The organism is Chryseobacterium sp. PTM-20240506, from assembly GCF_048296755.1.
Lineage (GTDB): Bacteria > Bacteroidota > Bacteroidia > Flavobacteriales > Weeksellaceae > Chryseobacterium > Chryseobacterium proteolyticum.
Map to the genome: position 1 here is coordinate 3,111,427 of NZ_CP182581.1, position 230,686 is coordinate 3,342,112.

Annotated in this window: 229 protein-coding genes and 8 tRNA genes (1 of these 237 cut by a window edge); 95 read left to right on the top strand and 142 right to left on the bottom strand. The window is 36.0% G+C overall.

What is annotated here, in order from left to right; translation table 11 throughout:
- A protein-coding gene (locus ACNFU2_RS13740; protein ID WP_418122063.1) for an alkaline phosphatase family protein crosses the window boundary here: on the top strand, positions 1–1,844 show its 3' portion. Its footprint begins 10 nt before the window's first position; only the last 1,844 of its 1,854 coding nucleotides appear in the window; its start codon lies beyond the left edge, outside the window; the stop codon is at positions 1,842–1,844.
- Positions 1,845–1,925: 81 nt separating this feature from the next.
- On the opposite strand, the gene ACNFU2_RS13745 is transcribed toward ACNFU2_RS13740, so the two are convergent.
- The 3 genes from ACNFU2_RS13745 to ACNFU2_RS13755 are packed head-to-tail and all read right to left on the bottom strand — an operon-like array spanning position 1,926 to position 4,243.
- A complete protein-coding gene (locus ACNFU2_RS13745; protein ID WP_273650218.1) occupies positions 1,926–2,405 on the bottom strand; it encodes a GNAT family N-acetyltransferase in 480 nt (159 codons plus the stop codon).
- 13 nt (positions 2,406–2,418) lie between these two features.
- Positions 2,419–3,834, bottom strand: coding sequence for a PLP-dependent aminotransferase family protein (locus ACNFU2_RS13750; RefSeq protein WP_172281596.1), 1,416 nt, complete (start codon positions 3,832–3,834; stop codon positions 2,419–2,421).
- Between the two features lie 43 nt (positions 3,835–3,877).
- Positions 3,878–4,243, bottom strand: a complete 366-nt coding sequence (locus ACNFU2_RS13755) for a hypothetical protein (protein ID WP_273650219.1) — start codon at positions 4,241–4,243, stop codon at positions 3,878–3,880.
- Positions 4,244–4,740: 497 nt separating this feature from the next.
- Here ACNFU2_RS13755 and ACNFU2_RS13760 point away from each other — a divergent pair, with 497 nt between their 5' ends.
- Both ACNFU2_RS13760 and ACNFU2_RS13765 read left to right on the top strand, forming a co-directional pair.
- Positions 4,741–5,781 (top strand): glycosyltransferase family 9 protein, encoded by a 1,041-nt coding sequence (locus tag ACNFU2_RS13760; RefSeq protein ID WP_306613176.1) that lies wholly within the window; start codon positions 4,741–4,743, stop codon positions 5,779–5,781.
- A gap of 53 nt (positions 5,782–5,834) precedes the next feature.
- A complete protein-coding gene (locus ACNFU2_RS13765; protein ID WP_273650221.1) occupies positions 5,835–6,677 on the top strand; it encodes a lipopolysaccharide kinase InaA family protein in 843 nt (280 codons plus the stop codon).
- Positions 6,678–6,855: 178 nt separating this feature from the next.
- Here the strand turns inward: ACNFU2_RS13765 and ACNFU2_RS13770 are convergent, their stop codons facing one another.
- The 8 genes from ACNFU2_RS13770 to ACNFU2_RS13805 form a co-directional block, all read right to left on the bottom strand.
- Complete coding sequence (locus ACNFU2_RS13770) at positions 6,856–7,851, bottom strand: phosphotransferase (RefSeq protein ID WP_273650222.1); 996 nt, start codon at positions 7,849–7,851, stop codon at positions 6,856–6,858.
- A 101-nt stretch (positions 7,852–7,952) separates the two neighbouring features.
- A complete protein-coding gene (chrA, locus tag ACNFU2_RS13775) occupies positions 7,953–9,077 on the bottom strand; it encodes a chromate efflux transporter (RefSeq protein ID WP_273650223.1) in 1,125 nt (374 codons plus the stop codon).
- A gap of 230 nt (positions 9,078–9,307) precedes the next feature.
- Positions 9,308–9,391: transfer RNA gene (locus ACNFU2_RS13780), tRNA-Leu, on the bottom strand.
- A 6-nt stretch (positions 9,392–9,397) separates the two neighbouring features.
- Positions 9,398–9,473, bottom strand: a tRNA-Gly gene (locus ACNFU2_RS13785).
- Positions 9,474–9,481: 8 nt separating this feature from the next.
- Positions 9,482–9,563 (bottom strand) — tRNA-Leu (locus ACNFU2_RS13790).
- Between the two features lie 114 nt (positions 9,564–9,677).
- Positions 9,678–9,761 (bottom strand) — tRNA-Leu (locus tag ACNFU2_RS13795).
- A gap of 6 nt (positions 9,762–9,767) precedes the next feature.
- Positions 9,768–9,843 (bottom strand) — tRNA-Gly (locus ACNFU2_RS13800).
- Positions 9,844–9,851: 8 nt separating this feature from the next.
- Positions 9,852–9,933, bottom strand: a tRNA-Leu gene (locus ACNFU2_RS13805).
- Between the two features lie 179 nt (positions 9,934–10,112).
- Between ACNFU2_RS13805 and ACNFU2_RS13810 the strand changes: the two genes are divergently transcribed.
- From ACNFU2_RS13810 to ACNFU2_RS13820, 3 genes are read left to right on the top strand one after another with little or no spacing between them, the layout of a single operon-like run.
- Positions 10,113–10,490 carry a DUF3127 domain-containing protein gene (locus tag ACNFU2_RS13810; RefSeq protein WP_172281607.1) on the top strand — a complete coding sequence of 126 codons (378 nt, stop codon included), beginning with the start codon at positions 10,113–10,115 and terminating at the stop codon, positions 10,488–10,490.
- A 60-nt stretch (positions 10,491–10,550) separates the two neighbouring features.
- Positions 10,551–11,207, top strand: a complete 657-nt coding sequence (gene aat / locus ACNFU2_RS13815) for a leucyl/phenylalanyl-tRNA--protein transferase (protein WP_273650225.1) — start codon at positions 10,551–10,553, stop codon at positions 11,205–11,207.
- Positions 11,191–12,075: a DMT family transporter gene (locus ACNFU2_RS13820; RefSeq protein ID WP_273650226.1), complete on the top strand. Its 885-nt coding sequence runs from the start codon at positions 11,191–11,193 to the stop codon at positions 12,073–12,075. Before aat ends, ACNFU2_RS13820 begins: the two co-directional genes overlap by 17 nt.
- 48 nt (positions 12,076–12,123) lie before the next feature.
- On the opposite strand, the gene ACNFU2_RS13825 is transcribed toward ACNFU2_RS13820, so the two are convergent.
- From ACNFU2_RS13825 to ACNFU2_RS13860, 8 genes are all read right to left on the bottom strand, one after another.
- The gene (locus tag ACNFU2_RS13825) at positions 12,124–13,503 is read right to left on the bottom strand and encodes a tetratricopeptide repeat protein (RefSeq protein WP_172282417.1); all 1,380 of its coding nucleotides are present in this window, start codon (positions 13,501–13,503) and stop codon (positions 12,124–12,126) included.
- Positions 13,504–13,712: 209 nt separating this feature from the next.
- The gene (locus tag ACNFU2_RS13830) at positions 13,713–14,684 is read right to left on the bottom strand and encodes a quinone oxidoreductase family protein (RefSeq protein ID WP_273650227.1); all 972 of its coding nucleotides are present in this window, start codon (positions 14,682–14,684) and stop codon (positions 13,713–13,715) included.
- Between the two features lie 74 nt (positions 14,685–14,758).
- On the bottom strand, positions 14,759–15,274 hold the full coding sequence (locus ACNFU2_RS13835; protein WP_418122070.1) for a Crp/Fnr family transcriptional regulator: 516 nt from the start codon (positions 15,272–15,274) through the stop codon (positions 14,759–14,761).
- A gap of 110 nt (positions 15,275–15,384) precedes the next feature.
- Positions 15,385–16,767 (bottom strand): phosphoglucosamine mutase, encoded by a 1,383-nt coding sequence (gene glmM, locus ACNFU2_RS13840; protein ID WP_172281617.1) that lies wholly within the window; start codon positions 16,765–16,767, stop codon positions 15,385–15,387.
- Positions 16,768–16,856: 89 nt separating this feature from the next.
- Positions 16,857–17,009 (bottom strand): hypothetical protein, encoded by a 153-nt coding sequence (locus ACNFU2_RS13845; RefSeq protein WP_273650229.1) that lies wholly within the window; start codon positions 17,007–17,009, stop codon positions 16,857–16,859.
- Positions 17,009–19,042 (bottom strand): ferrous iron transport protein B, encoded by a 2,034-nt coding sequence (feoB, locus tag ACNFU2_RS13850; protein WP_273650230.1) that lies wholly within the window; start codon positions 19,040–19,042, stop codon positions 17,009–17,011. The genes ACNFU2_RS13845 and feoB overlap by 1 nt, the downstream gene beginning before the upstream one ends.
- Complete coding sequence (locus ACNFU2_RS13855) at positions 19,042–19,296, bottom strand: FeoA family protein (protein ID WP_262888831.1); 255 nt, start codon at positions 19,294–19,296, stop codon at positions 19,042–19,044. The genes feoB and ACNFU2_RS13855 overlap by 1 nt, the downstream gene beginning before the upstream one ends.
- A gap of 135 nt (positions 19,297–19,431) precedes the next feature.
- Positions 19,432–20,337, bottom strand: a complete 906-nt coding sequence (locus ACNFU2_RS13860; RefSeq protein WP_273650231.1) for a GLPGLI family protein — start codon at positions 20,335–20,337, stop codon at positions 19,432–19,434.
- 239 nt (positions 20,338–20,576) lie between these two features.
- Here ACNFU2_RS13860 and ACNFU2_RS13865 point away from each other — a divergent pair, with 239 nt between their 5' ends.
- On the top strand, positions 20,577–21,071 hold the full coding sequence (locus ACNFU2_RS13865; RefSeq protein ID WP_172281626.1) for a DinB family protein: 495 nt from the start codon (positions 20,577–20,579) through the stop codon (positions 21,069–21,071).
- Between the two features lie 61 nt (positions 21,072–21,132).
- Here ACNFU2_RS13865 and ACNFU2_RS13870 read toward each other — a convergent pair whose 3' ends face one another.
- Positions 21,133–23,835, bottom strand: a complete 2,703-nt coding sequence (locus ACNFU2_RS13870) for a carboxypeptidase-like regulatory domain-containing protein (protein ID WP_306613185.1) — start codon at positions 23,833–23,835, stop codon at positions 21,133–21,135.
- A gap of 276 nt (positions 23,836–24,111) precedes the next feature.
- Between ACNFU2_RS13870 and ACNFU2_RS13875 the strand changes: the two genes are divergently transcribed.
- Together ACNFU2_RS13875 and ACNFU2_RS13880 are read left to right on the top strand one after the other, a co-directional pair.
- A complete protein-coding gene (locus ACNFU2_RS13875) occupies positions 24,112–24,993 on the top strand; it encodes a cupin-like domain-containing protein (RefSeq protein WP_172281630.1) in 882 nt (293 codons plus the stop codon).
- A gap of 279 nt (positions 24,994–25,272) precedes the next feature.
- Positions 25,273–26,154 carry a cupin-like domain-containing protein gene (locus ACNFU2_RS13880; RefSeq protein WP_172281632.1) on the top strand — a complete coding sequence of 294 codons (882 nt, stop codon included), beginning with the start codon at positions 25,273–25,275 and terminating at the stop codon, positions 26,152–26,154.
- A 33-nt stretch (positions 26,155–26,187) separates the two neighbouring features.
- On the opposite strand, the gene ACNFU2_RS13885 is transcribed toward ACNFU2_RS13880, so the two are convergent.
- From ACNFU2_RS13885 to ACNFU2_RS13935, 11 genes are all read right to left on the bottom strand, one after another.
- Positions 26,188–27,912, bottom strand: a complete 1,725-nt coding sequence (locus ACNFU2_RS13885) for a hypothetical protein (protein ID WP_273650233.1) — start codon at positions 27,910–27,912, stop codon at positions 26,188–26,190.
- Between the two features lie 128 nt (positions 27,913–28,040).
- Positions 28,041–28,772, bottom strand: coding sequence for a metallophosphoesterase family protein (locus tag ACNFU2_RS13890; RefSeq protein ID WP_306613188.1), 732 nt, complete (start codon positions 28,770–28,772; stop codon positions 28,041–28,043).
- Between the two features lie 2 nt (positions 28,773–28,774).
- Positions 28,775–29,317, bottom strand: a complete 543-nt coding sequence (locus ACNFU2_RS13895) for an RNA 2'-phosphotransferase (RefSeq protein ID WP_306613190.1) — start codon at positions 29,315–29,317, stop codon at positions 28,775–28,777.
- Between the two features lie 108 nt (positions 29,318–29,425).
- Complete coding sequence (locus ACNFU2_RS13900; RefSeq protein ID WP_273650235.1) at positions 29,426–30,370, bottom strand: ADP-ribosylglycohydrolase family protein; 945 nt, start codon at positions 30,368–30,370, stop codon at positions 29,426–29,428.
- Entirely contained in the window at positions 30,370–31,056 is a 687-nt protein-coding gene (locus tag ACNFU2_RS13905) for an SIR2 family NAD-dependent protein deacylase (RefSeq protein ID WP_418122076.1), read from the bottom strand. Before ACNFU2_RS13905 ends, ACNFU2_RS13900 begins: the two co-directional genes overlap by 1 nt.
- Positions 31,053–31,577, bottom strand: a complete 525-nt coding sequence (locus tag ACNFU2_RS13910; RefSeq protein ID WP_273650237.1) for an O-acetyl-ADP-ribose deacetylase — start codon at positions 31,575–31,577, stop codon at positions 31,053–31,055. Before ACNFU2_RS13910 ends, ACNFU2_RS13905 begins: the two co-directional genes overlap by 4 nt.
- Before the next feature lie 26 nt (positions 31,578–31,603).
- Positions 31,604–32,512: a sugar kinase gene (locus tag ACNFU2_RS13915; protein ID WP_273650238.1), complete on the bottom strand. Its 909-nt coding sequence runs from the start codon at positions 32,510–32,512 to the stop codon at positions 31,604–31,606.
- A gap of 49 nt (positions 32,513–32,561) precedes the next feature.
- Positions 32,562–33,371 carry an SPFH domain-containing protein gene (locus ACNFU2_RS13920; protein WP_418124907.1) on the bottom strand — a complete coding sequence of 270 codons (810 nt, stop codon included), beginning with the start codon at positions 33,369–33,371 and terminating at the stop codon, positions 32,562–32,564.
- Positions 33,372–33,373: 2 nt separating this feature from the next.
- Positions 33,374–33,568, bottom strand: a complete 195-nt coding sequence (locus ACNFU2_RS13925; RefSeq protein ID WP_418122079.1) for a hypothetical protein — start codon at positions 33,566–33,568, stop codon at positions 33,374–33,376.
- Positions 33,569–33,759: 191 nt separating this feature from the next.
- Positions 33,760–34,302, bottom strand: coding sequence for an NADAR family protein (locus ACNFU2_RS13930; RefSeq protein ID WP_273650240.1), 543 nt, complete (start codon positions 34,300–34,302; stop codon positions 33,760–33,762).
- 243 nt (positions 34,303–34,545) lie between these two features.
- On the bottom strand, positions 34,546–35,223 hold the full coding sequence (locus tag ACNFU2_RS13935) for an NUDIX hydrolase (RefSeq protein WP_172281656.1): 678 nt from the start codon (positions 35,221–35,223) through the stop codon (positions 34,546–34,548).
- A 134-nt stretch (positions 35,224–35,357) separates the two neighbouring features.
- Between ACNFU2_RS13935 and ACNFU2_RS13940 the strand changes: the two genes are divergently transcribed.
- Together ACNFU2_RS13940 and ACNFU2_RS13945 are read left to right on the top strand one after the other, a co-directional pair.
- Positions 35,358–35,990 (top strand): DUF1579 domain-containing protein, encoded by a 633-nt coding sequence (locus ACNFU2_RS13940; protein ID WP_172281658.1) that lies wholly within the window; start codon positions 35,358–35,360, stop codon positions 35,988–35,990.
- A gap of 313 nt (positions 35,991–36,303) precedes the next feature.
- Complete coding sequence (locus ACNFU2_RS13945; protein WP_273650241.1) at positions 36,304–36,519, top strand: hypothetical protein; 216 nt, start codon at positions 36,304–36,306, stop codon at positions 36,517–36,519.
- Between the two features lie 36 nt (positions 36,520–36,555).
- On the opposite strand, the gene lepA is transcribed toward ACNFU2_RS13945, so the two are convergent.
- The 5 genes from lepA to ACNFU2_RS13970 all read right to left on the bottom strand — a co-directional run bounded on the left by lepA (position 36,556) and on the right by ACNFU2_RS13970 (position 41,314).
- Entirely contained in the window at positions 36,556–38,352 is a 1,797-nt protein-coding gene (gene lepA, locus ACNFU2_RS13950) for a translation elongation factor 4 (RefSeq protein ID WP_172281662.1), read from the bottom strand.
- A 77-nt stretch (positions 38,353–38,429) separates the two neighbouring features.
- Positions 38,430–39,449 (bottom strand): hypothetical protein, encoded by a 1,020-nt coding sequence (locus ACNFU2_RS13955; RefSeq protein ID WP_273650242.1) that lies wholly within the window; start codon positions 39,447–39,449, stop codon positions 38,430–38,432.
- Positions 39,450–39,688: 239 nt separating this feature from the next.
- Positions 39,689–40,198, bottom strand: coding sequence for a hypothetical protein (locus tag ACNFU2_RS13960; protein WP_273650243.1), 510 nt, complete (start codon positions 40,196–40,198; stop codon positions 39,689–39,691).
- An 8-nt stretch (positions 40,199–40,206) separates the two neighbouring features.
- Positions 40,207–40,743, bottom strand: coding sequence for a hypothetical protein (locus ACNFU2_RS13965; protein WP_172281668.1), 537 nt, complete (start codon positions 40,741–40,743; stop codon positions 40,207–40,209).
- 13 nt (positions 40,744–40,756) lie between these two features.
- Entirely contained in the window at positions 40,757–41,314 is a 558-nt protein-coding gene (locus tag ACNFU2_RS13970; RefSeq protein ID WP_172281670.1) for an RNA polymerase sigma factor, read from the bottom strand.
- A 95-nt stretch (positions 41,315–41,409) separates the two neighbouring features.
- On the opposite strand from ACNFU2_RS13970, the gene ACNFU2_RS13975 reads away from it, so the two are divergent.
- The 4 genes from ACNFU2_RS13975 (at position 41,410) to ACNFU2_RS13990 (ending at position 45,939) form a co-directional block, all read left to right on the top strand.
- Entirely contained in the window at positions 41,410–42,159 is a 750-nt protein-coding gene (locus ACNFU2_RS13975) for a Rossmann-like and DUF2520 domain-containing protein (RefSeq protein ID WP_172281672.1), read from the top strand.
- The gene (locus ACNFU2_RS13980) at positions 42,149–42,667 is read left to right on the top strand and encodes a KdsC family phosphatase (RefSeq protein ID WP_172281674.1); all 519 of its coding nucleotides are present in this window, start codon (positions 42,149–42,151) and stop codon (positions 42,665–42,667) included. Before ACNFU2_RS13975 ends, ACNFU2_RS13980 begins: the two co-directional genes overlap by 11 nt.
- Positions 42,668–42,676: 9 nt before the next feature.
- Positions 42,677–43,231, top strand: a complete 555-nt coding sequence (locus ACNFU2_RS13985) for a Maf family protein (protein ID WP_273650244.1) — start codon at positions 42,677–42,679, stop codon at positions 43,229–43,231.
- A gap of 86 nt (positions 43,232–43,317) precedes the next feature.
- A complete protein-coding gene (locus tag ACNFU2_RS13990; RefSeq protein WP_306613201.1) occupies positions 43,318–45,939 on the top strand; it encodes a tetratricopeptide repeat protein in 2,622 nt (873 codons plus the stop codon).
- Positions 45,940–45,955: 16 nt separating this feature from the next.
- Here the strand turns inward: ACNFU2_RS13990 and tsaB are convergent, their stop codons facing one another.
- The 7 genes from tsaB to rpiB form a co-directional block, all read right to left on the bottom strand.
- Positions 45,956–46,636, bottom strand: coding sequence for a tRNA (adenosine(37)-N6)-threonylcarbamoyltransferase complex dimerization subunit type 1 TsaB (gene tsaB, locus ACNFU2_RS13995; RefSeq protein ID WP_273650246.1), 681 nt, complete (start codon positions 46,634–46,636; stop codon positions 45,956–45,958).
- Positions 46,637–46,702: 66 nt separating this feature from the next.
- Positions 46,703–47,452: an SDR family NAD(P)-dependent oxidoreductase gene (locus ACNFU2_RS14000; RefSeq protein WP_273650247.1), complete on the bottom strand. Its 750-nt coding sequence runs from the start codon at positions 47,450–47,452 to the stop codon at positions 46,703–46,705.
- Positions 47,453–47,515: 63 nt separating this feature from the next.
- Complete coding sequence (locus ACNFU2_RS14005) at positions 47,516–47,887, bottom strand: YraN family protein (RefSeq protein WP_273650248.1); 372 nt, start codon at positions 47,885–47,887, stop codon at positions 47,516–47,518.
- Between the two features lie 49 nt (positions 47,888–47,936).
- Positions 47,937–48,866 (bottom strand): S66 peptidase family protein, encoded by a 930-nt coding sequence (locus tag ACNFU2_RS14010; protein WP_273650249.1) that lies wholly within the window; start codon positions 48,864–48,866, stop codon positions 47,937–47,939.
- Positions 48,863–49,549 carry a LysE family translocator gene (locus ACNFU2_RS14015; protein WP_172281688.1) on the bottom strand — a complete coding sequence of 229 codons (687 nt, stop codon included), beginning with the start codon at positions 49,547–49,549 and terminating at the stop codon, positions 48,863–48,865. Before ACNFU2_RS14015 ends, ACNFU2_RS14010 begins: the two co-directional genes overlap by 4 nt.
- A 66-nt stretch (positions 49,550–49,615) precedes the next feature.
- Positions 49,616–51,766: a ribonuclease R gene (gene rnr, locus ACNFU2_RS14020; protein ID WP_273650250.1), complete on the bottom strand. Its 2,151-nt coding sequence runs from the start codon at positions 51,764–51,766 to the stop codon at positions 49,616–49,618.
- Between the two features lie 248 nt (positions 51,767–52,014).
- Complete coding sequence (gene rpiB, locus ACNFU2_RS14025; RefSeq protein ID WP_273650251.1) at positions 52,015–52,449, bottom strand: ribose 5-phosphate isomerase B; 435 nt, start codon at positions 52,447–52,449, stop codon at positions 52,015–52,017.
- Positions 52,450–53,000: 551 nt separating this feature from the next.
- Between rpiB and ACNFU2_RS14030 the strand changes: the two genes are divergently transcribed.
- Complete coding sequence (locus ACNFU2_RS14030) at positions 53,001–54,191, top strand: phosphoglycerate kinase (RefSeq protein WP_418122086.1); 1,191 nt, start codon at positions 53,001–53,003, stop codon at positions 54,189–54,191.
- A gap of 69 nt (positions 54,192–54,260) precedes the next feature.
- Here the strand turns inward: ACNFU2_RS14030 and ACNFU2_RS14035 are convergent, their stop codons facing one another.
- From ACNFU2_RS14035 to ACNFU2_RS14065, 7 genes are all read right to left on the bottom strand, one after another.
- Positions 54,261–55,142, bottom strand: a complete 882-nt coding sequence (locus ACNFU2_RS14035) for a C1 family peptidase (RefSeq protein WP_172281696.1) — start codon at positions 55,140–55,142, stop codon at positions 54,261–54,263.
- Positions 55,143–56,002: 860 nt separating this feature from the next.
- On the bottom strand, positions 56,003–56,824 hold the full coding sequence (locus ACNFU2_RS14040; RefSeq protein WP_418122088.1) for a class I SAM-dependent methyltransferase: 822 nt from the start codon (positions 56,822–56,824) through the stop codon (positions 56,003–56,005).
- A 111-nt stretch (positions 56,825–56,935) separates the two neighbouring features.
- Complete coding sequence (gene mnmG / locus ACNFU2_RS14045; protein ID WP_418122090.1) at positions 56,936–58,798, bottom strand: tRNA uridine-5-carboxymethylaminomethyl(34) synthesis enzyme MnmG; 1,863 nt, start codon at positions 58,796–58,798, stop codon at positions 56,936–56,938.
- 181 nt (positions 58,799–58,979) lie between these two features.
- On the bottom strand, positions 58,980–59,390 hold the full coding sequence (gene ybeY / locus ACNFU2_RS14050; RefSeq protein WP_418122092.1) for an rRNA maturation RNase YbeY: 411 nt from the start codon (positions 59,388–59,390) through the stop codon (positions 58,980–58,982).
- 4 nt (positions 59,391–59,394) lie between these two features.
- The gene (locus ACNFU2_RS14055; RefSeq protein ID WP_172281714.1) at positions 59,395–61,551 is read right to left on the bottom strand and encodes a patatin-like phospholipase family protein; all 2,157 of its coding nucleotides are present in this window, start codon (positions 61,549–61,551) and stop codon (positions 59,395–59,397) included.
- Positions 61,552–61,555: 4 nt separating this feature from the next.
- Positions 61,556–64,003 (bottom strand): bifunctional UDP-N-acetylmuramoyl-tripeptide:D-alanyl-D-alanine ligase/alanine racemase, encoded by a 2,448-nt coding sequence (locus tag ACNFU2_RS14060; RefSeq protein ID WP_418122094.1) that lies wholly within the window; start codon positions 64,001–64,003, stop codon positions 61,556–61,558.
- A 185-nt stretch (positions 64,004–64,188) separates the two neighbouring features.
- Positions 64,189–64,779, bottom strand: a complete 591-nt coding sequence (locus tag ACNFU2_RS14065; RefSeq protein ID WP_172281718.1) for a thymidine kinase — start codon at positions 64,777–64,779, stop codon at positions 64,189–64,191.
- 61 nt (positions 64,780–64,840) lie between these two features.
- Between ACNFU2_RS14065 and ACNFU2_RS14070 the strand changes: the two genes are divergently transcribed.
- The 4 genes from ACNFU2_RS14070 (at position 64,841) to fabG (ending at position 69,312) form a co-directional block, all read left to right on the top strand.
- Positions 64,841–66,244 (top strand): hypothetical protein, encoded by a 1,404-nt coding sequence (locus tag ACNFU2_RS14070; protein ID WP_418122096.1) that lies wholly within the window; start codon positions 64,841–64,843, stop codon positions 66,242–66,244.
- A gap of 8 nt (positions 66,245–66,252) precedes the next feature.
- The gene (rsmI, locus tag ACNFU2_RS14075) at positions 66,253–66,927 is read left to right on the top strand and encodes a 16S rRNA (cytidine(1402)-2'-O)-methyltransferase (RefSeq protein WP_273650259.1); all 675 of its coding nucleotides are present in this window, start codon (positions 66,253–66,255) and stop codon (positions 66,925–66,927) included.
- On the top strand, positions 66,928–68,400 hold the full coding sequence (locus tag ACNFU2_RS14080; RefSeq protein ID WP_273650260.1) for a WG repeat-containing protein: 1,473 nt from the start codon (positions 66,928–66,930) through the stop codon (positions 68,398–68,400).
- A gap of 168 nt (positions 68,401–68,568) precedes the next feature.
- Positions 68,569–69,312, top strand: coding sequence for a 3-oxoacyl-[acyl-carrier-protein] reductase (gene fabG, locus ACNFU2_RS14085; RefSeq protein WP_273650261.1), 744 nt, complete (start codon positions 68,569–68,571; stop codon positions 69,310–69,312).
- A gap of 52 nt (positions 69,313–69,364) precedes the next feature.
- Here the strand turns inward: fabG and ACNFU2_RS14090 are convergent, their stop codons facing one another.
- On the bottom strand, positions 69,365–70,405 hold the full coding sequence (locus tag ACNFU2_RS14090; protein ID WP_273650262.1) for a GMP reductase: 1,041 nt from the start codon (positions 70,403–70,405) through the stop codon (positions 69,365–69,367).
- A gap of 59 nt (positions 70,406–70,464) precedes the next feature.
- On the opposite strand from ACNFU2_RS14090, the gene ACNFU2_RS14095 reads away from it, so the two are divergent.
- The 3 genes from ACNFU2_RS14095 to ACNFU2_RS14105 are packed head-to-tail and all read left to right on the top strand — an operon-like array spanning position 70,465 to position 72,872.
- Complete coding sequence (locus tag ACNFU2_RS14095; protein WP_273650263.1) at positions 70,465–71,220, top strand: prolipoprotein diacylglyceryl transferase; 756 nt, start codon at positions 70,465–70,467, stop codon at positions 71,218–71,220.
- Positions 71,221–71,222: 2 nt separating this feature from the next.
- On the top strand, positions 71,223–71,459 hold the full coding sequence (locus tag ACNFU2_RS14100) for a hypothetical protein (protein WP_273650264.1): 237 nt from the start codon (positions 71,223–71,225) through the stop codon (positions 71,457–71,459).
- A 9-nt stretch (positions 71,460–71,468) separates the two neighbouring features.
- Complete coding sequence (locus tag ACNFU2_RS14105) at positions 71,469–72,872, top strand: radical SAM protein (protein ID WP_273650265.1); 1,404 nt, start codon at positions 71,469–71,471, stop codon at positions 72,870–72,872.
- Between the two features lie 64 nt (positions 72,873–72,936).
- Here ACNFU2_RS14105 and ACNFU2_RS14110 read toward each other — a convergent pair whose 3' ends face one another.
- Together ACNFU2_RS14110 and surE are read right to left on the bottom strand one after the other, a co-directional pair.
- Positions 72,937–73,599, bottom strand: a complete 663-nt coding sequence (locus ACNFU2_RS14110; protein WP_273650266.1) for a GNAT family N-acetyltransferase — start codon at positions 73,597–73,599, stop codon at positions 72,937–72,939.
- Positions 73,599–74,369, bottom strand: coding sequence for a 5'/3'-nucleotidase SurE (surE, locus tag ACNFU2_RS14115; RefSeq protein WP_273650267.1), 771 nt, complete (start codon positions 74,367–74,369; stop codon positions 73,599–73,601). The genes ACNFU2_RS14110 and surE overlap by 1 nt, the downstream gene beginning before the upstream one ends.
- Positions 74,370–74,515: 146 nt before the next feature.
- Here surE and ACNFU2_RS14120 point away from each other — a divergent pair, with 146 nt between their 5' ends.
- Positions 74,516–76,645, top strand: a complete 2,130-nt coding sequence (locus tag ACNFU2_RS14120) for a carboxy terminal-processing peptidase (protein ID WP_273650268.1) — start codon at positions 74,516–74,518, stop codon at positions 76,643–76,645.
- Positions 76,646–76,801: 156 nt separating this feature from the next.
- On the opposite strand, the gene ACNFU2_RS14125 is transcribed toward ACNFU2_RS14120, so the two are convergent.
- Positions 76,802–77,305 (bottom strand): superoxide dismutase family protein, encoded by a 504-nt coding sequence (locus tag ACNFU2_RS14125; protein WP_273650269.1) that lies wholly within the window; start codon positions 77,303–77,305, stop codon positions 76,802–76,804.
- Positions 77,306–77,455: 150 nt separating this feature from the next.
- On the opposite strand from ACNFU2_RS14125, the gene ACNFU2_RS14130 reads away from it, so the two are divergent.
- The 9 genes from ACNFU2_RS14130 (at position 77,456) to ACNFU2_RS14170 (ending at position 85,428) form a co-directional block, all read left to right on the top strand.
- Entirely contained in the window at positions 77,456–78,358 is a 903-nt protein-coding gene (locus ACNFU2_RS14130; protein WP_273650270.1) for an AraC family transcriptional regulator, read from the top strand.
- Between the two features lie 93 nt (positions 78,359–78,451).
- The gene (locus ACNFU2_RS14135) at positions 78,452–80,695 is read left to right on the top strand and encodes a TonB-dependent receptor (protein ID WP_273650271.1); all 2,244 of its coding nucleotides are present in this window, start codon (positions 78,452–78,454) and stop codon (positions 80,693–80,695) included.
- 80 nt (positions 80,696–80,775) lie between these two features.
- A complete protein-coding gene (locus ACNFU2_RS14140) occupies positions 80,776–81,426 on the top strand; it encodes a hypothetical protein (protein WP_172281749.1) in 651 nt (216 codons plus the stop codon).
- A gap of 139 nt (positions 81,427–81,565) precedes the next feature.
- Positions 81,566–82,897, top strand: a complete 1,332-nt coding sequence (locus ACNFU2_RS14145; protein WP_273650272.1) for a 2TM domain-containing protein — start codon at positions 81,566–81,568, stop codon at positions 82,895–82,897.
- Positions 82,884–83,189: a 2TM domain-containing protein gene (locus ACNFU2_RS14150; RefSeq protein ID WP_172281753.1), complete on the top strand. Its 306-nt coding sequence runs from the start codon at positions 82,884–82,886 to the stop codon at positions 83,187–83,189. Before ACNFU2_RS14145 ends, ACNFU2_RS14150 begins: the two co-directional genes overlap by 14 nt.
- 55 nt (positions 83,190–83,244) lie before the next feature.
- On the top strand, positions 83,245–83,808 hold the full coding sequence (locus ACNFU2_RS14155; RefSeq protein WP_306613220.1) for a methyltransferase family protein: 564 nt from the start codon (positions 83,245–83,247) through the stop codon (positions 83,806–83,808).
- Between the two features lie 233 nt (positions 83,809–84,041).
- Complete coding sequence (locus tag ACNFU2_RS14160) at positions 84,042–84,341, top strand: 2TM domain-containing protein (RefSeq protein ID WP_172281759.1); 300 nt, start codon at positions 84,042–84,044, stop codon at positions 84,339–84,341.
- A complete protein-coding gene (locus tag ACNFU2_RS14165; protein ID WP_273650274.1) occupies positions 84,325–84,621 on the top strand; it encodes a 2TM domain-containing protein in 297 nt (98 codons plus the stop codon). Before ACNFU2_RS14160 ends, ACNFU2_RS14165 begins: the two co-directional genes overlap by 17 nt.
- Before the next feature lie 63 nt (positions 84,622–84,684).
- Positions 84,685–85,428 carry a LytR/AlgR family response regulator transcription factor gene (locus ACNFU2_RS14170; protein WP_306613223.1) on the top strand — a complete coding sequence of 248 codons (744 nt, stop codon included), beginning with the start codon at positions 84,685–84,687 and terminating at the stop codon, positions 85,426–85,428.
- Positions 85,429–85,875: 447 nt separating this feature from the next.
- On the opposite strand, the gene mnmA is transcribed toward ACNFU2_RS14170, so the two are convergent.
- Positions 85,876–87,063: a tRNA 2-thiouridine(34) synthase MnmA gene (gene mnmA / locus ACNFU2_RS14175; protein WP_273650276.1), complete on the bottom strand. Its 1,188-nt coding sequence runs from the start codon at positions 87,061–87,063 to the stop codon at positions 85,876–85,878.
- Between the two features lie 200 nt (positions 87,064–87,263).
- Here mnmA and ACNFU2_RS14180 point away from each other — a divergent pair, with 200 nt between their 5' ends.
- On the top strand, positions 87,264–87,794 hold the full coding sequence (locus tag ACNFU2_RS14180; protein WP_172281767.1) for a hypothetical protein: 531 nt from the start codon (positions 87,264–87,266) through the stop codon (positions 87,792–87,794).
- 76 nt (positions 87,795–87,870) lie between these two features.
- Here ACNFU2_RS14180 and ACNFU2_RS14185 read toward each other — a convergent pair whose 3' ends face one another.
- Complete coding sequence (locus tag ACNFU2_RS14185; RefSeq protein ID WP_172281773.1) at positions 87,871–90,402, bottom strand: ATP-dependent Clp protease ATP-binding subunit; 2,532 nt, start codon at positions 90,400–90,402, stop codon at positions 87,871–87,873.
- A gap of 154 nt (positions 90,403–90,556) precedes the next feature.
- On the opposite strand from ACNFU2_RS14185, the gene ACNFU2_RS14190 reads away from it, so the two are divergent.
- Genes ACNFU2_RS14190 through ACNFU2_RS14210 form a run of 5 tightly spaced genes read left to right on the top strand, consistent with a single transcriptional unit; the run spans position 90,557 to position 94,216 of the window.
- On the top strand, positions 90,557–90,781 hold the full coding sequence (locus ACNFU2_RS14190; RefSeq protein ID WP_418122106.1) for a uroporphyrinogen decarboxylase: 225 nt from the start codon (positions 90,557–90,559) through the stop codon (positions 90,779–90,781).
- Positions 90,781–91,875, top strand: coding sequence for a glycosyltransferase (locus tag ACNFU2_RS14195; RefSeq protein ID WP_273650278.1), 1,095 nt, complete (start codon positions 90,781–90,783; stop codon positions 91,873–91,875). The genes ACNFU2_RS14190 and ACNFU2_RS14195 overlap by 1 nt, the downstream gene beginning before the upstream one ends.
- Positions 91,876–91,921: 46 nt before the next feature.
- The gene (locus tag ACNFU2_RS14200) at positions 91,922–92,341 is read left to right on the top strand and encodes a SufE family protein (RefSeq protein ID WP_273650279.1); all 420 of its coding nucleotides are present in this window, start codon (positions 91,922–91,924) and stop codon (positions 92,339–92,341) included.
- A gap of 2 nt (positions 92,342–92,343) precedes the next feature.
- Positions 92,344–93,309, top strand: coding sequence for a glycosyltransferase family 9 protein (locus ACNFU2_RS14205; RefSeq protein ID WP_273650280.1), 966 nt, complete (start codon positions 92,344–92,346; stop codon positions 93,307–93,309).
- Between the two features lie 4 nt (positions 93,310–93,313).
- Positions 93,314–94,216 (top strand): glycosyltransferase family 2 protein, encoded by a 903-nt coding sequence (locus ACNFU2_RS14210; RefSeq protein ID WP_273650281.1) that lies wholly within the window; start codon positions 93,314–93,316, stop codon positions 94,214–94,216.
- A 76-nt stretch (positions 94,217–94,292) separates the two neighbouring features.
- Here the strand turns inward: ACNFU2_RS14210 and ACNFU2_RS14215 are convergent, their stop codons facing one another.
- The 7 genes from ACNFU2_RS14215 to ACNFU2_RS14245 all read right to left on the bottom strand — a co-directional run bounded on the left by ACNFU2_RS14215 (position 94,293) and on the right by ACNFU2_RS14245 (position 101,104).
- A complete protein-coding gene (locus ACNFU2_RS14215; RefSeq protein ID WP_418122110.1) occupies positions 94,293–95,195 on the bottom strand; it encodes a hypothetical protein in 903 nt (300 codons plus the stop codon).
- Positions 95,196–95,199: 4 nt separating this feature from the next.
- Entirely contained in the window at positions 95,200–97,986 is a 2,787-nt protein-coding gene (locus ACNFU2_RS14220) for a hypothetical protein (protein WP_273650283.1), read from the bottom strand.
- 2 nt (positions 97,987–97,988) lie between these two features.
- Positions 97,989–98,459 (bottom strand): DUF4280 domain-containing protein, encoded by a 471-nt coding sequence (locus ACNFU2_RS14225; protein ID WP_273650284.1) that lies wholly within the window; start codon positions 98,457–98,459, stop codon positions 97,989–97,991.
- Between the two features lie 54 nt (positions 98,460–98,513).
- On the bottom strand, positions 98,514–99,497 hold the full coding sequence (locus ACNFU2_RS14230) for a hypothetical protein (protein ID WP_273650285.1): 984 nt from the start codon (positions 99,495–99,497) through the stop codon (positions 98,514–98,516).
- Positions 99,498–99,634: 137 nt separating this feature from the next.
- Positions 99,635–99,709: transfer RNA gene (locus ACNFU2_RS14235), tRNA-Val, on the bottom strand.
- A gap of 33 nt (positions 99,710–99,742) precedes the next feature.
- Positions 99,743–99,817 (bottom strand) — tRNA-Val (locus ACNFU2_RS14240).
- A 42-nt stretch (positions 99,818–99,859) separates the two neighbouring features.
- Positions 99,860–101,104 (bottom strand): bifunctional folylpolyglutamate synthase/dihydrofolate synthase, encoded by a 1,245-nt coding sequence (locus ACNFU2_RS14245; protein ID WP_306613232.1) that lies wholly within the window; start codon positions 101,102–101,104, stop codon positions 99,860–99,862.
- Positions 101,105–101,201: 97 nt separating this feature from the next.
- On the opposite strand from ACNFU2_RS14245, the gene ACNFU2_RS14250 reads away from it, so the two are divergent.
- The 5 genes from ACNFU2_RS14250 to ACNFU2_RS14270 are packed head-to-tail and all read left to right on the top strand — an operon-like array spanning position 101,202 to position 105,411.
- Positions 101,202–102,542, top strand: a complete 1,341-nt coding sequence (locus tag ACNFU2_RS14250) for a TolC family protein (protein ID WP_273650287.1) — start codon at positions 101,202–101,204, stop codon at positions 102,540–102,542.
- Position 102,543: 1 nt separating this feature from the next.
- Entirely contained in the window at positions 102,544–103,134 is a 591-nt protein-coding gene (locus tag ACNFU2_RS14255; protein ID WP_273650288.1) for a SprT-like domain-containing protein, read from the top strand.
- A gap of 2 nt (positions 103,135–103,136) precedes the next feature.
- Entirely contained in the window at positions 103,137–104,219 is a 1,083-nt protein-coding gene (locus ACNFU2_RS14260; RefSeq protein ID WP_273650289.1) for a mannose-1-phosphate guanylyltransferase, read from the top strand.
- 27 nt (positions 104,220–104,246) lie between these two features.
- On the top strand, positions 104,247–104,909 hold the full coding sequence (locus tag ACNFU2_RS14265) for a hypothetical protein (RefSeq protein ID WP_273650290.1): 663 nt from the start codon (positions 104,247–104,249) through the stop codon (positions 104,907–104,909).
- Complete coding sequence (locus tag ACNFU2_RS14270; RefSeq protein WP_273650291.1) at positions 104,878–105,411, top strand: GNAT family N-acetyltransferase; 534 nt, start codon at positions 104,878–104,880, stop codon at positions 105,409–105,411. Before ACNFU2_RS14265 ends, ACNFU2_RS14270 begins: the two co-directional genes overlap by 32 nt.
- Positions 105,412–105,495: 84 nt before the next feature.
- On the opposite strand, the gene bcp is transcribed toward ACNFU2_RS14270, so the two are convergent.
- Positions 105,496–105,945: a thioredoxin-dependent thiol peroxidase gene (gene bcp / locus ACNFU2_RS14275; protein ID WP_273650292.1), complete on the bottom strand. Its 450-nt coding sequence runs from the start codon at positions 105,943–105,945 to the stop codon at positions 105,496–105,498.
- A 32-nt stretch (positions 105,946–105,977) separates the two neighbouring features.
- On the opposite strand from bcp, the gene ACNFU2_RS14280 reads away from it, so the two are divergent.
- Positions 105,978–106,598 carry an endonuclease III domain-containing protein gene (locus ACNFU2_RS14280; RefSeq protein WP_172281801.1) on the top strand — a complete coding sequence of 207 codons (621 nt, stop codon included), beginning with the start codon at positions 105,978–105,980 and terminating at the stop codon, positions 106,596–106,598.
- On the opposite strand, the gene ACNFU2_RS14285 is transcribed toward ACNFU2_RS14280, so the two are convergent.
- Together ACNFU2_RS14285 and ACNFU2_RS14290 are read right to left on the bottom strand one after the other, a co-directional pair.
- The gene (locus tag ACNFU2_RS14285) at positions 106,599–107,045 is read right to left on the bottom strand and encodes a DinB family protein (RefSeq protein WP_172281802.1); all 447 of its coding nucleotides are present in this window, start codon (positions 107,043–107,045) and stop codon (positions 106,599–106,601) included.
- Positions 107,046–107,195: 150 nt separating this feature from the next.
- Positions 107,196–108,992, bottom strand: coding sequence for a DUF885 domain-containing protein (locus ACNFU2_RS14290; protein ID WP_418122115.1), 1,797 nt, complete (start codon positions 108,990–108,992; stop codon positions 107,196–107,198).
- Positions 108,993–109,160: 168 nt separating this feature from the next.
- On the opposite strand from ACNFU2_RS14290, the gene ACNFU2_RS14295 reads away from it, so the two are divergent.
- From ACNFU2_RS14295 to ACNFU2_RS14310, 4 genes are all read left to right on the top strand, one after another.
- Complete coding sequence (locus tag ACNFU2_RS14295; protein WP_172281806.1) at positions 109,161–109,622, top strand: hypothetical protein; 462 nt, start codon at positions 109,161–109,163, stop codon at positions 109,620–109,622.
- 179 nt (positions 109,623–109,801) lie between these two features.
- Entirely contained in the window at positions 109,802–110,506 is a 705-nt protein-coding gene (locus ACNFU2_RS14300; protein ID WP_306613237.1) for a MotA/TolQ/ExbB proton channel family protein, read from the top strand.
- Positions 110,507–110,597: 91 nt separating this feature from the next.
- Positions 110,598–110,996 (top strand): ExbD/TolR family protein, encoded by a 399-nt coding sequence (locus tag ACNFU2_RS14305; RefSeq protein WP_306613239.1) that lies wholly within the window; start codon positions 110,598–110,600, stop codon positions 110,994–110,996.
- Between the two features lie 32 nt (positions 110,997–111,028).
- Positions 111,029–111,910, top strand: a complete 882-nt coding sequence (locus ACNFU2_RS14310) for a ferric siderophore ABC transporter substrate-binding protein (protein ID WP_418122118.1) — start codon at positions 111,029–111,031, stop codon at positions 111,908–111,910.
- 15 nt (positions 111,911–111,925) lie between these two features.
- On the opposite strand, the gene ACNFU2_RS14315 is transcribed toward ACNFU2_RS14310, so the two are convergent.
- The 9 genes from ACNFU2_RS14315 to ACNFU2_RS14355 form a co-directional block, all read right to left on the bottom strand.
- Positions 111,926–112,318 carry a hypothetical protein gene (locus ACNFU2_RS14315; RefSeq protein WP_306613243.1) on the bottom strand — a complete coding sequence of 131 codons (393 nt, stop codon included), beginning with the start codon at positions 112,316–112,318 and terminating at the stop codon, positions 111,926–111,928.
- A gap of 49 nt (positions 112,319–112,367) precedes the next feature.
- Positions 112,368–113,771, bottom strand: a complete 1,404-nt coding sequence (locus tag ACNFU2_RS14320; RefSeq protein WP_306613245.1) for a nucleoside recognition domain-containing protein — start codon at positions 113,769–113,771, stop codon at positions 112,368–112,370.
- Between the two features lie 87 nt (positions 113,772–113,858).
- Positions 113,859–114,368, bottom strand: a complete 510-nt coding sequence (locus tag ACNFU2_RS14325) for a DUF6973 domain-containing protein (protein WP_306613247.1) — start codon at positions 114,366–114,368, stop codon at positions 113,859–113,861.
- 55 nt (positions 114,369–114,423) lie between these two features.
- The gene (gene accD, locus ACNFU2_RS14330; protein WP_172281820.1) at positions 114,424–115,278 is read right to left on the bottom strand and encodes an acetyl-CoA carboxylase, carboxyltransferase subunit beta; all 855 of its coding nucleotides are present in this window, start codon (positions 115,276–115,278) and stop codon (positions 114,424–114,426) included.
- 83 nt (positions 115,279–115,361) lie between these two features.
- Complete coding sequence (gene fbaA, locus ACNFU2_RS14335; protein WP_172281822.1) at positions 115,362–116,432, bottom strand: class II fructose-bisphosphate aldolase; 1,071 nt, start codon at positions 116,430–116,432, stop codon at positions 115,362–115,364.
- 69 nt (positions 116,433–116,501) lie between these two features.
- On the bottom strand, positions 116,502–117,368 hold the full coding sequence (locus ACNFU2_RS14340; RefSeq protein WP_273650299.1) for an NAD kinase: 867 nt from the start codon (positions 117,366–117,368) through the stop codon (positions 116,502–116,504).
- A gap of 1 nt (position 117,369) precedes the next feature.
- Positions 117,370–118,020, bottom strand: coding sequence for a CBS domain-containing protein (locus ACNFU2_RS14345; RefSeq protein ID WP_172281826.1), 651 nt, complete (start codon positions 118,018–118,020; stop codon positions 117,370–117,372).
- Positions 118,021–118,204: 184 nt separating this feature from the next.
- A complete protein-coding gene (locus ACNFU2_RS14350; RefSeq protein WP_306613253.1) occupies positions 118,205–118,735 on the bottom strand; it encodes an RNA methyltransferase in 531 nt (176 codons plus the stop codon).
- 5 nt (positions 118,736–118,740) lie between these two features.
- The gene (locus tag ACNFU2_RS14355) at positions 118,741–119,361 is read right to left on the bottom strand and encodes a toxin-antitoxin system YwqK family antitoxin (protein WP_172281830.1); all 621 of its coding nucleotides are present in this window, start codon (positions 119,359–119,361) and stop codon (positions 118,741–118,743) included.
- Between the two features lie 55 nt (positions 119,362–119,416).
- Here ACNFU2_RS14355 and ACNFU2_RS14360 point away from each other — a divergent pair, with 55 nt between their 5' ends.
- Positions 119,417–120,016 carry a hypothetical protein gene (locus ACNFU2_RS14360; RefSeq protein ID WP_172281832.1) on the top strand — a complete coding sequence of 200 codons (600 nt, stop codon included), beginning with the start codon at positions 119,417–119,419 and terminating at the stop codon, positions 120,014–120,016.
- On the opposite strand, the gene ACNFU2_RS14365 is transcribed toward ACNFU2_RS14360, so the two are convergent.
- The gene (locus tag ACNFU2_RS14365; RefSeq protein ID WP_172281834.1) at positions 120,013–120,906 is read right to left on the bottom strand and encodes a bestrophin family protein; all 894 of its coding nucleotides are present in this window, start codon (positions 120,904–120,906) and stop codon (positions 120,013–120,015) included. The genes ACNFU2_RS14360 and ACNFU2_RS14365 overlap by 4 nt on opposite strands.
- Positions 120,907–121,013: 107 nt before the next feature.
- Here ACNFU2_RS14365 and ACNFU2_RS14370 point away from each other — a divergent pair, with 107 nt between their 5' ends.
- Both ACNFU2_RS14370 and ACNFU2_RS14375 read left to right on the top strand, forming a co-directional pair.
- A complete protein-coding gene (locus ACNFU2_RS14370) occupies positions 121,014–121,175 on the top strand; it encodes a hypothetical protein (protein ID WP_273650301.1) in 162 nt (53 codons plus the stop codon).
- 101 nt (positions 121,176–121,276) lie between these two features.
- Positions 121,277–122,155, top strand: coding sequence for a cupin-like domain-containing protein (locus ACNFU2_RS14375; RefSeq protein ID WP_172281838.1), 879 nt, complete (start codon positions 121,277–121,279; stop codon positions 122,153–122,155).
- Positions 122,156–122,164: 9 nt separating this feature from the next.
- Here ACNFU2_RS14375 and ACNFU2_RS14380 read toward each other — a convergent pair whose 3' ends face one another.
- Positions 122,165–122,701 (bottom strand): GNAT family N-acetyltransferase, encoded by a 537-nt coding sequence (locus tag ACNFU2_RS14380; protein WP_273650302.1) that lies wholly within the window; start codon positions 122,699–122,701, stop codon positions 122,165–122,167.
- 125 nt (positions 122,702–122,826) lie between these two features.
- Here ACNFU2_RS14380 and mutS point away from each other — a divergent pair, with 125 nt between their 5' ends.
- Complete coding sequence (gene mutS, locus ACNFU2_RS14385) at positions 122,827–125,412, top strand: DNA mismatch repair protein MutS (protein WP_273650303.1); 2,586 nt, start codon at positions 122,827–122,829, stop codon at positions 125,410–125,412.
- 43 nt (positions 125,413–125,455) lie between these two features.
- Here the strand turns inward: mutS and ACNFU2_RS14390 are convergent, their stop codons facing one another.
- The 3 genes from ACNFU2_RS14390 to ACNFU2_RS14400 form a co-directional block, all read right to left on the bottom strand.
- The gene (locus tag ACNFU2_RS14390) at positions 125,456–125,614 is read right to left on the bottom strand and encodes a hypothetical protein (protein ID WP_172281844.1); all 159 of its coding nucleotides are present in this window, start codon (positions 125,612–125,614) and stop codon (positions 125,456–125,458) included.
- 158 nt (positions 125,615–125,772) lie between these two features.
- Positions 125,773–125,937, bottom strand: a complete 165-nt coding sequence (locus ACNFU2_RS14395; protein ID WP_172281846.1) for a bacteriocin — start codon at positions 125,935–125,937, stop codon at positions 125,773–125,775.
- Positions 125,938–126,048: 111 nt separating this feature from the next.
- Complete coding sequence (locus ACNFU2_RS14400) at positions 126,049–126,210, bottom strand: bacteriocin (RefSeq protein WP_172281848.1); 162 nt, start codon at positions 126,208–126,210, stop codon at positions 126,049–126,051.
- A gap of 148 nt (positions 126,211–126,358) precedes the next feature.
- Between ACNFU2_RS14400 and ACNFU2_RS14405 the strand changes: the two genes are divergently transcribed.
- The 3 genes from ACNFU2_RS14405 to ACNFU2_RS14415 all read left to right on the top strand — a co-directional run bounded on the left by ACNFU2_RS14405 (position 126,359) and on the right by ACNFU2_RS14415 (position 128,002).
- Positions 126,359–126,847: a TlpA family protein disulfide reductase gene (locus tag ACNFU2_RS14405; protein ID WP_306613258.1), complete on the top strand. Its 489-nt coding sequence runs from the start codon at positions 126,359–126,361 to the stop codon at positions 126,845–126,847.
- Between the two features lie 14 nt (positions 126,848–126,861).
- On the top strand, positions 126,862–127,521 hold the full coding sequence (locus tag ACNFU2_RS14410; protein WP_172281851.1) for a thioredoxin family protein: 660 nt from the start codon (positions 126,862–126,864) through the stop codon (positions 127,519–127,521).
- A gap of 85 nt (positions 127,522–127,606) precedes the next feature.
- The gene (locus ACNFU2_RS14415; RefSeq protein WP_273650306.1) at positions 127,607–128,002 is read left to right on the top strand and encodes a DUF2809 domain-containing protein; all 396 of its coding nucleotides are present in this window, start codon (positions 127,607–127,609) and stop codon (positions 128,000–128,002) included.
- Here the strand turns inward: ACNFU2_RS14415 and ACNFU2_RS14420 are convergent.
- The 4 genes from ACNFU2_RS14420 to ACNFU2_RS14435 all read right to left on the bottom strand — a co-directional run bounded on the left by ACNFU2_RS14420 (position 127,982) and on the right by ACNFU2_RS14435 (position 131,194).
- On the bottom strand, positions 127,982–128,404 hold the full coding sequence (locus ACNFU2_RS14420) for a hypothetical protein (protein ID WP_306613261.1): 423 nt from the start codon (positions 128,402–128,404) through the stop codon (positions 127,982–127,984). The two genes, ACNFU2_RS14415 and ACNFU2_RS14420, sit on opposite strands and share 21 nt — an antisense overlap.
- Positions 128,405–128,413: 9 nt before the next feature.
- On the bottom strand, positions 128,414–129,322 hold the full coding sequence (locus ACNFU2_RS14425; RefSeq protein ID WP_273650308.1) for a YARHG domain-containing protein: 909 nt from the start codon (positions 129,320–129,322) through the stop codon (positions 128,414–128,416).
- The gene (locus tag ACNFU2_RS14430; protein WP_418122127.1) at positions 129,319–129,909 is read right to left on the bottom strand and encodes a DUF2306 domain-containing protein; all 591 of its coding nucleotides are present in this window, start codon (positions 129,907–129,909) and stop codon (positions 129,319–129,321) included. Before ACNFU2_RS14430 ends, ACNFU2_RS14425 begins: the two co-directional genes overlap by 4 nt.
- A gap of 82 nt (positions 129,910–129,991) precedes the next feature.
- Positions 129,992–131,194 (bottom strand): NAD(P)/FAD-dependent oxidoreductase, encoded by a 1,203-nt coding sequence (locus ACNFU2_RS14435; RefSeq protein ID WP_306613264.1) that lies wholly within the window; start codon positions 131,192–131,194, stop codon positions 129,992–129,994.
- A 111-nt stretch (positions 131,195–131,305) separates the two neighbouring features.
- Between ACNFU2_RS14435 and ACNFU2_RS14440 the strand changes: the two genes are divergently transcribed.
- From ACNFU2_RS14440 to ACNFU2_RS14450, 3 genes are all read left to right on the top strand, one after another.
- On the top strand, positions 131,306–131,800 hold the full coding sequence (locus ACNFU2_RS14440; RefSeq protein ID WP_172281867.1) for an acyl-CoA thioesterase: 495 nt from the start codon (positions 131,306–131,308) through the stop codon (positions 131,798–131,800).
- A gap of 84 nt (positions 131,801–131,884) precedes the next feature.
- On the top strand, positions 131,885–132,949 hold the full coding sequence (gene thiL, locus ACNFU2_RS14445; protein WP_273650311.1) for a thiamine-phosphate kinase: 1,065 nt from the start codon (positions 131,885–131,887) through the stop codon (positions 132,947–132,949).
- Between the two features lie 236 nt (positions 132,950–133,185).
- Positions 133,186–134,094, top strand: a complete 909-nt coding sequence (locus tag ACNFU2_RS14450) for a DUF6268 family outer membrane beta-barrel protein (protein ID WP_172281872.1) — start codon at positions 133,186–133,188, stop codon at positions 134,092–134,094.
- 1 nt (position 134,095) lies between these two features.
- Here the strand turns inward: ACNFU2_RS14450 and ACNFU2_RS14455 are convergent, their stop codons facing one another.
- From ACNFU2_RS14455 to pepT, 7 genes are all read right to left on the bottom strand, one after another.
- Positions 134,096–134,833 carry a LytR/AlgR family response regulator transcription factor gene (locus tag ACNFU2_RS14455; RefSeq protein ID WP_273650312.1) on the bottom strand — a complete coding sequence of 246 codons (738 nt, stop codon included), beginning with the start codon at positions 134,831–134,833 and terminating at the stop codon, positions 134,096–134,098.
- Entirely contained in the window at positions 134,820–135,884 is a 1,065-nt protein-coding gene (locus ACNFU2_RS14460; protein WP_273650313.1) for a sensor histidine kinase, read from the bottom strand. Before ACNFU2_RS14460 ends, ACNFU2_RS14455 begins: the two co-directional genes overlap by 14 nt.
- Positions 135,885–135,952: 68 nt before the next feature.
- A complete protein-coding gene (locus ACNFU2_RS14465; protein ID WP_273650314.1) occupies positions 135,953–136,549 on the bottom strand; it encodes a porin family protein in 597 nt (198 codons plus the stop codon).
- A gap of 288 nt (positions 136,550–136,837) precedes the next feature.
- A complete protein-coding gene (locus tag ACNFU2_RS14470) occupies positions 136,838–138,310 on the bottom strand; it encodes an RCC1 domain-containing protein (protein WP_273650315.1) in 1,473 nt (490 codons plus the stop codon).
- 738 nt (positions 138,311–139,048) lie between these two features.
- Positions 139,049–139,288 carry a hypothetical protein gene (locus ACNFU2_RS14475; RefSeq protein WP_418122131.1) on the bottom strand — a complete coding sequence of 80 codons (240 nt, stop codon included), beginning with the start codon at positions 139,286–139,288 and terminating at the stop codon, positions 139,049–139,051.
- Positions 139,289–139,456: 168 nt separating this feature from the next.
- Positions 139,457–140,773 carry a hypothetical protein gene (locus ACNFU2_RS14480; RefSeq protein ID WP_418122133.1) on the bottom strand — a complete coding sequence of 439 codons (1,317 nt, stop codon included), beginning with the start codon at positions 140,771–140,773 and terminating at the stop codon, positions 139,457–139,459.
- Positions 140,774–140,957: 184 nt separating this feature from the next.
- Positions 140,958–142,205 (bottom strand): peptidase T, encoded by a 1,248-nt coding sequence (gene pepT, locus ACNFU2_RS14485; RefSeq protein ID WP_273650318.1) that lies wholly within the window; start codon positions 142,203–142,205, stop codon positions 140,958–140,960.
- A 186-nt stretch (positions 142,206–142,391) separates the two neighbouring features.
- Here pepT and ACNFU2_RS14490 point away from each other — a divergent pair, with 186 nt between their 5' ends.
- Both ACNFU2_RS14490 and ACNFU2_RS14495 read left to right on the top strand, forming a co-directional pair.
- Positions 142,392–143,240 carry a hydroxymethylglutaryl-CoA lyase gene (locus ACNFU2_RS14490; RefSeq protein ID WP_273651070.1) on the top strand — a complete coding sequence of 283 codons (849 nt, stop codon included), beginning with the start codon at positions 142,392–142,394 and terminating at the stop codon, positions 143,238–143,240.
- Positions 143,241–143,332: 92 nt separating this feature from the next.
- Positions 143,333–144,169, top strand: a complete 837-nt coding sequence (locus ACNFU2_RS14495) for a sulfurtransferase (RefSeq protein ID WP_273650319.1) — start codon at positions 143,333–143,335, stop codon at positions 144,167–144,169.
- 53 nt (positions 144,170–144,222) lie between these two features.
- Here ACNFU2_RS14495 and ACNFU2_RS14500 read toward each other — a convergent pair whose 3' ends face one another.
- Genes ACNFU2_RS14500 through ACNFU2_RS14520 form a run of 5 tightly spaced genes read right to left on the bottom strand, consistent with a single transcriptional unit; the run spans position 144,223 to position 147,095 of the window.
- On the bottom strand, positions 144,223–144,549 hold the full coding sequence (locus ACNFU2_RS14500) for an SUF system Fe-S cluster assembly protein (RefSeq protein WP_089028448.1): 327 nt from the start codon (positions 144,547–144,549) through the stop codon (positions 144,223–144,225).
- Positions 144,550–144,552: 3 nt separating this feature from the next.
- Positions 144,553–145,257 (bottom strand): 3'-5' exonuclease, encoded by a 705-nt coding sequence (locus ACNFU2_RS14505; protein ID WP_273650320.1) that lies wholly within the window; start codon positions 145,255–145,257, stop codon positions 144,553–144,555.
- 14 nt (positions 145,258–145,271) lie between these two features.
- Positions 145,272–145,619: a tRNA-binding protein gene (locus tag ACNFU2_RS14510; protein WP_273650321.1), complete on the bottom strand. Its 348-nt coding sequence runs from the start codon at positions 145,617–145,619 to the stop codon at positions 145,272–145,274.
- Positions 145,616–146,125 carry a hypothetical protein gene (locus ACNFU2_RS14515; protein ID WP_273650322.1) on the bottom strand — a complete coding sequence of 170 codons (510 nt, stop codon included), beginning with the start codon at positions 146,123–146,125 and terminating at the stop codon, positions 145,616–145,618. Before ACNFU2_RS14515 ends, ACNFU2_RS14510 begins: the two co-directional genes overlap by 4 nt.
- A gap of 40 nt (positions 146,126–146,165) precedes the next feature.
- Positions 146,166–147,095 (bottom strand): NADP-dependent oxidoreductase, encoded by a 930-nt coding sequence (locus ACNFU2_RS14520; RefSeq protein WP_418122137.1) that lies wholly within the window; start codon positions 147,093–147,095, stop codon positions 146,166–146,168.
- 279 nt (positions 147,096–147,374) lie between these two features.
- Here ACNFU2_RS14520 and ACNFU2_RS14525 point away from each other — a divergent pair, with 279 nt between their 5' ends.
- From ACNFU2_RS14525 to ACNFU2_RS14550, 6 genes are all read left to right on the top strand, one after another.
- Positions 147,375–147,950: a DUF4840 domain-containing protein gene (locus ACNFU2_RS14525; RefSeq protein WP_273650324.1), complete on the top strand. Its 576-nt coding sequence runs from the start codon at positions 147,375–147,377 to the stop codon at positions 147,948–147,950.
- A 109-nt stretch (positions 147,951–148,059) separates the two neighbouring features.
- Complete coding sequence (locus ACNFU2_RS14530) at positions 148,060–148,626, top strand: RNA polymerase sigma factor (RefSeq protein ID WP_273650325.1); 567 nt, start codon at positions 148,060–148,062, stop codon at positions 148,624–148,626.
- Positions 148,619–150,016: an outer membrane beta-barrel protein gene (locus ACNFU2_RS14535; RefSeq protein WP_418122140.1), complete on the top strand. Its 1,398-nt coding sequence runs from the start codon at positions 148,619–148,621 to the stop codon at positions 150,014–150,016. The genes ACNFU2_RS14530 and ACNFU2_RS14535 overlap by 8 nt, the downstream gene beginning before the upstream one ends.
- A 44-nt stretch (positions 150,017–150,060) precedes the next feature.
- Positions 150,061–151,035, top strand: coding sequence for a T9SS type A sorting domain-containing protein (locus ACNFU2_RS14540; protein WP_273650327.1), 975 nt, complete (start codon positions 150,061–150,063; stop codon positions 151,033–151,035).
- A 182-nt stretch (positions 151,036–151,217) separates the two neighbouring features.
- Positions 151,218–151,688 carry a YbaK/EbsC family protein gene (locus tag ACNFU2_RS14545; protein ID WP_273650328.1) on the top strand — a complete coding sequence of 157 codons (471 nt, stop codon included), beginning with the start codon at positions 151,218–151,220 and terminating at the stop codon, positions 151,686–151,688.
- A gap of 97 nt (positions 151,689–151,785) precedes the next feature.
- A complete protein-coding gene (locus ACNFU2_RS14550; protein ID WP_306613291.1) occupies positions 151,786–153,321 on the top strand; it encodes a YifB family Mg chelatase-like AAA ATPase in 1,536 nt (511 codons plus the stop codon).
- A gap of 80 nt (positions 153,322–153,401) precedes the next feature.
- On the opposite strand, the gene ACNFU2_RS14555 is transcribed toward ACNFU2_RS14550, so the two are convergent.
- A complete protein-coding gene (locus ACNFU2_RS14555; protein ID WP_273650330.1) occupies positions 153,402–153,875 on the bottom strand; it encodes a DUF6876 family protein in 474 nt (157 codons plus the stop codon).
- 78 nt (positions 153,876–153,953) lie between these two features.
- Here ACNFU2_RS14555 and ACNFU2_RS14560 point away from each other — a divergent pair, with 78 nt between their 5' ends.
- Positions 153,954–154,445, top strand: coding sequence for a hypothetical protein (locus tag ACNFU2_RS14560; RefSeq protein WP_273650331.1), 492 nt, complete (start codon positions 153,954–153,956; stop codon positions 154,443–154,445).
- Between the two features lies 1 nt (position 154,446).
- Here the strand turns inward: ACNFU2_RS14560 and ACNFU2_RS14565 are convergent, their stop codons facing one another.
- The 4 genes from ACNFU2_RS14565 to ACNFU2_RS14580 form a co-directional block, all read right to left on the bottom strand.
- Positions 154,447–154,704, bottom strand: a complete 258-nt coding sequence (locus ACNFU2_RS14565; RefSeq protein ID WP_172281918.1) for a hypothetical protein — start codon at positions 154,702–154,704, stop codon at positions 154,447–154,449.
- Complete coding sequence (locus tag ACNFU2_RS14570; protein WP_273650332.1) at positions 154,697–155,230, bottom strand: hypothetical protein; 534 nt, start codon at positions 155,228–155,230, stop codon at positions 154,697–154,699. Before ACNFU2_RS14570 ends, ACNFU2_RS14565 begins: the two co-directional genes overlap by 8 nt.
- Positions 155,169–155,426 (bottom strand): hypothetical protein, encoded by a 258-nt coding sequence (locus tag ACNFU2_RS14575; protein WP_273650333.1) that lies wholly within the window; start codon positions 155,424–155,426, stop codon positions 155,169–155,171. The genes ACNFU2_RS14570 and ACNFU2_RS14575 overlap by 62 nt, the downstream gene beginning before the upstream one ends.
- 439 nt (positions 155,427–155,865) lie before the next feature.
- Complete coding sequence (locus ACNFU2_RS14580; protein ID WP_273650334.1) at positions 155,866–158,070, bottom strand: S46 family peptidase; 2,205 nt, start codon at positions 158,068–158,070, stop codon at positions 155,866–155,868.
- 85 nt (positions 158,071–158,155) lie between these two features.
- Here ACNFU2_RS14580 and ACNFU2_RS14585 point away from each other — a divergent pair, with 85 nt between their 5' ends.
- Positions 158,156–158,590, top strand: a complete 435-nt coding sequence (locus ACNFU2_RS14585) for an META domain-containing protein (RefSeq protein ID WP_273650335.1) — start codon at positions 158,156–158,158, stop codon at positions 158,588–158,590.
- A 65-nt stretch (positions 158,591–158,655) separates the two neighbouring features.
- On the opposite strand, the gene ACNFU2_RS14590 is transcribed toward ACNFU2_RS14585, so the two are convergent.
- The 5 genes from ACNFU2_RS14590 to ACNFU2_RS14610 form a co-directional block, all read right to left on the bottom strand.
- Positions 158,656–159,066, bottom strand: a complete 411-nt coding sequence (locus tag ACNFU2_RS14590) for a hypothetical protein (RefSeq protein WP_273650336.1) — start codon at positions 159,064–159,066, stop codon at positions 158,656–158,658.
- A gap of 6 nt (positions 159,067–159,072) precedes the next feature.
- Positions 159,073–161,619 (bottom strand): beta strand repeat-containing protein, encoded by a 2,547-nt coding sequence (locus ACNFU2_RS14595; RefSeq protein ID WP_306613297.1) that lies wholly within the window; start codon positions 161,617–161,619, stop codon positions 159,073–159,075.
- A 5-nt stretch (positions 161,620–161,624) separates the two neighbouring features.
- Positions 161,625–162,104, bottom strand: coding sequence for a T9SS type A sorting domain-containing protein (locus ACNFU2_RS14600; protein ID WP_273650338.1), 480 nt, complete (start codon positions 162,102–162,104; stop codon positions 161,625–161,627).
- Between the two features lie 150 nt (positions 162,105–162,254).
- Positions 162,255–162,968, bottom strand: coding sequence for a LytR/AlgR family response regulator transcription factor (locus tag ACNFU2_RS14605; RefSeq protein WP_273650339.1), 714 nt, complete (start codon positions 162,966–162,968; stop codon positions 162,255–162,257).
- A gap of 163 nt (positions 162,969–163,131) precedes the next feature.
- Complete coding sequence (locus tag ACNFU2_RS14610; protein WP_273650340.1) at positions 163,132–164,133, bottom strand: MsnO8 family LLM class oxidoreductase; 1,002 nt, start codon at positions 164,131–164,133, stop codon at positions 163,132–163,134.
- Between the two features lie 327 nt (positions 164,134–164,460).
- Between ACNFU2_RS14610 and hflX the strand changes: the two genes are divergently transcribed.
- From hflX to ACNFU2_RS14640, 6 genes are all read left to right on the top strand, one after another.
- The gene (hflX, locus tag ACNFU2_RS14615) at positions 164,461–165,687 is read left to right on the top strand and encodes a GTPase HflX (protein WP_172281937.1); all 1,227 of its coding nucleotides are present in this window, start codon (positions 164,461–164,463) and stop codon (positions 165,685–165,687) included.
- A complete protein-coding gene (locus tag ACNFU2_RS14620) occupies positions 165,687–166,316 on the top strand; it encodes a DUF4919 domain-containing protein (protein ID WP_273650341.1) in 630 nt (209 codons plus the stop codon). Before hflX ends, ACNFU2_RS14620 begins: the two co-directional genes overlap by 1 nt.
- A gap of 15 nt (positions 166,317–166,331) precedes the next feature.
- Positions 166,332–167,618: a cation:proton antiporter gene (locus ACNFU2_RS14625; RefSeq protein WP_273650342.1), complete on the top strand. Its 1,287-nt coding sequence runs from the start codon at positions 166,332–166,334 to the stop codon at positions 167,616–167,618.
- 13 nt (positions 167,619–167,631) lie between these two features.
- A complete protein-coding gene (locus tag ACNFU2_RS14630) occupies positions 167,632–168,351 on the top strand; it encodes a DNA alkylation repair protein (protein WP_273650343.1) in 720 nt (239 codons plus the stop codon).
- Complete coding sequence (locus ACNFU2_RS14635) at positions 168,351–168,680, top strand: DUF6122 family protein (protein ID WP_273650344.1); 330 nt, start codon at positions 168,351–168,353, stop codon at positions 168,678–168,680. The genes ACNFU2_RS14630 and ACNFU2_RS14635 overlap by 1 nt, the downstream gene beginning before the upstream one ends.
- Before the next feature lie 65 nt (positions 168,681–168,745).
- Positions 168,746–169,816, top strand: a complete 1,071-nt coding sequence (locus ACNFU2_RS14640) for a calcium:proton antiporter (RefSeq protein ID WP_273650345.1) — start codon at positions 168,746–168,748, stop codon at positions 169,814–169,816.
- On the opposite strand, the gene ACNFU2_RS14645 is transcribed toward ACNFU2_RS14640, so the two are convergent.
- Complete coding sequence (locus ACNFU2_RS14645; RefSeq protein ID WP_306613306.1) at positions 169,813–170,196, bottom strand: group III truncated hemoglobin; 384 nt, start codon at positions 170,194–170,196, stop codon at positions 169,813–169,815. The genes ACNFU2_RS14640 and ACNFU2_RS14645 overlap by 4 nt on opposite strands.
- Positions 170,197–170,388: 192 nt before the next feature.
- Here ACNFU2_RS14645 and ACNFU2_RS14650 point away from each other — a divergent pair, with 192 nt between their 5' ends.
- The 4 genes from ACNFU2_RS14650 to ACNFU2_RS14665 all read left to right on the top strand — a co-directional run bounded on the left by ACNFU2_RS14650 (position 170,389) and on the right by ACNFU2_RS14665 (position 173,403).
- Complete coding sequence (locus tag ACNFU2_RS14650; protein WP_273650346.1) at positions 170,389–171,378, top strand: hypothetical protein; 990 nt, start codon at positions 170,389–170,391, stop codon at positions 171,376–171,378.
- Between the two features lie 128 nt (positions 171,379–171,506).
- Entirely contained in the window at positions 171,507–172,475 is a 969-nt protein-coding gene (locus ACNFU2_RS14655; RefSeq protein WP_273650347.1) for an ion channel, read from the top strand.
- Positions 172,475–172,963: a YkgJ family cysteine cluster protein gene (locus ACNFU2_RS14660; RefSeq protein ID WP_306613311.1), complete on the top strand. Its 489-nt coding sequence runs from the start codon at positions 172,475–172,477 to the stop codon at positions 172,961–172,963. The genes ACNFU2_RS14655 and ACNFU2_RS14660 overlap by 1 nt, the downstream gene beginning before the upstream one ends.
- A gap of 119 nt (positions 172,964–173,082) precedes the next feature.
- Positions 173,083–173,403, top strand: coding sequence for a hypothetical protein (locus ACNFU2_RS14665; protein WP_273650349.1), 321 nt, complete (start codon positions 173,083–173,085; stop codon positions 173,401–173,403).
- A 254-nt stretch (positions 173,404–173,657) separates the two neighbouring features.
- On the opposite strand, the gene gdhA is transcribed toward ACNFU2_RS14665, so the two are convergent.
- The 3 genes from gdhA to ACNFU2_RS14680 all read right to left on the bottom strand — a co-directional run bounded on the left by gdhA (position 173,658) and on the right by ACNFU2_RS14680 (position 177,118).
- Complete coding sequence (gdhA, locus tag ACNFU2_RS14670; protein WP_172281957.1) at positions 173,658–175,016, bottom strand: NADP-specific glutamate dehydrogenase; 1,359 nt, start codon at positions 175,014–175,016, stop codon at positions 173,658–173,660.
- Between the two features lie 190 nt (positions 175,017–175,206).
- The gene (dprA, locus tag ACNFU2_RS14675; RefSeq protein ID WP_273650350.1) at positions 175,207–176,316 is read right to left on the bottom strand and encodes a DNA-processing protein DprA; all 1,110 of its coding nucleotides are present in this window, start codon (positions 176,314–176,316) and stop codon (positions 175,207–175,209) included.
- Positions 176,317–176,350: 34 nt separating this feature from the next.
- A complete protein-coding gene (locus ACNFU2_RS14680; RefSeq protein ID WP_172281976.1) occupies positions 176,351–177,118 on the bottom strand; it encodes a rhomboid family intramembrane serine protease in 768 nt (255 codons plus the stop codon).
- 269 nt (positions 177,119–177,387) lie between these two features.
- Between ACNFU2_RS14680 and ACNFU2_RS14685 the strand changes: the two genes are divergently transcribed.
- The gene (locus ACNFU2_RS14685) at positions 177,388–178,311 is read left to right on the top strand and encodes a DUF3078 domain-containing protein (RefSeq protein WP_273650351.1); all 924 of its coding nucleotides are present in this window, start codon (positions 177,388–177,390) and stop codon (positions 178,309–178,311) included.
- A 67-nt stretch (positions 178,312–178,378) separates the two neighbouring features.
- Here the strand turns inward: ACNFU2_RS14685 and sufD are convergent, their stop codons facing one another.
- The 5 genes from sufD to ACNFU2_RS14710 form a co-directional block, all read right to left on the bottom strand.
- On the bottom strand, positions 178,379–179,686 hold the full coding sequence (sufD, locus tag ACNFU2_RS14690; protein WP_172282427.1) for a Fe-S cluster assembly protein SufD: 1,308 nt from the start codon (positions 179,684–179,686) through the stop codon (positions 178,379–178,381).
- Between the two features lie 126 nt (positions 179,687–179,812).
- Positions 179,813–180,556 carry a Fe-S cluster assembly ATPase SufC gene (gene sufC, locus ACNFU2_RS14695; protein WP_172281980.1) on the bottom strand — a complete coding sequence of 248 codons (744 nt, stop codon included), beginning with the start codon at positions 180,554–180,556 and terminating at the stop codon, positions 179,813–179,815.
- A gap of 18 nt (positions 180,557–180,574) precedes the next feature.
- Complete coding sequence (locus ACNFU2_RS14700) at positions 180,575–181,084, bottom strand: GNAT family N-acetyltransferase (RefSeq protein WP_418122153.1); 510 nt, start codon at positions 181,082–181,084, stop codon at positions 180,575–180,577.
- Between the two features lie 2 nt (positions 181,085–181,086).
- Entirely contained in the window at positions 181,087–182,535 is a 1,449-nt protein-coding gene (gene sufB, locus ACNFU2_RS14705) for a Fe-S cluster assembly protein SufB (protein ID WP_172281983.1), read from the bottom strand.
- Between the two features lie 83 nt (positions 182,536–182,618).
- Positions 182,619–182,948 (bottom strand): HesB/IscA family protein, encoded by a 330-nt coding sequence (locus tag ACNFU2_RS14710; RefSeq protein WP_172281985.1) that lies wholly within the window; start codon positions 182,946–182,948, stop codon positions 182,619–182,621.
- 211 nt (positions 182,949–183,159) lie between these two features.
- Between ACNFU2_RS14710 and ACNFU2_RS14715 the strand changes: the two genes are divergently transcribed.
- On the top strand, positions 183,160–184,098 hold the full coding sequence (locus tag ACNFU2_RS14715) for a GLPGLI family protein (protein WP_306613318.1): 939 nt from the start codon (positions 183,160–183,162) through the stop codon (positions 184,096–184,098).
- A 13-nt stretch (positions 184,099–184,111) separates the two neighbouring features.
- Complete coding sequence (locus ACNFU2_RS14720) at positions 184,112–184,960, top strand: GLPGLI family protein (protein WP_418122156.1); 849 nt, start codon at positions 184,112–184,114, stop codon at positions 184,958–184,960.
- 49 nt (positions 184,961–185,009) lie between these two features.
- Here the strand turns inward: ACNFU2_RS14720 and ACNFU2_RS14725 are convergent, their stop codons facing one another.
- The 15 genes from ACNFU2_RS14725 to ACNFU2_RS14795 form a co-directional block, all read right to left on the bottom strand.
- Positions 185,010–185,870 (bottom strand): neutral zinc metallopeptidase, encoded by an 861-nt coding sequence (locus ACNFU2_RS14725; protein ID WP_273650355.1) that lies wholly within the window; start codon positions 185,868–185,870, stop codon positions 185,010–185,012.
- A 104-nt stretch (positions 185,871–185,974) separates the two neighbouring features.
- On the bottom strand, positions 185,975–188,053 hold the full coding sequence (locus tag ACNFU2_RS14730; protein ID WP_273650356.1) for an LTA synthase family protein: 2,079 nt from the start codon (positions 188,051–188,053) through the stop codon (positions 185,975–185,977).
- 222 nt (positions 188,054–188,275) lie between these two features.
- Entirely contained in the window at positions 188,276–188,794 is a 519-nt protein-coding gene (ribH, locus tag ACNFU2_RS14735; RefSeq protein WP_172281994.1) for a 6,7-dimethyl-8-ribityllumazine synthase, read from the bottom strand.
- 2 nt (positions 188,795–188,796) lie between these two features.
- Positions 188,797–189,504 (bottom strand): tetratricopeptide repeat protein, encoded by a 708-nt coding sequence (locus ACNFU2_RS14740; protein ID WP_172281996.1) that lies wholly within the window; start codon positions 189,502–189,504, stop codon positions 188,797–188,799.
- A 113-nt stretch (positions 189,505–189,617) separates the two neighbouring features.
- Entirely contained in the window at positions 189,618–190,661 is a 1,044-nt protein-coding gene (locus ACNFU2_RS14745) for an SMP-30/gluconolactonase/LRE family protein (RefSeq protein ID WP_306613323.1), read from the bottom strand.
- 97 nt (positions 190,662–190,758) lie between these two features.
- Positions 190,759–191,322 (bottom strand): Crp/Fnr family transcriptional regulator, encoded by a 564-nt coding sequence (locus ACNFU2_RS14750; RefSeq protein WP_172282000.1) that lies wholly within the window; start codon positions 191,320–191,322, stop codon positions 190,759–190,761.
- Positions 191,323–191,353: 31 nt separating this feature from the next.
- On the bottom strand, positions 191,354–191,890 hold the full coding sequence (locus ACNFU2_RS14755; protein WP_273650358.1) for an adenine phosphoribosyltransferase: 537 nt from the start codon (positions 191,888–191,890) through the stop codon (positions 191,354–191,356).
- Positions 191,891–193,084, bottom strand: coding sequence for a hypothetical protein (locus ACNFU2_RS14760; RefSeq protein WP_418122160.1), 1,194 nt, complete (start codon positions 193,082–193,084; stop codon positions 191,891–191,893).
- A gap of 104 nt (positions 193,085–193,188) precedes the next feature.
- The gene (locus tag ACNFU2_RS14765; protein WP_273650359.1) at positions 193,189–194,211 is read right to left on the bottom strand and encodes a hypothetical protein; all 1,023 of its coding nucleotides are present in this window, start codon (positions 194,209–194,211) and stop codon (positions 193,189–193,191) included.
- A gap of 143 nt (positions 194,212–194,354) precedes the next feature.
- On the bottom strand, positions 194,355–195,686 hold the full coding sequence (locus ACNFU2_RS14770) for a quinol:cytochrome C oxidoreductase (protein WP_172282008.1): 1,332 nt from the start codon (positions 195,684–195,686) through the stop codon (positions 194,355–194,357).
- Between the two features lie 8 nt (positions 195,687–195,694).
- A complete protein-coding gene (locus tag ACNFU2_RS14775; protein ID WP_172282010.1) occupies positions 195,695–196,387 on the bottom strand; it encodes a c-type cytochrome in 693 nt (230 codons plus the stop codon).
- A gap of 1 nt (position 196,388) precedes the next feature.
- On the bottom strand, positions 196,389–196,910 hold the full coding sequence (locus ACNFU2_RS14780; RefSeq protein WP_122546000.1) for a DUF3341 domain-containing protein: 522 nt from the start codon (positions 196,908–196,910) through the stop codon (positions 196,389–196,391).
- Entirely contained in the window at positions 196,897–198,294 is a 1,398-nt protein-coding gene (nrfD, locus tag ACNFU2_RS14785; RefSeq protein WP_172282012.1) for an NrfD/PsrC family molybdoenzyme membrane anchor subunit, read from the bottom strand. Before nrfD ends, ACNFU2_RS14780 begins: the two co-directional genes overlap by 14 nt.
- 25 nt (positions 198,295–198,319) lie before the next feature.
- Positions 198,320–201,367, bottom strand: coding sequence for a TAT-variant-translocated molybdopterin oxidoreductase (locus ACNFU2_RS14790; RefSeq protein WP_306613329.1), 3,048 nt, complete (start codon positions 201,365–201,367; stop codon positions 198,320–198,322).
- 22 nt (positions 201,368–201,389) lie between these two features.
- On the bottom strand, positions 201,390–202,754 hold the full coding sequence (locus ACNFU2_RS14795; protein WP_172282022.1) for a c-type cytochrome: 1,365 nt from the start codon (positions 202,752–202,754) through the stop codon (positions 201,390–201,392).
- 185 nt (positions 202,755–202,939) lie between these two features.
- Here ACNFU2_RS14795 and ACNFU2_RS14800 point away from each other — a divergent pair, with 185 nt between their 5' ends.
- A complete protein-coding gene (locus ACNFU2_RS14800; protein ID WP_172282024.1) occupies positions 202,940–203,476 on the top strand; it encodes an SPOR domain-containing protein in 537 nt (178 codons plus the stop codon).
- Between the two features lie 54 nt (positions 203,477–203,530).
- On the opposite strand, the gene ACNFU2_RS14805 is transcribed toward ACNFU2_RS14800, so the two are convergent.
- The 6 genes from ACNFU2_RS14805 to ACNFU2_RS14830 form a co-directional block, all read right to left on the bottom strand.
- Entirely contained in the window at positions 203,531–204,805 is a 1,275-nt protein-coding gene (locus ACNFU2_RS14805; RefSeq protein WP_273650361.1) for a DUF6080 domain-containing protein, read from the bottom strand.
- Between the two features lie 78 nt (positions 204,806–204,883).
- On the bottom strand, positions 204,884–205,837 hold the full coding sequence (locus ACNFU2_RS14810) for a T9SS-dependent choice-of-anchor J family protein (RefSeq protein ID WP_273650362.1): 954 nt from the start codon (positions 205,835–205,837) through the stop codon (positions 204,884–204,886).
- A 76-nt stretch (positions 205,838–205,913) separates the two neighbouring features.
- Positions 205,914–207,455, bottom strand: a complete 1,542-nt coding sequence (locus tag ACNFU2_RS14815) for a protein adenylyltransferase SelO (protein WP_306613331.1) — start codon at positions 207,453–207,455, stop codon at positions 205,914–205,916.
- Between the two features lie 73 nt (positions 207,456–207,528).
- Positions 207,529–209,910: a transglycosylase domain-containing protein gene (locus tag ACNFU2_RS14820; protein WP_273650364.1), complete on the bottom strand. Its 2,382-nt coding sequence runs from the start codon at positions 209,908–209,910 to the stop codon at positions 207,529–207,531.
- A gap of 6 nt (positions 209,911–209,916) precedes the next feature.
- Positions 209,917–210,378 (bottom strand): gliding motility lipoprotein GldH, encoded by a 462-nt coding sequence (locus ACNFU2_RS14825; protein WP_273650365.1) that lies wholly within the window; start codon positions 210,376–210,378, stop codon positions 209,917–209,919.
- Positions 210,371–211,735 (bottom strand): PSP1 domain-containing protein, encoded by a 1,365-nt coding sequence (locus ACNFU2_RS14830; protein ID WP_273650366.1) that lies wholly within the window; start codon positions 211,733–211,735, stop codon positions 210,371–210,373. Before ACNFU2_RS14830 ends, ACNFU2_RS14825 begins: the two co-directional genes overlap by 8 nt.
- Positions 211,736–212,011: 276 nt before the next feature.
- Between ACNFU2_RS14830 and ACNFU2_RS14835 the strand changes: the two genes are divergently transcribed.
- The 5 genes from ACNFU2_RS14835 to ACNFU2_RS14855 all read left to right on the top strand — a co-directional run bounded on the left by ACNFU2_RS14835 (position 212,012) and on the right by ACNFU2_RS14855 (position 217,912).
- Positions 212,012–213,247: an OmpP1/FadL family transporter gene (locus ACNFU2_RS14835; RefSeq protein ID WP_172282038.1), complete on the top strand. Its 1,236-nt coding sequence runs from the start codon at positions 212,012–212,014 to the stop codon at positions 213,245–213,247.
- 10 nt (positions 213,248–213,257) lie between these two features.
- Positions 213,258–214,808 (top strand): G-D-S-L family lipolytic protein, encoded by a 1,551-nt coding sequence (locus tag ACNFU2_RS14840; RefSeq protein ID WP_418122167.1) that lies wholly within the window; start codon positions 213,258–213,260, stop codon positions 214,806–214,808.
- 84 nt (positions 214,809–214,892) lie between these two features.
- Entirely contained in the window at positions 214,893–215,831 is a 939-nt protein-coding gene (locus ACNFU2_RS14845; RefSeq protein WP_172282042.1) for a ribose-phosphate pyrophosphokinase, read from the top strand.
- A 56-nt stretch (positions 215,832–215,887) separates the two neighbouring features.
- The gene (locus ACNFU2_RS14850) at positions 215,888–216,529 is read left to right on the top strand and encodes a 50S ribosomal protein L25/general stress protein Ctc (RefSeq protein ID WP_172282044.1); all 642 of its coding nucleotides are present in this window, start codon (positions 215,888–215,890) and stop codon (positions 216,527–216,529) included.
- Between the two features lie 162 nt (positions 216,530–216,691).
- Entirely contained in the window at positions 216,692–217,912 is a 1,221-nt protein-coding gene (locus ACNFU2_RS14855) for an aminotransferase class V-fold PLP-dependent enzyme (protein WP_273650368.1), read from the top strand.
- Positions 217,913–217,965: 53 nt separating this feature from the next.
- Here the strand turns inward: ACNFU2_RS14855 and ACNFU2_RS14860 are convergent, their stop codons facing one another.
- On the bottom strand, positions 217,966–218,091 hold the full coding sequence (locus ACNFU2_RS14860) for a GNAT family acetyltransferase (RefSeq protein WP_306613336.1): 126 nt from the start codon (positions 218,089–218,091) through the stop codon (positions 217,966–217,968).
- A 163-nt stretch (positions 218,092–218,254) separates the two neighbouring features.
- Here ACNFU2_RS14860 and ACNFU2_RS14865 point away from each other — a divergent pair, with 163 nt between their 5' ends.
- The gene (locus ACNFU2_RS14865; protein WP_273650370.1) at positions 218,255–219,073 is read left to right on the top strand and encodes a T9SS type A sorting domain-containing protein; all 819 of its coding nucleotides are present in this window, start codon (positions 218,255–218,257) and stop codon (positions 219,071–219,073) included.
- Positions 219,074–219,170: 97 nt separating this feature from the next.
- Here the strand turns inward: ACNFU2_RS14865 and hemE are convergent, their stop codons facing one another.
- From hemE to hemA, 4 genes are read right to left on the bottom strand one after another with little or no spacing between them, the layout of a single operon-like run.
- Positions 219,171–220,196: a uroporphyrinogen decarboxylase gene (gene hemE, locus ACNFU2_RS14870; protein ID WP_273650371.1), complete on the bottom strand. Its 1,026-nt coding sequence runs from the start codon at positions 220,194–220,196 to the stop codon at positions 219,171–219,173.
- Positions 220,197–220,237: 41 nt separating this feature from the next.
- Complete coding sequence (locus ACNFU2_RS14875; protein WP_172282054.1) at positions 220,238–220,921, bottom strand: uroporphyrinogen-III synthase; 684 nt, start codon at positions 220,919–220,921, stop codon at positions 220,238–220,240.
- Positions 220,922–220,956: 35 nt separating this feature from the next.
- A complete protein-coding gene (hemC, locus tag ACNFU2_RS14880) occupies positions 220,957–221,865 on the bottom strand; it encodes a hydroxymethylbilane synthase (protein WP_273650372.1) in 909 nt (302 codons plus the stop codon).
- Entirely contained in the window at positions 221,852–223,126 is a 1,275-nt protein-coding gene (hemA, locus tag ACNFU2_RS14885) for a glutamyl-tRNA reductase (protein ID WP_273650373.1), read from the bottom strand. The genes hemC and hemA overlap by 14 nt, the downstream gene beginning before the upstream one ends.
- Before the next feature lie 240 nt (positions 223,127–223,366).
- Here hemA and ACNFU2_RS14890 point away from each other — a divergent pair, with 240 nt between their 5' ends.
- The 6 genes from ACNFU2_RS14890 (at position 223,367) to ACNFU2_RS14915 (ending at position 229,694) form a co-directional block, all read left to right on the top strand.
- Entirely contained in the window at positions 223,367–224,392 is a 1,026-nt protein-coding gene (locus ACNFU2_RS14890) for a rod shape-determining protein (protein ID WP_034680746.1), read from the top strand.
- Between the two features lie 26 nt (positions 224,393–224,418).
- Complete coding sequence (mreC, locus tag ACNFU2_RS14895) at positions 224,419–225,273, top strand: rod shape-determining protein MreC (RefSeq protein ID WP_273650374.1); 855 nt, start codon at positions 224,419–224,421, stop codon at positions 225,271–225,273.
- A complete protein-coding gene (locus ACNFU2_RS14900; RefSeq protein ID WP_172282059.1) occupies positions 225,266–225,772 on the top strand; it encodes a rod shape-determining protein MreD in 507 nt (168 codons plus the stop codon). The genes mreC and ACNFU2_RS14900 overlap by 8 nt, the downstream gene beginning before the upstream one ends.
- The gene (locus tag ACNFU2_RS14905; RefSeq protein ID WP_273650375.1) at positions 225,769–227,799 is read left to right on the top strand and encodes a peptidoglycan D,D-transpeptidase FtsI family protein; all 2,031 of its coding nucleotides are present in this window, start codon (positions 225,769–225,771) and stop codon (positions 227,797–227,799) included. Before ACNFU2_RS14900 ends, ACNFU2_RS14905 begins: the two co-directional genes overlap by 4 nt.
- Positions 227,796–229,025, top strand: coding sequence for a rod shape-determining protein RodA (gene rodA / locus ACNFU2_RS14910; RefSeq protein ID WP_172282061.1), 1,230 nt, complete (start codon positions 227,796–227,798; stop codon positions 229,023–229,025). The genes ACNFU2_RS14905 and rodA overlap by 4 nt, the downstream gene beginning before the upstream one ends.
- 93 nt (positions 229,026–229,118) lie before the next feature.
- Entirely contained in the window at positions 229,119–229,694 is a 576-nt protein-coding gene (locus ACNFU2_RS14915; RefSeq protein ID WP_273650376.1) for a pentapeptide repeat-containing protein, read from the top strand.
- A 111-nt stretch (positions 229,695–229,805) separates the two neighbouring features.
- Here the strand turns inward: ACNFU2_RS14915 and ACNFU2_RS14920 are convergent, their stop codons facing one another.
- Positions 229,806–230,516: a C40 family peptidase gene (locus ACNFU2_RS14920; protein ID WP_418122174.1), complete on the bottom strand. Its 711-nt coding sequence runs from the start codon at positions 230,514–230,516 to the stop codon at positions 229,806–229,808.
- Between the last annotated feature and the right edge of the window lie 170 nt (positions 230,517–230,686).

The following is a 230,686-nucleotide window of genomic DNA, read 5'->3' on the forward strand; positions in this document are numbered from 1 at the left end:
AACTATTTTCAATGGCAGTTATAGTGAGCTGCTTTTTAAGTGCTCAGACAAAAAAGGTTCTTTTTATCGGAATCGATGGTTGCCGGGCAGATGTTATGATGTCTTCCGATACACCTAATATTAAGTCGTTAATTACAAAATCGGTGTATTCCCTTGACGGCCTTTGTGCTGCGACGACCTGGAGTGGAAATGGATGGAGCACCATGCTAACTGGGGTATGGCATACAAAACACAATGTTCAGGATAATAATTTCACAAACCCGAATTATGTAAATTATCGCGATTTCCTTACCCGTGCAGAGGCCTATAATTCAAATTTAAGAACAATCTCCCTCGTACATTGGTCACCTATTAACGATATTATTATTAAAAATGCAGATGTAAAGACCAATTTCAGCACAGATTTAGCGTTAAAAAATGCTGCTGTAGATGCATTGCAGAATGATAACCCAGATATTCTGTTTGTGGATTTTGATGACGTGGATCACGCAGGCCACTCTTATGGTTTTTCTTCGACCGTACCACAATATGTTTCCTCAATGCAAACAACAGACACTTATATCGGAGAAATTGTAAATGCGATGAAAAACAGGTCGACTTACAACAATGAAGATTGGCTGGTAGTCCTGACAACAGATCACGGGGCAGTAAATAATGGTCATGGAGGAGGAAATCTCTCTGAAAGGAATATCTTTACGATCTACTCTAATCCGAACCTTACTCCCCAACAGATCAGTAAAACGGACATTGATTCGAATGTCACTTTCAACCAACTTAACTTCCCTGCCGGTACTTATGCCAAGCCTACCAACCAGGTTCCTTTTAACTTTGGGGCTAATCAGGACTTTACGATTGAATTTTGGGTAAAGCCTAATGCCAACTTCTCGAGTGATCCTGTAATGATCAGTAATAAAAACTGGAACAGCGGAAAAAACAAAGGATTTGTTATCTCAGGATATTCGGGACAAACCTATAAAGTAAATATTGGTGATGGTACGAACAGAATTGACCTGGTAGGAGGAAAAATGGAAACCAATAAGTGGAAACATATTGCAGTAAGTTTTGATAGGGATGGCCTTGTAACTCTCTATGAGGACGGTGTGCCTGTTACTTTTGCCAAAATGAATACAATCGGAAATATTGATTCAGGGCTTCCGTTAACGATCAATCAGGACGGAACCAATACTTATGGACAGAACCTGGCCGCTTCGTACAAAGACATCAGGATCTGGAAATCAGCCCTTCCTAATGATGTTTTAGTTAATTGGGCTACCCAAAATATCACTTCTGCCCATCCTTATTATGCTCAATTACTGGCTAATTGGAAATGCAATGAAACTTCCGGCAATACACTAACAGATTCAAGTTCAAACAGTAATAACAGTACGATTACAGGAAGTCCTACCCGTAGCCTCAATACAACAACTAACTTTAAAATCTATAATTATTTATCTACCACAAGAGAAACAGATCATCTTCCAACTGTACTGAACTGGCTATGTGTTCCTGTAGAAAGCTCCTGGGGAATTGATGGTACCAACAGATTATCCAGCTGCCAGAGCAATACTTTGTCTGCAAAAAGCACGGAAAGACCAGCAGAAGATTTTAAGATATATCCCAACCCGGCAAATCAGAATATCAATATAAAATTCAAATCTGATGAGAAAGAAATGACATTTACAATCATCGATACCCGAGGGTCCGTGGTTTTGTCTAAAACATCGAAATCATCGGATGGACAATATGACGAGACATTTGATATTCATAAGGCCCCAACAGGTGTTTATTTTATAAAAGTTACAGGAGTCCAGAAGTCCCTAACGAAAAGCTTTATTAAGAAATAAGAAAGAATTTCAATATCATTAGTAGATTTAAATTGGATATTAGAACGAGGATTACTCCAGGTTCTAATATCTTTTTTTTATTTAATCCCTAAGCTTTAGCTCCATCTGTGTATCGCAACGGTTATACGCCGAATGAGTAACCGGAATATGCTCAAATCCAAGCTTTTCATATAATTTAATCGCTGGCACCAAAATAGAATTGGTCTCCAGAAATATTTTCTCCGCGTGTAATGATTTTGCTTTCTCCACCAAAGCCTTTCCTAAAAGATATCCGATCTTTTTACCCTGGGCCTTGGGGCTTACTGCCATTTTCGAAAGTTCATAGGTTTCAGGTCCTGCCTTCACTAAAGCACAGGTTCCTACCACTTCATTATCCAATAGGGCAAATACAATGTGACCTCCTTTACTGATAATATATTCCTCAGGATTATCAAGCAATTTGTAGTCCCCGCTTTCCATCACGAAGAATGTTTTGATCCACTCTTCATTCAATGCTTTAAAAGCTTCTTTGTATTGAGGGTGATACGCCTCAATCTTTACTTCATTATTCTGGTCATTCATATTCTTTATAGTATTAAATATTATTCTTTATCATATTTCCGAGTTTTTCAATATCACTTTCCACCCTATCGGTCCATTCCAGGGCATAATTCAGTCGCATACAGTTCCGGTACTGATCATATTGTGAAAACATCCTTCCCGGAGCAAAATTGATTTTATGACTAAAAGCTTCGTCAAAAAGATCCTCAGTACATATCCTTTTATCGAGCTCCAGCCAAAGCATAAACCCACCTTTAGGTTCCGAGATTTTGGTATTATCCGGAAAATAGGAGGTAACCGCTCTCTGAATCTGCAAATAATTGGAATAGACTTTATTTCTGAACATTCTTAAATGATGATCATATCTTCCATATTCAAGAAAATCAGCAATTACATCAGAGTATAATGACGGACTGCATACCGTCTGAACCAGCTTCTGGCGGATTATCCTGTCTTTAAATTGTCCCGGGGCGACCCAACCTACCCGGTATCCGGGAGCCATAGTCTTGGATACAGAGCCTACCCACATCACCAGCCCTGCTTCATCATAAAATTTACAGGGCTTGGGGCGTTCTGCTCCAAAGTATAAATTCCCATAAATGTCATCTTCAATCAGCGGGACATTGTAATGGGTAATTAATCTTACCAATTCCTTTTTATGCTCATCGGGCATCTGAAAGCCCATCGGATTATTAAAATTAGTCACAAAACAACATGCCGATAATTTCGGCAATACCTTTTTCAGGGCATCAAGATCTACTCCATATACCGGATGAGTAGGAATTTCTACGGCTTTCAACCCTAATAACTGAATAGCCTGTAAGATCCCAAAATAGGCCGGACTTTCAATCGCGACAGAATCACCGGGCTGCGTCACTGCCATCAAACTGTTATAGATGGCATTCATTGCTCCGGACGTAATAACCAGGTCGTCTTCTGTAATTTTTCCTTCCATCACTAAAGACCATTTGGCAATCTCCCGGCGAAGATTATGATTCCCTTGTACCGGCTCATAATTCGTTCCAAAATCATTTTTACTTTTGATTACATTAATGATGGATTTCTTCATCTTAGCCAAAGGCAGAAAATTCTTGCCGGGTATAGCTAAAGCAAATTGGGTGATTCCTGAATCTGAAATCGTTCCGAATACTTTATCTATAAGATCTTCTTTGGTTCCCTCTATTTTGGAATCCTTCATTTTGGTTACAGATGGAAGATCCAGTTTCCGCTGGGAAGTGTGGCTTACATAATATCCAAACTTGGGTCGGGACTCAATCAGAGACCGGCTTTCCAATTCCATATAAGCCAGTTTGATCGTATTCAGGCTTACATTGTATAACTTCTGGGCACTTCTTAGGGAAGGCAGTTTATCTCCAAACTGTAAGGTTTCAGTCTGGATCTGCTCCATCATTATTTTTGCTATTTTGAGATATAAGACTTCTTTGCCCATAATATCATTGTTTTACATAAAGCAAGCAAAAAGCTATTCATCCTTAAATATTGATCCAGTTTATGATCCTGCTGATGGTGCTTTTCAATTGCCCGGGGTCATTATAATTATCTGAAGGAGCTTTTTTAAAACAATCTTCAGCATACTTTTTGAAAGCCTCCTTTTCTTTTGCATCCATATTCCCGGCTTCAAAAATCACAAAATCTACTGTATCCTGATCATTGATGATAAGACTTGCAAAAGCTATAATTTCATCTGTTTTTTTGGCCATTACAAACGGAAGTCCAAAGTCTTCATTCACTTGCTTCAGATTTCTTTCTTTCACAAAAATCTGTTTCAGGTGCACCAGATCAGAAATATAAACCTCATCAAACTGAAGTTTGCCTGTAGGCAGAAAGCATGTTTCCATAGTGTTTACATTAGATATGTAAAGTTAAAGCACAATGCTAAAAGGATACAGATACAGAACTTACTATTATTGTAGGTACAGCAAATTTATTAAAAAGAATTGGTTTGTATTATCGGAGCGTTATTCTACCGGTATGGTATCGAAAACCCTTCAGCTAAAATCCGGAAAATAGTTTTGCAGAGATTTGAAAGGTTCAAATAAATTTTCAAATCGAACAGGTAGATTCTATGCTTTCTTTATTTTAAAGACTTTTTCTCCTTTTATTAATTTTTTATCTAAAAAAACATCAATTGTCCATAACCTGAAATCCCTATGAATAAAGGACTTTACAAACATTACAAAGAAATTTTCAATTGTATACATATTAAATTTTATAAACACAATTAACTTTTCAGTAAATAATCAATCAAATGATTGTTTTGTGCTAATTTTATACATACGGTTTTTTTAAGGAATGTTTAATACGAAATCGGGATTATCATGATCCCCGCTGAGCTATGAAAATACCCAAACAACTCAATGTGATCAGGAGGAAGGTAATGCGTGGTCTTACCAAAAATATGGGCCAGTCGAATTCTACCGTTAAACCCGGCAAAGAAGTCATCATAAAAAAAATATTGATTTCGCGCCCCAACCATAGATTAGGGAATTTATTATTGCTATCCCCTATCGTTCAGGAGGTTAACGATACTTTTCCGGATGCCAGGATTGATTTATTTGTAAAGGGAAGTATATCACCTATTATTTTTAAAAATTATAAAAATATTGACCAGATCATTCAGCTTCCGAAGAAACCTTTCAGCAACCTTCTGAAATACATCCGGAGCTGGAGTTTGCTTCGCTGGAAAAAGTATGATTTAGTGATCAATACAAGCCATAGCTCGTCATCGGGAAAAATATCCACCCAACTGGCCAATGGCGATTATAAATTCTTTAATGAATGGAATGATGAACTTCATTCAGAATATCCGGATTATCCGCATGCGGCAAAAAATCCTATTTATAATTTGCGAAAATTTCTTACCCACCTGGGATTTGAAAAAAATACGGGAAAGGTTCCTTTTTTAAATATAAAGCTGAGTCCGGAAGAAATAGAAACGGGTAAAAGGAAATTAGAAGGAATTACTAAAAACGATAAAAAAACCATTTGTCTCTTTACCAATGCCACAGGCGATAAATGCTATTCCAATACCTGGTGGGCATCATTCTATGAAAGCCTGAAAATGACATTTCCAGATTATAATATTGTTGAACTTCTACCGGTAGAAAATATTTCCAGATTAGATTTCAAAATTCCCAGTTTTTACAGTACCGACATCAGGGAAATGGGTGCCTTTATAGCCAATACCAGTGTTTTTATTGCCGCAGATAACGGTGTAATGCACTTAGCCAGTGCCGTTGGAACACCGACAATAGGATTGTTTATGGTAACGGATGAAAATGCATATAAACCCTATAACGATAAAAGCTTCTCCATTAATACAAATAATGTTAAGGAATCCGAAATACCAGATTTAATAAAAACGGTCCTTCAATAACCGTTGACTAATATTGAAAACACACAAACACACACCACAATTATACCACTCATATGAATCTTGTTCTTGCACCAGATTATGCTCATTACCAAGATGAAATAATCCGTATTATCAAAAATTTCCATAGTGAGGGGACTTTAATCGGTCCCGGAAGCAGAAATATTGTAAAGTCATTTTCCATCAATGGAAAAAAATTCAATTTTAAATCATTTAAGCAGCATAATTTTATCAACAGGCATGTCTACAAATACTACCGGAAATCCAAGGCACGGCGATCTTTCGAATATGCCCATATGCTGATCGATAAAAACCTTCACACCCCACAGCCGATTGCTTATGTAGAGTTTCACGACTGGCTGGGTCTTACCAACAGTTATTATATCAGTGAACAACTGGAAAACATATATACTCTGGAAGATGTGATGTACGCACGAAGCCCCTTTGAAAACCTGAAAGAAGTCATTAAAGAGTACACTCAGCTCATCTATTATTTACACGAACAGGGAATTGAGTTTATCGATAATTCTCCGGGGAATTTTCTTATAAAAAAAATCAACGGCGCTTATCGTTTTTTTATGGTGGACCTTAACAGAATGAATTTCCACACTGAATTTGAAATGCCCAAAAGGATCAAAAACTTCTCACGGATAACCAATGATCCGAAGATTCTTAAACTGATCAGTTCAGAATATTCTAGGCTGGCAGGAATTTCTTCGGAATACTTCCTTACACAGATTGTTAAAGCTGCCAATACTTTACAAACCAAGCGAAGAATAAAAAAGGTTCTGAAGTTTTATAAATATTTCCTTAAAGTACTTCCCGTTCTTAAAAACTTAATTCTTATCTCATTAATCAGTTTTTTAGAATCTGATTTACCTTTTCTTGTTTTTACCTGAAGGTCAAAAATTACAGTAGAAGGAAGGTGTTGATTTATAGTCGGAAGAAATTTTCAGCCCCAAAGTAATTATCTAAGATAATTGAAATATAAAGTCCTGCTTTTTAAGTAGGATTTTTTGTGGGCACATGTATTAATACTGGTTTTAATCTTTGAGCTCTGTTATTATTGATCCTTTTTTAATTATTAATATCAATTTTTTGATAAGCGATCCATCGTTTTAAATTCCCAACCATCCTTTTTAAATGATCTTCATTCAAGAAAATATTTGTCCAATATTCAAATCTATCGCACTGAACACTTATGTAGTAGGTCATAATTGCTAAACATGCGTAGGGCAAAAACTTTTTTTCTTCGTTACTAATTTTAGTTACAGTTTCATACCCTTTAATGAAACTATCGGCTTTTACCTGATATTCTTCTTCGTTCAAATGAGTTGTAAACAACTGAAATAGAAAATAGGAAATATCAAAGCATAAATAACCGTTGCCACAAAAATCAAAGTCAAAAAATGTTATTTCTTTTTCATTATCAATATGTAAATTATCAAACCAAACGTCGAGATGAACAGCTCCATATCTCATTTTACGTTTGTCCGTACTTTCCATTTTTTGCGTTAAAAAAGCAGAAAGTGTTTCTAAAAATTCATTTTCGCTAACATTTTTACTATAAAATTCTTTAGTTCTTATAATAGGATTCTTAAGCAAATTTTGAGCATTGTAGGTTATTCTCTTCAGTTCAATATTTTCTGTGGATTGGTGAACTTTTGCTAATGCCTGTCCAATCAGAAAACTTGTTTGGTGGGAGAATTTTGCTGTTTTTATGCCTTTAGCATATGAAAATAAAACACCAAATCGTGTTCCTTCTGATGCTTCAATTTCCTGAATGAAATTGTTCGATTGATCAGCTATGGGAAAAGCAACTTGTCGCCCTGCTTCTTTTAGATGAATTAAAAGTTTTAGCTCTTCTTCAATTTCTAATTGAGATCGCCAGTTATGTGTATAAACTCTAAAAACATATTTATTTTCGTCATCATGAACAATGTATAAATGATTCATGGCAAGCCGGAATACTTTGCATTCAGTTTTCTCGGTTAATTTATAATTTCTTTGAATAAACTTACCAAGTTCATTTGGTGAAAGCGTGCTATTTATGGTAGGAAATTTCTCTGTCATTAGTTTTTCGTTCGTAGTTGAGTTATAATGTGTATGCAGTTTTGCTCGTAATTTTCAGCCTTATATTTACTAAATTATTTTTACTAAATTGGGGGAATATCTTACATCTTTTGTAAAATATATCCTAAAAAAGCTCCCAGCATAACAATCCATGCACTGTTTATTTTTTTGAAAGTAAACATCAAAATAATGCATAATACAGCAATAATTATTGTTTTCCAATCTGCGATACTATCTTTTGCCATTTCATAACATATATTTAAAATAATAGCTATTGACGCAATATTGACTGCATCTAAGAAAGATGAGAATGTTTTTGATCCCCTCATCATCTTTACGATTGGATTAAGTAATGCTACAAAAATAAATGAAGGAAAAAAGATACCCAACGTAGCAACCAAAGCTCCTGACCAGTTATTTATTTGATAACCAATAAAAGTAACCGATGAAAAGACGGGTCCTGGTGTAAATTGTCCAACAGCTATAGCATCTAATAGTTCTTGTCTTGTTAATAAACCTCTTCCCACCAATTCTGTATCAAAAAAAGCAAACAGGACATATCCGCTTCCGTAAAGAATAGCTCCTATTTTAAGGAAAATTAGAAATAATTTAATATTACTTTGTGACAGAGAGCTAAAATCTGGAATCTGTAGTAAAGTTAGTGGAATAAGTGAGTTGGTCGTATTTTTCTGTCTTATGATTGCAAATAGCATTGCGATTATACCTGCTCCGAATAATAAAAAGAGTTCATTAATTCCTAAGAAAGAAAGCATCAGCACGCTAATACCAATAATCCATAGTGGGATGGTTTTTAAAGATTTTTTTGCGAGGGGAAAAACAGCCGATAATATTACAGATATGATAGCAGGTTTTATTCCATATATAAAGGGCTGAACTTGTGGAAGCTGCCCATATTCTTTATATAACCATGCAAAACATAAAGTAATGATAACAGCAGGACATATAAAACATAATCCAGCTACAATCAGTCCTTTCCAACCGGCCCTTTCCTGCCCGATATGAATTGCCATTTCTGTACTATTGGGACCTGGGATAAGGTTAGTTGCTCCGATCAGATCAAGAAAATGCTCCTCAGACATCCATTTCCGTTTTGTTACTACTTCCTGCTGCATCATGGCAATATGAGCGGCAGGACCTCCAAATGCTGTAACTCCCAGTTTCAGGAAAACACCGGCAACTTCTTTCAGATTATTTTCTTTCCCCACAATTTTTTATGTATTTGTCTATCAAAAAAACTATAATCCCATAATAGATTCACTCTTGTTTGGAGTGATCCAATTTAAGCTTCACACTGAGATATGAAATTACTTATTTCTTTTCTCTTTCTAAATTTTAATTATAAAATATGTATAACCTCAGGTATAATAAATAAGAAGTAGCAATGAGGTATGTTCTAAAAATAAAAACCCCTCCGCAACAAAGTTACGGAGGGTTGTACCCCAGACGGGACTTGAACCCGTACGTCCTTGCGGACACAGGATTTTAAGTCCTGCGTGTCTACCAGTTCCACCACCAGGGCGTGGAATGGAGCGAAAAACGGGATTCGAACCCGCGACCCCAACCTTGGCAAGGTTGTGCTCTACCAGCTGAGCTATTTTCGCAAACGTTGTGCGGATGAAGGGACTCGAACCCCCACGCCTCACGGCACCAGATCCTAAGTCTGGCGTGGCTACCAATTACACCACATCCGCTGGTTCTGCTGATCTGTAACTACAGATATCCTCAGCATTATTCTTACAAATATAATAAATACAACTTAAAAAAAAACAAAAAAAATCCTCCGCAACAAAGTTACAGAGGATTAGTACCCCAGGCGGGACTTGAACCCGCACGCCAAAAGAGGCACAGGATTTTAAGTCCTGCGTGTCTACCAGTTCCACCACCAGGGCATGGAGTGGAGCGAAAAACGGGATTCGAACCCGCGACCCCAACCTTGGCAAGGTTGTGCTCTACCAGCTGAGCTATTTTCGCAAACGTTGTGCGGATGAAGGGACTCGAACCCCCACGCCTCACGGCACCAGATCCTAAGTCTGGCGTGGCTACCAATTACACCACATCCGCATTGTTTGGTTAAGTTGTATTTTAAAAGAACTTCTTTCGTTTTTGTGAGTGCAAATATAGGGCAATTTTCTACAATCACAAGGCTTTTTTCAAAAAAAATTAAAATTTCTGCATTTTTTTTTCCTGACCCCTTTTATTACATTTCATTTTCTTACTTTTACATCGTTAATATATACGATATGGAATTACAAGGAACGGTAAAGAAACTTTTTGATGCTCAGACATTTGCAAGCGGATTTCAAAAGAGAGAAATGGTTATTTTAACTCAGGAGCAGTATCCACAGCCGATAAACATAGAATTTTTGTCTGACAAGATCAGTTTATTAGACAACCTTAAGGAAGGAGAAAATGTAAAGGTAGGAATCAACATCAGAGGAAGAGAATGGACATCTCCTCAGGGTGAAACCAAATACTTCAACTCTATCACAGGATGGAGAGTAGAAAAAGTTTTTGATAACGGATCAGAACCTACTCAGGCAGCTCCTTCACAATCCGGATCTCCGGTTTCAAATGAAAATCCATTTGCGGGAGACGAAGATGATGATTTACCTTTTTAATTAGATACAACGATTAAAAATATAGATCCTGCTTTTTAAGTGGGATTTTTTTTCCTCAACATGGTTCGATTAGACGAAAACGAGATTTCATTTCCTGATCCGGAACTTTATGACGGGCACGAAGGGGTTATAGCTTTCGGAGGGGATTTATCGGTAGAAAGAATTTGGTTTGCCTATCAGCTGGGCATTTTTCCCTGGTTCAATCCGGGGGAGGAAATTCTTTGGTGGAGTCCTGATCCCCGTTTTGTTTTGTTCCCTGATGAACTAAAGGTTTCCAAATCGATGCGTAAGATACTCAATCGCGAAGTTTTCACCTTTACTGAGAATAAAGACTTCCGGGGAGTCATCAGAAACTGCCAGCAGATAAACCGAGTCGACCAGGCCGGAACCTGGCTTTCCGATGAACTTATGGAATCATTTATCACACTTCATGACTATGGGTTGGCAAGAAGCATAGAAGTTTGGAAAGAGGGTGAACTGGTAGGTGGCTTTTACGGCCTCCAGATCGGTAACGTCTTTTGTGGTGAAAGTATGTTTGCCAAAGTAAGCAATGCTTCCAAAGCAGGCTTTATCCATTTTGTGGAAACTTATAAAGATCAGCTTGATCTCATTGACTGTCAGTCTCATACAGAACATCTGGAAAGCCTCGGCGCAAGGATGATCCCCAAAAAACAATTCTTACACTACTTACACAAAAATAATGAAAGCACACAATGAAAAATGGATCCTCTTACTGCTGCTCAGTCTCATTTGGGGATCTTCTTTTATCTTAATTAAAAAATCTTTAGAACATTTTAATCCTTTTCAGGTAGGTGCACTAAGGGTCCTTATAGCAGGGATCATATTATTACCTATCGCAATTTCGAAGTATAAACTATTTCCTAAAAAACACATCAAGTGGCTTATTTTGGCGGCGATCACTGGGAATTTTATCCCGATGTTCCTCTTTCCTATTGCAGAAACAGAAGTAAGCAGCAGTATTGCAGGGATTATCAATTCTATGATGCCCATTTGCGTGATTATCGTAGGCGCACTGGTATGGAAATTTGAAACCACAAAACATCAGATTATAGGAGTTTGTATTAGTTTTGCGGGAGTATGTATCCTCGCTTTCGGAGGAGGAGACGGAGCGAAATTTAAAATGATTCCGATTGCTTTGTTATTGCTGGCTACATTATGCTATGCGATAAGTACGACCACTGTAAAATCGAAGCTTATGGAATTGTCTTCTGTTATTTTATCCTCATTTATATTCTCTTTTGTACTCTTTTTTCCTTCGATCATTGCTTTAGCATTAACCGGGTTTTTCTCGGAGTTTAGTTTTTCAAAAGACAATATGACGGGATTGCTCTTTGTAAGCTTATTGTCGATTTTCGGAACAGGACTGGCCATGACCATGAATTACAGGCTCCTGAAAGTATCGTCTCCGCTCTTTGCATCAACCGTTACTTTACTGATGCCTATTGTTGCCATTATCTGGGGCATTCTGGATGGCGAAAAATTAACTTTCCTCCAGTTTGTAGGCGCAGCGATCATTATAGGAGGTTTGATCTTTTTAAGGACAAAACCTGCCGTAAAAAAATAAATCCTGCATTACTGCAGGATTTTTTATTTAAGAACCATTATTGATTCGTTAATTCTTTTTCTTCACTTTGGCTTTAGCCTTTTTTACCCCATCTTTAATGAAAGGATATTTCTTCTGCATATCCTGAACAAGAGTCGGGTCCAGATCTAATGCCTTCTGAAGGGTTTCAATTCCTTTTTCCTGATCTCTAAGGTTGAAATAGCAGTTGCTCAGCTGATAATACAATTCTGCCCTGTTATGATTTTCTATAGCTTTGTATAAAATCGTAACGGCTTCTTCGTATTCACCCAAAAGCATTAACACTTCTGAGTAGGCATACCAGTTGTAAAACCTTGAGGGTTCTGAAGCTACAAGCTTTTTCAAACAGGAAAGGCTTTCTTCAAATTTTCCAGCATCAATAAATAAAAATGCAAGCCTTTTTTGATAATCAAGGTTGCTGTCATTCAGATGCGTTGCCTCTTTTGCAAAATGAAGCGCTTCAGCCATTCCCCCCATTTCCTCATACAAATAAGACTGCTCCATCATAGACAGATAGAACTGAGGATCTTCCCTCAATGATTTCTGAAAAGAGTTCAATGCGATAATCGGCTGCTTCATTGCTTTATAGCATAATCCGATTTTATAGTAAGTAAATGCTTTGGTATATTCCAACTCCAGCATTTCCTCATATACTTCAATGGCTTTTTTATATTGCCCTAATGCTTCGTAACAAGCTGCTTTATTCGCATATACTCCTACAGAAGATGAATTGATCGCTAAAAGATAATCAAACCCTTTAATCGCTTCTTCATAATTCTTTCTGTTGAAATAGAACTGTCCGTATTCATACCATGCGGTTTCAGAATAAGAAAATTCATCTAAATATTCATTCAAAAAGGCAATAGCCTCCTCGCTCTTTTTTAAATCATTAAAGCAGATCATACAGTTTTCCAACGCATATTCATCCGTTGGGTCTTCTTTCAATGCTTTTCTGTAATGTTTAAGAGCGTTGAAAGGATCTCCTAAGTTCACATATTCATCCGCAATAAAGTTGTGAAGAAAGTTTTCTTCTTCCTTCAGTTCTAATGCTTTTTTACAAATTTCAATGGATTTTCTAGGATTTCCCAAATTCGAATAATACTTGGCGTAGCAAACTAAAAAGTCCGTGTGCTCCATAGATGAAGCCTTTAACTCGTCTATTAGCTCTTTTGCCGTATTATAATCTTCCCACTCCAAAAGAACTTCAAGCTTTTTGATCTTGATGTCCAATGAATTAGGATGAAGCTTTAGGCCATAGTTAACAGCATTATCCGCATAGTTAAAATCGCCCAGCTCCAGATAATAAACAATAATGTCTTCCAGTTCTTCTGTATCGAAGTAGAATTCATCATTATTTTCAATCATTTCTTCGAACTTTTTTACCAGTTCATTTCCAAAATATTCTTCCAATATACTGTATCCTCCGTCAGCCAACGCCCGAATTTACTTGCGAACCTCGGCAAACTTATTTAATTAATATACTACTTCTGAGATTGTTAATTCAAAATTACTGCAAATTTGCGACTTTTTTTTGAATTATGTTTTCGTAATTTTCTATCCTAAAGATAGTAAAAAGAAGAATATAATGAAAGAAATGTGGATAAAAAGAGGGATTCACATTAAATTAACACGACTAACCTTTTTCTGTTAGGAATTTCATTTTGCCATACCGATTCAATATCTTCTAAATCAATAACTTCAGTTTCCATTCTTATTTTTCGTTCTGCTGCAGCCTGAAACATTTGAGGGATAATTTCCGTAATCAACAACTTAAACTCTTCAGGAGTCCAACTTCCCAATCCGGAACCGGAAATCTGAAGATCAGTTCCTCTGAGTATCTGTGACGACAGCTGAATAGTGTCTCCGCTCATTCCTCCAACGGACACCAATCTTGTTTTGTGGGAAAAATTTCCATCTCCTTTTATCGCAGACAGAAGAAGCTCAATAGAATGACCCCAGATGTAATCCAGTACTACATCAATAGGAGTCTGGCTATGAATTTCCTTTATTTTCTGCATAAACTCCCCATCATTCATTTTCAGGGAAATAACCTCATCGGCACCCAACTCCCGAAGCGCCTGCAATGCTTCTTCATTTCTACCCGTGGCAAGTACTTTTTTAGCTCCGTATAATTTTGCGATCTGTACAGCAATCATTCCGGTTACCCCTGTTGCTCCATTGATCAGGACCGTTTCTCCTGTTTTTAATTGTGTTTTAAACCTTAATCCCATTGCTGAGCCCATAATCGCATTAGGTAATGCTGATGCTGTAGCGAAATCCAATCCATCAGGAATGGGAACAGTCATATGTTTATCAGCTATTGCTTTTTCTGCAACCGTTCCTCTTTTACTGAAAAAATATACTCTTTTTCCGTTTTCCAATATTCCGGCCCCGTCACTTCCTATAATTTTAGGCTGATGTTCCTCATTTTCCGTAGAATAGTGTTTTCCGCTTGCTCTGGCCCTGTCCAAATGTTTTATGGATGCTGCTTTTACATAGACGAGTTGCTCATTGTCCTTCGTAACTTGAGGATCCTGAAAATCTGCATATTGAGGAGTTGCTCCTTTTTCAAATACTACTGCTGCTTTCATTCTTTTTAATTTTTATACAAAATTATGATGAAGGAAACCCTTGCTGCAATAACATTTGTTATCAGTTTACTTCGCTAGCCTCCTTTGAGGATTTTGGCCTTTATTCTGCTCAGGTGGACGGTCGTAATTCCGAGGTAAGAAGCGATATAATGCTGGGGAACTCTTTTAATGATTTCAGGTTTCTCCTTTGCAAGATCAAGGTAACGTTGCTGAGGACTGTCTTTTATAAATGAAAAGAAATGTTTCATATAATCAAATGTTCTCTCAAAGACTGAATCCATAAAGCGATCCCTCAGCTCAGGATCATTATATATTTCTGCTAAAATCTGGTCAACGGTCGGCTTATCTATTTTCCATAAAATGCAAGATTCTATGGTCTCAAAGGAAACCATGCTCGGCAGACCTTTTCTGAAGCTTTCCAAAGAAGAAAACATGGTATTCTCAGTAAAAAACTGAAAAGTAACATCCTTTCCGTCATTGTTATACCAGGCTCTTGCCAATCCCTTTTCAATATAATAGGCGTGCAAGGACACCTCATTCTCTTTTAAAAGAATGGTCTTTGCCGGTACTTCAATGCGTTTGAATTCCATGATAAATCGGACACATTTTGTTTTCGGAAACGGAAACTTTGCTTTTAGATGCTCAAACATATTTAAATATAAAAAAAGAACGGAACATAAAGTTCCGTTCTTTCATCTTTTTAAATCAGGCTATTTATTTTCGCTATAATCTGGTCTGCCAGCTGATCTGCCTCTTCCTGGGATTTGGCCTCAGTATAGACTCTGATAATAGGTTCCGTATTCGATTTACGAAGGTGAACCCAGTTGTTTTCAAAATCTATTTTCACTCCATCTATGGTAGAAACTTCTTCGTTCTGATATTCTTTTTCCATTTTGGCTAAAATATCATCTACGTTGATTTCAGGGGTAAGTTCAATTTTCTTTTTCCCCATAAAATAGCTTGGATATCCTGCTCTCAGCTCTGAAACGGTTTTGTTTTCTTTTGCCAGATAAGTAAGGAAAAGGGCAACGCCTACCAAAGAGTCTCTTCCGTAGTGAAGATCAGGATAAATAATTCCTCCGTTTCCTTCTCCTCCGATAACCGCATTTTTCTCTTTCATCAGGGTAACAACATTTACCTCTCCTACCGCACTTGCGAAATATTCAGAATTATGATTCCGGGCGATATCCCTCAATGCACGGCTCGAAGAAAGATTGGATATGGCAACTCCGTTTTTATGTTTTAATAAATAATCCGCCACTGCAACCAATGTATACTCTTCTCCAAACATCTCTCCCTTTTCATCGATCAGAGCCAGCCTGTCAACATCAGGATCCACTACCACTCCGAAATCTGCTTTTTCTTTTTTTACCAGTTCGCAGATGTCTCCCAAATGTTCTTTCAGAGGCTCCGGGTTATGCGGAAAATGTCCGTTAGGCTCACAATACAGTTTTATGGTTTCACATCCAAGTTTATCCAGCAACATCGGAATCGCTATTCCACCTGTAGAATTCACAGCGTCTAAAACAACTTTGAATTTTTTGGCTTTAATGGCTTCAACATCTACCATGGGAAGATCAAGGATCTGCTGGATATGAATATCAAAGGCATCGTCCCTTGTTTCATATTTCCCTAAATCGTCTACTTCCGCAAAGTTGAAATCTTCACTTTCAGCGATTGCCAGCATCTCTGCCCCGTTCTCACCACTGATGAATTCTCCTTTTTCATTCAACAATTTAAGGGCGTTCCATTGTTTTGGATTATGGGAAGCGGTAAGGATAATTCCTCCGTCCGCCTTCAGTTCCGGAACCATAATTTCCACGGTAGGTGTTGTAGAAAGTCCGAGATCAATAACATTGATCCCCAGTCCCTGTAATGTAGCCGTTACCAGAGAGGAAACCATTCCACCGGAAATCCTTGCATCCCTTCCTATAACAAGCGTTAAGTTTTTTTTGTTTTTATTGTTCTGAAGCCAGGTCCCGAAAGCGGAAGCAAACTTTACCACATCAAGTGGAGTTAAGTTATCATTTACTTTTCCCCCGATCGTTCCCCGGATTCCTGAAATACTTTTAATTAATGACATTGTAGGTCTTTTGTAAGTTTAAATTCTATTTATATTCTGCGTAAGGCTGAGCAAAATTAGAAATTATTTACATTATTTGTGTGACAAATTTATGAACAACCGCAATCTTTATCACAACCTCCTCCTTTAGAGCTGAATTTTTTAGGTGCAAAATTCTTTCTGATCACTCTGAAAAGAGAGTAACAGGCGAATCCTACAATGAGTAGTACGATAATATATTGAAAAATTAATGAAGAGTTCATTATTTTAGAATTTGATAAATAAACATAGACACAAAATATGCCAAACCAGTCATCATAACAACCTGAAAGCCTGTCCATTTAAGGCTTTTTGTTTCTCTGTAGACTACTGCAAGTGTGGAAACACACTGCATTGCAAATGCATAAAATAAAAGGATAGAGATTCCTGTTGCAAAATTAAACACTTTTTCACCGTTTGGTTTCACATCGTGTCTCATTTTGTCAATTACTTTTACTTCAGGAGCATCATCACTCAGGCTGTATAAGGTAGACATTGTACCTACAAAAACTTCTCTAGCTACAAAACTGGTAATGATTCCTACTCCCATTTTCCAATCATAACCCAAAGGAGCAATGGCCGGCTCTATAGCCTTACCCATTTTTGCAAGGTAGGAGTGATCCAGCTTAACATCTGTAGCAACCATTTGATTGGTCTTCTGTGCCGGTCCGAAATAACTTAAGAACCAGATGATAATACTTACAATAAAGATTATCTTTCCTGCTCCCGTTATAAAGTCCCAAACCTTTCCTAAAACCATTTTGAAATCATATCCGAACAATGGTTTTTTATAAGTAGGCAAATCCATTACAAGGTATGTTTTACCTTTATCTTTAATAAATCTTTTTAAGATGGCTGCTGAAAATAAAGCGACAAGAAATCCTAACAGATACATTCCCATTAATACCAGAGCTTTATACTTTATTCCTAAAAAGCTTTTGTCTGAAATAACCAAGCCGATAATGATGCTATATACAGGAAGTCTTGCAGAACAGGTCATGAAAGGAGTTACTAAAATGGTCAGGAGTCTTTCCTTAACGTTTTCGATATTACGTGTGGAAATCACAGCAGGGATCGCACAAGCTGTTCCGGAAACCAATGGGACAATACTTTTCCCGTTGAGTCCAAATGGCCTTAAAAATCTATCCATCAGGAAGATTACTCTTGCCATATATCCTGAATCTTCTAACAGATATAAGAAGTATAACAAAATTCCGATTTGAGGAGCAAATACCATAATCCCTCCTAATCCCGGGATAATTCCATTAGAAACAAGTGAATTTACCGGTCCTTCAGGAAGATACTCGCCAGTGAATGCGGACAGCCATGAGAAGAAACTTTCGATCCAGTTCATCGGATACTCCGCAAGGAAGAATACGCTTTGGAATATAATAAGTAAGATCAGCATGAAAATCACATATCCCCAGAACTTATGCACCAAAACTTTATCCAGCTTTTCGGTAAGCAGTTCTTTGAACTGTGGCTTTTTAGTGATTACATTCGCTAATATCTTATCAACATTCTGGTATCTTCTTACTGTCTCCTGAACCTGTAGTCTCTTCGGAACCAGACTTTTAGCATCCGGACTATTGAGAATATCATGAACAGATTCTATTTTGCTGAGTTCTACTCCCGATGATATACTCATCCAGGCTTCATAATCACTATCCAAGCCCTTATGAGCCACAATTTTTGCTATAAAATCTTTATGTTCATTCGGAATTTCAAAAGAAGTTTTTTCCGTTTTTTTAAAATCATTATTAAAAACAGCTTCCCTTATCTGATCTATTCCGATTTGCTCTTTAGCATTGGTTTGGATAATTTTAATATTTAAAGCATTTGAGAACTGCTGGATATCGATATCAATCCCGCGTCTTTGAGCCTGGTCGATCTGGTTAACTACCAAAATAAGAGGAATACCCAGATCCTGGATCTGTTGAAACAAAAGAAGCCCCCTTTTTAAACTTAAGGCCTCAAGGATATAAACAACTCCGGCATAGTTTTGCTGCTCATCGATCAGAAATTTTGAAAAGATAGCTTCATCTTCAGAGCTCGGATATATACTGTAAGAACCCGGTAAATCCACCACTTCCACTTCCTCATCCTTGTAGCTGTAATGTCCGGAATAGCTTGCTACAGTAACACCGGCATAATTCCCGGTCTTCTGTTTTTTATTACAGAGTGTATTGAAAACCGTAGATTTTCCTACATTCGGATTTCCAACTAAAAGTACCTTTTTTTTCTTATTTTCCTGCATTAATCCCATTCTTGTACAATTATATAATCCCCTTCTTCTTCTCTGAGAGCTATACGGCTTTTTTCATCTCCAAATTCCACATACATGGGACCACTAAATGGAGCCTGATACAAAATCCTGAAAACGGTTTCCGGTAAAAGACCCATTTCTATAATTTTGTTTGGCATCTTTAGATGATCATTATCATAACCCAATATCTTCCCCATTTTGTTCTTAGGGAATCCGCTTAATTTATGTAAATCCTTCTCTTTCAAAGCCTGCTTTTTGTACATGCAAATGTACGCTATTTAAATTTAATCTAAATAACCTTAGTCTTAAAAAAAATAAACCCAAATGCTGTAAAAACATTTGGGTTCATTTGATAAAATATAATTTAGTTAATTGAATGTCTATTTTTTCTTTTTGTCAGTTATTTCAACCTTCTCAATCGGGTTATCATTGGCATTAAAGAAATCTTTGTATTGTTTTTCCTGTTTCTTCAACATATCACCTACAGTTCCATCCATTCCCGGTATGGTCTTGGAAAGCATGTCCTGTGTCATCATCGGTCTCAGAGTAGCAAAAGGATCTTTTTTGAAATCGTTATACGTTTTTTCGAATTTTTCTCTGGTCAGTTCGTTTACCTTTCCTCCTTTCGCCTGCATCAGGTTTTCTACGTATGAATATTCTGTGTAATCTTTCACCTTCTTATTTCCCTGAAGCACCCATGAATAATCTTTTGCATCGTCCTCTATCTTGACAATCAGACCCGGAAGACCAGAAAACTTGTAAGGACCGTCAGGAAAAGGCAGATCCGTACTGAACCATGCTGTCCATTTTCTTCCTCCGAATTCTGTGGTTGCTTTTTGTGTATTATAAGCTCCTATTTTTTGTTTGTCGGTAAGAATATTCCAGTTGAATTTCGGCTCCTCGTTATATCCGATATTACTTGGAGTAAATCCACTGGCAATTTTATCAACATACTGCACTTTCATGCTTGGATAAAATTTATAAACCCTGGCAGAAATTTTAGGCTGTCTGATTGTTTTTGAAAGGTCTTTCATCACACCTGCCTTCTGCATTGCTTCTATTTCCACCTTCAGGATCGAATCCTGTGCGATAATGGTATAATCCTGATAAATCGATCTGTTTTTATCTGTAATATCCAATATCGTAATAACCTTATCTATTTTAGTAGAATCTTTTTTAGGTTTAAAAGTAAGTTCGTAAAAGAAACGGTTTGCAGTTTCTTTAGACTCCTGAGCATTGGCAAAAGCAAAAAGAGCAATTAAGAATACTGAAAGCAACTTTTTCATTGTAATAATGTTTACTTATTAGTTGCTATTGTATCAAAAATGTTACAACTTTTTTCTCTTTATTTATAAGTTCTTTATGGTAAGCCCCGGAAATATGGCTCCGCCAGGTTAATAGCTATATAAAAAATTATTTTCAGTGGCATCTTCTTTTTTCATATTCATTTTTAAAGATTATTATGTCGTCAAAACCTTTATAGCTATAAAAGTTTTAACTTTAAATACCTAAAAACAAAATTAAAATGGACACATTAGCTCAATTAAAATCCGAACTTGATAGTGAGTATCAAACCACCAGAAAATTTTTTGACCTCTATCCCGATGACAAAAATGAGTATGCTCCTCACGAAAAAAGTATGAAAATGAAATCGCTTGCCAACCATCTTGCTGATGTTTTTGAGTGGCCCAACACCATGCTGAAAACATCTGAACTGGATTTTGGAACCGCACAACATCCAACCACGTCTGCTACGAAAGAAGATTTATTAAAAAAACTGGATGAGAACTATAAATCGGGTATCGACGCATTGGAAAATGCAAAAGAAGATGACCTGAATTCTACCTGGGCTTTAAAACATAATGGGCATGAATTGGCAAAATGGACCAAGTATGCATCAATCCGCCACAGTTTAAATCAAATTACCCACCACAGAGCTCAGCTGGGAGTATACTACAGGCTCAATGATATTCCTTTGCCGGGAAGTTACGGTCCGTCTGCAGACGTACAAAGCTTTTAAAATATAGTTTAAATGAAAAAGCCAATCCCTTGGGATTGGCTTTTTCTGTTTATGTAGTTTATTATTTGAAGTTAAATTTCACGGTAAACATTACCTGACTTGGACGAAGCTGATATCTCGTATAGGTAATATTGGTCGTATTAATATCATAGGTTTCGAATACCTTTTTATTCGCAATATTCATCCACTTCAGTTCGAAATCTATTTTCTTTTTAGCCCAGGTAAACTGATAGGACACATCGTAGAATCCGTTATGGTACTTCTGTTCAGCTGCATTTGTGTTCACCTGATCCCAATTGAACCCGACTGTATGGTTTTCTATAGGATAGAAGAAAAGTCCAAGATTATGGGTGAAGCCTGTTCTGGTAGCGTTAGAACTAACCTTTCCAACACTGGTCTGTTTTGTTCGGGAAATACTTGCGTTATAATCTATACTCATCCAGCTGAAATAAGTATTATTGAATTTAATTCCGTACGACTGGCTGTTATTCTTGTTGGTATAGGAATCATTATTTAAAAACAGGTCTGATTTCACGGTGTTGTTACTATAGCTAAGGGAGGCATTGGTTTTAAACTTTGGAAAATACTTTCCAACTTCTGCACTGTATCCATTATTCAATACATGATTATCCTGTTCTTTGTAATTCATTATTGTATATCCCGCACCATTGATTGTAGGATTGGAAATCAGGTTTCTTTTCGCATCGGAATATCTGTAGTTTACATTAAAGAATAAATTATTCAGCGGGTTTCTGTATTCAATTCTTGTTCCTGCTGATTTATTGTTGTTCTGAGGAATCGGATTTTTTGGATCCATTGCATTAATTCCACTTGGAGAAGTCATCAAGAATCCTGAATATGCTGTATTAATTTCTCCAAAATTATTATTGATATTCGCGTTTACCGACGCTTTCCAGAATGAAGCAAATGTATATTGAGCAAAAACACTTGGCTCAAATGTAACTTTATTAACCGTTTTAGAAACATTTCTGAACGGGTCCTCCGCTTTAATATTATTAGAATTGACCGGGATGTTGGCATAAAGCATCCAGGAATCATTTTTATAATTAACCCCTAAACTTCCGTAAGGAGTTGCTGTGGAATATCTCAGGTCATTGCTGTATGCGGTAGAAAGTGTCGGTAGATCATTCGGATTCGTGGACGGAATTGTTTCAATGTTATACAGGTCTGAAACCAGATCCGTTGTTTTGAAATTAAATCCTACTTCAGGAGTAAAGGTCCATCCCTTTGTAGAAAATCCAATATTTGCAGAATGATTTGCCTCAAAAGTTTTAAGCCTTAGGTTTTGGGTAACAAAATCAGAATTCGGTAACACTTTAAATCCAGGGATATCCAGATATGATGTTGGAGAAACTTCCAATGTTTGCCTGTCTGTCTGATAGCTTACATAGGATAAAAGGTTCACCATTTTTTCCTTCCATGGTATAATCGTACTTAAGGAGTTTTGAAATGATGTCGTAGGAGATTCAAGGCTTTCCCCTGCATTTCTTTGTTTTCCGGAAGTAAGGTCGGTTCTGTCTACCAGTCCTCTGTCTGCATTCCAGTATTGAGAAAAGCTTGTTGTATTCTTGAAGAATCCTTTTTTTGCATTTTTTGTAAAAATCAATTCTCCTTTAGCTTTATCCGTATAAAAATTATTAAGAATATTAGTTGTATTAGAACTTCCATCGAAATAATCTTTCCTATTATAAGCTTCTCTTTCTACTGCATTATTTGTATAGTTGGCATTGGCCTTAAGTTCCCATTCTTTCTTTTTATCGATATTGGTTAAATAATTAGCGGATAAATAGTGGACATTATTTAATAAGTATCTTTTTACCGGAAGGCTGGGAGTGTCTGCATTTTCTACAGTGAGCCAGTCATTTTGTGAGGCATTAATCCTCTTTCCTTCGAACCTGTTTCCAAAAGCCAATATATTTCCTTCATTTTCAACCTGCTCTCCCATATTATTGGTTTTATAATTAACTACCCATTGGCTTTTCTGTCCAAAGAACATAGGAGTCAGTTTCACATTCCAGAGCCAAGGTTCTCCAAATCCTGTTCCTACTTCTCCTCTACCAGTCATGGTAACGGAATTCTTTAATTTAATATTGATTGCCGCCTGGTCGGAAGGTACTTTATCCTGAAGAATTTTTACAGGTTGGTGATTTTCAAGCACTTCAACTTTCTGTACAGCATCCTTTGGTAAAGAATTATTAATCGTTCCGTATCCTCCTTCCATCAGGTCTTTCCCATTAACGTAGAATTTATTGATCGCATTCCCCTGATAAAGTATCGTTCCGTCCGTATTAACCTCAATACCAGGAATCTTTTTCATCACATCAGCCAGTGTCCTGTCACTCTTACTGTCAAAAGCTTTAAGATCATACGCAATGGTATCCCCTCTCGCCGTAATCATCTTGGTTTTCAGTTGAACTTCCTTGATCTCGGTAGCCTCAGACTGCATTTTAAAACTTAGCGTCTGATCACTGTTGCTTATCTGTTTAGTTAATGGTTTTTGGTTAAATGCCTTTACTTTCAAATCAACATTAGACTCTGCTGTAGTAAAAGTTACTTTATATTCCCCTTTTGAATTGGTAATTCCATAAGCTAAGATCGCATCTTTACCCGGTTCTTCTACCGTTACACTTGCGCTTGGAATAGGAACACCATCTTCATCTGTGATTTTACCTGTAATCGTCTTTTGCGCATAAGTAAGCACAGAAAGAAAAATCATCAGAAATAAAGTAATATTCTTTTTCATAATTCTAGTTATTTGCTTAATTAGTTATTATTCGGTGTTTTTTGTTACACCTCTATAGAGATGCATTTCAGGCAAATAAGTTAAAACACTGTTTTTCACTATGTTTTTAGTGATAATTTTTTTTGGTTTTTTTTGTTTGTGTATTTTAGGGATATAAGTTTTGCTTCATTTTATTTTGACTAAATAAAATAAATGATTAAAGCCATAGGTTAAATAAATCTTAATTTACTTAATATCAATATTTATTTAATAGTTTTGTAACATAAAATTTATAAAATGGGAATTGTCTTAAAGCCTATTGACATTGTAGATGACATTACTAAGGAAGAATTCTACGAAAAATACCTAAGGCCGAGAAGGCCTGTTGTCATCAAAAATATGGCAAAAAAATGGCCTGCATATCAAAAATGGACAATGGACCACATCAAAGAGACAGTAGGAGACGTAGAAGTTCCATTATATGACAGTTCCAAAGCTGATCCCTCAGCACCGATCAATACCCCTACTACAAAAATGAAGTTTGGCGATTATATAGACCTGATCCAAAGAGAACCTACCGATCTTCGTATTTTTTTCTTTGATCCTATTAAATATGCCAATAAGCTGCTGGATGATTATATTTCTCCAAAAGATTTAATGGGCGGCTTCCTGGATAAATATCCTTCCATGTTTTTCGGAGGAACTGGGTCCGTTACTTTTCTGCATTATGATATAGACCTTCCCCACATTTTTCATACCCACTTCAACGGGAGAAAGCACGTTATTCTTTTTGAAAATAAATGGAAAGAAAGATTATATAAGATCCCTTATACCACCTATGCATTGGAGGATTATGACATTTCAAATCCTGATTTTACCAAATTTCCCGCACTGAATGGGATCGAAGGTATTGAATGCTTTCTGGAACATGGGGATACCTTATTTATGCCTACAGGATGGTGGCACTGGATGAAATATCTGGACGGAAGTTTCTCTCTTTCCTTAAGGGCATGGGATAAATCCTGGGCTGTAAAGGCCCACTCTATCTGGAATCTTACGGTACAACGTAAATTCGATGATATCATGAAGGTCAATTTCAAGAAGAAATATATGGACTGGAAGGAAAAAATAGCCATAAAAAGAGCGGAAATAGCCTTACGCAGAGGCTTGCCTAAGTAAATATTCTTATTTTACAAAATTCTTAATCATAGGTTTTGATCCAATCGAAACCCATAATTTTTTGTTGGATACTAAGACTATTTGTATTGAATTCTAAATTTTGTGGAGTCCTTTAGTTATTACGCATGATAAATAAAATACTATTGCATTACACTTCTTTTTATTATTTTTATCTGGTCTAAATATTTATGATAGTGATTTGAATCATAGATTAAAAAAAACTTAAACACAATATTATATTTATTTAATTTAATAATTTTGTAACATAAAATTTACAGAATGGGAATTATTTTAAAGCCTATAGATGTTGTAGACGATATCAGTAAAGAAGATTTCTACGAAAAATATCTAAAGCCGAGAAGGCCCGTTGTCATCAAAAACATGGCAAAAAAATGGCCTGCATATCAAAAATGGACAATGGATTATATGAAGGAAACGGTAGGTGATGTAGAAGTCCCCTTATATGACAGCTCAAAGGCTGACCCGTCTGCTCCCATCAATGCATCTGCAGCCAAAATGAAATTTGGAGATTATATCGATTTGATTCAGAAAGAGCCTACAGATCTTAGAATCTTCCTTTTTGATCCGATTAAATTTGCTCCAAAACTTCTTGAAGATTATATTTCTCCCAAAGAATTAATGGGAGGGTTCCTTGATAAATATCCGAATATGTTCTTTGGAGGAAAAGGATCGGTTACTTTCCTTCATTTTGATATCGATATGGCGCATATCTTCCATACGCACTTCAATGGCAGAAAACATATCATGCTCTTTGATTACAAATGGAAAGAAAGACTTTATCAGATTCCTTATGCTACGTATGCTCTGGAAGATTACGATATTGAGAATCCTGATTTCACTAAATTCCCGGCGCTTGACGGAGTGGAAGGTATTGAATGCTTCCTTGAACATGGAGACACCTTGTTTATGCCTACAGGATGGTGGCACTGGATGAAGTATCTGGACGGAAGTTTCTCTATTTCCTTAAGGGCTTGGGATAAATCCTGGGCAGTAAAGGCACACTCTTTATGGAATCTTACGGTACAGCGTAAATTTGATGATATCATGAAGTCCAATTTCAAAAAAAGGTATATGGACTGGAAAGAGAAAAAAGCTGTTGAACGAGCCAATTATGCTTTAAAAAGAGGCTTACCAAAATAAAAAAAGGCGTTTCATCTGAAACGCCTTCACTTTTTACAAAATCCTATACACCGGATATTGCCTGAATGTCTTTTCTTCAAAATAAGGAGAATGTCTATAAACCCAGTCTAGCTGAGCAGCACCATCATCTGCAAATTTTTTATCTGATGATTTTTTATCGTCAAAGTCCTTTTTCAGTTTAGGATCTTTTTTTAATAGTTCAGCCGCGGTATCTTCAAAGATATATGCTGAAAAATATTCCTTTTGTGCCAGAATACCATCAAAGAAATTCCAGTTAAAGAAGGAATCCAATGCTTCCGGCTCAAGGGTTTCAATAATGTATTTAACTCCCGGCTGTTGTGTAGAAACTATATAATCACCTTCCAGGAAATTCATTTTTTTATCGGATTTATCAACCGTTGTTTCATAATGAAGATAATGTCCTTCGTACGGATTTTTAACCGTTTTAAAATCATTGATCTTATAGGACTCCACCGCTATTGCACTGTCCTTTTGAATCGGTTTCATTTCTATTTTATTCCTTTTGAATTCTTCAATAACCCTGTACTGGGACTGCGGAATGACATAATATTTTGGAATTGTAATGTAACCCGTAGGAACAGCAGTCGTAAACAATTTTATATTTTTTGTAAAAGGACTTGTCCTGTCGTAATACAATCTTGGTTTTCCGGATACTTCGCTGGGTTTATATTTTCCTTCATATCCTTTAAAATCCATCGTGGAAAATTTTGTAGAATCAATCTTCCAGCGGATACCATATTGTTTTCCTGGCTGATATTGCTTTAGGTTTTCAATACGATAGTCTTTGATCTTTTTATACTCTTTATCCAGATTCTGAAGGTTAACAAGCATATACTTATACGTTGCATCAACCCTTTTGTCGTAAGGTTTGAGCATATGCGTTTCCGGAACCGTGCCCAATGAGTTGAATAAAGAAGTATATCCCGTTGAGTATCGTGGTGAATCCTCAAAGGCTGCAAATCCGATTTCAGGGACATCCCCATGAATATTCACATATGGAGTGCTCTCATATCCCAGTTTTTTTAAATCCTGCAGGTTCTTTGCCTGATAATCATTGTAAAAATAATTTCCCAGTACATTTCCAAGGCGTTCTTTAAAAGTTGAAATATAGGTAAACGTATATTGGTAATCTGCCCCGTTGCTTACATGGTTATCGATAAAGACATCCGGCTTCAGCCACTGGTATATTTCCTGGAAACTTCTGGCATTTTTAGAATCGGCTTTAATAAAATCCCTATTCAGATCATAGTTCCTGGCATTTCCTCTGAATCCGTATTGTTCCGGACCGTTTTGATTCGCTCTGGAGTAAGACCCTCTGTTCAGCATTCCGCTTACGTTATATGCCGAAATAGCTGCTATGATAAAATTCTGTGGAGTCTTTATTTTTTTTGTGGCAAGATCCCGAATGAGCATCATGGTTGCATCAATTCCGTCCGGTTCTCCCGGATGGATTCCATTATTAACAAAAAGGATTGCTTTTTCTTTTCTCAGCTTTTCAATATCTTTTTCCGGAAACGGATTATAGATAACAAGATAGATGGGCTTTCCGTTATCATCTTCCCCTTTTTTAAGGTATTGAATTGTATTAAATTTTTTAGCCAGATCCTGGTAATAGTTATTCATCTCATCATAGGTAACGGTCTGGTTGCCATTTCCTTTTTCAAAAGGCGTCTGGAAAGATTTCTGTGAAAAAAACAATGAAGAACTAAGTAATAATAGAACAAATTTAAGTTTCATGAAGATAAAATTTCAGATTATAAAATTACTGAAATTATTGATGAATCTTTTGGTTAATCATAAAGACCGGGGGGTTCTTTTAAAGAAGTAAGAATGTCTCTGATTATCATTGATTTCTCGATTAGCAGCTACCCATTCCTTCCTGTCTCATCAGGATATAAAGCAGGAAGAGGATCACTCTGCCAGAACTCTTTGGTGTCTGCATCCATAATGGACAATGATCCTGTATAAGCAGCCCCGGTATCCAGATTCCAGACATTGGCTTTGTGTAGAGGTTCTTTGCTTCCCAGGTCAATAGTAGGGGTATGCCCAATAAATATCTCGTTATACAAAAGCAGCCTTTTAGGATATAATTCAGAGTTCTTGCTCAGCTTTTTATCCATACAAACAGCCGTTTCCCAAAGCGTCCGATCCCATCGGTAATTGCTGGAATAGACCTCTCTTTCCGGGCCGTGCATTGAAGAATATCCGGCATGAATAAATAAACGGTTCTGATCATCTACATCATAGTTTTTCATATGCTGAAAAAACTCCAAATGTTGCTGTAATTCTATTTTGGAATAGGCATCATAACTTTCGATAGTCTTTCTCCCCCCATTATTGAGCCACACTTCAGGAGTTTCCCCGAAAGAAAGCCAGTCTTCACACCAGGCATCATGGTTTCCTTTAATAAAAATACAATCCTGCTTTTTTGAAAGTTCAATCAGAAAGGCAATAATATGGGAAGATTCACTCCAGCCGTCTACATAATCTCCAAGAAAGATTAATTGATCATCACTTTTTACCTGAGCCCGGTCAAGAACCTGGATCAGCGCTTTAAAACCTCCATGAATATCACCTATTACTAACTTTCTCTTCATTTTTACTTTGAAATATATTTCGTGTCAACAAAATCCGTCAGCCAGACTCCATTGTCTGAAAGATAGAACTGAATTCCTTCTTCAGACATTTTGCCTGTCCGGATGGTCAAAATTACAGGTTTTCCGTGACGCATTCCCACTTTTGTAGCAGTATCTTTATCTGCACTCAGATGAACATGCTGCCTGCTTCTTTTTTCAATCCCTTTTTCCATAATGGAGCTGATATTACTTTCTGCAGTTCCATGGTAGAGATATTCCGGAGGCTGCTGAGGAATCAATGCCAGATCTATATCAATAGAGTGTCCCTGGTTAGCTCGTATTTTCGTTTTATCTTCGTTAAAAGCAAACCTTTTTTTGTTATTTGTTTCTACGACCTTATCTAATTCCTCCATCGTAAAATGCACTCTTTTGCGAGCCGATTTTGTAATCAATTCTTCCACATCCGCCCAACCATTTTCATCTAAATGCAGATGAATTGTTTCTGGCTGATGACGGAGAATCAGGCTTAAAAATTTACTTATTCTTTTATTTTCTATTTCGTTCATGATTATGTTTTTTATTTAGCAATGATATTCTTCAGGATCAGATCTTACTTGAATTCCTGTTGTTTCAATTATATTTTAAAATATTCACTTATAGTATTCATTGCTCTATTACTTACTAAAATATTTTGTCTCCAGCTTTTCACATAGTTTTTCAATATCTTCCTTCCTTACCAATTCTGAAATCCAGTCTTCAGGAATATTTTCAAAACCATAATAAATTCCAGCAATTCCTCCTGTTATTGCCCCTGTAGTATCGGTATCTTCACCTAAGTTAACCGCTTTCAATACCGCTTCAGAATAACTTTCTGAATTCATAAAACACCATAAAGAAGCTTCTAAACTGTGTAGAACATATCCTCCGCTTTTAATTTCATCTTCAGTATATTTCCAAATATCATTTTTTAAAAGCCTATCGAAAAGCTTAATTTCATTTGGATTAAAGCCTTTGATTTCTGCATATTTTAAACTTCTTTTTTGCATAAACTCATATGCTTCTTCTTTTCTTTTCCCTTTTATTAATTGGATAGCAAAAACAATATAGATAAAACAGGCAAATACTGAGCGAAAATGGCCATGGGTAATAGCAGAAACTTCTTTAATTGTTTTATAAAGCATGTCGATATCCTCTTGTTTTTCAAGATAAAAAGCTAATGGAAGAATTCTCATCAATGAACCATTTCCATTATCTTCCTCAAAGATATTTCCTGAAAATTTTGCGCTTTCGCCTTTTATCAGCCTTGCAATAGAATGTCTTGTTGTTCCGCCAATATCAAAAAGTTTTCCATGAGCCGTCCAATGTCCATATTTATTCCACTTAACAAAACTATGTCCTATTTTCTCTAAATCATATCCTTTAGTAAGCTCCTCCGCCAGACAAAGTGTTAAAGAGCTATCATCACTCCAGGTTCCTTTAGGCTGATTCCAAGACATATATTCCAAATATCCTTTAACCGGTGATTTCTTTAAATCTTCTCTTTTCTTAAATTCAACAGGAACCCCTAACGCATCTCCAACACAAACGCCGAAAATTCCAGATTTTACCACATTCTCCATTATGCCATATTTACAAGCTTATCAAACAATAATTTCATTCCTCTTGTTGCACTTTCTTTCATCACTACAGCTCTTTTACCATATCCGAACTCCGTTTCATTGGGATTGATAACGATCAAAAGACAATCATCTTTAATTTCATGTATCAGACCTGCTGCCAGATATACCTGCAAGGAAGTTCCGATAACAATTAAAATATCTGCTTCTTTTACCTTTTCTCTTGCTACATTGTATAAAGGCACATCTTCTCCAAACCAAACGATAAATGGTCTTAACTGAGATCCGTCTTCAGCTTTATCTCCCTCGTTAATATCATCTTTTTGCTCATAGATCAGGTCTTTGTTATGACTCGAACATGACTTAAACAATTCTCCATGGATGTGGAGGATGTTGGTTGATCCTGCCCTTTCATGAAGATCATCTATATTCTGAGTAATGATTTGTACATTGAAATACTTCTCAAGCTCTGCTAACAGCCGGTGGGCATCATTAGGTTCTACTTCGTGAAGCTGGCGGCGTCTCTGATTGTAAAACTCCAAAACCAATGCTCTGTCCCTCCTCCAGCCCTCAGGGCTAGCCACATCTGTTACATTATGATTTTCCCAGAGACCATCTCCGTCTCTGAATGTCTTTATTCCGCTTTCGGCACTAATTCCTGCACCGCTTAATATGGTTAGTTTTTTCATTGTTTTTCTTTTAATAGTTTGTCATAAATTGCTTCGTTTTCATTATCGAAACAAACGAAAATAATTTTTTCAATCCTTTCTGTCCAAAAATTTTGAACTTCATTAATAGCAATTTTTGCTGCTAATTCTTTCGGGAAATGATAAATTCCGGTACTAATGTTCGGAAAAGCTATTGTTTTAGCATCAAGACTCTCTGCTAATAGTAAAGAATTCCTGTAACAATTAGCTAAAAGCACCGATTCTTTTGCTTCTTCATCACCATTCCAGACCGGTCCCACGGTATGAATAACATAAGTTGCAGGAAGATTTCCTGCAGAAGTTACAACCGCCTCGCCCGTTTTACATTTTCCTTGTTTATTTCTTATATGAATACATTCTTTTAATATCTGCTTTCCACCTGCACGATGAATAGCCCCATCAACACCACCTCCTCCAAGTAAAGACGAATTTGCCGCATTTACAATAACATCAGCCTTTACTTTAGTGATATCGCCTTTTATTAATTCAATAAGTGGGCTCATCTAATTTTAATTTTTGTTTCCATTTTTTAATTTATTACCAAAACCGCCTCTTCATCAGACAGCTTAATTTCTACGGTTGCACCACTATTGAACTGCAAAAAATCCTGTTCAATTCCATCACTAAATATAAAACCATTATTTGGCATTAATGATTCTATAACGAGCCTATTTCCTCTTTTTATTCGCCCACTGCAAATTTCCGTTTGTGTTGCTTTACTTTTGAAAGGTTCTCTCACCGCAAAGTATAGATCATCTTCATTGAGTTCCGGATATTCCAGTTCTTTAGATCCTAAAATTCCATAGGCCATATTAAAGATCGAGCTTAGCCAGCCGGTACTTCCTGTCTTTGTAGAAACAATAATTCCACTGGAAGAATGCATCTCTTCTTTTCCGTTCATAACCACCTTATACCTTGCTGAGCTATGGGAAGAAACACCAATGAAAAGATCATTTACAGCCAGGAGCTTTTGCCCGTCATTCAATACTGCTTCAGCAAACTTCATTCTCTTTGAACTAAAATTTTCGTTTATAACAGAATAAATGCCATCCAGAAAGTTTTTTGTATTAAAAGGAAGCAGTACTCCATCATACCTTTCCTGGTCAGGGTTAATTGCTACGATAGGTATATTTTTAGAGTATTTTGCTACATTCACTACCAACCCATCCTGCCCAACCACCACAATTAAATTCTTTTGAGAGAAAATAAAGGAGGGTACAAATTCTCGTTCTACCACTTTATTTTTAATTACTTTGGAAAGTTTTGTCTGGACTTCAAGAAATGACTGATAGAACTTTTCATGTTCAGTAACATATTCCTGAAAATCACCCCCTGAACTTTCGATATAAAACCGGGCCTGTGCTTTTGTATTGAACCGTTCAATCAAAGCTTCCAATCTCGTTTTGTTCTTAATAATAATTGCGTATTCTGGTTTCATGGCTTTACTTCAATTGCTTATTTTAAATGCTTTTCATTCCTTTCATCGCTTAATGCTGTTTTAAGAGATTTTCCAATAAGTCCGGGCTTATATTTAAGTTTCCTATTTTCCCTGCATTTTCAGCAAGCTCTCTAAAAGCCAGTGCAATATTGGATCTTGCATCCTGGTTTCCACTCAAAGCACTTAGAATTCTCCAATCCATTTCTTTATATGGTTTCAATGAGGTTTCCAATACATAGCCCTGGGTTTCAGCTTCTTTTCTGTCATTTTCTGTCTTTTGCTCTATCAGCTGTTTTCTTTGATTTTCAACGGAAATATCAGCAGCAATCTTCATTTCTCTAAGGATCTTATTATTTTCCTCCTGCTGGATCTCTGTTTCCATTCTTTTTTCTTCGATCTGTTTTTGTTTTTCCTCAACTGCTATCTCTGTATTCAGTTCAGATTCTTTGATCTTTCTTTCCTGCTCCACAGCAAAGTTTCTTCTCTCATAAATAGCTTCATCTGCCTGCTGCTGGAGTTTCTCCCTGGTTTCCGTTTCTAATGCCCTGGCCATTTCCGGAGTGGTTTGAACCGCCAGAATACTGGCTCCCAATATTTCAATGCCCATGGTTTGGATGGTTTCTGAAGCCTTAAGCCCTTCTAAAATATGTTCCTCAATCTTCTTGGCAGAGCGAATGGCATCTTTTAAACTCATGTCATGGATAAATGATGAAGTAGAAGTCTGTGCCAGGTTAATGATTCTCTGGTTAAGCTTCTCAATATCATTTTTCTTATATACTCCTGATTCGTTAACCGTAAAATCCAATGTATTGGATAAAGCTTTTGGATCAATAATTTTATAGCTGATCTGTCCCTGGATTTTTACCGTCTGATAATCAAGCGTATTTTCATTAAAATAAACGGCAGATCATTACTTCCCATCGGAATTGCTACAATAGAACTGTTTGGGGCAAAATAAAAGAATGATAGCCCTCTTCCTTCTCTTACGGTTTTCCCATTTTTAAAATGAAGAACGTAAGTCATTGAATCGAATTTGATGTGTCTGAAACCAAACATTGCTTTACTTTTTTAAGAGTTAATATTTGTGTTGTTTTTACGCTAATTAAACAGGACATAAGTTTATCTTGTTTAAAAGAATGTATTCTTCATTGATGAACATAACATCCTTCCCGAATGCATATTTTCACTGTTGATTAATATTTTACATTATTGCCTTAACGGATAATAAATCCCTGTCCCGGGCCATATCATTCTTTTAGATCATCCCGGACCTCCATTAAAGCGAACCCTAAAAGATTCTCTCCTCTCCAATGAAGCGGATTTTTTGCTTCAGGATCTGATTCCAGCATTCCTATTCCCCAGATCTTATCATAAGGACTTGCTTCAATAATAAGCTTATCACCCGTTGATAATAGAAATTTTTTAAGCTCTCCGTTTTGCAAAAATTTAAAAAAGTTTCCTCTCTTTACAATTTCATATTTATGCTCATCCCAAATATGATGATCAAAGTTTTTAATCTTTCTTCCTAATCCCTTTGCCTCCTTTGGGTCCTGTGCTTCAATGATAAGAGCTTCGATATTCTCATCATTAAATAGTCTTGCTTTTTCTGCCATCATATAATGCTCTGCCGTTTTATAAATAACTCCTCCTTCTTCAAATTCAGCCAGATACCACTGACTGAAGCACGCCTTCGTGATCTGATCTTTGGCTGTATGACCCCAGAAAAATAAGAATTCCAACTCCTCTTTATTTTGAAACTTTTGGATGATATTTTGCAGATTATATTTCATGTTTGCGTTATTATTACACAAATGTAAGAGAATACTTTATTTCCCTCCAAATTTATTTGCGTTAATTTTACACTAATATCTTTAAAACATTGATTTTCAATTACATTAATTTATTACTGTACATTTTTATTTTAAATAATCCATCGAATAGTTTTATAAAAAAACGGGCTAAAGCCCGTTTTTCATTTGATATGATGATCATTTGTTATTATGTATTTACTTAGAAATATATGGTTTATACTCCTATTTGATTTCAAAATAAAATCCTTGCTCCTCAAGTTCCTTATATTTCTCCTGATTAAAAGTAAATAGTTTTCCCGGTCTTCCGCTCCCTTCTTTTTTAAGGTTGTTGGTTTCATTGAGAAGACCATAGCTCATGATCTTTTTACGGAAATTTCTGCGGTCTATCTCCTGGCCAATGATTGTTTTATAGAGGTTTTCCAGATCAGAAAACGGAAATTCCTCATTAAGAAGATTGAAACCAATCGGCTGGTATTGAATTTTCGTACGAAGTCTTTTTAACGCAATATCCAGTATTCCTTTATGATCAAAAGCAAGCTTTGGAAGCTGATTAACACTGAACCATTGTGCGTCTTCGGCATCGGAATCTGCAAATAGTTCATAGTAAGAAGGGTTTACCAGGCCCAAATAAGCTATAGAAACTACTCTGTTCCTGGGATCCCTACCCACATTACCAAAAGTATAAAGTTGTTCCAGAAAATCGGGCTTTATGCCAGCCTCTTCATACAGTTCTCTTTTTACAGCATCATCAAGATTTTCATCATCAAGAACCAATCCGCCCGGTAATGCCCATCCTCCTTTGAAAGGATCAATTTTTCTTTTTATCAAAAGAACCTGAAGATCCTTCTTATCAAAGTATCCAAATATAACTGCATCTACTGCTACTTTAATATTCTGCATAATATAGTTTGCGTTGTGAATACACAAAGTTAATGTTTTGAATTAAAAACTCCACCGTTAAAAAGGCAAAAACCAACAAAATAAAATTTCTTACCTTTAAATTAAAATTATAACCAACTTAAAACTAAACATTTATGAAAAATCTAATGTTCATTGTAATCGCAGCTTTTCTATTGACGGCTTGCGAAAAAGGAAAACCCAATATGGGTAAGGAATCCACAGGATCTGATTCTGCAGCATGGAAACCTGTAGATTCTGCTACCGCTGTAAAGGCATGGACTGAATATGCTACTCCCGGAGAGATGCACAAAATGCTTGCTAAATCAGATGGGAAGTGGACCGGAGAAACGACTATGTGGATGGAAGAAGGAGGAAAACCTATCAAAAGTACATCTGAGTGTACCAATAAAATGATCTTTGGCGGACGCTATCAGGAGAGCGTACACACCGGTAATATGTGGGGAATGCCTTTTGAAGGAAGGAGCATTGTTGGATACGATAATGCGACTAAAAAATTTGTAAGTACATGGATGGATAATATGGGAACAGGAATAATGTATACTACAGGAGATTGGAACGCTTCAAAGAAATCAATTGAATTTAAAGGTAAAATGCCTGACATTGCAAGACCTGGAAAAGAATGCGATGTAAGGGAAGTTTTTACATTCGTGGATGATAACACTCAAATCATGGAAATGTATGGTCCCGGCTCCAAAACCGGTAAGGAAATGAAAACAATGGAAATAAAATTCACCCGTAAAAAATAGAAAATAAAAAAACCGCTTCCTCTGAAGCGGTTTTTTATGCTAATTGGTTTCTGATGCACTTGTTACCGGAACGCTGAAATTATTGTTTAAATAATTAACGTTGTAGACCTGCCCGCTCCATGTCTTCATTGTGGAGTTGAAAACATATATTTATGATCATACGTATCAGCAAACATTAACAACAGTAAAAAACACACCTCATTTTCAGTGATTTACCTGATCCTACACCTTCTTTTATTATAGAAATTTGATATAGTAAAAAGGTCCAGGCCGAAAACCTTAAAAAGTAGGCATAAAACAAACTAACATTATTATGAATGCAAAAAATTTATTAAGAGTACTTATTGTAATTATCGTCATTATTGGCGGAGTTATTATTATTGTAATAGGCAAAAAACCATTTCCTGAGCCTGAATGTATTGTATGCGGTACTAAACTGATAACCATGCTTGGTATCGTTGAAATTATTCTGGGATTAGGAGCGCTGGTCGTGCAGAGAAACCTGATTGATAAGCAGAGAAATCTATAAAATAAAAAGACCGATATGATATCGGTCTTTTTTATATTAATCATTTAGCTTTAATACGGCCATAAATGCAGATTGCGGTACTTCTACCCTACCAATCTGTTTCATCTTTTTCTTACCTTCCTTCTGTTTTTCCAAAAGCTTACGTTTTCTGGAAATATCTCCCCCGTAACACTTCGCTGTAACATCTTTTCTTAGAGCTTTAATGGTTTCCCTCGCGATAACCTTCGTTCCCAATGCAGCCTGAACCGCAATATCAAACTGCTGTCTAGGGATCAGTTCACGAAGCTTTTCACACATCTTTTTACCGATATGATAGGCATTACTATCGTGAATCAATGAAGAAAGGGCATCTACCATATCGCCATTGATCAGGATATCCATTTTTACAAGCTTGGAAGCTCTGAATCCGATCGGATGATAATCAAATGATGCATATCCTTTAGAAATGGATTTCAGTCTATCGTAGAAATCGAATACAACTTCTGCCAGAGGCATATTGAATATCAGCTCTACTCTTTCAGAAGTTAAATAACTTTGGTTAACGATCTCTCCTCTTTTCTCAATACATAAAGTCATTACCGATCCTACAAAATCAGATTTGGTAATAATAGAAGCTTTAATAAACGGTTCTTCCACTCTATCCATTGTAGATGGATCCATCATTTCAGACGGGTTATTAATCAAAATAGGAACATCCGGTTCTTTTTTAGTATATCCGAAATAAGAAACGTTCGGTACCGTAGTGATAACGTTCATATTGAATTCCCTATCCAATCGCTCCTGAACAATTTCCATATGCAGCATTCCTAAGAAACCACATCGGAACCCAAAGCCCAGAGCAGCAGAACTTTCCGGTTCAAAAACCAAAGAAGCGTCGTTAAGCCTTAACTTCTCTAATGAAAATCTAAGTTCCTCAAAATCCTCAGAATCAATAGGATAAATCCCTGCAAATACCATCGGTTTAACTTCCTCAAATCCTTCAATCGGTCCACTTGCAGGTTTATCGAAAGAAGTGATGGTGTCTCCTACCTTAACTTCTCTAGCATCTTTAATTCCAGAAACCAAATATCCTACATCTCCACATCCAATTGTCTTTTTAGGAACCTGCTTCAGCTTTAAAGTCCCTACTTCGTCAGCTCCATATTCTTTTCCAGTGGCAAAAAATTTTATTTTTTCGTTTTTGGAAATACTTCCATTTACTACTTTAAAATAGGCTTCTATACCACGGAAAGGATTGTATACGGAATCGAAGATCAAAGCCTGAAGTGGTGCATCAGGATCTCCTACAGGAGCAGGAATTCTTTCCACAATCTGCTCAAGCAGATGATGAACCCCTTCACCGGTTTTCCCGGAAACCCTTAATACATCTTCATATTCGCAACCAATTAAATTCATGATTTCATCAGTCACTTCTTCAGGATTGGCTGAAGGTAAATCGATTTTATTAAGAATAGGAATGATCGTCAGATCATTCTCCAATGCAAGATAAAGATTACTAATAGTCTGTGCCTGAATACTTTGAGCAGCATCTACAATAAGAAGCGCTCCTTCGCAGGCAGCAATTGATCTGGAAACCTCATAAGAGAAATCCACGTGTCCCGGGGTATCGATCAGATTTAAAATATATTTTTCCCCTTTATATTCATAATCCATCTGGATCGCGTGAGATTTAATCGTAATCCCACGTTCTTTCTCCAAATCCATATCATCCAGCGTCTGAGACTGTAATTCCCTCTGGGTAACTGTATTGGTATATTCCAATAAACGATCCGCCAAAGTACTTTTACCGTGGTCAATATGAGCGATTATGCAAAAATTTCGTATGTTTTTCATTTAAGAACCTTGTAATTTGCAAAGATAAAAAAAAGCAAGACAATTCATTGCTGTTAATTTTAATCAGTGAAATTAATTTATAATTCCGAAGGAAAATCGTATTCTCCCGTTAAAGGATCAATATAGATTTCAAACTTATCCCCTTTTTTCATTTTCTTTTGTTCTGCTCCCTGTTGAATTGCATCAGCAACACCTCCAATTAAACCAAACATTCCTAATGTATTATTAGAAGCTGCAGGAAAAAGATATCCTCTGTTGCTTACCACATAAAATCCTTTTTCATTTCTATTTAAATCCAGAAAGCCTGATAATCCCTTTTTATAAGCCTTTCCGTTTTCCACATAAGCAAACATTTTGTAGGCAGGAATCTTATTCTTTTTACCATTTTCCTCTTTTAGTGCTTTTGTCACCTCCCCTTTTTCATTCCTTTCAAGTAGATAATTTCCGGGCTCGGGAGTCTGGTTAAAGAATGAAAAGTGATCCAAATAAATCCCATCCTTTAACTGATCGCTCTTATATACTGCATAATTGTTATTGACAAATGATTCATAATCAGAAAGCTCGTTGATAGATACAGCATTTCCAACAGGTCTCTTTCTGTATGTTCTCATGAATAAATCAAAAAAAACATTAGGAACATTCTTAACTAAAAGTTCTGCAATTTCCTTATTATTGAGTGTAACTACAGTATCTTTTTTATATAGGAAACGATATTGGTCCCCTTCCTTTGAAAAAGTCTGGGCTGAAAAATCAATGCTCCCGCTTGTATTTTTTCCAATTGTTTCTCCAACACTTAATTTAAGCTTTTTTAAAATCAGAACCAGGTCTGCACTTCCTCCCTCATCATTTCCTTTTTTATACCAGTTTCCTAAATCATTTCCCGGGCTTGTAAGGAAAACAACTTCCTTCTCTTCTTTTTGATTTCCAAAAGGAAGAATTCCTATTTTTTTGTCTTCTCTTTGATCAATGACCGTTAAAGACTTATAAGTTTCTTTTCCGTAATTTGGAATACTCCCTTTGAATTTGATGTATTCTTTTCCCTGAGATAATACGGTGATTGCAATAAAAAGGCTTGCAGTCTGAAGTAATTTCTTCATCTTTTTTTATATTTTTTGCAAAAGTAAAGATTAGTTTTAAACCAACTACACCAAACAAAAAACATTCATAAAAGCTATTAATCTCTATATTATTTTAAATCTTATTTTGAAAAAATGCAGTCTCCCGTAACGATAATTGTTCTAACAATGCTTGCCACAAAATATCATTTCAAACATAAAATCAAACGACTCTTACAAAAAGATTCGTAAGAGTCGTCCAACATTAAAAAAATAAACTATTATGGGTTTTGTTTCGGAGTTCCCGAATTGTTATGATCGTGAGGCTTTCTGTCATTCATCTTATCTCTCATCCTCCACTCCGATTGAAACAATTTCAGTACTTTCTGACAGGGAACTACCCGCTGCATTTTCTCAGCATATTTTTTTCTATTATCCAGTAATTTTTGTCCCAGCTCAAAGCTTTGCTGTAGCTTGACTTTGGCTTCTTCATCAGACATTTTATCAGGATCAAAATCAGGATTAAACTGGCTTTTTATCTGTTTCTGATTATCTATGTATTCATTATAAATAGCCGTAAATTCTGCTTTATCTTTCTCATCTACATTCAGATTGTCCAGCATCATATTATCTCTGAATTTTTTCAAAAGATCTTTTCTCTCTTCCGGAGAAAGGTTATTGATGATCTCCTTTCTTTGTTTAGGGTCCATCTTTTTCCAGTCATAATCCGTCCTTTGAGCATTTAAACAAAAGCCGTAAATAATAAAAAGGGTAAATAATATCTTTTTCATCTCTTCTTTTAATTATATAAATCTAAATAAACGTCTTCTGTTGAATTCTTGGCTAGTTCTGCAATCTCAGAATTAGAAAATGAATCCAGATATTCGTTCATTTTAGTTTCAGTCTGCTTTGAAACAGCGACTCCGTTCTGGGGTTTTGAAACTGTTTCTGCTTCAGTATCCTGAGAATCGTCTATCTCTGCACTTTTCTTGTTTTGAACTATTTGATCCGTGCTTTCCACAGAAATTAAATCAGATTTCAAAGTTTCGTAGGCAAGCTCGCTTTCACTCTTTGGGGCCTGGTCATTCTTTGCATAACTTACTTCAGAAATACCAGAATCTTTTATTGTATTTTGATCGGAATTGAAAACAAAAATACTTCCAAAGATCAAAGCTAATGACGCGGCAACCGCATACATCCAATTTAATTTAAATATGGGTGCTTTTTTATTTGCCTTCACGTCATTCATCACTCTTTCCTGGATCATATTAAACATATCATCAGGAGCTTTGTAAATGTTTTTACGTTCTAATTTCTCTATATCGAACTCTTTCATCTTATTATGTTAATCAAAAATTATTCTCGTAATTTTCTTTAATATATTCTTCTATCTTTTGTTTGGCATAGTGATAATTTGTTTTTAAGGTTCCTACGGACATATCAACAATTTTTGATATCTCTTCGTAAGGCAAATCATCATAATACCGCATCATAAATACGAGTTTCTGTTTTTCAGGCAGACTCTGTATAGCATTCTGTAATAAAACCTGTATTTCATCGGCATCTTTTTCAGCATTATCCGCTACAAGATTTTGCATATGATACTCAGCATCTTCATCAGTTTTTTGCATTTTTTTCATTTTATTAACTTGCTGTAATGCTTCGTTGGTAGCTATCCTGTACAACCAAGTATACAGCTGGCTATCATTTTTGAACTGGTGAAAATTCTGATAGGCTTTTATAAAAGTATCCTGCAACGTATCCTGAGCAAGATCTCCGTCTACAATAATTCTTCGTATATGCCAATATAATCTACTTTGATAAGCATCCATCAAGGCACGAACTCCTTTATCCTGAGTTCGGGGATTTTGCATCAGCGTAATAATTTCCGCGTCCTTAATCTTCATAGATGCTTTCACTGTTTTGGATTACAAAAATATCTAAAAGTTAAATACTTTGTTCAATTTTCAGTCCAAAACTCATAAAATATTATCTTTGTTATATGCAAATTGTAATTATAGGTTCCGGAAATGTCGCATACCATCTGGCAAAAGCCTTTGTTCTGAATAACATTCCGTTAGCTCAGATTTTTGGACGAAATGAAAAGGATTTGGAAAAAATAGCTGCGGAGTTACATATTCCTTATTCTACGGAAAAGCTGGAAGATGCCGATTTATATATTATCTGTGTAAGTGATAACTCTGTACAGAATGTTTCAGCAATGATCACTAAAAAAGATTCACTTGTTGCTCATACTTCAGGCTCGCTTCCTAAGGAGCTTTTAGCAGGGGAGTACAGGAAAGCAAGTTTTTATCCTTTACAGACATTTTCTAAATCCAAAGATCTCACCTACAAGAAAATCCCTTTTTTCATAGAGACAGAAACCGAAAAAGATAAAGAGATTCTTTTTGAACTGGCATCCAAAATATCTGATCATGTAATGGAAAGTAGTCATGACAAAAGAAAATATATCCATCTTACAGCGGTTTTCGCCTGTAATTTTGTGAATCACCTTTTTTCTAAAGCCAAAGAAATATCGGATTCCCAGGAGATTCCGTTCGACTATTTTCTTCCGTTAATTGATGAAACCGTTCAAAAAATTCATGAAATTGAACCCAGGCTTGCGCAAACGGGTCCGGCTGTAAGAAATGATGTAAGGGTATTGGAACTTCATGAGCAATTGCTAAAGGATGAAAGCCTTGAAATATATAAAGTAATGAATCATTCTATTAAAAAAATGTATGGGTTATAAAGAGAAATTAAAAGATATTAAAGCATTCGTATTTGACGTGGACGGTGTTTTTACCGATGGAAGTGTGTATCTGATGCCGGGTGGAAATATGAGCAGAGTGATGAATGTTCTGGACGGCTATGCAGTAGTAAAAGCTTTAAAAAATAATTATTTAATAGGGGTGATTACCGGAGGAAATGATGAGATGGTAAAACATCGCATCAATTATCTGGGTATAGAAGATTATTATGCCAAATCACATGATAAAATGGCTGATTTTGAAGATTTTAAAAAGAAATACAATCTTAAAAATGAAGAGATCCTGACAATGGGTGATGATCTTCCTGACCTGCATATTATGGAAAGTTCAGCCATCGCAGCCTGTCCAGAAAATGCTGTTCCCGAAATCAAAGGCATCGCTGATTATATTTCCACAAAGCAGGGTGGAAGTGGAGCTGTACGTGACGTAATCGAGCAGGTAATGAAGGTGCAGGGAAACTGGCATGATGACAACACACAATCTGTATAAATACTTGATATGAAATTACATTTAGCATCACAATCACCCAGAAGAAAGGAATTGCTTTCCAGCCTTGGATTTGATTTTGAAGTAGTAACAATAGATTGTGAAGAAATCATTCCTGATGATATGGCTATTGAAAATGCGGCTGCCTATCTTTCTCAATTAAAGGCAAACTCATTCCGTCCACTTGAGGCGGGTGAAGTTTTACTCACTGCAGATACCGTTGTTGCCTTAAATAATCAAATTCTTGGAAAACCGAAAGATGAAGCCGATGCTCAGCATATGCTGCGATTGCTTTCCGGAAAAACGCATCAGGTATATACAGGAATTACCATACAGACGGTTGATCAGGTTTTTACAGAAACGGATGTTGCAGATGTGGAACTCGATGAAATTTCCAATGAGGAAATTGATTATTATATTACCCATTACAAACCTTTTGATAAAGCAGGAAGTTATGGTATCCAGGAATGGCTGGGAATGGCAAAGATCAAAAAATTATCCGGTAGTTTTTATACAATAATGGGGCTTCCAACACATCTGGTTTACAAAATATTGAAAGAAATATAAATTTTTCCAATATAAAATTTTATTATTTTTACAAAATCATCAAACTTTTGATAATAAAAAGTAGATTAGCTAGTTATATTGAAATAATGAAAAAGAATATTTTATTCCTTTTAGCAGCATGTTTTGTTGTATCCTGTGCCACCAAGGTAAAAAAACCGGAGCAACGATCAAAGTTCTTAAAAGGTTTTTCCACATATTATAACACTTTATTTAATGCAAAAGATGCATTGAACAGTGAATTTACGACCAGAGATAAGGGGCATAAAGATAACTTTTATGCTCCTTATATTCCTATACTTACCTATGAAAATCAGCCCTTGGGAAGTGATCTTGGACAATCAACGGCCTTTGCAGAAAATTCTATGAAAATGGCCGAAGTAAATAAGCCTTCTAATTCTTCCGGAAGGGGAGCAAGCGGGCCTCCGGGTAAGCCTGGTCTCCAGGATATTCCCGGTATGGTAAAAGACAAAGTTAATTCCGCTGTTGCAGGTCTAACGGGAAATGATTCCAATCAGCCTGAGGTAAAAGGAGCTACCGCGCTTCAAATTGCAGAATCAAAGGCTTTAAAAGCTATCAATAAGTATTCGGTAGTGAGAAACGGGGAAGAAAAGAATAAACAGATTTTTGATGCCTATATGATCCTTGTTCAATCCCGGATCTATCAGGACAAACCTTTAGAAGCCCTTGATGCCTTAAATTATGTTTTCACTCATATGAAAGAAGACAAAAGATTACCATTAGCTAAGGTTTATCAGGGACAGGCTTATGCCCAGATGAAAGATTATCATAAAGCTCAGGAGATTTTCACTAAGCTGAAAGGAGAGGGGATCAGTAAAAATGATGATAAATTATTGAGCATTTATAATTCAGAAACTCTTTTGGATGCAGGTAAAAAAGAAGAGGCAGTAAAAGAACTTGACAGAGCATTTGAACTTAACAATAACAGTAAATTAAAAAGCCGAATTTCATATTTAAGAGGACAGATCCTGGAAGGACTGGGCCAGAATGAAAAGGCCAGAGAAAGTTTTTTAGCTGCTTATAAATATGCGAATGATTTTGAATTTGAAGTTAAATCGCAGATTGAAATCGCAAAAACCTTCAATGGAAAAGGGGATTATAATGGTGCTAAGAATTATCTGGAGAAGATCAGTAACAAGGGAACTTACATGTCCAGAAAGAATGAATTTTATTATGCTTTAGGACTTATGGCCAACAAGGCGGGTAAAAAAGAAGAGGGACAACAGTTTTTCAGAAAATCTTTGACGGAAAAGGTATCTGATCCGCAGGTTCGCGGTCTTGCTTATTACGAGATAGGAAAAAATTACCTGGACAAAAATGATTACATCGGTGCCGGAGCATATTATGACTCTGCGCTTGCTGTTATGACCTATGAACCATCTAAAGTCCTTTTAAAAGATCAGTCCGAGAATATTAAAAAGATCTCAAGAAACTATTACCTGATCAAAAAAAATGACAGTATTCTTTCATTAGCAAAAATGACTGATGCTCAAAAAACTGAATTTTTTGCCAAGCATATTGCCAAATTAAAAGCCAAGGAAGAAAAAGAAGAATTGGAAAGAAGACGTGCTGAAAGAAATAAAGGTTTTGACACGGGAGATTATAATTCCAACTCTATTTTTGCCAATAGTTCAACTTCTTTTGAAGATTTCGGAACAGCTCCTAAAGGATTTTATTTTAGCAATACGGGAACTGTAAGCAAGGGTACTTCCTCATTTAAACAGGTTTGGGGTGACAGGGCATTAAGTGATAACTGGCGTTATTCTAAAAAAATGTCTTCTATTGATGATATGAAGAATGAAGCGCTGGGAGTAACATCAGCTCCCGATCCGAGACGTTTTGAACCTGCTTTCTATATTGAACAGATTCCAACGGATGCGGGTAAACTAGGACAACTGAAAAAGGATAGAGATACGGCTTCTTTAGGATTAGGGATCATGTACCAGAACTATTTTACCAACACGCCTTTAGCGACTAAAACACTGTATGATCTGGTTGATGTAAAGCCGGAAGAAAAAGTACTATTGCAGGCGTTGTATGAAATTTTTGCAATGAATTATGAGAAAAACCCACAGGCATCAGAGAAGGCAAAACAGATCCTGTTGACAGATTATCCTTATACTTCGTATGCGGAATTTGCAAGAAATCCTAAAAATAATTCATTTGTAAAATCCTCTGAAGATGTTGAAAATGAATACAAAAGAGCATACGCATTATATGAAGCAGAAAAATTCAGTGATAGTAAGAATGTCATTGACCAGACTATTGAGAAGTATCCGAAAGATGCATTAGTCCCAAAATTGTATTTACTGAATGCTTTCAATACCGGAAAGTCCAGTGGTAAAGAAGTAATGATTCTACAATTGGAACAGATTGCATTAAATTATGCCAAAACACCTGAAGGTATTAAAGCTAAGGAAATGCTGAACTATCTGAAGAGTGATCTTGCGTTCCAGGCAACGGACAACAAAGGAAATACGATACCTCAGAACCAGAATAATGTACCAGTACAACCTGCTTCACAGAATAATGTTCCTACCGGCCCGGATAATAACGATCCTCAAAAAATACAGGACTTTAACGGCCAGCCACCTGTAAAGAAAAAATCAAAAAGGTTTGGGAATCCTGATCAGAATAAGCAGGATCTTCAAATGCAGAATCCGAATTCACAGCCTCCAAGGCCAAAATAAATAAAAAAGCGAAGATTTAATCTTCGCTTTTCTTTTTCTTTACTCCATGAAAATCTTTTACATAAAAAGGTTCAAAGTAGGCAATATCTTCGTAGTCTTTACTTTCTGTTTTTTCAAGCGTCTTCTTTATCAGGTGTTGTGCGGAAGGGTATACCTCTTCATTATATTCTGCGTTGGGTAACTGCAGTATTTCTTTTGCCTTTCTAGCGCCGTCTCCTACAAAAAGTATTTTTTTATCCGACCATTCATTAAAAGATTGTTCATCAAGAATTTTAGCTTCCGTAGAAGAAATCTCTTTTCCCGTAATACCGTCATAAGCTGCCGTATAAACCTCCATTCTCCTTGCGTCAACTAAGGGTATGATTACATCATAGTTTTGTCCTAAAAAGGGCTCTTTCATGCTTTCGAGAGAATTCACCGCAATCAGAGGAATTTTTAAACCATAACAAAATCCTTTTGCAGAAGCTGCACCAATCCTTAATCCAGTATAAGAGCCGGGGCCTTTTCCCAAGGATATGGCTTCAATCTCTTTAATGGAAATTCCTGCCCCTTCCAATGCCCACTCTACAAAGGTATGCAAGCTTTCGGATTGTTTATAGTTTTCAGAAACTTCTTCACATACACACAGGAGTTTATCATTATCTGAAATGGCAACTGAGCAGTTTTTAGAAGAGGTTTCTAGATATAATATTTTCATTTTTGTAAGCTTATCGGCAGGTTTAAATACACTTAAATAATATCTGCAAATTTAATCCTTTTAAATCTATTTTCTGTAGATTGTTCTCGGTTCACTTTGTGCACTCGGATAGATTGTCATATCTGACACATTCACATGTTTTGGAGCATTTACACAATAGGCAATAGCATCTGCTATATCTTCAGCCTTTAAAGGCTCATAACCAGCATATACGGTAGAAGCTCTTTCATGATCCCCTTTGAATCGTATCAAAGAGAAATCTGTTTCTACAGCTCCCGGCTGAATATTAGTTACTCTTATTCCGAATTCAGTGAGCTCCAAACGCATTCCTTCGGAAACGACATCAACTGCCTTTTTGGTCGCACAGTATACAACACCATTGACGTAGGTCTGTTTGGCAGCTACTGAGCTGATATTAACGATATGTCCGGAATTTCTTTCTTTCATTCCTGGAATAATCGTTTTAGAAACATATAAAAGTCCTTTTACATTTCCATCGATCATAGAATCCCAGTCGTCCGTTTTTCCAGCCGAAAGAGGATCTAAACCATGCGCATTTCCGGCATTATTAACCAAAACATCAATATTTTTCCATTCCTCAGGAAGAGAATTGATTGCATTTTCTACTTCTTCAAGGTTCCTAACGTCAAATTTTAAGCTGAGTACTTCTGTAAAAGCTGATAATTCGCTTTGTACAGACTCCAATACTTCGCTTCTTCTTCCACAGATAATAACCCTGTTTCCTTGTTTAGCAAAAAGCTCTGCTGTTGACTTTCCAATCCCGGAAGTTGCTCCGGTTATTAATATTGTTTTCATATCTTATTGTAGCAATTTCTTAGTAACCCGATCAGTGAATCACGGTACATTTTGAATTAAATTTTAATTGGCGTCAAATGCCTGGAATGCATCTTCAATATGTTCAAGAACCAATTTTCCTTTTTCATCCGGCAAAACTGAAATAATATCGAAGCGTACTTCCTTCACATGATTAAACTCTTCGAGATAATGATCAGCAGCATTAACAATAGATCTGATCTTTGTTTTCGTAACAGCTTCCTGAGGCAGCATAAAAGCATCTGTAGAACGTGCTTTTACTTCAATAACTACAATCAGATTTTTTATTTCCGAAATAATATCAATCTCGGCTCTTTGAAACCGGTAGTTTCTGGCAAGAATTTTATATCCGTTTCTCTGCAAATGTTCTACGGCAAAATCTTCTGCTATTTTTCCAAAATCATTGTGAGATGCCATCTGTCTTTTTTACATTTAAAAGATTAAAAAAGTGAAAATTAATGCCTGATTAAAATTCTATCTTAACTTTACTTCCAACTTTCATTTTCACATTTCCACCGATAATCAATGGTCTGTTGTCTTTGATATGTCCGTTTGGAAAACCAAAAATAACGGGAAATTTATATTTTGAAATTCTTTCAGAGATTAGTTTATAGGCAAATTCATCGAAACTTTCCTCATAATTTTTATTCTCTTTTTCATCACCCATATTGGTCATTCCACCAACAATAAGTCCTTTGATTTTTTTTAAAACTCCGGCTAATTCCAAACTCATGATCATTCGATCCAGGGCATAGTAATTTTCTCCGATATCTTCAATAAATAATATTTTACCTTTAAAATCAAAAGAGTAGGGTGTTCCTAAAAGTGCATAGATCAGAGCTAAATTTCCCCCAATCAATTCGCCTTCAATATTGCCTTCTCTATTCAATTGATTGGTCTGTAAACCATATTTTGGAGCTTTTCCTTTCAGAATATCAAAAACTAAATCATAGCTTTCTTCTGTAACTCCGAAACTGGAAGTTTTAATTGTCTGGCCATGAATAGATACAAATCCTTTTTTCAGTAAATAACTTTGGATTACTGTATTGTCTGAATATCCGATATACCATTTTGGATCTTTTAAAAACTGTGTAAGTTTTATGCGCTGGATAAGATGCTGACACCCGTATCCGCCCCTGGAGGCCCAGATCGCAGAAATTTCGGAGTCATTGAAGGCCCAGTTTATATCTTTCAATCTTTCCTTTTCTGTTCCGGCATAGTTGTATCCCTTAGAAAATCTGGTATACAAATGTTTTCCTAAAACAGGTTCAAAACCTTTCGCTTTAATCACGGAAATTCCTTTTTCGAGCTGGGATTCATCAACTGCTCCTGCCGGAGAAATAATAGCTATCTTATCTCCTTTTTTAAGGGACTTTGGAAAGATATTTTTTTTCATTTTGATTTTTGATATTTGACTTCTTTTTTCTCTGCTTCTTCCAGACGTTTATCAAACTGATTAAATTTTTTAAAGCTCTGTAAAAAGATGAAAAAACTGAAAATAATAAGAATTCCACCTACAATTCTTCTGATCTTATTGGCCAGCTTTTGAGTAAGCCTGTCATGGAATTGTTTGGCAAGGAAAATTTTAGCAAGATCAATGCATAAATAGGTGCCTATTACAATCCCTATATAAAGAATAAAATTACTGATGTCAGGGTACTGGTTTCTTACCGAAATAACAGTAACCAACCAGAAAAGAATAACACCTACATTTAAAAGATTGAAGAAAAAACCATTAATAAAAGTCTTAAAATAATTTTGACCAATGATTCTTTCTTCACCGGGCATATGCATCTTGGTTTTGGTAACCAACATAACAACCCCATATACAAAAATAAGAATGGATGTAATCCTGTAAAATCCAGGGTGCTTATCAATCAGGTTCACAAGATCCGCACTCGCATAATAGGCGGCCACAATGCAAAGCAAATCTGCCGTAATTACACCAAGATCAAGCGCTAAAGCATGTCTGGGACCTCTTGAGAAGCTGGTTTCAATTAAAAGGAAAAAAATAGGTCCTATGAAAACCAGGCTTAACATGAATCCTAATATGACAGCAGAAAGTACAAGTTCAAACATTTAATATGGCTTTAAAACGGAAAAAAATCCATCTCATTTTGTACAAATTTAGACTTTATGATTTAATTAATCAACAATCTTGAAATCCAGTTGTTTCTGAATCAGATTAGCTTTCACTACTTTGATGTGAACTTCATCTCCCAACTGATATTTTTTACCTGTTCGTGAACCATAAACAGCATGGGTTGTCTTATCATACACATAGGAATCATCTACAAGATCCCTTAGTTTAATAAGTCCTTCAGCTCCATTTTCAGGAATTTCTACCCAGAATCCGAATTCCGCAACTCCGGAAATCACTCCCTTGAAGTTTTCTCCAAGATGTTTCTCCATGAATTTCACCTGCATAAACTTAATAGAATCTCTTTCAGCATCTGCTGCCAGTCTTTCCATGGCACTGCAGTGTTTTGCTTTTTCTTCCAATTCAGCTCTGTCCGGAGATTTTCCACCATCCAGATAATGCTGGAGTAATCGATGTGCAAGTAAATCGGGATAACGACGGATCGGAGAGGTAAAGTGAGAATAGTACTCAAATCCTAAACCGTAATGTCCAATAGGTTCAGTAGAGTAGACTGCCTTACTCATACTTCGCATAGCTAGCGTTTCGATCATATTTTCTTCTCCTTTCCCTTTTACATCGTATAATAGCTTATTCAGGGATTCAGCTACTTTCTTCGTATTGGCAAGATTCATCTGGTATCCGAATGTGGAAACAAAATCTCTTAATGCTTCCAGTTTTGCCGGGTCCGGATCATCGTGAACCCTATATATAAAGGTATTATTGGTCATTCCTCCTTTATTCGTTAAAGAAACAAATTCAGAAACTTTTTTATTGGCCAAAAGCATGAATTCTTCAATCAGGTGATTTGAATCCTTGCTTATCTTAAAATAAACGCCGATGGGTTCATTGTTTTCATTAAGATTAAATCGTACTTCACTTCTGTCAAAAGTAATTGCGCCGTTTTTAATACGTCCTTCACGCATAATTTTTGCCAGTTTATCCAGGACAAGAATCTCTTCAGCCAGATCTCCCTGCTGTGTTTCAATACGTTCCTGAGCTTCTTCATAGGTAAATCTTCTGTCGGAATGAATAACTGTTCTTCCAAACCATTGTTTCTGAATCTCAGCATTATCATTCAATTCGAAAACCGCAGAGAATGTATATTTATCCTCATTCGGACGAAGTGAACATACATCATTACTTAAAACTTCAGGAAGCATCGGAACCACACGATCCACCAGATAAACAGAGGTTGCTCTCTGATAAGCTTCGTCATCTAAAATAGTTCCGGGAACTACATAATGGGAAACATCCGCAATATGGACACCGATTTCCCAGTTCCCATTCTTTAGTTTCTGGATGGATAACGCATCATCAAAATCCTTTGCATCTTTAGGGTCTATGGTAAAAGTACAGATCCCACGCATATCACGACGTTTTGCAACTTCGTCATCTGTAATCTGTCTGTTAATTTTATCCGCATCCTGTTCTACTTCTTCAGGAAATTCATAAGGTAAGCCGTATTCTGCAAGAATAGAGTGGATCTCAGTTTCATGTTCTCCCGGAGAACCTAAAACCTTAATAATTTCCCCTTCCGGATTTTTATCTCCTGGTTTCCATTCGGTCATTTTCACAACAACCTTGTCACCATCTTCAGCACCGCCAAATTTTCCTTTCGGTATAAATATATCTGTATTGATCGTCTTTTTATCACAAACTACAAATCCGAAATCCTTATGGCTTACCACCTGTAAGGTCCCCACAAATTCTGTACGTGTTCTTTCCAGGACTTCAAGAACAGAACCTTCTAATTTTTTCCCTTTGTAAGTGTAAGTAACAATCAGTACTTTATCCCCCTGTAAAGCATCCTTCACATTTTTTGAATGGATAAAGATATCATCTGTCATTCCTTCCACATTTACGTAGGCGTTGCCGGATTGGTTAAAATCAATCACACCGGTAAGTGTTCCGGCTATTTTTAAATTGATAATGTATTTTCCTTTATCAGTCTCTTTTATTTTTTCAGAAGCCTGCAGCTTGTGCAAAGCCTGGATTACAAGTTCCCTTTGTCTCGGATTCTTGTAATCTATTCCGTCTGCGATCTGCTTATAATTATAGATCTTGGACGAATTTTCATTCATAAACCTAAGGATTAATCTACCGATCTCCATTAATTTATGGTCATTTTTTTGACTTATATATTTTCTTTTTTTCATTTTTTAATTATTGTTTAAATAACATCAACAGCATTATTTCCCTCCAAATTTTTAACAACGGAAGTTTTAGTTCGTATAAATTTAATACAAAAATGGAGAAGAGAAGTGAAAAACCTGATATAAATAAATTTAATTTATCTGTAAAGGTTTTGGGGAGAATAAAGAATGTGTTTCTATTTGTTCGGTGCAAAGATAAGTATTTTAAAATAAATAAGGCTTGTAATTTGATTTACAAGCCTTTATATTTTTTAGCAAACTGCTATCTTATCTACTCTTGTTTGGTGTCTGCCACCTTCAAAATTAGTAGAGAGAAATTTTTCTACAATTTCTATCGCCAGTTCTTTTGAGATAAATCTTGCAGGCATTGAAATCATATTCGCATCATTATGTTGTCTTGCCAACGTTGCAATCTCCGGCATCCAACAAAGAGCACAACGGATCTTCTGATGCTTGTTAGCAGTGATCTGTACACCATTTCCACTTCCACAGATCAGAATTCCTAATTCGTTTTCCCCATTTTCTACGGAAGTTGCTGCAGGGTGTACAAAGTCAGGATAATCCACACTGTCTGTGGAAAACGTTCCAAAATCCTGAATATCAAATCGTTCTGAAAAATAGTTTTTAACAATCTCCTTATATTCAAAGCCTGCATGATCGGCTGCGATCGCAATTTTTCTTTTCATAGTAGTTATATTAAACTTTATATAGATTTATTTCCTTACAAATTTAAGTATTAAATATCAATTGTTAGTTGATCATTGGTTAATTGTGAAAAGCATTGTGAATAACTGTGGAAAACTTTTATAAACTAAATATTTTTCCAATACTAAAATTTACTAATGAGAAAAATCTTTGGAAAGCCAACGGAAAATTTCAAAAATCTTTTTTGGAAGAATTCATTAGCTTTTCCATAAATGAGTAATTAATAATTAAAATTGTTAACAACTAAACGATTTTTGTTAGTAACCCTTTAAATAATCAGATTTACAAGAAATTATATTGTGAATTAAATATGAATTACATAAAAATTTAGTGTTATCAACTTTTTAGGGTAAAGTTATCCCCGAAACTCACAACACTCAACAACAATACTCATTCTTCTTTTATCAAAAAAAAAAAATTGTTGGTTAGTGAGTGTTGGGCTTGTGGGAAGTTTTTTGAAAACTTTTTTTTATTCGATCTTTTTCAAAAGTTTAAAATCTTACATTTGTGAAACGAAAATTCTAAGATATTTATGAAAACAGTGAATGATTTCAATTTTAAAGACAAAAAGGCTTTAGTAAGGGTGGATTTTAATGTTCCGCAAGATGATCAGCTTAAAGTTACGGATAATACAAGAATTGCTGCGGTTAAACCAACTATTGATAAAATTCTTAATGATGGAGGATCTGTGATTTTAATGACTCACCTGGGAAGACCTAAAGGAGAGGTGAAAGACGAGTTTTCATTGAAGCATATTCTTGAGGAAGTATCCAATGTTTTAGGAAGAGAGGTAAAATTTGTAGAAGAATCTGTAGGACCAAAAGCTGAGCAGGCTGCTTCCGAGCTTAAAGCTGGTGAAATTTTATTATTGGAGAATCTTAGATTTCATAATGAAGAAGAGAAAGGAGATGAAGGCTTTGCCGAGCAGCTTTCTAAATTAGGAGATGCCTATGTGAATGATGCATTTGGTACTGCACACCGTGCACATGCTTCTACAGCTGTAATCGCTAAGTTTTTTGATTCAACTAAATTTTTCGGTTTACTAATGGCTAATGAGCTTACAGCTATTGATAAAGTTTTAAAGAATGGTGAAAGGCCTGTAACTGCGATACTTGGAGGATCAAAGGTTTCAACTAAAATTACCATTATAGAAAATATTCTACCTGCCATTGATAATTTAATTATTGGTGGTGGAATGGCATTTACATTTATTAAAGCTCTTGGAGGTAAAATAGGTAATTCCTTGGTGGAAGAAGACAAGTTACCTTTAGCACTGGAAATTTTGGCTAAAGCAAAAGAGCATCATGTGAAAGTTTATCTGCCATCTGATACGATCATTGCAGAAAGTTTTAATAATGATGCTGATAGGAAGGAAGTAGATATATATGCTATTCCTGAAGGATGGATGGGATTGGATGCAGGTTCAAAATCAAGAGATCAGTTTAATGACGTTCTATTAAATTCAAGAACTATTTTATGGAATGGTCCTATCGGAGTATTTGAAATGTCTAATTTTGCTGCCGGGACTATTGCACTTGGAGACAGTATAGCTGAGGCAACAAAGCTGGGAGCTTTTTCCTTAGTAGGTGGAGGTGACAGTGTTGCTTTTGTTAAGCAATTTGGTTACGGAAATAAAGTGAGCTATGTATCTACCGGTGGGGGAGCGATGCTTGAAAGTCTTGAAGGACTGGAACTTCCCGGTATTGCTGCGATCAATAAGTAAAAACTGTTATTATATATAAAGAAAATAACCCTCTCAATGTGAGAAGGTTATTTTTTTTGAAATCATTATTTATTGAACATATGCTACGTAACATTCGTTAATCGCACCATTAGTTGTTTTGGCAAAGAATGAATAATCGATCCAGAAATATCCATTGTTCCCCCAATTTGTTCCCCATTGGTTTTGTACTTTAAATGCCTGTTTGGCATCATCATATCCTATTACCGCAATGGCGTGGCCACCTCTGCTGCTACCTGAATGTGACTTCCAGATCCATCCGTTAGATGAACTTAAATGATCAAAGCTGTAATCTACTGTTACTGCGATAACTATGGGTAAATTCATGCTTAGAAGTGTTTTTACATTACTGATATCTGTTTTATCAACCGTTGCCCAGGTGGTAAATTTGTGAGTGCTTGCGGCATTTTTCTGTGAGGAATTTGGCTGAGTAGAACATCCTGTATCTGTATAAGGCATTTCCGCCCAACTGCAAACACCCTGATTTTTAATCAGATTTAATCCATCACTTACATAAGCACCTGCATCACAAGATCCGAGCTTGATTTGATTATAAACGTACTCGGGGCTCCTTTTAGCAGTAACTCCTTTGAAATTAGATTCGAGACCACTTGCTGTGGTGTAAGCTGTTGCCCAGGCAACACAAGAACCTTCTGCTCCCTGGTCTCCAATTGCGGGAAGACCGGGAATTAAATAACTTGAAGCAAGTGCATTTTTTGCTGCTTTTTCGGTCTTACCCTTTAGTCTTAAGGTTAGCTCATTGATGTTTACTTTAGCGAAATTGTTGTAAGTAGTTTGATCGATCAGCTTTGCTCCCAATGAGTGAAGTTGCTGTTTTTCTGAAGATTGCGTGTTTAGATCTTCGTCTCTTTTTTCGCATGCTGTAATGGATAGCATTCCTATTGCTATCATTACGAGTTTAAAATTTTTCATTGATTAATATTTAAAATGGTTCTGTGAATGTATAAATTATTTTCACATATCAATGATTTATTTTATGTAAAACATAAGAATTGATAAACAAAATGTAATTATTAATATTTTTTACTTAATTCTTTTCATTTCTGTTTATTTTATTTTTGTATTTTATCATTTATTTTAAATATTTTAATATTTGGTGTGTTTTTATTATTAATTAAGTTATTTTGTTTATTTTTTTTCTTTAAATAAATTATTTAACTAAATAATTTATTTTATATAATTTAAAATATTTATATTTTTTTTCAAGTATTAACCTGAAATTTTGATTTTATTCATATTTTTTCCTTTTTAAAATGAAAAAAATGGTGTTAAATGTTTGTTTTTGGTAATTTTTTAAATATCTCTAGTGAATTAGTGGTGTTATTAATATGTTTTTTATTATTTCTAATATGGTTGATTTTATTAATTAAAATACTAAGTTTAAAAGTGAGAGATGGTATTTGTCTATAGATTTATTAAGTTGGTGATTTTTAATAATCCCAGGGTATTTTTAAATCGATAGGGTAGGAGAAAAATTTGGAAATGTATTTTTCATTTTGATTTAACGATCTATTGCAGAGTTTGAAATAATGTTAAATGAGAATGGGAGATAAAAATTATTTATGGTTTAAGTTTTGTCGATTCTTATTACATTTTATATTTTGAATAGTAAACGTAAATAAATAAAAAAGGTCTGATAAAATATCAGACCTTTTATTCAAGATAATTTTACAAATTATCTTGAATTTTTAATTATTAATTTCTTCACTTTTTTATTTTGGAGCCAAATTTGTCAAAAATTGACCTTCAGAAATACATCAAAAATCGATTTTCTATCTTTTTTCGATAATGTATATCAAACTTGAAAATTCGTTCGAAAAAAGGGCATTTACGTTAGAAATCGTTCCGTAGATGATAGCTTTCAGCCAAAAAAGTGGTGATTTTTTATATTTTTCGCTGAGCATTGAGATGTAATATGAATCCAGGACAAGTGGTTTGATTTTTCTTAATTTCCAATCTGGATTTTTTGATATTAAATTTTCCATCCCTTTTTTTGAAAAATGAAAGATATGTCTTGGAACGTCATAAGCAGCCCAATATTCTTTGTAGTGTTTTGCATCATACGAAGTAGGGTTGGGTACGGCAATGATCAGAAGTCCTTTTTCTTTTAATTTATTATGAAAGATTTCCAGGATCTCTGACTGATTTTCAATATGTTCAAAAACATGCCATAATGTAATTGCATCAAGACTATTATCTTCTAAGGAAGTAACGTTATCTATTATCTTAGCTTTTGTTACTTTGCTCTGGGCAGCTTTTCTTGCATCTGGATTAGGTTCATATCCAAACGTCTGAAAATCATTTTCTATAAATTTTGCAAATTCTCCGGCGCCACAACCATAATCCAGAACTTTTGAATTCTTATTAATACGATCTATGAGAATTGTTTTTTTATATTGAAGATTGAAAGACTGAAGGAATTTATATACTTTTTCTTTTAGGCTTCCTGAATCCTGATGATGTGAAATGTAATCCTCGCTTTCGTAGTATTTTGAAATGTTGGATGGAATAGGGGAGGTTTTGAAAACTCCTTTAGTTTCTGTTTCTTTAATTTCAAATATTTCCTGAGTCAGAAAGTGATCTTTAATTTTCATTAAAATATTCTTTTATAGTAAAAATTAAGATATTCAGAGTTTATATAAAGCTCATAAATACCTTAATTTTTGTTTTAAATTTAATTATGTTTCACGTGAAACATAATGTAATTATCGTCCTAAATAGACCAGTAAAACGTTGATATCAGCAGGGGATACACCACTGATTCTTCCTGCTTGGGCAATTGTTTTTGGTCTTACATTATTCATTTTTTGTTTAGCCTCAGATGATAAGCTTGAGAGTTTTAGATAATCAAAATCTTCAGGAATTTTAATGTTTTCCAAACGGTTCAGTTTTGCAACATTTTCTTTCTCCTTTTCAATATATCCTTTGTATTTGATATTAATTTCAGCTTGTTCCCTTACTTCATCTTCAAACTGAGAGGCTACATCTTTAATAATATCAATATTTTCAAGCTTTTCTAATGTAATATTAGGTCTGGTAAGAAATTGAGAAGCTCTATAGGCTTGATCTACAGGATTACTTTCTTCACTTTCTAGAATAGGATTGATGATTCCGGGTTTTAAAGAAGTTTCTCGCAAGAATGTTTCAAGTTCCTCACTTTTAGCTATTTTTTGCTCAACTTTTCTTAATCTTTCTTCTTTTGCAAGTCCTAGTTGATACGCTTTTTCAGTCAATCTGATATCCGCATTGTCCTGTCTTAAAAGGAGTCTGTATTCGGCACGTGAGGTAAACATTCTGTAAGGTTCCTCTGTACCTTTGGTAATAAGATCATCAATTAAAACTCCTATATATGCTTCATCCCTGTTAAGAATAAATTCTTCTTTACCGTGTACTTTATTATGGGCATTAATACCTGCCATTAAACCTTGACCGGCAGCTTCTTCATATCCTGTAGTACCATTAATTTGTCCGGCAAAATATAAATTATCAATTAGTTTTGTTTCTAAGGTATGCTTTAACTGGGTAGGGGGGAAGTAGTCGTATTCAATGGCATAGCCCGGACGGAAAACCTTTACATTTTCGAATCCTGGAATATGTTTCATAGCTTTGATTTGTACATCTTCCGGTAAGGACGAACTAAAGCCGTTTACATATATTTCTACTGTTCTCCAGCCTTCGGGCTCTACAAATAACTGGTGTCTTGTACGTTCAGCAAATCGGTTGATTTTATCTTCAATACTAGGGCAATATCTTGGACCTAAACTCTGAATGGTACCATTAAACATAGGGCTTCTATCAAAACCTTCGCGTAGAATATCGTGTACGGTTTCGTTGGTGTATACGATATGACAACTTAATTGTTTGGTTAACTTCGGAGTGTCTAAATAACTGAACTTTTGTGGTTTTTCGTCTCCTTTTTGCTCTTCCATTTTGGAATAATCAAGGCTTCTTCCATCTACTCTCGGTGGTGTACCGGTTTTCATTCTTCCGGCTTCGAAACCTAAAGATACCAATTGTTCTGTAATGCCAAAAGCTCTTGGTTCTCCCATTCTTCCACCTCCCAATTGTTTATCGCCAACGTGGATCAAACCATTAAGGAAAGTACCGTTCGTGAGGACTACAGATTTAGCTTTAATTGAAATTCCTAAAGAAGTTACCACACCAACTACCTGGTTATTTTCGGTAATAAGCTGCTTTACCATATCCTGAAAGAAATCAAGATTGGGTGTATTTTCTAATGCTAAACGCCATTCTTCAGCGAAAAGCATTCTATCATTCTGGGTTCTGGGTGACCACATCGCAGGACCTTTTGAAAGGTTCAGCATTTTAAATTGTATGGCTGATTTGTCAGCTACAATTCCTGAATATCCTCCCATAGCATCAATCTCACGTACGATCTGCCCTTTAGCTATTCCTCCCATAGCAGGGTTACAGCTCATTTGACCAATGGTCTGCATGTTCATTGTAACGAGCAGGGTTTTTGATCCAAGGTTTGCAGCTGCGGCTGCAGCTTCGCAACCTGCATGGCCTGCACCTACTACTATTACATCATATATTTCTGAAATCATTTTTTATACCTGTTTTAAGGCTTAAATTTTAATCTTTTTACTAAATGTTTCACGTGAAACATTATTTTAAAATACTGCTTTAATAAGCCTGTATTCATTGTTTTTCGCCATGTTTATTTCGTTTCATTCAAAAAAATAAATTAAAAAAACATGGTGTAAAGATTACAAATGCCAAACTACATTATCCAATGTATTTAGCTAAATAGAAATCTTCTTTACTTCGCATTTCTTGTTCTTCTTCTTCGGTCTTGTCCTTATATCCGCAAAGATGAAGGATGCCATGTCCTAGAACCCTTCTTAATTCTTCTTCATAATTTTTTGATAGGGTAGAAGCATTATCTGAAATGCGCTGCAAAGATACGAAAATCTCTGCGCTTATTGTTTTGCCTTTAACATAATCAAAAGTGATGATGTCTGTATAGTAATCATGTTGTAAATAATCCTGATTAATTTTAAGTAAATATTCATCATCACAAAAGATGTAATTGATTTCACCCAATTTTTTTCCTTCTGAAAGAATGATATCTTCCAGCCATTTTGTATAATCTGTGTTCACAGATTCCGGTAAGTTTTCGTAAAAGAATTGTATCATTTTTTTAAAACCAGTGTCCTAGTATTACACTGAATATGCCTTTTTGATTATTTTTTAGAGAGTGACTGAAATTAATTTTAATTTGTCCGAACGGAGATTTATATCCTGCTGTTATTCCCAGGGAACTGTAATTAAGTTTAGCTGCATTTTCAAAAGTTATATCGTTTGAAAGGTTCGCAAAAGAGAAGTTTCCACTTATGAAATAATTTTTGTTGAATTTAAACTGAAGATCATTAGATACTAAAACAACGTTGTTAGTACTTAGCTGTGCAAAATAAAATCCTGCAAAACTTCTGAAATTAACTACATTCTGTTCAAAAATTCCTCCCAGTTTATATTTATAGAATTCCGGAAGATTTTCACCGATTGTTATTCCTCCATATAAATTCAGACGATAAGTAAATTGTTTTGCCAAAGGAATATTTATTCTGATATCAGCTTTTACCTGAACAATTCTTTTTTCAAGTTCAGATTTCATCAGATCGACCACTTTTCCTTCAGCAGCTATATAAATTCCTTTTGTAGGAAAATCCTTATCGTTTTGAGTATCGCTTTTTATAAATACATAGGGATTAAGGAAACGGCTTACTCTTTCATTTGATCCATTCATGTCAGCACTGAAATAATCGTGGCTGATCCCGCCGCCGATTGCAAACTTATCTTTCCATACGGATTGGATATAGGCTTCATTTCTTAACCATTTCCAGCTGTCAACAACATTATTATTGATGTCTTTAAGATCAATGCTCATTCCCGAAGAGTAGATTCCGAATCCCGGAATGTATCCGTTATCAATGAAATAATTGAGATAATACCTCGGCTGGTCACCCACAATAACGTCAAGCGACAGATTTGAATTTCTGAATAAGAGTCTTTTTGCAGAATAGTTTAGAAGCAATCCTGTTTTGAAGACATCATCATAGTGTAATCCGAATTTAAAAAAATGTCTGGCATCGTCTTCGGTTACATACAATTTAAGATAATTGGCATTATTTTCCGATACAATGTCATAATTGATGAACTTGTAATTATTAGTTGCTACCAGTCGGTCTATTTTTTTGTTAATGCTACCGTAAGTTTCCATAGAGGGAAGGTGTAATCCCATTTTCCCCAGAGCATAGTTTTTACCGTAAATTTTGCTTCCAATTAAAGAAATGCTATCAATCTTATATACGTTGGAATAAATTGGATTTACGCGCTGTCTGAGGCGGTCAAAAGAACGCTTGGGTAACTGATTCAGTATATCAACATATTTGAGTCCTTCAACATATCCGCTATCCAGGATTTTTTTCTTTTCATCATAGCTGGTCGCGGACATTCCTTTAAGGTCCGGTTTGATGTTAATATCAGTGTACTTGTACTGACGTTTTGTATCCTTGTGGATATTCATATCAATAACCTGGTTAAGAATGGCTATAATATTGTTTAAATCTTCTCTTTTTGATAAGTCCTGGTTAAGGTCCACACCAATAACGATATCGATTCCTTTGTCCTTTAATGGCTTTGATGGATAGTTAACAGTCATAGCTCCATCTATGTAAATACTGTCGCCAACTTTTACCGGATCCATTAAAGACGGAAATGCGGAACTTGCCATAATAGATTCTACGAGATCACCTTTTTCAAAAATCTGCATATTCCCACTTTCCAGATTGGTAGCAACACACATAAAAGGAATTGGTAATTTGGAGAAATCGTCAATGTTCGAAACATTTTTAAACAGTTCCTTTAACAGGTAAACATTTTTCTGTCCAGTACTGATAGAAGAGGGGAGATTGATCTTACCATGCTTAATGGGAATGGAAAGAAGATATTTGTCAACAGATTTATTAAAGAATGTGCTTTCCTTTCTGGATTTAGGATCCATGATCAGAGAATAGAAATCGGTATCCATAACGATTTTTTCTATTTCTTTTCCGGAATATCCTGAAGCATATAGTCCTCCAACAATAGCTCCCATACTGGTTCCTGCAACATAGTCAACTTTTACTCCCAGGGAGTCGAGTACCTTTAATACTCCAACATGAGAAAATCCTTTAGCTCCTCCGCCGGCAAGTGAAAGTCCTATCCTTGGATTTTTTGGAATCACGAGCCCTTTTCTTACCTGCGATTGCAGCAAAAGTAATTGGAATATGAACAGGAGGACCAGGAGTTTTCTCATAGGATTAGTCTTTTATATAAATCCGTTTCACCCGAGGCGAAATGGAGGTTAATACTTCGTAAGTGATGGTTTTGCAGTAATCTGCGAATTCTTTTAAACTTGGCTTTGCATTAAAAATAGTCACTGTATCACCTTCTTCTACATTAGGAATGTGATCTACATTGATCATCATCATATCCATACAGATACTTCCGACGATAGGAGCTAATGTTTTGTGTATTCCTACATTACCTATCTGATTTCCGATTAGTCTTGGAATTCCATCCGCATACCCTACAGGTATAGTAGCTATTTTTGTACGGTGATCTGTTTTATATCTTCTGCTGTAGCCAATGGATTCTCCGTTTTCTACATTTGATATTTGAGAAATAACTGTTTTAAAACTAACCGTTGATTGCAGCTGTTTTTGTATTTCACTATTTGGTGATTCACCTAACATTCCGATCCCAATTCTTACCATATCATACTGGTATTCAGAATAGTTTGTTATTCCTGATGAATTCAGGATGTGTCTTATCGGCTGATATCCCAACTTTTCGATCAGGTATCCGGAATTTTTTTCAAAAGTATCGAACTGGTTTAAAGTAAATTCTCTTTCATCCGGCATATCAGAAGAAGAAAGGTGCGTCATGATACTCTGAACCCGGACATTCATATTTTTTAAGTTTTCACTTAATTGATCCAGTTCAAAACCTTTAAAACCAAGACGATGCATACCTGTTTCCAGTTTAATGTGAATAGGGAATTTTTGATCGTATCCTGATTTCTGAACCGCATCATTAAATAGTTCCAGCACCCTGAAGCTGTAAATTTCAGGTTCCAGGTTGTATTGTATGATAGCATCATAGCTATGCTGAGCTGTATTCATTACTACAATAGGAGTTGTAATTCCCTTTTTTCGGAGCTCTACTCCTTCATCAGTGTACGCTACACCAAGATAATCGATATGATGGTGCTGCAGAAATTCCGATATTTCATAGCTTCCTAATCCGTATGCATTTGCTTTTACCATTGCCATTACTTTGGTTTCAGGTTTTAGCAGGGATTTGTGATAATTAATATTGTGAAGAATCGCATTTAAATTGATCTCAAGAACAGTATCATGTTTTCTGAGCTCAAGGATATCTTTAAGCCTTTCTATCTCGAATTTTCTCGCACCTTTTAACAGGATAATCTGATTTTCAATATCTGTAAGATGTTTGCTTTCAATTAATTCCTGAGTATTAATGAAAGTAAAAGTTTTAGATTTAAAAAGATGGCTGAATGCAGTAATTTCATTTCCGACAAGGAACAGAGAGTCAAAATTCTGTTCATTGACAAGTTCAGAAACTTCCTCATACAATTCTTGTGAATTCGAATTTACTCCTACGATATCTGTTAAAACCAGAGATTTTTTCGGCTTATTATATTCGTTCAGGAACTGCAGTGCAGTTTTCAGGGAATCAAGATCAAGATTAAAGGAATCGTTAATAATGATGTTATTTTTATTTCCCTCAATAGCTTCAAGCCTCATTTCAATAGTCTTCAAGGCATTGATCTTTTCGACAATTTTATTATTGTCGATATTCAACTCCTTTAAAACGGCAATAAGAGCCATGGCATTGGTTAAAGTGGCTTCATCCCTTTGGTGTACAGGAAAACTTATTTCTTCATTAAAGTACTGTACAATTATATTTTCTTCTCTTGAAATATTACTTTTAATAAATACCTGATTATTATCTCTGAAGCCATAGGAAATCAATTTTTTAGAAGCGTATAATGTTTTTATTTTCTGATCAACAAGGGAATTGTCACCATTGTAAATGATAACCCCGGAATCTTTAAAAAGTTTGATCTTTTCATTAATTAAGGCCTCTTCGGAATCGAAATTTGCAGCGTGAGCGGTTCCAATATGAGTAAGAAGTCCAATTTCGGGGCTGAAAATATCCTCCAGTTTTTCCATTTCATGAGGTTTGGAAATTCCAACCTCAAAGATCCCAAGCTCATAGGAATTGTTGATCTGAAGTAAAGAAAGGGGAAGACCGATCTGTGAATTGAAGCTTTTAGGACTTTTTACAGTGGAGAACTCATTCCAAAGACACTGATATAACCATTCTTTTAAAATAGTTTTCCCGTTACTTCCGGTAATTCCGATGGATTTCAGATGAGAATGTTCAAAATGATATTTGGCCAGCTTTTGAAGAAAGTCAACAGAATTGCTGACGATGATCCACGTTATATTTTCAAACTGAGGATACTGATGTTCGGAAATAATAATTTTTATACCTCTGTCAATCGCCGATTCAATGAATTTTTCACCAGAATTTTTTTGGGTATTAATAGCTATAAATGCAGTGTTTTTAATGGAATAGATGATTCTGCTGTCAAAAGCAATATTTTTGATGATGGCATTACCATCTCCGATTACTTTTGAATTGGTGATATGTGCAATTTGGTCTGCTGTATAGTTCATTGGTGCTCTTTCTTCTCTTTGTGAGGAAACTGCAAAAGTGTAAAATTACAAAATCAAAGAATCTGAAAATTGTAAAAAGGTTCCGGTAGGTTTATAAAACTACAAGAAAAACCAATTTTACAATTCAACAGTTTAATGACTTTACAACTTTGTCTTTTCAGCGTTTCCGCCAATATATATTTTAATTATTTCTTCTTTTTTAACAGGACTTCATCAATAAAGACTCTTCTGCTTACCGCTTCGTAACTTTCCGTTTCTCCAAGCTCTACCAGATTATCTCCCTGAGATGTTCTCATCGAGTAATTGGCAAGATTCCCTGTTCTTTTGCAAATAGCGTGAACTTTGGTTACATATTCCGCAGTTGCCATAAGATTAGGCATCGGCCCAAATGGACGTCCTAAAAAGTCCATATCCAATCCTGCAATAACAACTCTTATACCGCTATTTGCCAATTCATTGGCAATTTCAACAATGCTTTCATCAAAAAATTGTGCTTCATCAATTCCCACCACATCACAATTAGAACCCAATAAGAGAATTTCGTTTGGGTTTTCTACTGCTGTACTCCGAATTTTATTCTTATTATGTGAGACCACATCTTCTTCAGAATATCTAGTATCTGTTTTCGGTTTAAAAATTTCCACATTTTGCCCTGCCATTTCTGCTCTTCTCAGCCTTCTGATCAACTCTTCGGTTTTTCCGGAAAACATTGAGCCACAAATAACTTCCATCCAACCGCTTTGTTTGGAGTGATTAATTGTATTTTCTAAAAACATTTGTTAAATTAGCCGTAATATTTTAACATCAAAAGTACGCAATTTTTAACAAGAATCTTATATGCAGAATATCCAAGATTTAAAGGAAAAAATTTTTTTCGAATCCAAGAATATCATCGATATACTGGAAAAAATAAATAACGTGGATGAATTACTTTCCAAGCAGGATCTTGTGGATGAACTTGCTAATAGGATTTCTTTTTTAAGAATGGTAGAGAAAAATATTGAATATTTTATCCCCCATACTTCATCACAGAGTTCGGAAAGTCCAAACCATACTTCTTCTGTGCAGAAAGAATTTGAAAATCAGGATTCAAATCACGAAGTGACGGAAGAGGAAGCGATTTTCAATAACGAGCTGAATGAAATTGATGAAAATGAAGGGATGGAATATGATGATGATGAACAGGCGGATGAAAACGGGACTGAACAGGAGGAAATATTCAATAATCAATTGACAGAAATAGTTGAAAATGAATACCATGAAAATATGGTGCATTTTGCTGAAGAAAAAGCTGCTGATCTTAAAGCGGAAGAATCGTTTGATGATCCGATAGAGGAAGAAGTAATTTTTACCAACCAGCTGAATGAGATTAATGAATTTGAAAATGAGCCTTCTGATTATCAGGAATCAAGTAATAACTCCTTTGACGAAGAAGAAAATATTCAGTATAGCATAGAAAACGATGAAGCGACAGACAGGGCAAAAGCTTTTATAAATGATACCAGCAATTTTTCTGAGGTGAATGAAAAAATCCCTAGTATTTTTGACACAGAGGTTTTGGAAGATGATGAAATGCTAATAGAAGAGGTTGATTCACAGTTTATTGCTTCTAATATTTCAATAGAGCAGGGAGAAATGGCAATGGAAACGTCTAATGTTGAAAATATTGTTACAGAAATTAAAAGCGAGGCTCAGACCGAAGAAAAGCGGGAAGAACAAACAGCTTCAGAGGAAAATAACAAGAGAAAAATCGTTGATATAGATCATGGGCAGCATGAACCTGAAAAGGAAAGACATCCTTCTGACGAAAGTTTTGAAAATCTGGATGCCTATAATCAGGAGAAGAAAATCAAGCTTGCTAATATCAAGGGACTTAAATCCATTCAATCACTGTTTGATGATGACCCGTTAGAGAGGGAAATTTCGAAGGAAAAGACTGAAACAAACATCAAAGAAGAGAGTGGAAGTTTGCTTAAAACGAATATTCCAACGAATTTTATGGAGGCTGAGAAGTCAAAGCCTGAATTCAAATTGGATCTCAATGACAGAATTGCATTTTCAAAAATGCTTTTTGACGGAAGCCAGTCCGAGCTTAATGAGGTAATTTCCGAATTGAACAGCTTCAGAACACTGGAAGAAGCAAAAGAGTATTTAAGTGATTTGTATTACTCCAAAAACTGGAGAAAAGTAGATGAATATGCCCAAAGGTTATGGGTACTGGTGGAAAATAAATTTTTATAATTCTAATTTTGAGCGGAACCCTATATTTTGTTCCTACGCCTGTAGGAAATTTGGAAGATATGACCTTCAGAGCAGTAAATGTACTGAAAGAAGTGGATTACATTTTATGTGAAGATACAAGAACATCTGGTGTTCTTTTAAAACATTTTGAGATTTCTAAACCTTTAAAATCTTATCACCTGCATAATGAACATCAGGCAACAGAAAAGGTAATTGCAGACCTTAAAAGTGGCCAGAATGTAGCCATAATTACTGATGCCGGTACACCCGGAATTTCTGATCCCGGATATTTATTGGGAAAAGCAGGAGCTGATCATCATATTGAAATGATCTGTCTACCTGGTGCTACAGCATTTGTTCCTGCTCTTGTGGTATCCGGACTCCCGAATAATGAATTTTTATTTGCCGGTTTTCTTCCCCAGAAAAAGGGCAGACAAACGAAGCTGAAGCAACTTGCTGAAGAGAAAAAGACAATCGTTTTATATGAGAGTCCTCACAAAATAAACACAACATTGGAACAGATCAAAGAGTTCTTCGGTGAGCATACAAAAGTAAGCTTGAGCCGGGAGATCTCCAAGAAATTTGAAGAGACTAAAAGAGGAACTATCAATGAATTAATTGAATTTTCCAAAAGTAAAACTTTAAAAGGAGAAATTGTTCTTATCGTGAATAATTCTATTTAATTGAAAAAGCTATTTTTTATACTACTTTCATCGGCTTGTATCGCGCAGCAAACCGATCAATATAAACAGATCTTATTATCAAAACAATTGGGTAAAGAAGTACGCCTTTACTCAAAAGGCTATGGAATAATTTCTGAGGCAGGAAAATCAGGCATTATAGATTCCCTTGGAACTGTTACAGCCGCTTTCCCATATAAAAATGAGATCTCCAGGTTAGCCAGGGAAAGGTTTATATTAAAGGTTAAAGAAGGTTCTTCCAATGGAAAAATGGCTTTAATTGATACCAAAGGAAACCAGCTGATCCCCCTGGATAATTTTAAATTCAGAACTTGGGAGAACAAAGAAAGGCTTATTTATTCTAAAGGCGGAAATGACTGTCTTTATGATTACAACGGAAAACAGATCATCCCTTTTTCTGATAAAATTGAGTTTGCCAACGAAAAGAGACTTTTTGTAAAAACAGGAAAGGTATGGAAGATTTATGATTTCGATGGTCGCCTGGTTTCTGACAGGGAATTTGATGAAAATCTGCATTTTTACAAAGGAAGAGTTTATGTCATTACAGGATTCAGAAAAGGAGAGGTGATTGATGAGAATGGTAAGACAATCAGCTCTATTTCGGATCATTATATTGATGGAATTGTTTCTTACCCTTTTATGGTGACCAAAAATATCCCCAAAGATAAATATGGAATTATAGATGCCCAGGAAAATGTTCTTGCGGAAGAAATTTATGACCAGGCTTTTGTAGGAACTGAATACATTTACCTTAAAAAGGATGATAAAGTAAGCATCTTTTCTAAAAAAGAGAAAAAAGTATACGCAACGGATTTTGAATATGTGAATCATTTATTCGGAGGTTTATTCAGGACTGTTCCTGAACATAAAAATCCTAAAGTTGCGGTAATTATGACTAATGGTGAAATCGTACTGCCACAAGAGAATGATGATGTGGATGCCTTGAAAATTGCGGGAGATCATTTTATGTATCTCCGGAAAAACAATACCGAAACACTTTTGGATAAAAATTTAAAAAATGTTTTGGAGGAGGGGTATGATATAGAAAAAATATTTGCCAATTATCTGATTGTTAAGAAAGATAATAAATTTTATAGATTTTCACCCAAAGACAAGCAGTATAAAGAATTAACAGAAGTTGTTTCGATAAAACCTTTTGAAATTTTACCCGGATTGATCTACAAAAATAAAGAAGATAAATACGGAATGCTTGATGAAACCGGAAAAGAGGTAATTCCTGCCATCTACGACGATATGGTCACTTTTCTTTCTGCCAAAGAGATGGTTGTAAAAAAGAATGGTAAATTCGGTGTTACCAATCATAAGAATGAACCTCTTAAAGAGGTTGTATATGATAGCTATTCTTCTGATAGAAAAGGATTAAAACTTATCAAAGGAAAGAATTCCGAATATTTGTATTTTACTCATTCAGAGGATAAAACTGCTTGGGATTAATTGCATACTAAACAAAAAGAACGGGAAATATTGAAGTAATTTGCAATTAATAATGCGTTGAATAACAAATTATAATATCTTTGCGGCTGTTTATTTACAAAAATAAATATCTTAAATTAGCCGTCAATCAACAGGTTAGAAAACAGAAAGAAAATAATTGTCATAGATATGAAACTATTAGAAGGAAAGGTAGCGCTAATTACGGGAGCTACAAGAGGGATCGGAAAAGGAATTGCCGAAGTTTTTGCTCAACACGGAGCAAAAGTAGCATTTACTTATGCCGGTTCTGTAGACAAAGCAAAAGAATTGGAAGCAACTTTAAGTTCTGTAACTCAGATCAAAGGGTATCAATCAGACGCATCGGATTATGATGCTGCTCAAAAATTAGTGGACGATGTAATGGCTGATTTTGGTAACATCGATATTTTGGTCAACAATGCTGGGATCACCAGAGATAATTTATTGCTGAGAATGTCTAAAGACGACTGGGATACCATTATCAAAGTAAACCTTGATTCTGTATTCAACCTTACAAAGGCGGTTATTAAGCCTATGATGAAAGCAAAAGCAGGATCTATTATCAATATGACTTCGGTAGTAGGAGTGAAAGGAAACGGAGGACAATCCAATTATGCTGCTTCAAAAGCAGGAGTGATTGGCTTTACAAAGTCTATTGCTTTGGAATTAGGTTCAAGAAACATCCGTTGCAATGCTATTGCTCCCGGATTTATCGAAACTGAAATGACGGCTTCGTTAGATGAGAAAACCCTGAAAGCATGGAGAGACGGAATTCCAATGAAAAGAGGAGGACAGCCTCAGGATGTTGCTAATGCATGTGTATTTTTAGGAAGTGAAATGTCAACTTATATCACAGGACAAACCTTACATGTTGACGGAGGAATGCTGACATAGAAAAAACTTAATTAGAAATATAAAGCCGGATCAACGATCCGGCTTTTTTGTTTTAATCTTTAAATATCTGATTTTCCTGTTCCTGAACCCTAATGAAAGTGGTTCTTTTGGAAAGTTCTTTAAGTTTGGAAGCACCCACATAAGTACATGTGGAGCGAACACCCCCTAAAATATCTTTTACCGTATCTGAAACGGGTCCCTTATAAGCTACTTTTACCGTCTTACCTTCTGAAGCCCGGTATTCAGCAACACCACCGGAATGCTTATCCATTGCTGTTTTTGAGCTCATCCCATAAAAAAGCCGGTATTTCTTTCCATTTTCTTCAATCATCTCACCACCACTTTCATCGTGACCGGCAAACATACCTCCCAACATAACGAAATCCGCACCGCCACCAAATGCTTTGGCAACATCTCCCGGTACTTTACATCCTCCATCGGCAATAATATGGCCGCCTAATCCATGAGCTGCATCAGAACACTCAATAATGGCTGAAAGCTGAGGATATCCTACTCCTGTTTTTACACGGGTTGTACATACCGAACCAGGTCCGATACCCACTTTAATGATATCTGCGCCTACTAAAAGAAGCTCTTCAACCATTTCACCCGTAACCACATTACCGGCCATAATGATTTTATCCGGGAAATTGGCCCTTGCCTGCTTTACAAAGCTTACGAAATGTTCAGAGTAACCATTGGCTACATCGATGCATAGAAACTCGATTTTTGGGTGCCTTTCGAGGATTTGTTTTAGCTTCTCCTCGTCATTCTTACCTGTTCCGGTACTCAGGGCTATATATTGATGAATACTTTCCGGCTGGTTATGCAGGAATTCATCCCACTCCTGTATGGAATAATGTTTATGCACAGCCGTAATAATTTTATCTTTTGCCAATTCAACAGCCATTTCAAAAGTACCTACAGTGTCCATATTTGCTGCAATGATAGGTGTTCCTTTCCACTTCTTTTTTGTATGGCGAAATGTGAATTCCCTTTCCAAATCAACCTCGGACCTTGATTTTAAAGTAGATCTTTTCGGGCGGAACATTACATCCTTGAACCCTAACTTTATGTCATATTCTATACGCATTGTGATTATTTAGAATATTAAAATTAGCAAATAATATTAAATATAGTATTTTTGAAAGCATGGATTTTCCTGTTACTTTTCAAATCTTTGGTAAAACAATGCTGGCGCATCCTCTTTTTGAAGCGTTGGGAATGTTCATGGGAATGCGTTATTACTTTTACCTAAAAAGAAAATCCCCGGAAAAGTTATCCTTCAATGTTTCAGCGGCGATTCTCATCGGTGCTACTGCGGGGGCTTTGATCGGGTCAAAATTGATCGGGAATCTTGAAAATCCTTACAAGCTTTTTAATGACTTCAGCTTTAAAAATATATGGTCGAATAATACGATTGTCGGAGGACTTGCCTTTGGATTGATAGGAGTGGAGCTCGCTAAGAAAATTGTGGGGCATAAGGAAAGTACGGGAGATTTGATTGTGTATCCTCTATTACTTGCCATCATCATTGGTAGGATAGGATGTTTTCTTACCGGAATCTATGAAGAAACATATGGTCTTCCTACAGGTTCTGTTTTTGGAATGCATCTGGGGGATGGGTATTTGCGACATCCCGTAGCGCTTTACGAGATCGCTTTCTTAATCAGCCTCTGGGTTGTTTTAAAGATTAAGCAAAGTACGGCGGAATATCCTTCCGGATATATTTTCCAGCTTTTTATGCTGAATTATTTCACATTCAGATTTTTTCTGGATTTTATTAAGCCGAGAGTTGAACTGTTTGGAAACCTGGGAACAATTCAGATTGTGTGCATACTTGTAATTATTTATTATATTTTTAAAATCAAGCAGACAAAAAGTGTAAATTCACATCAAAATATTTGAAAATGATACCATTAACTTTTTTGGAAGGGGGCAATTATGCCGGTGTCTTTATAATGGTCATTGCGATCATTATTTTTGGAGCCTTATTTGTTTCTTTTATTGCCACTTTATTTGTAAAAATAATTTATGAATTAAAAGATGGAAGGAAATTTTCGAAAAAACAATTCATACAGACCATGGTTATCTGTTTGTTGATCTGTGGACTGATCAGCGGATATATTTGTGGTGGAGGACTTTAAAATTACATTATGCCGGTAAGAAATTATACCTATTACGATTATACGATCAGCCTTTGCCCCGAATGCCTTAAAAGAGTGGGAGCTAAGGTTATTATAGAGGATGAAGCCGTTTTCATGACTAAACGGTGTCCTGATCACGGGTTTTTCAAAACAAAAATTGCCTCGGATGTTCAGTACTATAAAAACATCCGAAACTATAATAAAGCTTCGGAGATGCCTTTGCATTTTGGTACGGATGTAGAATATGGTTGTCCTTATGACTGCGGACTCTGTGTGGATCATGAACAGCACAGCTGTCTTTCTATCGTAGAAGTTACAGACCGTTGTAACCTTACTTGCCCCACATGCTATGCAATGTCATCACCCCATTACGGAAGCCATAGAAGCCTGGAAGAAATCGAAGCGATGTTTGATATCATTGTAAAAAATGAAGGAGAACCGGATGTTGTACAGATCAGTGGAGGAGAGCCAACCATTCATCCTGAGTTTTTTAAGATCATGGATATTGCAAAGACAAAGCCGATCAAGCATTTAATGTTAAATACCAATGGAGTAAGGATAGCGAATGATCCTGGTTTTGCTGAAAAATTAGCAACATATGCTCCCGAGTTTGAGGTTTATCTTCAGTTTGATTCATTTAAACCGGAGGTTTTAATGGATTTCAGAGGTAAAGATCTTACTGATGTCAGAATGAAGGCTCTTGAAAAGCTTAATGAATTAAATCTTTCCACGACATTAGTTATCGTACTCCAAAAGGACAAAAATATTGATGAAATAGGAAAGATCATTGATTTTGCCTTAAAACAGAAATGTGTGAGGGGAATTACATTTCAGCCCGTTGAGATAGCAGGGAGGAACAGAGAAGACTCTGCTTATGAAAAAATTACGTTAACAGAAGTAAGACAAGAGATCCTGAATCAGTTTCCGTTGCTTAATTCAGATGATATTATTCCGGTTCCCTGTAATCCGGATGCCTTGGCAATGGGATATATCTTAAAGCTGGGGGGTGAAATTATTCCTTTAACCCGATATATCAATCCGGCTGATTTACTGAATAATGAATCCAGAAACACGATTGTCTATGAACAGGATGCCGGACTTCATATGCAGCTTTTGGATATTTTCAGTACAGGAATTTCCGTAGATAAAGTAAAACCTAAAGTGAACCAGTTACTTTGTTGTCTTCCTGAAGTTTCAGCTCCTGATCTTGATTATGATAATCTCTTTAGGATCATTATTATGAACTTTATGGATGCCCATGATTTTGATGTTCGTGCGGTTAAAAAATCCTGCGTGCACATCGTTAACAAAGACCTGAAATTAATCCCTTTTGAAACCATGAATCTTTTCTACCGTGATGGAAAAAAAGAATACCTTGAAGAACTGAGAAAAGAAGATAAAGTACTTTTTTGAGAATCTGACATGTTATATACACTTTGATTAAACAAATCAGCAAGAAATAAAAAGGGGTGAAAAACTATCGTTTAACACCCCATAAATTGATCTTTCCCCTGTGACCGAATCCTAGCTTATCGTAAAGCTTTTTGGCTCCCATATTGCTTTCCGCTACATGGAGAAACGGGGTTTTGTTATCATCAAATATTTTTCCTGAAACAAAAGCAACAAGTTGTTTTGCATAGCCTTTTCCCAGGTAATCCGTATCGGTAATCACGGCACTTACTTCAGTCATATCGTCCATCTGCATTCTTTCACCCGTTACGGCAACCAGTTTTTCATCTTTAAAAATTCCAAAATAGCGGCCAAGTTCCGGTGTTTTCTTTTTAAAATAGTAAGGATAAAATTTCAGGATAAAATCGTTAAGTTCCTTCTGATTTTCCTCTGTAATAAGGACAATATCTTCTGTAAAGTCGATTTCGATTTTATTTTCCAAAACATACTGATCACAGACAAGCTGAGATAATGCAGTTGCAAAGTTACCTTTGGGTTTAGCGCCAAAAACAAGAAAATCATCACAGATTTTTGCATATTCTGCAATATCTTCTTCTTTTCCTATGTCGGATGCGCCCCCAAAAGCAGCAACCTCAGGATTGTAAAATTTAGAATTTCCAAAGTTTAAGCAAAACTTTTTATGGTATTCATTAAGTGAATGATAAACAGGATTGTCTAGCTTGCCGTACATTAGTCAAAATTCATTACCTCTTCCAGGGTTTTCATATATTCGTAGGCTGTTAAATCAAACTTTACAGGAACAATGGAAATATATCCATTAGCCAAAGCTGTTTCGTCAGCATCCTCAGACTCGTCCATATTGTTGAAATACCCTGTCAGCCAATAGTATTTTTTTCCGTGCGGATTGACCCTTTCGTCAAAGCTTTCTTCCCATTTCGCATGTGCCTGTTTACATACTTTAATCCCTTTTATTTCTTGAGCCGGAAGTTTTGGAATGTTTACATTCAGAACGATCCCTCGTGGCATTGGGTTTTCCAAGGTTCTTCTTACAATATTCTGAATGAACTCTTTAGCCTGCGTAAAGTCTGCTTCCCAGCTAAAGTCGAGCAGCGAAAATCCGATAGCAGGAATTCCTTCTACACCTGCTTCTACGGCAGCAGACATGGTCCCTGAATAAATAACATTAATCGATGAATTAGCTCCATGATTAATGCCGGAAACCACGATATCAGGTCTTCTTTTCAATATTTTGTCAAGGGCCATTTTTACACAGTCAACAGGAGTACCACTACAGGAAAAATCCTGCTGCGGGCCATCAAGTTTTACTTCTTCATAACTTAAGGTAGAATTGATCGTAATTGCATGTCCTTTGCCACTTTGTGGAGAATTGGGAGCTACTACGATTACTTCGCCTATTTCATTCATAAAATTGACTAGATTTCTGATACCAGGTGCTGTAATTCCATCATCATTAGTAACCAGAATAAGAGGTCTTTCCATAAAAAAATTTTATTTTAACAAAAATACTTAAAACTATCCGATATTTGTAAATAAGGTATTAAATTTGATAGTTTGTAACAGTAATTTAAATGTTACTACTAATTTATATATTTTAGAAAAAAATTAATAAAATACATTAAAGATTTATGTGGAAAAATTTTAAACTTAATAAATTTTTACTCCTAATTCCATTGACAAGTCTAATGTTTTGTTTCAACTCGCCTAAGAATGACGATGAAAAGATGCAGACGATAATGGTGAGCGTGAAAAATACACTTTCTTATTTGCACTACAGCCCAAAACCTATTAATGATGCCTACTCAAAAGATGTTTATAAGCATTATTTTGAATTGGTAGATCCTGCAAAAAGATATTTTCTTCAGTCGGATATGGATGAATTCAGTAAACACGAAACAAAGCTGGATGATTATCTGAACCTTGGAGACCTTACTTTCTATAAATTAACTATCGACAGATTATACCAAAGAGTGGATGAAATTGACCAGATTACCCAGGACATTTTCAGCAAGCCGATTAATCTGGAAGAAGATGAAACCCTTACACTGGAACCAAAACTTAAAAAGGTACCCGCGAATAAGCAGGAGCAGTATAACGAATGGAGAAAATTCATCAAATACAATATCCTTCAGGAAATTGAGTCGATGAACAGTAAGGAGCAGGCTCAGAAAGAGAAAAAAGATTCTGTACAAAAATATAATCTGAAAGATACCATCAAGCTTCAGATCCTTACTCCTGACCAGAAAAGGATAAAAGCAACAGATGAAGTTAAAGATCTTGTAAAAGAAACTTTTACAAGGTTCAAGAAAAGAAAGAAAATGGATTGGTTTACAGTATACATGAATGCTTATACTGAAGTTTTTGATCCGCACACCAACTATTATTCTCCAAAAGACAAAGAAGACTTCGATACTCAGTTTGCAGGAAAAGTGATTGGTATTGGAGCGATTATTCAGGAGAAAAAAGGGAATCTTTATCTGGGAGCCTTAACGATAGGAGCTCCGGCCTGGAAATCCAAGCAGCTTTCAGAAGGAGATAAGATCCTGAAAGTAAAATCCAAGCCAAAAGAAGATGCCGTAAATGTAGTGGGAATGCTTTCTGACGAAGCGGTAAGACTGATCAGAGGGGAAAAAGGAACTCCGGTAACTCTTACGGTACAGAAGAAAGACGGAACCATTAAAGAAGTTACGATGATCCGTGAGGAAGTAGCGATTGAAGATACATTCGCAAGAAGTATTGTGGTTAATGCTCCAAATGGAAAAAAATATGGTTTTATCAATCTGCCGAGTTTCAATGCTGATTTTGAAGATGCTAAGGGAAGAAACGCTTCAGATGATATTAAAAATGAAATCATTAAACTAAAGGCTCAGAACATTGAAGGAATTGTTTTAGACCTGAGAAATAATGGAGGAGGTTCATTAACGGAAGTTGGTGATATCATGGGATTATTTATGAATGCAGGACCTTATGTTCAGGTAAAAGATGGGAACGGTAAAATTCAGACGTTAAAAAACAAGAATGAAACTCCGATCTGGACAGGACCTTTGGTGATTATGCAGAATGAGCTTTCTGCCTCGGCTTCAGAAATTTTGGCCGGAGTAATGCAGGATTACGGAAGAGCAATGATTATTGGTTCCCCTCAATCTTTTGGTAAAGGGACAGTTCAGACATTCGTAGACCTAAACAGATTCTTAAATACTGAAGATGATTTCGGATCACTGAAATTAACGATTCAGAAATTTTACAGAATTACGGGAGAATCTACTCAAAGAAAAGGAATTGTATCCGATATCCAGATGAAGGACTTCTTTACTTATGCTGAAATTGGAGAAAGATATGATGATTTTGCGCTGGCTTGGGATAAAATTCCTGGAACGCAATTCCAAAAGTTAAATTATTTTGATATCAAAGCATTAGAGAAGGCTAGTAACGATAGAATGGCTAAAAACTCAAACTATCAGTTGTTATTGGAATCTGCTCAATGGAGAGAGAAGCTGGATAAAGAGGAAACCATTACCCTTAATATTACGAAGTTTAATGAAGTCATGAAGCAGAGAAAAGCTCAGATTGAAAAATTCAAAGCACTCACTAAATTTGTAAACGGGTTACAATTCACCATGTATCCAAACGAGATCGAAAGAGAGAAAAAAGATGAAGCATTTAAGAAGAAATCTGAAATGTGGATCAAAAATCTTAAAAAAGATACCTACCTTCAGGAAGCAATGAACATTATTGCAGATATGAATGTAAAATCATAAAAATAACCCGGCTATCAGAGCCGGGTTATTTTTTATAAACCTTTCAATGAATTTCCATAAATAAATTGGTATAAATACAAACGGAAACCATTAGGTTTCCGTTTGTATTTAATAAGCCGTACGGCTTATTTGTGTTGTAATAATCAGCTTTACATTTTACTTGATCTCCACACATCCTACACGTCCACCAGCATTTCCGGTTGGTTGGGTATGGAAATCATCCTTGTCTGCATGGATGATCAGACCTTTTCCAATAATATTCTTGGATTCATCAGTACATCCTAAACACCATTTGTTGGTTTTAAACGTAAGTGTTGCTGTTCCGCTCTGATCCGCTACAAGGTTACCAATGTCTCCCATATGGAAGTGTTCCGCTCCCCACTTTCCATGATCATCTTTCGCAGGATTCCAGTGTCCGCCTGTAGAAGTTCCGTCAGCAGCTGAACAATCTCCTTTTTCATGGATGTGTACAGCGTGGATTCCCGGTGTTAAATTCGTTACATCAAGTTTCATGATAACTTCATCACCTTTCTGCGTAAACTTGGCTGTACCTCCTGTCTGTGTTCCGCTTTTTGCGTTAATCATATAGGTATTTGTTGTTCCACAAGAAACAGCAAATAAAGCCAGTCCTGTTAATAATACAAATTTTTGTAGCTTCATTTTGAAATGATTTTAAGTGATTTTTTATAATTACCTAAATTTAGACATAATTTTTTAAAACACTTTATGATTCCGGTCTGTTTTCGGAAATCCCGCAATAAAAGACAAGTCTCATGGGTATAATCTCGGTATTTTTGTAGAAAACAACCATTGGAAGCGTATAAAAAAAGGATCGTAAAGATCATCAGGTATATAGAAGACCACCTTGATTCTGAACTCAGTCTTGAAAAAGTAGCAGAACTGGGAGCGTATTCTCCTTTTCATTTTCACAGGGTTTTTAAGCTTATTACAGGGGAGACGCTTCAAAGCTATGTCATCAGAAAAAAAACAGAAAAAAGCGCATTGTATCTTGCGGTAAGAAGGGAATTGGGTATTAAGGATATTTATATGGATCTTGGCTTTTCTAACCATTCGGCTTTCAATAAAACATTCAGGAAATATTACGGAAAATCACCATCCGAATTTCGAAGGTCAGTCCCGGAAAATTTTCACAAGATTTTACCTATAGAGAGCAAGAACGGACAAATTGATACAATTTTTCACCAGTACATTTGCAATGTAGAAAACCTGCTAAACTGGAGAAAAATGAATATAGAAATTAAAGTAACCACCCTTAAAGAAATGCACCTGGCTTCAGTCATGAGCATTGGGATCAAAAACGTTGAACCTTCTTATGACATTCTTATAGAATGGGCCAGGCGAAAACATCTGTTTCCTAGAGATGATGTAAAAATGATATCGGTATATCATGATAGTTTTAAAGTGACACCTCCGGATAAAGTAAGGATCCACGCAGGAATGCTATTGGATGATAAGCTAAAAGAACAGGATGGAGAAATTTTCCCGGAAACCATTGAAGCGGGAAGGTTCATTGTAGGCAGCGGAGAGTTTACATTAGATGATTTTGAACAATGCTGGGTATCCCTTTTTATGTGGATGAATGAAAACCATTATACTTTTAGGAAATCTTACCCATTTGAAGTGTATCATTCGAATTTCAGGGAACATCCGGAAGGAAAAATGCATGTTGATTTTTGCATTCCGATACACTAATTTCCCACTCAGTATACAATCTATACCTTTCAGTCATATTTTTTTCACTGAAAGGTATTTTCTGTCCTATTTTTGATCCGAAAATTAACAACAATGAAAACCCGACAGCAAAGATTATTATTTCTCATCACCTTTTTATCATTTTGTCTGAGCTATGCCCAGGTAAAAATTACAGGAAGGGTAACGTTTAGAAATAAAGGGATTGGTGAAATAAATGTGACCCTAAAAGGGACTTATGATGGGGCAACTACAGATTCTAACGGAAAATTTTCTTTTGAAACATCAGAAAAAGGAAATCATACGCTTTCTTTTACCCATCCGAAATATAATGATATTGAAAAACAGATTATTATTGATAATCAGGATATCTCTGTGGATGCAGAACTGAAAGAGCAGATCAATGAAATCGATGCAGTAGTAATCTCAGCAGGAGCAATAGAAGCAAGTGATAGGAAAAGAGCAACAGCATTATTAACACCAATCGATATCTACACAACGGCAGGAGCGGATGGCCAGATCTCCTCTGCATTAACCTACCTTCCGGGAGTGCAAAAAGTAGGGGAATCCGAGGGTTTATTTATCAGGGGAGGTACCGGAACGGAATCCAGGATCTTTATGGATGGAAGCCTTATCAATAACTATTTCTCCAGTTCGGTACCAGGTATTGCAGGAAGAGATCGTTTCAATACATCTCTTTTTAAAGGGAATGTGTTTTCAAGTGGGGGATATTCAGCTTTGTACGGACAGGCTCTTTCCGGAGCTTTAATGTTGGAAAGTGTAGATCTTCCAGATCAGAGCTCTTATGATTTCGGGATTTCACCCATCTTCCTGAATGCAGGGTTCCAAAAACTGAGTGGAGATAAGAATCATTCTTATGGTGCTACTCTGGGATATTCTCTTTTGAGCCTGATGCAAAAAGTTCTGAATTTCAATACAGATTTTATAGATGCTCCCCAAGGATTTAACGGAGATGCAAATTTCAGGATAAAAACAAAATCAGGCGGATTTTTAAAGTATTACGGAATGTATGACACGAATAAAATGGGGGTAAGAACAGAAAGTCTTGAACCGGGATCTGATTATGCATTGGTAAGAATAAATGGAAAAAATACCTATCATAACCTGTCTTTTAAGCAAAAGTTTGGAAAATATCTTCTTAATACCGGTGCTTCTTATTCTTATAACAGGTCCGACCTCAATTTTTCTGGAGAGACCAATACTATAGAAACTGATAAAACGCAGCTATTGACAGATGGTAATTATATTAATTTTAAAGCAGTTCTGGAAAGAAAAATTAATAAGATAAGCGCTGTTCGGGGTGGATTTGAATTGAATAATACTGACGAAAAGCTGAAATTTGAAGAAGTCAATAAACATTATCAGGATCTTATTTCTTCTGTATTTGCAGAAACAGATCTGGGATTCAGTAATGAGTTTTCAGCTAAAATAGGAATAAGGGCAGAAAATTCTTCTTTTCTAAATAAAAGTAATATTGCTCCGCGTTTTGCCTTAGCTTATCGCCTGGCAAAGAACTGGACCACCTCATTTGCTTATGGCCTTTTTTACCAGAATCCTGAAAGTAAATACATTAACGGACCTGCACATCTTGATTTTCAAAAATCACAACATTATATTCTACAGGTTCAAAGAGCATCAGAAGGCAGAAGTTTAAGATTTGAAGCTTTTTATAAAAAATATGACCAGCTTATAAAAGTGAGAAACATTGCCAATATTGAGAATCAGAATCAACCGGTCCAGACTGCGATTAATAATGACGGATTCGGATATGCAAAAGGGTTAGAGCTCTTCTGGAGGGATAAAAAAACATTTGAAAATATTGACTACTGGATCAGCTATTCTTTTTTGGACTCGAAAAGGGATTTTATGAATTATCCGGTAAGCTTAAAGCCCAACTTTGCATCAGAACATACCCTTTCAGTAGTGGGTAAAAGATTCATTCCGGAGTGGAAATTAGGGGTCAATCTTTCTTACACCTATGCCAAAGGACGCCCTTATTATGATATTGCCACAAAAGATATCAATGGAAATGTGGTTAATTTTACAAGAAATGAAGGAAGGTTGAAAGATTATAATGCTTTAAATTTAAGTTTTAATTATCTTCCGAATCTGGGTAAAAAAGATGCTAAAGCATTTACTGTTTTTGTATTAAGTATTTCCAATGTGCTCGGAACCAGGAATATGTATGGATACAATTTTTCACAGGACGGATCCAGAAGTTCAGCTATTGTCCCACCAATTAATACCTTTGTTTTTGTAGGGGCATTTATAAGCTTTGGAGTAGACAAAACACAGGATGCCATCAATAATAACTTATAATAAATAACGAAAGGGATCATCCTACTGATGAAATACATACCTTTCGGTACATAAAACGAACCCTAAAAAATTAAGAAACAATGAAAAAGTATTTATTAAGTTTTGCTTTAGTTTGCATGAGCCTAACTGCTTTTGCTCAGTCTGATTACGAGAAAATAATGTCTGAAAAGATCGCAAAGATCGAAACCTGCAAAACGCCAGAAGATTTCCAGGCGTTAGCGAATGATTTCCAAAGGATAGAAAGTAAGGAAAGCGGGAAATGGCTACCAAGCTATTATGCTGCTTTTTCTTATATTCAGAAGGGTAGGGTAATGATGAGAGAAGGAAAAACCCAGGATCTGGATGAGGTGGCCAACCAGGCAGAAAAGCATCTTGCGAACGCACAGAATCTTGCAGGTGCCGATAATGCAGAGATTCATTTATTAAGAAAAATGGCTTATTCTTTAAGAATGATGGTCAATCCCCAGCAAAGGTATATGACAGACGGAATGAAGGCTGCTGAAGAACTTCAAATCGCTGAAAAGCTAGATCCGGGAAATCCCAGAATAGCTCTGATAAAAGCGGAAGATACTTATTTCACTCCGGAACAATACGGAGGAAGTAAAACAAAAGGCCTCGAAATGTTCAAGAAATCATTGGAGCAGTACAATGCTTATAAGCCAAAATCTTCCATGGATCCTAACTGGGGAAGAGGAGAGGCAGAATATTTTATAAGCCAGCCCGTAAAATAACAGCCTATAAAAGAAAATAAAGTCTTCCCGATTCAGGAAGACTTTATTTTTGCCTTTCAGTAAAGGAAATTGACGGTTCAGTGAAAAATAATTTTTGGTACATTTATTATCCGCTAATTTTGAACCAAGAAATAAACTCATGAAACGCAAAAACCTTATTGTTCTGCTTTGGGTAACCATAGGAACAGCATTATTCTTCTTCCTGTTTTTTACAAAAGAGAAGACCATTGACAATCTAATGCTTTCCTTTCTTATTTCTGGTCTTTATTCTTTTGTGCTGGGGATGGGAAACGGCATGCTTAATGATTATTTAAATAAAAAGGTTCCATGGTCTGAAGCTACCACCAAAAGAGCCGTTATAAGCGTTATTTCGATCCTTATAGTCAATATTATTCTCGTCTATATTTGCAATTACATCAATTTTGTTCTTTTCCAGAAAGATGCAACGTCAGAAGAGTTCTTTTCTGGGAAATATAATTTCATCAACTGGTTCATGGTGAATATTGCTCTACTTATCTCAGCTTTTCTTCATGCCAGGGGTTTCATGGAAGAGCTCAAAAAAACTTCTAAAAAAGAAGTGGTAGAACAGAAATTGATTGCAAAATCTGCCAATGCACAGTTTGAAACCCTTAAAAATCAGCTCGATCCTCATTTTCTTTTTAATTCATTAAATGTACTAAGTGCCCTGATTGATGAAAATCCAAATCAGGCACAGAAGTTTACAGCTTCTATGTCAAAGATTTACCGCTATGTACTGGAGCAAAAAGATAAAGAACTTGTTACTGTAGAAGATGAAATAGAATTTGCAAAAACATACTGCGAATTGCTGAAAACAAGGTTTGAGGACAGTGTAGATTTTATTTTTGATGTCCGGAAAGAAGATTACAGGAGGTATGTCGTTCCGCTTTCTCTTCAATTGCTTCTTGAAAACTGTATCAAGCATAATTTTGCAACCTCTTCAAAACCATTGATCATAAAAGTTTTTTCGGAGAATGATACACTTTGTATTGAAAATAATCTGCAGGTTCGGGAACAGATTAAAGAAAGTGCCGGAATTGGACTTGCCAATATTGTACAAAGGTACTCACTGCTGACCAAAAGAAATGTTTTTATTGAGAAATCGGATGATTATTTTAAAGTGAAACTTCCGGTTCTATCAGATAAACCGAACGTTGTCAGTATTAAACCTGAAGATGAAGATAAGGCCTATAAAAAAGCTCAGAAAAGAGTAAAAGAGATCAAAGGATTCTATGCCAATCTTATTTCATACTGCCTTGTTATTTCCTTTTTAATCTTTATCAATCTTTATACTCAGAGCCGTTATCATTGGTTTTGGTGGCCACTCCTGGGTTGGGGATTTGGTGTTGCCTCTCATGCCTTCCAGGTATTCGGCATTGGAGAATCCTGGCAGGAAAAGAAAATTCAGGAAATTATGGATAAACAAAAAAACAAAAACAATGGAAACGTTTGATGAAAATGATATTCGGTATCAGCAGGCTAAAAAACAGGTAGAGAGACTAAGAGGATTTTATGCTCATTTATTCTCTTACATTGGTGTAAATATTATAATTGCTTATTTCAATTATTCCAACCTGGACCCGGGAGAAAGCTATTTCCAGTTTAAAAACTTCTTTACAGCGATATTCTGGGGAGTAGGACTTATCGCTCATGCACTTTCTGTTTTTCTGCCAAGAATGGACTTTGCTAAAAAATGGGAAGAGAAGAAGATCAGGGAGCTGATGAACAAGGATAAAAAATTGTAAAATCGCTAAAAGCGAATCGTCATTTTGCTACTTTTAAGAATAAAAACAATAACAAATGAATCTACAAATCTTATTTTACGCTTCTATGGCGGCCTGGTTTCTTAGTGAAATCATCTATAAACAAAAATTGAAATCAGCAGATAAGGATCAGAAAAAAGATCAATCCACTCTCAGTATTCTTTGGATAGTTATCCTCTTTTCAATCGGAAGTGCTGTGATGGTGTCTCACATATCTGATTTTGTTATTACAGACTCAGTCTGGATTGTATATACCGGCCAGGCCCTCATTATCATTGGAATTGTATGCCGGTATCTTATCATCAGGTCTTTAGGTAAATATTTTACTGTAGATGTGACGATACGGGAAGATCATAAAATTAAAAAAGACGGGCTTTATCATTATGTGAGACATCCCTCCTATACTTTTGCATTGTTAACTTTCCTGGGACTAGGCTTATATCTAAATAACTGGATTTCCCTTGCCCTGGCATTTATTCCTCCATGTATAGCATTTAGTTACAGGATTAAAATAGAGGAACAGGTGCTCATTGGACAGTTTGGTGATGATTACATACAATACAGGAAAGCAACAAAAAAGCTTATTCCATTTATTTATTAATAATAAAAATACGGAATGATAAAATGCTGAATAAAATAAAGTTTGCTGCTTGGAAGACTTTAGTTAAGGAAAAGACTGACAAGTAATCCAGATAAAAAAATCCCGATTTCAATTGAGTCGGGATTTTTGCTACTCAGAAGGGATATTCGACGACTCAGTAAGATATAGTTGATTTGAAGGTGATTTTCGTGATACATTTGATTCAAGAAAATAAATAATCAAAATTCAATAGTATGGAAACATTATCATTCGACAAGGAAAATCTGACTTATAAAAAAGCAGTAAGACGGGTAAAAGAATTAAAGGCATTCTATGGGAATCTGACTTCCTATTGTTTAGTAATCCCATTTTTATTTGTTTTAAACCTTTTAACATCACCTGACCACTTGTGGTTTTATTGGCCGATGCTTGGATGGGGAATAGGTATTATTGTTCATGCCATAAACGTCTTTGGAATAGGGAAAGAATGGGAGGAGAGAAAAATAAAAGAATTAATGGAAACAGATAAAAGAAATCATGGAAAAGTACTTTAATAAAAATACAATGGAATATAGCCAGGCCTACGAACGCGTCAAAAGATTGAAGAGTTTTTATAAAAGCCTTGCATGGTATTGCGTTATCGCAGGGATTTTGTTTTTCAATGATTATTTTGAGCACGGAACAATTGATTTTTCTCCTTTTCATGGATCGATCCTTTTGCTTATTTGGGGAATAATATTAGCTATGAAAGCAGTCAAGTTATTTATTTTTGACTCCGAATGGGAACAAAGAACCTTAGACAAGCAACTTCATAAGGGTAAGCCGAAAATATAGTTCAAAACCGGATTCTTTTATCTACTTTTAATGCTGTAATTTGAAAAACTAAAACCGTTATTTATGATCAAAACTGTCATCATTGAAGATGAAAAACCAGCTTCAAGAAAATTAGAGCGGATGTTGAGTATATTTACTGATATACAGGTAATTGCAAAAATAGAATCGGTAGAAGAAGGTGTTTCTTGGTTTTCTGAAAATGAACATCCGCAACTGATCTTTTCAGACATTGTTTTAGGAGATGGATTGTCTTTTGATATTTTTGAAAAAGTTCCATCAAAAGGATTCATCATCTATACGACGGCTTTTGATCAATATACTCTCAAAGCCTTTAAACTGAACAGTATTGATTACTTATTAAAACCAATTCTGGAAGAAGACCTGGCAGGAGCTATAGATAAATTTAAATCTTTTCTTCCTTCCGGGAACCCGGTTAGTTCTGAAGAAATTAAACAGCTGATAAAAAAGGACAAATCCACCCTTTCCAGAATTTTGGTGAAAATAGGATATAACCTGAAAATTATTCAGACCAGCGAGGTAAGTTGTTTTTTCAGTGAAAATAAGATTGTTTACCTCCAGACACGGGAAAGAACATACCCTTCAGATTTTACACTCGATGAACTGGAAGAGACATTGGATGAGAAAAAATTCTTCCGTGTGAACAGGCAATTTATCGTTAACTCTGATTATATCAGAAATATTCATACTTCTCCAAATTATAAGGTTGATCTGGAATTCCAGCCGGGAGAGGAAATTACGGTAAGCAGGGATCGCGTGAAAGTTTTTAAAGAGTGGCTGGTAGGTTAAAATAAAAAGATTTTGATATTCAATTATCAATATTAACTATTTGTAATCTATTAGGTTAGAGTTAGTATCTTCAAGTTGTTTGATAATAAGAGCACATACTTCGCCACTAATTGGAAAGCTATTTGAGGCAGGTTGAAATTTCTTCTTTGAAGAATTTTAAATAGAGCAATAAGCTCTTATATTAAAAACTAATACATGTACTTATAAAATGCAATTCATGGAATTTTTATTCTGGATTCTTAAGTTCTTCGTTGATATTTTTTATCCTTAAAATACAACGTTGATTTTAAATAAAGGCAATGATTTATAATGAATTATATTAAATCAATTAAACAATTTTCTGAATACTCATTTCCTCAAACAAAAGATAAACCCGAAACAAAGTGCTCCGGGTTTATTATATATTATTTAGTCTTAATTTTTGGTGAGTATACTGAAAATTTTATATTATGCAATAACTCCGCTTCCTATCAATTCATCCTCCATATACCATGATGCAAACTGTCCTTCAGCAATTGCAGACTGAGGATTTTCAAATTCGATATAAAAAGCATCTTCAAACTGGTATAGCGTAGCCTTTTGAAGAGGCTGTCTATATCGGAACCTGGCCATTACTTCTATGGATTCACCATTGGAAAGTCTTAGGTCCTCTCTCACCCAATGAAGTTCCGGATTATTTATTTTTAAAGCTTTTTTATGCAGTCCGGGGAAGCTATGACCTTCTCCTACGAAAATAATGTTGTTTTCAATGTCTCTGGACACGATAAAACAGCTTTCTTTATGTCCGCCTATACCAAGCCCCTTACTCTGGCCAATCGTGAAAAATTGAGCGCCCTGGTGCTTTCCGATTACTTTTCCGTCAGATTTTTTATAACTGATCTTTTGTGATAAATATTGGAGTTCTTCTTCCTTCGAGGGAAATGAAGGCTTTTCTTTCGAAAATAAAGGAGAATCGCTGAAAATTTCTACAATTTCACCTTCTTTTGGCTTGAGTTGCTGCTGTAAAAACTGAGGAAGACTTACTTTACCTATAAAACATAGTCCCTGAGAGTCCTTTTTATCCGCTGTTACCAGCCCGATTTCTTTTGCGATTTCCCTAACTTCGGGTTTTGTAAGTTCACCAATAGGAAACAAAGCCTTTGACAATTGATCCTGACTCAGCTGACAAAGGAAATAGGATTGGTCCTTGTTGTTATCTTTACCTGCCAGTAAATGAAAAATTTCCTTTCCGTTTTCATCAAAAGTTGAGGTTACCCTGGCATAATGTCCTGTCGCAACTTTATCCGCGCCCAAAGACATTGCTGTTTTCATAAAAACATCAAATTTAACCTCTCTGTTGCATAGTACGTCAGGATTCGGGGTTCTCCCTTTTTCATATTCTGCAAACATGTAATCGACGATACGTTCCTTATAAAGATCACTCATATCAATAACCTGGAATGGTATTCCAAGCTTCTGAGCTACCATTAACGCGTCATTACTGTCCTCTATCCAGGGACATTCATCTTCTAATGTTACGGAAGCATCATTCCAGTTCCTCATAAACAAAGCCACTACTTCATGCCCTTGCTGTTGCAGCAAATAGGCTGTAACGCTAGAATCTACACCTCCGGAGAGGCCTACTACTATTTTCATTGTATTTCAATTTTACGAAACTCTTAACGGGAGTTCTTAGTTTGATCCGGCAAAAATACAACTAAAAAGATTCGCAAAAAAAACATAATTTTAAGCATTGATAAAAACGATGGTAATGTAGAATCCCGGAATTTTAAGGAATTATGGGTTCGCAGGAAAGCAATTGCATATTATCTTTATTAATAATTAAATATCAGAGTATGAAAAAAATAATTATTCCATTGATGCTGATGTGCTCAATATCAATATTTTCCCAGGTCACAGTGGGAGCTCCCTCAATGACTGAAAACAACAGATGGACTTTCGGAGGCGGGATCGGTTTAGGTTTTGGAAGCAACAGCGCATTTTCTCTTCAGGCAGCTCCGAGGGTAGGATACAGGTTAACCGATGATCTTGAAGCGGGAGTATTGGGAAGTGTTTCCTGGCAGACATCAGACTATTATAGATCAACGATGTTCGGGGTTGGTCCTTTTGTGAATTACTATTTCGCAAGATCCTTTTATGTAGGGGCGAATCTTCAACATTATTTTATAAATTATCATGATAAATTTTATGATTATAAAGATAACCGGGAAGAAACGGCACTATATCTGGGAGGAGGATATATGCAAAGGATAGGAGGGAATTCCTTTATGCAGCTGGGATTGATGTACAATGTTTTATGGAAAGAGAATTCAAGTGTTTTCTCAAGTGGATTGGTTCCGAACATTGGATTCGTTGTGGGCCTTTAATAATTACGGAAATTATTTAAAGATAAAAAAGCACGGAAAATATTTCCGTGCTTTTTATTTTAACAAAATTATTTATTTATTGAGAAGACTTTTCAGTCGTCTTTTTGGTCTTTTGAGCCTTGCCGGTTAATCCGTCTTTAGCTTCATTTACATCAAGAACAATTGTTTCTCCTTCATTTAATTGCTTGTTTACCAGCATTTCTGCCAATAAATCCTCAATGTATTTCTGGATTGCTCTTTTCAATGGTCTTGCACCAAAATCTTTATCCCATCCTTTTTCAGAAATAAAATCTTTAGCTGCTTCAGTTAAATCGACTTTATATCCTAATTTATCAAGTCTGGTGTAAAGCTTATTTAATTCAAGATCAATGATTTTCTTGATATCAGTCTGTTCAAGAGAGTTAAAGATCACAATGTCATCAATTCTGTTCAGGAATTCAGGAGCAAATGCTTTCTTAAGGGCATTTTCAATTGTGCTTCTTGCTCTGTTGTCTGTATTTGACTTCTTAGCAGAAGTTCCGAATCCTACACCATCTCCAAAGTCTTTAAGGTCTCTTGTTCCGATGTTTGAAGTAAGAATAATGATCGTGTTTCTGAAATCAATTTTTCTACCTAAACTATCTGTAACATGTCCTTCATCCAGAATCTGTAATAAGATATTGAATACATCAGGGTGAGCTTTTTCAATCTCATCAAGAAGAACTACCGCATAAGGTTTTCTTCTCACAGCTTCAGTAAGCTGACCTCCTTCCTCATATCCAACATATCCCGGAGGCGCACCTACCAATCTTGATACGGCGAATTTTTCCATATATTCACTCATATCAATTCGGATCAATGCTTCATCTGAATCGAAAAGTTCTCTTGCCATTACCTTGGCAAGCTCAGTCTTACCAACACCGGTTGTTCCTAAGAAGATAAATGTTCCGATCGGACGATTTGGATCTTTAAGACCCGCTCTGTTTCGTTGAATAGCTTTAACTACTTTTCTTACAGCATCTTCCTGTCCGATAACTTTTCCGTTCAGGTTGTTGTCCATCTGAGCTAATTTATCAAGCTCATTTTTACCAACTTTGGTTACAGGAACACCACTCATCATGGAAACTACCTCTGCAACGTTTTCTTCTGTAACCGTTTCTTTTTTCTCTTTTACATCCTTATCCCACTGATCTTGTGCGGCATTAAGCTCCATTTGAAGTCTTTCCTCCTCATCTTTAAGCTTTCTGGCTTCAAGATAATCCTGAGCTTTTACAGCTTTCTGCTTCATTTCTTTGATGTCTTCAATTTTCTTTTCGAATTCAATGATTTCGGTAGGAACTTTCATGTTTTTGATATAAACACGGGAACCTGCTTCGTCCATTGCATCAATCGCTTTATCCGGTAGGAAACGATCTGTAATATATCTTGATGTAAGATTCACACAAGCCAATATGGCTTCTGGTGTATAAATCACATTATGATGCTCTTCATACTTATCTTTGATCTGATTTAAAATCTGAATGGTTTCATCAATAGAGGTAGGCTCTACCATTACTTTCTGGAATCTTCTCTCTAATGCTCCGTCTTTTTCAATATATTGACGGTATTCATCCAAAGTAGTGGCTCCGATGCATTGAATTTCTCCTCTAGCAAGAGCCGGCTTAAACATATTGGAGGCATCCAGACTTCCTGTAGAACTTCCTGCACCTACAATAGTATGAAGCTCGTCAATGAATAGGATAACATCCCTGTTCTTTTCCAATTCCGTCATGATCGCCTTCATTCTTTCCTCGAACTGACCACGGTATTTCGTTCCTGCAACTAAACTTGCAAGATCCAGTGTGATCACTCTTTTACCAAAAAGAACTCTGGAAACCTTTTTTTGCTGGATTCTTAAAGCTAATCCTTCTGCAATAGCAGATTTACCCACTCCGGGCTCTCCGATAAGAAGCGGATTGTTTTTCTTTCTGCGGGAAAGAATCTGAGAAACCCTCTCGATTTCTTTCTCACGTCCGATTACAGGATCCAATTTCCCATCCCTTGCTAAAGATGTAAGGTCTCTACCAAAATTATCCAGCGTAGGAGTTTTGCTCTTTGCAGCGCCTAAATTTCCTGCCGGTTTTCTCATCTGCTCAAATTCTTCTCTTTCATCATCATCATCATAAGCACTCATCTGAGGTGATTGTCCGGAATTTTTAAGCATTGTCTGGTATTCTCTTGAAACGCCTTCATAGTCGATATCGTAAGCGCCTAATATATTTGAGGTGGGATCTTCATATTTATAAAGAATACCTAAAAGTAAATGAACGGTATTAATTTCATTACTTTTGTATTGTCGGCATTCTAACTCTGCACGTTTAACGGCATGATCTGCCATTTTCGTGAAAGAAATATTGGTTACCTCCTCAGAAATAGGATTAAGACTTGCTGTATTTAGAGTTTCAATTTTTCTTCTGATTTGTGTTAAATCGGCATTAAGGTTTTGAAGGATTTCTTTTGCAGAGTTTTCTGTTTTTATAATACCTAAAAGTAGATGTTCTGTATTAAGAAATTCACTTTTCAGCCTTTTAGCTTCATTTTTGCTCTGTTTGAACACTTGGCTCAAACCTTGTGAAAACTTATAATCCATAATATATCTCAATTAGAATAAAGATAGAATTATCTTTTATTCATTATTCTAAATTACAAATATTTTACCAAAAATCAATTAATGACTTTATGGCAGAAAAAAGTTTTATTATCTTATTGAAAATGACTAAGTTTGTGTCCCTTAAATTTTTCTTATGAACCCCGAAATTGCTGCTTATATTGGATATTCTGCTTCACTTTTTCTTGTGTTGAGCTTTATATTGAAAGATGTAAGAAAAATTAGAATCGTAAATATGATTGGCTGTATTTGTTTTGTCATTTATGGTATCTTTAACGGAATGCTCTGGCCGGTTATTATACCCAACGGATTGATCTGTATTATACAGATTTACCATTTAATGGCCGGAAAGAAAATTTAATGAAAAAAAAAATAATTACATCTGCTTTTAGTAATCTGTATACAGATCAGCGAATAGAAAAGGTCTGTCACACCTTGTATGAAAACGGATACTCCCTGGAACTGATCGGAAACGACTGGGGAGGGGCTGAGAAAATCACAAGACCTTATCCTTTCTCAAGAATTATGCTGGTTTCTAAAAGTTTAAAGACGGCTTATTTTGAATTTAACTGGAAATTGTACAAAGAACTGAAAAAGAAAGCAGATAAGAATACCATTCTTCATGCTAATGATATTGACGCTCTTCTTCCCAATTATCTTATCGCAAAAAAATTAAAAATCCCTTTAATTTTTGACAGTCATGAAATTTTTTCCGAAATGCCAGCCATTCAGGGCAAAATGTCACAAAAAATATGGCGTTACCTGGAAAAAAAAGTACTTCCGAACTTAAAATTCATGATAACAGCCAGCGGAAGTTATGCAAAATGGTTTAAAGAAAAATATCATGTAGAGGCTACAGTGGTACAAAATGCACCCAAAAAAATAAACTTTCCAATAGATATTCCCGATAATAAGCCTAAAGTATTTTTATACCAGGGTGCAATAAATCCTTTTAGGGGAATTGATAAAGCAATTCTGGCTATGCATCATATTGATGATGTTGTTTTCAAGATTGCAGGAGATGGTCCCAAAAAGAAGGAATATGAAGAGCTGGTAGCTCGTGAGAATCTACAGCATAAAGTTGAGTTTTTGGGCAAGCTGGTGCCTGAAGATCTAAGAAAAATTACTCTTACCGCAGATGTGGGGATGAGTATCGAGGAAAACGGCGGGGACAGCTACTTATACTCCCTTCCGAATAAAGTCTTGGACTGTATTCAGGCAAGGGTTCCATTAATTATGGCTGATCTCCCTGAAATGCGTAATATAAGAATGCAGTTTGATGTTGGTGAGATCATTAAGGACCATCAGCCGGAAAATATTGCAGATGCTGTTTTCAGAATTTTAAATAAGGGAAGAAAGGGTTATCAGGATGAATTGAAAAAAGCCTCGGAATTGCTTTGTTGGGAAAATGAAGAACTAAAACTTCTGGAAGTTTTTAGAAAGGCATCTCAATAAATTATCTTTACAAAAATGGTATCTTTGCATAAAGAATTGTTAAAAGATGACCATTAAAGAAAAACAGCAGGAAATAATAGACGAATTTGCATTTCTTGACGATTGGGAGCAGAAGTATGAATATATTATTGACCTTGGTAAAGAATTGAAAGGGCTTTCAGAAGACAAGAAAACAGATGCTAATCTTATTAAAGGATGCCAGAGTAAAGTATGGATTGATGCTGAATTTAAAGACGGCAAACTTTATTTTGATGCTGATTCTGATGGTATTTTACCAAAAGGAATTGTTTCTCTTCTGGTTAGTATTTACAGCGGGCATTCTACACAGGAAATTCTGGATTCGGATTTCCAGTTTATTTCAGAGATCGGACTTCAGGAGTTTCTTTCTCCTTCCAGAGCCAACGGACTAATGGCAATGACTAAACAGATTAAATTTTATGCAGTTGCCTATCAACTGAAGTCGTAGTTGTGACAAGAATTTTAGCATATCGTTTTTCCGCTTTTGGCGACGTTGCGATGACAGCGCCCGTTTTTCGTGAATTCCTTGAACAAAACCCTGATGTAGAAATCGTAATGGTTTCCAGAAAAAATTTTGAAAGCTTGTTTTCAGATATTCCCAACATTATTTTTAAAGGAATTAACCTGGATGATTATAAGGGTTTTTTTGGATTGAATAGATTGGCCAATGAGTTAATCAGAGAATTTCATCCGGATTTCATAGCTAATTTGCATGATGTAATCAGGACGAAGGTTCTGGATAAAATCTACAGGAGAAAGGGATACAAAGTATTCAAGATCAATAAAGGAAAAGAAGAAAAGGAAATTCTTACCGATGTCTGGAATCTGGATAAAGTACAACTGAAAAAAACCGTCGAGCGATATGCAGACGTATTCCGGGAAATGGGGTTTAAAGTGAACTTATCCAATAAATTAAGGCCATCAACACAGCAAAAGTCCGGGATCGGGTTTGCTCCTTTTGCACAGCATAAAGGAAAGATGCTTCCCTTGGATAAATCCTATGAACTCGTTAAAATTTTAGCCCAAAAAGATAAAATATATTTCTTCGGAGGCGGGAAAAATGAAACAGAAACCCTGGAAAGATGGGAAAGTGAAATTCCGAATACCCAAAGTCTTTCCGGGAAATTAAACCTTAAACAGGAGCTGGATACAATTGCAGAACTTAAACTGATGATCTCAATGGATTCTGCCAATATGCACCTTGCCAGCCTTGTGGGAACAAGATGCGTTTCTATCTGGGGATCTACACATCCTTATGCCGGTTTTTTAGGGTTTGGACAGAGTGAAGATGATGTGGTGCAAATTAAAGATTTAACATGCAGGCCTTGTTCAGTATTTGGAGATAAGGAATGTTTCAGAGGAGATTGGGCATGTCTGGAAGAGCTTAGTATTCAGAAAATCATTGAAAAAATCTAATGAAATGAAAATTACAATCTGCATTCCTGTCTATAATTTTGATGTCCGGGAATTAGTTTCTGATTTAGGAAAAGAAATTACAGCAAAGGCTTTTAATGCAGAAATCATATTAATCGATGATCGGTCTGAAGAACAATTTAAACAGATTAATAAAGTCCTAGAAGATAAGGTAGAAAAATTGATCTATCTGGATAAAAACATTGGGAGATCAAAAATCCGCAATCTGTTTCTTTCCTATTCAAAGGGAGATTATTTACTTTTTCTTGATTGTGACGGTAAAATAACAAGTGACCGTTTTCTAGAAAATTACATAGAATTTATAAAGGAGAATCCGGATACAAAGGTGATCTACGGAGGGCGAGTTGTCTCAGAATCACCGGTTGATCAAAACCATTATTTAAGATGGAAATTTGCCGTAGAGCGTGAGAATTTACCGGTTTCGCTTCGTGTGGAAAATCCTTACTTGAGCTTCCAAACAAATAATTTTATCATTGATCGGAATATCCTCAAGAAAGTTCCGTTTAATCCCGAATTTCAAAGCTATGGGTACGAAGATCTGTTATTTGCAATGGACTTAAAATCCAGTCATATAAAAATTAACCATCTACAGAATCCTGTATTCAACAATGATGTAGAAGATAATCAACTCTACCTTGAAAAAGTAAAAGAATCGGTAGGTAGTTTATCTCAAATGCTTCAAAACAAACAACTCAGTGCAAAACTTTCCGAAATTAAACTGGTAAAAGCGTACAGGGCTATAAAAAGGCTTGGTTTAAAAAGCTTATTTACCATTTTCTTTAGGGTTAGCAGGCCAAGGATAGAGCGTAAGCTTTTAAAGCGAAATATCAACCTTAAATACCTTGATTTTTATAAGCTGGGATTACTACTGAATGTAGCGGATATCTGAAAGATTTTCTTTATCAGAATCATTTCAGGTAAAAATGAAGCATTGACAAAATGCCAATGCTACGATTGAAAATTAATTATCTTATTACTTCAAGAGGAGCGCCTTTTTTTGGACGATGAAGTACCAATTCATAGATTTCTGTACTTTTGTCTTTAAGTTTTACCTGCAAAGGTGATTCATCTTTATTTTTTTCATCAGTCCTGATTAAAGCAACCATTCTTCCATTGCCATAAAAAACCATTTTATAATTGTCTATCGGTAAAACTTCAACGATATTCTGAATCGTTTCCGATGTTTCTGCCTGGTCCTTTTTGCTCTCAGCAGAAGAAAGATATAAAGCCTTGTCAATTTCGGCATCTCGGACTTTTGTTTTTGTGAGAAAACTACCAATATCTTTTTTCTGCAGAATTTCCCTGAAATGATTATAAGTCTCTAAGACCTCTTTCAGAAGAGCATCTTTATCTTCATTCAACAGAACAGCGGAGTGGGACCATCCTGATACCTGATAGGGAACATCAGAAGTAAAATCCCAGGATTGAGTAATCTCTTTTGAGGGCTTATTGGTTTCTGCATTAAACTTACAATCTACTATTACCTCATAGTCAGGGGAATCAAATGAAGCATACTTTAAAATTCTGAATTTATAATATTTAAGCTCGTTTTCATCCAGTTCTTTATCCGACTTCAAAATAACTTTAACGGTTTGTTTTCCCGGACCTAAAATTTCACGATTAATAGGCAAGGTCAACGATGTTCCGCCGTTTTTGTAATAATAGGCAACCAGGATATCATTAATGTAAACCTGAAAATCGCCAGCTGCATCAAGGCTTAATGCATATAAAGGTTGAGAAGCCATATTTTGTGTTGTTTTTTTTTCGTAATTACTTTTGTTTGATGGAGATGTATGAGACGCTGTATCTTTTTTTTGACAGCTTATCATGTTGAACAGCAATAAGCCAAATAATATCTTTTTGTTCATTGTGTTAATATTTATGTTCTTCTCCGGCTCCAAATGTCATGCTGACTGGATTTCCGGAGTAGCTTGGGATCAGTTTAAAAGGATCAAGTGTTTCCGGAGCTTTATTTTTGGAGTTCCTCTTCATGGAAAATTTGTAATAAACAGTAACCATAAGTCCTGAGAACTTGGTTGTAAAGTCAAATTTATTATCCCAATCGAAATTAGGGCTTGCTGTAATTTTGAATGAACAGTCTGCTCTTACCCCGGCCTGAAGCTCTACCTCAGGAAACTTATTAATCTGCTTGGCGCTCATAGTAAGGCCCAGTTCAAGTTCAAGTTTTCCTCCGAGTGTTCCGGAAAGGGTTAAATCGGTATCAAATTTATTGCCTTCTTTTGCATCATTCCATTTTACATAGGCTTCCTCGATTGCCAGATTTGCATAAAATATCAAATCAATACGATAGGTAATGCTTAAGGCATTCATTGATATTTTTTCAATGAGCCAGGTCGTTAGGTCCAGGAAAGTAATAAACTTTCCATAAACAGGAATTTTATCAGCTAAGGCCAATAAATCAATTTTAAGCTCTCCACCAATGAGGGGAGAACATTTTACCTTTCCGGCAAGTTCAAGGCCAACAAAATCCCCTGTTTTTGCAAATTTCCAGCTAATCCCTGCTGATGGGGCAGGAGGGAGGAGTGAAAGGCTCATCATGCTCCTTCTTCCTGCCAGTGAAGGAGGAAGGGATTCTGCTCCCTTTCTGGCCTCTTTTGCTCCTGCAATATCATCTACCGTATCATAAACCGATTTTAAAATGCCCAGCATTTTACGGTACTTTTCGGCAAATTTCCAACTGAGTTCATGGGAGACACCACCATTATATGAGACCTTGGCGGAAAGTCCAAAATTCCCTTTCATATCTCCCATGTAACGGTTAGCAGAAGTGGCAATTTTTTTTTGTCCGTCTTTGATATTCTTGTTTTCGTTTCTCTCTTCTCTTCTTAAGTCGGCCAGGGCAACAACATCCCCTTTTGTTTTAAGATCTCCTACTGAGATGGTGTCTCTTGTTGCTTTACTTTCAGTACCATAGATATTATAGGTTGGCTCAGAATTACCGTACCAAACAGGGTCGGAGGTATTGTAAAGGAAGTTTAGTGACCATTCTACATCCGGGAATATCCTGATTTTAACAAGTTGATTAGGATACCGACAAGTAGAAACAGGAACAAAATACGTTTGTATTTTTTCTTTTGATAGCCAGAAGTAATTGACCAGCCAGGATTCTGCCACAGGAATATCATTGAATTCTTTATCTCCGATAGCTGTAGTTTTGTTGTAAATGTAGGAAAGGTTCAGTTGGAGTTTATTTTCTCCAATAAAGCTGTAATCCTCATTCTCTTTCCATCCCTGTACGTCTGCTACATTTCCTGACGGGGCTTTCGTTTCATCAGCGTAAGCATCAGTATCATTTGCTTGTGTGGGATCATTTTTTACGGATAGTACTTTATTTGTATAATGGGGAACCAGAACAGTATCTAATAAAAAAACATGTTGCGGGATATTATGTTTTTGGTCTTTAGGAAGTAAAACTCCTGTACACAAAACATTTTTATTCTGAAGATTATCCAGGGTTATGCTTATTTTTTTCTTTGTTTTATCTCCTGTTACAAGGTCAAAAGTATTTCGTGTATTGTCTATCCTGTCTTTAGCATCTTCATCAAATATAACATAGGGAGATCGTTTTTTATCATCCTCATCGGCTATCGTTATTTTGCTGTATCCGCAGGGATCATATTCTTTTTTAAGATATTCAATGTCTCCTATATATTGAATCTGATTATTTTTTTGTTTTTCAAATTCACCGAAAAGGGCACTCATATCATTATAAGGAACCAGTAAGTCGGGAGAAGTGTTAAAGATCCATTTTCCTTTTTCCATTCTTCCCCAGTTTGAAGTGTCTTTTTCAGAATCATATTCACCTTCCTGGGTAAGAAAACCTTTGGGTAGAAGAACCGGTCCTGTAAATCCTACATAACCTTTTAACTTTAGAAAAAACTTTTCATCCTTCTTTTCTTTATTGTGATTTTTTTGCCATTCGGTATTCAACTGAAACTTTAAAGATTTTACCGTGTTGTAAACGAATGGTCCCGGATTGGTAATTTCAATTCTTTGCTGTTTGGAAACGACCTTACCTTTGTTAATGAGCTCAACATCAAAAATGAACTTTGAAAGGCTATTGTTCCAGTCGGGAAGCATATGCGTATAAACTTCTACATCTACTGTTTGCCCATACAACGCTTTTTTTTCGTTATTTGTCAAAGGAATGTACCCTCCTTTAGGAAATTTAAAATGACAGTATAAGACCTGTGGTTTATCAATAACAACCACTCTCATGGCTTCTGTACCATCTGTTTCAGGGAAATTACTATAAGGTATTAACAGATAAATGACTCCAATACTTTTTGCACTTGTTTGAATGTCACCGGTAGTGAATACTTTGTTGTTTCCTTCAAATATTTTGTAATCCTTGTTTTCTTCGTTTTGGGCTTTTATTGTTGTAAAAAAGTCATTCGGCCCAAGGTTTGGGTAAAGTTGTTTAAATGATGTCCAGATATGCTCTCTTATAAGGAACCACTTCACTTCCTTCATTGTAGATTCCGGATTTCGGGTTCCTTTTCCCAGGCAGGTTTTATCCAGATAAGCGGTAAATGAGTTTCTGGCAGGGCTTAGTTCCACAATGGATCCGGAACCATACTTCCTGACGTTTTCTTTGGGCTCCTTGATCAGAGCTTTTTTAATCCCAGCTGTACCCATACTTAAAATCCAAATTTATAAAACTCCTGCGTATCATGCTGTGATATATTGATAACAGGATTTACATGTGACTGAAGCTCTTCATCTGCCTTTTTTATATTGCTTTTGGAAGGTTCTCCAATTTGTCCGGTTTTAATGATGCTGATGCAGTCTTTACCACCGATAGGACATGTTGCTTTGCTGTCTTCCAGTAAAACATAGCCATCAGGTGGAGAGTATTTTTCTTTTTCATAATAACCACTCCATTCAGTAACAACAGCTACACAGGGTGTATTGAGCTTTTTTTTGCATGAACCAAAGCTGTTTTTTTCAAAAGTAGATCCTATATCTTTATGTGTTGCAGCCAGTTTAGAGCTGCCATTAAGGTCATTGATGAAGAATTTTTGCTGCGTAAGTACCTTTAATGTATCGGGAGTAGTACCAAACTGACATTGGCACAAGGCTCCCTGTACTACTTTCTCTTTTAAAGACATATTAATGTAATTTGTGTGGTTTGTAAAATTAGTGTTTTTTATACAAATGGATTTTTACCAGTCATTTTCATATATGTTTTTGTAAAACCCCCATTTGTTAGGTTCTGAAACTACAAGTCCGCCCGTAATAAAAGGGCTATCCTTACTTAGTTTCTTGTCAGAATACTCTCCGTTATGGAGCTGAAACTGATTGTAGCTGATTCTTTTAATTAATTTTTTTTCCCCCGAATAATCCCTGGTGAAAACTTCAAAATATGCCCGGGTATGCATTGGGAAATGATGGTATACATCCAAATCAAAGGTGACCTTAAGAGACATCCAATGTGCATCTTGATTAAAAGCATTTGCAGGAATAAAATATAAGTCCGCAGGTATTTCTTCACTTTTGAATTCAATAATAAAAGAATGATAATCTGTCGGAATCTTTTGAATGGTCTGAATTCCGGGGAATCTTAAGGGATTCTGATAAGGAATTACAGCCAGAAATAATGCTGTTGATGTTTTTCTTGTGTCTCCATAATCAATGAATTTAGGATGGAAAAAGAGATTCCAGAACCAGTCATAATGCAGCCCGTTCTCTATTTCTTTCTTATTTTCCATTTTATGGTCAACAGCGGATAAGAATTTCTCCAATGGCTGTCCCGAATACTTTTCAGATAATTTTAACTTCTCGCGGGACCATCGGGTTTTAATTTCATCAAAATTTGTAATTTCATTAGTGCCCGTTCCTTTTTCATTGATTTGGGTCTGGACAGGATATAGGGATTTCGAAATGGATTCGGCTAATAGCTCGCTAATGTTATCGGCTTGATGCTGATTAAAGTAGATGTTTTTTTTATCAATTGTTAGAAAACCTTTCCCGTATTCGAGGTTTAATTCAGTAGTAATTTCATAATCAACCCTTTTATCCGGCGTTTCTTCATCATTTGAAAAATACTTTATTGAAACTCCATACTTTCTTGAGGGGAGCCCTAAAGGGTTTATTCTCAAAGTATTTAATCGTCTTAATATTTCTTTTTTTGATAATATAACATCCATAGCAAAAACATTTTAACCTATCAGACATGTGTTGTGTTGATCAAATTTAATGAATTGAATTGAAAAGACTTGAAAATTTAAGGAATTAAGGTAAGATCAAAAAAGAAAGATCTCCCAATTTCTTGAGAGATCTTCTGTGGGTCCTGAGGGATTCGAACCCCCGACCCTCTGGGTGTAAACCAGATGCTCTGAACCAACTGAGCTAAGAACCCGAATTTTTTTGAAAGGTTTCGTTTCCTTTTCTGTGGGTCCTGAGGGATTCGAACCCCCGACCCTCTGGGTGTAAACCAGATGCTCTGAACCAACTGAGCTAAGAACCCTCTATACTTGTTTTCTCGTTTAGAGTGGTGCAAATATACGACTTATCTGGAAATCTCCAAATTTTTTTCTAAAAATTCTCCTACTACAAAGTTGCTTCCGCCAATAAAAATCATTTCGTCATTTGTACATTCTTGTTTTGCAGATAAATACGCTTCCTGTACAGAATCAAAAATTTTATAAATTATTTTTGCATTTATAAGCAAATCTTCATAATCTTTCGGATGACGTCCTCTGTGAATCGATGGTTTTGCAAAATAGAATGTAGAATTTTCAGGTAATAAACTCATCACTTCATCTATTTTTTTATCATTAACAAAACCTAAAATCACATGCTTTTTACAGCCAATGGAATTAAGCTGCGAGAAGACCTGTTCCAGACCAGCTTGGTTGTGCGCTGTATCACAAATAGTAAGCGGGGTTTTTGAAAATTCAAACCACCTGCCGATAAATCCGGTATTCTCATGAACATGTAATAATCCGTCTGTAATGTTTTTCTCAGAAATTTCAACATTCAGTTTTAACAACTCATCAGTTAACGCTAAAACCACCCTGATATTTTTCTGTTGATAGTTTCCCTTCAGATCCGAAGCGAAACCCGATGACAATGTGGTTGCATCGACAAATGTTGCATTATTTTGATCCGCTTTAGTACGGATGATATTTTTTACAACTTCATTTTCATCCCCGGATATAATAGGGATTCCGTTTTTGATAATACCTGCTTTTTCCCGGGCTATTTCTTCTATAGTATTTCCCAGGATATTCTGATGATCCAGCTGTACATTAGTAATAGCAGATACTAAAGGCCTTATAATATTGGTTGAGTCCAGTCTTCCTCCCAAACCTACCTCGATAATTGCAAAATCTACCTGCTGTTGATAAAAATATTCGAAAGCCATTATAGTGGTAAATTCAAAAAACGAAGGCAAAATATCGTTGGGTAATGTTTTTAATTTTGTGATGAAATCAAAAACGAATTCTTTGTTACAGTTTTTCCCGTTTACTTTGATACGCTCTGTGAAATCAATAAGGTGTGGAGAATTGTATATTCCAACTTTGTAGCCGGCTTCCTGAAGAATAGAAGCAAGCATATTGCTGGTTGAACCTTTACCATTGGTGCCTCCGATGTGAATACATTTTATTTTTTCCTGTGGATTGTCAAAAAATGCACATAGCTTGGTTATATTGTCAAGTCCAGGCTTATAAGCCTTCTCTCCGTCAATCTGATAGTTGGGTGCCTGCACGAAAAGCCAATCAACGGCTTCCTGATATTCTTTGGTTGTCATGATGCAAAATTCTCAAAAGTTTTATTAAAATGAAACAATAATTTTTAAATGTGTAACTTTTTTATATTTGGTACGTCTAATATGGTAAAATCTTAATATGAAAAAAGTTTGGACTATCGTTTTCGGATTAACTTTCCTGGGTATGAATGCTCAGAAAAAATGGTCCTTAAGAGAATGTGTGGATTATGCTGTGAAGCATAACCTTCAGGTTATCCAAAATGAATACTCTAAACAAGTCCAGGATTCTAATCTTAAAATTGCTAAAAAAGGATATTTACCTTCTTTATCAGCAAGTATAGGAAATACAGTCAGTTTTGGACAGACGTCATTCGGAACAGGAAGTCTTAGAAATGACAGATTCAGTAATAATGCCAGTCTGGGAGCTGATATCCTGGTTTATAATAATGGAAGACTAGAAAAAACTGTCAGAAAAACACAGTTTGATGTAGAAGCAAGTCAATATGATATCGAAACCATAAAGAATGATATTTCATTGCAGATCGCACAGCAATATTTAACAACATTACTTAAAAAAGAAATTATTAAAATTTCACAAAGTGCTGTTGACAATGCTCAAAAACAATATGACAGGGCAAAAATCACTACCCAGGTAGGAACCACTGCTGAAACAGTGCTTGCAGAAGCTCAATCTGCATTGGCAAGAGAAAAACAAAACCTCAAAACAGCTGAAATTGACACCGGAAGAAGTCTATTTGCACTTGCTCAACTTTTACAATTGCAGGATTACAAAGATTTTGATGTTGAAGATGTAGTTGTCTCAGATGATCTGGCCCCACAATTAAAATCTGTGGATGAGGTTTTGAACACAGCATACGAAAATCAACCGCAAATAAAAGCAGCGGAAAGCAGAATAAGATCTGCGGAAGCTCAAACTGAAGTATCTAAAACAGCATACTGGCCTACGGTAACAGCAAGTGCAGGGATCGGAAGTTTTTACAATAACCTGCTTAATACCAATAATACAGGAAATGAATTGATTTATATCGCGGAACGAAACTTATTTCAGCAATATAAAGATAATTTCGGGCAACAGGCAGGCTTATCTATCAGCGTTCCTATTTTCAACAAGGGAATTACAAAACTTCAGGTAGAGCAGTCAAGAATTAATGAAAGTGCGGCTAAGAATACTTTAGAACAACAAAAACAGACGGTAAGACAAAATGTACAGAAAGCCCAGTTCGACGTAGAAGCTAATTATGAAGCTTATGTTGCTGCTGTAGAAGCTGCAAAAAGCACAAAATTGTCATTGGATTTTGCAGATAAAAGTTATGCTGCAGGGCGGACTACTATTTTTGACCTAAACGTGGCAAGAAATAATTACGCTAATGCAGCGGGTTCGGTGGCGCAGGCTAAGTATAATTATCTTTTTAGTCTTAAATTGTTGAATTTCTATGCAGGAATTCCACTAAGTTTGTAAAATGTCTATCCAGTCACTAGAAAAATATTTACCACAGAACACGCTTCAGTATTTAAAAATCTGGTTCTCAGATTACTATATTCATATAAAGATTACAAGAAACAGGAATTCAAAACTGGGAGATTACAGAAAGCTCCCGGATAATTCCCATGAAATTACAATCAATTCTACATTAGCGCCTCAACTGTTTTTCTTTGTTCTGACTCATGAGCTGGCCCATCTCATTGCTTTTGAAAAATATGGCAGAAGAATTTCTCCACATGGTAATGAGTGGAAAGATACTTTCAGACGAATGCTTCTTGAAAGTGTTGAGGTATATGAAGATGCTCTTCAGCCAATTATTGTAAAATTTTCAAGATCTCCAAAGGCTAACTTTATGGCCAGTCCGGATCTGGTCAAGTATTTCCATATTGAAAAACAAGATGATAAGCTTCAGTTTATAGAAGAGTTGCAGAAAGGAGATTACTTCATCTATAGAAACGAAAAGTATTTTTTAGAAGGTCTGATTAAAAAAAACTATCTTTGTAAGAACCTGGCTACTGGAAGGAAGTATTCTTTCAAACCTCTGGCAAGGGTAGAAAAATGTAGTTAAGCATGTCAAAATCAGATAAATACTGTGTTATCATGGCAGGTGGAATTGGTAGTAGATTCTGGCCTATGAGTACGCAGAAGTTTCCAAAACAATTTCAGGATATTTTAGGTGTTGGACGTACCATGATTCAACAGACGTATGACAGGATCAGTAAGGTTATTCCTGATGAGAATATATTTGTTATTACCAATAAGGAATATGTGAATCTTTCCCATCAGCAGCTCCCTGAAATTCCGGAAAAAAATATTGTTGGAGAACCTCTGATGAAGAATACTGCTGCCTGTAATTTGTATATGGCCAATAAAATAGCTGAAATTAACCCTGATGCTACAATAATAGTTCTACCGGCAGATCACTTGATATTGAAGGAAAATGTTTTCCTGGAGAAGGTTGAGTTGGCCTTTGATCTGGCTTCTAAAAATGATTATCTGGTGACATTGGGGATTACACCAACCAGACCGGATACTGGATATGGTTACATTCAGTTTGTAGACAAAAAGGGAGCAGACTATTTTAAAGTTAAAACATTTACTGAAAAGCCAATACTTGAGATAGCCCAAAGTTTCCTAGAGAGTGGGGATTTCCTTTGGAATGCCGGAATTTTCATCTGGAATGTGAAAAGTATCCATCGTGCTTTTGAAACTTACCTTCCGGAAATGACCCAGCATTTTATGGCATGTGAATATAATGGTGAAGCAGAGGACAATTGTATAGAACTTATTTATCCTAAGGTACAGAAAATATCCATTGACAACGGGATTATGGAAAAGGCAAAAAATGTTTATGTAATACCTTCCGATCTGGGTTGGAGTGACTTAGGAACATGGACCTCGGTTTATGAAAATGCTGAAAAAGATGAGAACGAAAATACAGTAAAACTAAAATATCTTTTGGCATATAATTCCAAAGGAAATATCGTTCGTGTAAAAAGTAACAATAAGGCGGTAGTTATAGATGGATTAGAAAACTACATCATTGTAGATACGGATAAGGCTTTGCTTATTTGTCCCAGAGATAACGATCAGCTTATAAAAGATTATGTTCTGGATCTGAAAAACTTTAAAAAAGGGGAAAAATTTATGTAGTAATTCTCCATTATTAATCTCGGAACTATGAGAAAATTAATTTCAAGATGTATGGTAATTGCTTTTATTCTTTTAGGAATATCAGCTTATTCACAGGCAAAAATAAAATTTTCGAGCATTCCTAATGTTTTGCAGGGAATAGAGCCTAACGATAAAATTGACTTTTGGGTGTTGAATTACAATACCTATGGAAAAGATCAGGAATTAAAAGTTTCAGGAACTAAAAAAGACTTTATTCCTCAGACATCAGGATTTGATTTATTTCCGGATGAAGATAGCTTTTATTACATCGTTTATTCCTCCGGTGGAAAAATTAATTACGTTACGGATCTTGATGCCTTAAAAAAGTTTGTCGGAAAGATAGATAATGTTCAGGAAGCAGCCATTTTAGCTACTGTGGATGGTTATATGATCGATGAAGAATTTAAGGATGTAGCAGGAAATTATTATGAAGATCAATCTAACTATTACCTGGATTTAGGAAAATTAACGTCAAAGGAATGTCCTTATCAGAAAACCCATTTTACATTAACTGTAAATAAAGCTTCAGGAGCAGTTACTCAGGTAAAAGATAATGGGACTTATATAGAGCTTTATAATAAGAAATGTGCCAATAATCCAAGGCTTTTAAAAATCGAAAAAAAAGAAGAATCTAAAGATGAGTCTAAAAAATCACCCAAAAGAAGGTAATTTCTACGAAACAGAAAGACTTATCCTTCGTCCGATAACCGTGGATGACCGTGAGTTTATATTTGATCTTTACAACAGACCAAAGTTTATACAGTTTATTGGTGACCGTCATCTTAAGAATGTCTCCGATGCCGAAGCCTATATCAAAAACAGGTTTCTCCCTCAATTGGAACGGTTAGGATTTGGAAACTATCTTGTTATAACTAAAGAAGGAAATAATAAGGTGGGTGCAGTAGGAATTTTCGAACGGGAAGGACTGGAAATATTAGATATAGGATTTTCTTTGTTGGATGAATTTGAAGGCAAAGGATATGCTTATGAAGCTGCCTTAAAAGTTAAATCTATCGGTATGGATGACTTTGGGTTAAAGAAAATATCTGCCATTACTTCTAAAGATAATTTTTCTTCTCAAAAGCTAATTGAAAAGCTGGGATTGAAATTTCAAAAATACGTAAGTCTTCCAGGGGATAATGAAGAATTGAGATACTACGAAACCGAATAAAATTTCTTTAAAATAAATAGTACAAACCTTTAAACAGCCTTCCTAGTATGGACTTTGTTTAAAGGTTTGTTTTATTATATAATTTTATCCTTCTAAAATTTGTTCTGCTGCAGTCTTCGAGGTTACTTTATCAATAACTCTTGTGCAGATGCCTTTTTCATCAAAGATAAAAGTAGTTCTCACGATTCCCATATACGTTTTGCCAAAAGTCTTTTTCTCCTGCCAAACACCAAATTTTTCGATAACATCACGATTTTCATCTGCAATCAGATCATAAGGAAAAGCAAATTTACTATGAAAGTTTTTCTGTTTTTTTACAGAATCTCCACTGATACCTAAAAGTTGAAATCCTGCTTTTTTTAGCTGCGAATAATTATCACTCAGATTACATGCTTCCACAGTACAAGTTGGAGTGTTGGCTTGCGGATAAAAGAAGATAATTAGTTTTTTTCCAATGAGTTTAGATGAATTTATTGTTTCTCCATCTTGATTGGTCCCTTCAAATTCGGGTAATTTGTCGCCTACTTTCAACATATTGTTTATTTTTGTTCAAATTTAGTGGTTACATGACAAAAAAGCAAAGAGCTGAGCTTGTTCAGCTTGAATTAGAAAAATTATATCCTGAAGTTCCTGTTCCGCTTGCGCACACCGATGCTTATACATTGATGGTCGCCGTCGCACTCTCAGCACAAACGACGGATAAAAAGGTGAATGAAGTAACACCACAACTTTTTAAAGTAGCAGGAACACCGGAAAAAATGGCGAAGCTTGAAGTTTCAGAGATCAAAGAACTTATCAAAGAGATCGGGCTGTCAAATACTAAAGCCAAAAACCTGAAAAGGATGGCGGAATTATTGCTTGAAAGGCATAATGGTATAGTGCCGCAAACTTATGAGGAGCTTGAGGCTTTACCAGGCGTAGGACACAAAACAGCTTCGGTGGTCATGAGCCAGGGATTCGGATTTCCTGCATTTCCTGTCGACACTCATATCCACAGATTAATGACCCAATGGAAGCTTACTTCAGGGAAAAATGTTGTGGAAACAGAAAAGGATGCCAAAAATATCTGGAAGGAGGATGTATGGAATAAACTTCATCTCCAGATCATTTTCTATGGAAGAGAATATTCTCCGGCACGGGGAAAAGGAGATAAAGATTTCATTACCAAGATGATGTTTGAAAAATAATCAGCTATCCAGTAATCTTCTGTGATAATTGATCTGTCCCAAATGATAGCTTAAATGTCCCATAAGATGAATCAGAAAATATCCGGTTGTCATTTTGTATCCCAATGGTTCAAAAGGATATTCGTTTTCTAGGTCAGCATCTGTAAGGTTATTTAAAGAGGAGTTTACAACTTCAAGAGTATTTTCAATTTGTCGAAGTAACTCTGCTCTTGGAATATCTTTTAAAGAAAATTCAAGTTCACGGTTTCTTATATATCCGGTATTTCCAAGGATAGCGCCTACGAAATGGCTCAGGTTTCCGACCAGATGAAGAGATAGGGTTCCTGCAGAATTAGCAATGTTTTTATCTGTTTTCCAAATAGATGCTTCATTATGGTAAGCTTCAATTTCTGCTTTTAGTTTATTTAAATCTCTGGCAAAGAGAGATTGTAAAGATTCAATTGTCATGTTTATAGTTTTGTCTGTTATTGATTGTGTCTTTGAAAGAAGGAATCATCAAGCTTCTTTGCAAAAAATTAATTACCATTAAACTTAAAAAAGGAGCAATTTTAATAAACTGCTCCATCAAAAATATTAATTTTTTATTTTTTTAAAAGATTACTTTTGCTTCTTCGCCCAAAGTTCCATTTTTCTGTTCAAAACATCAAGTGGAAGACAACCCTGGCTTAGAACTTCATCATGGAAATTGGCCAGATTAAATTTCTTTCCTAGCTGTTTCTGATACTGATCTCTCAACTCACGTATTCTTAAAGAACCGATTTTATATCCCAGCGCCTGTCCCGGCATTGCCATATATCTTTCCACTTCTGCAGTTGCTCCTGCTTCATCATAAGAGATATTGCTTAGAAAGTATTTAATTGCTTCCTCTCGGGTCATTTTTCCTGTATGAAGTCCAGTATCCACAACCAACCTTACAGCTCTCAGCATCTGGTCGCTTAAATATCCCATTTTCTGATAAGGATCTGTATACAATCCAAACTCAGGACCTAATGTTTCACAATAATGCGCCCAGCCTTCTCCATAAGCTCCGAACCACCCGAATCTCATAAACTTAGGAAGCTTTGTGTTTTCCTGCTGAAGAGAAACCTGATAATGATGTCCTGGTATCGCTTCATGCAAGAAAAGGGATTCCATTCCGGAAGTTACATTGAATTTTGCCGGATCCGGAAGGGGAACGTAAAAGATACCCGGTCTCTTACCGTCAGGAGTTCCGGGAGTATACTCAGCGCTTGCGGTGGCCTCTCTAAACTTTTCCGTCTGTCTGATCTCAAATTTTGTTTTCGGAGTTACATTAAACATGGTTTTCTGTTTCGGAGTTATTTTGGCTAAGATTCCGTTAAAACCAGCCAGAACTTCTTTTGACGTTTTGTAAGGCATTGCCTTAGGGTCTGTCTTTACAAATGTTATAAACTCTTCCAGACTTCCTGTGAATCCGACCTGCTGTTTTACCTTCTCCATTTCTGAACGAAGCATGGCCACCTGCTGAATACCGATTTTATTAATTTCTTCAGGAGACTTGTTGGTTGTTGTCCAGCTTTTTACATAGTACTGGTAAATTTCGTTTCCTTTTGGTAAGCTGTTGTAACCATCTGTATCTCTGCCTTTAGGCAAGTATTCCTTTTCTAAAAAGTTACCCATTTTTGTGTAGGCAGGAATGATTTTTTTGAGAATAGCATCCTTGTAAAGTGTGGTGAACTTTTCTTTTTGTGCCTGGGTGAAATTCTTAGGGAATTTTTTGATAGGACCGTAAAATATATTTTTTTCAAAGTCCGGAGTAATGATTTCTTCCGCTTTCATCTGGGGAATCATCTTTACAATGAGCTTTTTAGGCAAAACTATTTTATTGCTAATTCCTTCTTTAAAATTTTCTATTGCAGTGTCCATCCACACCGGAAATTTATTCATTCTCTGCAACCAGTCCGCATAGTCTTTTTCTGTTTTAAAAGGCTGGCTTCCTTCTCCACTGCCAAACAGGGGAAAGTTCAGAGGAAGTCCTGTAAACTGGCTGAATGGAATATATTCCGGATGATACGCATAGGCTTCTATTTTGTCTTTTAAGGTATAATCCAGTACATCATAAACTACTTTATCATCATCAGAGAGATTTTTATAATCCACTTTATCTAATTGGTTCTGAATAGAATTATAAAAAGCAATTTCTCCTGAAATAAAATCTTTATCAATATTAATAGGTAATTGATCATTATACCTTGTGTCTCCTTGAGAAGTAGCATCAAGAGGATACAGTTTCAGATATTGTTCATAATAGTTAGAAGCAATGGAGTCTAAATTCGTTGGAGTTACTTTCGTTAAAGGGGAGTCAGACTTTTTACACGCTGTCAGGCTTATCACCAATCCTAAGCTTAAAATACTTTTTGATAAAAAATTTTTCATTTCAGAATCTTTATGTAACAAAAGTAAGTATTATTGGAGGATCAGAAAAAGATAGGATCATGATTTTGGAAAAAATAATTTTCAAAATATTTTTCAAATTCAATCTATTTTTTATCTTTGCTTAAAACATTTAACAATCATATTATTACAGCTCTTTTTTAAGAAATAATGAAAGGGATTTTAAAAATTTACCATCCGGACGAAACGTTAAAATACAATATAAGAAGTACTTATTGCAAGGCTATTTATAGTAATCAACAACATTTCCTTGAAGTTGAAATCATAACGGATGATGGCTTGGATCATGTAGAAGATGATTCTTTACAATACAATTTTCCACAACTCTCACTAGAAGTTTTCGACTTTCCTATTGATTCTGCGGACCTTGAAGGAAAAACGATAAACATCAATGATTCTGAAGATGAAACCTTTACAGAGGTGGATTTGTTCGACGATGAAGATGCTTTTATCTACGATAATGAGCTGGTATTTGAAAAAAATGAAGAAGGCGAATTGGATCTGATCTGGAAGGGAACGATTGATGATTTTTACACAGGATCAGATACTCCGATTGCTTTTAGACTTAAATGTGAACTAAAACAGGATAATATTGAGGTAGACGAAGATTAAAAAATTTATCTTCCTCAATAATTTTATATTCAATTTCTTTTCAAAATTCTTTTTGGAAAGAAATTTGCTGTTTATGTGGCAATGGAAAATTTAAGTTGTTTTTAAGCATTTTTTAAGACATGAATTAATAATATTCCATTACTTTTGTCGTTTAAATTCATTATAAAATATTCACATTAATGCTGTTAACGGAACTTACTCAGATCTTATTTGCACAAATTGCAACACCCGCAGTTGCCACAGACAATTTAGAATTTTCATTTTGGAATATCATGTTCCATGGAGGAGCCTTCGCTAAAATAGTGATGGTGACCGTATTACTGCTTGGTGTGTTTTCAGTATATCTGTTTTTTGAACGGTTTTTCTTTATTAAAAGATTGTCCTCAAAAACAGATTCCAATTTTATGAATAATATTGAAGACTTTATTAAAGAAGGTAAAATTGAATCAGCGGTAGATTATTGCAAAAGACAAAACTCACCGGAAGGCAGAATATTGGAAAAGGGGATTTCCAGATTGGGAAGGCCTGTTTCAGATATTGTAAGTGCTATGGAATCCCAGGCTCAGGTTGAAGTAGCCAACATGGAAAAGAACCTAAATCTATTAGCAGTGGTGCCAAGTATTGCTCCGATGCTGGGACTTTTGGGGACGGTTATCGGGATGATATTAGCGTTCTTTAATTTGTCACATGCAACGGGGTCTTTCTCTCCGAAAACACTGTCAGAAGGTATTTATACTGCTTTGGGACAAACGGCTGTTGGTTTGGCGGTAGCGATTCCTGCTAACTTTTTTTACAATATCCTTTTAACAAGGATTGATAAATTTGTTTTGAGAGCTCAGAACATGTCTGGTGAATTTTTGGATCTTATCAACAAACCTTTATAAATCTTTCTTATGAAATCGCTGTGAAAAACATTCATTGTATAGACTTATTAAGAGCGATTCCATCTGACCCATAAAAATTTAGAATAAACAGATGAAAATTCAAAGAAGAAATAAAGCAAATCCGGAGTTTAGTTTGGCGGCGATGACTGATGTCATCTTGCTCATGCTGATCTTCTTTATGATAACATCTTCAGCGGCTAATCAAAGTGCTATTGACGTAAACTTGCCAAAGACAAGCACTGCTGATGATAATATACCGAATCCCCTTACAGTAACCATTAAACCTGACGGAACTTATTATATTGACGATAAGCCTGTAGCAAGGGAACAGCTTGAACAAACGATTGTCAGTAATTTAACCAATCAAACGAATAAATCTTTTACGATTCGGGCAGACGAAAACACGTTGCATAAAGATGTTGTTTTTGCCATGGAAATTGCAGAGAAGCATAAATTCAATATTGCTCTTGCAACTGTTAAAGATAAATAACCGGAACTTAAGATCCTGGTAATTAGTAAAAAATGAAAAGTTATACTGTAAACAAAAATGAGGAAACCCGGGACCGGATAAAAAGTGGAATACTTTCTATCCTGGTATGGTCTGCAATCCTGCTTTTTGTTTTTCTATATAAATTAAAGCCGGAACAGAATAAGGAGCCTGAGGTTGTAACCACTATGTTGGTAAACTTTGGAGATAACCGGAATGGAAATGGTATCGAAGAACCGGCAGAACAGGAAGGAAGTTTAGCTGCAAAATCGGAAGAAGTTACTCCCGAACCTGTAGAAGCCGTTGTTCCTGAAACTAAAACCGTAGTAAAACCTGAACCCAAGACAGAAACTAAGAAATCTGAACCCAAAGATAAAGTAATCACCGGAAATAGTAAAAAAGCGAACGTTCCGAAAAAAGAAGAATCAAAATCGAATAAAAAAGAAACGACAAGTTCATCCGCTTCGAAAAACACTAAAAAGACTTCCGGAGCCACAGCAAATTCTAAAACCGGAAATGGAGATGGAAAAGGGAATGCGGCAATCGGTAACCTGATAAAAGGAAGAGGAACAAAAGCGGGCAGTCAAGGAACGGGAACAGGTATAGGAAATGCAGGAGATCCTTTAGGGGGAGATGGAAATGGAGACAGTAAAGTAGGAATCGACAGAAAATTGATTGGCTACATCCCCGGAACAATGGGCAGAGGAGGAGCACAACCACAACACAACTGTACAGCCAGTGGATCCGTTACAGTTGCTTACACCGTTGATAAGGCCGGAAATGTAGTCTCTGCAAGAAGAGTAGGGGGAATATCGGATCCTTGTGTATCTTCAACCTCTGTAGCGTGGGTTAAAAAATATGTAAAAGCTGAAAAGGCCAGTACATCATCCATCGGGACCTATAAGATCACATTCTAAAAATACAAAAGCACTTTATTCAAGTGCTTTTTTTATTTCATTGATTCTGTTGATTATAGGAAGGGCAAAGATTCCACTTGTCTGAAGATACAGTTCATAAAAGGTTTTTGCTTTATCCTGAAAATCGCGGTTTTCTGTTTCCTTTCCTTTAAAATAAAAAAGGTTTCCAAGCATTTCATAATAGTCTTTATGATCCCTTTCCTGTCTTTCATTCACGATTTCTATGATTTCTTCCTTTGTCTTAGAAGAGATTGCCATAAAATCTATTTTAAAAATATCCTTCATCAGAGAATCAAAATCCAATTCTTTTTGCATCAAACTTTCTTCAGGCTTGTCTAAAATAAGTTTTTCCAGGGCCTGTGTCAGTTGACGGATCAGGCGCAATGTAAATTCTTTATCTGTAATCATATTCTGGTTGCTTGTTTGTTTGGTTATTGAATGGTAAAAATGATATATACTAGGCAAAAAATAAATAAGCCAGCGCAATTGACGTGATAACACCTACTAAATCGGCCAGAAGCATTGCAATTACCGCATATCTTGTGTTTTTAACCGCTACGGCCCCGAAATAGACCGCAATTACATAAAACGTCGTATCTGAGCTTCCTTGCAAAACTGCTGCTAATTTGCCCTGAAAACTATCTGCTCCGAATGTGGACATAGTGTCAACCATCATTCCGCGTGCTCCCGACCCTGAAAGAGGTTTTATTAAAGCTGTGGGTAATCCGTCCACAAATCTTGCATCTAAACTGGCTGCATTGGCAACCCATTTCATTCCATCTATGATCACATCGAAAACCCCCGAGGTCCTGAGAAGAGAAATAGCGATCAACATTCCAACTAAATAGGGGATAATCTTAACACAAGTTGTAAATCCTTCTTTTGCGCCATCAATAAAGGCATCAAATACATTGATCTTTTTATAAACTGCTCCAAGCACGATCGCTAAGAAAATAAACAAAATAAGGCCGTTACTTAGAACCTTGCTGAATGTATCCAGCTCATCTTTACTCAACCGGACAAGGTATAAAACCAAAAAACCTATAATTGCTGAAATTCCACCGACATATGCAATTACGATTGGACGAAGCAGATTGATCTTCTGGTAAAGAGAAACGATGATCATTGCTGCCAGTGTTGCGGTAAAAGTAGCAATCATACATGGAAGAAAGATATCCGTTGGCGTCTTTGAGCCCATGGAGGCTCTTATAGCAATGATAGAAACCGGGATCAGCGTCATTCCACCAGCATGAAGACACAGAAACATGATCTGGGAATTACTGGCGGTGTCTTTATTGGGGTTTAAGGTCTGTAAGCTTTCCATGGCCTTAAGTCCAAAAGGAGTGGCTGCGTTGTCAAGTCCCAACAGGTTCGCACTGAAATTCATAAGCATATGGCCGAAAGCAGGATGATTTTTAGGAATTTCCGGGAAAAGTTTTGAAAAGAAAGGCTGAATAAGCCGACTGAGCAAATTGATTCCACCTGCTTTTTCCGCAATACTCATAAAACCCATAAAAAGAGTCATGATGCCTATTAGCCCAATGCATATTTTAACTGCAGTTTCTGCCGTCCCAATGACCCCGTCAGCTTCCTGAACACGATATACCTTTACGTTTTGTTGTAATGAGTCTGTTTTATAATGAATTCTGTCTTCTGCAAAATCAGGTTTCTTCATGAGACTGTCCCTGATAATGGGAGAAAGCATATTCATTTTTTGTGATGCGATCTGTACTGTATCTCCTCCTTTTCCTACTACCATATCATTGAAAATGGTATTATAATGACTTGAAGAGATATATTTTATGCCTGCAATGGCGATAGCAACGATAATAAAAGCGGACCAAATTCTGCTTAAAACCATTTGATTGAATTAATTGTTTAAACTTATCAAAAATACTTTAAACTACAAAGGACACAAAGGGGCCAATGTTTTTTTAGTTAAACCGGCTTATTCTTCAAGATATACAAGATGGCCCTCAAAATCGTCATCGAGGTTTTTAAGGACTTTTGCGTCGTCCATCTTTTTAACCAAAGCATCTATAAAAAAACTTTTTTCAAAAAACTGCCGGTGAATACCAGGAAGAATTTCCATAAAATAATCCATTCCGATCTTATTATTATGAAGGTCCATCTTGGTTTCCAAAGGTTTATTTGGAAATAATTCTTCGTGTAAATCTGTTATTTTTTTGCAGAAATCAAGAGCTTTTTGAGGTGAGGAGATCTTGGAACAATACATCAAGATAAAACAACACCATAATGCATGTCTGAAGGCATTGCCAATTCCATTATTTGAAGCTGTTTCAGGAAAACGAGCCTGTGCAATGGTGAAGGCTTTAACAGTCGCATAAAAACTCAATAGGGAAAATAAAGGATGTGGCAGAACAAGAGATAAAAGACGGAGAATCTTTTTAAAACTCATGGCCCGAATGGTATTGAAAAATATTCTGAAGGTTCTCATAAATAAAAATCTCTCCCTAATCAGAGAGAGATTATATCGTATTTGTTACAAATTTTTAAGCATGTGTTGCTAATAAATTTACTGTTTTAGAGACCACATCTTTAATTTCTGTTCTCTTCACAATAAAGTCTACAAATCCTTTTTCCTGAAGGAATTCAGATGTCTGGAAGCCTTCCGGTAAATCTCTACCGATTGTTTCGCGAATTACCCTTGGTCCAGCAAAACCGATCAGAGCTCCAGGTTCAGCCATAATGATATCTGCTGTCATTGCGAAAGATGCAGTAATTCCTCCAAAAGTAGGATCACATAAATAAGCAATATACAGTAAGCCCGCTTCTGAAAGCTGTGCTAATTTAGCCTGTACTTTTGCCAACTGCATCAAAGAATAAGTTGCTTCCTGCATTCTTGCTCCTCCGGACTGACAAATGATCATATAGGGAAGTTTATGTGCGATACAATAATCTACAGCTCTTCTTATCTTTTCTCCCATTACAGATCCCAGAGATCCTCCGATGAAAGCAAAGTCCATACAAGAAACCACCATTTCAGTGCCTTTCACTGTTCCTACAGCATTTCTGATAGAGTCTGTAAGTTTTGTTTTTGCTTTTACTTCTTTCAGACGATCAACATACGGTTTTGTATCTTTGAAGTTTAGGATGTCTATACTTTCAACATTAGCATCTAGTTCAGTGAATTTACCTTCATCAAAAAGGATATCAAAAAATTCTGCACTTCCTATTCTTACATGAAATCCATCTTCAGGAGAAACATAATTGTTTTTCCTTAGCTCTTCGTGTTCCACTATTTTTCCTGATGGAGTTTGGTGCCAAAGGCCCTTAGGAACATCCTTTTTTTCATCAGTAGAAGTGGTAATGTTTTTTGCTTTTCTTTTAAACCAGTCGAATGCCATTTTTGTTTGTATTAATGTATAAATGTAAAATGTATTAGTGCAAATGTATGAATACGTTTTACACTAATACAAATGTACAGTTCTTATTTTAAAGTATTTACGTTATTTAAATCTTCAAAAGCTTTAACCAATCTTGTAGAGAACGTTTCTTCACCTTTTCTTACCCAAACTCTTGGGTCATAGAATTTTTTGTTAGGTTTTTCTTCTCCCTCAGGGTTTCCGATTTGAGATCTTAAATAATCGATATTGTTAACCATATAATCTCTAACACCTTCTGTATAAGCGAACTGAAGATCCGTGTCAATATTCATTTTGATCACACCGTAATCAATTGCTTCTCTGATTTCTTCTAAAGTAGAACCAGAACCTCCGTGGAATACAAAGTTGACCGGTTTTGCAGCGGTTCCGAATTTTTCCTGAACAAATTTTTGAGAATTATCCAGAATTTTTGGTGTAAGAACAACGTTTCCAGGCTTATAAACTCCATGTACGTTACCGAATGCCGCAGCAATAGTAAAGTTATCAGAAACAGCCTTTAGTTTTTCGTATGTGTAAGCTACATCTTCCGGTTGCGTATATAATTTTGCATTATCTACATCAGAGTTATCAACACCATCTTCTTCTCCTCCTGTAACACCAATTTCAACTTCCAGAGTCATCTGCATTTTTGCCATTCTTTCGAAATATTTAGCAGAAATTTCAATGTTTTCTTCTAAAGGCTCCTCAGAAAGGTCCAGCATATGGGAAGAATAAAGAGATTTTCCTGTTAGTCTGAAATACTCTTCATTAGCATCCATTAAACCGTCAATCCAAGGCAATAGTTTTTTTGCGCAGTGGTCTGTATGTAAGATTACAGTAGCTCCATAAGCTTCTGCCAAAGTGTGAATATGTCTAGCACCGGCAATTGCTCCTAAAATAGCAGACTTTTGTCCGTCGTTGCTTAATCCTTTTCCTGCGTTGAACGCAGCTCCACCATTTGAAAACTGAATAATAACAGGAGAGTTTAGTTTTGCTGCAGTTTCCATAACAGCATTTACGTTGCTGGAACCGATAACGTTTACAGCTGGTAACGCAAATTTATTTTCTTTAGCATACTGAAAAATATCAGTAACCAATTGACCTGTGGCAACTCCTGCCGGAAAAATTCTGCTCATGTTTTACTTTTTAATAAATTATTAGGTGTTTGTAAAGTTGTTGTAAAGGTAATAAAATTTGCTTAAATGCTAATTTCTTTTGTCCCGCCCCCAAAGTAGTTTCTGGCGGATTGTTTCATAAAAACTTAAATTATTAGGCTGAACCAAAAGAATCTGGAAATCAGCCTTTTTTATAACGACTTCCTGATCAGTCTCTATATGTATTAGTCTTGAATCAAGAGAAAGAGAATATTGGGATACCCTGCTTTCTACCTTGAATTTTATCTCAACACGGTCATTTACTACCAATGGCCTTACATTCAGATTATGTGGCGCAATAGGAGTTATGACAAAGTTTTCGTTATTAGGAGAAATAATAGGCCCCCCACAACTCAATGAGTAGGCTGTAGAACCTGTAGGAGTGGAGACAATAACACCATCTCCCCAGAATACATTCAGAAATTCATCATTGATAAATGAATCTACGGTGATCATGGACGTTGTTTCTTTTCTTGAAACGGTAACGTCATTCAAAGCGTATGGAAAAAATTCTTCAGATCTTGGGGAAACCACTTCGATCACAGAGCGTCGGCTGGTTTTTACATCTCCTTTCAGAATTGCGTCAAGTTCTTTGAATGCTTCTTCCTTGGTAAAGCTGGCTAAAAAACCCAACCTTCCTGTATTTACTCCGACAATAGGAATTTCAAGATCTTCAATAAAGGTTAAAGAGTTGACTATCGTTCCGTCTCCTCCGAATGTGAAAAAAAGATCAACTTCTTTCTCTACAAGATCCTGTTTATTATTAAAGGTTTCGAAAATTTTTGAAAACTGAAGGGCTTCAGCCATTTCATCGTATAAAACAGATTTTACGCCCCTGCTCTCAAGCTCTGAAACGAATTTGCTTAAATATAAAAAAGTATCAAGATCTTTTTTTTGAGAATATATAGCTGCCTTCATGTTATATTTCTATAAATTTTTGGAAAAAGCCAAATCTGTCTTTAAACAGGTCTGTTTTTTCATCAGAGTAGAATTTTTCAACAATTCTATAATCATACCGGTCGAACGTGGCATCAATAGATGCAAGATTTTCATTGCTGATCTTTATGGTTACCCGAACCACTTCTTCCGACATAAAGCTGATAAATCCACCGTAGAATTTAGAATTGTTGCTTTCCACAATATTGGCAATTTCTGTCATGGAATATTTTCTTGCGGGAGCTTCTACAGTAAGTATAGCTCCTGATTCAGAAAACAAAGGATAGCGTGATAAATCCTGAAAGACATCTTCACACATGATATATCCTAAATATTTTTCTGTTTTATTGATGACCGGAATTACATTCGAATTGAAGGTATAAAATAAACGAATGCTGTCCATGATATTGTTATCCTCAAGAATAGCAAATCGTTCAACCTGGTGCTCCAGATCTTTTAATGTTCCTTCAGCGTCATAAAGAAACTCTCTGGCAATAGCTCCGTAAAAGTGATGGGATTTTTTAATGAAAACATGAGTGTATCCAAAGTCTTCTAATGTACTTCTTGCTGATTCTATTGAGTCAGTCAGGCTAAAACATGGGAAATCCTTTGAGATATAGTCCTTGATAAACATTGTGCTAATTTATAAAAAATTAAACGAAACTGTTTTGTAATATTCGTTTTTTTTTTCGTGAAAATGAAAAATCCGGGTCAAAAATTTGTTTGTAAATAAAAATAAAGTATCTTTGTCGCCTTTCATTTTTACTTTTTATTAGATTTATTTCAAACTGCACTGTCTATTGGACATATGCAGTTTTTTATTTTAAAGCCTTTGTAAACTCCCACATAACGAGCCCTCCGCATACACTTACATTCAGTGAATGTTTTGTTCCTAGTTGAGGAATTTCCAGGAATACATCAATGTTTTCCAAAGCTTCATCACTTATTCCTTCTACCTCATTACCCAGTATCAAGGCATATTTTTTAGTCTTATCTATGGTAAAATCTGTGATCATAGTACTATTACTGGTTTGCTCTATGCCAATTATTTCAAACCCCTGACTTTTTAAATCCCGGATTGCTGTGTTGATATTGTTTTCATATGCCCAGTCTACACTTTCTGTAGCTCCTAAAGCTGCTTTGTGAATTTCACGGTGGGGTGGTTGCGGAGTAATACCACAAAGAATTATTTTTTCAATCAAAAAAGCATCGGCTGTTCGGAACGTGGCTCCTACATTGTGCATACTTCTTACATTATCCAAAATGACGATCAAAGGAATTTTCTCAACCTTTTTAAATGTTTCAACATCTATTCTGTTGAGTTCTTCCAGTTTTAATTTATGTACCAATTATATTATTTTGTAGAGATTAATTTTCCGTCTTTATATATTTCTGTTTTTTCAATGCTTCCGTCTTCACGGTAATGAACGCGTGTTCCATTCCATTTATCGTTGGCGAACTCTGTTTCACGCTGAACTTTTCCTGATGGATAAAGCATTTTCCATTTTCCTGTGGCTATCCCGTTTTCGTAGTAGCCAATTTGTTTTACCGATTTTCCGTTCTCATAAAAAACCTTGCTTTCACCATTCAGCTTTCCGAACTTATAATTTGAAATTTCGGTGATGGTGCCGGAAGGTGAATAAAACGTACCGGTAGAAGCATTGTCATAGACATTTTTTTCTCCGTTTCTGAAAACCTCTTTAGAAGTCAGGATACCATTTTTATCGTAGTATGCCCATTCTTTTATTTTGTAATCCTTTTTGTATTCTCCTTTTGCCTGAACTTTTCCATTTTCATAGTAAAAGATTGCATCACCATCCAGTTTTCCCTTTTTCCACTCAGCGATTTCTTTGACCTGTCCGTTTTCAAAAAACTGCTTACAGGTTCCTTCCTGTAATCCGTCTTTAAATCCACATGGTTTTTGTGCTATTGCCAAAGAAGATGCAGAAAATAATAAAAGAAAAATGTATTTCATAGATTTTTTTATTTCAAAAATAGTAAAATAGTTATATTTGATTAAAAAATATGACATGAAAAATTTACTTGTATTCGGGATGCTAACCTCTGCTTTTATACTATCAAAAGCTCAGAATACATATTATCCACAGGCCTTCTTTGATAAAAAACTGGCTCAAAACATGATCGGTTTTGGAAATTCTACCATTGAAGGAGTGGCGTCTACCAAACAAAAAAACAACTGGGGAATTAAACCTTTACTGGGGGAAAAACATTATGCCCCAAAGGGAACCGTTGTTATGCTTTTTCCTGTAACCCCTTATTTTGAAGAATTTTATAAGATGAGGAAAAAGTATGAGAATAAGAAAACAACCGTTTACATGTCTGATGAAGCTTTTAAATACAGAATAGAGGCTCTGACTGATGATCATGGCAGATTTAAATTTGAAAAATTAAAACCGGGTAATTATTATCTCGAGACGATTGTGAATTTTACTGCAACGGCAAGTTATCAGCAGCAAACAGGACAGTCGGATGCTTATAATGCTTACGGAGGATACCTTTATTCAACACCTATATACCAGACTTTTTTCTATAACTATTCGTCGGCAAATCGCGAAAGTAAATTTGTAGAAATCAAGCAAGATGGCGAACTAAAAGAAATCAACCTTTAAAGGTTGATTTTATTTTTTAATCCCATGATCTGATGGACATTTTTTTCAATATTCTGAGCAATGGTTTCCATCGGAATATCATTTTCATCATTATTGAAAGGGTCCTCAATTTCTTCGGCAATAAGTTCCAGACTCATTAAGACATAATAGACGAATACAGTCAAAGGAATCATAAATAAACCAATGCTGATAACATATGCTACAGGCAAAGCCAATACATATAAGATGATGAATTTCTTTACAAAAGACGAATAAGAATAAGGAATAGGTGTGTTTTTGATTCTTTCGCAACCTCCGCAAATATCCAGAAACCCTGAAAGCTGAGTGTCCAGATATACCATTTCTACATCTGTAATTTTACCTTCTTTTTTCAGCTGATTTAATTTATGGCTGAGTAATATTACAATTTCACTGGGGCCATGGTGCTTAAGGGATTTTTCGATCTCAGAATAATCTTCATCCAATGCAAGTCTTGTAGATTCCTTAGAAAGGTGCTTGGCGAGAAAATGAGGAAAGAACTTCAAGTATCTTGCCACCTGTTCGGCACTATGTCTGTCATTGTCAAGGATTAAATTGAGCTTTATGGCAATATTCCGGGTATCATTCACCAGTTTTCCCCATAACTTTCTTCCTTCCCACCATCTGTCATAAGCAGTATTCGTCCGGAATACCAATAGTAAAGAAAGTACAAACCCTAATAATGAATGGATCATACCTACATTGCTTACCGCAGATTTTGACGTGAGATGAAGATACTCCACCTCAAGATATTCGATTCCGTAAGAATATACTCCCACCAATAGCATTGTTGGAAAAAGGATCTTCAGGGTATCGCTTTTATGTAGGCTGAAAAGTATTTTCAGGAAATGTTTTGTATTATAAACTCTCATAAATTAGGTTGATCTTACAAAGATAATTTTTTTCATTTTATACTTTCTTTACGGAAACCCGTAATGAGGTCTTCTTCGAGCTTATTTTCTTTGTAAAAAAACTAAAAATGGGATATTACAGAAAAGGGCACTATAAAAGAGATGGCACCTGGGTAAGCGGACATTATGTAAATAAATACAGCAGAAAGAAATTTCAGAACGGGCCGGGTGGATGTGCTCTTATCTTTTTTGGAGGAATTATTTCCGTGTTGGTATATCTTTTTTCCTGATTTTTAATTGATAATATTCAAAGAATAAGAAAATGTGAAAGGTAAAGTTTTTATAAATTTCAAAAAAACATTACTTTTATTTCGCATTAAATCAATTATGGATGATTCTAGAAAAAGTAGATGTTGTCAACGATATCAGTAAAGAAGATTTTCAGAAAAATTATTTCAAAAAAAAGAAGCCCGTTCTGATCAAAAATTTTGCAAGACGTTGGGATGCATTTGATTTGTGGAACCTTGCTTACATTCGTGAAAAAGCAGGGGAGCAGGAAGTTCCGTTATATGATAATAAACCTGCTAATGCTTCTAAAAGCTCAGATGCTCCTGTTACCCATATGAAAATGAAGGATTATATCGATACGATTAAAAGTAAACCTTCAGACCTTCGTATTTTTTTCTATATCATTACTGACAGGCTTCCGGAGCTATTAAAGAACTTTACCTATCCTGATCTTGGAATGAAGTTTTTTAAAAGACTTCCAACCTTATTTTTTGGAGGAAGTGAGGCTCATGTTTTAATGCATTATGATGTGGATTTAGGAGATTTTATGCACATTCATTTTGAAGGAAAAAAAAGGATACTGCTTTTTGATCAGGAACAGTCTGCTTTTCTGTATAAAGTACCATTATCGGTTCATACTGTTTATGATGTAGATTATGAAAATCCTGATTATGAAAAGTTTCCAGCCTTGAAATATGCAAAAGGATATGAAATCTTCATGGAGCATGGAGATGCACTCTTTATTCCGGGAGCATTCTGGCATTTCAACAGGTATCTTGAGCCTGGGTTTTCGTTATCGCTACGCGCACTCCCCAACAAGCCTAAAGTTTTTGCCAGTATGCTTTATCATGTATTTATCATGAGGTATACCGATAAGCTTTTGAGAAAAGTTTTTAAAGCAAAATGGGTAAACTATAAACAGAAATGGGCATACGAAAAAAGTACTGAAGCATTAGAAAGACATCTGAGAAAAGGCCGGTAGAATACTCTTTTATTTTCTGTCTTTTAAAAGTCCGAAAATAGTAGCATCTACAAACTTACCCTTTTCAAAAAAGAAATCGCGCATGGTCCCTTCTTTTTGAAAACCAGCTGAAAACAAAAGTTTTTCAGAAGAGATATTAGCAGGATCTATAAAAGCTTCTATTCGGTGAAGATTCATTTTTTCGAATCCGAAAGATAAAATAGGCTGTACCGCTTCTTTCATATAAGCTTTTTGCCAATATTCAGGATTCAGTTCATATCCTATTTCCGCCTTAAAATGTTCGTGAAACCAATTGTGATAGCCACAGGTTCCTATAACCTTATTTTCGCCTTTCAGCTCAATAGCCCATCTAAATCCCTTATTATTTTCGAAATCGTTATTAAATGTGTCAATTAGTTTTTCGGCCTCTCCCAATTCTGTAAAAGTTGCCAGATCATAATATTCCATCACAATATCTAAAGAAAAATATTCAAATAAATCTTTAGCATCATTCCTGGTAAGTTGTCGTAAAATTAATCTGTCTGTTTCTAATATTGGAAAATCCATTACTTAATTTTATCGAAAAGTACAATAAAAAATTAATCAAAACAAAAGAGGAGCTCGTAAGATTAATAGAGAAACAATTTTTTAACCCTGAATTTATTTTTTAAATTTGACCTTCATTTTTTATTATGGCAAAAACGAAGAAGGAGACTCCATTAATGGCTCAGTATAATACCATCAAGGGAAAATACCCGGATGCTCTTTTATTATTCAGAGTGGGAGATTTTTATGAGACTTTTGGACAGGATGCAATCCGTGCTTCTCAGGTGCTTGGAATTGTGCTTACCAAAAGAGCGAACGGAGAAGGTCATATTGAACTGGCAGGATTTCCACACCACTCAGTAGATTCTTATCTGCCTAAGCTAGTTCGTGCAGGACTTAGAGTGGCTATCTGCGATCAGCTGGAAGATCCTAAAATGGTAAAAGGTATTGTAAAAAGAGGAGTGACAGAACTGGTAACCCCGGGAGTTACTTTTAATGATCAGGTACTTAGCTCCAAGAAGAATAATTTCTTGCTTTCAATCCATAAAGAAAAGGAAAAGTTTGGAATCGCACTGGTTGATATCTCTACCGGAGAATTTTTGGTAAGTGAGGGAACTCTCGAAAAGCTTTTGCATATCGTAAGCACTTTCGATCCCAGCGAAATTATCTATCAGAGAAGTGTTCAGATCCCTGAACAGTTGAAAAATAAAAGTGCTTTCAAACTGGAAGATTGGGCTTTTCAATACAATTTTGCATATGAGAAGTTAACGGGGCAGTTCAAAACCAATTCATTAAAGGGATTTGGTATAGAAAATCTCTCCCTGGCAATTACAGCGGCAGGAGCTATATTTGCGTACCTTGTAGAAGATACTCATCATAACTTACTTGCCCACATCACTAAAATCAAGGTGATCCCCCAAGATGATTTCCTGATGATGGATAATTTCACATTGAGAAATCTAGAGATTGTATATCCAAGCAACCCACAAGGAAAGTCATTGTTAGATATTATTGATAGGACTTCAACCCCAATGGGAGGTCGACTCCTAAGAAGAAGGATTATTCTTCCGCTCAAATCTGTTAATGAAATTCAAAGAAGGTTATCCCTTATTGACTTCTTAAATGAGAACGATGGATTAAAATATGAGATCTCTCAATTGCTGAAATCTATTTCCGACCTCGATCGTTTGATGGGAAAGTTAGCAGCAGAAAAAATTTCCCCGAAAGAAATAGGTTATCTTCGTCAGAGCTTAGTTAATATCCATACAATTAAGGACTTACTTCATCCGTTTGCTGATGTGCTGGCATGGATTGAACCGCTTTATGATCTTGGAGAACTGATTCAGTCTTTACAGGATAGACTCAATGAAGAACTTCCTGTAAATATTTCAAAAGGGAAAGTAATTAAAGAGGGGATTTCGGAAGAACTCGACAGGCTTAGAAACCTTCAAAGCAAAGGGCGGGGCTTTCTCGATGAAATGTGTCAACGGGAAATAGAAAGAACCGGGATTTCAAGCCTTAAAATAGATTTTAATAATGTTTTCGGATATTTTATTGAGGTCCGGAACACTCATAAAGATAAAGTTCCAGGAGATTGGTTGAGAAAGCAGACACTCGTTAATGCAGAGCGTTACATTACTGAAGAATTAAAAGAATATGAAAGTCAGATTCTTGGAGCTGAAGAAAAGATTAGTGTTTTAGAGAATGAGTTATACAGGAATGTGTGCTCTGAAACAATGGTTTATATGGACCAGATTCAGGAAAATTCGAATATCATTGCGCAGCTCGATGTAGCGGTAGGATTATCGGAGCTTGCTGTTTCAGAAAGCTATACAAAGCCTATTTTGAATGATGGCTACATTGTTGATCTGAAGGAGGCAAGACACCCAATTATTGAAAATGCCCTTCCTTTGGGAGAAAAATATATTCCTAATGATATCTTTTTAGACAAGGATTCCCAACAGATCATTATGGTTACCGGCCCAAACATGGCGGGTAAATCTGCAATTCTTCGTCAGACGGCGATCGTCTGTCTTCTGGCGCAAATAGGAAGTTTTGTGCCGGCAAAACATGCTGAAATAGGGGTTTTAGATAAGATATTTACCAGAGTAGGGGCGACAGACAATATTTCTGCCGGGGAATCTACTTTTATGGTTGAGATGAATGAAGCGGCTAACATTCTTAATAATATTTCAGAACGGAGTCTGATCCTGCTGGATGAAATCGGTCGTGGTACATCAACCTATGATGGGGTTTCAATTGCTTGGGCTATCGCAGAATATCTGCACCAGCATCCAAGTCAGGCTAAGACATTATTTGCAACCCACTACCATGAGCTGAATGAGATGACAGTTAATTTTGAAAGGGTGAAAAATTTCCATGTTTCCATACAGGAAAATAAAGGGAATATTATCTTTCTGAGAAAGCTGGTTCCGGGTGGAAGTGAGCATAGCTTCGGTATTCATGTGGCAAAACTGGCCGGAATGCCGGCGAAAGTGGTTAACAGGGCTAATGAGATTCTAAAAACCCTGGAAGCAAGCCGAACTCAGGGAACTTCATCGGAAAGTATTAAAAGAGTGACAGATGAAAATATGCAGTTATCATTTTTTCAGCTAGACGACCCTGTTTTGGAAAATATCAGAGAAGAACTTACTAAAATAGATATCAATACGCTAACCCCAATAGAAGCTTTAATGAAGCTTAATGCAATTAAGAAAATGATTGGAGGATAAAAAAAGAGAGCTTACTAGCTCTCTTTTTTTGATATGGATAATGTTAGCAACAGCTTCCATCCATTCTGCAAATTCCCACACGAGGTTCGCCGTCGGGAGTAAAGCAAAAACATTCTATGAGGCAGTCATTACCGGCTCCGCCATTGATTTCCTTTAGTTGTTTCTTTGTTAATTTTCTTTTCTGATTGTCTGATTTTTTCATGATAAAAAATTTTAATTTGGTATAACTAAAGTACATTTTTATTTTAACAGGACAAGATAAAGTGATTGGTTTTTAGTTGCTTATTGGGTAAATTTAAAATAGGATGTCATATCATTCTATTTGTAGCTGCACTTTTTATTGCCTGTCGGATGGTGCAATTAGCAACAATATCCATCTTGTATTCCCGGAACTCCTATTAATTCTTCCCCCGTATTTCTGTCAAAACAGCTAAATACAACAGGGCAATCATGTCCTACACCTCCGTTAACTTTTTTCAACTCTTTTTTAGTTAATTTTGTGATTCTAATGTTTGATTTTTTCATAATTATAATATTTAATTTGTTTAAAAGCACATTGTTTTGTGTGAAAAATGACACCAGATAATGGTGTCATCGTAGATTTGTTATTATTTGGTTAGCTATTAGTACAACCAATTAGCAGCAATAATCATCCTGAACTCCTGGCACACCATAGCGTTCCTGACCTGTATGACGGTCAATGCAGCTGATTACCCTTGGGCAGACAACTCTTCCACCGTTAATTTCTTTCAACTCTTTTTTAGTTAGTTTTTTTGATTTAGTGTTTGATTTTTTCATAATAAAAACTTTTAATTTGACTAAACTAAATTACATTTTTAATTCTGATATATCCATAATTGGTGAATGAAATTCATGAAAAATACCTGAATTGTATATTAATCAGTTGAAAATCATTGATCAATGAAACTTTTTATTAATTTTGAATATGAAGCATTTCTTAAAAATTTTATTCCTATCATTAGGAGTTACCATTTCAAAGGCGCAGCAGACTGAAATTTCTTCTGTGAAATATGAAGAGCTTGAAAAACGTATTCAGCAGGAAACCGATAAGTTCCTTGTCCTGAACTTTTGGTCAACGACTTGTGCTCCATGTGTAAAAGAACTTCCTGATTTTATGGAAGTAAATAACAAGAATAAAGACAATCAGAAATTTAAAATGATTTTAGTTTCACTCGACAGATTAGCGGATAAAGAAAAAGTGCTAAAGTTTATCACAAATAAAAAGCTTACTGCTGAAGTTATTTTATTGGATGATATCAAAAGAATGAATACATGGATTCCCCGGTTCGAAAAAAACTGGGATGGAAATATTCCCGTAACTTTGTTTTATAAAGGAGGCGAAAAGATCTTTTTTAATGATGGAGAAATGAGCAAAACTGAACTTGAGTCTGTTATTAATAAAAATTTACTTTAAATATTTATAATACTATGAAGAACATAAAAATTATCATAACATCTTTTATTATTGGTTTCGGCTTATTGAGTTTTACCGCAAAGAATAATGAGAACACAGTAAAAGAGAAATATAGTTTTATAAGATCTGAAAAAGGATACGAAATAGGAGATGAGGCAACAGATTTTAAACTGAAAAATATTGATGGCAAAATGGTTTCCCTTAGTGATTATAAAAGTGCTAAAGGATTTATTATTATTTTCACCTGTAACCATTGCCCGTATGCTAAGAAATACGAAGACAGGATTATTGCGCTGGATAAAAAATACAAAGAACAGGGTTATCCCGTAATTGCCATTAACCCGAATGATCCGAACGTACAACCGGAAGACGGATATCAGCAAATGATTGAAAGGGCTAAACAAAAAGGCTTTACATTTCCTTATTTAGTGGATGAGGGACAAAAAATTTATCCTCAGTATGGGGCAACTAAAACGCCGCATGTTTTTATTTTACAAAAAGAAAATGGAAAGAATATAGTTAAATATATAGGAGCGATCGATAACAATTACGACAATCCCAATGATGTTTCAGAGTATTACGCACAAGATGCAGTCAATGCTTTACTAAAGGGAGAGCCTGTTAAAATGACAAAAACGGTTGCAATAGGATGTACCGTAAAAGTAAAAAAATAATCTCCTATTTGTAATAAAAAATTAATAAAGCGGGCACATGCCCGCTTTATTAATCCAGTATAATGACTTTTGTTAAACCAGGAAAATGAAACTACAATTTAATATCAAATACCTTATTCTGACGATTCTACTATTTCTGACAGAAGTTATAATTGCTACTGCATTAAAAAATGTTTTCTTTGTCAGGGCCTATTTGGGAGATGTTATTGTTGTAATCCTTCTTTATACTTTTGTCAAAAGCTTCATTACAATTGATAATACAAAACTTATTACAGGAATTTTTATATTCTCATGTATCATTGAATTTGCTCAGTATTTTAATGTTGCAGAAAAAGCAGGCTTCCAAAAAGGAAGCCTGATGTATATTGTTATAGGAAATTCATTTTCATGGGTAGATATCACATGTTATGCGATGGGATGTTTATTTCTCTATCTTATCATAAAAGTAGCTGAAAATAAATCATTCCAACCAGAAAATTAGAGGCTGTTTCATTTTCATTTTGACCTTTTCTCCATTTTTTTCTCCGGGAATCCATTTTGTATGTACACTGTGAAGAGCCTTCAGGAATTCTTTTTTTATGATTTCATTTTCGTAGGATTCTATTTGTATCTGGCTCATGCTGCCATCTTTTTCTACTATAAATGTAGCTACCGCTTTTGCTGTACTGATATTGAGCCTGGTTAATAATGACGTTTGGAAATTGCTTTGAATCTTTCTTACAAATGCCTGATGACCACCAGGAAATTCAGGGTTTTTGTATCCTGCAAGTTCGTCGGGAGAAATAACCGAATGGTTTTTCTGAGTGGAAGCAGAGTCTTTTTGTGCAGAAAGAAAGACCATGCAGAAAATTAAAGCAAAAAGGCTAAGATATTTTTTTATCATCTTTTATTTTTAACGGCCAAATCTGTCGTATTTATCCTCGGCATATTTGATGAAACGGTTTAATAAAGCAACATTTTCCTTTTCTACTGGAGATAGATCATGATCTACATTATTCGAAACGGGAATATACCAGTCTGTATGTTCAAAGAAGTTTCTGTAGGTTTCTTTTTTAAATGAGTATCCATGTCTTGCAAAGACAGAGTTTTTGATGATTTCCATATCAAGTTTTCTCAGGTTTTTAAGATCTTTTTCTGTTAACTTCTGTTTGGAAGCATTGATTTTAAAAATAGCCTCAGAAGCGACCCTGTTTTTCGAGGTTGTATAGCTTTCTGTTTTTCCCGTCTCTTCATCAGTATACTTTTCAATAAAATCTTTAGGATTCGACCAATCTACCAGGTCAGAGTTTTCGTCCAGCATAAAGTTAGGGTTATACACAAAATCTTTTTTTATAAGCTTTAACGTCTTTGAAGGGGACTTTACTGCTGTTTTATTGAAGGCTGTCCATTTACCTGTTAAGCTGTCATTATTGAGCTTTATTTCAAATCTTCCATCGGTTTTATCATTTCCGGGTTCATCCAGTACAAAAGACTTTGTTTCTTCATTAAAAATGCCACGGAATGGTCGCTGATTGCCATTTACAATGCTTTGTCCATATACACTGTCTTTGGTAATCTTGTTAATTTTTACAGAAATTTTTTTAAATATATTATCTTCATATTCATTACCGTCATATTCGTCAATCACTTTTTCCTTTCCGCCGAAATCACCCGTGTAGATTCCATAGTATTCTTTATGGATTTCCGGAATTACAACAGAGTCTTTTTTTGCCATTGCGGGGCCTGCACTTTTAGCTTCTTTTTTACAACTTGATAACGCGACTGCTAACAGAGATACGAGAGTGTAATTTAAAATTTTCATAGTATTTTTTTTGTGATTAAAAACTCAATTAAAAGGATATTAGGAATCCAACCAAGCCAGGCAATTATTTGATATACATCCATCGGATTTGGATGAAATAAATATACAATAATAACTTTCCACATTCTTAAAGTAATAGCAGATAGTGTCAATGCAAAACTTCTCCACATCCATTGCTTATGGAGGAGGAATTTTTTTTGTTTTGCCAGCTTAAAGGCTTTGAAGGTCGTAATCCACCACAGGATTCCCAGAATAATAAAAGAAAATTTTGAAAGGAATCCTCCATTGGCAAATATACCCATATAAACTCCCGAGGGAGCAGAGAGGCATAATACCACAAAAATATAGCTCTTTCCTATATTTTTGTGTAGGCTTTTCAAACCGAAATCTTTTCTCAGAATCGCTAAAAAGCCCAGTAACAGTACAAATATACTGGTATAAACATGAGTGTAGAAGAGGTAAAGATATTCAGGTCTATGACTTACCTCCGTCTGTTTGATCTGTAAAAAGCTTACTTCAGGGCTTATAGGAATATATTCCAGGGTAATTTGAAGCATAAGACAAAAGAAATAACCGAATCCTATCATTAAAAGGATTTTAAGAATATTCTGATATTTCTTTTGAATTAAAAACACTGCAATTACATCCTTGTTATAATTGACTAGATAATCATTTCATGTTCAGATCCTGTGCAATCAACCATGCTTCACTCCAGCATGCCTGAAAATTGAACCCACCCGTTACTGCATCAATATTTAATACTTCACCGGCAATATAAAACCGAGGAAGGATCTTTGAAGACATATTTTTAAAGTTGATTTCTTTTAAATCCACTCCTCCGGCAGTTACAAATTCATCTTTAAAGGTTGATTTGCCTGTAACCTGAAGTTTTTTAGAGCAGAGACTGATAAGGATCGCCTGCATTTCCTTTCCGGAAATATGAGCTACCTGTTTATTGAGGTCTATTTTTAAAGTGTCAAGAATTTTCTGCCAGAATCTGTTGGTAACTTCAAATATTTTCGACTGACCTATGGTCTTTTTAGGATTGCTGTGTCTGAAGTTTTGAAATATCTCCTCTGCTTCATCTAGTGTTTTTGAAATGAAATTTACTTCAATTTCAAAGTTATATTTCACCTTTGCCAGATTGATCGCCTCCCAGGCCGAAATTTTCAGTATGGCAGGTCCGGATAATCCCCAATGTGTTATCAGGAGCGGCCCACTTTCCGCTGTTTTCAACTTTGGTATTGAAACTTCTGCATTTTCAAAGCTGGTTCCTGCAAGGTCTTTCAGAAGATCATTTTTAATGTTGAAAGTAAAAAGTGAGGGAACAAGGCTAATGATTCTGTGTCCTAAACTTTCTACAATTTTCAGAGATTTTGGAGAGCTTCCTGTAGCATAAATGATGTAATCCGCTACAAGGTCTTCCGAGCTGGTCTTTACAATGTATCTTTCACCATCCTTTACAATTTCTTTTACAACAGATTTTGTTTTTACATCTATATTTTTCTTTTGGACTTCGTTGAGAAAAGTATTGATAATTGTTTGTGAAGAATTGCTTTCAGGGAAGATTCTGTTGTCATTTTCTATTTTCAACGAAATATTTCGTTGTTCAAACCATTCCATGGTGTCTCCGGGCTGAAATTTGGTAAAAACACTTAAAAGTTCTTTGTTCCCACGAGGGTAAAACTGAATCAATTCTTTGGGGTCAAAACAAGCGTGACTTACATTACAACGACCTCCTCCTGAGATTTTTACTTTCTGGAGGACATCCGAGTTTTGTTCAAGAATAATAATTTTATATTTGGTTTCGTCAAGGTTGGATGCACAGAAAAACCCCGCTGCACCTCCTCCGATAATAATAATTTGTTTCATGTACCTGTAATCTTATGGTGAAGATTATTTTTCCAAAAGTACAATTTTTATAAACCATCTTATTTGAGTATTTTTGAAGATTATAATTTATTATTCTAAATACAATTTCAAATGACATTCTACCATACCTTCGAAGTGCGTTGGAGCGATCTTGACGCCAACAAACACTTAGCAAATTCATCTTATGTGCAGTATTGTGCACAAGCCAGGATGGCTTTTATGACAAAAGAAAAAATGGGAGTTACCCAGTTGAGTCGATGGGGGATAGGACCTGTTATGCTTCATGAAAGATATTCTTTTTTTAAAGAAATCTATGCTGATCAGACGGTGATCGTGAGTGTGGAAATAGGCGGTTGCTCGGAAGATTCTTCCATCTACCGTTTTATACACAAATTCTATACTCCGGATGGTGTGCATTGTGCAACGTCTGAAGCTACAGGGGTATGGATTGATATGATGCTGAGAAAAATGACCACTCCTCCGGATGATGTTATTGAAGCAATGAATAAATATAAAACACCAGACACTGAAGTTTTAACCAGAGAGGATTTTAAAAAGTTCCCTTTCCATCCTCATAACATTGATCCTTCAGAGTTTAACAAATAAATGATAATTGATAAATAATCATGGATAAAAGAATATCGAACAGCATTTATCAATTATCTGTCATCATTTATAAATAAAAAAGATATGTTTGAAGATAAATCTCAGGAACTAACACCCATTTCCAAATTAGGAGAATTTGGATTGATCAAACACTTAACGGAACATTTTCCTTTGTCCAATGAATCTTCGGAGCTTGGAGTTGGAGATGATGCAGCAGTTATCAATCCGGGCGGAAAGAAAGTGGTCCTTACCACTGATGTATTGGCAGAAGGTGTTCACTTTAATCTGGGTTATGTTCCATTAAAGCATTTAGGATACAAAGCTGTTGTTGTCAATTTAAGTGATGTAGCGGCGATGAATGCTACTCCTACACAGATTTTAGTTTCTCTTGCCGTTTCCAACCGGTTTCCGGTAGAAGCTTTAGAGGAAATCTATTCTGGTATCCAGGCTGCTTGCGCGAGATATAAAGTAGATTTAATAGGAGGAGATACCACCAGTTCTAATACAGGGTTGGTAATGAGTATTACCGCTATAGGAATTGAAGATGAAGAGAATCTGGTTAAAAGAAGTGATGCGAAGCCGAACGATTTATTGGTCGTAAGCGGAGATCTTGGAGGAGCCTATATGGGGTTACAGATTTTAGAAAGAGAGCATGCCGTTTTCCTGGCAAATCCGAATATGCAGCCGGAAATGGAAGGATACGATTATATTCTGGAAAGACAATTAAAGCCAGAGGCAAGAACGGATGTTAAAACGATCCTTAAAGAGCTGGATATAAAACCAACTTCTATGATCGATATTTCTGATGGGCTTGCTTCTGAAATACTGCACCTTTCTGACCAGTCAAAAGTAGGATTCAGGCTATATGAAGAGAAGATCCCTATGGATAGCCTTACGATCTCAACTGCTGATGAAATGAATTTGAATCCTGTTGTAACAGCATTAAGTGGAGGTGAAGATTACGAATTATTATTTACAATCGCACCGGCAGATTTTGATAAAATAAAAAACCATCCTGATTTTACGATTGTAGGACATGCTGTAGATAAAGAGGACGGGAATTTTATGGTGGCCAGAGGTTCCAACCAGCTGATACCGCTTACGGCGCAAGGCTGGGATGCTTTTTTGGGAAACCAGCAGGGAGAATAAAGTAATACTTAATTTTCAATATTGTTAGAAGCCACAGTACTAGTACTGTGGCTTTTGTATTGTATTGTATTGTATTGCTGAGACTAAGCCGTATGAGATCATAAATAAGGACAGGAACAAGCGTATGGCATCTATTGGTCATGCAGTTATTTCAGGTCATCACAAGATGTACACACTTAATCAAGTATTTTTTGTTTCGCTTTTTGAATACCCTCTCTTTGTGAAAATTTTACATTATGAAGAAGGGTCTTTTGATTGCCTTTTATGGTTTTACTCATTTAAGTTGTCTGCTAAACGCACAATCCGGATTATCCGGAGAATTAAAAACGGAATATATTCCTTATTCAAGTTACATCCGTCCTGAGGATAGTATGAAAACGGATTCCAAAAGTGATTTTAAGAGAATGGATATAAGCTTCAGCATTCCTCTTTCCATGAAAAAAATAAGTGAAGGAAAAATAAAATCATGGTCATTACTTGTTAACGGATCTTATGCTAAACTGTCCCATAAGAACTATGAAACTCATTTATTTCCTGATCAGATGCTGAATGCGCAGGTTGGATTACAGCATATAAGACCTTTGGGTGGAAAATGGAGCATGATGGTTACCGCTTCAGCCGGCGTTTATACCGACCTTGAAAATGTAAACTTTGATGATGTTTTAGGGCAGGGAGGTTTATTGTTTATAAAAAACTTTACTCCTAATCTTGCGCTTGGAGCAGGCCCTGTGCTTACTACTGCATTTGGAGTACCCATGATTATGCCCTGGATCTATTTCGATTGGAAAACGGGAAATAAAATCAAATTCAACATCAACTTTCCTGAAGGAATGGAGGCGGGCTATCAGTTTTCAGATAAATTTGCTATCAAGGCAGTCGTTGGATTAAACGGGATGACGGTAGAAAGGAATAAAGGAGGAAAATCCACGCTGCTTGGCTATCAGCAAATTACAGCAGGGATACGGCCTGAATTACAGATCAGCAAAAATGTAAGTCTACGTCTTACCGGAGGAACCGCTCTCCTGAGGAGCTTTAGTGAAAATGACCGTAAGATCAAAAGCATATTTAAATCAAAAAAGATGGAAGATCCTCGTTTTGCTTCCACCTTTTATATGGCTGTTTCTCTTCGCTGGAATCTCCCTTAATTTATTTACTTATGAGCTTCTTATAGACTACCTGGTTAAGCAATTCTTCTTTACGGGTTCTCGAAATAGGAAGCTCTGTTTTATTAATATAAAGCCTGCCTCCTGCAATCATTTCAATATGAGTGATATTGATGAGAAATGATTTATGGATTCTAAAAAAATGCTCAGGGGATAAGGACTCCTCGATAGCTTTCATTGTCTGATGAATGACAAGTGTTTTATCTTTAAAATGCAGTTTGGTGTAGTTCTGCATGCTTTCAATATATAAAATATCTACCCAGGAAACCTTTATAAAGGTGTCGGATTGACGTACATATAAGTAAGGATCATCCAGAGAAATATTTCTTTTGGATCTTTCAAATAAGATGAATTGCTGCTGTGCCTTATTTACTGCCTGGTAAAAACGATTAAACGCTATAGGTTTTAAAAGGTAATCTACAATCTGTAGTCTGTAGCCCTCTAAGGCATATTCTGAGTAAGCAGTTGTGAAAATACATAAAGGCGGATTCTCCAGTTGTTCCAAAAAATCAAGGCCTGTAAGATAAGGCATATTAATATCCAAAAAGATGAGGTCAATTTGATTCTCTTGTATTTTGTTATTAGCCTCTAATGCGGTAGCACAGGTATCCACCACTTCCAAAAAATCAATTTGATCCGCCATGTCTTTTAGATAGAATCTTGCCAAGGGTTCGTCATCTATAATCAGACATTTCATTTTGGGAATATTATTGTTTGTCATTTTCCTGAGAGAGATTTAGGATTAGAGAAATTTTGTAAACATGATTATCAGACTCCACGTTGAGAGAGTATGAATCCGGGTACTGAAGATCAAGCCTTTTCTGTACATTATTAAGCCCTATTCCATGAGCACCATCTTTACTTTTATGAACAGTTATACTGGAGTAGGAATTTTCCACATAAAAAGAAAGTTGGTTATCTTTTTCCTTACATGAAATTAAGATATAACCTTTATGCCCCGGCAAGCGGCAAACATATTTAAAGGCATTCTCAATAAAAGGAACGAGAAGAAGCGGAGCAATAGTCGCTTTATCGGTGGAAAGTTCCCAGGTTGCTTTTACATCCAGTTCATTTCCCCAACGCAATTTTTCAACTTCTACAAGATTTTGTAGGTATTCAACATCTTTTTTAAGCAGGACCTGATTCTGATTACAGTGATAAAGCTGATACCTCAGTATATCTGAAAACTTTAGCAATAAAAATGAAGCAAGCTCAGTATTGGTTTTCATCAGGATATGAATATGATTGAGAATATTGAAAACCAAATGGGGATTTATCTGGTCCTGTAATAGCTTAAGCTGATTTTCCAGATGGGCTTGTTGCAAAAGAATGTGATCCCTTTCAATTTTTCCGTGTTCCTGATAAAATGTTATTCCGCATGCTGTTCCATTAATAAGAAAGGATGCAGGAAGAGCTAAATAAAATCCTTTCCATAAAATAGGGAGGTGACTTTTAAAACCAGGAGCTAGGGGTGTTCTGGAATCTACTTCTATATAAGCAAAAACAAAAGAGTAAATAAAGCTCAGTAAAAGAATCATAATCGTTGCCTGGAGTAGGAATTTTTTCATCTTCCTCTCTTTTAAGGCTTGCGGGAGTAATTTTTTTGTTAAAAACTGAGTGAAAATAAAGGAGCTTATTACAATGGCTAAAGTCTGGATAAGTGAATTGTATCTGCCGGAATCTGCCTGGAAATTAATCCACATGGTTATCCCGAAAATCAGCCAGAAACCAATAACAAATAGATGTTTTCTTACGATAAAAGATTTAAGCATATTTTGATAGGTAAAAAATTAGAAACTGCAGGAAATGCAGTTTCTAATGGTAAAGATAATTTAAGTTTTTAGAACAGGAAGTATCCGATTCCAAGCGAGAAGCTGTGAGGTTTGGATTTAAATTCTTTGCTGATGCTGGTGAGTCCTGTTTCGTACCTCAGATCAACGGTGAAGTTTTTATAATCCACACCAATTCCACCGGTAATACCAATATTGGATTTATCGAATTTTTTTAAACCTTCGCGCAGTGCTTTTGAGGTAGAAATATTATCATTAAATCCATAACTGTAAACTCCTCCGGCAAAAGCTCGGACATTAAAATCTTTGGAACTTACGATCTTATAACCTGCTACAACAGGGATATCGATTGAATTCCATTTCAATTGCGAAGAACTTCCATCTTTTAAGTCATATGATGTTTTTCTTTTGTTAAATATAGCTTCTCCCTGAAGATATATCCGGTTAAAGTCTACTCTTGCCATAAGTCCCGCCTGATATCCTATTCCATATTTTCCGCTCAGGTCAGAAGAGGCAGAAGATGTTTTAGTGAAATTTGTACCGGCCTTAACTCCAATATGAACGATTGGTGTTTGTTGTGCGTTGGCTTCTACTGAGCAGGTAATGCAAAGCAATAAAGAGCTTACTGCTAAAAAACGTTGTTTCATAATAATAAATAGTATTAAATCTGGTGCAAAACAACAGCAGTGAGCGTGAAAATGAAATTTTATTTGATGAAGAGCATGGGTGTTTTGATAAAAGGAAGCTTTTGTATCAGGTTGAGCTCATCTTCGTTAATAGGTATTTCATGTAATCATTGATAAAGTATCCTGATTGTGCCATTATCTAAAGATGCCAGGCAATAACAAAAGCTATTCTTTGTGTATAAAAAAGACTGCCTTAGTTTAAGGCAGCCTTTAATAACTAATATCAGTTAAATGAGTATCGTAATCAACTTACTTATCTTCATACACAGGAACCAAAATATTTGATCCAGACTCGTTCAGTCTTCCTAATTGTCTGTAAGCGCCTTGTCCTGCTCCGTATAGTACATTTCTTTTATTGGAAGCAGGAAGATACATATTGTTGTATCCCAGACTAACTCCGCTATATTCAAAACCATTAAGGTGAGCTGGGGTAATGCTTGTAACGGCGTTTAAGGTATTTGTATTTCCAGTCCCAAAACGACCGTTGGTATTGAGTCCAACACCATAGATATTATTCTGGTTGGTGATAAAAGCGACACCATTATTCATTGAGAACTCTGTAAAACGTTCTCCGGATTGAAGGTTAGGAGTTAAATTTGTAGGTCCCGAATATACGCTTCCTCCTCCAAAATATAACATATAACCAAAAGCAAAGAACCTTCCCTGATCAGTTATAAATCCACCTCCATAATTGGAGTAATCATCAACTTGTACTTTCACTACTTTTTCTCCTGAATTCAATGTAAATTGGGAATTAAGAAGGGTAGGGGTAGTAGCGGTTCCTACATTAGTTGGAAGCCCTATTCTTCTGTACGTTGTACTATTAAGTCCCCATGTGTAAACATTTCCATCACTGGTAACTGCGATGGCTCCATAGATAAATACATCCATATCTATAACTTCCATCCCGTTAAAGAAATTAATTTTTGTAAAGGTATCGGCTTGGCCGGTTGTTGTTCCGTCACCCAAAACACCATACCCATTATATCCTGTTACATAGAGTTGATTATCCTCCCCTAAAACAAGAGAATTGTATTGTCCGGTTCTTGCTTTTTTAGCTTTAACACCTCCGGGAAGCGCAACTTGTCGTGGGGAAGCTACAGTAGTGGTATTTCCGGTTCCGTTCTTTCCATAGCTATTTTGTCCCCATACCCAGAGCTCCCCACTTGTAGTAATAGCCATTCCATTATATCGCCCCATAGTAAGCTCCTTACAAGAGCGGCCTAAAATAAGAGATGGGTATTTTGATCCAGCTGTTAAAGCTCCTAGCTGATTGGAAGATTGAAGTCCCATACCATAAACATAATTGTTTTTATAAGGGTCTATGTATGTTGCTGCATAGAGGTCAGCAGCAGCTACCTTATTAGCTCTGGCAGGCTTATTACCATTATAGGTTATTTCTGTTTGGATTAAGTTTTCAACTTCTGTTTCATCTATAAGACAAGAACTCCACCCTTGGGAATCATCTGTTGTTTTCAACCTAAGGCATCGTTTGTTATTATCATAAACAACAGTAGCTTCTACTGGAGTTGTATTGCTGTTGCTTACTGCAACATCGGTAGAGTCCACGCGAGGCATTACCAAACCCATTTGTTTGCTTGGTATGTTTTGTAAATGCAGAATTCCTTGTGGGGAGGTGGTATTTACCCCGACCTGAGCATAAGTTATGCTGGATAAAAAGATTGTTGTCACCAACAATAGTAGGTTTTTTAATTTAGTCATTGCTTGTGTTTTTAATTGGTTATATAATATTATTAAGATGAATTGTCTTCTTCTTTTTCTTTTATATCATTAAATCACAGGAGAAGGATTTTTTTTATGTCGAATTTTTACCGCAAATACATATTTTGCATTAAAAATGAGCTACTTAATTTATTTTAGTGCTAATTAACGATGCTAAAAAGAATAAGCAATTTGGTACAATCGTGGGAACTAATAAATCTATCTCCTTTTTTTTATAAAAATTTTTTTTCAGCGCGAAAATATAAAATATATTTAAGCTAAATGACTGTAAAAAATTATCTATTTTATTGATATAAAGCGTTTTGTATTTATTGTTTCGGTGTAATTAATCAAAAAAATAAACTACAAAGGCTTTTATTGTTTATAAAACATCTAATTTTTATCAAAAACATGATTTATATCATGTTTTTTTAGTTGGTTTTGTGAAAGTAACTATTATGGGTTGTGGTGAATCTTTTTAGTTGAAACTTATTTCGGTTTTAGTTCCATTACGAATAATTGAATTATATGCTTGTTTCTACTTAAAGGAATAAAAATTTATGGTAATAAATAGGACTAACCAGGCGCAAACCAGCTATCGCTAGTGAGTGCAGGATGAGTTTTCTAAAACGAAGAGCACTTGTGTTTTGATAAAGGGCTTTATGTAAATTAGTTTCCTCTCAATGATCTGATGAGTAGGCAAAAAAAATCGGAAAAGTAATTTTCCGATTGATATTATTAAAATGGTTCTTCTTCACAAATCATCCCTTGGGAACAGCCGCTTCCGGGATTTCCACCACTACCGGGACTGCCGATATTTACACAGGTTCCCGGGTTACCATCGTCCTGCATTTCACATGCCTTACCATAAGTGCATTCACAATCTGTCCAACAATATGCGGAGTCTCCGCTGCTGTGGCAGCCATTTCCTCCGCTACCCAGAATTGTTAGCAAATCTTTTCTAAATAGTTTTTTCATAATGTAATTTGATTTTTTGTAGTAATAAATATATTAAAAAAACACCTTCACTTTAAAATATAATTATTTATAAGTAAAATACTTACAGGCTAAATGATGTTGTTATGCTCCAAAAGCAAGAAACCACAACAATTGTCGTGGCTTCTCTTTTATTTAAGTGATAATATATTAAAATTCGATCTCTTTGTGATATAGAGGATATTCTCTTTGGAAAAGGGGAATGGTTCCTTCATATCTTAGTGGGAAGACTCCAAATCCATAAAACATGTCTGCCTGGATTTTTGCCTTTAGGTCAATAATCCCCTTCCTTTGTGGTATAAGCTGTACACCTAAGGCAGCAATAGTTGAGGCTCTGCCCCTTAGTCCTGAATTGGCAATAGGTACTGTTAGAAATTGTAAGCCAACAGCGCCTTTTGCTTCCAGACCTATTTCCGCAGATAACGTGCCTTCCAGAGAAGTGATGCTGAAATCAGATCTTTTTTCCAAGCTGATGTTTAGAGCCGGGTTTTTTGAAACCAGGAAATTAGCTGTCCCTCCTACATCAAGAAGGTTTACTTTTGCTTTGCCGGTCGCCCCGATTCCAAGAAAAGGACCTGCAGATATTGTAGGACTCAGTACAAGCCCGGTCGGACCTAATACGATAGGTACAATTGGAATGCTTACAAAATCTGTAGTACTTACAGTGTAACCTACTGATGCTTGAATATCCGCAGTGGACTGTAAAACAATATCATCCATGATAAAGTTTACAGAAAAGTTGGTCAGATGTCCCCATGAAAATGTAATATTGTAATCAATTTTAGGAGTTACTCCACCTTTTACGTTTACGCTTGAAGCTAATCCTACCGGACCAACTTGTTGATTAATAGGAAAAGTCCTGTCAAAGTTGAAACGATTAAAAGTAACCAGTTTCTGATCACTTAGACTTTTAGCTTCTATATTGATGATTTTATTATTTAATTCCTGGGAAATAAAGCCTTCAACCGGAACATAATTTACCATCCTCCCATTAACACTGATGGGAGCTTTGCCTGAGGGGTCGTAAATTCCACTCAACGTTCCACTATATATAAATTCTTCAAGTTTAGCGCTTGATGTCTGCACAAAATACTGATTATTTGTTTTAGTTACAGATTGTACTTTAGAAAGGATCGTCTTTACCTGATCTCCTTCTATTTTTGTTCCAACTAAAACACTCCCGGCCTGAATGTCATCAGTTTGATCGGTTGCTTTATTAAAGGTAATATTCTGATTATCCAGTTTGGAAATTGCTGATACGGATTCATCATCAAGAATAATGACATTTTTTTGTAAAGTAAGATTTCCCAAAGTTTTGAAGCCACCGGATTCTGTTTGAGGTACTACCGGGTCCTCGTTCAAATTGTCCTGTGAACACGAAGTTAGAATTACTGCTGTGAATATAGAAAGAATTATAAGGTTAAAAAATCTTCTATAAGTTCTGAAATTGTTAAAGTTGTTTTTCATAAGCGAAAGATTTTTAGTTCTTCCAAGTTACAGATTAATTTTATTTAATCACTATGAAGAGAAGTAGAAAATAAAAAAACCGTTATGCATATAATAATTTGTTAATGAGATGATTGTATGTGAAAAAGAAAAAGCCTCCGTTCCAACAGAGGCTTATTATTTAATATTTAAATCAAATGCTTTATTACTTCTTTACAATATTGATTATAACTTCAGTAGCTTTTTCCATGCTTTCTAATGCAACATATTCATAAGGGCCATGAAAATTGATTCCACCAGCGAAGATATTTGGACAAGGAAGTCCCATATAAGATAATTGTGCCCCATCTGTACCTCCTCTGATCGCTTTTATCTTAGGCTCAATATCAGCTTCCCTCATTGCTTTGGCTGCAAGATCAATGATATGCATTTTTCCTTCGAACTGCTGTTTCATGTTACGATACTGTTCCTTAATCTCAATTTCTGCAGTCCCTTCACCGTGTTTTTCATTAAATGCTGCAACTTTTTGCTCAATGAATTTTTTTCGTGCTTCAAATTTTTCATCATCATGATCACGGATTATATATTGAAGCTTGGCTTCAGAAATATCAGCAGTAATATCCATCAGGTGATAAAACCCGTCAAATCCTTTAGTTGTAGATGGTGTTTCGTTCGCTGGAAGAGATTGTGCAAACTCAGCAGCTAAAAGACTCGCATTGATCATTTTTCCATATGCATAACCAGGGTGTACGCTTAATCCATGGATTTTTACAACAGCTCCGGCAGCGTTAAAATTTTCATATTCTAGCTCCCCAACTTCACCTCCGTCCATTGTATAAGCCCATTCTGCTCCGAATTTTGCTACATCAAACTTGTGAGCACCTCTTCCGATCTCTTCATCAGGTGTAAAACCAATCGCAATTCTTCCGTGTTTGATCTCAGGGTGAGCGATAAGATATTCAGCAGCTGTAACAATTTCTGCACATCCGGCTTTGTCATCAGCTCCGAGAAGGGTATTCCCATCTGTTGTGATCAAAGTTTGCCCAATATATTTTTTTAAACTTTCAAATTTTGAAGAGGAAAGAGTGAATCCGGTTGCCTTATTAAGAAGGAGGTCTCCACCATCATAGTTATCCCAAACCTGAGGATTTACATTTTCACCACTGAAGTCGGGTGAAGTATCATAATGTGAAATAAATCCAATGGTAGGTTGGTCATTATTCTCAAGATTAGATGGAACATAACCCATAATATAACCATTGTCATCAATAGAAACATTCTCCAGACCGATTGTTTTTAATTCCTCAACAATATAATTAGCGATGTCCCATTGCTGCGGAGTAGAAGGAGTTGCTTCACTCTCTGCATCACTTGTTGAATATATTTTTACATAGTTAAGAAAACGATTCAATAACTTCTCTCTCCATAATTGGTTGAATTCTATAGTACTCATTATCCGGTATAAATTTTAACAAAGTTAGCAAATTTGATGCTCAGAATACATTATTTGCGGCTGAATATCAGTTATTGAAATTTTGAATCATATATAAATAATTGAAAATCAAAATTATGTTAGCTTTGTATTGATCGTAGATAAACTTGTTAAGTTTTATTATATTTGAGAAAATCTAAAGTGAAAATGTTTCTTACCGAATGTCCTAGGGATGCCATGCAAGGCTGGGGGGAATTTATTCCCACAAATAAAAAAATTGATTACATCAACTCTCTGATGGAAGTGGGATTTGATGTGTTGGATAGCCTCAGTTTTGTCTCTCCAAAAGCTATCCCGCAAATGGCTGACTCTGATGAGGTTGCTGAAAATATAGACAAATCTTTATCAAATACGAAGATTTCTGCCATTATAGGAAATTACAGAGGAGCTGAAAAAGCACTAAAGCATCAGGCTGTAGATATTCTGGGGTTTCCTTTTTCAATATCTGAAACTTTTCAACACAGGAATACTAACAAAAATCAGGAAGAAGCTTTTAATGAGATCATTAAAATGCAGGAGCTTGTAAAATCAGAGAATAAGGAACTGAATATTTACTTTTCCATGGCTTTCGGAAATCCATACGGAGAAATGTGGAAGTTGGAAGATGTAGAGTTTTGGGCTCAAAGATTTTCGGAGATCGGAATTGAAAATATTTTGTTGTCCGATACAACAGGCGTTGCAACTCCCGAAAAAATTGCCCTTTTATTCGAAAAAATACCCGCAAAACATCCTGAAATTAATTTTGGAGGACATTTTCATAACCGATATGAAGATTCTTATTCCAAATTAAAGGCGGCTTATGACCAGGGGTGCAAAAGGTTTGATAGTGCTATTAAAGGAATTGGAGGATGTCCTATGGCGGAAGATGATCTGGTAGGTAATATGCCTACCGAGCAGGTAATTAACTTTATGAGTGTAGAGAAAATAGACCATAATCTTAATCTTTTAAACTTCGAGAGCTCATATAATAAAGCAAAAGATATTTTTCATTTTTAAAATATAAAATCAATCAGTAGGCGGGCTTTAGCCCGTTTTTGAATTATTATATCATTCGGCTTTAGCCAGAACCTAATTAACAAAAGAATTGTATGTCCCCGATTATTTCAGCTTCACAATTAAGAAATTTAGAAACTCAAAATCTAATCATCCTTGATGCACGAGTAGGTAAAGATATATACCAGAGTTATTTGGAAAAGCATATTAAGGGAGCGCGATTCATCAATCTAGATACAGATCTTGCTGAAATCGGAGAAGATGCAGCTTTTGGAGGAAGGCATCCTTTACCCGGGATTGAAGAATTTGGTAGAACATTGGCAGCCTTGGGGATTTCTGAAGATAGCCATGTGATTATCTACGATGATAAAAATGGTGCCAATGCGGCTGCACGAGCATGGTGGATGTTGCGTTCTTTTGGACTTAAAGAGGTTCAGGTTTTAGATGGTGGGTTTCAGGCGGCTGAAAGAGAAGGTGTGGAATGTGCATCAGGAGAGGAGGTTTATGAAAAAACTGCACCTATGCAAAATCAAAGATGGCTTCTGCCAACATTAAGCCTGGAAGATGTTGAAAATGAATTAATAAACAACTCTTCAACAGTAATTGATGTACGGGATGCTTACCGTTATAAAGGAGATTCTGAACCGATTGATCTGATAGCGGGGCATATTCCCGGAGCGATTAATATTCCTTTTTCAGAAAATCTTGATGAAAACGGGAATTTCCTTAAACCAGAAGTCTTAAAAGAAAAATATTCAAAATTATTAAAGGACAAATCTCAAAACCTGATCATTCATTGTGGTTCAGGAGTAACGGCATGTCATACTATATTAGCTTTGGACTATGCCGGCTTACCAATCCCTGATCTTTATGTAGGTTCATGGAGCGAATGGAGCAGAAGAGAAGGAAAAAAAATAGCAACAGAGACTTAAAAATAAAACCGCAGGAATTATTCCTGCGGTTTTTTTATTTTCTATTCTGATTTTTAGAGCATTCCTAATTCGAATTTGGCTTCCTCACTCATCATATCTTTATTCCAGCTTGGCTCAAAAGTAAGTTCTAAATCAACACTGTTTACTCCTTCTACACTTTGAACCTTATCCTTTACCTCTTGTGGTAATGTTTCTGCAACCGGGCAGTTTGGAGTTGTAAGAGTCATGATGATCTTAACATCGCCATCCTCAGAAATCTGTACATCATATACAAGTCCCAATTCATAAATATCCACAGGGATTTCAGGATCGTATACGGACTTAAGTACTCTTATAATTTCTTCTCCTATATCAGCAATTTGATCGTCTGTAAATTTCATTTTTTAATCTTGATTGATATTTCTTTTCAACAAATCTTCCTGCCGCATGCGGCGAAAAACATTTGCCAAAGTTAAGACATCTTTTTCACAATAGTCAACTATTCTTTGCAAGTCTTTCTCTATGTAGTAGATTGATGAAACCATTGAGCCATCTATATCATCTTTGGGCGTTGGAATTCCAAAAACATGCGCTAGCAATTCAAGGGAAATAAACGTTTTATAATCTCCGAATTTCCAAAGGTCCATCGTATCGATATGAGGAATTTCCCAAGGTTTTTTTCCGAACATCTGAAAAGGAACCGGAGGTTGCATTCCATTGATCAGAAAACGGCGTGCAATCCAGGGAAAATCAAACTCTTTTCCATTGTGTGCACATAAAATTACATCCCGTAGCCTTGGACTGTTGAATATTTCTCCGAACTCTGTAAGGAGCTTTTTTTCATCATGATGAGCAAAGCTTTTTATCTTTAAAGTGTCATTCTTTTCTACCATTCCTATGGTAATGCAGATGATTTTCCCAAATTCTGCCATTATTCCTGCTCTTTCAGAATAAAATTCTTCGGCAGAAATATCATCTTTCCGTTGAAATCTGGTTTTTTTATCCCAAAGCTTCTGGTCTGTTTCGGATAAGTCGTCCCATGATCCTGCATTCGGAACTGTTTCAATATCAAGGAATAATATCTTTTCTAAAGGAATGTGTTGTATCATAAGTATTTTATATTTTATCCCACCTGCATTCCATTTTTTACAGGTAGCGAAGGTGCTAAAAGAGTAACATCACTTTTGTTCTCACCATACAATCCTAAAACAAGGCATTCACTAAAAAAGTTGGCAATTTGTTTTTTCGGAAAGTTCACAACAGCTAAAATTTGTTTTCCAATTAGGTCTTCTTTTTGATATAATGCTGTGATCTGAGCTGAAGATTTTTTAATACCGAGCGGGCCAAAATCAATTTCCAACTGGTAGGAAGGATTCCTTGCCTTTTCAAAATCATTAACGGAAATAATAGTTCCGCATCGTATATCTATTTTCTCAAAATCTGCCCAGGAGATATCTGGTTTTATTATCATGATATTTGGTTTATTAATTGTTCAACTTCTAATTTCTGCCCTGCATATTTTTGCTGTAATTGAGAATTTTCTCCCATTCTTCTGTAGTATTCCAAAGCTTTATTTCCAAAAAACTTTTTATGAAAATCCGAAACTTCAGGAATTTGTGGAAAAATCCGATGAAAAAGCATTTCCGAATATGCCTGAAATTCCCTTTCATTTTTATCTTCAATAAATTGACCAGGAACTTTCTGCCTTACATGAAGCATTTCATGAGCCAGCATATTCAGAACAAGACTCAAATCAAAATCGAATATGTTTCTGGGGATCATTACCTTTTGAGGGTGACCCAATTGTCCTTCAGCAGTCAATAACATGGAATTAGGGGAAAGTTCCTCCCGGAATCCAAAGCCGGCAAAGTTCTCATGCTCCAGGTTAAAAGTGCGGATCAGATAATTGGCCGCATCTAATATCTGATCATGTTCCTTATATGCCTCAAGATGTAAACTAACCTGTTCAAGGTTCATTCAGATGATGTTTTTAACAAATATATTAAAATAATAAAAACTATATTCTAACTACAATCTTTCCTTTTGTACGATGGGTCTCAATTTCTCTGTGCGCCTCTGCTATTTCGTTCATTGGCAAGATTTCTCCAACAAAAATCTTTAATAATCCTTTTTCGATCAGTTCTGATAGTTTTATCAGGCTTTCCCTTTTAAAAGTAAGCATGGTCCACATCAGATTGATATTGCGTTTTTGTGCCAGTTCAATTGCTTTAGGATCATCTTTAGTATAGGAAGGTAAACAAACGACTTTTCCTCCGGGCTTTACACAATTGATTGATCCGTACAATACTTCTCCACCCATAGTATCAAGGGCAGCATCAAGATCGGATAAGATTTCCTCAAATCTTTGATTTTTATAGTCAATAGGCTGATCCACACCAAGCTCTTTAATGAACTCAATATTTTTACCGGAGGCTGTACCACTCACTGAAGCACCGGCTATTTTAGCCAATTGAACGGCAAAATGACCAACTCCTCCCGCTGCGGACTGAACCAGAATGTGTTCGCCAGACTGAACTTTTAAATGATCATGAATAGCCTGATAAGCGGTGAGACCAGCTAAAGGAGCAGCTGCTGCTTCTTCAAAAGTGATATTTTCAGGCTTTTTTATGAATACTTCCGGACTGACGGCAATATATTCGGCATAAGTTTGAGTAGCTAATCCAAAAACAGCATCTCCGACCTCAACGTTCTGAACATTCTTTCCCACTTCCTCAACAATCCCACTGAAATCTTTTCCTAAAATGGCAGGAAACTTAAGCGTTTTCGATGAAATATGTGAGCCTGCTCTGATTTTTGTTTCTACAGGGTTAATTCCTATGGCTTTTACTTTTATTAAAACCTGATCAGAAGTAATTACCGGTTTTTCTATCTCTGCGATTTTAAGTTGGTCGGCCGTTCCAAATTCATTGATTATAATGGCTTTCATATTATTTTTTTATGATAATCTAATGTATGGATTTTATTGGTTTTTTAAAAAGCATTGCAGGATATTTTAGATATGCAAAGGGGTAATTATTTCGAAGCCTGAATTTACTGGTTTATTATTAAAATATTGATATTGTGATTTTTTTAACTGATAATCAGTTGCTTACTTTTGCGTTTTCATTTTTATTTTAAAAGTTGTGCAAGATTTTAAGAAAAGAGGGTTTATATAAGTGAGTACTCAAAATAAATAAAATAGTGTTTAATGCAACAAATTTAAAAAATGAAGAAATTTATAGTACTTAAAGCTTTTATGGCTGTGTTGATTGGTTTTATGGGACTTAGCTTAATTTCATGTAACAATGACGGACCAGATATTCCACCAGTAAAATTACAAGATGTTATTGGAAATTATAAAGGAAGGCTAATAACAAGTCAGGGAAACAATAAAGCTGAGGCGGTAGTAAGTTTTGCTGTGAAGAAAGACACCATAAAGTTCGCAGACCTTCCCGTAAAAGAAATTGTGAAAGCCGTAGTAAAAGACCCTGCAAAAACTGAAGCTGCTCTTACGGCAATGGGAAAAGTAAAATATAACCTTAATTATACAGCTGTGGTAAATGCAAATTATAATGCAGTGGAATTAACTTTTACTCCTAAGACTTTAGAGCTCAATATTCCAATGGATGGAGCGGTGAAAAAAACAATTGTGACATTTACAGCGAAAGAAAAAGGATTTTATGTTGGCCAGAACTATGCAATGAAATTTGGTTTGGTCGCAGAAAAAATTACGGTAGACGGAACAGTGCTGACACCGTATGAAATGATTAAATATGATTTTCCATATTGTATAAAAAATTAAGTAATAGTTAGATGCAAAATTAAAATAGGTTGCGCTTTGCAATGTTGCAACCTATTTTTGCATTAAGATTTATCAATCATTAAAACGAGGCGTCAGGGAAACATAATCAATGGAGGCAAATAAGGAGCAGATTTTAGTTAATCGTCTTCTCTTAAAAGAAGAAGCTGCATGGAAGGAGCTTTTCGGAGCATATTCCGGGAATCTTTCTTATGTGTGCTCTCGCTATATCATTGATAAGGATGACGTCCGTGACGTACTACAGAATAGTTTTATCAAAATGTTCCGCTCAATAGATTCATTTGAATATCGGGGAAGCGGATCCCTTAAAGCCTGGATTACCCGTATTGTGGTCAATGAATCACTAAAACATATCAGACAACATTCAGATTTTAAAGTAACGATGAACGATTCTGATATTCCGGATAAAACGGACGATGAGGAACCGGAAATAGAAGAGATGCCACAGGAGGCTATGATGGAAATGATCCGTTCACTTCCGGAAGGCTATAGGACTGTTTTTAATCTCTATGTATTTGAAAATAAAAGCCATAAACAGATTGCGGAATTGTTGGGGATAGCAGAAAATTCTTCGGCTTCGCAATTTCACAGAGCTAAAGCTATGCTTGTTCAGAAAGTTAAAGAATATAAAATGTTAATAAAAGCGCAATATGAGTAATCAATGGTTAAACGATCTGCGCAGGAAGATGGAAGATCACGAAGGTGATGTTCCGGATGGATTATGGGATAACATCAAAGATGAATTATTCGATAAAGATGAGGATAAAAATATTGTTGGGCTTTTTACTGAAGCAAATAAAGCGATCGATAGTGAAGACTCAGATTCAAATAAAAAAAGAGGGGCATTCATTTATCGTATTGCCAGTATAGCCGCTGCGATTGCATTATTTTTTATTGTGGGCAAACAACTATGGGAGGTAAACCATAATGTTAAACCCAAAATTGGCAAGTCAGAAGATAAGAGTTCTGCTGAAAGTAATTCTCACACGCCAGATAATCGCATTTCCTCATTTAACGAAAAAGGAGAGTCCGATGTTCTAAAGGAATTTGGGCAGAAGAAAGATCGTACCCCGGAACAGGATATTTTTTCAACGAATGTATATGCATATGGGAATAGGAGAGGTGTAAGAAATGTCCAGTATAGGTCAGTAAAGGAAGAAACGGATTTGTTGGCTGGCCTGCACACACAATATGCTCCTGTAATTCAAAATCAGATTCCCAGGATTCGTGAAATGAAGAATCTTTTACCTATTAATAGAGAAGAGGAGATTAACAAACTTATTTCTGAAACGGATTTAGGGGTACAGGACAAATCATTAGCAAATACATTAAAAGAAAAAAAACAGAAGAACAAAAAGTCATGGATGCTAAGTTTACTGACAGGTAAAGCCTCATCTAACTCACAACAATTTCCGGGATATGCTACAATCAGCGGAGGTCCGTTAACTCTTGATCAGGTATGGAGTGCATCTGCTTTTTCTGAAGATCCATTTGTAAAAGTTCTTGTGGCTAACCAGAGTCAAAATGTAGAAGCAACGGTAAGGCATAAAGTTCCTCTGAATCTTGGCGTTTCTCTTTATTATAATCTGGGTAAAAAGTGGGGTATAGGGACTGGTTTAAACTATACTAAACTATCTTCTGAACTTCATTCCGGAAGCCAGTCGAACTTTGTAAAAAGTGAGCAGACAATACATTATTTGGGCATTCCTGTTCAGGTTAACTACAACGTTATCCAGAAAGGGAATTTTACGGGTTATGTTACCGTAGGAGCACTTGCTGAAAAATCCGTTGGAGGAAGCTTTAAGACACATTATATTATTGATAATGAAGTGAATGGAGAAACAAAAGAAAAGCTTGGAAACCAGCCGGTACAGGTTTCATTAAATACAGCTTTAGGGCTGCAGCTAAAACTTGTTGACAAAATAGGCATATATGCAGAGCCCGGTATAGGCTATCATTTTAAAAACGATGGTGCTTTGAATACAATCTATAAAGAGAAGCCATTGAATTTTAATGTCAAATTCGGAATAAGAGTATTACTTGATTGATTTGTGAGGACCGAAAAATAACAACCAAAATTAAATTAATATCTATGAAAACAAAACTAATTTTTTTATCACTGTTTTTACTTTTAAATCTCTTAAAAGTAAGTGCGCAGTGTTCATTTACACCTACCATTACCAGTCCTAGATTAGGAGCTCAATTTCCCAATAAAGTCGTGTTTTGCAACACGGAATCAGAAGTACTTTCAACACAAACTTATGGTAGTTATCAATGGTACAAACAGGCGTGGACATGGCAGTCCCCCAATACTAATCCTTGGGTTCCTATTTCTGGGGCTACCTCCCAGACTCTGACGATTAATGGTTCAAGTGATATGCTTTATTATTTTAAAGTAGAAGCTACACTTAATGATTGTACAGCACAAAGCGCAGAAATTATGGCTGATGGATATGCCTATGCACTTCCGGCTATGATGACGACACTAACTCCGGGAACTTACGAAAATATAGGTCCGGGAGAATATAATGTATGTAATGGTGCATCGGTACAATTTGATGATATTTTTCCGGTTGTGTATGGAGTTCATACATGGTACAAATGTGCACCGAGCAATATACCACCGGTTTCAGGAGATGGGTGCATCATTTCTGGAGCTACCGGAGATACTTATGTAGCGACAGAATCAGGTGAGTATGGCTTCTATGCATGTACGGCTTATTGTCCTGATCAATGTGAATTCCTGGGATTACAATCTTTTGTAAAGCTAAACTTTGGAAACTGGAACTTTTGTAATCTTGGAACCGGAGAAGTTGATCCTAAAAAAGGGAATGAAATGAGTATTTATCCAAATCCTGCGACTCAGCTTATCTTCATTGGGAAAGATTCGGATAAAGTTTATAAAGAAGTTTCTATAATTGATGCATCAGGAAGACTTGTTTTACAAAAAAAGAACCATACCTATAATCAGCCTATCGATGTAAGCGGTCTTGCTACAGGCAATTATATTATTGTTTCCAAAGATTCTAAAGATAAAATGTACAAAAATAAGTTCATTAAAAAGTAAAATATGAGTGCCCCTTTATAACTCATGTTAGTTTTTTCAATAATTGTGGAGTCGGTGCAGAATTTATTCTGCACCGGTTTTTTTATCCGGAAACAGAACCAATATAGCGTAATGAGTCCTTCTTTTTTGTAAGAAATGAATTATATTTAACAAGATATAATTAGCATTTGTTTGATCATACAATGGGAATAGAAAAAGCAAAACTTCACTTGAAAAAATGGAATAAGGATTCCGAAGTGATAATATTTGATACCTCCAGTGCCACGGTGGAGCTGGCTGCAGCAGCATTGAACATTAGTGGAAATAAAATAGCAAAATCTATTTCATTGTACGATGAGAATAACGATGTTATTTTAATTGTAGCCGCAGGGTACCGGAAGATCGATAATAGAAAGTTTAAAGATGAATTTGGATTAAAGGCAAAGATGCTTGCTTTTGAAGATGTGGAACCTTTGGTAGGACATCCTGTTGGTGGTGTTTGCCCCTTTGGTGTTAATTCGCAAGTTTCAGTTTTTTTAGACATTTCGCTTAAAGAGTTTGAGTTTGTGTATCCGGCTTGTGGAAGTGCTAACTCAGCTATAAAACTTTCTATTTCTGAATTAGAGGTTTTATCGGGTTTCAAAAAATGGGTTGATGTTACGAAAGGCGGTTGAAAACGACAAAGGAAATACATAAATTCTTGCCAGAGTTTTTAATGATGAATATTTCATTCATTTATAAAAAATGATATATTTACATTAAAACACACTTATGCTGATCAAAATTTATGGAAGCGCAATTCATGGAGTTGCGGCACGAACGATTACTATTGAAGTTAATATTGATACAGGTGGCGTTGGCTATCATTTAGTTGGTCTCCCCGACAATGCAATCAAAGAAAGCAGCTATAGGATTTCTGCAGCATTAAGAAATGTCGGTTTCAAAATTCCCGGTAAAAAAATTACAATTAATATGGCTCCCGCAGATCTTCGGAAAGAAGGTTCCGCATATGACTTAAGTATTGCGATAGGGATTTTAGCTGCATCAGACCAAATTCTTGCTGAAAATATCCACAACTATATCATTATGGGAGAACTTTCATTGGATGGGAGCTTACAGCCGATTAAAGGAATTTTACCCATTGCAATCCAGGCGAAGGAGGAGGGATTTAAGGGGATTATTTTACCCATGCAAAATACCAGAGAAGCTGCTGTGGTGGAAGGAATTGATGTTTATGGAGTCAGTAATATCAAAGAGGTGATTGATTTTTTTAATGAAGGAATACCCATTGAAAAGGTTGTTTTGGATATAAAAAAAGAATTCCAGGAAAAAGTAAATCAGTTTCCTTTTGATTTTTCAGAAGTAAAAGGGCAGGAAACGGCAAAGAGGGCAATGGAAGTTGCCGCAGCAGGAGGGCATAATATAATTTTGATAGGTCCACCCGGAAGCGGAAAGACAATGCTGGCAAAAAGAGTTCCCAGTATTTTACCTCCATTAACCTTAAAGGAGGCTTTGGAAACAACAAAAATACATTCCGTTGCCGGGAAAATAGGTGCTGAAACTTCTTTAATGACCATTCGTCCTTTCAGATCACCTCATCATACGATATCGGATGTAGCCTTGGTCGGTGGGGGAAGCTATCCACAGCCAGGAGAGATATCCCTCGCACATAATGGTGTTTTATTCCTTGATGAAATGCCTGAGTTCAAAAGAACAGTGCTTGAAGTGATGCGACAGCCCTTAGAAGATCGTGAGGTTACCATTTCAAGGGCAAAGTTTACAGTAAACTATCCCTCGAGCTTTATGCTTATTGCATCGATGAATCCAAGTCCTAGCGGATACTTCCCGGATGATCCTAATAATACTTCATCCCTTGCGGAAATGCAACGTTATATGAATAAATTATCAGGCCCTCTTTTAGATCGTATTGATATCCACATAGAAATCCAAAAAGTTGAATTTGAGCAATTAACTGAAAAGAGAAAGGGTGAAAAAAGTGAAACGATCAGAGCAAGGGTACTGAAAGCCAGAGAAATCCAACAGGCCAGATATCAAGATTTAGAAATTAGTTACAATGCGCAAATGGGCTCGCGACAAATTGAGCAATTTTGTGCTTTAGATGAGGTTTCATTTGCTCTGATAAAACAAGCGATGGACAAGCTGGGTCTGTCCGCAAGAGCGTATGACAGAATTCTGAAGGTTGCACGGACAATTGCAGATCTTGATGAATCTGAAAATATTTTCTCACATCATATTTCTGAAGCCATACAATACAGAAGTTTGGATCGGGAGTTTTGGAATGTTTGATGTGGACTTATATGGGGTAAAAGCCTTCATCATTTTTTTATATTGTAAATGCATCATACTGATATGCAAAATCTGTATGTTTAGTAAATGTTCTCTTCAATCGGTAAACAGAATAATTTATCTTTTTTTATTACAATAAGATCATCAAAATAAAAACTTGCCTCAATATTCTTAATCTCGGCTAATTTTTGACCTTCTTTATTTTTGCATGTAAGTGTAAAGGAATGGGGAAGAACTCTTTTTAAGGTCCATATTTGAGTTTCGGAATCGGAATGAGGCTGCTCATCCAGTATAAGATCAAATAGCCACAAACAGTCTTCAAAATTAACCATATCATTAATCCCTTCTGTAAATTGGTATTCCTCCTTATAGTCGTGTAAATCCTGAGCAACTGAATAAACATTATATAACTCATTCGCTGAGTTTCGACGAATATTGTGTTTGTTGTTCATGGTTTTAGTTTTTGTTATGGAAGAAGGTTTAAATTGACGGAAAGATTCAGATGCTTCAAAATGTTTGTAGTAAGCATGTGATGGTTCAACGAAATTTTTCATGTTTTTAGAATTTTATTTTAATTTTGTTTTATATCTTTGCACAAATATAGTCAAAATTTAGACCAAAATAAAATAAAAATGGACAAAATAACAACCATAAAAGAAAGAATCCTATTTTATTTGGAGGAAAAGAGCATTAAAAAGGAGTCTTTTTACAGGGAAACAGGGATGTCTGCTTCTAATTTCAAAGGAGCAGGACTAAAAAGTGACCTTGGTATTGATAAGGTTGTTAAAGTTTTAGAGGTGTATCCGGAGCTGAATGCTCACTTACATTGGCTTATAAAAGGAGAGGGGGTATTGGATTTAAGTAGTTTAGAGAAAGTATATGAGGTTGAAGAACAAGAATTACAACCTGATCATATGTTGAAGAGTAAAGATTTTAATGAAGATATAGGTGACCTATTAGCTAATATTTATGCCCAATACAATACACAGGATAAAAGCTTGCTGTTCATCCAGAACCAGATATCGAAACTGGAAAAGAAACTGGAAGCCTCTATCGCTAAGCAAAGCAAATATTTGGAAAGAATTTTAGCTCAGGTTGAGGAAAAAGAATCAAGATCAAAGTAAGCTAGTTCTTGTTTACGATGATTTTTTCAGATCCTGATAATAATGTTTTAGTTCGGGTATTAAGAATAAGGTAGCCTAGTTCGTTAGTAAAGACTTCCAAATCCTGCATGGTACCAATAAATCCATTATTGATCTCTTTTTTTACCAATCGCATTTTCTCAAGATATTGCTCTTCGGACAAAATTTCCGCAATGTAGTCCTCCCAAAGTTTATCACTAAGAGCAACAAGAATTTTTAAACTTTCTCTGTGATTACTCATTTTTTGTGATATCGTTACGTTTGTATAATATGGAAGAAAACCTTTCTAAGGTACTATTGTTAAATTTATCAATAACATTTATTTCTCTATAGTAGTTGTCTAATCGATAGATAAGATAAACAATTATAGCAATAATGGCGATAATCGCTATATCAGCATATCCGGAAATTATATTCTTATTGAAAAATATAAACTTAATATAGGTCGCTAAGTGAAAATATCCGGAAACAAAAACCACATAGAAGGTATATCTATGAGCTTTGAATAATCCTCCTAATGCAAGGAGGATTATGCACGATGGGATTGATAGAAAATAGATTGCTGAATCTAAATCCAAACGCCTTTCGCCGGCATTATTTGCCAGCTGGACATTAACATCAATAAAATAACCCACAATATTATTCAGAAAAGGTAAGATCGCCGAAATCAACACGAATGCAGACATCGTAATCTGAATAATCAGCTTACTTAGGCCTATCCGGCTTTGTCGGGTCGATTGTGTCGGCGGTACTGTTGCTTGTTCCATCTTTTGAATCTGGCTCATTTGGTTTTTCTACTGGTTTTGTTACGGTATCGCTAACGATTTTTACATTTTTTGCCGCTTTTAAATCTGCTTTTGTGCCTTCCGATTGTAAAGCGGGAGCGTCTTCATTACTTCTGTCATCACATGCTACCAAAAGAGTCAGCAATGCGATCCCGGATAAAATTAATTTTAAGTTCATAACAATATATTTTTTTTAACAACTTAAAGATAAGTCTTAAAACTTAAATTTAGCTTAAAAAAAATAGACTAATTCTTTTCATTGTGTAATAATAATAAAATTTTCTGTTATAAAAACCTTATATCACTGCGTAATGAAATCAAAAATAGTAAATAAATATTTACATTTTGCTATTTTTTAATAAAATTTTCATTTTAAAATAAATTAACTGTTTTTATTTTTCTTAAATAATCTTTTTTTAGCAATGCATATTATTGCTGAAAATTTAACTCCGTCATCTTATTTGTAACGATCTCGTATTGTCTTTATTCTATAAAACGGCGTAAAAATCACAAAATTTTATGGTGCAGAGGGGTAACTCAATCACGTATTTATTTCATTAAACGGTATAAAAAAAGCCGTGAGAGAATCTCACGGCTTTTAAAATTTAAAAAAAAGATTATTTATTCTTTTTGGTAGATTTTACATGTTCAGCTTTTGCAGGACGGGTTTTAGTATCAGCTGGTGTGTTTTCACTTCTAACCAGCTTCAACTCGTCAATTAATCTTCTTGCACCAGCATATTTATCGATAGTCCAAAGAACAAAACGTACATCAACGTTGATTGTTTTTTGCCATTCTTGTTCAAAAACAATATCACCACTTAAAGCTTCACTGTTTCCATCAAATGCGATCCCTATAAGGTTACCGTCACCATCGATTACCGGAGACCCGGAGTTTCCACCTGTAATATCATTATTAGAAAGGAAATTAACTGGCATATAACCGGCAGCATCAGCATATTGACCGAAGTCCTTCATGTTGTAAAGATCGATTACTCTTTGAGGAAGATCAAATTCTTCATCTCCTTTTTTGTATTTTCCTACCAAACCGGTCATGTCAGTATAATAGTTATCTGTAACACCAAAGTAGTTTCTGTCTGTTCTGATAGGTAATTTATCAACAGTTCCGTATGTTAATCTCATAGTAGAGTTAGCGTCCGGATAAAACTTTTTCTCCGGCATGGATTTCATTAAACCAGCTAAGAATATACGGTTGTTTTTAGCAAAATTATCATCAATCTTAGAGAATTTTTCAGAAGATAACCTTTGATCTGTAGTGACCCCGTTAGCTATTTTTAAAAGTGGATCAGCGTCTAGCTTTAAACGATCCGGATTTAAAATAAAGTTGGTTACAGAGGTTTTATTAGCAAAAATAGATGAATAAGCAACGTTCGAAAGATTTTTAGAATCTAATGCCATAATAGTTGGAGATGCTACATCTTTATCTACTCTTGACTGATAAAGACCAACCATTGAATTAAGCATTTCTCCTTCTAACTTAGTATTAAAGTTTTCATAAGCAGCTTTTACCGCAGCTTCTACTTTTGGTTTCATTGCTAATCTTCCTGCCATATCTTGTTCAGCATATGACTTAAGTACAGAGCCTACCTGAGAAGCAAGGCTGATGTATTTAGCATTTCTATAGAGCTGGGTGGCATAATTTCTTTCAACATTTCTATTAGAAACTTGTTTATAATAGATTGAGATATCATCTAAAACTCCGTCATATTCTATATTTGCCGGTTGTAAAGCCCATTGCTTGAAATTAGCTTCAGTTTTCTGCTTATCGGTAATTGTCCCGTTTTTGATAACAGCATCGATAGTTCCTTGTCTATTTTTCCAATAATTTGCTACTGATGCGTATTGAGAAGCATAATTAAGCTGAGTTGCCTTGTCTTTATCCATGTACTTCTTCATCACATCCATTGCTAATTTAGAAGCTTCTACCCAAGCTGGATAATCTTTGTTTACCATCTGCTGTATACCGTAAGAAGTTAAATAACGGTTTGTTCTGCCTGGGTAACCAAGGATCATAGAGAAATCTCCAGGCTTAATTCCTTTAAGAGAAACCGGTAGGAAATGTTTAGGCTTTAAAGGGGTATTGCTTGGAGAGTACTCAGCAGGGTTTCCTGCTGCATCAGCATACACTCTGAAAACCGTAAAATCTGCTGTGTGTCTAGGCCATTCCCAGTTATCAGTATCACCTCCAAATTTACCTAATGATGAAGGAGGTGCACCTACCAATCTTATATCTTTATAATCCTGATAAACGAAATAATAAAACTCGTTTCCATTGAAGAAATCTTTTACTACTACTGTATACTTCCCGTTTTCAGAATTCTCAGCCTGAATAGCTTTAGTTTCAGCATCAATTACAGCTTTTCTTTCTTCGCCAGTCATTTTGTTGTTTAGCTTAGCATTGATTCTTTGTGAAGCATCATCCATTCTTACTAAGAATCTAACATATAGGTCTTTAGCGTTGAATTCGTCTTTTTGCTTCATGGCCCAGAATCCATTCTTCAGATAATCTTTTTCCGGAGTAGAAGCTGCTGCAACAGCACCATAACCACAGTGGTGGTTTGTGAAAATCAGTCCTTTATCAGAAACAATTTCACCGGTACAGAAGCCTCCAAAACTTACAATAGCATCTTTTAAACTAGAATTGTTTACGGAATAAATTTCTTCTGGAGTTAAATGCAAACCTTCTTTTTGCATATCAACACCATTTAATCTTTTAATGAGCATTAGCAGCCACATACCTTCATCCGCTCTCATCTGGGCAAAGCCCAATAAAAAAGTGAATAGTAGAAATAGTCTTTTCATTTTATAAAATAATTTTGTGTCGCTAATTTACTAATTTTTACGATATTCCGGCCGTGATTGGTATGAAAATGGAAGGATAGGCTGCATGAAAAAAATATTTATAAGTCTATTAGGAGTTTTGGTTTTAGGAATGATGATTAATTGTTCATCAGTTCCGGGTAAAAACCCATCAGTTCAAAGAGAATGGATGCTTATATCTTTTGGGAAATTTGATAAAGAAGAAATGGTTAAAAGCCGCGCGGGAATTAATCTTACAGGAGCAATGGAAGGAGAAAAGATTCGTGGAGGGGCATTCATGGGGTGTAATAAAATGTTTTTTACCGGAGAGTTCAGAAAAAATGGGAAAATGAAGATTTCCGGAGTTGGAAGTACAATGATGGCTTGTCAGAATATGAAACTTGAGCGAGCGTTTGTTAATAGCTTTGAAAGGATTACGCGGTATTCAGTGGAGGGTCATTTTCTTTCTTTGTATGATGATAAAGGGATAGTGATGAAGTTTGTTGCCTCAGATTGGGATTAACAGTAATTTTTTTGAAAAATGTACAGATAAAATAAGTCCGCTAAGTAGCGGACTTATTTCGGTTATTAGTTTCTAGGAATAGTTTTTTTTATTTCTTCAAGTGTTGCCGTATTAGAAAGTCCCGTAACGGTTATTTTCTTATTAATAGGTTGACTTGCTTTACGTGAACGCCGATTAGGAATTGTTGCTAAGACCTCATCAAAACTAGCTGTATTGGGAAGTAATTTTCCTGAATTGTCCGATGTGTTTTTAGGTTTTAGATTTTGTTTTTTAACTTCAAGTCCATAATCTGATACCAGCCCGCTGTGTGGAGGATTGTTTTTATTATACTGCTCATAATCTTTAATGAGCTTAGCTTCCTGTTCCTTTGCATTTTTTAAAATAACGGCCTGATCCTGCGGCTCAGAAGTTTTATTTTCCTGGGCATACATACTTAGTCCTGATAATAGTAATGCGATGGTATATAATGATTTCATAATTTTTTATTTAATGTTTACTAGTACTTTAATTTTTGCCGTTTCATTCTGATTGTAATCCTGGAGAGCTTTTCCGATTACCTGTCCAATTCTGACTTTTTTGAGATTTGCTTTCATGGCAACTCCTGGTTTTGAAGAGGTTACTAAAAGGTCTCCCCTTTTAATTTTTCCTCCTTCAAGACAAACCTTTGTGGGGATCACTCCGATAACTCCCATGGGAACTTTTCCGGACAGATCTGCATCGATATTTTCTTCAGTCAATAAAACCCCGGGTTTGGTTGCATAAACTCCTGCTACAAGTGTAGAGTAGGGCTTTGAGGACTTTTCTATCGTTCTGTCAGAGTCTGTTGAAATCACTAAAATGTCGCCGGGCTCATATTCAGAAACATTTCCTTCCACATCAAATGCTTCTGCAACGTCCGCACCGCTGTTTTGTGTTCCGCCATTAAAAAAGCCTCTTCCTGCTTTATTGATCCGGGCTACATTAACTGATGCACTTTGATAGACAGAAATATTACCAGATGGGCCCTGATGATTGACAAGAAGTGTGGAGCCGGTACCAGTAGTGGTTATGTGTACAACAGGTTGTCCGTTGGCATTATTAAAATTAGCAAATCTACCGGCCTTACCTGTTCCAAAATTGGGAATAAAACCTGAGATCGCATTACCTGTTCCGTCGCATGATGCTTCTATACCATCGCCGCTACCACCAGCATTGGCGGTAATCCCGTTTCCATTCCCTTCGGTAAGGGCTAATACAGCCGGTCCATTTCCACTGGCATTTGATGAATAAAATAAGCCTCCATAGCCACCGGTTCCTGATGAAAGACCAAAAATACCTGCAGTACCGAAATTAGCAAAAATGGAATTCACTTCACCTTTTACTGCCGGTGAGGTGCCGGTTGTGCGATCCACCTTGAAGTTTCCTGCAGTACCATTACCAACAGTTTTCACAGAGATTACTTCGGTATCATTGTCTTCATTGAAAATTTCAAATCTACCGGCACGCCCGGTTGCAAAAGATGGAACCCATGCGTATAAAGCATTTCCGTTTCCATCAATATTTGTTTCCACACCATTACCGTTTTTGCCGGCATTGGCAGTGATTGCATTTCCATTTCCATCGGTGAGTGCCACCAGGGCCGGACCGTTTCCGGCCGTATTAGAAGCATGGAATAAGCCTGCGAAACCTCCGGTCCCTGAGGATATTCCAAAAACACCGGCAGCTCCAAAATTGCCGAATATGGTTTTTACTTCACCTCTTACGGCAGCGGCGACACTATTGGTATTATTAACGAGGAATGAAGAAGCATTTCCTTGTGTGTTATCAGGAATATTTCCATTTCCGTTGGTTTCGATTTCAAGCGTATTATTTTCATTGGTTTGATTGAAATTTTCGAATCGGCCAGCTCTACCTTTACTGTTGTTGAGCCCAACCTGGCCTAAAACACCTATCGCTGTTCCGGTACTATTTGTTGCAATAAACCCCCTCACGCCATATCCTCCACCATCATTTCTTCCGACTACAGCACCGGCTATATCACTTGTTGTTCTTCCGACCACGGCTTCTCCGTTGCCGTTGTTATCACCTACAACACCTGCAGAGGATACTTGGCTTGTAATCCCATGTAGGGCAAAACCAGCTCCTGAAGTGCTTCTCAATCCTGCACCGGTTCCTGTCGTAGAAATATTGACAACCGTTCCGTTACCCGCGGTTGAGGCAATAATTGCGCTGTTGGCATTGGAATTATTAGTTATTGAAATATTAGCAGCAACCCCGTTTGTACTTATTGCGGCAAGTCCTGTTCCTGCGTTGCTGTTTGCATATACACCGTATCCATTTCCCGATGCATTTCCATAAACACCCAGTCCATTAGGGGTAACTCCATATACTCCCCATCCGCTTCCGTTCTGACTTCCCCAGACCCCCACTCCTAATCCTCCAGTGCCATTATTGATTCCCCGGACTCCCGAAGAAAATCCACCGGCAGAAGTACTGGTTACAACACCCCTTATTGAAGCGATACTTGAAGTTGTTGTATTGTTGGTGCCTTCAATGGCTGCTCCATCACCATCATTGGTTAAAGCAAAAAGACTGGCTGTGTTATTTACGGTAGCTGAATATGGAAGGGTAAAGCTTCCGCCACCGCCTCCTGCAGATTTTGCGTACATGGCATAAGGAACGCTGAGAAGTTGGCTGGTGCCTGATATCGTATAGCTGGTTCCTCCTGACGGATCTGTTTCTGTTTTCAAATAATAATTTCCAGTGGTCCAGTTAATCGCGGCAAATGTCCCAGTAAGAACAGTTCCTGTACCTATTTCAAGGCTGATTAAACCATTGGCATTGGTATTTCCGGTCAACCTTTCTGAGTATACCACTGGGCCTGCGGCTGAGCCTTGAAGAACACTTACTTTTACTGCAATACTCTGATTGATGATCAGTTGTCCCGAAAGATTTCGGATAACGGCCTGATAGCTCATTTTTTCAGGTACTTGTCCAAAGGCTAAAAAACAGCCCAGTATAAGCCCTAGTATGAGTAGATTTTTTTTCATGGTAGTTATTTTTTTATGATTTTGAATGTTTTAATGTTTTTACCATCCTGATTAATTCTTATAATGTACATGGCAGATGGAAGAGAAGAAAAATTAAATTCAGATTTTGTCTGCATAATTTTTTCACTCCTGATCAACTTACCTTGTGCATCGAATAATTGATAATCTGAGTTCTTATAGCTGTTTACTGTAAAATCCAGATATAGATAATCTCTAAAGGGATTAGGATAGAGTAAAATACCGTCCTCTGCAGATGACGTTTCATGGGTGTCAAGGGTCGTAATTTCAAAAGCTTGCTGTACTCCTTCCATAACCTGGAATCCGCTTCCCTTAGAGAGATAAGTGACCTGGCCGACACTATAAGAAATAGAGCCATTACCTCCTGAGACAGTTGTTCCTGTAGTTAAAACAGCTGATTGAGCTTTAAGCTGTCCGGTTACAATAAACAATATGAAAAGGAAGCCGGAAATAAATGTTCTTTTCATGTGAGTTTTTTTTGGTTAGTAGTTTATAAATTCGGGTTAATGAATTTCGGAAGACTAAATTACCACATCCCGGATGCAGATATTGGGAAAATAGATAAACGACACGAAAAATCGACAAATGACAATCCGAAAAAGAAATAGAGGAATACTTTAATTGGGCATGTTGAAAAATGCCAGATTATCTTTATAACTTCTTCCTATGGGAAGCTTAATCTTATGGGTAAGTTCCACTTCGTGAGAAGTTTTACTTCGGATAAGATATTTTGGAACGGCATAGCTGCGGTGTATTCTTACAAAAGAATCGAAGTGGTTTTGATGAAGAAGATTTCCAAGGGAATCGAGAATACAATGTTTTTTTTCAGAAGTTACAATTCTGGTGTAATCTTTTAATGCCTCCAGATAAAGAATATCTGTTATTTTGATTTGTAGAATTGTACTCCCTTCTTTGATTTTAATCGTATTTTCACCAAGTAAAATATCAAGACATTCACTCTTTTCCTTCATTTCAAGAAAATCCAAAAGTTTTTGTAACGAATGATGAATACGATCCGTTTTTAAAGGTTTTTTAATAAAGTCGAGTATGTCCAGTTCGAAAGCCTCGGCAGCAAACTCACAGTGGGAACTCATGAAAATACAAATAGGGATTTTATAGGCTAATTTACAGAATTCAATTCCGTTCATTCCGGGGAGTTTGGTTTCAATAAACAGGACGTCTACTGGTAGATCAAGGTATGGAATTGCTTTTTCTGCTGAATCAAAAGATGCAACAATTTCTATATTATCATACTGATTGATATGATGTTGAAGAACCAGCCTGTCCAGTTCATCATCATCAATAATCATACATTTAATATTGGCAATCATGATTCTCTGGATGTTAATTAGTTTTTATAGATCAATGTAAATAAAACAAAAATCTCATTATAAAGTTATTAAAATTATTTTGGTTTTTAATGTTTTATGTTTATTTTAATATTAAAATGGGTGATTTGAAATAATAATCACAAAGTGGTGAACGGTGGTGGCTTTATACATCACAATTGCTAATCCATTCAAAATTTTTGAAACGGGATTCTTTATCGTAAATATTGCTTAGTATAATCAGATTATTGGTTTGGTAAAATGTTGTAATTTCAAAGAGATGTTTATGAATTGTGTCAGGAGTGGCAATAATTATATTCTTCAGGATTTTTTTTAAATCATCATTTTCTGTAGGACTTAACATTTTTTCTTCTATATCATTCGGATGTAATAATGGGGAGGGAGCTAGGCCTCTGCGTGCTTCAAGAAACTGGTAAGCCATGGATAAGGCATTTCTTTTTGCGGTGTCGTAATTTTCAGCGACTGAAACTGAAACGGCAATTTGTAAATGAGGTGTTTCGCTCAGATTACCACGCTTAAATTCATTTCTATAGATTTCCGTGCTTTCATTTTGCTTGTTGTCCATCAAAAAATGAGAGAAGGAATATCCTAATCCGTTTTTTGCAGCTTCCTTTGCCGAATTATTCCCTGAGCCCAGCCACCATACTTCTGGCATATGTTGAAGGTTTTGAGGCTGAGCAATCAGATCACCATAACGCTCTTGCGTAATACTTGTATCATCTGAAATATAGGCTGCGATATCTCGGAGTTTTTCGCTGATATTACTTATTGTTGGAAGTTTATCGCCGTTCAGGGCCAGGGAAGATATTTTAAGACCGCCCGGTGCTTTTCCTAGTCCCAGTACAAAACGTCCGGGAAAAATTGACGCTAGTAATTTTGTGATCTCAGAAATTTTATATGCAGAATAATTTCTGAGCATGATCCCTGCGGTTCCAACTTTTATTTTTTGTGTTTTGCTTAAAATAACAGCGGCTAATATTTCGGGGCTTGAGCTTGCGTAACCAGGAACTCCATGATGTTCGGAGAATAAAATGCTTTCATAACCAAGATGCTCTGCCCATTGGGCCAGTTCAATGCTGTTATGAAGGGTATCCTGCGTATGCTCTCCCATTACAACAGGAGATTGGTCCAGGATGCTCAATTTCATTGTTTTTTTTGTAAAATCTTTTTCTGATTGGCTGGCCATACAATATTGTTTTAAAGCTGAAATTGAAGACTCAATATAATGAAAAATCGTTTTATGATCAGAATGATACTCTAAACGGTCATTCAGGTACTATTTTTGTTTTAATGGATTTGTAAGGTTTAATGTTTGAAAGTAATAAAAAAGCATTTGTTGATTATTATTTTTCCGCAAATTAATAGTATTTAAAGCTTAAATTAACATTAAAATTTTAGATTGTCTTAAAAATCGTTTTGCTTTTTATCCCTAAAAAGGGTATCTTGTAAAACTCACAAACATAGATAGAACTTAATGCTAGAAAAGAAAGAACATAATTACGAGAAAGCTGTTTTAGTAGGTGTTATTACTCAAAATCAGGATGAAGAAAAGCTGATAGAGTATATGGATGAATTAGAATTTTTAGCTTTCACAGCAGGAGCAACGGTACAAAAGCGCTTCACTCAAAAATTAACTCAGCCGGACTCCAAAACCTTCATTGGAAGTGGAAAGGCACTTGAAATAAAAGAATATGTAAAAGAAAACGAGATAGGAACAGTAATTTTCGATGATGAACTCTCACCATCCCAGCTTAAAAACCTGGAAAGAGAAATGGAGGTGAAGATTCTGGACCGAACCAATCTTATTCTCGATATTTTTGCACAACGAGCACAAACTTCTTACGCTAGAACCCAGGTGGAACTGGCACAGTACCAATATCTCTTACCTCGATTAACGAGGATGTGGACCCACTTGGAACGTCAGAAAGGAGGGATTGGAATGAGAGGTCCGGGTGAAACTGAAATTGAAACTGACCGTCGTATTATCCGTGACAGAATCACTTTACTGAAAGATAAGCTAAAGACGATAGACAAGCAGATGGCTACTCAGCGTAATAATCGTGGGAAAGTTGTTCGGGCTGCGTTGGTAGGGTATACGAATGTAGGTAAATCTACTCTGATGAATTCACTTTCAAAATCTGAAGTTTTTGCAGAAAATAAACTATTTGCAACATTAGATACCACTGTCAGAAAAGTGGTTATCGGGAACCTTCCGTTTTTACTTACCGATACTGTAGGATTTATCAGAAAATTACCGACCCAGTTGGTTGAATCCTTTAAATCGACTTTGGATGAGGTGCGGGAAGCTGATTTGCTGATCCATGTCGTAGATATTTCTCATGAAAGTTTTGAAGATCATATAGAATCCGTTAATCATGTTTTGATGGAAATTAATGCTCATCAGAAGCCTATGATTATGGTTTTCAATAAGATTGATGATTTTAGCTATGAGAAGAAGGATGAAGATGATCTGACACCTTCAACAAGAAAGAATGTTTCCCTTGAAGAATGGAAAAAGACCTGGATGGCAAAATCTAAATATCCAACGGTATTTATTTCGGCTTTGACAAAAGAGAATTTTCCGGAGATGAAGAAATTGATCTATGATGAAGTCATGAAAATCCATATTTCAAGATTTCCATATAATGACTTCCTGTTTGAGTATTTCGATAACGACGAGGAAGATGAAAACAACAATTAATGAAATATTACATTTTCCTTTTGCTGCTGAATATTTCGGTTTTAGGCTTCGGTCAAAAATCGAAAATTGATTTTAAAAGTATAGAGAAAAACCTTAAAAATCCCGAATCACTTTATAATTATGATAAACTGATTTTCAAGTACAAAGGGATTCCAAAGTCACTGGATAGTATAGAAGCTCAGTATTTGTACTACGGTAGAAATTTCGAATCAAATAAATTAAATACTTCAGATAATGATTTTAAAAGTCTTGCTGAAGCATTTAAAAATAATAATTTCGATGATTGCATAAGATTGGGTAAGGTTTTATATGGTAAGGATCCAACGAATATGGACGTACTGCTGATTTTGCTGCGTGCTTATGATTCTAAAAAAGATGTAAGTAATTTTACTCATCATCTCGCACAGCTTCGATTACTTGCCGACGCAATCAAAAATTCGGGAGATGGGAAAACCGAAAAAACCGCCTATCAGGTCAATTCTGTTGGTGACGAATATATTTTCCTGAATATTCTCAATATCGGAGAAGGCTATACAAAAAGTTCAAAAACAGTAAAAGAAGGCATTATTGACTTATGGGAAAAAGAAAATAACAAAATATATATCAAAGTCCTTTACTTGGACTTTTAATTAAAAAATAACTTAGTGGAATTATATTATTCATTTTCAGCGTTAATAGTTTTAGCATCCATATTCGCATATCTTAATTACAGATTTCTCAAACTTCCCAGTACTATCGGGATCATGGTAATTGCCATTGTGGTTTCAATTTTCCTGGTTTTATTTGGTGAAACTGTATTGCCAAGAACTTTTGGGCATCTTCATAAATTGATGAACAGCATAGACTTCACTGAAGTGTTAATGGGCGCAATGCTTAATTTTCTATTATTTGCAGGAGGAATTCATATTAATATTAATGACCTTAAAGAACAATTCAGGCCCGTTCTTATTTTCTCCACGGCAGGGGTTGTCATTTCTACTTTTATCGTAGGATTCGGAATGTTTTACCTGTTGCCTTTAGTGGGTATCAAACTTCCTTTTATCTATTGTCTTGTTTTCGGGGCTCTGATATCTCCTACTGATCCCGTGGCTGTTCTGAGTGTCTTGAAGCAGGCAAAAGTTTCTAAATCTTTAGAGACTAAGGTTGCTGGAGAATCTCTTTTCAATGATGGTATGGCTGTTGTTGTTTTTACCGTAGTACTGCAGTTAGCTGTCGGGAAAGAAGTAGATTTAGGAGTGGAAAGTATTGGACTGTTACTGCTTAAAGAAGCTGGAGGGGGATTGTTATTGGGTGTTTTGTTAGGTTGGATTACTTCAAGGCTAATGCGTGAAGTTGATGATTATATTATTTCAGTTTTGGTTACCCTTTCTGTGGTCATGGGCGGATACCTCATCGCAAGGCAGATGCATATTTCAGGCCCTCTCACCATGGTTGCTGCCGGATTATTTATGGGGAATTTTAACGTAAGATTCAAAATGAAATCAATTACTCAGGATTATCTTATTAAATTCTGGGAGTTAATTGATGAAATATTGAACGCTGTACTTTTCTTATTTATAGGTTTTGAGCTGCTCATGATAAAGGATCTGAATCACTTTATTATTCCAGGGATTATTGCAATTATTGTTGTGTTGGTAGCAAGATTTATTTCAATATGGGGACCTACAAAATTTATGTCTTTCCGAACAAGGTTTAGTCCCCAAACGATAAAAGTGCTGTTTTGGGGTGGAATTCGTGGCGGAGTTTCTATTGCGCTGGCAATGTCTATTCCTAAAAGTGAGTATAGCAATATTATTTTAAGTATTACTTATTGTGTGGTAGTATTTTCTATTGTAGTACAGGGACTTACCATTGCTAAGGTTGCTAATCCTAAAAAGATTGCAAAAGAAGAATTGGAACAGGAAAGCATTGCTTTAGATAAAGATGTTTAATTGATTGATTGTTATGAGTAACGTAGTAAAAGAAATACAGGAAGCTCTAGCTGTTTTATCAATTCCCGAAAAAGCGGAATTCTTCCCGAAATTTTTTAAAACAGGAAAGGGGGAATATGGTGAAGGAGATATTTTTTTAGGTGTAAAAGTTCCTGACCAGAGAATTGTAGCGAAAGAATACTATTCCAAAATCTCTTTGAAAGAGCTCAGTGTTTTGCTTGCATCCGGTTTTCACGAATATCGGTTGACTGCATTATTTATGCTGATCAGTAAATTTGAAAAAACAAAGGTGGCAGAGGAGAAAAAAGAAATTGTAGATTTTTATCTTAATCATTTGCCATACATTAATAATTGGGACTTGGTGGATTCAAGTTGCTATAAAATATTAGGGAGATATGCTTTTGAAAATCAACAAGAACACCTATTAAGGGAGCTTTCTCATTCTGATGAAATGTGGCATAAAAGAATAGCCGTAGTTGGAACAATGCATTACATTAAAAAAGGCTTTTTTCATCTGACAAAGGAATTTGTAACGACGAATCTGAGCCATACGCATGATCTTATGCATAAAGCAAATGGCTGGTTATTAAGAGAGATGGGAAATAAAAATGAAGGAGAATTAGTTGCCTATCTCAATAAGTACTATAAGGAAATGCCCAGGACCTGCCTGAGGTATGCTATTGAAAAACTGGATGAGGAGCTACGACAGGATTATTTAAAAGGAAGGATCTAATGGATTGTTTATTTTGGAAAGCAGGAACACATTATTTTTTACACCTGGTATTTCCTGTTTTGATAGCATATATATTTTATAGGGATCACTGGAAAAGAACTTACCTGATACTCTTAGCTACCATGTTAGTTGATCTGGACCATCTGTTTGCTAATCCCATATTTGATCCTGACAGAAACAGTATAGGATTCCATTTTTTACATTCTTACTATGCAATTGCGGTGTACTTTTTGCTGCTTTTTTTTAAAGGAAATATAAGAATTGTTGGCATCGGGCTTTTATTGCATATGCTGACTGATTATCAGGATTTCAATCTTTGGTGTCATTAAAATATCATTAATCTTTTCTCTTAATATTTTAATCTTCATTGATTTTTTGTATTTTGTAAACACTTATGAAATTAAAAGAACTTTTACATTATACCTTTATTTTCCCGGTTTTAGCCGTGGGATATTACTTTTCTGGTCTGATGGCAAACGGTGTCATCTTTGAAATAATAGCAGGAATTTTACTTACAGGAAGTGTGCTTTCGGCTGTTCATCATGCGGAAGTGGTAGCCCATAAAGTAGGAGAGCCATTCGGGACAATTATTCTTGCTCTTTGTATTACCATTATTGAAGTGGCGTTAATTATTTCTTTAATGATAGCAGGAGGAGATCAGGCGGTAACGCTGGCAAGGGATACTGTTTTTGCGGCTGTAATGATTATTCTGAATGGAATATTGGGGATATGTATTTTAGTAGGTGGAGTAAAGTATTATGAGCAATTTTTTGCGAGAACTTCTGCTACAACCTATCTGGTAAGTATTGTGTCTATATTGGCGCTTACTCTTATTCTTCCCAACTTTACTTCAAGTGTAAACGGACCTTTTTACAATACGGCCCAACTGATCTTTGTTTCAATTGCCTGTCTTGTTATTTATGGTGTATTTCTTATGGTTCAGACAGTGAGGCACAGGAACTATTTCATTATTACATCAGATGACCCGGATTCACATTACATCCCTTCAAAAATAGCGACTCTTATCAGTTTTATATTTCTTGTTATCTGTCTGATTATTGTTGTCTTAATGGCGAAAGGGCTTTCTGCGACCATCGAAAATATGGTTCAGAGTGTTGGAGCGCCAAAATCTTTGGTTGGAGTGATTATTGCAGCTGTGGTTTTGCTTCCGGAAGGAGTTGCGGCGATCAGGGCAGCCAGGAATAATCAGATACAATCAAGCGTTAATCTCGCATTAGGCTCTGCGCTGGCAAGTATTGGATTAACCATTCCTGCTGTGTCTATAGTTTGTATCATGTATGACATACCTTTTGTATTAGGACTGGATAGAAAGGACATTATTTTGCTTTCTTTATCGGTATTTATCGTTATGCTCTCATTAAGCAGAGGGAAAACCAATATTTTATACGGAACTGTTTTATTGGTAAACCTGGCGGCCTATATTTTTACTGTAATCGTTCCTTAATTTAATTTTCTAGCCATCTCCATTTTGTAGGACATAAGTTTTGCTATGTTTTCAGATTTATAGATGGCCATGTCTGCACTTTCACCGATGAAAAGCTCTTCTATTGTGCTTTTCCAAAGGAAGAGCCACTGATCGAAGTGTTTTTTTTCCATTGCATGAAGTTCGTTGATGGGAAAGTGAACGGCCATTGGATTTCCTTTATAGCTCATCTGGCCAAAAAGAATCGTTTCCCAGAAAGAATACATTTTAGGAAGGTGGTTATCCCAGTTTACCTTTGCAATGTCATTAAAAAAGAACCCAATGGTTTCGTCTTTAACTACTTTTCCATAAAATGAATTAACAAGGTGTTCTATATCTTCTCTTGATTCCAACTTTTTCATAATTCAAATTTAGTGTAAATCAGGTAAAAAAGGGACTTGAAAATTGATCAATCTCATTACCTGCTAGTTATCAGTCACAACTGCAATTAATAAAATATTTATAAGTGTTAAAATTGTTTAATTCGCAAAAACAAGCTACTAAACAGAGCGGTTTTTGTAAATTTAATAATTAAACACTAAAAAATAATAAAGATGAGTAAAAAAATCAATTCTGTTTTAGTAATTATGTTATTGGGGATTTCTGTTTCTTGTTCAAGGGATGAAGTCAGTTCTATTGGTGATGATACAGAAAACACAAGTTATACTGATTTAAAAAGAACTTCAATGACTGAGGCAGAAATGCTTCAGAAGGGCTGGAAGATTGTAGATGAATTTAAGTTGCCGGGCAACACGAATGTGATACGTGGTATATCTGATGAAAAAAGCAAGATACCCTTTAAAGCAAATCACTTGAAGGATATGGGATATGATATCAATTTTTCAGGTGAAAAAACAAGGCTCAAAAATATTTTCGCTTATTCAGGACAAGTTCCTGACGGAATTATTTTTAATCCGGATCTATCCGTTGATGGCGATATGCGAAATACAGCAGCAAGTCCGGATGTATCTATTGTTTTAGGAACCCCTGATGTAAAAATAAAGACAGACGGAGTAGATCTACCTGATGATTCGTATACGACTGAAGCTATTAATAATGGTGACCGGGAAAGTGAGATTACAGTTACCTATTCTTATAAAAAAGGGTATTCAACCTCATGGAAACGTACGGTTTCAGGATCATTTGAAGTAGGAGCTTCGGTATCCATAGATGTTCCGTTAGTTGCCAAAGCATCTGCCAGTACAAAAGTTGTTGTGGGAGGCGATACTACAGATGGAACCGAGAGCTCGGAAGAAATTACAGAAACAAGTACATATAAAGCTATTGTACCAGCTCATTCCAAAAAAATAATTTCTGTTCTGACAAAGTTGAAAGGATCTTCGGTGGAGTATTCTGTGCCAATGAAGTTAACCGGAACTTTGCTAGCCAATTTTCCCAACCCTGCAAACGGACATTACTACTGGGCTTTTCCCGTGGAAGATTTTCCTAACTTTATTTCAAGCATACATGGAGAATCGGGTATTGTAAAGTCGGTGAGTAATGTAAGTGTAACTGTTCTTGAATCACCGGCCCAAAAAATATAGATCGATCTAAAATAATATATAATAATAGACAGGAGCTGTAGAGTTCCTGTTTTTTATTAAAAATGTTAAAAAAATGAGTTATTCTATGCTTAACTTTGCTCTTTAAAATAATTAAAAAAAGTGTAAGAATGACCCGGGGATTCAGAAAAAAAATCCGTCAGACAAATACGGAGAACAGTGGTTTTGGTAACAATGCCTCAGGGAGATTTATCAATAAGGATGGTTTTCCGAATGTTCAGCGAGCAGGAGTCAATGTTTTTAATCGGCTAAGTTGGTATCATACGATGCTTAATTTATCCACATTTCGTTTTCTTTCGTATCTGGTAATTTCCTATGTGGTGGTCAATCTTATTTTTGCATTGGTTTATTATCTGATCGGAGTACAGCATCTTACAGGAATTGATAAAAGTAATCCCCTCAATGAATTTATTGATGTGTTTTTTTTCAGTTCGCAAACATTTACGACAGTAGGATATGGAAGAATTGCACCGGTTGGTTTTCTGGCGAGTCTGGTGGCTACTTTTGAAGCTTTTTTAGGATTGCTTACCTTTGCTATTGCAACAGGACTTTTTTATGGAAGATTTTCACGGCCCAGAGCTTACTTAAGGTTTTCTGATATTGCAGTGATTGCTCCTTTTAGAGATACATCTGCTTTAATGTTTAGGCTAGCGCCTTATAAAAATAATGCGCTTACAGATGCAGAGGTTATTGTTTCGGTAGCTATTGAAGTTATTGAAGATGGAGTTCCTAAAAGTAATTTTTACCGGTTGGATACCCAGCTGGGTAAAATTAATACATTGGCACTTAACTGGACTGTTGTTCATAAGATTGATGAAAACTCACCGTTTTATGGCTTTTCTGAGGAAGATTTTAAAAATACAGATATTGAACTGATTGTTCAGGTTCGCGCTTTTGATGAGGTATTTTCCAATACTGTGGTTCAAAGGTCGTCTTATGTGACTGGGGAAATTATTTATGGAGCCAAGTTTGTCCCAATGTATTATCCGAATAAAGATAATCAGTCGACAATTCTGGATCTAGATAAGATTAATGAACACCAAAAAGCAGATCTTCCTGTTTTTAGCGAAAAGGGGTAATGGATATAGAATTATACAGAAAACAAGCTTTACAAAAGCAAAAGGAGCATAAGAAATTTTTGGACGGATTAAAGAAAAAGCCGCCCAAAAATCTTGATTATGTTGTTCAGGAAACCCATGAAGAAGTATTTGAGAAAGTGGATTGTCTTCAATGTGCAAATTGCTGTAAAACTACCGGGCCTTTATATACAGAGAAGGATATTGAGCGCATTGCTAAGCATCTTCGAATGAAGCCTGCAGATTTTGAATCAAAATTCCTGAGGATAGATGAGGATAATGATAAGGTGCTTCAAAACTTACCCTGCTTTTTTCTAAATGATGATAATACGTGCTCGATATATGAAGTGAGACCTAAAGCCTGTAGGGAATATCCTCATACGGATAGAAAGAAGATTTATCAGATCAATTCGTTAATGGTAAAAAATACTGTTATTTGTCCGGCTGCATTTGAATTTGTAGAGAGGATTATGAAAAAATTAGGAAAATAACTTATAATCAAAATTCATCTTAAAATAATATAAAGTACGTTAAATAAGACCTTTACATATAATTTAATAAAATAAATGGCGTTCTAGAAATACTAAACACCCATTTAAAATATTAGAATATGAAAAAGTTAATTTTCACAGCAGCATTTTCTTTAGTAGGAATGATTGCTGTATCAGCCCAGACTGAGACACAGAAGAAGGTTGATCCTAATCAGACTACAACCCAGACAACTCCACAAACGATGCAGTCTAATTCCAATACGACTACACCGAATCAAACATTAAGTACAGGTACAACCACTACTGTTGATACTTCGGCCAACCCAACTAAAATGACTGATGGAACAACAAGTGTTAGTACTGAAACTGCTGTTGAGGCAACAAAACCTTCTGAAGCGACTAAAGAAGAGAAGAAGGCTAAGAAGAAAAAGTCGAAATAAATTGTTAAAAAGTTGAAATGAAGATCCTGAAATTATGTATTTCAGGATTTTTTTTGAGCATAAAATGTCTGGGAGCATATTATTCCCTACCAAATGATGATGGGAGATGCACTTATCTTGTATGTTTTTTACATAAAAAAAGCATTGAATATATCAATGCTTTCTCCTTTCACTTTTTACTTTTTTCCCATTATCCCCGGGAACAGGCTATAAGAAAAAAGGCCGGGAAGATTCCCAACCTTTATATTTTTATCTTACACAACTCCTTGAGCTAACATTGCTTCTGCAACCTTCACAAAGCCGGCAATATTTGCCCCTTTTACATAGTTTACATAGCCGTCTTCCTCTTTTCCGTAGTCTCTACAAGCTTTATGGATTCCAATCATGATTTCCTTTAATCTTGCATCTACTTCTTCAGAAGTCCAGTTCAAACGAATTGAGTTTTGAGTCATTTCTAATCCTGAAGTAGCTACACCACCGGCATTAGATGCTTTTCCAGGAGAGAATAATACTTTGCTATCTAAGAAATAGTTGATGGCTTCTAATGTTGAAGGCATATTAGCAGCTTCAGTTACACATAAAACTCCGTTTTCAACCAATATTTTAGCATCTTCGAAATCCAATTCGTTTTGGGTTGCAGAAGGAATTGCCACATCACACTTCACTTCCCAAGGACGTTTCCCTGCATGGAATACAGCAGATGGATATTTTTTAGCATAATCCTCAGCTCTGTTATTACCGGAAGCTCTCAATTCCAATAAGTAATCGATTTTATCTCCTTCAATACCGTCTTTATCATAAATGTATCCGTCAGGACCTGAAATGGTAACCACTTTTCCTCCTAATTCAGATACTTTTTTAATTACTCCCCACGCTACATTACCAAAACCTGAAACAGAAACTATTTTGTCTTTAAAAGTTTGGCCAATGGTTTTCAGCATTTGCTCAGCAAAATACACAACACCATATCCCGTAGCTTCAGGACGAATCAATGAACCTCCATAAGCAAGTCCTTTACCAGTAAGAACACCGGTAAATTCATTTCTGATCTTCTTATATTGTCCGAAAAGGTATCCGATTTCTCTTGATCCTACCCCGATATCTCCGGCTGGAACGTCAGTTTCAGGACCAATATGCTTGCATAATTCAGTCATGAAAGCCTGGCAGAAACGCATTACTTCCATATCTGATTTTCCTTGTGGATCAAAGTCAGAACCTCCTTTTCCACCTCCCATTGGAAGAGTAGTTAATGAGTTTTTGAAAACTTGTTCAAAAGCTAAAAACTTAAGAACAGATAAATTTACTGTCGGATGGAAACGAATTCCTCCTTTGTATGGTCCGATTGCAGAGTTCATCTGAATTCTGAAACCTCTGTTTACCTGGATCTCTCCTTTGTCATCAACCCATGGAACTCTGAAAATAATAATTCTTTCAGCTTCAGCCATTCTTTCTAGAAGCTTCATTCCTGTATATTCCTTCTTTGTAGCGATAAATGGGATAACAGTAACTGCAACTTCTTTTACGGCTTGTAAAAATTCTGGCTCGTTAGGGTTTTTTGCCTCAATTTTTGCAATAAACTCCTGGATTTTCTGGTCAATATTATATTGTTCCATATATTAAGGTTGAATATTATTGCCAACAAATTTAATTTTTTTTTCAAGATTCACAACACCTTAATTGATGATTATTGAAAATTTAATAATTATGAGGGAAAATATTATTAAATTAATAATTAGTAGTTAAATTTTATTAAAAATTAAATGTTATTTGTGAAATAATGCAATATTAAGAAATAGTTAAATTTCAAATTGCCACAAATTGTCTCCCGGAAAGTGATTTCACTTTCCCTAAAAGCTCTAATTCCAAAATTATGGGCAAAATTTTGTGTGTCGGAAGCGTAATTTGCTGGGCAAGATCATCTAAATTTATTTGTGGATTCTTTAGAATAAATTTATAGATTATATTTTGATTATCAGTTAGTTGTATGCTTGTGGAAGAATAAGGAAAAAGTTCTTCCATTTTTTCCTTCGGCTTGTTAAAACCTAGGGTATAAATAAGGTCTTTTATTGTAGAAATTATTGCTGCTTTATTTTGAGAAATGAGCTGATTGCAACCTTGGCTATGTTGATCGGTGACTTTTCCCGGGAGAGCAAAAACATCCCTGTTGTAGCCGTTTGCAAAAGTTGCTGTACTTACAGATCCTCCCCCAAAAGCAGTTTCTACCACAATTGTAGCAGGAGAAAAACCCGCAATAATCCTGTTTCTCTGGATGAAATTTTCTCTGTCGGGTTTCCTGGAAGAATTAAATTCTGTAAAAAGAGCCCCTCCTTCATTAATTATTCTGTCAGCTAGTTTTTTATTTTTGGCCGGATATAAAGTATGGAAGCCATGAGCTAGAACACCAATCGTAGGGATTTTATGATGCAGAGACTGTTCATGGACTTCCTTATCTGCTCCCAAAGCCAGGCCACTGACCGAAACAAAATTGTAGGATTGGGCTTCATGAAAAAAGTCACTTATAAATTGTTTCCCATATGATGTGATAGTACGTGTACCCACAATACTTAATGGTTGTAAGTTTTCATTGTAGGTTCCTTTTTGGTATAAAATAGCAGGAGCGTCTTCACATTCATGGAGTAAATAAGGAAGTTCTTTCAGATGTTTTAACCTGATCTGAATACCGTTACGCTCGCAAAATTTTAATTCTTTTTCTGCGAAGTGTAAATGAGACAAATTGCCAATATCTGATACGATTTTGTGACCAAATCCATCCAGCTTTTTATATTCTTTTTTGGCTTGTTCCCAGGCATTTTTAGCGCTCCCGAATGCTTTTGTGAGTTTAGAAAGGTTAATGTCACCAATGAGGTTACATTCGCGTAATGCGATTGAATAAAGATGTTCTTCGGATATCATGTGTGCTTTTTATCCAAATGTAACGAATTAAGTTTTATTTTTTTCTTAATTCATCCAAATGATCCCAGATATCATCTCTTTTTTTGTACGGCAGTTCTAAAAAGTCTTCAGGGTGATTTTCTTTATATTCCTGCCAAAGTTTGTCATCTTTTTCGCTATAATAATTGGGGAATTCCCAGATATATCTTTTCTTTTTTTCTCCTATGTTTTTAAATGCAAATGCAATAATACTTCCTACAACAGCTCCCGATAGATGGGCTTGCCAAGATATTTTACTCGGTTCCTGAAGATTGTAAAATAGTTCCTCCGGAAACATTCCCCAAACTAAACTGCCATAATAAAGTACGACCAGTAAAGAAATGGTGAGAAGCTTCATATTCCATTTGAAGACCCCGCTGAAAAAGAGGAAAAAAGCTAGAACGTATACAATACCGCTCGCCCCAATTGTACATGTGTACATATATTCTCCTGTAAGAATATCTATGGGCGGAAGTAACCATAACAGCAAACCTGTTGCAAGCCAGCCTATGACAAATACTTTATTAGCCACTAACGGGTAAAACTGATATAGAAGAAACATCAATACGGCGATCGGAATTGAATTGCTAATGATATGATCCATATTTCCATGCAGAAGGGGAGACGTAATTATTCCAAGCAAGCCTTCAGGTAGCAGAGGTATAATAGCTCCAAAACAGCTTTGAAAAAAGCCCTGTGTCTGTAAAAAGTACCCCAGCCACATTGCTGAAAGCATCAGCAGTGGATTTATGATAGCTTTTCTGGAAATTGCGTTTTTAAACATGAAGAGATAATGTCAAATCAAAAGCCAATAATAAATTTCGGAAATTTTGGCGATGATTTCCAGATACGAAGTTTTTTTTACGACAAAAGGTAATGATTTTTATCAAGATTTAAATTTTAAAAAAATATAAAAGATTTGATTGCTGGAAAGTGGCTCGGTTTTCGTATGTTAAAGGATAATTTGTGAACAAAACAGGCTACCTGCTTTATAAATTATGGGTTCACACAAATTATATTTTATACTTTTGTAATTGAAAAATTTTTTATTATATGAAGAAGTTTTTATTGCTTGTCGGTATTTCAATGCAGTTTTTTGTAAATGCTCAGGACATAAAAAAGGATTCAATCGTTGTAGACACTGTTAAACATTGGTCGGTTTTAGGTAAAAATACATTAATGTTCAATCAGGCCGCTTTTTCAAATTGGGTTGGTGGAGGAGCCAACAATGTTGGCTGGCTTGCAGGTATCGATTATAATCTTACTTATGAAAAAGATAAGGACCTATGGGAAAACATTATTATCATGGGTTATGGACAGAATAATACAAAAGGAGTGGGAACAAGAAAGACACAGGATGTTCTCAATATTTCTACCAACTATGGAAGACAGTTTTCTAAAAGCTGGTATATTTCCTCCGGGGCAAGCTTACAGTCTCAGTTTTCAACAGGATATGAAGACGGGAATAACCCGGAAGCAAAGAAAATCTCTAATTTCATGGCTCCGGGATACTTTAACATGGGTTTGGGGGTTACCTACAGGCCAGATGATAATCTGACGGTAACATTGCGCCCGGTCAATGCAAGATGGACGTTTGTTCTGGATCCTGACCTTCAGAAAGCGGGGAATTATGGCTTAAAAGCAGATGGCGACAGTTCTCTTCTGCAATTTGGTTTTTTAGGGAATGCTGTCTACAAAATTAAGCTTATGGAGAATATTAATCTGACTAATACTGCATCGGTATTTTCAAATTACCTAGATCATCCGGATAGACTTGTTCTCGCTTATGGAGCAGTTGTCAATTTAAAAATCAACAAATATATTTCTTCCAATATTACGGTGGATGTACTCTATGACCATAATCAAATCCAAAAGACACAGCTTAAACAGACTTTAGGAATTGGTATTGCCTATACTGTGAATAATGGAGTGAAGAGATCGGACAGGAAAGATAATCAATGGTGGATCAAGAAATAGAGAAACTATATATCATAATAAAAAAAGCACTTCATACGAAGTGCTTTTTTGGTATCAATTTATTTTCTTAGAATTCAATGTCTACTTCTAATTTCTCAGCCAATAATCTGGAAATTTTTTCTTTTAAAGGTTCAATATCAATGTTTTGCATGGCATCATTGGCAAATGCATATAATAATAATGCCTGAGCTTCTTTTTTAGAGATTCCTCTTGCTCTCAGATAGAATAATGCGTCGTCATTCAGCTGACCTACAGTACAACCATGTGAACACTTTACATCATCTGCAAAGATTTCCAATTGAGGCTTTGTATCAATACTTGCTCCCTCGCTTAGCAAAACATTATTATTTTGCTGATAAGCATTGGTTTTTTGAGCTATTTTATCAACGAAAACTTTTCCGTTGAATACACCATGTGCCTTATCTTTAAATATCCCTTTATAGTTTTGATAACTTTCACAATTCGGCTGATTATGGTGAACTGCAGTATGGTGATCCACCAACTGATCTTTTCCGATAATCGTAATCCCGTTCATAAATGAATTGATATTCTGTCCGTTATGAATGAAATCGAGATTGTTTCTTACCAGTTTTCCTCCAAAGGAAAACGTGTTTACAGTTGTTAAACTATCTTTTTCCTGTTTTGCAAAAGTGTTGTCAATCAGATAAGAAGTGTCATTATCATTCTGAAGCTTATGCCAGTCTGCTTTTGCATTGGGATAAGTGAAAATTTCAGTTACTGAATTTGTTAATACAAAAGTATCATCAAAATTATGGTGACTTTCAATAATTTCCACTTTTGCTCCGTCTTCTACGATAAGCAGGTTTCTTGTGTTGTAGAAGGTGTTTTCTTCTTGATTTTGTGAAAGATAGAAAACGTGGATAGGTTTTTCAATAACTACATTTTTAGGAACTTTCAGGAAGAACCCGTATTTGCAATAAGCAAGATTCAGGTCCGTGAAAGCTGATTTTTCTGCAGCAATTGTATTAAAGTATTTATCAAATACTTCTTTATGTTTTTCATCATTCAAAGCATAGTTGAAGGACAAAAACTCTACATTCTCAATAGAAACTTTTGATAATTCTTTATGAAGTTTACCATTCACAAAAACAATCCAGTCAAAATTTTCTTCACCAAGATGCAATTGCTCCAATTGTTCTTTAGTAATATTGTGACCTTCTTTAGGGAAAAAATTATAGTTTTTTTCCGTGATCTCTTTTAGGTTGGTATATTTATATTCTTCGTCTTTTTTGGTTGGAAAACCAATACTTTCGAACGCCCGAAGAGCTGACTTTCTATCTTCATCCAGAAATCTGTGACGAAGACTTTCCAAAAACTCATCGTGGTTGTCAATAATTTGATCGTATAAAGCCATTACTGAAATTTCGGCCATCACACCTTTTTTATGTATTTAAAAATTGTATTACCATTTGCGGTTTTTCCGCTTGACTTTTAGTAATGATTGATAAAATCGGTACTAAAAATATTTCTTCTTATCTAATTAGTTAAGAAGCCAATCGTAACCTTTTGCTTCCAATTCTAAAGCAAGAGATTTGTCACCAGTCTTTATAATTTTACCGTTAGCCAGTACATGAACAAAGTCCGGTTGGATATAATTAAGCAATCTTTGATAGTGGGTAATCAAAAGAACTGCATTTCCTTCGTTTTTAAAGTAATTTACTCCATCTGCAACGATTCTTAAAGCATCAATATCCAATCCTGAATCTGTCTCATCAAGAATAGCTAATTTTGGATTAAGCATCATCATCTGAAAGATCTCATTTCTCTTCTTTTCACCTCCCGAAAATCCTTCGTTTAATGATCTTGAAAGGAAATCTTTTTTAATTCCAAGTTTTTCAGACTTTTCACGAATCATAGCAAGCATTTCTTTTGCCGGCATTTCTTCGAGTCCGTTTGCTTTTCTGTTTTCGTTTAAAGCAGCTTTAATAAAGTTAGTAACAGAAACTCCAGGAATTTCTACCGGATACTGAAAAGAAAGGAATATTCCTTTGTGCGCTCTTTCTTCAGGAGCATCCTCATTGATGTTTTCGCCCTCAAAAATAATTTCACCTTCTGTAACCTCATAATCTTCTTTTCCTGCGATAATAGAAGAAAGGGTAGATTTTCCTGCTCCGTTAGGCCCCATAATAGCATGGACTTCACCTGGTTTTATTTCAAGATTGATACCTTTTAAAATTTGTGCGCCATCTTCAATTCTGGCGTGTAAGTTTTTTATTTCTAACATTTTATTTGCTTAAACAAATTATTTTTGAATTCTATATACTAAACTTTCCGGCTGATCCGGGACATCATTAAGTTTTCCTGTCTGCTCCATTCCTGCTTTCTCCAATACTTTGATGGAAGCTATATTGTTAGGACGGACAACACCAAAAATTTCCTTTTCATTTAAATCACTAAAACCGAAGTCTATTGTCTTTTTTGAAAATTCTGTTGCATATCCTTTTCCCCAAGCTTCGGGAGCAAAGCGATATCCCAGATTTAATTTTTCTGTCTCACCATACATTTTATAGCTTAACCCTCCAAAACCAATGATTTTTTCCGGATTTTCTTTTTCTGAAACAGCCCAGGCTCCAAAATTATTTTGTTCCCAGTGTTCCAGCATCCTATTAAATGTACTTGTAGCCTTTTCAAGACTCATTGGTCCATTTGGATTATATAAATTAGTCTGCGGATCATTATTAATTTCAAAAAATTTTTCAAAATCGTCTTTTTCAGGTTTTCTTAAAATCAATCTTTCCGTAGTTTCCTTCATAATTACCCTACCGAACCTTCTAATGATATCTCTAATAATTTCTGGGCTTCAATAGCAAACTCCATTGGAAGTTTATTTAAAACTTCCTTACTGAACCCATTTACAATCAAAGCAATAGCCCTTTCTGTATCAATACCTCTCTGATTGCAATAGAAGATCTGATCTTCCCCAATTTTTGAAGTAGTAGCTTCATGTTCCAGCTGTGCAGTCGGGTCTTTGATCTCAATATATGGGAAAGTATGCGCACCGCACTCATTACCCATCAGTAATGAATCACACTGTGAAAAGTTTCTTGCTCCTTTTGCAGAAGGCATTACTTTTACCTGCCCTCTATATGAGTTCTGAGATTTTCCTGCTGAAATACCCTTGGAAATAATCGTTGATTTCGTATTCTTTCCGATGTGGATCATTTTAGTTCCTGTATCAGCATACTGGTGATTATTGGTCACCGCAATGGAGTAAAACTCACCTATTGAGCCATCTCCTTTTAAAATACAAGAAGGATACTTCCATGTTACTGCAGACCCGGTTTCAACCTGCGTCCATGAGATTTTTGCATTTTTTTCGCAAAGTCCTCTTTTAGTCACAAAATTGAATACACCTCCCTTGCCTTCTTCGTTACCCGGATACCAGTTCTGAACAGTTGAATATTTAATTTCTGCATTGTCCATTGCTATTAATTCCACAACAGCTGCATGGAGCTGATTTTCATCTCTGGAAGGAGCTGTACATCCTTCAAGATAAGAAACATAACTTCCTTCATCCGCAATAACAAGGGTTCTTTCGAACTGTCCTGTTCCAGCCTGATTGATACGGAAGTAAGTAGAAAGCTCCATCGGGCATCTTACACCTTTTGGAATATAGCAGAAACTTCCGTCAGAAAAAACCGCGGAGTTTAATGCAGAATAAAAATTATCTCCTCTTGGAACTACTTTTCCAAGATATTTTTTCACCAGGTCTGGGTGATTTTTTATCGCTTCGGAAATAGAGCAGAAAATAATTCCTTTTTCTGCCAGGGTTTCCTGAAAAGTTGTTTTTACAGAAATAGAATCGATGACGATATCTACCGCAACTCCCGAAAGTCTTTTTTGCTCTTCGATATTGATACCTAGCTTTTCAAATGTTTTGAGAAGCTCAGGATCCACCTCATCTAGGCTTGCTAGCTCAGGATTTTTCTTTGGAGCAGCATAATAACGGATAGCTTGGAAATCTGGTTTCTCATACTTAATATTTGCCCAGGTAGGTTCTACCATTTTAAGCCATATTCTGAAAGATTCCAAACGCCATTCTGTCATCCATTCCGGTTCTTCTTTTTTAGCAGAAATGGCACGGATGATATTTTCATCTAAACCAATTGGGAAATCTTCATAATCGATCTTGGTTTCCCAACCGAATTCATACTTTTTATTTTCTAAATCGACGCGTAAATCGTCTTCTGTATATTTACTCATTATTTTTTTTTAGATTTCAGATGTTAGATTTCAGATTGAAGAACAGGTCTTTTATCTGATATCCAGCATCTAATGTCTTTTCTCTATAGAGAAAAACTTTCTCCACAACCACATGTTCTGGATGCATTCGGATTGTTAAAAACAAATCCTTTTCCATTCAAACCTCCTGAATATTCAAGAATTGTACCCGCTAAATAGAGGATAGATTTTTTGTCCACAACAATCTTAACATCGTTATTTTCAATAATCTGATCTGTTTCTGTTTTTTCGTTATCAAATTTTAAAACATACTCCAAACCAGAACATCCTCCACTTTTTACCCCCACTCTTATATAATCTTCAGCAGGGTCAAAGCCTTCTTCCGTCATTAGTTGGATGGCTTTTAACTTCGCTTGATCTGATACTGTTATCATTGTATTTATTTAGAATGATTTAATCTTGCAAAAATACGAACTAATTTCCGCAATCTCAAATTGAAGATATCTATTTTAATAATTCTAATCACAAGAGGATCATTATACATATGAACACTGCTATTAAAAATGGATAAATTTTCTGCGGCAAAATTAGTGATTCTGGTCCGATTTAACTTTAGACAGTATTTTTTATCTATAAAGAACTATTATGAAAAATAAATTACCGGTCTTTTTTGTGTTGTTTCTATTGTCTATGTCTTATGGACAGACGACACGTTATATTTATGAAACAGCTGTAAATCCGGATTCAATTAACCTGGTAGGGCTGAAGACTGAAAGGACTTTCCTCGATATCAAAGGCAGTCAATCGTTATTCATAAGTGAACATAAATTAGTAAGGGACTCTCTTGTGTCAAACTTTAAACGGGATGAAAGGATAAGTAATAAAAAAGAGGGTAAAGATTTTTCAAAATTAGGAATAGGAAAATCGGGGGAACAGTCTTTTTTTGATTATTATATTCTTAAAGATATTCCGGATCAAAAAGTATATTATTACGACAGAGTAGGAGGGAAGCAGATTTATTATCAGGAGGACAGACCTATACAATGGAATGTAACAAATGATGTCGAAAAACAGAATGGCTATTCGTCACAAAAGGCAACTGCCAGCTTTGCTGGAAGAACCTGGACAGCGTGGTTTACGAAAGACATCAATGTTTCTGATGGACCTTATAAATTTTCGGGGTTACCAGGATTGATTGTAAAGCTTGAAGATGATAAAGGAGATTATAAATTTGATCTCATAAAAAAAGTTGTTGTAAAGAACCCTTTTGAAGAGCCTATGGATTCTGATGCGAGAAAAACTTCAAGGGTCAATTTCCATGGAGATAAAGCGGCGTTGGAATTGGAGCTTAGTAAAAACAAAAGAAGTATAAACGGAGGAAATAACGGTGGTATGCAAGGTTTTGAGGCAGGCAGACATCAGGGAGGAATGAATGGTGGTGGAAGAGACGGAATGAGAGGAGGAGGAATGCGTCGTGGAGGAACGGGAATGAATGGGGGGAACAGTGACCTTCCTGCACAAAGTTTCGGCTCTGGAAATACATCCTTTAATACAGGAAGCCAAAATCCGATCGAATTACAATAAAAATATAAAATAAATGAAAAAAATAGGAATCATAGTTTTAATACTATGTATGCAAATAACCTTTGCACAGGTGAACCGTTTTGTATATCAGGTAACTATGAAATCTGATGTTACAAATAAAAATGATGTAAAAACAGAGAATGCTTATTTGGATATCTCACAGGATAAATCTGTTTTTTATTCAGAAAACAGGATAAAAAGAGATTCTATTATACAAAATACTTTCCAAAGTGGTGGAGCGAGAGGCTTTAACAGAGATCAAATGGAAAGCTTACGGAGTAATATCAACTATACAATTGAGAAAGATAAAAAGGATCAAAAGATCTATTTTAAAGACCGGTTAGGCCGTGATATGTATTCATATGAAGAGGACAGGCCGTTAAACTGGAAAATATTATCTGAGACCACAAAAATAGGAGACTATAAGGTTCAAAAGGCAGAGACCGATTTTGGGGGAAGAAAATGGACAGCCTGGTTTACTACAGATCTTCCATATCAGGATGGACCTTATAAATTCAGCGGACTTCCAGGCCTTATTATAAAAGTAGAGGATGATCTTGGTGATTACTCTTTTGATTTGATGAAGAATTATAAAATCGCTGCTTTCCCTACGATGAATCAGTTTGGAAATACCATTAAGGTTAAAAGGGCAGATTATATCAAACAGCAGAAAAAGTTCTATGCAGATCCGGCATCGTTCATGACACAGGGCGGAGGAGGTTTTGCCCAAACCAGAATTGGAGGAGGAATATCCGGACCTAGAGGGAATGGAGGTGGAAATCCTGCCGATTTCCGAAAAAGAATGGAGGAGAGAGTTAAGGACGATGCAAAGAAAAATAGTAATCCAATCGAACTGCAATAAAAAAACAGCCTGAAGAATTTTCTTCAGGCTGTTTTTTAGAGTATAGTTGTTACTTTAAAAGTTGATTAAATGTATCTCCTTGTCTGATATCCCCGGTATTATAACCTTTCATAAACCATTCCTTACGTTGGGCAGATGATCCATGAGTAAAACTTTCCTGATTAACATATCCCTGGGACCTTTTTTGAATATTGTCGTCACCAACAGCCTGAGCAGCTTCTATCGCAGAATCGATATCTCCCGGTTCCAGAATATGCCTTTCCTGATCTATGTTTTTCGCCCAGACTCCTGCGTAAAAATCGGCCTGCAATTCAGTAGCGACTGATACTCTGTTCATATCCGCTTCCGAATATCTTCCACTTCTTCTCAGTGCATCTACTTTTTGAGTGGTTCCTAACAAAGTCTGTACGTGGTGCCCGACTTCATGGGCAAGTACATAGGCTATAGTAAATTCTGTTACTTTAGCACCGAACCTTTGTTGCAACTCGTTAAAGAAGCTCATATCCATGTATACTTTCTGATCTGCGGGGCAATAGAATGGTCCCATTGCTGCTTGAGCCGTACCACAACCTGATTGTGTTGTTTCTTCGAAAAGAACAATTTTCGGAGGTGTATAGGTCATTCCATTTTCCTTGAAAATCTGATTCCATGTAAGGTTATTCCAGCCACTCATCATATCTACCATTTCTCCAATTTTCTTTTCATTGGCATTTAGCTCCCTTTGCTCTGTTTGGGTAGGTGATGACATGTTGCTCCCTGAACTTAATATGCTGGAAGGATCCCCGCCTAAGAAGAAAACAATGGCTGCAATAATTAATGTTCCTAATCCTCCTCCAACGATCATACCACCGCTCCCTCCGGAACCTCGGCGGTCTTCAACGTTCCCTCCTCTATCGTCTGTCCATTTCATAGTAATTTTTTTGTGTATGTAAATTTAAAGATTTAATGCTGAAAATAAAATAAGAGGACTATAAAATCCTCTTATGTATTTACTATATTGATATCTACAATACATTAGCGATTAAGCTGGTTTGTTTTTAGCCAATATGAAGTCGACTGATAGGCGGAAATTGCATCGTCAACAATTTTTTGATCCGGCTTTTTTAAAGGATTTTCATCATAATAAATGCTAAATTCCGGAGTAAGTTTATCCTTCTTTTGGGAAAGGGAATATTGCTTTATCTTTTTAACAGGAGAAATTACCGTTAAATATCCGTCTTTTACAAAACCCAGATCCTGATAAGTGGCAATATATGCTTTAGGCTGAAATTCTTTTTTGAGAACATCCTGGCCCAGGAACTTCGATTGATAGCTGAAGTTGAGTAATCCCAAAACAGTTGGCATAAGATCTATTTGTGACATAAGCTTATCAAATTTTACAGGCTGGATAAAATCTTCTGAAAAAACCATTGCGGGAATTCTGTATTTGTCCATAGGTAATTCCGTACTTCCTGCACTTGAAGCACAGTGGTCAGCTACAATAACGAAAACGGTGTTTTTGTACCAATCTTGTTTTTTTGCCATCTCGAAAAACTTGCGAAGGGAGTAATCTGTATATTTTACACCTCCTTCTCTTGATTTTGCATCTCCGGGGATATCTATTCTTCCGCCCGGATAAGTGAAAGGTCTGTGATTGGAAACAGTCATCCAATGGTTAAAAAATGGTTTTCCGGATTTTGACTCTGCATTCATTACCTGAATGGCTTTTTTCGCCATATCTTCATCAGCGACTCCCCAAACGTTGGCAAAGGTTATTTCTTCCGGCTTGAAATTATTTCTGTCAACAATTCCGTATCCATTTCCGGCAAAGAAATCCTGCATATTATCAAAATAGCTGTAGCCTCCATACAGGAATTTTACATCATATCCTTTTGATTTAAAGATATTTCCTGTTGTAAATTTGTTTTTATTATTTTCTCTTTTTATGATGCTTTCTCCGGCTGTTGGCGGGATACAAAGGGTTAAGGCTTCGAGGCCCCGAACTGTTCTGTTTCCTGTTGCATACAAATTGGTAAACATCATGGATCGGTCAGCCAGACTATCCAGGAAAGGAGTTATTTTCTGATCATTTCCATAATGCTGCATAAAATCTGCAGATAAGCTTTCGATGGATATAAGAACCACGTTCTTTTTAAGTTCCGGTTGGTCGGATGTAATATTTCTTGTAAGGGCAGGTTCAGGGTATTGGCTTAAAAAATTATGTTCTGCTGTTTTTTGATCTATATGCGGATAAAACTGAAAGTAATCCAATTCATTATGGGTAAATGCCCAGTAAAATTTCGGGAAACCATTGGCTTCGATTTCTTCTGCAAATACATTTGAGGATTTGATTTGGGTTGTGAATGTAAGAGAGAATAAGCTGATTCCGGCAAGTATTATGAAAGACGCTAATAAAACCAGTTTTTGCTTGAAGTCAGGAAGCTCCTTAAGTTCATCTTTGGTCTTTTTAAAGATAAACCATGTAACTGCAGATGTAAGTGCAAAAATAATCAGAAAGAGAGGAAGGACAGGGTAGCTTTCCATTATATTTCCGATCACTTCATTAGTATATATGAGATAATCTACGGCAATAAAATTATATCGTAATCCAAATTCATTATAAAAGAAATATTCACTTACTGCATTAAATATGATGAGCAGTACATATATAAATAATGTGATAAAATAGAGGATATTTCTGATTTTAATCCTTTTGGAAGGAAAAAAAAGCATTAATGCAAAGCAAAGGATCTTTACTCCAATAAAAGCAAGTGTAATTTCTGCTATAGAACCGCCATATTGTTTGAAAATATTATTAGGAATAAAAAGTATGTAGAAAAAAAGGAGCACTAAAGCTCCCAATATGATTTGTCCGTAAGGATTTTTGTATTTTGAATCTGAAAGAAATAAAAAGTAAAGCGCCAGAAATGTACTAGCCAGTATAAACACAAAAACATCATTAGCCACACCAACTACTAAAACTTTAAGGACTTCAAAAAAGCCAAAGCTTGCTGTAGTTATTGGATGGAAAAAAAACACTATCCTAATGATAAGTGATACGATAAGATAAAAGAATCCTAAGTATAAAAATGGTTTTATTTTTTGCGAATACATTCAGATTAGATATATGTTAACTTTTACAAAGATAGTTTTTATGCACAGTTTTTCAAGAGAAAAAATAAAAACAGGTAGTTTGTTGTATTTTTTATAATAAATTAAATTATTCTTAAGTTGAATTCTCTATAAGCTGTAGCCTCAAATTGGTCCCTAAACCTAGGTACAGAAAAAGGGACTATCATTTGATGTCCCTTTATATTCTCTAAGAAAAGAGATATGCTAAGAATGGCCAAAGCCAATGTTCCCTTTTTTATCTGATAAATTCTTTTTGAAATCTATCATTCTTAAGGCTGTAACGGCTGCTTCTACGCCCTTATTTCCCAAATCTCCACCGCTTCGCGCAATCGATTGCTCTTTGGTGTCATCGGTAAGAACACAAAAGATGGTTGGGGTATCTGTTAAAATATTACAATCTTTAATTCCCTGGGCTACCGCAGAAGATACAAAGTCGAAGTGTGGAGTTTCTCCACGGATAATACATCCTATTGCAATCACAGCATCGAATTTTCTTTCTTTGCAAAGCTGCATACTTGCATAATTTAACTCGAAGGCTCCCGGCACCGAAAACAACTTTATATTTTCTGTTTTTACTCCTTCTTTTTCAAGGATTTCTAAAGCTGCATCACGAAGATTGTAAGTTACAAAGTCATTCCACTCAGAAAAAACAATGCCGATAGAAAAATCTTCGGCATTGGTTATATGAAGTGGCTTGTAATCGGAAAGATTAACTGTTGCCATTTTTAATAATATTTAGTCATTTCAATATAAGAATCAGACATTCCGTTATCGTAGTCCTGATATTTCTCGTCAATAGTTGAGAAGTATTTTTTTGCATCTGCATTTTTCTTTAATCCTAATGCAACAATACCTGCTTTTCTTGTAAAGTAGTAAGAAGTATAAGGATCTGAAGATGCTGTTGCTGCCTTGTCTAATAATGCTAAAGCTTCATCATTTTTATTAAGACCGGATTTAGCATCAGCCATGGCACCATACTTCATAGCCATCAATGTTTTATTATCAGAAGAAAACTGATCCAAAAGATCATATGCTTCTTGAAATTTTCCTTCTTTGAATTTTAACAAACCGGCATTATATCCTGCAAGCTTACCGATATCTGTAGAAGAAAAATCATTATAAGTTCCAATAAAACCTGGATTAGCAGCAGATTTACCTCCTAAAGCTTCTTTATCTTTACCTTCGGTAAGGTTTTTCTGAGCGGCAAGGAATGTCTTTACTGCTTCGGCATTTTGAGGAGCAACAACAAATTGCTTATAGGCGAAAAATCCTAAAACTCCTAAAATCAAAGCCCCAAAAACAATACCTAATGGTTTTGAGTACTTTTCAAGGAATCTTTCTGTATTCAAAGCCTCTCTGTCAAGATCTTTAAAAAATTCCACTGTTTCTTTACCTTCTTGCTCTTTCTGAGCATTCTTTGCAAGTTTTGCCATAAATTCTTAAAAATTGAATTGCAAATTTAATTGTTTCTGAATGATTTACAAAATATAAATTATGAATATTAGTTTTTGTGGCCTTAAATGTCAAAAGATTCTGGGCTTTGTTTTTAAAACTTCAATTTAAATATTTTGTAAGTGCTTCTTTTTTCTTTAGGTAAGTGTATTTGAGAAGTTGTAAAGTAGAGATTCCTTTGGTTGTCAAAAGCAAATGAATCAGGCCATTTTATAGCTTCATCTTTTATTATTTCGGTAAAAACACCTTGTTTATTTATTTTACTGATTGCATTTTTCTCTAAACTACTTAGAAAAAGTTCTCCTTTCTTGTTGAATATAATCCCATCATTGGCTCCGGTTTGCGCATACTTTTCCACCTTTGTTCCCAATTCGGTATCAGAAATATTTTTATCTAATAAATATGCAACCGGTATCCTGTAGACATTTTTACCCATCAATGAGCAAAAATATAAATATCCGCTCGGTGCATCAAGTTCTATTCCGTCCGAATGCACCGGGTGTTTCCTTTCGTAACCTTCTATTATAATCTTATCTACTTCGGTTAAGGTAGAGTAATGATTGACAAGAACTCTTCGTACTTCGGTGGTGTTTAGATCGAACATGACAATACCACCGACCTGTGAATCTGTAAAATAAGCAATGTGATTTTTATGGTCTATTCTAAAATCATTTAAGTAAGCTTTGCTTGTTATTTTCTCGGCAGGTAAAAAGTAATTGTGGATGAGGGTATTATTTTTAAGATCAAAGCAAAATAGGCGGGCGCCTTTTGTGGTATCGGTCAAAAGCTCATAGCCTGTATCCAAAACCCAAAGTAAGTCTTTACTATCTACATACATACTTTGAACACAAATAAACTGATTATTGTTTGATGTATTTTCTGTCCAATTGTTCCAATGCGGATTAGGAAAAGGGATGGTCTTCCCGTCAATAATTTCTGCAACAGAAACCGGTGTTTCCGGAGACCATCTTGGGAAATTGACAAAAACACGATTAGTTTTGGAAATGGCAATTCCGGTCCATTGTTGCGGATTTTCAGCAAAGATACTCATCTGAACTTTGCTGGTTGTTTCCTGACTATAAGCCACCACGTTTGTTATAAACAAACATAAGAAAACTATTTTTTTTAATTTGTACATAATAACATCTATTTTTTAGTAAACTTTAATACAAAAATGGATGTATATGGCGAAATGTAAAAGGATGATTCTCACAAATATTTTGTGACGAATCTCACTATTTAGAACCCAGACGACTTAGGGATTCTCTTGAAACTCCAATGTAAGAGGCAATTATTGTTTTCGAAACCCTTTGAAAAAGATCAGGGTATTGTGCAAGGAGAACTTCATAACGCTCCTTTATATTATCGGATAAAAGCGAAATCATTCGTTTTTGAAGAGCAACAAATCCACTGTTGGCTTTTTTTCTGAAAAAATGCTCTACTTTTTGCATTTCTTTACACAGTTTTTCCCGGTTTTCATAAGATAAACAAAGGAGCTCTGTATTTTCGAGGCAGTCTACGTTAAATATGGCTTTTGTATGGGTGAAATAAGCTTGATAATCTGTGATCCACCAATTTTCCATCGCAAACTGTATAATGTGTTCCTTTTCTTTTTCATCAGTATAGGAAGCTTTCAATAATCCTTTTTTCACCCAATATGTGTGATTAACAGAATCGTCTTTTTGAATGAGGAACTGATGTTTTTTTAATTTTTTTATTGTAAAGTGAGAAAGAATGTAAGCAAATTCATCATCAGTCAAATCAATTATTTCTTCGAAATGTGCTCTCAGGTTTTCCATTACAGGTTTTTGATTCTGACAGTATGATATTTTAGTATTCTAATATATGATAGATTTCCGCATTGAATTTACGTAGTTTTTCATCGCCTTTTAAATCTTTCAAAACAGATAAAAAGCTGAACTGGGCTACTGTTGCACTTTGTTTCTCTACCAATTTTGCTGCTGCTTCTGTTGTACCACCTGTTGCAAGCAAATCATCATGGATGAGGACTCGCTGTCCTTTTTTGATCTGACCTTCACGGGTTTCAATCTCTGCACTTCCATATTCCAGATCATATTTTTCAGAAACAATAGGAGGGGGTAGCTTTCCCTTTTTCCTGATCAGGATAAATGGAACTTCAAGGGCTACAGCAATAGCAATCCCAAAAAGATAACCACGGCTTTCAATTCCACAAACAGCATCTATTTTTCCTTTACTGAATTTCACAAGATCTTCAATAACGTCTTCATATAACTTTGGATTTAGAAAAATTGGTGAAATGTCTTTAAACTGTATTCCCGGAATAGGAAAGTCAGGAACATTTTCAATGGTATTTTCCAGTTGCTTAATTAATTCCTTTGAGGCCATTTATGGGTTTATTTTGTAGCTGGAAATTTTCCAGTCACCATTTACATTTTTAAGTCCGAAAGTTACTTTTAGAGAAGTGGTTTTTCCATTCTTATCGGTAACATCATAAGTTGCATTCACACTAGAGCTGTTTGCGTTTGTAGCATTGGTTGTAATGTTTTTTACACTTACATTTTTTACAGATCCAAATCCGGAAGTAGGATTTGAAAATGATTCATAGCTTCCCCAACTTGGATTGTTTGAAGCATCAAAAGCAGCTTTAAGATTTTGCGAACTTACATTATTTAGGAATTTACTTACTGTATTTTTTGGATCTGCAGCAGGTTGTTTAGGAGTTGCCGGAGATGTTGATGCAGACGGATCTGTAGAAACAGGTGCTGTTCCTGTAGGATTATTTGGATCAATTACAGCATTAGGATCCTGATTTACTACTGTAGAATCTGTTTTAGGAGGAGCCGGAACTTTCAAAGCTGAAGGGTTAACTTCAAGTCCTATTTTAGACATTTTGAATGTTTTTGCAGTTGTCTTAATAGACACCGTGATATCTATTTTATTGTCCACAACTTTTGAAGCGAGAAGAGATGAAAACTTTAAATTGAAACCTTTAAAGTTGTTATCAGTCATTAGATTTTTAGCGGTAGAGAGCTTTACTCCATTACTGAAAACTTCCAGGGTTGTTTCTAATCCAGCTCCTGTAAAAGTAACAGGATTACCGGCGTTATCCACAAGCTTTGGGATAATTTGTATAGCAGTGGCTCCGTTTCCATCGTCAGCTGATGGTCTCGTTATAATACTTAATGAATTTGCTTTTACATCATTGGGATCTGTCTCTTTTGCTTTTTCGTCACCGAAGATATTCATTTCTCCTAATGACGGAGGAGCGGTACTTGCCCATTCGATATTATTTTTTTGAGCAACTTCATCTGCCATTGCCATAATTTCAGGAACTTTTTTTCCGTCGATCAACTTACCAAGAGCTTTTACCTCATTGATGTCACCATCAGCATCTACACCAAAGGTTTTAAGGATATAAAGCGCCTCATTAAACTTGATTTGTTTAATGGTAGACAGACTTGAAGCCATGTCATTGATACTTGACTGTAAAGTTTTTGTACTCGTAGCATCTACATGATCTTTCTTGCATGCTGTAAAAAGCAATAAACTAAAAATAAGTAGAAGAGAAAACTTTTTCATTTTAATTGAGTTTGATACAAATTTAGTAAAACCTTTATGAATAGAAATTTTTATTTTTTATTTCTTCTTCATTTTAGCTGATTGTAGTATCAAATCATCCTGTTCTATGGGTTGTATTTGTTAGGCTGTTCTTTTAGATCTCCTTTAAAGAATGAGCTGAAAATGCTTTGCATATTTGGAAATGAGGCGTCCTGCCAAAAAGATATTTTGTAATTGCTGTTATCTTTATCAAATCTTACTTTATTGGTATCGTTATCATTTTCGAAGCTGAATTCGGTTGGATAGAAATTAGAATACACTATGATTTGATTGTAATCTGGCTCACTTTTATGTTTTAATTTAACAAAGGTGCGCTCATTGTATTCTAGAAAATCTCTTAAACCTTTTGATGATCCCTTTTCAAATGTGAGATTAAGGATTGTCCTGATATCATAAAACCGGAATCCAAGAAATGCGAATTCTTTCTCCTGTAAAACACCGCCGGAAATTTCGATCTGGTCTTTCCTGTCTCCTTTTAATTCTTTTATTTCAGTAATTTTTGTTTTATAATCTTCTGGATTTCCCAAGTGCTTAAGCTTAGGAAGATTCAGCGAGTTCCCATAATCCCATGATGAAGTTTGTTTTTTTTCATTTTTAGGATCTTCCAGACGATAGATTCTGTACTGCTGAACATTTGTACTTTTCAGCTTTTTACTTTTATTGTCAAAAATATAGGTAATTATTCCATCCGCATATGCATTAAGCTTATTATTAACCGTAACATAAGAGTTGAAATTTCCTTTGATGAAAATGTATTTAGCCGGTTTATTATTTTTGATCACGACTGTCTCAATTTCCTTTATCCGATCATTGAGTTTTATAATGTCGTGGTCAATTTCTGTGTAGGATAGTGTTGCTACGGAAAAATTATCGTAAACCAATTGGAATTTTTCCTGAGAGGGATCCAATGCTTTTTTGTCTATTTTACCATCAATATCTGAATAGGCTAGGATGCTTCCATCTTTTCCAAAGACAGATACTTTTGGCAAGGGTCTATTGTCCTTTTCAGAAACAAAAGTTATCGTCTGTGAATGCATGAAACTAAAGATGAGCAGGAATATGATCTGTAATACATAATTTTCCTTCATAATAAAAGCTGTTTAATGGTTTGTATTCATATATAAAGACACCGGATTTTGAAAATAGTTGCCTGATACATCAATTATAATCATAAAAAAAGACTGATTATTTAATAATCAGTCTTTTATAGTTTTTATTTTGTTACAAGTCCTTAGAAAGGATACTCATAAATTTCAGATTCATGTAAGAATGGGTTTCCTGTAGGAATCAATTTAAGTTTAGATAATGCAGTCATTACAGTAAACATAAATAACCCAACAATGAATAGGATAGATCCTAAGATCAGGATGAATACTTCAGGAGTATTCCAGTATGGTCCTACTGTTCCCGGCATTACCATATTGAAGTAATCTAGAATGTGTCCAAGGATTACAACTACTGCCATTGTAGTAACTACTTTATAGTTTCTCTTGATACTGCTGCTTACTAATACCAATAAAGGTAATAAGAAGTTAATGATCAACATTGGAAGGAAAGTAGGTGAGTAGTGTTGGAATCTTCCAAAGAAGTAATTAACCTCTTCCGGTACGTTGGCATACCAGTAAAGCATGAACTGTGCAAACCATGTATATGTCCAAAGCATACTTGTTGCGAAAAGGAATACTCCAAGATCGTGTAAGTGGTTATCATTGAACTGTGGTAAGAAACCGTTCTTCTTAAGGTATACACTGATTAGGATGATTACTGCAATACCACTAGACAGGCAGCTAACCATAGAATACCAGATATACATTGTAGAATACCAGTGAGGGTCAATAGACATCAACCAATCCCAAGCCCATGCAGCTGAACAGAATCCAAAGAATACAATATATCCTACTGCCCATCTGTAAAGCATTTGGTAGTCGATTCTTGATTTAGTTTCATCTACTTTCTTTGAAACAGCTTTTAATTTCCATGCGAAGAATGATGCTCCGATTACATACAAGAACGTTCTGAATGCATAGAAAGGGATATTTAAGAATCTTTTTTTCTCGAATAAGATCACATCAAAGTGCGGAGAATCAGGGTTTGTTAACTCCGGATCCATCCAATGGAAAAGGTGACCATTGTGAGAAATGTTTAATAGCATAAGGATGATCAAAATAGCTCCCCCGTATGGAATATAAGAAGCAATAGCTTCCATTACTCTTGTAATGATAATTGGCCAACCTGCGTGAGCTGCATGCTGAATACAGTAGAAAAATAATACTGCACAACTTACTCCGAAGAAAAATACAGCTACAAAGTGTAGTGATGCCAACGGCTGGTTGTGAACCTGCAATTCTGCGTGTTCCAAATGGGCAGCGTGGTCCTGAGGTCCTACCATTTCACTTGAATGTGTAGGAGCATTGTGACCTGAAGCATGAACAGCTTCCATCATCTGTTCAATTTTCTCTGTGCTGATTCCTTTATTCAAGAAAAAACCAATACCAAATAGAACTAAACCTACAACAAGCAGTATTATAGAAATTGATTTTAATTTTGGTGAAAAAGTATACATTTCTTTTCTTATTTTTTAGTTTCGGTAGTCGTTTCAGTTGCTGGTGCCGCTGCTGTAGCTGTAGCTGCCGCAGGTGCTGCTGCTCCTTTTTTGAAAGCACTCATCACATACATTGCTACTCTCCATCTGTCTCCTGCATTCAATTGTCCTGCATAAGACCCCATCGCATTTCTACCGTTTGTTAATACATAATGAACAGATCCCACAGTAATTTCTCTATCAGCATAGTTAGGTACACCTGAGAAAGCACCGCTTTGTACGATTGGTCCTTGTCCATCACCTCCTGTTCCGTGACATGCCGCACAAGTATGGTCGAACAACATTTTTCCTCTTTCTATATCTTTAGCTGCATTAGCTGGATTTAGAGGAGAAGTCGTCAACTTTTTTGATGCATCATATCCTGCATTATATTCATCTGCATTTTTAGGAAGTAATCCTTCTTCAAAAATTCCGTCTTTATTTTGAGCAACACTCCCTTCTACTGGAGCAAGTCCTGTTGCATAGCTATTTTTAACAAACGCTGGAATTTCATTGTCATGATCTGAATAAGCATCTTTAGCCTTCATCAATGGATCATATGCTACCGGGAAATACATATCCGGGAAATATACCAGAGGTGCATTTTCTTTCGGTCCGCAAGAATTAAGTAAAACTGTTGTTAAACCTAAGATTGCAGTAATTCTTAATACATTCTTTTTCATTTTAAGCGTCTTTAACAGTTATTTCTTCAACTCCAGTCTCAATAAGTAGCTGTTTTACAGATTCTACATCTTCAGTTACAAATTCCATCATGAATTTGTCATCTGTAGTTCTCGGATCCGGATTTTGTGCCGGAGCTCCAGGATACATCTTGTTTCTTACCAAGAAAGTAAGTGACATCATGTGAGCAGCACAGAATACCATTAATTCAAACATCGGAACTACGAATGCCGGCATGTTGTGTCCCCAGTCAAAAGCTGGTTTACCACCGATATTCTGAGGCCAGTCATGATTCATTACATACCAGGTTACAGTTGCACCGATCGTAACACCATAACAAGCATAGATAAAAGCAGCATCAGAAATTCTTGTCTTCTTCAGACCTAAAGCTTTATCTAGTCCGTGAACCGGAAATGGAGTATAAACCTCGTTGATTTTTATTCCTTTATCGTTGAATGCTTTAACGCCGTTCATTAAATCGTCGTCATCAGCATAAAGTCCGTATACAATTTTAGTGGTGCTCATCTCCTTCTTTTGCTTTATAAGTTTCACCTGAGATTTTCAAAATCGATTTTAATTCAGCCTGTGCAATTACAGGGAATGTTCTTGCGTATAATAAGAATAGTACAGAGAAGAATCCGATTGTTCCTAAATATACACCTACGTCAATAATGGTTGGTTTAAACATCGTCCATGAACCTGGCAAGTAATCTCTTGAAAGGTTGATTACGATGATATCGAAACGCTCAAACCACATACCGATGTTGATAATTAGTGCTACAATGAAAGTCCAGATAATGTTCGTTCTTGCTCTTTTGAACCAGAAAGAAGCCGGAATAACAAGGTTACAGATAATTAGTGACCAGAAAGCCCACCAATAAGGACCTGTTGCTGCACCTGGAGAAAGATACGTAAAATCTTCAAATCTTGATCCTGAGTACCATCCTATGAAATATTCAGTTGCGTAAGCTACAGTTACCATACCACCTGTTACCACAATTACGATGTTCATAATTTCAATGTGATACATAGTGATGTAATCTTCAAGGTGACAAACTTTTCTGGCAATTAACAATAGTGTTTGTACCATTGCAAATCCTGAGAAAATCGCACCGGCAACGAAGTACGGAGGATAGATCGTAGAGTGCCATCCTTTAATAACTGAAGTTGCGAAGTCAAAGGATACGGTAGTGTGTACTGAGAATACAAGTGGAGTTGCCAAACCTGCTAAAACCAAAGATAATTCTTCAAATCTTTGCCAGTGTTTTGCTTTACCACCCCAACCGAATGCTAGGAATGTATAGATTTTTCTAGTCCAAGGAGTTTTAGCTCTATCTCTGATCATTGCAAAGTCAGGGATCAATCCCATGAACCAGAAAACTGTAGATACTGAGAAATACGTAGAGATCGCAAATACGTCCCAAAGTAGAGGAGAGTTAAAGTTCCCCCAAAGAGAACCGAATTGGTTTGGAAGAGGGAATACCCAATATCCTACCCAAACTCTACCCATGTGGATTACAGGGAAGATAGCTGCCTGTACAACAGCGAAGATCGTCATCGCTTCAGCTGAACGGTTTACAGACATTCTCCAACGCTGTCTAAATAATAATAATACCGCTGAGATTAGGGTTCCGGCGTGACCAATACCTACCCACCATACGAAGTTGGTGATATCCCAACCCCAGTTAATAGTTCTGTTAAGCCCCCATGCTCCAATACCTGTTCCGATAGTATAAGCGATACACCCGAATCCATAGATGAATAGAACTAGTGCTGCATATAGTGATATCCACCATAATTTACCTGCTCTTTCTTCGATAGGTCGTGCAATATCTTCTGTGATATCGTGATAAGTTTTGTGACCAATAATTAGAGGTTCCCTTATCGGAGCTTCGTAATGTCCTGACATTTTTTACCTATTTATTATTTAAACTTTATTTTTCTACTCTGTTTCTTACTTTAGTGTGATAGAACACATTTGGCTTGGTTCCGATCTCTTCCAGTAAATAATATCTTCTGTTGCTTGAGTATAATTCTCTTACTTCAGATTCTTTATCGTTCATGTCTCCAAACGTCATTGCTCCGGTAGAACAAGCAGCAGCACAAGCAGCAGAGTTTTTGAACTCGTTGTCTGTTACTTTTCTGTTCTCTCTTTTCGCAGTTAAGATTGTAGCCTGAGTCTGCTGGATACACATTGAACATTTCTCCATAACCCCTCTTGTTCTTACCACAACGTCCGGGTTTAGTACCATTCTTCCAAGATCGTTATTCATGTTGAAATCGAAACGATCGTTCAGGTTATATGTAAACCAGTTGAAACGTCTTACTTTATATGGACAGTTGTTTGCACAATATCTTGTACCAATACATCTGTTGTAAGCCATATGGTTTTGACCTTGCTTACCATGAGAAGTAGCCGCTACCGGACATACTGTTTCACATGGAGCGTGGTTACAGTGCTGACACATTACCGGTTGGAAAATCACATCCGGACTTTCATTCGGTTCGATTAGGATGTCATATAGATTAGGAACATTTAATCCTCTTTCAATACCTTCTTTAGTTTCGATCTTTTCTTTAGCAGAATAGTAACGATCGATTCTTAACCAGTACATATCTCTGGACATTCTGATCTCTTCTTTACCTACAACAGGAACGTTGTTTTCTGCCTGGCAAGCAATGATACATGCTCCACAACCAGTACAAGAGTTTAAGTCAATAGATAAATTGAAGTGAGGTCCATCAGTGTCATCGAAAGCGTCCCAAAGGTCTATTTTTCTTGCTGGAAGAGCTCCACTGATCGTGTGGTATTCCAAAGGCTTGTTCCATCCTTTGTGCTCGTCATCAAAAGCGACATTCAGATATTCTGTTAAAGGAACTTCTTTAGCGATTTCATAACGACCCATTAGGGTGTTTTGAAGCTGGATACCAGCAAACTCATGCTCTTCACCTGTTTTTTCTATTTTAGCATTAGAAACAACTAAATTAGAACCGTCAAATAAAGGATAAGCATTTACTCCTGTATCAGCCGTTGCTCCGGAATTCTTTTTACCATATCCAAGTGCTAAACCTACTGATCCGTCTGCCTGACCTGGTTGAATGAATACAGGAACATCTTTTATTACAACTCCGTTTACCGTAAGGTTTACAATAGAACCATCCAACTGCATTCTGGCATTCAGATCATTTTTTATACCTAATCTGTCTGCATCTTTAGGAGAAATAGTTAAGTAGTTATCCCAAGACATTCTTGTTAACGGATCCGGTAATTCTTGTAGCCAAGGGTTGTTAGCCTGAGTACCATCTCCGATAGAAGTCTTAGTATAAAGTACTAATTCAAGATCGGAAGCTTTAAAGTTACCTAATTCAGCAAGTGCCTGAGCAGCATTTCCTCCTGCATAAGATAATGTCGTTGCATTACTGGAAGGAACGATACCGTTATACAAAGCTTTGTTGAAAGAGGTACCTCCTAATATAGAAGAAGCACTAGCTTTTAAGTAATCATAGTAGTTATTGGCAGCATTGTTCTTACCATTTTTCCAAACCAATAATGATTCTTCAATCTGTCTTGATTTGTAAATTTTCTGGATAGTAGGCTGCATTAATGTATAAACTCCTGTCTGAGGCTCCATATCTCCCCAAGACTCTAACCAGTTGGCTACCGGAATAACAGCTTTCGCTGCTTTATACATTTCATTTTTCTTATCTGCAACAGCAATTACGTAAGGAACTTTTGTTAAAGATTTTTTGAAATCTTCTCCTTTTGGATGAGAATAGATAGGATCTACATTGTTTGTAATCAATACTCCAACCTGTCCTGCATTTACCCATCCTAAGAATTCCTGGTATCTTGCTTTATCAAATTCTTTTAAGAAGTTCGCTTTACCGGTGAAGGCAACCGAACCTAATTTTTGGTTAATTAAGTGTGCTAAAACCTGTGCACCTTTAGATCCGTCCGCAAATACGACAGCTTTGCTTCCTTTTGTCTGAAGTTCTTTTACGATCTCAGCAGCAATTTTATCAGAAGCAGCACCCCCACCTACGATTGCATTGTAAACTTCAACTAATGTTTTATTTACTGCACTAGGCTTTAGTCTGTATCTTGAGTCAGCATTTGCACCTGTAAGAGACATGTTGGATTCCACCTGAATGTGTCTCAACATGTTTGCTCCCGGTTTTCTTGCTTCTGCATAAGAAGTTTCTAAACTTGAGGCATTGTAATCTCCTAAGAAATCAGCCTGGAAAGAAACTACTAATTCAGAACCTTTAAGATCGTAAACCGGTAATGCTCTTTGTCCGAATACTTCCTGTGCTGCATCTAATGCTGCGGAGTAAGGGAAAGCATCATAAGTTACAAGTTCTGCTGTAGGATATTTAGCTTTGAATTCAGCGAACAACTTTTTGAAAGTTGGTGAAGCAAAAGACTGAGATAAAAGAACAATCTTTTTGCCTGCTGACTGTGCTTCTGCCAAACCTTTAAGAACAAAATCATCTACTTTATCGAAAGTTTCGTCTTTACCGTCAAGCTTAGGTTGTTTTACTTTATCATTATCATAAAGAGAAAGTACACTTGCCTGAGCTCTTGCATTCGTTTTACCTAATTCTCCTGCAGCCGGGTTTGGATCAATTTTAATAGGTCGTCCTTCACGTGTCTTTACTAAAACACTAGCGAAATCGAAACCATCAAAATATGTTGAAGCGTAGTAGTTAGGAACCCCAGGAATGATATCATGAGGTTTTACCACGTAAGGAATCGTTTTAATTACCGGAGCTTCACAAGCAGCAAGTGTTACTGCTGCAGTAGAAAATCCTAATAATTTTAAGAAATCTCTTCTTGAAGTACTTGATCCGTTCTGTTCAGCATCTCCAAGGAAATCTTCTACCGGAATTTCTTCCTGAAACTCTTTTTGAGCCAGCTTATTATTTAAAGCCGGGTCTTTAAGTTCATGAATACTTCTAAATTGTATTTTGTTTGAAGCCATTTATACTTCTAATTTTTAGTTATTAATAATGACATTTACCACACTCAAGACCTCCAATTGCATCTACAGTAATCTTACCACCATCTTTAGGGTATTGTTTTTTCAACTTGTCATGTAGATTCTTGAAGTATTCTTTATTATAACCGTTGTTCATATCAACCTCAGTAGTTCTGTGACACTCGATACACCATCCCATAGTGAAGTCATTAGCCATCTGAACAACATTCATTGTGTCTATTTTTCCGTGACAAGCTTTACAAACAACATCGATTTTGTTATTCGGATTCTTTTTGTTGAAAGAATTGATGATTGCCTGCTCACCCGCTACAACGTGCTGAGAGTGATTGAAGTACACGAAATCCGGCATGTTGTGGATTCTTGTCCATTCTACTGGTTCAGTTTTTCCTGTATACTGTTGTTTTGCAGGATCCCAACCTGTATGCTGATAAATCTTTTGGATTTCACCGTCATAGAACGCTTTGTCTTTTCCTGGCTCCATATAGTGATCTGCATTGTATTCGGAAATTGTTCTGTGACAGTTCATACAAACGTTCATAGAAGGAATTTCAGAAACTTTACCATATTTAGCACTTGAGTGACATAGCTGACAGTCAATTTTTTGTTCTCCAGCGTGAATTTTGTGAGAGAAGTAGATAGGTTGTTCAGGCTTGTATCCTTTGTAAACACCGATCCACATTAACCAGTTCCAGATTCCATAGGTTGCAAGGATCGCTAAAATAACCAAAGCTCCTTTACCTATATAGTGGTATTTTTTATAGATTTCACTGAATGAACGAACTCTCGTTTCATTAAGCCCTGCTAAGTCTTCTGACTGTCCTAATTTAACTAATTGTCTTAGTTTAAGTAAGATCCATACCAGTAAGGCTGCAATTGCTAAAAGTGAAATGATAACAACGTTTGTTGTTGTTTTGTCGGTTGCTGCAGTTGCGGTAGCATCTGTTGCAGTGGCTGCTCCCGCTTCCGGTTTTTTCTCTTCCGGAGCCGGAGGATTAGTTGTAAAAGCTAAGATGTCATCGATATCCTTCTCTGTAAGATTAGGAAACTGAAGCATCTCAGTTTTATTATATTTTTCAAAAATCTCATTGGCGTATTTGTCTCCAGAAGCTCTCAGAGCTTTGTTGTCCTTGATCCACTTGTGAAGCCAATCTCTGTCTACACCACCCTCTGTCTTTACTCGTTCTACAACTCCTTTCAAAGGAGGTCCTATCACTTGTTTATCCAGAGCGTGACATGCAGTACAATTCGCTTTGAAAAGTTTCTCACCGTTTTTAGGATCGCCGTCTTGCCCGTAAAATGAAGCACTGGTTGATAGCAATAAGCCTATTGCGATCAACGTTTGTTTATAATGCTTTCTCCAACTAATCATTTAAATTATCTTATGTTAGTAAAATATTGAACATTCAATCAATCCCGCAAAAATAATATTTTTAACAGGAATTTAACGGCATATAGAAAGGGGAAAATATCATTTACGTTTAATTTGTATTGATTCTAAATAACTCAGTTTGGTATAATTTTTTAATTTGTATAAATTTGCGCAAACAAGTTTAAATGAAAAATTTAATCAAAATATTGTCGGTACTATCCTTTTTTGGATTTTATGAGATTGAAGCCCAGCAGGTTGTAAAGAAGGATACATTGTCCGGAACCGAACTAGTAATGTCAATGGATCCTAAGGTAAAAGATGCTTTAGAGAGTCTCGAAGACAAATGTTCAAGAGTTGTAACCACTACAACACCCCGGGATAGTAGTGACGAAACTTACACCAGACCTACAAAAATATATGTTCCGAATAGGGAATTGACCAATGCGGAAATCTGTAGAAAAAACCCAAGAATTTTAGGGTATAAAATTCAGATTACAACTGTGAAAAGTAACGATGAAGCGAATGAGATCAAATCGTATTTCAGAAAAAGATTTCCTAATCTAAAGGTGGAAACCGATGCGTCTTTGAGACCTAATTATAAGATTTTAGCAGGAAGTTATTTCACGAAACAAAGTGCTTCTTCAGACCTTTCTAAGATCAGAGAATACTTTAAATCTGCTGTTGCAGTACAGTACAGAATATTTTGTGCAGAGGCTAAATAATATAAGCTATATGATAAAAAAATAAAAGCTGAGAAGATTTTCTTCTCAGCTTTTTTATTGATAATAAGAATCTAAGAACCAGAAAAACTCTGTCATCCTGAGGTAGTTATTAACTCCCAGATAAACCAATAATATTCCCAATGTAAGTGTCAGGAATGAGAGTGCTTTCGGAGAAGACCGATAAGAGTAGAACAACCAGCCTAGAAGTATCGGATAGACAAAAACAAAGTGACCGCCATAGATGTAAGACGTATGTAATCCGAATCTCATAATGCAGTGGATAACAATATCTACAACAAAAGAGATCATTACAACTTGTACCAGTTTATTTTTGAAATTTCTGAAATAACTCCAAAATATAAGACTCAATAAAAGGGCAATAAATAAGTAAGCAACCCACGAAGAATAAACATCCATAATAAGACCTTTGAAATGAAAGCCTTTCATATTATGTTTATCACGAATGATAAAATTGGAAAAAAGAATATTGCCACCAAAAAAATACGAAAGAATCATGTCCCAGGTTGGTGTAGACTTTACATTAGAGAACTTTTCATATTGTTCGTTCGTCTTATTGAAGATATTTTTATATTTAAAGTCTATCCGGTTTAGGTATAGCAGTATAAAGCAAATACAAGTAATTACAACTCTTAGTGCAGCATTTCCAAATTTCTTCCATTTTGTAAACAGGTCTTTTTCGAATAAGACAGGAATGAAAACCTTAAAAATGTTGGTAATAGTAAGTCCTGCCACGGAAACTCCAGCGAAAACAAGAGCCAGACCAGATATTTTCTCTTCTTTTTTTAGTTTAATGGCCGCATAATGGTTATAAAGACAAAGAAGAAAAAATGTATAAGTAAAGTTTTCCGGAGTGAAAGAAAGCAGGATGCTTGTTGAGAAAAGCCCGAAAAAAAGAATAATAATAAGGTTGATCATCAATGGTATTCTGATGATGTTTTTTAAATATTTAAATACTTGTAATATAGCTAGACTTACCGTGGTTATGCTAAACCATGCCAGAACTAACCTAAAGGTAACATCCGTTTTTCCGTTCGAGATTAGAAAAGCAAACTCTCTTATCCAGTTAAAAAAGTAGTAGGATAAAGGATGTCTTTCGAAACTACCACCGGTCATCACAATTGAACGATTGTCAAAACTGAAATAAGCATCCCAGGGTATTCTGTTATCAAAAATGATGGTGTAATTAATGGCAATGTAAGATCCCAGTATTCCATACAGAGAAAGAAAGAAAAGAAAGACCCATAGCTCAGTGAGCGAAGAAGGAAATATGAGTTTAAAAAAATGGATTAGTTTCGTTTTGAAATTCACCTGTTTAAAGTTTTTGCAAAAGTAAAATAAAAAAACTCACCAATTCCGGTGAGTTTTGTTTCTATGTGTAAAAATCATTTATTCTTTGATGACTTTTTCTGAGGATGATGTCCCATCGTTAAATTCGATCTGCATCAAATAATTTCCTTTAGGGAGTGAAGAAAGATCTGCTTTTACCGAAGCCGTTTTTAAAACTGATTTTCCTGAAACATCAAAAACAGATATTGACTTTATTTTTTTGTCTGTTCTGATTTCAACTTCTCCTTTTGTAGGGTTGGGATAGATGCCTGTTCTAACTTTGGCAGAATTTTCGGATGTTGAAAGAGTGCCTGTAGTAATTTTAACGTCATCTAACATAAACATATATTGATCTGAGGACATATATTGGATACCAATCCTGATTGTTTGACCACTATAAGCATCCAAACTTTGCGTAACTTGCTGCCATGCCGCATAAGGAGCTGTTAATGGGGTTGCGCCAGATATTATTGTAAAGTTCGCAGCTGACGTAGGTGTACCGTTACCGACATATACTCCTATTTTATAGTTTTCTGTAAAGGCAGGAGATAGAGCTTTTACCCAAAGGCTTAACTGATTGCCACCTGCTCCTAATGTTACAGCTGGAGAAATAAGCCAGTCGTTATTTGCATTTACACCAGCAGCCGGCACTGCAGCCCAGGATACAGCTGTTTTTTGTCCACCATGTGGAGTGAAATTTCTTATTTCTTCATCCACTCCTGGTACTGAAGTCAGATTGTTTGTGGCATTACTTGCTGAAAGGTTAAAAATCTGAAATGCCATAGCACCACCGGCATTTGTCCAATTAGCAGTCCAGGTTGGTACGGTACTGCCTCCTACTACAGGCCCACCTCCTGTGTAAGTATTTCTACCGTCTAAATCTAAAGTCAGCCAACTTCCGATATTTGTAATGGCAAAATTCGTGTAAGATTCGAAGCCTTCATCTAACAAGACGGTTTGAGCAGTCCCCATCACGCTTGTTAATAATATTAAAGATAGTAAAGTCTTTTTCATAATGTAATTTTATAGTTATACTCAAAATTAAGCAATTTTTTAATAGATATCACGTATCTTATTTATTATTATGAACTTACGAACTGCAAGACAGCGTGGAACATCCGGAAATATCATCATAATCAACAGGCCTTTTTACGGAAAATTCAGGATAAATTTCCTGATAAGGATTTTCGAGGGCATGTATTAATTTTTTTAATAAATCTTTCTTCCCTTCATTAATTTCTTCAATGCATTGGTACAAAAGATAATTTCTAAGGATGAATTTTGGATTAGCTTTTTGCATCAGGTTGAGAGAGGCTTCCTTTGTAATTTTATTTTTTGAAATTCTTTCTTTGTATTTTTGAATAAAGTGTTTAAGCTTATTCAAAAGATCATCATTTAGGAAGGTATAAGATACATTTTCAAACAACTCTTTCAGGTCATCTCCCTCTTTGAGTTTTTCCAACTGATTAAAAAACAAGGTGTGATCAAATTCTAATTCCTGCATCAATCCCTGCCAGTTGCTGAAAAACTCTTCGTCACCATCTAATAGCTGATCGAATCCGAATTTTCGGCAAAGCATTTTGTCGTGAGCTTCCCAGAAATAATTACCATAATTATTGAGGGTATTTTCTAAAAATTTTTCATCCTTAATTAATGGATGAAGCGCATTTGCCAACTGCCATAAATTCCATTGTGAGATTTGCCCCTGCTTTCCGAATGCATATCTTCTTCCTGGCAAATCGGTGGTATTGGGAGTGAAATTCAGATCATACTCATCCATCATAGAGTATGGACCATAGTCAATGGTAAGCCCAAGCACAGACATATTATCTGTATTCATAACTCCATGTACAAAACCCACTCTGAACCATTCTGTCATCAGATCAGCCGTTCTTGTGCAGATGCTTTTAAAGAAATCTTTATATTTTTCAGAATCCGATGAAGTGATTTCAGGAAAATAATTGAGAATAGTAAAGTCACCGAGATCCTGTAAGGTTTTGTATTCTGCCTGAGCAGAAATGAGCTCGTAATGTCCAAACCGTAGAAAGCTTTCCGCAGTCCTGATAATTATCGCTCCTTTTTCTTTTTGAGGATTCCCGTTGTACATCATATCTCTTATGACATCTTCTCCTGTAAAACATAGGCTTAATGCCCTTGTAGTCGGAACACCAAGGTGATACATAGCCTCACTCATCAGGTATTCCCTGACTGAAGACCTTAATACAGCTCTTCCATCTGCATGTCTTGAATATGGAGTGGCTCCAGGACCCTTCCATTGAATTTCATTTTTTTTCCCGGAGTCATTGATTATTTCCCCAGCGAGTATAGCTCTCCCGTCTCCAAGTTGTCCGGCCCAGTTTCCAAATTGATGCCCGGCATATGCTGTCGCGTAAGGTTGAATATTAGGAGGTAAATTATTTCCAACAAGAAAATCCAGGTCGTTCTCTTCAAACTTTCCTAGGCCGATTTCTTCAGAAAGTTTTTCATTGAAAATAATTAATTCCGGATTGTCAAACCCGGCAGGACTAACCGTTGAGAACAAAACTTTAGGCGTTGCTCTCTGCATTGGATTTCCTGAAAAGTCTCCGGGAAACTTCTTTATAAAAGGCTGTTTGATCTCTTTAATATTCATGAATCAAAGATACAACAATAAAAAAAGACCTTTCAAACAGATTGAAAGGTCTCGTGTATTTGTAAAAGAGAATTTATTTATTAAAATCAATTTCTTCGCTCTTATTGAGGTTTTCATTGACGTTCTCTTCTTTCTTCGTTGTATTGCTTTTTGGTGTAGGATCTACAGGCCTAGGATTTTTAATTTGATCGATTGTCTGAAGTCCTCCCTCATCACCATAACCTCCACTCAATCCTTTGAGATCCGAACATCCGTCTTTCCAATCTGATGGTTTCACAAACTTATCATCTGGAGTAATGCCTAAACTTTTATCTGCCCAGACTTTTTTCATAAATATCGCCCAGATCGGCAATGCCATTCTTGCTCCTTGTCCTTCACCTGTTCCAAAGAAGTGAGTTGCTCTGTCTTCCCATCCTACCCAGGCACCTGTTGCTAGCTTAGGAGTTATTCCCATAAACCAACCATCGGAGTTGTTCTGTGTAGTACCGGTTTTGGCAGCAATTTCCACCGCTTTTGAGATGCCCCTTCTTGAAAGTTCTCCGGAAGCGGTACCAAATTGGGCTACTCCTTTCATCAATTCAATCATGGTGTAGGCATAACGAGGATTCATTACCTCTTTTGGATCTACATTTACTTCTTTGATAACCCTGCTGTTGGCATCTTCTATCCTCCAGATCATTTCAGGTTTATTATAGTTACCATAGTTGGCGAAAGTACTGTAAGCACCAAGCATTTCATAAATCGTGATGTCAGATGAACCTAATGCAATTGTATTGTTTCTTGGAATTTCCTCAGTTACTCCTAGATCTCTTGCAGTCTGTATTACAGCATCTACTCCGGTCATTTCTATGAGACGTGCTGCAACTGGGTTTTGAGAGTGCGCTAAAGCATCTTTTAACGTCAGCATTCCGCCTCTGCCGGGAACATGCCATCCATTATGGTCGTAGGTTCCGTTTGAAACAGCTGAACAAGGTGTCATTCCAAGCTTCATGATAGCAGTTGCATATACGAAAGGTTTGAATGTGGATCCAACCTGTCTTTTACCTTGTTTGATATGGTCGTACTGGAAATGCTGCCAGTCGATTCCTCCAACCCATGCTTTAATCTCACCGGTTCCAGGAACCATAGACATCAAACCTGCCTGAGCGATCTGCTTATGATATCTGATAGAGTCCCAAGGAGACATTTCAACTTCTTCTTCTCCATTCCATGTAAAACGTGATGTTTTTATCGGTTTATGGAATTCCATAAGGATTGAATCTTCAGATACTCCGGCTGCCTTAAGCAATTTGTAACGTCCCGTTCTTTTCATAGCCTGAACCATTACACTGTTGATTTGCTTATCCGTTAAGTAATAAAAAGGTCTGTTTTTTCTGCCTCTTTGTTCTGCATCAAATCTTTTTTGAAGGTCTGTCAAATGTTCTTTAATTGCCTCTTCCGCATATTTTTGCATTTTAGAGTCAAGCGTAACATATATTTTAAGTCCGTCTTTATAAAGGTTTAATTTTTTACCGGTTTCTTTTTCGTGATCTTTAAGATAACTATCGATCTCTTTTTTCAGATAAAACTTATAGTAAGCAGAGTAGTCATCATTGATGTTTTTGATCGGATGATAGTCTAAAGTAATAGGCGTTGCTACCGCTTTGTTGTAAGTATCCTCATCAATATAACCTGTTTTCTGCATCTGCTCCAAAACAACATCTCTTCTTGCCTTCGCTCTTGTCTCATTACGCATAGGATTGTTTTTTACCGGATTTTCCAGCATGGCAACAAACATTGCTGCTTCAGGTAATGTAAGCTGATTGGTGCTTTTGTTAAAATAGATTTTTGAAGCCATTTCAATTCCGTTTGCATTGTATAAAAAGTCAAACTTGTTGAAATAAAGCGTTACAATTTCTTCTTTGGTATATCTTCTTTCAAGGCTTACTGCCACAACCCATTCTTTTAGCTTTTGGAAAGCCCTTGCTAACTTGTTTTGTGAAGCTCCCCCTGTGAAGAGTAGCTTTGCAAGCTGCTGGGTAATGGTGGAGCCACCTCCTCTGCCACCTCCATAAACAACTGCTCTGGCAATTGATTGTAGATCAATTCCGGAGTGTTCTTTAAAACGCTCATCCTCTTTAGCTTGTAGTGCATACACAAGAAAAGGAGGAAGATCCTTATAGGTAATAGGTTGGGTTTTTTCTTTTTCAAATTTGCCTAAAAGAACACCATCTGCAGAAAAAATCTGAGAAGCAACATAAATGTCAGGGTTTTCCAGTTCTTCAACATCCGGCATTTCACCAAGAAAACCTTGTGAAACAGCAAAGAAAGTTCCTGAAATTCCCAAAACAACTACAATGAGTCCAAGCCAAATAAATCTAACCCACTTTTTCCAGGAGGTATTTTTATTATTTTTTTTGGGAGGAAGCGGAAACGTCTTTCCCTTACTTCCTGTGTTTTTTTTGTTTTCTTCCATTTATGATTACGGTTTAGCCGTTTCTATTTTTACTCCAATATCTTCAATCCCCGGAAGGAAATCATTTCTCATCGCTTGTATTAATCCAATTTCATATTTTCCTTTTTGTGGAAACCTGTAATTTAATTTATACTGGAAAAGCGTTTCCTTCGTGTCTCCAAAACCTGTTCCAAGCCATTCTCCATTTGGTTTTGTAAGAATATAATTCAACGTATCCGTCTCCTTTTTCTTGTTTTGAAGATTGGTGAAATTAACGATAAACCTTATATTGCTATAAGGATAATCGTTATTGTTTCTTACAACAAATATAATATTTTTAGGATTCTGTGGATCCGAAATCTCAAGATTAAATTTCTGCTCACTTTTCTTATTCCATTTACTATCAATGGAATTCATCGTGACATGTTCTCCCGGAGAATTACAGCTCAAGAAAAGAATAAGGGATAAAAATCCTAAAACTTTATGCATTGTTATCTTTTTTTGGAGGAAATTTTTTTTTAAATTTTTTCTTGTTTGGATTTTGTTGAGGCTTTTTCTCCTGACCGGAATTACTCGCTTCTACTTTCTCCAATTGAGCTTTTGGCTGCTGAGGCCTTGGCTGTTTGGGGTTATGATTAGAATTGGTATGGTCTGGTTTTTCAGATCTCTCCGGTTTATTTTTCCTTTGTCCCTGATTGTTGTTTTGCCTGTTCTGGTTATTGTGATTCTGGTTTCTGTTTTTGTTGAATCCTTTATTTTTCTTTTCGAATCGATCCACATTATTCTCCTGAATCAGATCAATGCTATGCAACGGGATATCCGGTTGTTTAAGTTCTTCAAGAGGGAGTATTTTTTCTCCTCTTTTATTTTTAGAAATGAACTGTTTTACAAGGTCAATATCAAAATCATACCATGCTACAGAGCTATCCACATAGGCAAACCACATTTTCTTCTTGAAAACGTCAATTTTAATACAGAAAGCTCTTCCTTTTTCTGTATCCAATGTTGTTGACGAAGAAGGGAAATTACTTAATGCATCAAGATAACTGTCTAATTCATAATTTAGACAACACTTTAGTTTACCACATTGCCCGGCAAGTTTTTGCGGGTTGATACTTAATTGCTGATATCTCGCAACGTTGGTATTTACAGATCTGAAGTCGGTAAGCCATGTCGAACAGCAAAGTTCTCTTCCACAAGACCCGATTCCTCCGATTTTTGCGGCTTCCTGTCTGAAACCGATCTGTTTCATGTCGATTTTTGTTCGGAATGTAGAGGCGTATTCTTTTATTAACTGTCTGAAATCGATACGATTATCTGCAGTATAATAGAATGTTACCTTAGAGGCATCTCCCTGATACTCTACATCAGTAACTTTCATTTCAAGCCCCAGATTATGGGCAATCTTTCTTGCCTGGATCTTTACGCTGTCTTCTTTTTTTCTAGCTTCCTGCCAAACTTCAATATCTTTTTGATTGGCTAATCTGTATATTTTTAGTGAGTTTTCTTCAGAAAATTTTTTCTTTTTCATCTGAATTTTCACTAATTCGCCGGTGAGACTTACCACACCAACATCGTGTCCGGGACTAGATTCTACGGTGACTACACTACCTATATGTAATGGAACATTATTTACATTTTTATAAAACGATTTTCTGTCATTTTTAAATCTAACTTCTACAAAATCACACCTGTTAGATGCGGGATTATTGATGTTAGATAGCCAGTCGAAAACACTTAATTTATAACTATTACCACAGGTATTTACATTTTCACAACCATTCGCGGATTTCTTGGGTCCGCAAGAATGCGCAGAATCGCCGGATGTTTTACATCCACAACTCATATAACTATTATTTAATCTTGCAAATTTATATATTTTTATCTTTATGTAATTCTAAAAAATTCAAATATTCGTCAACATCATTGTTTGATATTAAACAAAAAACACTTTTTTATCACCGAATTTTACCAATGTACTAGTATATATGCTTTTATGGTGAATTTTTCCTAAAGTGTTATTTTAAACATAATTTTCTTTTCGTATAATGTTTAAAATATTAAGAAATATTAACAGACCTATGCAAAATAATTTTATATTTGGGTTATATAATAATAGTCTATGAAAAAAATATTAGTATCAACTGCTTTATTGGCGGGTGTTTTATCTTACGCTGGAGGCTTCAGGGTTTCTTTGCAAGGGGTAAAGCAATTGGCAATGGCACATACTAGTGCTCATGCTGAAGATGCAAGTGTGGCATTCTTTAACCCTGCGGGTATGTCATTCATTCCTTCTAAACTGAGTATAGTTGCCGGAGGATTTGGAGCAAGTAATAAAGTTACTTTTCAGAATTTAAATACTTTACAAAGTACAGAAACTGATAATCCTCTTGGAACACCTATTTATGCGGCTATTGCTTATAAACCGCTGGAAAATTTATCAGTAGGTTTCAGCTTTTCAACACCTTTTGGTAGTACGATCCAATGGCCAAATGATTGGGAAGGAAGAGAAATGGTTCAGAAATTAGAATTAAAAAGTTTCTACTTCCAGCCAATGGTTTCAGTAAAACTGGCCCCGTGGTTAGCTTTTGGAGCGAGTTATATATATGCAAGAGGAAAAGTAGACTGGGATAAAGCAATTACTCAATTTGGAGGTGAGGTAAATATTAATGATGAGAAAGCAAGTGGACATGGATACGGGTTTGGTTTCTATTTCAGACCTGAAGAAAAACTGGATGTTAGTATTGCATACCGTTCTCCGGTTGATATGAAAGCGAAGAATGGAACAGCAACATTTAAATTTCCATCACAGTCTATCTACTCATTATTAGGATTAGGAGCGAACGGACAAGATGGTTTCTCTGCAACGCTTCCTTTAGTGGAAGAATATACAATAGGTTTAACCTATAAGATTACACCAAAATGGTTGGTTTCTGCTGATTTTAACTATCATGGATGGGAAAGATACAGTAAACTGACATTGGATTTTGCCAATGCTCCTATTGGAAACCAAGCAGATCCTACGGTGCTTGTTGCTCCAAAAAACTTCAGAAACTCAAAAACCTTCAGGTTAGGAACGCAATATGCATTTAGCGATATGATTTTTGGACGTTTGGGAGCTTATTATGATGAATCTCCTTATTCTGACAACAATTTTATAGCTGAAACACCTTCATTTAATACTTATGTAGTAACAGGAGGGGTAGGCTTTAAGTTGAAACAATTTGGAGTTGATATTGCTGGAGGATATGCAATGCCTCAGGCAAGAGACGTTAATAATGCGAATCTTGGATTCTACGGACAGGCAAAAGCCAGGGCGTTTTATTTTGGTCTAGGTTTATCTTATAATCCTTTTTAATTGAAAGACTATGAAAAAAATTATAATTTCTACAATCGCTGTCTCTGCGCTTTTATTTACAACGAGCTGCGAAAATGATTTTGATACGGATGTTAAAGATATCCAGGTATCGAAAGGGAATGCAGACTTTTCTAAATATGTAGCATTGGGTAATTCATTAACATCAGGCTATAGAGATGGAGCTCTTTATTCAGATGGACAAAATGAATCTTATCCTTCTATGATAGCTCAGCAAATGAAACTTGTCGGAGGAGGAGATTTCAAACAACCGTTAATGCCGGATAATAATGGTGGATTGCTGTTAAATACCTTAGCCGGTCCTGTTCAGATTGCCAATACAAAATTATTCATTAGTGGTTTTGTAAATGGTTCTCCTGATATTAAAAATGCGAATAATAATACAGCAACAGCACTTGTAAATACCATTTTGACGGGTCCTTTCAATAACATGGGAGTTCCGGGAGCAAAAGTGGCTCATTTGCTGGCTCCTGGATATGGTAACATTCAAGGAATTGCTACTAAAACAGCTAATCCGTATTTTGTAAGATTTGCATCAAGTCCTACAACATCTGTAATTGCTGATTTTAAAGCACAGAAGCCTACTTTCTTTTCATTATGGATAGGAAATAATGATGCGTTGTTATATGCTCTTGCAGGTGGAGATGCTACGGTTGAAACCCTTACACCACCGGCACAATTTACACAATATTATAATGCATTAATTAATGAGATTGCCTCTACAAATGCTAAAGGTGTTATCGCAAATATTCCTAGCGTTACTTCTATTCCTTCCTTAACAACTGTTCCTTATAACCCTTTAACAGCTTCTGTTCTAGGTGGAGGTAATGTTACTGTAGGAAATGCAACAATAGATAATTTAAATACAAACTTATACGGGCCATTGAGTCAGATTTTGGCTGCAGTAGGAGGTGCTGGAAGAATAAGGCCTTTGTCTAAAACCGAAGCTAATCCATTGCTTATAGTAGACGAAAGCCTTCCTAATCTAGGTGCTCAGATTACAGGTGCTGCTTTAGCATCCGGAAATCCAACCCTGATTGCTTTAGCAACATATTTAGGAGCTACTTATGGACAAGCAAGACAGGCGAAAGCAGGAGATTTGGTTCCTTTAACTTCTAAAGCTGAGATTGGAACACTTCAAACATTGCCTCCAGGGGTTCCCGCTAGCCTTGGTGCAAAAGGAATTGCTTATCCGTTTGCTGATAAATATGTATTGACGGCAACAGAAGTTACTGATGTAAACACAACCATTGATGCTTATAACGTAACGATTAAAGCAGCAGCAGATGCTAAAGGATACGCTTTTGTAGATGCCAACAAAAAGATGGTTGAACTTAATAGCCAATCCGGAATTTCATTTGACGGGGTAAGATATACTGCGAAGTTTGTAACGGGTGGAGCTTTTTCTCTTGATGGAGTTCACCTGACAGGAAGAGGTTATGCTATTGTTGCGAATGAATTTATTAAATCAATTAATGCAAAGTATAATTCTTCTTTACCACAGGTAAATGCGAATAATTATTCAGGAGTAAGATTCCCTTAAAATATAAAGGAAACAAAAACTTAGAAACCACAAGACTAATTCTTGTGGTTTTTTTTTAAATTTGCAAAATCTTAAAAAGTAAAAATGGCCGATCAGTTAAGTTATCTATTTAGTACAAGGACAAGTAAGGACTTGGCAGAAAAAATTGCTCAGCATTATGGGCAGGGATTAGGAAAAATAAACTTCCAGGAGTTTAGTGACGGGGAATTCGAACCTGTTTTAGACGAATCAGTAAGAGGAGGTAGGGTTTTCCTGATTGGATCTACATTCCCTCCCGCGGATAATCTATTAGAGCTTCTTCTAATGATTGACGCTGCAAAAAGGGCTTCTGCGAAAAGTATTACTGTTGTACTTCCTTATTTCGGACTTGCAAGACAGGATAGAAAAGATAAGCCAAGAGCTCCTATAGGTGCTAAGTTGGCTGCTAATCTTTTAACTGCTGCGGGAGCGACCAGAATTATGACCATGGATCTGCATGCGGATCAGATTCAGGGATTCTTTGAAATTCCTGTGGATCACTTGTATGCGTCAACTATTTTTGTAGATTATATCAGAGACCTGAATCTGGATAATCTTACCATCGCTTCACCGGATATGGGTGGGGCAAAAAGAGCTAAAAACTATGCCGGACACCTGGGTGCTGAAGTAGTAATTGCTTACAAAGAGAGAAAGAAAGCTAATGTTGTAGAGGAAATGTTCCTTATCGGGGATGTAGATGGTAAAAACGTTATTCTTATTGATGACATGATTGATACAGCAGGAACGCTTTGCAAAGCTGCTGATATCTTAATAGAGAAAGGAGCAAAAACAGTTAGAGCAATGGCTACTCATGGAGTGCTTTCAGGAAAGGCTTATGAGAATATTGAGAACTCTAAATTGCTGGAAGTTATTGTAACTGACTCAATTCCTGTTAAAAATAATTTGTCATCTAAAATAAAAGTGCTATCTTGCGCCCCATTATTTGCAGATGTTATGAAGATGGTTCATGAGCACCAGTCAATCAGTAGTAAATTTGTTATCTAATTGATTTACTGAAGTTTGCAAATTGTATTTTAAAACAAAATTTTAAATTTTTATAAATGAAATCTATTACAATTCAAGGTACAAAAAGAGAAAGCGTGGGCAAAAAGTCTACAAAAGCTTTACGTGATGCTGAATTAGTTCCTTGTGTTGTTTATGGAGGGACAGAACCATTGAACTTCTCTGCAGAAGAGAAATCTTTCAAAGGTTTAGTATATACTCCTGAAGCACACACGGTATCTATTGAAGTTGACGGACAAACAATTCCAGCAGTTCTTCAGGATATTCAGTTCCACCCAATTACAGACAAAATTCTTCATGCTGACTTCTATCAATTATCTGCTGATAAGCCGGTTATTATGGAAGTTCCGGTAAGAGTTACTGGTCGTTCTAAAGGTGTTGTTGCTGGGGGTGTTCTACGTCAGTCATTCAGAAAGCTAAAAGTAAAAGCGATCCCTGCAAACTTGCCGGATGAGATCGTTATTGATATTACTTCACTTAAGATTGGTAACAAACTATATGTTGGTGCTATCAAAACTGAAGGATATTCTTTCATGCACCCTGACAATGCAGTTGTTGTAGCTGTTAAGATGTCTAGAAATGCAATGAAGGGAGGTGCAGCAGCACAAGATGATGAGGATGAAGAAGAGGTTGTAGCTGAAGGAGCTGCTCCAGCAGCTGAGGAAACTGCAGCTGAATAAGAATTGCTTAATAACAATGATATAAAAACCTGTCAATTTTTTGGCAGGTTTTTTATTTTAGATTGCATCTATAATGCTATTCTTTCTTTAGCCTTTCAAAAAAAAAGATGTAAATTTGAAGTGTTCTAAATAAGAACATAATAATTGTAAAATTTATAATAAATGTTTGACATTCAAGAAATAAGAAGTCAGTTTCCTATATTAGATCAGGAGGTCAACGGTAAGCCTCTGGTTTATCTGGATAATGCAGCGACATCACAAAAACCAAACTCCGTTTTAGAGGTTTGGAACCAATACTATACAGAAATTAATGCAAATGTACACAGAGGGATTCATACTTTAAGTCAGCTTGCTACTGAAGAAATGGAGCTTTCGCGAAGAAAGATCCAGAAATTTATTAATGCAAAGCATGATTTTGAGGTGATCTTTACAAAGGGAACAACGGAAGGGTTAAACCTCATCGCTTATATTCTTACCGGAAAGCTGAAAAAAGATGATGAGATCATTATTTCATATTTAGAACATCATTCTAATATTGTTCCATGGCAGTTGCTATGTGAAAGAACAGGTGCAAAGCTTCGTGTGATTCCGATTGATGACAATGGTATTTTACAGCTTGATTATTTGGATCAGTATCTAAGCGAGAAAACTAAAGTTGTTGCCGTAAACCAGGTTTCAAATGCATTGGGGGTTGTAAATCCTATTGAAGAGATTATCTCAAGGACCAGGAGGAATTCCGATGCTTATATCGTTATTGATGGTGCGCAGTCTGCTCCTCATTTCAGAATTGATGTGCAGGCAATGGATTGTGATTTCTTTGTATTTTCAGGGCATAAAATGTACGCTCCAATGGGAACCGGAATCCTGTATGGGAAAGAACATATTTTAGATTCTTTGCCACCGTTTCATGGAGGAGGGGAAATGATTGCCACATGCTCATTCGATGGAACGACCTATGCCGGGTTGCCATTTAAGTATGAAGCAGGAACGCCAAATGTCGGAGGTAATATAGCATTAGGAGCGGCAGTAGATTTTATTGAAAAAGTAGGACACGAAAATCTTCAGAGACATGAGAATGCTTTGTTGGAATATGCTCAAAGACAGCTTTTAGAGATTGAAGGTCTTAAAGTCTATGGAGAAAAGGCCAGAAGAACGGGCGTTGTTTCCTTTAATTTAGAAGGAGTAGGAATATCTTCCGATGTAGGAATGATTCTGGATAAGATGGGTGTAGCTGTAAGGACAGGGCATCACTGCACGCAACCTATAATGGATTTCTTTAATATTGCAGGAACTGTAAGAGCAAGTTTTGCCGTGTATAATACTTTTCAGGAAATTGATCTTCTTGTAGAGGGAGTAAAAAAGGCCAAGAGAATGTTAAGTTAATCGAAATAAAAAAATAAAAAAGCAGTTGTAAAACTGCTTTTTTTATAGGTTTATTATTCCCAAGGAACGCAGTAACATCTTCCTTGTATAATAACCTGGTAATATCCGTAGGCGCATTCCAGGCATATTTCGCCGCCGGCATATATAGCCTTCATTGTTTCTTTGTTTAATTTTTTCATGTTATTTGATTTTTAAAGTGTTAGAAGTTAAATATAATCATAAATTCAAGTAAAACTCTTATGTTTTTTTGTGTTTAATTTTCATAAAAAATAATTATTGTATTAAATTTTACAATTATAATGATATTAATTATTAAATTTAATATAATAAATAAGATGCGTTATGAAAAAATATTTATTTTCTTTTATTTTGGTGTGTGGAATATACAATGCCCAAGTGTTCTCTGAAAATTTTGATGGAAATGTTTTACCATCCGGATGGACGACAAATAATCCCGATACTTCTTTTAATTGGGACGTAGGATCTGAAAATGGCTTCGCTACATTTCCCTCAGGTGCAGCTTTTTTTGATGATGATAATGCAGGACCCTCAAGCATAAACTCCAATGCCAGGCTTGTATCTCCTGTTATTAACCTATCGGCGGTTCAGAACCCTAAACTCTCATTTAAGTATGCTAACATGATTTATGATGATGATTCAACGTTAAAAGTCGAGGTTTTTAACGGAACATCATGGGTACAGGTATTTACTTTTTCGGGGGATGCTGGTCAGTGGGATCTTGATTTTAATACATTTTTATATGTTGTTACAACCTATGAGCAAGCTACGGATATTGATCTTACGCCTTATGCCAATGCTAATTTTCAAATGAGATTTGTATATGACGATGCAGGGGATTATTCTTACGGTGTTGTCGTAGATGATGTTGCCATTACTTCCGGAGCATTAGGTACTTCTGAGGTTTCATTTTCAGATAAGATGCAGGTATACCCTAATCCTGTGAAAGATTTTGTACATATTCAGTCTGGAAACTTAAGATTTGACTCTAAAATCACCGTGCTGGATTTAGCAGGCCGACAAGTTAAGAGCTTTACAGGATTGGCAGACGGATATAATCTTTCTGATTTGCCGAAAGGCAGCTATCTGATTCTGATAGATAATAAAAAGGAAATTATCAGTAAAAAAATTATAAAAGAATAATCTCTGAAATAGCCTCCTAAGCAGGGGCTTTTTGTAATAACAAATCCCTTTCGATAATTATTGAAAGGGATTTATTTTATATTTGGTTGTGAAACTATTAAGGCTTCCAGTCTACAACAGCTCTGATAAAGGCTTCTGCGTTCTCCAGTGGAATGTTTGGCAGAATTCCGTGACCTAAATTAGCAATATAGCGATCCTTTCCAAATCGATGAATCATCTCGTTTACCATCTTTTTTATGGTTTCAGGGGTTGAATGCAATCGGGCCGGATCAAAGTTCCCTTGAAGGGTCATTGTATGATTGGTTAAAGTTCTTGCAAACTCAGGTTTTATTGTCCAATCTACTCCAAGAGCTGAGGCCTTGGACATTGTCATTTCTTCCAGGGCAAACCAGCATCCTTTTCCAAATACAACCACGTGGGTCAATGGGCTTAAAGCTTCCACGATCTGATTGATGTATTTCCATGAAAATTCCTGATAATCATCTGGAGAGAGCATTCCTCCCCAGGAATCGAAAATTTGCACTGCAGATACTCCTTTTTCTACTTTTCTCTTTAAATAGGCGATGGTAGTATTTGTAATTTTTTGAAGAAGCAGATGGGCTGCTTCCGGTTGCTGAAAACAGAATGATTTGGCAATATCAAAAGCTTTACTTCCTTTTCCTTCCACACAATAGCAAAGGATAGTCCATGGAGATCCTGCAAAACCAATCAACGGGATTTCGTTATCTAATTTTAATAAGGTTAATTCTATGGCATCAAAAACGTATCCTAAAGTGTCATTCACATCCGGAACAACAACATTCTGAACCTGCTCCATTGTTCTGATGGGAGTGTCTAGCCATGGGCCTACTGATTCCTTCATTTTAAAGTCGATTCCCATTGCTTGTGGCACTACTAAAATGTCAGAAAACAAAATAGCAGCATCCAGCGGATATCTACGGATCGGCTGTACGGTAATTTCAGAAGCCAGTTCAGGAGTTTGACATCTTGTAAAGAAATCATATTTATCTCTTAATGCAATGAATTCCGGCAGGTATCTTCCGGCCTGTCTCATCATCCACACAGGAGGTCTTTCTACGGTCTCTCCGCGAAGGGCTTTTAAATATAGGTCGTTCTTAATCATAATTTATTTAAATCTGCAGTAAAATTGATAGCGCAAATTTGCTACAGGTTGTTCTTACTTTCTCTTCTGATCATTTCTAAAATGGAAACCAAAGTATTACCTTCTGAAGTGAAAATTTTTTCCCGGGTATACTTTTTTATTTCATTGGAGGTTGTTTCTCCAATAGAAAACAGCTTCGTATGATCTAATGAATTTCGCTTTGCAAAACTACGAACTCCACTTGGACTGAAAAAGACTATGCCATAATATTTTTCAGATATTAACGGATTGATCTCTTCGGTATTATAAACCGTTATCTTTCTGTACTTGATATTTTGTAATGGCAGTTCATTGTCCAGAACATCAATGGCCAGGTTTCCACAAAAATGCAGGAATTGTTCATGTGGACAATGCCCAATGATAAATTCCGAAAGTGCTTCTGCATTTTTCAGAACCTTAAAGGTGCCAAACCCATATTTTCGGAGAATTCTTTTTGTTTTTTCCCCGACGCAATAAATCTTGTTGTAATTTTTTGTCGTAAAATCCTCATTGGGTCTGAACTGATTTTCGAAAAAAGAAGTCACTCCGTTGGCACTTGTGAAAATAAGTGAGTAATTTTTTAAATCGAATGGTTTAACACGAATCGGAGTTGTTTTAATTACCTCAATACAATCAACCCCAATGTCATCTCCTAATTCTTTGGATAAAACAGAGGGGTCTATATTTTTGGTAAATAAGATTTTCATTTGAGATAAAATTGATTGCCGGCAAAAGCCTGAATTTATATCTGGCTCTTTATTTCGGCCATTAATTCCTTGCCTCCGTTTTCGAGTACTATTTTTGCATATTTTTCTCCGAAATTTTCACTCTCATTATATGTGAAATTTTCGTCCGTTGCGATGCAGTTTTTTCCGTCCAGTGAGCAAAGTGCTGCTTTAAAGCGGATCTGGTCATCAAATATTTCAGCAAAGGCTCCGATGGGTGCAGTACATCCTCCTTCAAGGGTACTAAGGAAATTTCTTTCAATCTCAACGCAGATTTGTGTGGGTTTATGATTAATCTGACGTACTATTTCATTGATTTCTTTTTTATCCGAATGTCCGGCAACTGCGATAACTCCCTGAGAAGGCGCTGGGATCATTAAAGGAAGCATCTCGTAATCAATGTCCATTTTCATTCTTTTGATGCCCGCTAAAGATAATATAGTGGCATCAAAATCCTGTTCTTCCAATTTTTGAAGGCGTGTCTGTATATTTCCACGAATATCGGAGAAAGTTGCTTCCGGATAATATTTCAACCAAAACGCTCTTCTTCTCAAGCTGCTTGTTGCTAACTTAAGTTCATGAAACTCTTTATTTTTTGCTGATTCTTTTCTTATTAAAACATCCTGCGGATAATCTCTTTCCAGATATGCGATAAGTTCTGTATGTTGGGGAAGTTTTGTAGGGACATCTTTCAGAGAGTGTACAGCAATATCTATTTCATCATTTAATAATGCGGTATCCAGATCTCTGGTAAAAACGCCTGTAATCCCTAAAGCGTAAAGAGGTTGATTAAGATTTTTATCACCCGAAGAAAGGATGGGCATGATCTCAGTCGTGTAATTATTATTTTGCAGATACCTTGCGACCTCTCTCGCCTGCCAAAGAGCAAGTGCTGAATTTCTTGTTCCTATTCTAATGCTTTTCATTGAATTCGTTGTTTGGTTGTTCAACTAATATTTCGTGCATTAATTTACTAATTTCTTCGGCTTTTAAAGGGTTATCTATGATGTATTTTGCAAAACGGCTGGTAATTTTCTGAATCATCTTTTCAGAAAGTGCCATATCGTCTACATTGATGTATTTATTTTTTCTGTAGAACTGATGCATTTCATTACGCTCCATATTTTTCAGGACCGCTTTGAAATGATGAATGTTGGGAGCGAGTTTTCTTTTTTTCTCCCACTCTATGAAGTCTTTAGACATTTCCTTGATGATCTGTTCTGCTTTTGGAATTTCTTTTTCTCTCTGCTGGATTGTTTCCTGAATTTGTTTTGATAATTCATCCACATCGATCAAGGTTACATTTTTATTATCCGTAACATTTTTTTCAACATTGTGGGGAATGGAAAGATCAATGACCAAAGTTTCTTTTCCGTTTGGAAAATGTGAAGCGTTTACAATAGGATGTTTTGCCCCTGTTGCCACAATCAGAATGTCTGTATTTTTCAGTTCTTTATCGAAGTCTGAATAATCAACGTGAGGAATGGTATATTTCTGAGAAATCTTTTCAGCTTTCTCCTGGGTTCTGTTGGTGATTTTTATTTTAGGCTGATAAACGTGCTTTACAAGATTCTCAACCGTATTTTGTCCGATTTCACCCACTCCTAAAAGCAGAATATTTTTCTCGGTAATCCTTTTTTGATTATTCAGAATGTAATGAACAGCGGCATAAGAAACTGAAGCGGCCCCATTGGATATCCCGGTTTCATTTTTAATTCTTTTTGAAATCTGGATCGCCGAGTTGATCGCTCTTTCCAAATAAGGATTAGAGTTCTTTCTTTCTTTTTTAAAACGGCTGTATGCTTTTTTGATCTGCCCGATAATCTCAAAATCCCCGATGATCTGGCTTTCAAGACCTGCGGCAACCCTGAACAAATGAGTTAAAGCCTCCTCCTTGGTAAGGATATTGGCAAACTGCAAGAAATCAGTAATGTTAACCCCGATCGTTTTACAGTATTCTTCAGCAACCAAAAGATAGTTGGAAGTAGTGGTATATATTTCGGTCCTGTTGCAGGTAGAAACCACAAAGGCATCCCCTAAATTTTCATCGTGAATACGGGTAACGAAATTTTTTATGTTTTCATCAAAAAACGCAAATTTCCCTCGTGTTTCTCCATCTGCCTTTTCGTAGCTTATGGAAAGAACGGCGAAATTTGAAGTTTGATTTGTATGAGTGTTTTGTAACATATCCGAGGGCAAATTTACGCTTTTTTTAATTAAACACTTTCTGAAATTGTGTATGATAATTATCGTGAAAAACTATAAATCCGTTACTGTTCTGAGTTTGGATTGATATTATAAGAAATTAAATTGACCGTTAAAGAATTATTTCAAATTTTAATAAAATTTTAACCAAATTATATGCTTGCCAAATTTTATTGGTAGTGTTTAATTTATATCTTTGTAAACTTAAATCAGAAGAAAAATATGAGTTTATTCGATATGTTTACGCAAGAAATTGCGATAGACTTGGGAACCGCTAACACACTTATCATCCATAATAATAAAATTGTTATAGACCAGCCCTCAATTGTTGCAATTGAGCGATCTACTGGAAGGCCGATAGCTGTTGGTGAACAGGCTAAACATATGCAGGGGAAAACCCATGAAGACATCAAAACAATTCGTCCTTTGAAAGATGGGGTTATTGCGGATTTTCATGCTTCTGAACATATGATCAAGGAGTTTATTAAAAAAATTCCTGGTATCAAAGGTAAATTCATTCAGCCTGCTTTAAGAATTGTAATCTGTATCCCTTCCGGAATTACGGAAGTGGAAAAAAGAGCGGTAAGAGACTCTGCACAGAAAGTAAATGCTAAGGAGGTAAGACTGATTTATGAACCAATGGCAGCTGCAATAGGAGTAGGAATTGATGTTCAAAAACCGGAAGGTAATATGATCATTGATATAGGTGGAGGGACAACTGAAATTGCAGTAGTTGCTTTAGGAGGTATTGTTTGTGACAAGTCTGTGAAAATTGCAGGGGATGTATTCACGAATGATATCGCTTATTTTCTGAGAACACATCACAACCTTTATATTGGCGAAAGAACAGCCGAGAGAGTGAAAATTGAAGTAGGATCTGCTGTTGAAGATCTGGATGTGGATATTGAAGATATTCCGGTACAAGGTAGAGACCTTATCACAGGTAAACCAAAAGAAATCATGGTTGGGTATAAAGAGATTGCCCGCGCATTGGATAAGTCGATCATCAGAATTGAAGATGCCGTAATGGAAACTCTTTCTTTAACACCACCTGAACTGGCAGCTGATATTTATAAAACAGGTATTTATCTTGCAGGAGGAGGTGCATTGTTGAGAGGTCTTGCAGACAGATTACATAAGAAAACAGGTCTTCCTGTTTTTGTAGCTGAAGATCCGTTAAGAGCGGTTGTTCGCGGAACCGGGATTGCACTTAAGAATATGGATAAATTCAATTTCTTAATTAAATAATTTTAACTTTTACGAACACTATCTGAATGGGATTTTTGCTGAGATTATTTTCGAAGAACGCTCTTTTTGTCTTCTTTATTTTCTTGCAAATTATTGCTCTGGTCCTTATATTTTCTAAAAATGCCATGCAAAAATCCTGGATTGCTGGTCAGTCCGCAGCGTTAAATTCCTGGGTTTCCGGTTATATTGATGAAGGGGTTTCTTATTTGAGGCTTAAGCAAATCAATGAAGATCTTGTTGCTCAGAATAAAGCTTTAATGATTGAGCTGTATGGAAAGGATGGTGCTAAAAAGCCGGTCTTCAGAAAAGTTCACGATACTTTAGGAGGTGGCCAGATCTACACCTTTGTGGATGGCGAAATTGTTTTCAACAGTATTAACAGGAGAAATAATTATTTTACAATTAACCGTGGCCGCAGAGATGGGGTATTTCCTCAGATGGGAGTTATGGCTCCGAAGGGAATTGCAGGGATCGTTATAAATTCAACAGATAGTTATGCTTTGGTTCAGTCGGTTTTAAGTGTTAACCGTATCAGGATCAATGCTTCGTTAAAGAAATCTGGGTATTTTGGAACCTTAACATGGAACGGGGATAATTCTAGGGTAATGCATTTGGCAGATATTCCGAAATATGTAGCCCTGAAGATTGGAGATACGATTGTTACTGATGGAAAATCAGCGATTTTTCCCAAAGGGGTAATGATTGGAACTGTGGCAGGATACTCAGTAGATAACAAAACCGGTTTCTGGGATATTTCAGTAGAACTCAGTGAGAAAATGGGTTCCCTGAATAAAGTGTATGTGGTAAAAAGCCTGAAGAAAGCTGAGGTTCAAAAAATCCAGGATACATTACAGGCAGTAATAAAAAAGGAAAATGATTAGCAGAACACTTTTTACGGATATATTAATCATGATCTTTCTTGTTGCATTACAGATTTTTGTATTGAACAGGATCACTTTGTTCGGGAAGTATACTCCCGTGCTATATCCTGTATTTGTCATGTTTTATCCTTTTTTCAGAAATAAATTTCAATTTTTGGCATTGAGTTTTTTAATAGGACTTTCTATTGATGCCTTCTTATATTCATGGGGAATTAATGCACTGGCTACAACACTTATTGCGTATTTCAGAACATTGATCTTCAGGACGTCCACTGATACGTCCACCGACTTCTTTTCTTTTCAATCTCTGCAATGGGGGCAGTTCTTACTTTTTCTATTTTCAAGTATTTTCCTGCACCAGCTTTTAGTACAGTATATTGAGTTCTTTAAGTTCAGCAGATTTTTTGAAATATTGTTTAATGTGTTGGTAACAAGTGTAATTTCCTTTATATTTATAGTTGTTTACGCATTAATCTTTAAAATCAAACAAAAAGTTTGAACACACGTTATTTAAAAATCTTTGCCGTTGTTGCTGTTATTGCCCTTATTTTTGTGGCAAGGCTTGCATATTTACAGTTGTTTACGGACAGGTATGCGCTAAACGCGGCTAATACATCTATCAAAATAGAATATGTGATCCCGCAAAGGGGTGTTATTTTTGACCGGAATGGAAAAATCATGGTAGGTAACCAGCCGGCTTATGAGATCTCTTTCACTCAGGCTTTAATGAAACCTGATTTTGATACTTTGGGATTTTGTAATTTAATGAAGATAAGCAAATCCGACTTCATTAATAAAATCAATACAATCAAGAAAGAAAAATATTATTCTAAGCTCACTCCGATGACTTTTATCAAAGATCTGAGCAGAGAAGATATTGCGAGGGTTCAGGAAATCATCTTTAAATATCCTGCATTCAGTATCGTTTCCAGACCTCAGCGTCAATATGAGGTCTCCACTTCCGGAAATCTATTAGGGTATACAAGTGAGGTTAATGAAAGGGATATAAAAAAGGATTCTCTTTATTACCTGCCGGGAGATTTCATTGGAAAAACAGGAGTTGAAAAATCATACGAAAAAGAACTTCGTGGAGTAAAGGGGATGAAATACATCCAGAAGGATATCAGACTTCGAAACATTGGTTCATACAAAAACGGAGCATTAGATAAGGATGTAATTACAGGAAAAGATATTACTCTGACCATTGATTATGATCTTCAGAGAATGGCGGAGGAAATGATGGTGAATAAACATGGTGCCATCGTTGCCTTAGATCCTAATAACGGGGAGGTTTTAGTGTCGGCGACAGGTCCGGATATTGATCCTAATCTTTTCACAGGGCCTATGAAATCCAAAAATTTATACGCTTTATCTAAAGATACGATCTACGAAAATAAGCCAACATTTGACAGGTCTCTGCAGGCAGGGTATCCTCCTGGTTCCACTTTTAAACTACTTACGGCATTATCTGCTATGCAAATGGGAGTAATGGATGAAAACACGATTTTCCCTTGTGGGGGCGGATTCAATTACAGAGGATTACGAATCAAGGGGCACGGTGGAGCGGAACCTTTAATTCCTTCCATACAGGTTTCAAGTAACTGTTATTTTTCTTATGCATTTTTAGCGATTGTTAATAAATATCCGGGAAATCCATCTAAAGGTGTTGACGAGTGGAAAGCTATTATGAGCAGCTTTGGGGTTGGAGAATTTTTAAACAATGATTTTGCCGTTGGTGCAAGAGGAAGAATTCCTTCCGGAGCATTTTATGAAAAAAGAATGGCATCCATCCTTAAAGCAAGTGGTTCTAAAAAAGACAGTAAAAACTGGGATCCTTTGGCTACAGGTGCTGTTTTCAACGGAATGGGACAGGGGGACGTAATGGTTACTCCTTTGCAGCTTGCCAATTACGTGGCAGCTATTGCCAATAGGGGATGGTATTATACTCCGCATATTGTAAAATCAATTGACGGAAAGCCTAATCCGGATCCGAGATTTAAGAAAAAGCATAAAACTCTGGTTGATCCTAAACACTTTGAGCCTGTTCTTAAAGGAATGGAAGCAGTGGTATTAAGAGGTACGGCAAGAGGATTGAAATCAAATGATTTTACTCAGCTGGCCAAGACAGGGACTGCTCAGGTTCCTCAGGGTAAAGATAATTCCATATTTGTTTTGATTGCACCGGCGGATAAGCCAAAAATTGTAGTGGTTGCTGTAATGGAGCATGCAGGATTCGGTGCTACATGGGCAGGACCAGCAAGTACGGTGATCGCGGAGAAATATATTACAGGAGATCTGAAAAGAGAAAATCTTTACAAAAAGATGACATCTGCCAGCTTTATGCCTGAATATAAAAGACAGTGGATTGTCGATTTAAAACGTAAAGGTTTATACAAAGATCCGAAGCAGGATTCTGTAAAACTTAAAAAAATACAGGACAGTCTGGATTTTATAAAGAAACAGAAAGAAAAATTACAGAAACAGATAGACGCAGAAACTCAAACTAAAAAAGATAAAAAGCAATGAAATGGACAGAAGGATTAGATAAATTAGGCCTTGGTCTATATTTCCTGCTTTGCATTTTTGCGATAGCAAACATCTACAGTGTGGAACCGGCAAGTGGGACCAGACAAGCAGTTTGGTTTGGAATATCTGTTTTTGTAGGGCTCATTATCTTTTTCACCCGTACCAAGTTCTTTGAGAATATGGCAGGGATTATCTATATTATTGGAGTCTTATTACTGATCGGATTGTTTCCCTTTGGAAAAGAAGTTCTTGGGCAAAAGAACTGGTACAAATTCGGACCTTTAAGTTTGCAGCCGGTAGAGTTTGCAAAACTGGGAACAGCATTGATGCTGGCTAATTATGTCTCGGGTCCCGATTTTAATTTAAGTAATAGAAAATCTTTATTGACCTCTCTGGCGATCGTGGGAATTCCTGCAGTTGTTGTACTGGCAATTCCGGATGTTGGCTCACTGCTTGTTTTTGTAGCATTTTTCATTGCATTGTATAGAGAAGGATTAAGTGGATTATTATTCGGGATAGGATTTCTTTTTGCTGCTGTTTTTCTCGTTTCTCTTGCGGTGAATCCTATTTATGTAGTGATTGCTATTCTGGTCATTGCAGGAATTTTAATTGCAATGAACTATTATAAAATGTCCTGGAATGTTATATCCATTTCAAGTATTGCAGGCTCTATTATTCTGTTGTGCGGATTGGCATTTGCAACACCTTATATTTTAGAGAAATTACCTAAACACCAAAGGGAGAGGATAGAGGTTCTTTATAAAGGAGAAAAGGCATTCAGGGATACTTCAGGATATAACCTTCTTTATTCAAAAACAGCAATTGGCTCTGGCGGACTTTTAGGAAAAGGATATCGTGAGGGATCAGTAACCCAGGGCAAATTTGTACCTGAACAGAGTACGGATTATATTTTCTGTACCGTTGGTGAAGAATGGGGATTTGTAGGAAGTGCGGGACTTGTTTTGTGCTACTTATTGTATATTGGAAGGATCTATTACCTTGCAGAGAAGCAAAAGTCTATTTTTAACAGGGTTTTTGGCTACTGTTTTGCTTCCATCCTGTTAATGCACTTTTCGATCAATTTAGGGATGGTTATGGGACTTTTTCCAACCGTTGGGATCCCGTTACCTTATTTTAGTTATGGAGGAAGTTCTTTGCTGGCCTTCTCTACTATGACCTTCATCTTTTTTAAGCTCAACTATTCGGATAAAAACAGTCTGGTATAGAAGCGGTCGTTATTGGTTAGCTACAAAAGGCTTTCTAAAAACTCATCGTTATTATTAAAACTTATTACAAAAATTTCTTTTAAACATCCTGGTATGAAAGAAGCATACGTTATTGATCAGGTTTTTGAAAATGGGGACTTTTCCCAATTTCAAAAAGGCGAATATGAAAATTGTATATTCCGGAACTGCCATCTTGAGTATATGGACCTTTCTTTTTTCAGTTTTAACGATTGTGAATTTATCGGATGTAATCTGAGTATGGCAAAGCTTGTTTCAACAGCATTTCGGGAGGTGGTGTTTAAAGAATGTAAGATGTTCGGGCTTCACTTTGATGAATGCAATGAGTTTGGAATGTCGTTCAGATTTGAAGGGTGTTCTTTAAATAATTCTGTTTTTTATAAAACATCGATCAAGAAAACTTTGTTTAAAAACTCAAAATTGACGGAAGTCGATTTTGCTGAGGCAGACTTATCGAATTCCGTATTTAATAATTGTGATCTTTCCGGGGCAATCTTCGAAAATTCCAACCTTGAAAAGGCTGATTTCAGAACATCTTTCAATTATACTATAGATCCTGCTTCCAACAGGCTGAAAAAGGCTAAATTTTCACTTTCGGAAGTGCATGGGCTACTTTATCGCCTGGACATAGATATTGATCGAAATAGTTAGCTTTTGGCGTTGAAAGAAAGATGTCATCAAATAGAAACCAATTGAAAACAGATAAAACAGAAAGCCATCAAATATTTGATGGCTTTCATTATTTAAATCAATTATTTAAAATTAAAAACTTGTTGCTGTTGATGCTGTAGTTGTAGCTAAGTTATTATAAGCATCTCCCTCTTCATTAATCACTCTCTTTGCAAATCTGAATTTCGGTCCCCAATATGAATCATTAAGTGACGAAATCATAACTCCTTTAGAAGTAGCTGCATGAATAAATTTAATCTCCCCATCCTCAGAAACACTTTCTACAATACCAACGTGAGAGATTCTTCTACCGTGAGAAAAGAAAATCAAATCTCCTTTCTGTAGGTTTTCTTTTTCAACTCTCTCTCCTTCCTGAGATTGAGAAGCTGCAACTCTAGGTAAACTAAGACCTGCTGCTGCTCCGAATACAGAAAGAACAAAAGCTGAACAATCTATACCATTTCTTGTTGTTCCTCCATATCTGTAAGGAGTTCCTAGGTACGTTTCAGCTTCGGTTAGGATATTGTCAATCGTTTTATTGTGTTTGATTGCTTTGGCAATCTCAGAATTTCTTAAAGTATTTTTTGCATTAGATAAAACGGCTGCCTTCTCAGAGATAAAAGAATTGATTAATTGCTTCTTATCCTGTTCCATTTTTCTGGTATCTATAGAAGCTAGTTTGGCATCTGTTTTGTATTCTTTAGTGTAAGTTGCTGGTTTTGAAACTACGTAGTTTGTAACACAAGATTGTAATGACATCGTAGAAACGAAAGCAGCTAAATAAAACAAAACTCTTTTCTTCATATATATTTGATTATCCGTGTTAAATAAGGAATATTTATTTCTAAAAGCATTACAAAAGTAGAGATTCCAACCAAAAGAGCTTCGATATGATTAATGTCAGGTTCTTACTTTAACACATTTTAACATATTATTTACGTATGTTAAAGAAAAACAAACCGCAACATCCCATT

Excerpts from the sequence above, each read along its gene's own strand:
- ACNFU2_RS13745 (WP_273650218.1), bottom strand. The coding sequence starts at position 2,405 with ATGAATGACCAGAATAATGAAGTAAAGATTGAGGCGTATCACCCTCAA.
- ACNFU2_RS13750 (WP_172281596.1), bottom strand. The coding sequence starts at position 3,834 with ATGGGCAAAGAAGTCTTATATCTCAAAATAGCAAAAATAATGATGGAG.
- ACNFU2_RS13755 (WP_273650219.1), bottom strand. The coding sequence starts at position 4,243 with ATGGAAACATGCTTTCTGCCTACAGGCAAACTTCAGTTTGATGAGGTT.
- ACNFU2_RS13760 (WP_306613176.1), top strand. The coding sequence starts at position 4,741 with ATGAAAATACCCAAACAACTCAATGTGATCAGGAGGAAGGTAATGCGT.
- ACNFU2_RS13765 (WP_273650221.1), top strand. The coding sequence starts at position 5,835 with ATGAATCTTGTTCTTGCACCAGATTATGCTCATTACCAAGATGAAATA.
- ACNFU2_RS13770 (WP_273650222.1), bottom strand. The coding sequence starts at position 7,851 with ATGACAGAGAAATTTCCTACCATAAATAGCACGCTTTCACCAAATGAA.
- ACNFU2_RS13810 (WP_172281607.1), top strand. The coding sequence starts at position 10,113 with ATGGAATTACAAGGAACGGTAAAGAAACTTTTTGATGCTCAGACATTT.
- aat (WP_273650225.1), top strand. The coding sequence starts at position 10,551 with ATGGTTCGATTAGACGAAAACGAGATTTCATTTCCTGATCCGGAACTT.
- ACNFU2_RS13820 (WP_273650226.1), top strand. The coding sequence starts at position 11,191 with ATGAAAGCACACAATGAAAAATGGATCCTCTTACTGCTGCTCAGTCTC.
- ACNFU2_RS13830 (WP_273650227.1), bottom strand. The coding sequence starts at position 14,684 with ATGAAAGCAGCAGTAGTATTTGAAAAAGGAGCAACTCCTCAATATGCA.
- ACNFU2_RS13835 (WP_418122070.1), bottom strand. The coding sequence starts at position 15,274 with ATGGAATTCAAACGCATTGAAGTACCGGCAAAGACCATTCTTTTAAAA.
- glmM (WP_172281617.1), bottom strand. The coding sequence starts at position 16,767 with ATGTCATTAATTAAAAGTATTTCAGGAATCCGGGGAACGATCGGGGGA.
- ACNFU2_RS13845 (WP_273650229.1), bottom strand. The coding sequence starts at position 17,009 with ATGAACTCTTCATTAATTTTTCAATATATTATCGTACTACTCATTGTA.
- feoB (WP_273650230.1), bottom strand. The coding sequence starts at position 19,042 with ATGCAGGAAAATAAGAAAAAAAAGGTACTTTTAGTTGGAAATCCGAAT.
- ACNFU2_RS13860 (WP_273650231.1), bottom strand. The coding sequence starts at position 20,337 with ATGAAAAAGTTGCTTTCAGTATTCTTAATTGCTCTTTTTGCTTTTGCC.
- ACNFU2_RS13865 (WP_172281626.1), top strand. The coding sequence starts at position 20,577 with ATGGACACATTAGCTCAATTAAAATCCGAACTTGATAGTGAGTATCAA.
- ACNFU2_RS13870 (WP_306613185.1), bottom strand. The coding sequence starts at position 23,835 with ATGAAAAAGAATATTACTTTATTTCTGATGATTTTTCTTTCTGTGCTT.
- ACNFU2_RS13875 (WP_172281630.1), top strand. The coding sequence starts at position 24,112 with ATGGGAATTGTCTTAAAGCCTATTGACATTGTAGATGACATTACTAAG.
- ACNFU2_RS13880 (WP_172281632.1), top strand. The coding sequence starts at position 25,273 with ATGGGAATTATTTTAAAGCCTATAGATGTTGTAGACGATATCAGTAAA.
- ACNFU2_RS13885 (WP_273650233.1), bottom strand. The coding sequence starts at position 27,912 with ATGAAACTTAAATTTGTTCTATTATTACTTAGTTCTTCATTGTTTTTT.
- ACNFU2_RS13890 (WP_306613188.1), bottom strand. The coding sequence starts at position 28,772 with ATGAAGAGAAAGTTAGTAATAGGTGATATTCATGGAGGTTTTAAAGCG.
- ACNFU2_RS13895 (WP_306613190.1), bottom strand. The coding sequence starts at position 29,317 with ATGAACGAAATAGAAAATAAAAGAATAAGTAAATTTTTAAGCCTGATT.
- ACNFU2_RS13900 (WP_273650235.1), bottom strand. The coding sequence starts at position 30,370 with ATGGAGAATGTGGTAAAATCTGGAATTTTCGGCGTTTGTGTTGGAGAT.
- ACNFU2_RS13905 (WP_418122076.1), bottom strand. The coding sequence starts at position 31,056 with ATGAAAAAACTAACCATATTAAGCGGTGCAGGAATTAGTGCCGAAAGC.
- ACNFU2_RS13910 (WP_273650237.1), bottom strand. The coding sequence starts at position 31,577 with ATGAGCCCACTTATTGAATTAATAAAAGGCGATATCACTAAAGTAAAG.
- ACNFU2_RS13915 (WP_273650238.1), bottom strand. The coding sequence starts at position 32,512 with ATGAAACCAGAATACGCAATTATTATTAAGAACAAAACGAGATTGGAA.
- ACNFU2_RS13925 (WP_418122079.1), bottom strand. The coding sequence starts at position 33,568 with ATGTTTGGTTTCAGACACATCAAATTCGATTCAATGACTTACGTTCTT.
- ACNFU2_RS13930 (WP_273650240.1), bottom strand. The coding sequence starts at position 34,302 with ATGAAATATAATCTGCAAAATATCATCCAAAAGTTTCAAAATAAAGAG.
- ACNFU2_RS13935 (WP_172281656.1), bottom strand. The coding sequence starts at position 35,223 with ATGCAGAATATTAAAGTAGCAGTAGATGCAGTTATATTTGGATACTTT.
- ACNFU2_RS13940 (WP_172281658.1), top strand. The coding sequence starts at position 35,358 with ATGAAAAATCTAATGTTCATTGTAATCGCAGCTTTTCTATTGACGGCT.
- ACNFU2_RS13945 (WP_273650241.1), top strand. The coding sequence starts at position 36,304 with ATGAATGCAAAAAATTTATTAAGAGTACTTATTGTAATTATCGTCATT.
- lepA (WP_172281662.1), bottom strand. The coding sequence starts at position 38,352 with ATGAAAAACATACGAAATTTTTGCATAATCGCTCATATTGACCACGGT.
- ACNFU2_RS13955 (WP_273650242.1), bottom strand. The coding sequence starts at position 39,449 with ATGAAGAAATTACTTCAGACTGCAAGCCTTTTTATTGCAATCACCGTA.
- ACNFU2_RS13960 (WP_273650243.1), bottom strand. The coding sequence starts at position 40,198 with ATGAAAAAGATATTATTTACCCTTTTTATTATTTACGGCTTTTGTTTA.
- ACNFU2_RS13965 (WP_172281668.1), bottom strand. The coding sequence starts at position 40,743 with ATGAAAGAGTTCGATATAGAGAAATTAGAACGTAAAAACATTTACAAA.
- ACNFU2_RS13970 (WP_172281670.1), bottom strand. The coding sequence starts at position 41,314 with ATGAAGATTAAGGACGCGGAAATTATTACGCTGATGCAAAATCCCCGA.
- ACNFU2_RS13975 (WP_172281672.1), top strand. The coding sequence starts at position 41,410 with ATGCAAATTGTAATTATAGGTTCCGGAAATGTCGCATACCATCTGGCA.
- ACNFU2_RS13980 (WP_172281674.1), top strand. The coding sequence starts at position 42,149 with ATGGGTTATAAAGAGAAATTAAAAGATATTAAAGCATTCGTATTTGAC.
- ACNFU2_RS13985 (WP_273650244.1), top strand. The coding sequence starts at position 42,677 with ATGAAATTACATTTAGCATCACAATCACCCAGAAGAAAGGAATTGCTT.
- ACNFU2_RS13990 (WP_306613201.1), top strand. The coding sequence starts at position 43,318 with ATGAAAAAGAATATTTTATTCCTTTTAGCAGCATGTTTTGTTGTATCC.
- tsaB (WP_273650246.1), bottom strand. The coding sequence starts at position 46,636 with ATGAAAATATTATATCTAGAAACCTCTTCTAAAAACTGCTCAGTTGCC.
- ACNFU2_RS14000 (WP_273650247.1), bottom strand. The coding sequence starts at position 47,452 with ATGAAAACAATATTAATAACCGGAGCAACTTCCGGGATTGGAAAGTCA.
- ACNFU2_RS14005 (WP_273650248.1), bottom strand. The coding sequence starts at position 47,887 with ATGGCATCTCACAATGATTTTGGAAAAATAGCAGAAGATTTTGCCGTA.
- ACNFU2_RS14010 (WP_273650249.1), bottom strand. The coding sequence starts at position 48,866 with ATGAAAAAAAATATCTTTCCAAAGTCCCTTAAAAAAGGAGATAAGATA.
- ACNFU2_RS14015 (WP_172281688.1), bottom strand. The coding sequence starts at position 49,549 with ATGTTTGAACTTGTACTTTCTGCTGTCATATTAGGATTCATGTTAAGC.
- rnr (WP_273650250.1), bottom strand. The coding sequence starts at position 51,766 with ATGAAAAAAAGAAAATATATAAGTCAAAAAAATGACCATAAATTAATG.
- rpiB (WP_273650251.1), bottom strand. The coding sequence starts at position 52,449 with ATGAAAAGAAAAATTGCGATCGCAGCCGATCATGCAGGCTTTGAATAT.
- ACNFU2_RS14030 (WP_418122086.1), top strand. The coding sequence starts at position 53,001 with ATGAAAACAGTGAATGATTTCAATTTTAAAGACAAAAAGGCTTTAGTA.
- ACNFU2_RS14035 (WP_172281696.1), bottom strand. The coding sequence starts at position 55,142 with ATGAAAAATTTTAAACTCGTAATGATAGCAATAGGAATGCTATCCATT.
- ACNFU2_RS14040 (WP_418122088.1), bottom strand. The coding sequence starts at position 56,824 with ATGAAAATTAAAGATCACTTTCTGACTCAGGAAATATTTGAAATTAAA.
- mnmG (WP_418122090.1), bottom strand. The coding sequence starts at position 58,798 with ATGATTTCAGAAATATATGATGTAATAGTAGTAGGTGCAGGCCATGCA.
- ybeY (WP_418122092.1), bottom strand. The coding sequence starts at position 59,390 with ATGATACAATTCTTTTACGAAAACTTACCGGAATCTGTGAACACAGAT.
- ACNFU2_RS14055 (WP_172281714.1), bottom strand. The coding sequence starts at position 61,551 with ATGAGAAAACTCCTGGTCCTCCTGTTCATATTCCAATTACTTTTGCTG.
- ACNFU2_RS14060 (WP_418122094.1), bottom strand. The coding sequence starts at position 64,003 with ATGAACTATACAGCAGACCAAATTGCACATATCACCAATTCAAAAGTA.
- ACNFU2_RS14065 (WP_172281718.1), bottom strand. The coding sequence starts at position 64,779 with ATGTTTTTAGAAAATACAATTAATCACTCCAAACAAAGCGGTTGGATG.
- ACNFU2_RS14070 (WP_418122096.1), top strand. The coding sequence starts at position 64,841 with ATGCAGAATATCCAAGATTTAAAGGAAAAAATTTTTTTCGAATCCAAG.
- fabG (WP_273650261.1), top strand. The coding sequence starts at position 68,569 with ATGAAACTATTAGAAGGAAAGGTAGCGCTAATTACGGGAGCTACAAGA.
- ACNFU2_RS14090 (WP_273650262.1), bottom strand. The coding sequence starts at position 70,405 with ATGCGTATAGAATATGACATAAAGTTAGGGTTCAAGGATGTAATGTTC.
- ACNFU2_RS14095 (WP_273650263.1), top strand. The coding sequence starts at position 70,465 with ATGGATTTTCCTGTTACTTTTCAAATCTTTGGTAAAACAATGCTGGCG.
- ACNFU2_RS14100 (WP_273650264.1), top strand. The coding sequence starts at position 71,223 with ATGATACCATTAACTTTTTTGGAAGGGGGCAATTATGCCGGTGTCTTT.
- ACNFU2_RS14105 (WP_273650265.1), top strand. The coding sequence starts at position 71,469 with ATGCCGGTAAGAAATTATACCTATTACGATTATACGATCAGCCTTTGC.
- ACNFU2_RS14110 (WP_273650266.1), bottom strand. The coding sequence starts at position 73,599 with ATGTACGGCAAGCTAGACAATCCTGTTTATCATTCACTTAATGAATAC.
- surE (WP_273650267.1), bottom strand. The coding sequence starts at position 74,369 with ATGGAAAGACCTCTTATTCTGGTTACTAATGATGATGGAATTACAGCA.
- ACNFU2_RS14120 (WP_273650268.1), top strand. The coding sequence starts at position 74,516 with ATGTGGAAAAATTTTAAACTTAATAAATTTTTACTCCTAATTCCATTG.
- ACNFU2_RS14125 (WP_273650269.1), bottom strand. The coding sequence starts at position 77,305 with ATGAAGCTACAAAAATTTGTATTATTAACAGGACTGGCTTTATTTGCT.
- ACNFU2_RS14135 (WP_273650271.1), top strand. The coding sequence starts at position 78,452 with ATGAAAACCCGACAGCAAAGATTATTATTTCTCATCACCTTTTTATCA.
- ACNFU2_RS14140 (WP_172281749.1), top strand. The coding sequence starts at position 80,776 with ATGAAAAAGTATTTATTAAGTTTTGCTTTAGTTTGCATGAGCCTAACT.
- ACNFU2_RS14145 (WP_273650272.1), top strand. The coding sequence starts at position 81,566 with ATGAAACGCAAAAACCTTATTGTTCTGCTTTGGGTAACCATAGGAACA.
- ACNFU2_RS14150 (WP_172281753.1), top strand. The coding sequence starts at position 82,884 with ATGGAAACGTTTGATGAAAATGATATTCGGTATCAGCAGGCTAAAAAA.
- ACNFU2_RS14155 (WP_306613220.1), top strand. The coding sequence starts at position 83,245 with ATGAATCTACAAATCTTATTTTACGCTTCTATGGCGGCCTGGTTTCTT.
- ACNFU2_RS14160 (WP_172281759.1), top strand. The coding sequence starts at position 84,042 with ATGGAAACATTATCATTCGACAAGGAAAATCTGACTTATAAAAAAGCA.
- ACNFU2_RS14165 (WP_273650274.1), top strand. The coding sequence starts at position 84,325 with ATGGAAAAGTACTTTAATAAAAATACAATGGAATATAGCCAGGCCTAC.
- ACNFU2_RS14170 (WP_306613223.1), top strand. The coding sequence starts at position 84,685 with ATGATCAAAACTGTCATCATTGAAGATGAAAAACCAGCTTCAAGAAAA.
- mnmA (WP_273650276.1), bottom strand. The coding sequence starts at position 87,063 with ATGAAAATAGTAGTAGGCCTCTCCGGAGGTGTAGATTCTAGCGTTACA.
- ACNFU2_RS14180 (WP_172281767.1), top strand. The coding sequence starts at position 87,264 with ATGAAAAAAATAATTATTCCATTGATGCTGATGTGCTCAATATCAATA.
- ACNFU2_RS14185 (WP_172281773.1), bottom strand. The coding sequence starts at position 90,402 with ATGGATTATAAGTTTTCACAAGGTTTGAGCCAAGTGTTCAAACAGAGC.
- ACNFU2_RS14190 (WP_418122106.1), top strand. The coding sequence starts at position 90,557 with ATGAACCCCGAAATTGCTGCTTATATTGGATATTCTGCTTCACTTTTT.
- ACNFU2_RS14195 (WP_273650278.1), top strand. The coding sequence starts at position 90,781 with ATGAAAAAAAAAATAATTACATCTGCTTTTAGTAATCTGTATACAGAT.
- ACNFU2_RS14200 (WP_273650279.1), top strand. The coding sequence starts at position 91,922 with ATGACCATTAAAGAAAAACAGCAGGAAATAATAGACGAATTTGCATTT.
- ACNFU2_RS14210 (WP_273650281.1), top strand. The coding sequence starts at position 93,314 with ATGAAAATTACAATCTGCATTCCTGTCTATAATTTTGATGTCCGGGAA.
- ACNFU2_RS14215 (WP_418122110.1), bottom strand. The coding sequence starts at position 95,195 with ATGAACAAAAAGATATTATTTGGCTTATTGCTGTTCAACATGATAAGC.
- ACNFU2_RS14220 (WP_273650283.1), bottom strand. The coding sequence starts at position 97,986 with ATGGGTACAGCTGGGATTAAAAAAGCTCTGATCAAGGAGCCCAAAGAA.
- ACNFU2_RS14225 (WP_273650284.1), bottom strand. The coding sequence starts at position 98,459 with ATGTCTTTAAAAGAGAAAGTAGTACAGGGAGCCTTGTGCCAATGTCAG.
- ACNFU2_RS14230 (WP_273650285.1), bottom strand. The coding sequence starts at position 99,497 with ATGGATGTTATATTATCAAAAAAAGAAATATTAAGACGATTAAATACT.
- ACNFU2_RS14245 (WP_306613232.1), bottom strand. The coding sequence starts at position 101,104 with ATGACAACCAAAGAATATCAGGAAGCCGTTGATTGGCTTTTCGTGCAG.
- ACNFU2_RS14250 (WP_273650287.1), top strand. The coding sequence starts at position 101,202 with ATGAAAAAAGTTTGGACTATCGTTTTCGGATTAACTTTCCTGGGTATG.
- ACNFU2_RS14255 (WP_273650288.1), top strand. The coding sequence starts at position 102,544 with ATGTCTATCCAGTCACTAGAAAAATATTTACCACAGAACACGCTTCAG.
- ACNFU2_RS14260 (WP_273650289.1), top strand. The coding sequence starts at position 103,137 with ATGTCAAAATCAGATAAATACTGTGTTATCATGGCAGGTGGAATTGGT.
- ACNFU2_RS14265 (WP_273650290.1), top strand. The coding sequence starts at position 104,247 with ATGAGAAAATTAATTTCAAGATGTATGGTAATTGCTTTTATTCTTTTA.
- ACNFU2_RS14270 (WP_273650291.1), top strand. The coding sequence starts at position 104,878 with ATGAGTCTAAAAAATCACCCAAAAGAAGGTAATTTCTACGAAACAGAA.
- bcp (WP_273650292.1), bottom strand. The coding sequence starts at position 105,945 with ATGTTGAAAGTAGGCGACAAATTACCCGAATTTGAAGGGACCAATCAA.
- ACNFU2_RS14280 (WP_172281801.1), top strand. The coding sequence starts at position 105,978 with ATGACAAAAAAGCAAAGAGCTGAGCTTGTTCAGCTTGAATTAGAAAAA.
- ACNFU2_RS14285 (WP_172281802.1), bottom strand. The coding sequence starts at position 107,045 with ATGACAATTGAATCTTTACAATCTCTCTTTGCCAGAGATTTAAATAAA.
- ACNFU2_RS14290 (WP_418122115.1), bottom strand. The coding sequence starts at position 108,992 with ATGAAAAATTTTTTATCAAAAAGTATTTTAAGCTTAGGATTGGTGATA.
- ACNFU2_RS14295 (WP_172281806.1), top strand. The coding sequence starts at position 109,161 with ATGAAAGGGATTTTAAAAATTTACCATCCGGACGAAACGTTAAAATAC.
- ACNFU2_RS14300 (WP_306613237.1), top strand. The coding sequence starts at position 109,802 with ATGCTGTTAACGGAACTTACTCAGATCTTATTTGCACAAATTGCAACA.
- ACNFU2_RS14305 (WP_306613239.1), top strand. The coding sequence starts at position 110,598 with ATGAAAATTCAAAGAAGAAATAAAGCAAATCCGGAGTTTAGTTTGGCG.
- ACNFU2_RS14310 (WP_418122118.1), top strand. The coding sequence starts at position 111,029 with ATGAAAAGTTATACTGTAAACAAAAATGAGGAAACCCGGGACCGGATA.
- ACNFU2_RS14315 (WP_306613243.1), bottom strand. The coding sequence starts at position 112,318 with ATGATTACAGATAAAGAATTTACATTGCGCCTGATCCGTCAACTGACA.
- ACNFU2_RS14320 (WP_306613245.1), bottom strand. The coding sequence starts at position 113,771 with ATGGTTTTAAGCAGAATTTGGTCCGCTTTTATTATCGTTGCTATCGCC.
- ACNFU2_RS14325 (WP_306613247.1), bottom strand. The coding sequence starts at position 114,368 with ATGAGAACCTTCAGAATATTTTTCAATACCATTCGGGCCATGAGTTTT.
- accD (WP_172281820.1), bottom strand. The coding sequence starts at position 115,278 with ATGGCATTCGACTGGTTTAAAAGAAAAGCAAAAAACATTACCACTTCT.
- fbaA (WP_172281822.1), bottom strand. The coding sequence starts at position 116,432 with ATGAGCAGAATTTTTCCGGCAGGAGTTGCCACAGGTCAATTGGTTACT.
- ACNFU2_RS14340 (WP_273650299.1), bottom strand. The coding sequence starts at position 117,368 with ATGAAGGCAGCTATATATTCTCAAAAAAAAGATCTTGATACTTTTTTA.
- ACNFU2_RS14345 (WP_172281826.1), bottom strand. The coding sequence starts at position 118,020 with ATGTTTATCAAGGACTATATCTCAAAGGATTTCCCATGTTTTAGCCTG.
- ACNFU2_RS14355 (WP_172281830.1), bottom strand. The coding sequence starts at position 119,361 with ATGAAATACATTTTTCTTTTATTATTTTCTGCATCTTCTTTGGCAATA.
- ACNFU2_RS14360 (WP_172281832.1), top strand. The coding sequence starts at position 119,417 with ATGAAAAATTTACTTGTATTCGGGATGCTAACCTCTGCTTTTATACTA.
- ACNFU2_RS14365 (WP_172281834.1), bottom strand. The coding sequence starts at position 120,906 with ATGAGAGTTTATAATACAAAACATTTCCTGAAAATACTTTTCAGCCTA.
- ACNFU2_RS14370 (WP_273650301.1), top strand. The coding sequence starts at position 121,014 with ATGGGATATTACAGAAAAGGGCACTATAAAAGAGATGGCACCTGGGTA.
- ACNFU2_RS14375 (WP_172281838.1), top strand. The coding sequence starts at position 121,277 with ATGATTCTAGAAAAAGTAGATGTTGTCAACGATATCAGTAAAGAAGAT.
- ACNFU2_RS14380 (WP_273650302.1), bottom strand. The coding sequence starts at position 122,701 with ATGGATTTTCCAATATTAGAAACAGACAGATTAATTTTACGACAACTT.
- mutS (WP_273650303.1), top strand. The coding sequence starts at position 122,827 with ATGGCAAAAACGAAGAAGGAGACTCCATTAATGGCTCAGTATAATACC.
- ACNFU2_RS14390 (WP_172281844.1), bottom strand. The coding sequence starts at position 125,614 with ATGAAAAAATCAGACAATCAGAAAAGAAAATTAACAAAGAAACAACTA.
- ACNFU2_RS14395 (WP_172281846.1), bottom strand. The coding sequence starts at position 125,937 with ATGAAAAAATCAAACATTAGAATCACAAAATTAACTAAAAAAGAGTTG.
- ACNFU2_RS14400 (WP_172281848.1), bottom strand. The coding sequence starts at position 126,210 with ATGAAAAAATCAAACACTAAATCAAAAAAACTAACTAAAAAAGAGTTG.
- ACNFU2_RS14405 (WP_306613258.1), top strand. The coding sequence starts at position 126,359 with ATGAAGCATTTCTTAAAAATTTTATTCCTATCATTAGGAGTTACCATT.
- ACNFU2_RS14410 (WP_172281851.1), top strand. The coding sequence starts at position 126,862 with ATGAAGAACATAAAAATTATCATAACATCTTTTATTATTGGTTTCGGC.
- ACNFU2_RS14415 (WP_273650306.1), top strand. The coding sequence starts at position 127,607 with ATGAAACTACAATTTAATATCAAATACCTTATTCTGACGATTCTACTA.
- ACNFU2_RS14420 (WP_306613261.1), bottom strand. The coding sequence starts at position 128,404 with ATGATAAAAAAATATCTTAGCCTTTTTGCTTTAATTTTCTGCATGGTC.
- ACNFU2_RS14425 (WP_273650308.1), bottom strand. The coding sequence starts at position 129,322 with ATGAAAATTTTAAATTACACTCTCGTATCTCTGTTAGCAGTCGCGTTA.
- ACNFU2_RS14430 (WP_418122127.1), bottom strand. The coding sequence starts at position 129,909 with ATGATAGGATTCGGTTATTTCTTTTGTCTTATGCTTCAAATTACCCTG.
- ACNFU2_RS14435 (WP_306613264.1), bottom strand. The coding sequence starts at position 131,194 with ATGAAACAAATTATTATTATCGGAGGAGGTGCAGCGGGGTTTTTCTGT.
- ACNFU2_RS14440 (WP_172281867.1), top strand. The coding sequence starts at position 131,306 with ATGACATTCTACCATACCTTCGAAGTGCGTTGGAGCGATCTTGACGCC.
- thiL (WP_273650311.1), top strand. The coding sequence starts at position 131,885 with ATGTTTGAAGATAAATCTCAGGAACTAACACCCATTTCCAAATTAGGA.
- ACNFU2_RS14450 (WP_172281872.1), top strand. The coding sequence starts at position 133,186 with ATGAAGAAGGGTCTTTTGATTGCCTTTTATGGTTTTACTCATTTAAGT.
- ACNFU2_RS14455 (WP_273650312.1), bottom strand. The coding sequence starts at position 134,833 with ATGACAAACAATAATATTCCCAAAATGAAATGTCTGATTATAGATGAC.
- ACNFU2_RS14460 (WP_273650313.1), bottom strand. The coding sequence starts at position 135,884 with ATGCTTAAATCTTTTATCGTAAGAAAACATCTATTTGTTATTGGTTTC.
- ACNFU2_RS14465 (WP_273650314.1), bottom strand. The coding sequence starts at position 136,549 with ATGAAACAACGTTTTTTAGCAGTAAGCTCTTTATTGCTTTGCATTACC.
- ACNFU2_RS14470 (WP_273650315.1), bottom strand. The coding sequence starts at position 138,310 with ATGACTAAATTAAAAAACCTACTATTGTTGGTGACAACAATCTTTTTA.
- ACNFU2_RS14475 (WP_418122131.1), bottom strand. The coding sequence starts at position 139,288 with ATGAAAAAACTATTTAGAAAAGATTTGCTAACAATTCTGGGTAGCGGA.
- ACNFU2_RS14480 (WP_418122133.1), bottom strand. The coding sequence starts at position 140,773 with ATGAAAAACAACTTTAACAATTTCAGAACTTATAGAAGATTTTTTAAC.
- pepT (WP_273650318.1), bottom strand. The coding sequence starts at position 142,205 with ATGAGTACTATAGAATTCAACCAATTATGGAGAGAGAAGTTATTGAAT.
- ACNFU2_RS14490 (WP_273651070.1), top strand. The coding sequence starts at position 142,392 with ATGTTTCTTACCGAATGTCCTAGGGATGCCATGCAAGGCTGGGGGGAA.
- ACNFU2_RS14495 (WP_273650319.1), top strand. The coding sequence starts at position 143,333 with ATGTCCCCGATTATTTCAGCTTCACAATTAAGAAATTTAGAAACTCAA.
- ACNFU2_RS14500 (WP_089028448.1), bottom strand. The coding sequence starts at position 144,549 with ATGAAATTTACAGACGATCAAATTGCTGATATAGGAGAAGAAATTATA.
- ACNFU2_RS14505 (WP_273650320.1), bottom strand. The coding sequence starts at position 145,257 with ATGATACAACACATTCCTTTAGAAAAGATATTATTCCTTGATATTGAA.
- ACNFU2_RS14510 (WP_273650321.1), bottom strand. The coding sequence starts at position 145,619 with ATGATAATAAAACCAGATATCTCCTGGGCAGATTTTGAGAAAATAGAT.
- ACNFU2_RS14515 (WP_273650322.1), bottom strand. The coding sequence starts at position 146,125 with ATGAACCTTGAACAGGTTAGTTTACATCTTGAGGCATATAAGGAACAT.
- ACNFU2_RS14520 (WP_418122137.1), bottom strand. The coding sequence starts at position 147,095 with ATGAAAGCCATTATAATCAATGAATTTGGAACGGCCGACCAACTTAAA.
- ACNFU2_RS14525 (WP_273650324.1), top strand. The coding sequence starts at position 147,375 with ATGAAGAAATTTATAGTACTTAAAGCTTTTATGGCTGTGTTGATTGGT.
- ACNFU2_RS14530 (WP_273650325.1), top strand. The coding sequence starts at position 148,060 with ATGGAGGCAAATAAGGAGCAGATTTTAGTTAATCGTCTTCTCTTAAAA.
- ACNFU2_RS14535 (WP_418122140.1), top strand. The coding sequence starts at position 148,619 with ATGAGTAATCAATGGTTAAACGATCTGCGCAGGAAGATGGAAGATCAC.
- ACNFU2_RS14540 (WP_273650327.1), top strand. The coding sequence starts at position 150,061 with ATGAAAACAAAACTAATTTTTTTATCACTGTTTTTACTTTTAAATCTC.
- ACNFU2_RS14545 (WP_273650328.1), top strand. The coding sequence starts at position 151,218 with ATGGGAATAGAAAAAGCAAAACTTCACTTGAAAAAATGGAATAAGGAT.
- ACNFU2_RS14550 (WP_306613291.1), top strand. The coding sequence starts at position 151,786 with ATGCTGATCAAAATTTATGGAAGCGCAATTCATGGAGTTGCGGCACGA.
- ACNFU2_RS14555 (WP_273650330.1), bottom strand. The coding sequence starts at position 153,875 with ATGAAAAATTTCGTTGAACCATCACATGCTTACTACAAACATTTTGAA.
- ACNFU2_RS14560 (WP_273650331.1), top strand. The coding sequence starts at position 153,954 with ATGGACAAAATAACAACCATAAAAGAAAGAATCCTATTTTATTTGGAG.
- ACNFU2_RS14565 (WP_172281918.1), bottom strand. The coding sequence starts at position 154,704 with ATGAGTAATCACAGAGAAAGTTTAAAAATTCTTGTTGCTCTTAGTGAT.
- ACNFU2_RS14570 (WP_273650332.1), bottom strand. The coding sequence starts at position 155,230 with ATGGAACAAGCAACAGTACCGCCGACACAATCGACCCGACAAAGCCGG.
- ACNFU2_RS14575 (WP_273650333.1), bottom strand. The coding sequence starts at position 155,426 with ATGAACTTAAAATTAATTTTATCCGGGATCGCATTGCTGACTCTTTTG.
- ACNFU2_RS14580 (WP_273650334.1), bottom strand. The coding sequence starts at position 158,070 with ATGAAAAGACTATTTCTACTATTCACTTTTTTATTGGGCTTTGCCCAG.
- ACNFU2_RS14585 (WP_273650335.1), top strand. The coding sequence starts at position 158,156 with ATGAAAAAAATATTTATAAGTCTATTAGGAGTTTTGGTTTTAGGAATG.
- ACNFU2_RS14590 (WP_273650336.1), bottom strand. The coding sequence starts at position 159,066 with ATGAAATCATTATATACCATCGCATTACTATTATCAGGACTAAGTATG.
- ACNFU2_RS14595 (WP_306613297.1), bottom strand. The coding sequence starts at position 161,619 with ATGAAAAAAAATCTACTCATACTAGGGCTTATACTGGGCTGTTTTTTA.
- ACNFU2_RS14600 (WP_273650338.1), bottom strand. The coding sequence starts at position 162,104 with ATGAAAAGAACATTTATTTCCGGCTTCCTTTTCATATTGTTTATTGTA.
- ACNFU2_RS14605 (WP_273650339.1), bottom strand. The coding sequence starts at position 162,968 with ATGATTGCCAATATTAAATGTATGATTATTGATGATGATGAACTGGAC.
- ACNFU2_RS14610 (WP_273650340.1), bottom strand. The coding sequence starts at position 164,133 with ATGAAATTGAGCATCCTGGACCAATCTCCTGTTGTAATGGGAGAGCAT.
- hflX (WP_172281937.1), top strand. The coding sequence starts at position 164,461 with ATGCTAGAAAAGAAAGAACATAATTACGAGAAAGCTGTTTTAGTAGGT.
- ACNFU2_RS14620 (WP_273650341.1), top strand. The coding sequence starts at position 165,687 with ATGAAATATTACATTTTCCTTTTGCTGCTGAATATTTCGGTTTTAGGC.
- ACNFU2_RS14630 (WP_273650343.1), top strand. The coding sequence starts at position 167,632 with ATGAGTAACGTAGTAAAAGAAATACAGGAAGCTCTAGCTGTTTTATCA.
- ACNFU2_RS14635 (WP_273650344.1), top strand. The coding sequence starts at position 168,351 with ATGGATTGTTTATTTTGGAAAGCAGGAACACATTATTTTTTACACCTG.
- ACNFU2_RS14640 (WP_273650345.1), top strand. The coding sequence starts at position 168,746 with ATGAAATTAAAAGAACTTTTACATTATACCTTTATTTTCCCGGTTTTA.
- ACNFU2_RS14645 (WP_306613306.1), bottom strand. The coding sequence starts at position 170,196 with ATGAAAAAGTTGGAATCAAGAGAAGATATAGAACACCTTGTTAATTCA.
- ACNFU2_RS14650 (WP_273650346.1), top strand. The coding sequence starts at position 170,389 with ATGAGTAAAAAAATCAATTCTGTTTTAGTAATTATGTTATTGGGGATT.
- ACNFU2_RS14655 (WP_273650347.1), top strand. The coding sequence starts at position 171,507 with ATGACCCGGGGATTCAGAAAAAAAATCCGTCAGACAAATACGGAGAAC.
- ACNFU2_RS14660 (WP_306613311.1), top strand. The coding sequence starts at position 172,475 with ATGGATATAGAATTATACAGAAAACAAGCTTTACAAAAGCAAAAGGAG.
- ACNFU2_RS14665 (WP_273650349.1), top strand. The coding sequence starts at position 173,083 with ATGAAAAAGTTAATTTTCACAGCAGCATTTTCTTTAGTAGGAATGATT.
- gdhA (WP_172281957.1), bottom strand. The coding sequence starts at position 175,016 with ATGGAACAATATAATATTGACCAGAAAATCCAGGAGTTTATTGCAAAA.
- dprA (WP_273650350.1), bottom strand. The coding sequence starts at position 176,316 with ATGATATCCGAAGAACATCTTTATTCAATCGCATTACGCGAATGTAAC.
- ACNFU2_RS14680 (WP_172281976.1), bottom strand. The coding sequence starts at position 177,118 with ATGTTTAAAAACGCAATTTCCAGAAAAGCTATCATAAATCCACTGCTG.
- ACNFU2_RS14685 (WP_273650351.1), top strand. The coding sequence starts at position 177,388 with ATGAAGAAGTTTTTATTGCTTGTCGGTATTTCAATGCAGTTTTTTGTA.
- sufD (WP_172282427.1), bottom strand. The coding sequence starts at position 179,686 with ATGGCTTTATACGATCAAATTATTGACAACCACGATGAGTTTTTGGAA.
- sufC (WP_172281980.1), bottom strand. The coding sequence starts at position 180,556 with ATGTTAGAAATAAAAAACTTACACGCCAGAATTGAAGATGGCGCACAA.
- ACNFU2_RS14700 (WP_418122153.1), bottom strand. The coding sequence starts at position 181,084 with ATGAAGGAAACTACGGAAAGATTGATTTTAAGAAAACCTGAAAAAGAC.
- sufB (WP_172281983.1), bottom strand. The coding sequence starts at position 182,535 with ATGAGTAAATATACAGAAGACGATTTACGCGTCGATTTAGAAAATAAA.
- ACNFU2_RS14710 (WP_172281985.1), bottom strand. The coding sequence starts at position 182,948 with ATGATAACAGTATCAGATCAAGCGAAGTTAAAAGCCATCCAACTAATG.
- ACNFU2_RS14715 (WP_306613318.1), top strand. The coding sequence starts at position 183,160 with ATGAAAAATAAATTACCGGTCTTTTTTGTGTTGTTTCTATTGTCTATG.
- ACNFU2_RS14720 (WP_418122156.1), top strand. The coding sequence starts at position 184,112 with ATGAAAAAAATAGGAATCATAGTTTTAATACTATGTATGCAAATAACC.
- ACNFU2_RS14725 (WP_273650355.1), bottom strand. The coding sequence starts at position 185,870 with ATGAAATGGACAGACGATAGAGGAGGGAACGTTGAAGACCGCCGAGGT.
- ACNFU2_RS14730 (WP_273650356.1), bottom strand. The coding sequence starts at position 188,053 with ATGTATTCGCAAAAAATAAAACCATTTTTATACTTAGGATTCTTTTAT.
- ribH (WP_172281994.1), bottom strand. The coding sequence starts at position 188,794 with ATGGCAACAGTTAATCTTTCCGATTACAAGCCACTTCATATAACCAAT.
- ACNFU2_RS14740 (WP_172281996.1), bottom strand. The coding sequence starts at position 189,504 with ATGGCAAAACTTGCAAAGAATGCTCAGAAAGAGCAAGAAGGTAAAGAA.
- ACNFU2_RS14745 (WP_306613323.1), bottom strand. The coding sequence starts at position 190,661 with ATGTACAAATTAAAAAAAATAGTTTTCTTATGTTTGTTTATAACAAAC.
- ACNFU2_RS14750 (WP_172282000.1), bottom strand. The coding sequence starts at position 191,322 with ATGGAAAACCTGAGAGCACATTTCGAAGAAATAATTGATTTGACTGAT.
- ACNFU2_RS14755 (WP_273650358.1), bottom strand. The coding sequence starts at position 191,890 with ATGGCCTCAAAGGAATTAATTAAGCAACTGGAAAATACCATTGAAAAT.
- ACNFU2_RS14760 (WP_418122160.1), bottom strand. The coding sequence starts at position 193,084 with ATGAAAAAGTTTTCTCTTCTACTTATTTTTAGTTTATTGCTTTTTACA.
- ACNFU2_RS14765 (WP_273650359.1), bottom strand. The coding sequence starts at position 194,211 with ATGAAGGAAAATTATGTATTACAGATCATATTCCTGCTCATCTTTAGT.
- ACNFU2_RS14770 (WP_172282008.1), bottom strand. The coding sequence starts at position 195,686 with ATGTATACTTTTTCACCAAAATTAAAATCAATTTCTATAATACTGCTT.
- ACNFU2_RS14775 (WP_172282010.1), bottom strand. The coding sequence starts at position 196,387 with ATGAAAAAGAATGTATTAAGAATTACTGCAATCTTAGGTTTAACAACA.
- ACNFU2_RS14780 (WP_122546000.1), bottom strand. The coding sequence starts at position 196,910 with ATGAGCACCACTAAAATTGTATACGGACTTTATGCTGATGACGACGAT.
- nrfD (WP_172282012.1), bottom strand. The coding sequence starts at position 198,294 with ATGTCAGGACATTACGAAGCTCCGATAAGGGAACCTCTAATTATTGGT.
- ACNFU2_RS14790 (WP_306613329.1), bottom strand. The coding sequence starts at position 201,367 with ATGGCTTCAAACAAAATACAATTTAGAAGTATTCATGAACTTAAAGAC.
- ACNFU2_RS14795 (WP_172282022.1), bottom strand. The coding sequence starts at position 202,754 with ATGATTAGTTGGAGAAAGCATTATAAACAAACGTTGATCGCAATAGGC.
- ACNFU2_RS14800 (WP_172282024.1), top strand. The coding sequence starts at position 202,940 with ATGAAAAATTTAATCAAAATATTGTCGGTACTATCCTTTTTTGGATTT.
- ACNFU2_RS14810 (WP_273650362.1), bottom strand. The coding sequence starts at position 205,837 with ATGAAAAAGACTTTACTATCTTTAATATTATTAACAAGCGTGATGGGG.
- ACNFU2_RS14815 (WP_306613331.1), bottom strand. The coding sequence starts at position 207,455 with ATGAATATTAAAGAGATCAAACAGCCTTTTATAAAGAAGTTTCCCGGA.
- ACNFU2_RS14820 (WP_273650364.1), bottom strand. The coding sequence starts at position 209,910 with ATGGAAGAAAACAAAAAAAACACAGGAAGTAAGGGAAAGACGTTTCCG.
- ACNFU2_RS14825 (WP_273650365.1), bottom strand. The coding sequence starts at position 210,378 with ATGCATAAAGTTTTAGGATTTTTATCCCTTATTCTTTTCTTGAGCTGT.
- ACNFU2_RS14830 (WP_273650366.1), bottom strand. The coding sequence starts at position 211,735 with ATGAGTTGTGGATGTAAAACATCCGGCGATTCTGCGCATTCTTGCGGA.
- ACNFU2_RS14835 (WP_172282038.1), top strand. The coding sequence starts at position 212,012 with ATGAAAAAAATATTAGTATCAACTGCTTTATTGGCGGGTGTTTTATCT.
- ACNFU2_RS14840 (WP_418122167.1), top strand. The coding sequence starts at position 213,258 with ATGAAAAAAATTATAATTTCTACAATCGCTGTCTCTGCGCTTTTATTT.
- ACNFU2_RS14845 (WP_172282042.1), top strand. The coding sequence starts at position 214,893 with ATGGCCGATCAGTTAAGTTATCTATTTAGTACAAGGACAAGTAAGGAC.
- ACNFU2_RS14850 (WP_172282044.1), top strand. The coding sequence starts at position 215,888 with ATGAAATCTATTACAATTCAAGGTACAAAAAGAGAAAGCGTGGGCAAA.
- ACNFU2_RS14855 (WP_273650368.1), top strand. The coding sequence starts at position 216,692 with ATGTTTGACATTCAAGAAATAAGAAGTCAGTTTCCTATATTAGATCAG.
- ACNFU2_RS14860 (WP_306613336.1), bottom strand. The coding sequence starts at position 218,091 with ATGAAAAAATTAAACAAAGAAACAATGAAGGCTATATATGCCGGCGGC.
- ACNFU2_RS14865 (WP_273650370.1), top strand. The coding sequence starts at position 218,255 with ATGAAAAAATATTTATTTTCTTTTATTTTGGTGTGTGGAATATACAAT.
- hemE (WP_273650371.1), bottom strand. The coding sequence starts at position 220,196 with ATGATTAAGAACGACCTATATTTAAAAGCCCTTCGCGGAGAGACCGTA.
- ACNFU2_RS14875 (WP_172282054.1), bottom strand. The coding sequence starts at position 220,921 with ATGAAAATCTTATTTACCAAAAATATAGACCCCTCTGTTTTATCCAAA.
- hemC (WP_273650372.1), bottom strand. The coding sequence starts at position 221,865 with ATGAAAAGCATTAGAATAGGAACAAGAAATTCAGCACTTGCTCTTTGG.
- hemA (WP_273650373.1), bottom strand. The coding sequence starts at position 223,126 with ATGTTACAAAACACTCATACAAATCAAACTTCAAATTTCGCCGTTCTT.
- ACNFU2_RS14890 (WP_034680746.1), top strand. The coding sequence starts at position 223,367 with ATGAGTTTATTCGATATGTTTACGCAAGAAATTGCGATAGACTTGGGA.
- mreC (WP_273650374.1), top strand. The coding sequence starts at position 224,419 with ATGGGATTTTTGCTGAGATTATTTTCGAAGAACGCTCTTTTTGTCTTC.
- ACNFU2_RS14900 (WP_172282059.1), top strand. The coding sequence starts at position 225,266 with ATGATTAGCAGAACACTTTTTACGGATATATTAATCATGATCTTTCTT.
- rodA (WP_172282061.1), top strand. The coding sequence starts at position 227,796 with ATGAAATGGACAGAAGGATTAGATAAATTAGGCCTTGGTCTATATTTC.
- ACNFU2_RS14915 (WP_273650376.1), top strand. The coding sequence starts at position 229,119 with ATGAAAGAAGCATACGTTATTGATCAGGTTTTTGAAAATGGGGACTTT.
- ACNFU2_RS14920 (WP_418122174.1), bottom strand. The coding sequence starts at position 230,516 with ATGAAGAAAAGAGTTTTGTTTTATTTAGCTGCTTTCGTTTCTACGATG.